We start from the raw sequence: 223,728 nt of genomic DNA, 5'->3' as shown, positions 1-223,728 counted from the left end.
GGTCGCCTGCCTGGCCGCGCTGGGCGTCGCGGGCGTGAACCTGGAGGACGGCCGCCCCGACGGCACCCTGCGCCCGATCGGCCTGCAGCAGCGCATCATCGAGGCCGCCATGGGGCACGGCGTGTTCGTGAACGCCCGTACCGACACGTGCTGGCTGCGGACGGGTGACACGCGGGAACGGGTGCGCGCGTACGGCCACGCCGACGGGATCTTCGTCCCGGCCCTGACCGATCCGGACGAGATCGCGGAGGTGGCGGCGAGCACGCCGCTGCCGCTCAACGTGCTCCACCAGCCGGGCGGCCCCACGCTCGCGCAGCTCGCGCAGGCGGGGGTGGCCCGGGTGAGCACCGGGTCGCTGCTCTACCGGGCCGCGCTCAGGGAGGCCGCGGCCACCGTGCTGGCACTCCGAGGCGAGCAACCACCATCCATCCCGACATATACACAGATCGTGGCGAGCTTGCCGCGATAATCGAGGCATGCGCTTCCAGATCCTCGGACCCACCGCCGCGCTGGGCGAGGACGGCGAGCCGATCGCGCTCGGCGGCCCCCGGGTACGCGCCCTGCTGACGCTGCTCGCCCTGCACGCGGGCCGCGTCGTCGGCGCCGAGCAACTCATCGACGGCATGTACGGCGCCGATCCCCCCGACGGTGTGGCCAACGCGCTGCAGTCGCAGGTGTCGCGGCTGCGCCGGGCGCTGGGCAGGGACCTGGTGGAGTTCCACCCGGCCGGTTACCGCCTGGTCGCCGACCCGCAGGACGTCGACGCCCGCCGGTTCGAGCTGCTGGCCCGGGCCGGCCGGCAGGCGCTGACCGGCGGCGACCCGGAGCGGGCCGCCGCGCTGCTGCGCGAGGCGCTCGACCTGTGGCGCGGCACGCCGCTGGCCGACGCCCCGCACGCCGAGGCCGCCGCGGCTGCGCTGGAGGAGCTGCGGCTGGCCGCCACCGAGGACCGTGTGCAGGCGGACCTGGATCTCGGCCGGCACCGCGACCTGGTGGCCGAGCTGCGCCAGCTCACCGCCGCCCACCCGCTGCGCGAGCGGCTGACCGCCCAGCTCATGCGCGCCCTGTACGGCAGCGGCCGCCAGGCCGAGGCGCTGACCGTCTACGACCAGGCCAGGAAGCTGCTCGACGAGGAGCTGGGCGTCGAGCCGGGCCCCGAGCTGGCCGCCGCCCACCTGGCCGTCCTACGCGCCGACCCCGCGCTGGGGGCGCCCGCGCCGAGCGCGGCAGGCCCGGTCAGGCAGGGTCTGCGCGCCCAGCTCACCAGCTTCGTGGGCCGCACCGAGGAGCTCGACCAGGTACGCGCCCGGCTCCGCGACAACCGGCTCGTGACCCTGATCGGTCCCGGCGGCGCGGGCAAGACCCGCCTCGCGAACGAGGCGGCCGATCAGGAGCCCGGCGACGTGTGCTTCGTGCCGCTCGCCCCGGTCTCCGACGCCTCCGGCGTGCCGCGGGCGGTGCTGGCCGCGCTCGACATCCGCGACGCGCTGCTGCACGCCGAACGCCCGGCCGTCGACCCGCTGACCAGGCTCGTCACCGCGCTCGCCGACCGCAGGCTGCTGCTCGTCCTGGACAACTGCGAGCACCTCGTCGAGGCCGCCGCCGACCTGAGCGACCACCTGCTGGCCGCCTGCCCCGGTCTGCGCGTGCTGGCGACCGGGCGCGAGGCGCTCGGCATCACCGGCGAGTCGATCCTGCCCGTGGCGCCGCTGCGGCTGCCGCCGGTGGACACGGACGACCCGCTCGACTACGCGGCCGTGCGGCTGTTCGCCGACCGCGCCGCCGCCGTCCGGCCCGGCTTCACCGTGGACGCCGGCAACGCGGCGCAGGTCGTGCGCATCTGCCGGGCGCTCGACGGGCTGCCGCTGGCCATCGAGCTGGCCGCGGCCCGGCTGCGCACGCTGTCGCTCGCCGACGTGGCGGCGCGGCTGGACGACCGGTTCCGGCTGCTCACCCGCGGCAGCCGTACGGCGCTGCCGCGTCACCAGACGTTGCGCGCGGTCGTCGCCTGGAGCTGGGACCTGCTGGACGACAGCGAGCAGCAGGCCGCCATGCGGCTGACCGTGTTCGCCGGCGGCGCCCGGCCCGGTGCCGCCGAGCGGGTGTGCGGGCTGCCCGAGGACGTGCTGTTCTCGCTGGTGGAGAAGTCGCTGGTCGAGTTCGTGGCCGGCCGTTTCCGGATGCTGGAGACGATCCGGGCCTTCTGCGCCGAACGACTGGCCGAGTCGGGCAAGCAGGACGCCGTCCGGCAGGCGCACGCCGACTACTACCTCGACCTGGTGGAGACCGCCGACAGCCGGCTGCGCACCGCCGACCAGCTGGAGTGGCTGGCACTGCTCGACGAGGAGGGCGACGACCTGGTCGCGGCCACCCGCTGGGCCGCCGAGTCCGGGCAGCCGGAGCTGGGGCTGCGGCTGGTGGCCTGCAGCGCCTGCTACTGGTGGATGCGCGGTCACCGCGTCACGAGCGCCAACCTGGCCGCCGCCCTGCTCGACGCGCTCGGCCCCGGGCAGCTGCCCGGCATGGAGGAGGAGTACGCCCTGTGCGTGCTCGTGGCGGCCTGGGTGGGAGCCGACGACGAGGGGCTGCGCGCGCGGGTGGTGGAGCTGCGCGACGTGCTGGGCTGGAGCTACGTGCCCTCCCGGATGGAGTTCCTGATGATGCTGCTGTCGTTGATGACCGGCCCGCCCCCCGACTTCGAGCAGGCCATCGACGAGATCATGAGCGTCGCGCCGAGCCTCAGCCCGTGGCAGCGGGCGCTGTCCTACACCGGAGCGGCGTTCGTGCTCCAGACGCTGGGCCGCATGGACGAGGCGCTGGAGTACTTCGGGCACAGCCTGGACCACTTCCGGGCCATCGGCGAGCGGTGGGGCGCGGTGCTGGTGCTGTCGGGGCTCGGTGCGCTGCGGCAGGAGCAGGGCGACTACCGCGGCGCGTACGCGCTGATCGACGAGGCGTTGACGCTGGCGCGGGAGCTGGGATCCAAGACCGACATCGCCGAGAACCTGTGCCGCAGGGCCGACATCCTGTTCCACCTCGGCGACGTGGAGGCCGCGCGGGCCGACTACGCGCTCGCGGGGGACCTGTCGCGGCGCAACGGCTCGATGGAGATGCTGGCCTGGGCCGAGCTCGGCATGGGCGAGGTGGCGCTGTTCCGGAGCGACCTCGACGAGGCGCGCGTCTTCCTGACCCGGGCCCGCGAGGTGTGTCCCGAGGAGTGGTACAGCACCGTGGACACCCGCGCCCGCATCGCGGCCGGTCTGGCGGCGGTCAGCGGGTCGGTCAGCGAGCGGTAGGCCCTCCGTCAGCCGTCCCGGCGACAGTGAGCCGTATGACGAACAAATGGTCCTGCCTCGCGATCGCCTGCGTGGCCACGCTCCTGCTCTCGCTGGACCTCACGGTGCTGCACCTGGCCCTGCCGAGCCTGGTGGGCGACCTCGGCGCCAGCTCCACCCAGCTGTTGTGGATCGGCGACATGTACGGCTTCGCGCTGGCCGGCCTGCTCATCACCATGGGCAACGTCGGCGACCGCATCGGCCGCAAGCGCCTGCTGCTGATCGGCGCGGCGGCGTTCGGGGCGGCGTCCGTGATCACCGCGTACGCGCCGAGCGCCGAGCTGCTGATCGCCGCGCGGGCGCTGCTGGGCGTGGCCGCCGCCACGATCATGCCCTCGACGCTGTCGATCGTCCGCAACGTCTTCACCGACCCCGGCGAGCGGACGGCGGCCGTGGGCATCTGGAGCGGCATGAGCGCGGCGGGCTTCGCGGTCGGCCCGGTGGTCGGCGGCCTGATGCTCGACCACTTCTGGTGGGGGTCGGTCTTCCTGATCAACGTGCCGATCATGGCGCTCGTGGTCGTCGGCGGCTTCCTGGTGCTGCCGGAGTCGAGCAACCCGAACGCGGGACGGATCGACCTGCTCAGCGTGGTGCTGTCGTTCGCCGGCATCGTGGCAGTCGTCTACGCGATCAAGGAGATGGCGCACAAGGGCCTGGAGCACGCCGACGTGGTGGCCGCGGGCGTGGCCGGGATCGCGCTGCTCGCGACGTTCGTGTGGCGGCAGACGCGGCTGGCCGAACCGCTGATCGACGTACGGCTCTTCCGGCGGCGGGCGTTCAGCGCGTCCATCCTGACGAACCTGCTGGCGATCTTCGCGATGTCGGCCATGATGCTGATGTTCGCCTGGTACCTGCAGCTCGTGCTCGGCTGGTCGCCGCTGCAGGCGGGGCTCGCCCAGCTGCCCGGTGGTCTGGCCGGCGCGGTTGGCGGCGTGCTGGCCGCCAAGCTGATCCAGCCGCTCGGCAGGAACGGCGTGGTCGCCCTGGGGCTGGCCATGAACGCGGGCGCGTTCCTGTGGTACACGACGCTCGGCACCGAGGTGACCTACATCACGCTGGTGCCCGCCATGGTGATCGGCGGCATCGGCATCGGGTTCGCCTTCACGGTCAACAACGACAACGTGCTGGCCACCGCGCCCCCCGAGCGGGCCGGGGCGGCGGCCGCGGTGTCGGAGACGGCGTTCGAGCTGGGCGCGGCGCTCGGCATCGCGATCCTCGGCACGGTGCTGACCAGCGCGTACCGGGCGAACCTGGAGCTGCCGGCCGGGGTGCCGGCCGAGGCGGCCCGGGAGTCCCTCGCCGGGGCGGTCAGCACGGCCTCGACCCTGCCCGCCGGCCAGGCCGCCGACCTCGTCCACGCGGCGCAGCTGGCCTTCCTGGAAGGCGTGCACCTGACCTCGTTCGTCACGGCCGGCGTCCTGGCGGTGGTGGCGCTGATCGCCCTGGCGGGCCTGCGCGGCGTCCCCAAGGTCATCCCCGAGGAGGTCCTCACCCGCGTCCACTCCTGACGCCACCCCGAAACGCCGCACCGCAGCTGGGTGCGGCGTCTCACCGCTTCCAGGACAGTTCTTGGCGACGTCTCCCCCTTCCGGGGCCCGTCACGCGGGCACCGGCTCTTCCAGGGACTCCTGTCAGAAGGTGGGTTTGGTGGGGCAGGGGCGAGAGATGGTCGGGATGAGGGAGTCGAGGCGCGAGCCGATCAGGCGGGCGATGCCCTCGATGGTCTGGATGCCCGTCCCCTCCCCTGGCTGGCGGTCGGTCTGGACCGCCAGCAGCAGGTCCCGCCCCGGTCCGACGACGCGGCCGTAGCTCGTCACCGCCCAGGTGTTCTGGACGAACGGCCGCGGCGTCCACCCGTTCTTCAGCGCCACCCGGTCACCGGGCCGGGCGGCCGCGCTGACGCCCCACGCCTGCTCCCGGCGCACCTGCTCCATCAGCCCGAGCAGCAGCGCCCGGTCGGCGGACGACAGCCCCTTGCCGCCCTTGACCAGCACCTTCATCAGCCGGATGCGGTCGGCGGGGCTGGTCTTGGTGCCGCCCCAGTAGCTGCTCGGCCCGGGCGTGGTCTCCCTCAGCCCGATCCTGCGGTAGAAGTCGCCCATGGCCGCGCCGCCGCCGACCCTCGACCAGAGCGCGTCGGCCGCGCTGTTGTCGCTCTCCGTGATCATGCGGGAGGCCAGGTCGCGTTCGTGCTCGTCGAGCCGGCCGTCGCGGCGCTGGAGCAGCGCCGCGAGGATGTCCACCTTGGCGCCGCTCGCGGTGATCAGGTCGCCGTCGTGCCGGCCCTGGCCCAGCGAGACCCCGCTGACCAGGTCCACCGCGGCGTAGACGATCCGGCCGGGACGGTCGCCGACGTAGTGGGCGATGTCGCGTTCGAGCCGGGCGCGCGCGGCATGCCCCGCCCGTACATCCGGATATTTCAGGAAACAGCGTGCTGCCTTCACCGGCGCCCGCACCGCGGCGGGCTTCACCGGAACGGGCTCCGCCCCGCACCCCGCCACGAGCGCCAGGCCCAGCCAGGCCGTCCACATCGTCCGCACGTGCCACCTCCCATCGGTGGTCGTACGGAACATTCCCGGCCATCACCCCGGGCGCATCACACTCGGAGCTTTCCTGGACATACCTTCAGCGTCCCCTTGCCGTCACAAGTGCTCGCCCAGGAAGTCGGCGGTCGCGTCCACGGCCTCCGTGACGTACGGCTCGCGGTCGTAGAGGTCGATGTGCTGTTTGGCGTCCACCCAGACGATCTTCTTCGGCTGGTCGAGCCGTCTGAACGCCTCCTCGGCCCCCTCAGGCGAGCAGAACCGGTCGATCACCCCGTGGACGATCAGCGCCGGCTTCGGCGACAGGAAGTCGGCGCCCATCATGTTGTCCATCGTCAGCAGCTCCCGCACGCTGACCCGGGTCACCTCGTTCTGCCAGAGCGGCGAGGCGCCCCGATCCGTCCCGTAGTACGCGTACGGCTCGTCCCCCGGCATCGCCGCCTCGCCCTGCTCCGCGACGACCGGCATGTACTCGACCGGCCCGCCGTGGTCCTGCCGCTCCAGCACCTCCGTGTACGACGCCAGCGCCGCCTGGTAGTCCGTGCCCGACCGCATCGCGTACGGGTTGTTGTACGCCCCGGCGATCCCCGCGAACGCCTTCACCCGCGGATCGAAGGCGGCGAACTTCAGCGCGTACCCGCCACCGAGGCAGATGCCGACCGCCCCGATCCGCTCGGCGTCGACCTCGGGCCGCCCGCGCAGGAACGACACCGCGGCCCGCAGGTCGTGCAGCTTGCCCTGCGGATCCTCCTGCCGGCGCGGCTCACCCTCCGACTCGCCCCAGGAGCGGTGGTCGAAGGAGAGCGTGACGTAACCGCGCTCGGCCAGCCGGGCGGCGTACGGACCGGTGACCTGGTCGCGGACGCCGGTGAACGGCCCCGTGAAGACCAGCCCCGGCCACGGCCCCACACCCTCGGGCACCCGCAGATCCCCGGCGAGGGTGAGGCCGTCGGCGGTGAACTCGATTCTCATGCCCACCAGTCTGAGCCCAGCCGAACTACGTGTCGAAGCCCAGCCCCATCCGGTCGAGCGCGCGCAGCCACAGGTTGCGCCTGCCCTGGTGCTGGTCGGCCTGGGCGATCGACCAGCGGGTGAACTGGATCACCCCGGAGCGCACCGGCTCGGGCGGGAACGGGATCGGCTTCTCCTTCACCATGCGCAGCTCGGTGCGTTCGGTGCGCTCGCCGGCCAGCAGGTCGAGCATGACGTTCGCACCGAAGCGGGTGGCACCGACGCCCATGCCGGTGTAGCCGAGGGCGTAGGCGAGCCGGCCGCCGTGCGCCCGGCCGTAGAAGGCGCTGAAGCGGCTGCAGGTGTCGATCACGCCGCCCCAGCGGTGGGTGAAACGCACGCCGTCGAGCTGCGGGAAGGTGTCGTAGAAGTGCTCCGCCAGCCTGACGAACGTCTCGTCGCGCTGGTCGTACTCCGGTTTGACCAGGCCGCCGTTGTAGTAGACGGCGTCGTAGCCGCCCCACAGGATGCGGTTGTCGTCGGTCAGCCGGTAGTAGTGGAACTGGTTGCCCGAGTCGCCCACGCCCTGCCGGTTGCGCCAGCCCACGGAGGCGAGCCGGTCGGCGGTCAGCGGTTCGGTCATCAGCGCGTAGTCGTACACGGGGACGACGTAGTGCTTGAGCCGGCGCAGCAGCGGCGGGAAGACCCCGGTGCCCAGCGCCACACGGCGGGCGGCCACCGAGCCGTGCGGCGTCCCCAGCGTGAGCAGCGTGCCGTCGTCGTGCAGCGCGCGGACCGGGCTGCGCTCGTGGACGCGTACGCCGAGGCGCAGGCACGCCTCCCGCAGCCCCCACGCCAGCCGCGCCGGATCCAACATGGCGCAGCCGCTGCGCTCCCAGAGCCCGCCGAGGTAGGTCGGCGAGTCGACCTCGGCCCGCACCTGCTCGCGGTCCAGCGGCAGGTAGTCGAGCCCCAGCTCGGAGATGACGTCGTGGTGCTCGCCCAGCGCGTCCACCTGCCAGGGCTCGGTGGCGACGTGCAGCTCGCCGGTCCGCTCGAACGAGCAGTCGATCCCGTAGCGCTCCAGCGTGCGCTCGATCTCGTCGAGGTTCGCCACGCCCATGCGTTCCAGCCGGTCGATCTCGTCCGGCCACCGCTCCAGGCCGTTGGCCAGGCCGTGGGTGAGGGTCGCCATGCAGAACCCGCCGTTGCGGCCGGTGGCCGCCCAGCCGATCCTGCGTCCTTCGAGCAGGACGACGTCCAGCGAGGGGTCGCGTTCCTTGGCCATCAGGGCCGTCCACAGCCCCGAGAACCCGCCCCCCACCACGACCAGGTCGGCGGCGGTCCGTCCGGTGAGCCGCTCCCGCGGCTCGGGTCTGGCCGGGCTGTCCAGCCAGTACGGCTTGCGCTCCGCGTCAGCCAGCGCCTTCAGCGGATCCACACATCCCACTTCCCTACGAGAGTTCGGTGACGAGAATGCTCAGGCGCGGCGGCGGGCCGCGACCGCGTTGGCGATCGCGATCAGCACGCCGATGCCGAAGATCAACGTACCCATGACGTTGACCTGCGGCGGGATGCCCGTCTTGACGGCGCCGACGATCCACAGCGGGAACGTCACGGTAGAGCCGTTGACGAAGCTCGTCACCACGTAGTCGTCGATCGACAGCGCGAACGACAACATGGCCCCCGCCAGCACACCCGGCAGGATCGACGGCAGCGTCACCTGCCGGAACGTGCCCCACGCCGACGCGCCGAGGTCCCTGGCGGCCTCCTCCATCGACGGATCCAGGCCGACGACCCGCGCCCGCACCGTGACGACCACGAACGACAGCGAGAACAGCACGTGGGCGACGATGATCGTGTTCGCGTCGCGCGGCACGTTGCCCGAGACGAACAGCGACAGCAGCGAGGCGCCCATGACCAGCTCGGGCGTGGAGATCGCGGCGAAGACCAGAAAATTCGTCGCGCCGCTGCCGCGGAAGCGGTGGCGGCCGAGCGCGAGGCCCAGCATGGTGCCGATGACGACCGTGATCACGGTGCTGACCAGGGCGATCACCAGCGAGTTGCGCAGCGCCACGGTCAGGTCGGAGACGTCGAAGAGCTCGGCGTACCAGCGCAGGGTGAAGCCCTGCCAGGTGGTGTTGGACTTGCTCTGCTTGTCGTTGAAGCCGAACAGGATCATCACGGCGATCGGCGACGACAGCCAGGCGATGATGAGCCAGGTGTAGGCGTGCAGCAGCCGGTCGCCGAGCCGACCGCGGGTCCTCATCGGGCCGCCGCCTCGAGCACGTTCTCCGTACCGAGCGCCTTGGCGTAGACGAAGATGCCGACCAGCAGGATCGCCATCAGCGTGAACGACAGCGCCGAGGCAGTCGGATAGTCGAGGTTCGTCAGGTACTCGGTCTGGATGATGTTGCCGATCATCGTGTTCGACGTGCCCCCGAGGATCTGCGCGTTGACCGGGTCGGCCGTGGCCGGCACGAACGTCATCAGCACCCCGGCGAACACCCCCGGCAGCGACAGGGGCAGCACCACCCGCCGGAAGGCCGCCGCCCGGGTCGCGTACAGGTCCTGCGCCGCCTCCACCACCCGCGGGTCCACCCGCTCCAGCGCCACGTAGATCGGCAGGATCATGAACGGCAGGAAGTTGTACGTCAGCCCGCCCACCACCGCGAACGTCGTGGCCAGCACGTGGAAGCCCTCGGGCAGCAGCCCCCAGTCCTTCAGCGTGCCGAACAGGATGCCGTTGTCGGCCAGCAGGAAGTTCCACGAGATCGTCCGCAGCACGAACGACACGAAGAACGGCAGCAGCAGCAGGAACAGGTACATCGACTTGCGCCGGCCGCCCCTGAAGGCGATCCAGTACGCGACCGGGTAGCCGATCAGCAGCATGGCCACGGTGGCGAGCCCGCCGTACAGCAGGGAGCGCAGCAGCTGGGTGCTGTACGTGCTCAGCGCGTCGCCGTAGTTGGAGAAGCTGAACGTCATGGCGAAGCCGTCGATCGCGTTCCCGGTCTGCAGCGACACCGACGCCATCGCGGCCATGGGCACGACCAGGAAGATCGCCAGCCACATCCAGCCCGGCAGCGCGAGCAGGTAGGGGGTCAGCCGCCTCATCGTCACGCCTGGGTGATCGACTGGAAGATCGGGTTGAACACCTGCTCCTGCTGGGTGGTGAGCGGGGTGTAGCTGCGCAGCTTGGCGTAGTCGGCGTCGCTGGGGAACATGAGCGGGCTGTTCACCATGTCGTCGAGGGTCTGCTTCTCCTCGCCCTTGGCCTGCTCCGCCTTCTCCCGCAGCAGGTCCTGCACGGCGGGGACCGGGGTGACGTACTGGATGAACTCGTCCAGCTCGGCGGCGATGGCCGGCTGGTAGAGGTAGTCCATCAACATGAGCGCGTCGAGCGGGTTGGCGGCGCCCTTGGGGATGAGCATGTTGTCGGTCCAGATCGTGCCGCCCTCGGCCGGGACCACGAACTTGACGGGCTCGCCGGCGAGCTGCCGCTGGAACACGTCGCCGGACCACGCCATGCTCAGCCAGATGTCGCCCTTCGACACGGCGTCGATATACGACTGATCATAATATTTCCGTACAATTCCGGCATCGCGTTGCGCCTTCAGCTTCTCCCCGGCCTTCTGCCAGTCCGCCTCACTCGACTTCTCCGGGTCGATGCCGAGAGCGATCATGCCGAAATTGGCGATCTCCTGAGCGTCGGCCATCATGCCGACCCGCCCTTTGTACTTCTGATCGAACAACGCCTCGATACTGGTGATGTCGTCTTTGACGTAATCGGTGTTGTACGCGATCCCGGTCACGCCGGAGGTGTAGGGCACCGTGTACGTGTTTCCGGGGTCGTAGGCGCGTTCCTTGTACTTCTGCCCGGCGTTGGCCTGGAAGTTCGGCAGCTTGGAGTGGTCGAGCGCCACCGCGTAGCCGAGGTCGATCATGTGCTGGAGCTGGATGCCGTTCGTCATGACGACGATGTCGTAGCCCAGTGACTGCCCGGCGCGCAGCACGGGGTCGGCCTTGCCGAAGAACTCCGCGTTCTCCTGGATGACCTCCTTGTACTCGTACGCGATGCCGGTGTCGGCCTTGAACTTCTCCAGCGGCCCCTTGTCCTCGGGCATGTACTCGGGCCAGTTGGCGAAGACGACCTTGCCGTTCTTCTTCTGCTTGGCCCAGAAGTCGGCCACGGCGTCGGCCTTCGGCGGCGCCGCCTTCTGTCCCTGCACGCCGCAGGCGGCCAGGGCGAGCCCGGCGGCGGAGGCGCCGGCGAGCCTGAAGACGTCACGACGGGTGCGGGGCTGCGTCATTCCACGCATGAAGGGGTTCATGGAGTGCTCTCAACTTCCAATCACGTACGAATGCTGCGCCTGCCAGGAAAGCCAGACGGAGTCGCCCCGCTCCGCCGTGGCCGTCGCGTCGTGCGCGTTCTGCTCGAACACCGTGATGACCGTCCCGTCGGCCCCGTCGGCGAGATTCACGGCGTAGCTGTTGTAGGTGCCCAGGTAGACGACCTCGGCCACGGTGCCGCGCACGCCGCTCAGCTCCGGAGCGGGCTCCTCCGTGCCGATGGTGATCTTCTCCGGCCGTACGGTGACCGTCACGTCGCCGTCGTGGCCCGGCACGAGCACCCGGCCGCCACCGACCTTCAGGACGCCGCCGGCCACGGCGCCCGTGAGCAGGTTGGAGGTGCCGATGAACCCGGCCACGAACGCCGTGGCGGGGCGCTCGTAGATCTCACGCGGGTCGGCCAGCTGCTCGACCAGCCCGTCGTTCATGACGGCGATCCGGTCGCTCATGGTCAGCGCCTCGCCCTGGTCGTGCGTGACGTACACGAACGTGATGCCGACCTCGCGCTGGATGCGCTTGAGCTCGATCTGCATGGCCTGGCGCAGCTTCAGGTCGAGCGCGCCGAGCGGCTCGTCCAGCAGCAGCGCGCGCGGCCGGTTGACCAGGGCCCTGGCCAGCGCCACGCGCTGCTGCTGGCCGCCGGACATCTCGCGCGGCCGGCGCTTCTCCCTGCCGGTGAGGTCGACGATCTCCAGCATCTCGCCGACCCGCCGCCTGATCTCGTCGGCCGGGGTCCTCTTCTGCTTGAGCCCGAAGGCCACGTTGTCCCAGACGCTCATGTGCGGGAAGAGCGCGTAGGACTGGAAGACCATGTTGACGTCACGTCTGTTCGGCGGGACGTTCGTGACGTCCTGGCCGTGCAGCTTGACCAGCCCCTTCGTGGGCTGCTCGAAGCCGGCGACCATGCGCATCGTCGTGGTCTTGCCGCAACCGGACGGGCCGAGGAGGGAGAAGAACTCCCCCTCGGCGATGTCCAGCGTCACACCCTTGACCGCCTGGACGACCTCGCCATGCGAGAGATACTCCTTGACGACGTCCTCAAGCTCAATCGCACTCAGCCCGGTCATTCCAGGATTCGTCCTTGCTATTCGCCGATGTAGTGCATGACGTGCTTGACCCTGGTGTAGTCATGCAGACCGAACACCGACAGGTCCTTGCCGTACCCGGAGTGCTTGAAGCCGCCGTGCGGCATCTCCGAGACGAACGGGATGTGCGTGTTGACCCAGACCACCCCGAAGTCGAGCCGGTTCGACACACGCATGGCGCGGCCGTGGTCGGAGGTCCACACCGAGCTCGCCAGGCCGTAGCGCACGTCGTTGGCCTTGGCGATCGCGTCGGCCTCGTCGGTGAACGTCTGGACGGTGATCACGGGGCCGAAGACCTCGTTCTGCACCATCTCGTCGTCCTGGCGCAGCCCGTCGACGACGGTCGGGGCGAAGAAGTAGCCCTTGTCGCCGACGCGGTGGCCGCCGGTGAGCACCTTGGCGTGCGCGGGCGCCCGCTCGATGAAGCCCTGGACGCGGGCCAGCTGGTTCTCGTTGTTGAGCGGGCCGTAGAGGGCGTCCTCGTTGTCCAGGCCGCCGGTGACGGTGCCCGCGGCGGCCTCGGTGAGGGCGGCCACGAACGCGTCGTGCGCGCTCTCCTGGACCAGCACACGGCAGGCGGCCGTGCAGTCCTGGCCGGCGTTGTAGAGACCGGCGACGGCGATGTCGGCGGCGGCCCTGCGCAGGTCCTTCACGTCGTCGAACACCACGACCGGCGCCTTGCCGCCGAGCTCCAGGTGCACCCGCTTGAGGTCGTCGGCGGCGCTCCTGGCCACCGACATGCCCGCGCCGACCGAGCCGGTGATGGCCACCATCGCGGCCGTCGGGTGGCTCACGACCAGGGCGCCGGTCTCGCGGTCGCCGGTGACGACGTTGAAGACGCCCGCGGGCAGCACCTCGCCGAGGATCTCGGCCATCTTGAGGGTGGAGACCGGGGTGGTGTCGGAGGGCTTGAGCACGATCGTGTTGCCGGCCGCGAGCGCCGGGGCGATCTTCCAGACCGCCATCATCATCGGGTAGTTCCACGGCGTGACCTGGCCCACGACGCCGATCGGCTCGTGCCGGATGACGCTGGTGTGGTCGGCCATGAACTCGCCGGCCGTCGGGCCCTCCAGCGTGCGCGCGGCGCCGGCGAAGAACCGGAAGTGGTCGGCGGCGATCGGGGTCTCGTCCTCGGCCATGCGGGCGCGGGGCTTGCCGGTGTTGAGGCACTCGGCCTCGTTGATCTCGTCGGCCCGCGCGTCGATCGCGTCGGCGACCTTGAGCAACAGGTTGGCCCGCTCACCAGGAGTGGTCCGGCCCCACGACTCGAACGCGGCGGCCGCGGCGGCGAAAGCGGCGTCGACGTCCTCGGGACCCGAGACGGGAGCCTGGATGTACGGCTCGCCCGTGCACGGATCGACGATGTCGGAGAATTTCCCGCTCTTCGCGTCAACGAACTCGCCGTTGATGTAGTTCTGCAGACGGGTGGTCATTCGCCCTCCTTTGTCGGTCGTATGACCATGGTGCGATGTCCAGGGATGACCTCGGCGAGCTCGATCACTCGCGAGGCGGGCCGAGATGCCGCGACTCTTACAGAGCGAATGCATCTCGACAAGGGATTTCGTGGTGAAGATATCAAATTGCTACGAATTCGCTTGACAGTACGCCAAGAACTGACAACATGTCGCACCAGGACGGCAACCTCACCGGAACGCCGCCGTAACGCCGGACGGTCAGGGAAGGATCGGGATGACGACGCCGCCCCGTGTACGACGCAACGGCCCAGCCTCCGGCCCGGTGGTTCTCGACGACCTGTCCAAGCAGATCATCGAACAGCTCCAGATCGACGGGCGCATGCCGTACGCGGCGATCGGGAAGGCCGTCGGGCTGTCGGAGGCCGCGGTGCGCCAGCGGGTTCAGCGGCTGCAGGACGCCGGTGTCATGCAGATCGTCGCCGTCACCGACCCCCTCACGCTCGGCTTCCCGCGCCAGGCCATGATCGGCGTCAACTGCGAGGGCGACCTGGAGGCGGTGGCCGACGAGCTGGCGGCCATCGAGGAGATCGACTACGTGGTGCTCACTGCGGGCTCCTTCGACGTGATCGTGGAAGTGGTCTGCGAGGGCGACAGCCACCTGCTGGAGATCCTCAGCAAGATCCGCGCCATCCCGTCCGTACGGGCCACGGAGTCGTTCGTGTACCTGAAGCTGCGCAAGCAGACGTACTCCTGGGGCACCCGCTAGCCCACTCTCGCGACGGCCCGCACGGGCGCGCCGTCGGCCCCCGGCAGGCGCAGCGGCAACAACGACACCTCGATCGGCAGGCCGCGGGCCTGGGCGTCGAGGAGGCGGTCGAGACCGGTCAGGTTCTCGGCGATGACGGCGTGGGCGCCGCACAACACCCGGTGGGCGGGGAAGTCGTCGGCGGGCGTGGGATCCACGCTCAGCGCGTCGATCCCGACCGTCCGCACCCCCGCCTGCACCAGCAGCCGCGCCGCCTCCTCCGTCAGGTACGGGTGCGCCGTGTAGCGCTCGCTCCCCCAGCAGGCCGACCAGCCGGTGGCGACCAGCACGATCACCCCTGCCCGGACGACCCGCGCGAAGGGCTCCGCCCCGATCGGCGAGCGCGGCGGCAGGCCCCGAGCGTCCACCATGACGGCCGGGCCCCAGAAGCGCTCCAGCGGCAGCTCGTCCAGCGCGGGCAGCGCGTCGTCCACGTGGTACGGCGCGTCCACGTGGGTGCCTGACTGGGAGCCCAGGTGCAGGCGGAGCACGTTGACGCCGTCGTCCGCCACCGTCAGCGCGGGCCCGACCGAGACCTGCGGGTCGCCCGGGTAGACGGGCATCCCGGTCTCGATCGGGACCGACAGGTCGACGAACTCCATCAGATCGCCGGCTCGGCCGCGGTGGTCGTCGTGGTCGCGTCCACGATCGGCAGCACCGGGGTGTCGGCCGCGCGTACCAGGCGCGGCCCTTCGGGGCCGTAGACCTCGCGCGGCTCAGGGAAGACGGCGAGCAGCACCAGGTAGAGCACGGCGGCGGCGCCCAGGCCGACCGGGAGCGAGATGTCGATACCGCTCGCCAGCTCACCCAGCGGGCCGACGAACTGCCCCGGCAGGTTGACGAACGTCAGCGCCAGCGCGGCCGAGACCAGCCAGGCGGAAAGTCCCCGCCAGTTCCAGCCGTGGGCGAACCAGTAGCGGCCGCCGCGCTGGCGGCGGTTGAACACCTGCAACGCCTCGGGGTCGTACCAGCCGCGGCGCGTCACGTAGCCGAGCATCATGATCACCATCCAGGGCGCCGTACACGTGATGATCAGTGTGGCAAAGGTGGAGATGCTCTGGGTGAGGTTGGCGGCGAAGCGGCCGACGAAGATGAACACGATCGACAGCGTGCCGATGAACACCGTGGCCCGCACCCGCGAGAACCGGGGGAAGACGCTGGAGAAGTCGAGGCCGGTGCCGTAGAGGGAGGTCGTGCCGGTGGACATGCCGCCGATCAGCGCGATGAGGCAGACGGGCACGAAGTACCAGCCGGGCGAGATCGCCAGCAGGCCGCCGACGTAGTTGGGCGCGGCCGGGTCGACGTACTCGGCGGCCTTCGCCGCGATGATCGACGCGGTGCTCAGACCGAAGAAGAACGGCAGGAACGTGGCGATCTGCGACAGGAACGCGGCGGCCATCACCCGCCGGCGCGGCGTGTCCGCCGGGATGTAACGGGACCAGTCGCCCAGGAACGCGCCGAACGACACCGGGTTCGACAGCACGATCAGGGCCGCGCCGATGAACGACGGCCAGAACAGCGCGTCGCCGGCCGCGAGCGTGCCCGGATACGACGGGTCGAAGTCGCCGGCGAAGGCGAACACCCCGAGGACGAACAGCAGCGACGCCGCCGCGACCGCGATCTTGTTGACGAACAGCATGAACCGGAAGCCGTACACGCACACGACGAGCACGAGAACCGCGAAGATCCCGTACGCGACGGCGTACGACAGGTCGGTGTCCGGCAGGCCGACGAACCGGTGGGCGCCGCCCACCAGCGCGTCGCCCGACGACCACACCGAGATCGAGAAGAACGCGATCGCCGTCAGCAGCGACAGGAACGAGCCGACGATCCGCCCGTGCACGCCCAGGTGCGCCGAGGAGGAGACGGCGTTGTTGGTGCCGTTCAACGGGCCGAACAGCGACAGCGGCGCCAGGATCAGCGACCCCACCACCAGACCGAGCACGGTCGCGGCCAGGCCGTGCCAGAACGACAACCCGAACAGGATGGGGAAGGCCCCCAGGACGCAGGTGGCGAACGTGTTGGCGCCGCCGAACGCCACCCGGAACAGGTCGAAGGGGCGCGCGGTGCGCTCGGCGTCGGGGATGCGCTCGACGCCGAACGTCTCGATCTCGGTGATGGCCCCGCTCATGTCGCCTCTTCCTCCTGGATCGCGAGCAGGCTGACGAGGTCGTACGCCACGTGGGAGGCGGCGATGGAGGTGATCTCGGCGTGGTCGTAAGCCGGGGCGACCTCCACCACGTCCGCTCCGATCAGGCGGCAGCCGGCCAGGCCGCGCAGGATCTCCAGCAACTCCCTGCTGGTGAGCCCGCCGGCCTCCGGGGTGCCGGTGCCGGGGGCGTGCGCCGGGTCGAGCACGTCGATGTCGACCGAGATGTACACCGGACGGTTGCCGACCCGCTGGCGCAGCTGGTCGATGACCTCGTCCAGGCCGCGGCGCAGCACGTCGGCCGCGGTCACGATTCCGAACCCGATCCGCCGGTCGTCCTCCAGGTCCTTCTTGCCGTACAGGGAGCCGCGGGTGCCGACGTGGCTGAGCGCCTCGGTGTCGAGCAGGCCCTCCTCGGCGGCCCGGCGGAACGGCGTGCCGTGCGTGTACTCGGCGCCGAAGTAGGTGTCCCAGGTGTCGAGGTGGGCGTCGAAGTGCACGAGCGCGACCGGCCCGTACTTCTTGGCCGCCGACCGCAGCAGCGGCAGGGCGATCGTGTGGTCGCCCCCGATGGTGACCAGGCGCGCGTCGATCGCGTCGGCCCCGGCCTCGACGGTCTCGATGGCCTCCTCGATGTGGAACGGGTTGACCGCGATGTCACCGGCGTCGGCCACCTGCACCCGCTCGAACGGCGACAGGTCGAGGCCCGGATGGTAGGGCCGCAGCAGCCGGGACGCCTCCCGCACCGCGGAAGGGCCGAACCGGGCGCCGGGCCGGTAGGACACTCCCGTGTCGAACGGCACGCCCACGACCGCCACGTGGGCGCGTTCGACCTGGTCGAGGCGGGGCAACCGGGCGAACGTGGCCGGGCCGGCGAAACGGGGAACCTTGGAGGAATCGACAGGGCCTTGGTGCATGCGCACAGTGTTCGTCATGCCTCTGACCTGCGGCAATTGTAGTAGTCACGAAGTAATACGGTGTGTGTTGTGGCTGACCACAAGCTGACCGTCGAAGATCTCCTGCGTTCTCCCGCGCTGCAGCTGCGCCTGCTGGCGGGCGAGTCCGGGCTGTCGCGCTCGGTCTCATGGGCGCACGTGAGCGAGCTGGACGACCCGACGCCCTGGCTGCTCGGCGCCGAGGTCATCATGACGACCGGCCTCGGCGTCCCGCGTACGGCGGCCAGGCAACGCGCCTACCTGGAGCGGCTCGACGACGCCGGGGTGTCGGCGCTGGCCCTGTCGGCCCAGCTGCACGTGCCGCCGCTGCACCCGGCGTTCTTCGCGGCGGCCGAGGAGCGGGGCATGCCGGTGCTGGAGGTGCCGCTGGCGGTGCCGTTCATCGCGATCTCGCAGGAGGTCGCCGCCGCGCTGCAGGAGGACGCCAGCCACCGGCTGGGCGCGCAACTGCAGGTGTTCGGGGCGCTGCACTGGCTGGCCTCCGAAGACCTCGACACGCCCACGCTGTTCAAACGCCTGGAACGCCTGTCCGGCTACGACGTCTACCTGTCCACCAGGGGCGGGCGCCCGCTCCTGCCGGGTGTCCCGGTGCCGCCGCGCGACGTCCTGCCCGACCAGCCCGACGCCCCGCCGACCATCCCCGGCGGGTTCGTCCTGCCCGTGTCGGCGCCCGGCGGGCCGGCGGGTTACCTGGTGGCGTTCGAGCGCGAAGGCGCGCGGCCCGCCGGGCTGGCCGTCGTGCAGCACATCGCCACGGTGGCGGCGTTGCAGGTGGCCATGGCCCGGCACGCGCGCGAGACGCTGCGCCGCGAGGGCGCCGAAACCCTGGCCGAGCTGCTCCAGGACATCCTCGACCCACCGGCGGCCCGCCGCCGCCTGGCCCGCCTCGGCCTGCCGATGGACTCCGACGCGGTGCTGCTCGTCGTACGCGGCGTCGACGACGACGTCCTGCGCCGCGCCCTGGACGACGTCCCCCACCTCATGCTCCGCCGCGGCGACGACCACTACGTGCTCGGCCCCACCACCGCCACCCCCAAGACACCCAGCCCCGCCAAGACCACCACCACAGACTCCGGAAAGACCGCCACCACAAGCCCACCCACAAACTTCGCACAAAGCGCCACCGCGAAGCTCGGGGATACCGCCACCACAAACCCAGGGAAAACCGCCACCACAAGCCCTGAGACGCCCGACCCCAAACACCTTGCTCGAACCGCAAACCCCGGGGACACCGCCACCGCGAGCATCGGGGAGGCCGTGGCCGCCTTGCCGGGGGTGGCCACGGGGGCGAGCCGCCCGTTCCCGCCGGGCGAGTCGCTCCGCGTGGCCCAGCGGGAAGCCGTCTGGGCCGCCTCACACGCCGCCGAATCGGGCCGCCCGCTCGTCCACTACGGCGAGGACACCACGGGCCGCTGGCTCCCCGACGACCCCGCGACCCTGGCCGCCCTGGTGGACCACGTACTGGGCGCCGCTCTCGCGTACGACGAGGCCCACGACTCACGCCTGCTCATGTCCGTACGCATCTGGATGGAACGCAACCGCCAGTCAGAGGAGGCGGCGGCCGCGCTCCACATCCACCCCAACACCCTGGCCTACCGCCTGCGCCGCTTCGCCGCCCTCACCGGCCGCGACCTCTCCTCGACCGCCGCCTTCGCCGAAGTCTGGCTCGCCATCCGCGCCGCCCGCCAACTCGGCCTCCTCACCCCATAGCCGATCAGCCGAAGAGCTCGTCCGCCGACTCGACCCGAATCGCCCGAAGCAACCAGGCATCCCAGAGGGCTGGATCTGGCAGCTCATCACCCGTTCCCGCGGCCCCTCGGAGACCGGGACACCCCGCCCCTCCAAGACCTTCAACACGGACTTCGCGTGGCCTTCGGCATGGAGTCTCTCGGCGTATTCGCCCTGGTACGGGTAAGTCACATGGCCATCCGCCGGTCCCATTCTCGCTGTGCGTTGCCTTCCGGTGACAGAGTGATGTATCGAGCGCACCTCCAGGCGACGTTTCGATCGATGGCGTTCAACGCCCGTTCCACCGCGTCGACGACGGCCGGAAACTGCGGGTGATCGCTCTTCGTGATGGTCGAGATGACGGCCAGGCCGATGTTGTCCACGGCCTCGGCCACATCGGTGATGACGGGGGGTGTTGCCATCGTGGATGACCAAGGGCGTGAGCGTCAGCCCCGGCTGGCCGGTTTCGATGGTCTGCTCGGCCCAGCGGGCGACCCGGCGGTTCGGGCAGATGACGACGAGGCAGGCCGGGCATTTCTCGCGGACCCGGAAATCGGCGATGCATTCCAGCCACGCATACAGCTTGTCGTCATCGGGACGGCGCTGCGTCTCGACGATGACGCCGAACTTCTCCTCCGCCTTCCCGTACAGGATGGCGCCATCGGCCCGGCACACGCCCGGGTCCACCTCCGACAGGTCGGGCGAGGCGAGACGCGCCTCGCCCGACTGCGGAATCGGCAGGTCGAACAGGGACCGCAGCATGTCTCTCGTGTGCCCGAGATCCAAGGTGACGATCTTGTTCAGGCCCTCATGCCGGGACGTGATCATACAGCGAATATCACTACATGATTTCGGTTGATTACTCAGCGTTGACGAAACTGCACGGTCGCGATCTCCCACGGGACCAGGGGCAACCGGAGCGTGCCGTCAGCGACGGGTACGGCGTCGCCCGGGCGGCCGCGTAGGTCGGCGTGACGGGCTTCGAGCAGGTCGCCCGAGATGACGGCCTCGGTGGCGGACGGGGTGAGGGCGACCACGCGGAGCTCCGACCAGCCGTCGCGGTCGCGCAGGGACGTCATCACCACGCCGTCGCCCGTCACCGACAGGCCGGCGGCGGGCTCGGGCAGAGCCAGGGAACGCGTCCCCGTGCCCGGGACCACGAGCAGGTCGTGGCGGAACGCCTCCGCGTGCGGGAGCACCTCCTGCCACGACTCCGCGTACGGCATGAGCGCCAGGCGCACCGAGCGGAACCCGCGGGACTGCGCTGCCGGGGTCGGCAGCTGGGGTCCGGCGGGCTCGGGGCGCAGGGCGTTGCGGTTGCGCGAGAGGTAGCCGACCGAGCGGAGCAGCGTGAGCGCCAGCTCCCCGCCGGTCAGCTCGTACTCGGTGACGTGCTCCAGCAGCGCGGCCACACCACCGGCGGCCACCCACGAGGAGGCCGGGAAGGTGGGCAGCGGGGTCTCGCCGCAGCCGCCCTCCGAGGTCGAGCCGCGCCGGACGACCGCGAACTGCCCCTCCGCGTACGACTCCGACGCCTGTGTGGGCAGCGGCACGTGGAAGCGCACCCGGTGGTCGGCGCTGCGGTTGTCGAACTCGACGTGCAGCCGGACGAACGGCTCACCGGCGCGCAGCTCCACCCGGGTGACGACGACGGTCTCCTCCACACGGTCCGACCGCGAGGCGGCGGGCAGCTCGGGCGCGCCCTCGATCCCGTCACCGCCGGCCGGCCACCGGTACGTGCGCCGCACGTCCACCGCCGCCACCAGCGGCCCCGAGCAGATCAGCTCGGTCTCGACGGACTCGGGCTCGAAGACGACCAGGTCGTCCAGCGGGGGCGCGTAGTTGTAGGTGTCGCCCACGTCGCCGCCGTCGACGATGCGGCCCGCGCCCGTGACGGTCGTGCCGTCGCGGGCCACCAGGGTGAGCGTGCCGTCGGGGGCGACGGCGACCCGGAGCAGGCCGTTGTCCAGCACCTCCGCGTCGCCGCGCACCGGGGCGGGCTCGTCGGAGGCGCGCCAGCAGGACGCGTGGTGTTCGCCGTCGGCGGCGCCGCCGTACGCCTGCGGGTGGGGGGCCGGGCGGAGGCCGGTGTGGCCGAGGGGCGGCGCCTCCACCAGGGCGGCCACCGTACGGCGGGGCTCGGCGAGGATGCGGACGCGCGTCACGCCGTCGAGCGCGCCGCGCAGGTCGTCCACGTCGAACACGATCGGCGTCTCGCGCGCCACCGTGAACGTCAGCGTGCCGTCCTCGACCGACCAGGACGTGATGTGCTGGCCGTACAGCTCGGTGCCGTGGACGAAGGTGAGCGCCGTGGCCGGGTCCATCTCCTCGTCGAGCAGCAGCGTGGCGGCGTGCTCCAGGGGCTGCACGGGGATCGGCCGGCCGGCGGGGTCCACGAGGGGGTCGGCGCCGGCGACGTCCACGATCACGATCCCGCGGCGCGGGGCGGGCGTCGGGTTGACGACGAGCACGCCGTCGGACGGCACGCGCTGCGCCAGCCACGCGGTCACCATGTCGCGCACGGCCTGCCCGAGCTGCTCGGCCTCGGCGATGCGGGCGGCGACCTGCTGGGCGGTGTCGTCGACGCCGCAGCCGGTCACGGAGTCGTGCCCGCTGGCGTCCACCAGCCGCCACCACGCCATGTCGAGGAAGCGGCCCGGCCAGTCGCCGCCCCAGAGGGCGGCCAGCGGCTCGGCGTAGCGCTCGACCATCCGCTCGGCGCGGCCCATGGCCTGCTTCACATGCGGGCGGATCGAGATGACGCCGGGCAGGATGTTGGCGCGGGCATGGGAGCGCAGCTCGCCCTCGACACGCGGCAGGCCGTCCACATCACCGGGATAAGCACCGATATATCCGGACAGGGTGTCCATGCGTGCGCCGATCGCCGCCACCATCTCGGGCAACCCGCGCACGGGGGCGGAGTGGTCGGTGCCGTACATCGCGAGCAGCGACCCCTCGGGCCCGTGCCATCGGCGCATGGTCTCGACGAACGTGGTGGCCCGCCCCTCCAGGCCCTCGGAGTCGGAGAACAGGTGGGCGCCGTTGCCGTAGCCGCCCGCCGGGAGGTACTGGGTGCGCAGCGCCGTGCCGTCGGGCGCCACCCAGGCGAAGGCGTCGGTGACGACCGAGGACGGCACCCCGCGGTAGACGCAGGCGTGCAGCAGACCGGCCTTGCGCAGGATCTGCGGCATCTGAGCGGCGTGGCCGAACATGTCGGGCAGGTAGCCGACCGGCATGGCCCCGCCCAGCTTGTCCGCGCGGGACATGCCGAGCTCCAGGTTGCGGACGATGTTCTCGCCGGAGCAGAGGAACTCGTCCAGCAGGATCTGCCACGGCCCGACCGCGAGGCGCCCTGACTCGACGAGCGCGGCGATGCGGTCGCGGTTCTCCGGACGTACCTCCAGGTAGTCGTCCACGCAGGCGAGCTGGCCGTCGAGGGTGAAGTGGTAGGCGGGCTCGCGTTCCATGGTGTCGAGCACCTCGTCCAGCAGGGCCACCAGGCGCAGCCGGAAACGCTGGAACGGCTCGTACCACTCGCGGTCCCAGTGCGTGTGCGGGACGACGACGATCTCCGAGCTCACGCGGACTCCCCTCCGATGGGCAGATCGTGCTGAACGGCATAACGGGCGGCGATGCGCTGGGCCGTCACGATGTCCTCCAGCGCGCCGGCCGCCTCCGTGAGCGGCGGCTTGCTCTCGTTCACGTAAGCATGGAAGGCGGCCAGCTGCACCTCGAACGCCTCGGTAACGTCGCGGTACTCCGTGCGGCTCTCGCTACCGGAGACCACGGTGAGGACGGTGGGGGCGTTCATCAGGTACGGGGCCGGGAAGACCAGCTCCAGCGTGCCCTTGTCGTGGTGGATGGCCACGGTCTCGCGGTAGGCCGGGTAGTCCTCCAGGTAGTGCCAGCGGATGGAGAACCGGCCGCGGACGGGCAGCGGCCCGGAGATCTCGACGGACCCGGGCGCGTCCCCCCAAGTCTCAACGTACGAAATTTCCTGCGGAGATCCGGTAAAGCGCCTCATAAGCGACAAATCGTGGCAAATCGAGCCGAGCGCCACGCCGTACACCTTCCTGACCGGCTCCGGCGCCGACTCCCCCAGCGCCCGCGACACCAGCTCCCCCTCGTCCGCGCGCAGCGAGGCCAGCAGCCCGGCGTCCACGTCGCGCGCCTGCGTCAGGTTCGCGAACGCCAGCTGCGACTCCCCGCTCGGATGCAGCACGGTCACCTCGACCGACCGGATCACCGCGGGCCCGCCCAGCTCGGCCAGCAACTCCTCGGCCCGCCGCACCGCGGGGTCGTACTGCTTCATGTAACCGACCATCAGCCGCCCCTCGGGCAGCTCCGCCACCTCCGCCCGGGTCAGGGCGAGCGGCTTCTCGCACAGTACGGCGTAACCGCCGGCGAGGGCCCGGCGCACGGTCTCGCCGTGGGAGCCGGAGGCGAGCACGACGACGGCCTCGAAACCGCCCTCGTCGAGCATCTCCCCCACCGAGGTGTGGCGCCGCGCCGCCCCCAGCCGGTCGCCCACGGCGTCGGCGAGGGTGCGCGACAGGTCGCAGACGGCGACGACCTCGAACAGGTCGCGCCGCCGCGACAACAAGGGCACGTAGACCGCCTGCGTGACGGCCCCGCACCCGACAAGCGCGATTCTCAAAGTCCCAGATCCTTCAGCATCCGGCGGTTGGCGGCCTGGTCGGCGATGTTCTGGGCGACGGTGCGTCGCCCCGGCAGAGTGTCCTGCTCGACGATGACCCAGCCCGAGTAGTCGATCTCGTCGAGCGCCCGGACCACGGCGGGCAGGTCCAGCTCGCCCTCGCCGAGCGGGGCGAAGCCGCCCCGGCCCATCAGCTCGCGCAGGTCCACGCCCTCGGCCAGGGCCTGGGCGAGGATCTTCGTGTCGCCGTCCTTGACGTGCACGTGCCCGATCCGCCCGGCCCACGCGCGCAGCGCGGTCACCGGGTCTCCCCCGGCCAGCAGCAGGTGTCCGGTGTCGAGGCAGAGCTGCACGTCGGTCAGCTCCAGCAGGCGCTCGACCTCGTCGGGCGTCTCGACGTACGTGCCCAGGTGGTGGTGGAAGACGGGCTCGAACCCGCGCGCGCGGCACCGGTCGACGGCCTCCTGGACGCGGGCGGCGTACCCGGGCCACTCGGAGGCGGGCAGGCCGGGAGCGTTCCCGCCGGGACGGGCGAAGCGCTCCGGCACGCCCGACTCGCCGAGCGTGGGGCGCGGCGGGAGCGGCCCGACCGGCGCGGCGGCGAAGACGTCGAGCGTGGCGTCGAGGGCGGGCAGCCCGCGACGGAACTCCTCGGCGTCGCTGTAGCGCAGGTCGGCCCAGCCACCGGCCAGCCACAGACCGCCCAGGCGTTCGGCCAGGTCGTCGGGGCTGCCCAGGTAGCCGACGGGGCCCAGGTCGATGCCCTCGTAGCCGGCCTCGGTCAGGGCGCGCACCATCTCGTCGGCGGTCAGCGGCGGCGGAGCGTCGCTCAGCTCGAACACGCCGAAACTCACGGGCGCGTTGGCGACTTTCCTCACGCGCATAGGGCGATCACCTCGTTCTCGTAGGTTTCCAACCGGTGCGGTCCTTCGATGGTGCGCAGCAGCACCCGTTCGCCGCGGACGACCTGCCGGGTGCCGTCGGGGCGTACCAGGACCAGACCGTCGGCGTCGAGGGCGAGCAGTTCGTCGCCCAGCCGCAGCAGCAGCGGCGCGTCGGGGCCCGCCGAGACGGCGGTGCGCCCGGCGCGTACGCCGTCCAGCACCCCGCCCGCGTCCTCGGCCAGCACCCACGTCGTGGGCGCGCCGGGCAGCCCGTCGGAGCCCTCGCGGTGGAAGTCGCTGCCGCCGATGGCGATCACGTCGTCGCGCCAGGCGTCGGCCCAGGCCAGCGGGGCGCCCCAGCGGCGGTCCCACCAGCCGGAGTGCCACACCTCGGCGACGCGGGGCCGGCGGGTCACCGGCTGCAGCCAGGCGCAGTCGCCGCCGAGCGGGTGGTTGATCGAGATGATCCCGCCCGCGCGTTCGGCGTGCTCGACCCAGGAGTCGACCGGCTGACGGAAGTCGACCCAGCCGACGTCGCCGAAGACGTTCGCGTGGCCGCGGTCGGTGGTGACCTCCTGGCCGGGGACGAGGGTGATCTCCCGGTCGACCTTGCCCAGCCAGGGATGGTGGCTCACGGTGTTGTGGTCGGTGACGGCCAGGAAGTCCAGCCCGCGCCCGTGGGCCAGCTCGGCCAGCTCGGCGATGGTGAGCGTGCCGTCGCTGTGCAGGGTGTGGGCGTGGAAGTCGCCGGCGTACCAGCGCAGGCCGTCGACGTCGGGGATGTCGCGCCGGGGCGGGCGCTCGCCGTGCGGTGGCTCCGCGGCGACCGGCTCGCGCGGCACGGTGGTCTCGAACGTCACGTCGAGCGTGTAGTCGAGGCCCTGCGGCGGGATGCGGTGCAGCCGCAGCCACACCTGCCAGGTGCCGGTCTCGGGCGCGCCGGGCAGGTAGCCGGGCGTCGCCCAGTCCTCCGTGATCGTGTACTCGTCGCGCGCGCCGCCCGACCAGCCGCGGAATCCGCGGGGCGAGCCGCACCCGAGGTCGATCACACCCTGCGACCGGTCGTACGACAGCCGCACGGTGACCGCCGCCGTGCCCGCGGGCACCTCGAACGGCACCTCCCGCAGCATCCGCTCCAGCCGGTCGTCCAGCGTCCAGCGGCCTTTCACACCAGCTCTCCGTCCCGGTAGACGAGGGCCCGGTCGCGCCGGGGCAGGGCGTAGCCGTCGTCGCCGACCGCGGGCTCGCTGCCCTCGGGGACGACGGCCTGCACGATCACGTCGCCGACGTCGAGGGTCACCAGGTGGGACGCGCCGAGATTCTCCACGATGGCCACCTTCCCGCCGAACGCGCCGTCAGCGGGCTGCCCCGAGTACGTCATGTACTCGGGTCGCACGCCGTACACGATCGCGGTCCCGTCGGGGACGCGCCCCTCTGCCGAGACCGGGACCGGGATCTTGCAGCCCGCCACCTCCAGGGTGTCACCGCGGGCGACGCCGTCGAGCAGGTTCATCGGCGTCGAGCCGATGAAGGAGGCGACGAACGTGTTGGCCGGCCGCTGGAACACCTCGGAGGGCGTGCCGATCTGCCGGATGTGCCCGGCCTCCATGACGGCCATGCGGTCGGCCATGGCGAGGGCCTCGGCCTGGTCGTGGGTGACGAAGACGGTGGTGACGCCCAGCTCGCGCTGGAGCTTCTTGAGGAAGGTCCGCGCCTCCAGCCGCAGCCGCGCGTCCAGGTTGGACAGCGGCTCGTCGAACAGGTACGCCTGCGCCTGCGTGGCCATCACCCGGGCGAGCGCGACGCGCTGCTGCTGGCCGCCGGAGAGCTGGCCGGGCCGCCGGTCCATGAGGTGGTCGAGGCCGAGCCGCGCGCCGACCTCGGCGGCCTTCTCCTGACGGGCGGCCTTGGCGACCTTCTTGATCCGCAGCGGATAGGCGATGTTGTCCGTGACGTCCATGTGCGGGAAGAGCGCGTAGTCCTGGAACACCATCGCCACGTCCCTGGCGCCCGGCTGCAGGCCGGTGACGTCCCGGTCGCCGATGACCACGGCGCCGCCGGTGGCGGTCTCCAGCCCCGCGATCGTGCGCAGCAGCGTGGTCTTCCCGCAGCCGGACGGCCCGAGCAGGGCGAAGAACTCGCCGTCGGGGATGGCCAGGTCGAGCGCGTCGAGCGCTTTCACCCCGCCGGGGTAGACCTTGGTCAGCCCCCGTAGTTCGATGGCGGCCATCAGCGCTTGATCCCTCCATGGAAGCGGAAGCCATACTTTTTGCTGACGAACAGGTACATGAGCACGACCGGGATCGAATAGAGCAGCCCGAACGTCGAGAGCATGCTGAGGTTGGCCTGCCCGCCCTCGGTGTACAGCGTGTACGTGATCACCGCCGCCGGCTGCTTCTCCACGTCGCTCAGCAACAGGTACGGCATGAGGAAGTTCCCCCACACGTTGGCCACGGCCCACACCGCGATGGTCGCCAGCCCAGGCCGCACGAGCGGCACGACCACGTGCCGGACGATCTGCAGCGGCGAGGCCCCGAAGACCCGCGCCGACTCCTCGTACGACTTCGGCGTGGAGTCCATGAAGTCCTTGAGCATGAAGATCGCCGCGGGCAGCAGGCCGCCGGTCAGGATGAGGATCAGGCCGAGCTGGGAGTCGATGAGGTTCAGCTCGACCGCGAGCTGGAAGAGCGGCACCATCGCCGCGGTCCCGGTGATGATGGACGACAGCAGCAGCAGCGCGTACAGCAGCGCGTCGCGCCCGGGCAGCCGCACCCGGCTCAGGGCGTAGGCGGCCAGCGCCGCCATGACGACGACCAGCACGGCGGAGCCGACCGACAGCACGACGGAGTTCCACAACGACGGCAGCGCGTACGGGTGCTCCAGAACCGCCCGGAAGTTGTCCAGCGTGAAGTCCGGCACCTTCACCTCGTACGTCGGGTCCGAGGTGAACGGCGCCGTCACCAGCCACAACAACGGGATGGTGAAGAACGCCAGCAGCACGGCGACCAGGGTGTAGAACCCGATCCGGCCCAACACGAAACGCGTCATTTCTTGCTCCGCAGCAGCCGCAGGTAGAACACCGCCACGACCAGGTTGATCAGCAGGATGACCGTGGAGACGGCGGCTCCGTGGCCCAGCTCACCCGCCTGCAGCGCGACCTTGTAGACGTGCACGGCCAGCACCTCGGACCTGCCGTCGGGGCCGCCCGCGGTGAGCAGGAACGGGCCGAAGTCGTTGAACGTCCACAGGCTGATCAGCAGCAGGTTCGTCAGGATGTGGCCCCTGATGTGCGGGAAGACGACGTCGCGCAGCTGCTGCCAGCTGGAGGCCCCGGCCAGGCGGGCGCTCTCCAGGTGGGAGGGCGGCACGTTGCCGAGCGCGGCGCCGTACAACATCATCGAGAAGGCGGTGCCGCGCCAGACGTTGAAGATGATGATCGACAACATCGGGTGGTCGAGGAGCCAGGCGAAGCCGGGGATGCCGAGCATCGCGTTGAGCGTGCCGCTGTCGCGGTCGAGCAGCGCCACCCACAGGAACGCCACGATCGCGCTCGGCAGGATCCAGGCCAGGATGACCAGGCCCTCGACCGCCCGCTTGAGCGTGCCGCGCCGATCGCGCATCAGCCAGGCGATGGTGAAGCCGAGCACGGCCTGCCCGATGACGGCCGAGCCGAGCACGAACTCGACGGTCAGCCAGGTCGAGTTCCAGAACGCGGGGGTGGTGACCGCTTCGATGAAGTTGTCCAGGCCGACGAACTGCGGCTCGGCGGCGGCGACGCCGGTGAGCCGGTAGTTGGTGAGCCCGAGATAGAGCACCCACAGGGCGGGGAAGACGAGGAAGACCGCGATCAGCAGCAGGGCGGGGGCCACGAAGACCGCGGCCCGCACCCGTCCGAGGCCCGCCGCGTCGGTGCTGTCGCCGCGGGCGGGCCCGTCTTCCCTGACGACCTCAGGGGGTGGTGATATTGCCTGCGCCACCGACGATTCCCTCAAGCTTCTTCTGGTAGTCGGCCGCCGCCTGGTCGGAGGCCGTGCCGCCGACGACCGCGGCGGTGGCCTCCTGCAGCGCCACCGACACCTGCGGGTAGACGGCGACCGGCGGCCGGTAGGCCGTCACCGGGAGCACCTTCTCCGAGATGTACGTCAGCAGCGGCTCCCCGGCGAGGATCTCCTTGTTGACGTCGGTGCGCGGGGTGATGCGCACGTTGCCGTCCTTGGTCTCCTCCTTCAGCGCCTCCGGCGAGAGCGTGAAGGCCAGCAGCTCGAAGGCCTCCTTCGGATGCTTGCTGTTGGGGTTGACGGTGCGCAGGGCGCCGCCCGACATGCTGACGAAGTCCTGGCCGCGGATGCCCTTGCCGGGCTCGATCGCGGGGATCATGGCGTACCCGACGGCCTGGTCGCGGTCGTCCATGGGGGCGACGCCGTCCTGGGGGTTGACCACGCCGCGCCAGAAGTAGTCGCCCTCCATCAGGATGCCGATCTTGCCCTCGGCGAACTGCTGGAACGACTTGTCGCGGCCCTTGGCCTCCTGCTGGAGCCTGGGGTCGCCGAGGCCGCCGCCGTAGATCTTCTGGTAGAGGCCGAGGGCGTCCTTGAGCGGCTGGGAGGCGCCGGTCCACTTGCCGTCCTGCTGCACCTCGCCGCCCGCGCCCGCGAGCAGCGGCAGCACGCCCTGCATGGAGGTGGCCTCGCCCATCGCGGTGCCGGCGTTGATCTGGATCGGCACGGGCACGCCGGACGACTTCAGCTTGGCGCCGGCGTCGAGGATCTCCTGCCAGCTGGTGGGCTGCCAGTCGGCGGCCAGGCCGGCCTTCTGGAAGAGCGTCTTGTTGAAGTACAGGACGCGGCCGTCGGTGCCGACGGGGAGCGCGTACTTCTTGTCGTTGAAGGCGGCCATCTGCTGCACGGCCTCGGGGATCTGCGCCCACCCGTCCCAGCTGTCGGCCTCGGGCCCGACGACCTCCGACAGCGGCTTGATGTAGCCGGCCTCGGCGAACTCGCCGGCCCAGATGCCGTCGATGTCGATCACGTCCGCACCCTTGCCCGACTTGAGGTCGAGCGAGAGCTTTGTCTTGTACTGTTCGTCGTCGACGCCGCTGGGGACGAACTTGACCGTGACGTTCTTGCCCTTGGCCTTCTGCGCCGCCTCGAACTGGGGAATCACCCAGTCGGCGATGTGCTCGGCCGTGTTCGCGTTCTTCCCGCCCTGGATGGAGTTCTGGGTGATGGTGAGTTCGATGGCGTCACCTTCCCCGCCGGATGACTGCCCGCAGGCGGCGAGCCCCAGACCGGCCGCGGTGATGACCGCGACCACACCCATCGACCGTTTCCGCAATGCCATGCAAACCCTCCGACGCGTCTGGAAAGGGAGGCGGCCAGTGGCCAATATGTCATGACATCTAGATGACGTAAAGGTCTGGCCAAATACCGGAATGTGCCCGCATGCTGCGTCTTCGAGGATCAACCTCACCGCCCGGCGGCGTGCGCCGGGCGGACCGAGCCGAGGGAGGGGCACACAGCGCAACATAGCGGACATCAGAATGTCATGACAATATGCCATAGTGTCGAAGGTAGGCTCCGTTCCAGGAGGTGCTTTGTACGACCTGATCACGTTCGGTCGCTGCGGCGTCGACGTCTATCCGTTGCAGACCGGCGTCGGGCTGGCCGACGTCGAGACCTTCGGGAAGTTCCTCGGTGGCAGCCCCACCAATGTCGCCGTCGCCGCGGCGCGCCACGGGCTGCGCTCCGCCGTGATCACCGCCGTGGGGGCGGACCCGTTCGGCGCGTACGTACGCCGGGCGATCCGCGGCTTCGGCGTGGACGACGTCTTCGTGAGCACCATCGAGGGCCCGGCCACGCCCGTGACCTTCTGCGAGATCTTCCCGCCCGACCACTTCCCGATCTACTTCTACCGCGGCGAGCACCCGCCGGACCTGCGCATCACCCCGTCCATGCTCGACCTCCAGGCGATCGCCGAGACGGGCCTGTTCTGGTTCTCGCTGACCGGGCTCAGCCGCGAGCCGAGCGCGGCCGCCCACCACGCCGCGCTGGAGGCCCGCACCGGCGGCTGGACGGTGTTCGACCTCGACTACCGCGAGGCCCTGTGGGAGTCGCGCGAGGCGGCCAGGCAGGCGGCGCGCAGGGCGCTCCCGCACGCGACCGTCGCGGTCGGCAATCTCGACGAGGTCGAGACGGCCGTCGGCGTCCGCGACCCCGAGGCCGCCGCCCAGGCCATGCTCGACGCCGGCGTACGCGTCGCGATCGTGAAGATGGGCCCGGACGGCGTCTTCGCGCGCACCGCCGACGACGAGCGGGCGCGGGTCGAGCCGATGGAGGTGAAGGTCGTCAACGGCATCGGGGCGGGCGACGCGTTCGGCGGCGCCCTGTGCCTCGGGCTGCTGCGCGGCTGGCCGCTGGAGCGCACGCTGCGCTTCGCCAACGCCGCCGGGGCCTTCGTGGCGGCCCGCCTGGCCTGCGCCGACGCCATGCCGACGACCTCCGAGGTGGAGGACCTGCTGAACGGGGTGGCTTCTTGAGCGACATCACGCTGTCCATGGGCGCGGGTTACCAGCGGCTCACCCACATCCGCGCCACGATGCCCGGAGAGATCGCCGAGGCGGCGGCCCGCCGCCGGCGGCGCGACCTGCCGGGCGACGGCGAACGGATGCTCATCATCGCCGCCGACCACCCGGCCCGCGGCTCCCTCGGCGTCCGCGACCGGCCGCTGGCCATGGCCAGCCGCGCCGACCTGCTCGACCGCCTCCAGGTGGCGCTGGCCAGACCCGGTGTCGACGGCATCCTGGCCGCTCCCGACGTCCTGGAGGACCTGCTGCTGCTGGGCGCGCTGGAGGGCAAGCTGGCCTTCGGCTCCATGAACCGCGGCGGTCTGCAGGGCTCGGTGTTCGAGCTGGACGACCGCTTCACCGGCTTCGACGCCACCGCGATCGACGCGATGCGGCTCGACGGCGGCAAGATGCTCTGCCGCATCGACCCGGCCGACCACGCGAGCGTGGCCACGCTGGAGTCGTGCGCCCACGCGGTCACCGACCTGGCCCGCCGGCGCCTGGTCGCCATGGTGGAGCCGTTCTGGTCGACGCGTACGGAGACGGGGGCCGTGCGCAACGACCTGTCGCCCGAGGCGGTGATCCGGGCGATCAGCATCGCCCAGGCGCTCGGCGTGACCTCGGCCTACACCTGGCTCAAGATCCCGGCGGTGGCCGAGATGGAGCGGGTGATGGCCGCGACCACGCTGCCCGCGCTGCTCCTCGGGGGCGACCCGCCCGACATCGACGCCGCCTTCGCCGACTGGCACCGCGCGCTCGGCCTCCCCGGGGTGCGCGGCCTCGTCGTCGGGCGCGCCCTGCTCTATCCTCCCGACGACGATGTGGCGACCGCCGTGGACGGAGCCGCGGCGCTGGTGCGAAAGGCGCGACGATGACCTACCTGCCGTACGGCAAGGCCGCCGCCGACCCCTGGTCGGTGGAGATCACCCCGTCCGTGGCCGGCTGGACGTACTCGGGGCTGCGGGTCGTGGACCTGACCGACGCCCCGGTGACGTTCGACACGGGCGAGGAGGAGACGCTCGTCCTGCCGCTGGCGGGCTCGTGCACGGTGACCCTGCCGGGCGAGACGTTCCCGCTGGCCGGGCGGCCGTCGGTGTTCGACGGGCCGTCCGACTTCGTGTACGTGCCGATCGGCACGCGGGTGACGCTGGAGGGCGCGGGCCGCATCGCCCTGCCCTCGGCCCGCGCCTCCCGCGCTCTGCCGCCCCGCTACGTCGCCGCCGCCGAGGTGCCGGTCGAGCTCAGAGGCGCGGGCCAGGCCAGCCGCCAGGTCAACAACTTCTGCGCCCCCGGCGTCTTCGACTGCGACAAGCTCGTGGCCGTCGAGGTGCTCACGCCCGGCGGCAACTGGTCGTCCTATCCGCCGCACAAGCACGACACCCCGAACCCGGGCGAGGCGGTGCTGGAGGAGATCTACTACTTCGAGGTCGCCGACCAGGGCGTCGGCTACCAGCGCGTCTACTCCTCCGAGCGGGGCAGGATCGACACCCTCGCCGAGGTCTCCTCCGGTGACGTCGTGCTCGTGCCGTACGGCTACCACGGCCCTTCCATGGCGGCCCCCGGCTACGACCTGTACTACCTGAACGTCCTGGCGGGCCCCGCGGCGGAGCGGTCGATGGCGTTCTGCGACGACCCGCGCCACGCCTGGATCCGCGCCACGTGGGACGACCAGCTCATCGACCCCAGACTGCCGTTCGGGAGGATCTCATGACCCGGCTGACCGTCGCCCAGGCCGTCGTGCGCTTCCTGGCCGCGCAGTGGAGCGAGCGCGACGGGGTGGAGCGCAGGTTCTTCGCCGGCTGCACCGGCATCTTCGGCCACGGCAACGTCGCCGGCGTCGGGCAGGCGCTGGCCACCGCCGCCGGCGACCTGCCATACCACCTGAGCCGCAACGAGCAGGCGATGGTGCACACCGCGGCCGGCTACGCCCGGGCGAGCAACCGGCTGGCGACGCTGGCCTGCACCAGCTCGATCGGTCCCGGCGCCACCAACATGGTCACGGGCGCGGCGGCGGCCACCATCAACCGGCTGCCCGTGCTGCTGCTGCCGGGCGACATCTTCGCCACCCGCGTGGCCAGCCCGGTGCTGCAGGAGCTGGAGGACCCGCGCTCCTACGACGTCTCGGTCAACGACTGCCTGCGGCCCGTCTCCCGGTTCTGGGACCGCGTCAACCGTCCCGAGCAGCTGCCGCCGGCGCTGCTCGCGGCCATGCGGGTGCTCACCGACCCGGCCGAGACCGGCGCGGTGACGCTGGCGCTGCCGCAGGACGTGCAGGCCGAGGCGTACGACTGGCCCGACGAGCTGTTCGTCCGCCGCGTCTGGCACATCCCGCGTCCACGCCCGGAACGGTCGGCGCTCGCCCGCGCCGCCGAGCTGATCACGTCGTCCGCCCGCCCGCTGATCGTGGCCGGGGGCGGCGTGATCTACAGCGAGGCAGCCGAGGAGCTGCGCGCCTTCGCCGAGCGGTACGGCGTCCCGGTCGCCGAGACGCACGCGGGCAAGGGCGCGCTCCCCCACGGGCACCCGCTCGCCGTCGGCGCCGTCGGCGCCACGGGCACCACCGCCGCCAACGCGCTGGCCCGCGAGGCCGACGTGGTCATCGGCGTCGGCACCCGCTACAGCGACTTCACCACCGCCTCGCGCACGATCTTCGCGTCAGACGCCCGTTTCGTGAACCTCAACGTCACCGGCTTCGACGCGGCCAAGCTGTCCGGCCTGCAGCTGGTCGCCGACGCCCGCGAGGGCCTGGCCGAGCTGGCCGAGGCGTGCGAGGGCTGGGGCACCCCCGCCGCCTACCGCGAGCGGACCGCCGGGCTCGTCCGGGCCTGGGACGCGGCGGTCGACGCGGCGTACGGGCTGGAGGGCTCCCCGATCTCGCAGGCGGCGGTGATCGGCGCGGTCAACGCCGCGGCCGGCGACGACGGCGTGGTGGTGTGCGCGGCCGGGTCGATGCCCGGTGACCTGCACAAGCTCTGGCGGCCCAGCGGCCCCGGCTGCTACCACGTCGAGTACGGCTACTCCTGCATGGGCTACGAGGTCGCCGGCGGGCTGGGCGTGAAAATGGCCGCCCCGGAGCGCGAGGTGTTCGTGCTGGTGGGCGACGGCTCCTACCTGATGATGGCCCAGGAGCTCGTCACGGCCGTCTCCGAGGGCGTCAAGCTGGTCGTGGTCCTGGTGGACAACTCCGGGTTCGCCTCCATCGGCCGCCTGTCGGAGAGCGTCGGCGCCGAACGTCTCGGCACCGCGTACGCCTACCGCGGCGGCGGCGGTTTCGACGGCGGCCCGCTGCCGGTGGACCTGGCGGCCAACGCGGCCAGCCTGGGCGCCACGGTGCTGCGGCCCGAGTCGGTCGCCGACCTGCGCAAGGCGCTCGACGCGGCCCGCTCGGCCGCCGAGACCACGGTGGTCTACGTCCGCACCGACCGCCTGGCCGACGACGTGCCGTCGTCCGAGGCGTGGTGGGACGTGCCGGTGGCACAGGTCGCGACCACGAACGCCACGGGGGCGGCCCTGGAGGAGTACACCGCGAACAAGCGTGCCCAGCATCCTCACCTGACGCCGCCCGTGTGAGCACGGCCCCCCTGGGGAACGCCCCTGACCAGGCGTTATAGGGGGGTCGGGGATGGGGCCGTGGCGGCTGCTCGGGTGGTTCGCGGTGACCGCGGTGGTCCTGTTCTGCCTCTACCACATCCGTACGGTCGCCATGTCGATCATCATCGGCGTCTTCCTCACGGCGCTGCTGCTGCCCCCGGCGCGCTGGCTCAGGCGGCGCGGCCTGAACAGCGCGACGGCCACAACGATGGTCTTCGTCGGCGGCCTGCTGCTGGCCGGCGGGCTGATCGCGCTGCTCGTGCCGCCCACCGTCGACAGTGTCACCGAGCTGCGGGCGAGCCTCGGTCAGGTGCTCGACGACCTGCACGACCTCACGGAACGGCTCGGGATCGACGACCGGCGGCTCCTGGAGCAGGCCAGGGACTACTTCTCCGCGCAGGGCGGCGAGATCACCACCGGCGCGCTGGCCGGCGTCAGGACGGTCGGCGAGGTCGTGGTCGGCGCGATCCTCGCGCTCATCCTGTCGGTGTACTTCGTGCACGGCGGCGACCGGCTCTTCCACTGGCTGCTCGACCTGGCCCCCGTCCGGGCCAGGACGCGCCTGGCCGAGACCGGCCATCTGATCTTCTCCGTGATCGGGCGCTACATCCGCGGGGTGGCGCTCGTCGGCCTGGTCGACGGGTTCTTCATCGGGATCGCGCTGTGGATCCTCGGCGTGCCGATCGCGCTGCCGCTGGCCGTGCTGACGTTCGTGGGGGCGTTCCTGCCGGTGGTGGGGGCGCTGCTGGCCGGGCTGCTGGCCGCGGTGGTCGCGCTCGTGGCCAAGGGGTGGCTGGTGGCGCTCATCGTGGTCGCGGTGACCGTGGCGGTGCAGCAGATCGAGGGGCACGTGCTGGCGCCGCAGATCTACGGCAAGGCACTCGACCTGCCCGGCGCGGTCATCCTGGTGGCGATCACGCTGGGCAGCGTGGTCGCCGGGATCACCGGCGCGTTCCTGGCGGCCCCGGTGACCTCCGTCATCGTCGCCCTCGTGCACAGCCGCCGCCACGCGTGATCCACCCGGGGGTCGCCGGCCGCACGTTGATCTGCACAGCCGTCATCATGGGTGGTATGCGATGGGTTACGTTCGACTGTTACGGCACTCTGGTCGACTGGCGGCACGGCATCCGCACCAGCGCCGAGCTGGTCTCCCCCGGGCAGGGGGCGCGGCTGCTGGAGGCGTACAACCGCCACGAGCCCGCCGTGGAGGCCGAGTCGCCGGGTATGCGCTACCGCGACGTCCTGGCCGAGGCCCTGCGCAGGGCGTGCGCCGAGGAGCAGATGCGCCTGCACCCCGACGACGCCGGCGTGCTGGCGACGACGCTGCCGTACTGGTCGGTGTTCCCCGAGGTCGGCGCCGAGCTGTCGGCGCTGCGCGAGGCCGGGTGGCGGCTCGCGCTGCTGACCAACTGCGACCGCGACCTCGTCGCCGGGACGCGGCGGCGGCTGCCCGTGCCGTTCGACGCGGTGGTGACGGCCGAGGACGCGGGGGCGTACAAACCGGCGGACGCGCACTTCGAGCTGTTCCGCAGCACGTACGAGCCGGCGGCGTGGGTGCACGTGGCGCAGAGCTACTTCCACGACATGGTGCCCGCGCACCGGCTGGGGCTGCCCCGCGTGTGGATCAACCGCCTCGGCGAACGGCCGGCCGACGCGCAGGTCGTCCAGGGCGTTCTGCCCGACCTGCGCGGCCTGCTCACCGCCGTCGAGGCGGCCCTCAGCCCTGGGGCTCCCGCCTGAACCACGCGCTGCCCGCGGGGGGCGCGTTCTGGTCGTCGAGCCGCTGCCGCAGCACGTCGACGATGCCGGCCAGGAACGAGTCGACGTCCGCGATCAGGTAACCGGGGCGGAACAGCACGGTCGAGAACTTCGCCTCCCGCACCTGCTGCGCCGTCACCGGGTACGCCGTCGTGCCGCGCAGCGTGGCCACGATCCGGTCCAGGAAGGCGTCGACCTCGTCCTCGTTGTAGCCGGTGCCCATGCGGCCGGGGCGGAAGGCGACCCGTTCGACGCGGGCGGCCTGCGTCTCGAACCACTCCTCGCGGAGCAGCTCGCCGGTGGGCTCGGCCATGGCCAGCCGTACGGGCCGCCTGGCCTGCGTCTCCAGGGCGACGACGAACGCCTCCAGGGCGAAGTCGACCGCGGTCTCCTGGTAGCCGCCGCGCTTGGCGCGGAACGTCGCCCTGCGTACCTCGTCGGCGGTGACCGGCTGCAGGACGTGCGAGCCTCGGCCCAGGGTCGATTCGATCCGCCCGATCAGGGCGTCGACCTCAACGGGGTCATAGCCTGAACGCATGCCCATGACGCGCGGAAAGCGGTTCAAGCCTCACTCCTCTTGAGCTGTGCTGGGGGCCCCTCTATTGTCGGACCTTTTATCACCCCCATGTGAAACGACATATAGCGTGACGGGATCATGCAGCTGACCAGAGTCTCTTTTCGTTACCGAAAACGTGACCGCCTCGTCATTTCCCACGCCGACGCCCGGCTGTCCGCCGGCGACGTGGTCGAGCTGACCGGGGCGAACGGGGCGGGCAAGTCCACGCTGCTCCGCCTCCTCGCGGGCCTCGCCCGGCCGTCCTCGGGGGTGATCGCCGACCGGCCGGCGGTCGTCGGCTTCGCCCCCGACCGCTTCCCCACCGCCCAGCCGTTCACGGTCACGACCTATCTGCGGCACATGTCCCGCGTACGCGGCGATGCCCGGTGGGAGCCCTGGGCCGAACGTCTCGGCCTCGGTCCCCTTCTCCACACCGCCCTGCGCGACCTGTCGAAGGGCAGCGCGCACAAGGTGGGGCTGGTGCAGGCGCTGATGGCCGGGCCGGGGCTGCTCATCCTGGACGAGCCGTTCGCCGGCCTCGACGCCGACACCCGCGAGGCGCTGCCCGCGATCGCCGCCGAACTGGCGGAACGCGGCGCCATCGTCATCGCCGCCGACCACCAGTCCGGCCTGCGCGACCTTCCCGCCCTACGCCACTGGACCCTCCAGAACGGCCACCTCCACGAATCCACCTCACCCCTCACCCTGCCGGCCACGCCCGCCGTCACCGCCGGAACGCCCCAGCGGCCCGGCACCGCCGAGGCGGCCGGGCAGGTCACCGTGGCCGTCACGCTTCCCGCCGGCGACCTGCCGTGTTTCCTGGCCAGAATGCGGGACGAGGGGTACCTGGCCCGCGAGATCGAGGAGAGCCATTGATCGCCCTGGCCGCGTTCCGCCTGGCCGCCTACGTCCGGTCCCACCGCGTCTACCAGGCGCTCCTGCTCGCACTCGCCATGCTGGCGATCGTCTACGGCAGCCGGGCCCCGAGGGGCGTGGAGACCGCCGTGCTGGCCGACGGGGCCGTACTGATCGTCCCGATCCTCGCCTGGGCGGCCAGAAGCCTGCTGGACACCGAGCCGGACCGGCAGCGCGAGCTCTCCGCGATCCAGGTCGGCGGACGGGGCAGGGAGGTCGCCGCGGGCCTGCTGGCGGCGTTCGCGGCGTGTGCGGTGCTCGCCGCACTCGTCCTCGCCTGGGCGCTGCTGCTGGGCGTCTCCGTGTCGCCTCCCCCGGCGGCGCTGGCGGCCGCGGCGCTCCTGTACGTGCTCGCCGCCCTGGCCGGCACCGCGCTGGGCGCCCTCACCAGCCGCGCCGTCCTGCCGTCACCGGCCGTCTCGATCATGACCCTGCTGCTCGGGTTCATGGTGATGCTGCTGGTCAGCGCGTCGTCCCTCTATTGGCTGACGGTGCCCCTGCTCGCCTGGATGAAGGCCGCCAACGCCGGAGACCTCGTCGAGAGGCTCCCCGAACTCGCCGCGATCTCACTGGCCTGGTGCACCGCCGGCCTGGCCGCGTACGTGCACCTGCGCCGCCGAGCGTAGGGCGTCCCGCCCCGCGGACGGTCAGCCCTCCAGCAGCTTGGCCAGACGGTCGGTCTCGGCCGCGAGGCGTTCGCGCACGCCGGTCAGGGCGGCGATGCGTTCGTCGAGCGCGCCGAGGCGCTCGGAGAAGGCCCGGAGCAGGGCCACGCAGTCCCTCGGCGGATCCGGCTCCCCCTTGCCCAGGCAGTCGACGAACCGCAGCACGTCCTCCGAGTTGAGCCCCGCGTGCAGGAGGCGGGCGATGTCGCGCACGAGGAGGACGGCGTCACCGTCGTAGACCCGGTAGCCGTTGTGGTCGCGCTCCGCCGTGATCAGGCCCTGCTCCTCGTAGTAGCGCACAGCACGCGGGGACACCCCCGCACGGTGTGCCAGCTCGCCGATCCGCATCACCCGCGCACTCTCCTCCGCCGGTCGGATGTGAACGCCGCCCAGAACAACACCAGGGAGACCAGCACGCATCCCGCCGCCGCCGCGGGCACGGCCAGCGGGCCGCTCGTCTCCAGCACCAGACCGCCGATCCCACCGGCGAGCGAGAAGCCGAGGAACATGGCGCTGTTGTTCAGGGCGATCAGCTCGTTCGCCGCACCGGGGCTCTCTCCTCGGTCGAGCAGCCATGCCTGGGTGGCCGGCGCGATCCCCCAGGTCGCCAGGCCGTACAGCACCAGAACCAGCGCGACGACGGCGATGGGGTACGGCCCTCCTGAGACGCCCAGGACGACCATGAGGACAGGCGCGGCGAGTACACCGCACAGGAACACCATCAGCGCGCGGGCTGCGCCCACCGTGTCCACCAGCCGGCCGCCGGCGAACGCGCCGACGATCCCGGCCAGCCCGACGACGGTGATCAGCGGGGCCACGGCGGAGCCCCGGATGCCGCCGATCCGGCCGACGATCTCTGTGATGTAGACGTAGGACATCATCCCGCCCGCGCCGCTGGGAATCATCGCCAGCAGTGCCGCCGCCGTGGCCGGACGGCGTAGCGACGCCAGGCGGTCCTTAAGCCCGGCCTTTTCCCCGCCCGGCAGCCGCGGCAGGGTCAGCGACAGGCCGAGGCCCGCCACGAGGGCGACGGCGGCGACATAGAGCATCGTGGCCCGCCAGCCCAGGTGGCCACCGAGCCACGTACCGGCCGGCACCCCCGCCACCAGCGAGGTGGTCAGCCCGGCCCCCACGATCGCGAGGAACCGTCCTTGACGGCCTTCAGGGGCGGCCGTGGCCGCGACGGCGAAGGCCGCGGGTGAGGCGGTCGCGGCGGCCAGCCCCGAAAGGATCCGGGCCACCAGCAGCAGACCGTACGACGGGGACAGGGCGGCCAGGACGTTGGCGAGGACGAACACCGCAGCCGCCCCGATGAGCACCTGCCGCCGGGGCAGCCGGGCGGTCAGGAAGGCGGCGACCGGCGCCCCCAGCGCGAACGTCAGCGCGAAGACGGTGACCAGCTGGCCGCTCATCGCGACCGAGACATCCAGATCCCGGGAGATGTCCGGGAGGACGCCCGCGATGATCAGGTCGTCGGTGCCGAAGGAGAACGCCAGGAGGAAGAGGCTCAGCAGCCACAGCGGCAGGGGCGAACCGCCCCTAGCCTCCGTGTCCGCAGGAGCCGGTCGGGTTGTCATGCCGCGACGCTAGGAGCTTGACGTTAGCGTCAAGGTCAAGCCCGAGGGCTTCCATGACACGGCGAGGCGGGTGCCCCGCGGATCACTCGGCGGCGGCGAGCTGGCCGCAGGCGCCGTCGATCTCGCGACCGCGCGTGTCGCGCACCGTCACCGGAACCCCGTGGAACTCCAGCCGCCGCACGAACGCCCGCTCGTCCTCCGGCCGCGACGCCGTCCACTTCGAGCCGGGCGTCGGGTTGAGCGGGATGAGGTTGACGTGCACGAGCTTGTTCTTGACCAGCTTGCCGAGCAGGTCGGCCCGCCACTCGTGGTCGTTGACGTCCTTGATCAGCGCGTACTCGATGGAGACCCGGCGCTTCGTCCTGGCCGCGTACGCCCAGGCGGCGTCGAGGACCTCGGCCACCTTCCAGCGCGTGTTGATCGGCACGAGCGTGTCGCGCAGCTCGTCGTCGGGCGCGTGCAGCGACAGCGCCAGCGTCACCGGCAGCCCCTCGTCGGCGAGCTTGCCGATCGCCGGCACCAGCCCGACCGTGGAGACCGTGACGCCGCGCGCCGAGATGCCGAGCCCGTGGGGCGCGGGCTCCACCAGGCGGCGGACGGCGCCGATCACCTGCCTGTAGTTGGCCAGCGGCTCGCCCATGCCCATGAACACGACGTTGCTCACCCGGCCCGGCCCGCCCGGCACCTCACCGGCCGCCAGCGCACGCGCCCCCGCGACGACCTGCTCGACGATCTCCGCGGTCGACATGTTGCGGGTCAGCCCGGCCTGGCCGGTGGCGCAGAACGGGCAGTTCATGCCGCAGCCGGCCTGCGACGACACGCACATCGTCACCCGGTCGGGGTAGCGCATGAGCACCGACTCGACCAGCGCCCCGTCGAACAGCCGCCACAACGTCTTGCGGGTGGTGCCGCCGTCGGTGGTCAGCTCGCGGACCGGCGTGAGCAGGCTGGGCAGCAGCGCCGCGAGCTTCTCGCGGGAGCCCGCGGGCAGGTCGGTCATCGCGGACACGTCGGTGGTGAGCCGCTCGAAGTAGTGGCGCGAGAGCTGGTCGGCCCGGAACGCCTTCTCGCCCAGCTCGGCCACCGCCGCCCGCCGGTCGGCCATCGACAGGTCGGCCAGGTGCCGTGCGGGCTTGGCTCGCCGGGGCGCGACGAAGGTGAGCTGACCTGGAGGCTGGGACACGTTGCTGCCTTTGCGTGAGGGGTTGTCGACCAGGGTATTGAACGTTCGGATCGGAGGTGGAATTCCTGGTCACGTTACGGCTCGCGTCCGGGTCTCCCGCCGATCTACAGTCATCTCGTATGGCGATTTTCCGGTCGGCATCCGGCGAGGGTGGCACCGAGGTCGTCCTCGCCTCCGGCAGTCCGTACGGCAGCCGGACGCTCGTGGTCGAGCGGGACGAGGACTCCTCGGTAGCTTACCTGTGCTCTCCCGACGGCACGGTGCACGGCGCCGTCTGGCTGGCCAACCACCGTCCGGCACCGCCCGTGGTCGACCTACGGCGGATCAACGCCGGCCTGCCCCCACTGATGCCCCGGCCCAACACCCTGCACCCCGAGGGCCGCCGGCCGCTCGGGCAGCTCAGCCCGCTGTGGTTCGAGGAGGGCGACGGCGTGGCCCTCTACGAGGACGACGACCTGCTGGCCGTCATTCCGGGCTGGGCCGACATGCGCAGGGGCATGCCCGGCTACGCGCGGGACGCGGTGGGTGAGACGCCGTTCGCCTGGGCGTTGTCGGAGGCGCTGGAAGGGTTACAACCCCGTATCGAGAACGCCGCATCCTACTGGCGCTGGCGGCACGGCGAGGGGTCGTGGCCGTCGTTCCAGCAGTTCGTGATGGGGCATCTCGACGGGGTGCTGGGCCCGGCCGGCCGCTACTGGGACGCCAGCGGCGACCGCCTGCCGACCGTGGGGATCACCGAACGCCCGCCGCACGGCGAGCGCGGGTTCACCGTGCTGTCCACGGTGGGGATGAGCTGCCAGCGCATGCCGACGGTCGAGCAGTGGATCGACAAACCCGGCGCGTACGACAGGATCGAGCTGGCCGTGGCCACCCGGGACGACCCGCGCGACGCGGCGCTGCTGCTGGTGTGGCTGGCGCAGTATCCATGGCACTCGGTCACGTGGCTCGGCAACGGGCACACCGCGAAGTGGTATCACGAGCCGTCCACGTTCCCGCTGGGCCCGCAGTATTCGGGGGTCCTCATGCAGGCCAACCCACCCCACATGCCTGACATGTCAGGATTCGCGTTCGGTGGGGAGCTCGTACGGTGGCTCTGGCTCTCCCCCGTCAGCACCCAGGCCCTGGAGGCCCAGCGACACTGATTTCACAGGAACAGCGTCATCAGCACCCAGACGGGCACCAACGTCGTCACCAGCGAGTCGAGCCGGTCCATCAGGCCGCCGTGTCCGGGGAGGATCGTGCCGAGGTCCTTGATGCCGAGGTCGCGCTTGATCATCGACTCCACCAGGTCGCCGACCGTCGCCAGCGCCGCCGCCAGCGCGCCGATCAGCGCACCCTGCCAGATCTCACCGCCCAGCAGCCACGTCACCAGCCACGCGCCGACCACCGTGGAGCCGACGACCGACCCGGTGAACCCCTCCCACGTCTTGCGGGGGCTGATCACGCTCATCGGGTGCCGCCCGAACAGCACACCCGCGACATAGCCGCCGATGTCGCTGGCCACGGTGACCGCGATGAACACGAGCACCCGGTGGTCGCCGTCGGGAGCCTTGAGCAGCAACGCCGCGAACGTGCTGAGCATCGCGGGATAGAACAGGATGAACACCGACGCCGAGGCGTCGCGCACGTATCCGTCCGTGCCGGCGCTGAACATCCGCCAGACCAGCAGCACCAACGCGAACGCGGCGAACGTCGCGAGTAACCAGACGGGACCGAGCCAGTACGCGGCCGCCTGCATCACCACCAGCGCCGCCAGCACCGGCACGGCCGGTACCTTGATGTCACGGGTGTCGAAGGCCTTGACCAGCTCCAGGACCCCTACGCCCACTGCTCCCACGAGCACCAGGAGGAACAGCTCTTTGACCGTGTAGAGCGTGCCGAGGACCAGCGCGCCCAGCACCAGGCCGACCGCGATCGCGGCCGGCAGGTTCCTTCCGGTACGGCTGCCGCCGTTCGAACTGGTGCCAGCCGTACGTTCTTCCACTGCGATTCTCCATGTGCCACGGCCCCCGCCGCGGGGGGCGAGGGCCGTAGATGCTGACCCGCTGCCTGAGGCCGTCGGACGCGGCCCTCCGTCGCGGCGCCGCTCAGACCTCGAGCAGCTCGGCTTCCTTGTGCTTGAGCAGCTCATCGATCTTGGCGACGTGCTTCTGGGTGAGGTCGTCGAGCTCCTTCTCGGCCCGCCTGACCTCGTCCTCGCCCGCCTCGCCGTCCTTGACCATCTTGTCGAGGGTCTCCTTGGCGGAGCGGCGGATGTTGCGAATGGACACCTTGGCGTGCTCGCCCTTGGTCCTGGCGACCTTGATGTACTCCTTGCGGCGCTCCTCGGACAGCTCCGGGAACGACACGCGGATCACCTGGCCGTCGTCGGTCGGGTTGACGCCGAGGTCGGAGTCGCGGATGGCCTTCTCGATCGCACCCATGGAGCTCTTGTCGTAGGGCTGGATGAGGACCATGCGCGCCTCGGGCACGTGGAACGACGCCAGCTGCTGAATCGGCGTCGGCGTGCCGTAGTACTCAGCATTGATCTTGTTGAACATCGAGGGGGTGACCCGGCCCGTACGGATGCTCGCGAAGTCCTCCTTCGCGACCGATACGGCCTTGTCCATCTTTTCCTCGGCTTCGAGGAGGGTTTCGTCGATCACAGCGGCTCCCTGTCTTCTAGCTGGCGGTATCGGGCTCGCTCCGTCATTTGCCTGCGGGACTCACCAGCGTGCCGATTTTCTCACCGCGTACCGCTCGCAGGATGTTGCCCTCGCCCATGAGGTCGAAGACCACGATCGGCAGATCGTTGTCCTTGCACAGGCTGATCGCGGTGGCGTCCATGACCGCGAGGTCACGCAGCAGTACCTCGCCGTAGTCGAGATGGTCGAACCTGACCGCGTCGGGATTCTTCCGTGGATCGGAGTCGTAGATGCCGTCGACCTGGGTGCCCTTGAGCAGCGCCTCGGCGCCGATCTCCAGGGCGCGTTGGGAGGCCGCGGTGTCGGTGGAGAAGAACGGCGAGCCGAGCCCCGCGCCGAAGATGACCACACGGCCCTTCTCCAGGTGCCGGATCGCGCGGCGCGGCAGGAACGGCTCGGCCACCTGCTGCATCGTGATGGCGGTCTGCACGCGCGTCTCCACGCCCCGCCGTTCGAGGAAGTCCTGCAGGGCCAGGCAGTTGATGACCGTGCCGAGCATGCCCATGTAGTCGGCCCTGGCGCGGTCGATGCCCCCTTGCGACAGGGTGGCGCCGCGGAACATGTTGCCGCCGCCGACCACGACCGCGACCTGCACGCCCTCCTTGACCGCCTCGGCGATCGAGTCGGCCAGGTGATCGACGACTCCCGGATCGATGCCCAGCGGCTCGCTACCGGCGAACGCCTCTCCTGACAGCTTCAACATGACCCGCTTCCACCTGAGCGGGATGTGCTGGTGTGGCGATGAGGAAGCCGCCGTCCGCGTGGATTCGTGGGCTGACTCCCGGTGGTCCTGCACGGCGGCGGCCTCCTTCATTCGGTGGATCGTTAGAGCTGGCAGCTTGCCTAAGCCTAAGCCTGACCAACCTTGAAGCGGACAAAAGCGAGGACCTCGACACCGTTCTCCGAGGCGTACTTGCCCACGCTCTTCTTGTTGTCCTTGACGAAGGCCTGCTGCAGCAGCGTGAAGTCCTTGTACCAGCCGTTCACGCGACCCTCGACGATCTTGCCGACGGCGGCCTCGGGCTTGCCCTCCTCGCGGGTCATCTCCTCGAAGAGCTTGCGCTCCTTCTCGACGACCTCGGTGGGCACGGACTCCGGCTTGAGGTACTGCGGGGCCATCGCGGCGGCGTGCTGCGCGATGTCCTTGGCGACCTCGGCGTTCGGCTTGTCGAGCTGGACCAGCACGCCGACCGCGGGCGGCAGCGCCGGGTCGGTCTTGTGCATGTAGGCGCCGATGTAGCCGCCCTCCAGCACCACGAACCGCCGGATCTCGATCTTCTCACCCAGCGCGGCGTTGGCGACGTCGAGGTGCTCCTTGACGGTCTTGCCGTCGAAGGAGGACTCGAGCAGCGTCGCCACGTCGGCGGGCCTGGTCTCGAGGACGTGCGCCACGACCTGGCCCGCGAGCTCCTGGAAGCGCTCGCCCTTGGCCACGAAGTCGGTCTCGCAGTTGAGCTCGAGCAGCGCGGCGGAAGAGTCGCCGTCCTGCTTGAGCGCGACGAGGCCGTTGGAGGCGGTGCGTGCCTCGCGCTTGCCCACGTCCTTGGCACCCTTGAGGCGCAGGATCTCGATGGCCCGGTCGAAGTCGCCTTCGGACTCCTCCAGCGCCTTCTTGCAGTCCATCATGCCGGCAGCGGTGATCTCGCGAAGCCGCTTGACGTCGGCCATGTTCACGGAAGCCATTGCTCTTTTTCCTTGTGGGATTTCGTCGTCGTCATCGTGGATCGGGTGGGCGCCGGAATCCGGCCACCACCCGGGGTTCGTACGGCGGGCGCGTGCCGTACAGGCGCCTTGTCTCGCTCGGGGCCCGGGTCTTCCACCGGCCCGGGTCGGCCCGACCTTGCTGCTTCGCTTGCCTCGCTGGGCATACTGCCCAGCCTCACGTTCAGCTCACGCCCTCGCTCCAGCCAACCTCAGCCCTCACCGTCCCAGCCGCAGAAACCGCCCGAAGCCGCGTGACACCCGAGCTCAGCCACTCGGCAGTCGTGGACCGACCGCCGCCCGGCCATGACACCCGGATCAGCCGTACCAGACATCACACCGCGGCTCGGTCAACCGGCCTTCCCGAGCATGCCACTCGAGCCAGAGCCATCCGACCCCGCCCGGACACGGCGCCGGGCACAGCCCTCGGCTCACCCAGTCGCCACACCCGCGGCGCGGCCGTCCTGCCCCGCCCCGGCACCACGCTCTGAGGTTCAGCCATCCGACCCTGCACGAGCACCGCCCGGCTCAGCCATCCGACCTCCCTGGGCACCGCCCGCGGCTCCGTCCCGGCTTCACCCGAGCGCAGCGTCCGCACAGGCGGCGTCTCCGGCCTCGGTCTCGTCCGGGCACAGCGCCCGGCTCAGCCTCATCCCAGAGCACCGGCTCCTACCGCCGCCGGTCGGACGACCGTGAGCTCGGCAATCGCCGCGCCCCAGAGTCACCCGCCCGCAGACCGGTACCGGTCCGATCTCCGCACCGCGCCTCGTCGGCGACCGTCCTCATCGGGACGGCGACCGTCTCAGCCCAGCATGGCTCAGTACGCCTCAACGGCCACCTCGCCCTACCTCAGTACGGCACGCTCGGCACGAGCGACCGAATCCAGCCCCCGGCTACCACGCCAGGAGTCCTTCCTCGACCATCCGCGTCTCACGTCGACCATCGGGACGTCGGCAGGCCCAGATCCAAGCCCTGCGGCACCTCAGCCATTCGCCAAGGCCCCGCAGCACCTGTCGCCCAGGCCCAACGCTTCAGGCGAGCTGGCCTGACAGCCAGACCCTCAGCATCGTGGCCCATGTCCAGTCGTGCCCGCCCGCCAGGACGTCACCACGACGATCTCGCCGCGGCATCCGCCCTGACCTGGCTTACGGCCTCAGCCCCGAAGTCGCCCGCCCGGCGTGCCGCGTCCCGGCTCAGCCATTGCCGAACCCGTACGCACCTTGCCTGGCCAACCCCTCCAGGGCCTACGGCCACCGGTGATTTCGCCTTATTCAGCTGTCACGTTTCGTTGCTGCTCGCTTGGCAAGAACGCCTTGCCGGGCCGTCAGACGGCCAGGCCCGCGCCCAACCGAGAAAGCGTCAGGCCTGCTGCTCGTTCTCGCCCTCGGCAGCGGGGGCCTCGGCCGGGGTGGCCTCCTCAGCGGTGGCACCCTCCTCGGCGGCGGCTTCGGGAGCGGCAGCCTCCGGAGCAGCGGCAGCCTCGGGAGCCTCAGCCTCGGGAGCGGCGGCCTCGGGAGCCGCTGCGGCCTCCTCGGCCGGGCGCTCGCCGGTGCCCTGCTCGATGAGCTCGCGCTCCCACTCGGCCAGCGGCTCGGCGGCGGCCGGCTTCTCGTCACCGCGGGCGGCGCCGGAGCGAGCCATCAGACCGGCCGCGACACCGTCGGCGACGACCCTGGTCAGCAGGCCGACGGCGCGGATGGCGTCGTCGTTGCCCGGGATCGGGTAGTCGACCTCGTCAGGGTCGCAGTTGGTGTCGAGGATCGCGACGACAGGGATGCCAAGCTTCTTGGCCTCGCTGATCGCGATGTGCTCCTTCTTGGTGTCGACGACCCACACCGCGCTGGGCACGCGGCCCATGTCACGGATGCCGCCGAGCGTGCGCTCGAGCTTGTCCTTCTCGCGGCGCCGCATGAGGAGCTCCTTCTTGGTGAGCCCCGAGGCCGCGACGTTGTCGAAGTCGAGCTCCTCGAGCTCCTTCAGGCGCTGCAGCCGCTTGTGCACGGTCGAGAAGTTGGTGAGCATGCCACCCAGCCAGCGCTGGTTGACGTACGGCATGCCGACCCTGGCCGCCTGCTCGGAGATGGCCTCCTGCGCCTGCTTCTTGGTGCCGATGAAGAGGATCGTGCCGCCGTGGGCGACCGTCTCCTTCACGAAGTCGTAGGCGCGGTCGATGTACGACAGAGACTTCTGCAGGTCGATGATGTAAATGCCGTTGCGCTCGGTGAAGATGAAGCGCTTCATCTTCGGGTTCCAGCGCCGGGTCTGGTGACCGAAGTGAACGCCGCTCTCGAGCAGCTGTCGCATGGTGACGACGGGGGCCATGTTCTGGTCCTCCAGGTCTGGGCGCCCTGCGGAGGGGCGCGGTTCTCGGTTGTGCCGCGGCAGCGCGTCGTCTGCCGCCCTGATGCCCCGAACCCGCTCCAGCCGGGCACTAGGCCCGGACCGATGGCGCGGTCCGCAATGGGGCATGCGAAGTCGGCCTGTGTCACAGGCCATCGGAAAGTCTACCTCCCACACCACCCCAGGCTGACCGTCTGCGGTCAAACGGACATCCCGCCCCTCTTCCGCATCCTTTCCCATCCCACCGCATCAACCGCCTCCTACCATCACCCCGACCCCCGCACCCTCTGGCCGAGCATCCGCCAACCACCGAACGCCACCGAACACCGCCGGCCAGGATCACGCTCGCAGACGTACCCCCATCAGAACCCCCCACAACCGACCATCCACCTCCCAAAACCCCCAACCATCCCCGAGGCAGGCACACCTCACCATTACCGACACCAGGCCTCCGCTCCTCGACCACGAAGCCCACCCTGTCGGCCATGTCGCCGTGAGCCCATCGCCACCCCAGACACCGCCGCCCCGCCGCCCCGACGCGGCGCCGCGACCATCGCCAAGGCCACCGTCAACCACCAAGACAGACGACGAAGAAGGTCATCCGCCGGGAGCCGGACGAGCCGGTGCCCACCCCGCGCAGGGACGCCATGCCAGGACGGCCAACCGCAAAACGAACGACACCGTGACGACGAGCTCCCTGACAACGAGCTCCGTGACAACGGACTCCGTGACGACGGACTGTGGCAGCGAGACGAACCTTGCGATCCTCTCACTGAGCAGCCGCGGCGCAGGCTCTCGTAGGTGAAGTGGCGTGAGGCAACGGCACCTGCAGGTCGAACTTGAAGGCGCATATGCCGCCCATCGTGCCGACCGCCCAGCAGGCGTAACCACACAGAGGCCGTGCGCCCTATTCTTGCTCCCGGCCCTCCCCTGCGGCCGGCGTACCCGCATCGTGGTCTTCGGTGGGCAGCCCCGGAACCGCCCTCTTCGCCACCGGGAACAGGTTGATCTGCGCCTCGGCGATCCTGGCCCCCTCCGGCGCGGCCTCCTTGCTGCGGCGCTGGGCGATGTACGGCTCGATCAACTTCTCGATCTCTTCGCTCAACCGCATCAACTCCTCGGCGTCGACCCTGAGCCGCACCCGGTTGAACCGGGTTGCGTCCCGCCACTCGTCCGACTCCCGTTCGACGCTCGACAGAGCTCGATCCGCTTCTTCGTTCGCCTCTCGCCGGAACGCCTCCATCACCACGAACTTGGCGTCCTTGACCTCCGGCGGATCACCAGGCTGCACGCCGACGCTGAGGGCCTTGTCCACGGATTTCCAGACCCGCTCCCTGCCGTCGCCACGCGGCGGCGCGTCCTCCACGAACCCGTACTTGGCCAACATCCGCAGGTGGTAGCTGGCGGCGCTGGGGGTGATCCCCGCGATCTCCGCCACTTCGGTCGCGGTGGCGCTGCCCTCGACACCCAGTCTGTTCAGGATCATCAATCTCGCCGGATGGGCCAGTGCCCGCATCGCCTTGGGGTCACTGAGCACTTCAGTGCGCCGCGTCATGCGCCAAAGGTACCCAATTCGTAGATCTGAAGAGTTGCCTTCATAACTGTGAAGGATTACCTTCACAGTTATGAAGCGTTCCCTTCACAACTCCTCGCCCCCCTCCGCACCCACCTCTTCTCCTGCGTTACCTCACACGACGACCACGGCCGAACCCGCCCACCCGCTCGACCCCCACCGCTCCCCGCAAGACTTCGACAACTCCCCGACTCCTCTCCGGAAGCAGCGCGACTACCGCCTGCTCTGGACAGCCCGCACGGTCTCGATCACCGGCTCCGAGGTCTCCAAACTGGCCATCCCTCTGACCGCCGTCACCCTGCTGACCGCCTCGCCGTCCCAGATGGGCCTGCTCACCGCGGCCGCCTTCGTGCCGGCACTGCTCCTCGGCCTCCAGTCGGGCGCGATCGCCGACCGGCTCACCCGTCACCGCCCGCTGATGATCGCCTGCGAACTCGTCTCCTGTGTCGCCGCCGTCACGATCCCCCTCGCATGGCTCCTTGGCGTCCTGAACATCGCCTGGTTGATCGTCGTCGCGCTGGTCATCGGCGCAGCCGGAGTCCTCTTCAAAGCCGCGAACTTCCCTCACGTGGCAGCCGTGGTCGCCCCCGAACAGCGAACAGAGGCGATGGCCGGTTTCCAGGCCTCTTACTCTGTCGCCTCGGTCAGCGGCCCCGGCCTGGCCGGCCTCCTCGTTCAGCTCCTCACGGCACCGATCGCCGTAGTCGTCGAGGCGTTGTCGTTCCTGGCCTCCGCCCTGATGCTCCGCGCCATCCGTACCCCTGAGAAGACCACCCCCGCCACCTCCCGCGGCATGTGGCGCGATGTCATGGAGGGCCTGAAAGCCAGTGTCACCCACCCGGTCCTGCGTGCTCTGCTCGGCGCCGGCGTCACCATCAACTTCTTCGCCATGGCCTACACGGCCGTCTACATGCTCTACATGCTGAACACCCTCGGCATCCCCAACGGCATGATCGGCGTCCTCATTGCCCTGAGCGGTGTCGGCGGCCTGCTCGGCGCGTGGGCGACCTCCCGTCTGTCCAAGCGCTACGGAGAGAACCGCATCCTGCTCTACTCTGTGATCTTCTTTCCGATCGAGATCCTCGCGGTGGGCCTGCTGACCGGCCCCCTCTGGTGGAAACTCGCACTTCTCGCTCTCACCGGCACGATCACCGGCGGCATCGTCGTCGCCTTCGCCACGTGCATGGGCGCCATCACCCTGCGGGAAGCCTCCCCGGAGCTCCGCGGCAGGGTGAACGCCACCATGACCTTCGCCGTCCAGGGCGTCCTGGCACTGGGCGGCCTGGCCGGAGGCTTCCTGGCCGAACTGATCGGCCTTCGCGCGGTGATCCTCATCTGCGCGGCCGGCATAGCCCTCAGCAGCATCTGGATCTGGACGTCTCCCCTCCGCCCGAACCGCCCCAAGCCCTCACCCCTCGGAACGAGCCCTGTGCAGCCGTCTCCCCATCAAGGCATAGACCGCTTGATCGCCTGCAAACGCCACTGGGGCCACTAGGGCGCGTACTTGGTTGTGATCAAGAAGTGGGGCGTGTGAGGTCCTTGATCCAGATCATTGAGGCGCGGAGGTGGAGGCCGGCGAGGTAGCTGCCCTACCGATACCCGGCTGACCAGCAACAACGCCCTACCGACGATCCCCTCAGCACCCCGGAGCCGTGGAACCCGCCCACCCGACGCGAGAGTCGGGCCCACCGTCCTGCCCACCACCCGCGCAACAAGCCGAAACGGCCCGCCAGAAGAACCGGCCGGCCGTCACGCAAGATCGAGGCTAGACACTCCCATCGAGCACGACTACCGCAAGATGAAACGGGTGGTGTCAGTTCTCGTTACTCGGGATGACGCGGGTACGCGGCGGGGGGGTTCCGGGCAGCGCGTCCTTGCGGCGTTCAGCAAGGGCGGCCTCCGCGAGGTGGCGGGTAGCAATGCGGGCCAAGGCCTGTAGGGCCGCTTGCGCCTCCAGATGGTCGAGGCTGTCGGCGCCCCCGACCACGAGGGGGCTGTCGCTCATCAGGCGGGTCCAGCCGCTCTCGTCGCGTCCCACCTGGAGCGTGATGGCCCCGCCCGTCGGCAGAGTGAGAGTGACGCTCGCTCCGTCGGCCACCGCGTGTCGGCCGGTGTGGAGGAGGGCTTGTCGGTAGAAGTCGGTTCCTGCCCTGAGTTCGGCTGGTTCGGCGAGGGCGGCCAAGGCCCGGCGGCTGTGGTGCGCAAGCTTCTCCCCCTCGTCCGCCAGGCTGGGCAGCGTCTCGCGGGGTGTCCAGCCAGGCCCCTGGTCCGACGGTGGTTCCAGCACGTCGGCCACGGCCTCCAGGGCGCGCGACGCGGCGAGTGTCGCGCGCACAAGTGGATCGTCGGGGTCATGGGTGAAGGCGGGCCGGGCGACAGCGTCGGCGATCCTGGCGACGGTGCGCACCGAGTCGCCTCGGAGGGGAATTCCGCTGACCTTCTGGGGACCTGAGATCTCTTCCTCGCGAGAACCAAGGCTGATGCCTCGAGCGGCCAGATCGGCGTAGACGGTGTCGCGAGAGACACGGGCAAGACGGGCCAGCTCGGCAACGTTGCGGGTGCCGGTGCGCCAAGCGGCGGCCACAGCGTCGGCGCGGTCCTCGCTGAGCCGTTCCCGGCGCTCGGCCCAGGCGATGAGTTCGGACAGGGCAGCGATGCGTGCTGCTTCGCTCGGTTCGGTCATACCGACGAAACTATGTCGAATGAATCGACATGTCGAATGAATCGACATGCAACGGCTGGGCGCGTATTGCCCTCGTGGCTGGGTCTGTCCGGTAGATCGTCGTGTGTGACGCGAATGCAACTGAAGGATGTGGAGTGGGAGTTCATCGGGCCGTACCTGCCGGTCGGCGGGTACGGGCCGTACCCCGAGCGGCTGCGGCAACAGTTCGAGGCCGTGATCTGACGGTTTCGGACGGGCGGGCAGTGGCGGGAGATGCCACAGGAGTTCGGCGCCTGGTCGACCGTGCACAACCGTTTCCGGCAGTGGCGGGACGCCGGGGTCTTCGAAGCCCTGCTGGAGGACCTGATAGCGGAAGTCGCGAAGCGCGGTGAGATGGACTTGTCCCTGGTCAGCGTGAACTCCACCACCGCCCGGGCCCACCATGACGCTGCCGGGATGCACCTCGGGCCCGGCGTCATCACCGCCCTGGAGAAGGCCGCCGCCGAGGAGGAAAGGCCCGGCGAAGGGGGCGGCTCGGAAGGACAAGACGGGCAGGACGTCGAAAACGACGTGGAAAGGGAAGAGCGATGGCGTATCCGGCTCCGGCGCCAATTCCGGTTGAAAGCCGCTCTGCTCGGACGTTCGAGGGGCGGGCAGAGCAACAAGGTCCACCTCGCCGCCGACCGCAAGTGCCGCCCTCTGGCGTTCGTCCTGACCGCGGGGCAGGCTGCCGACAGCCGCAGTTCATCCCGGTGCTCAAGAAGATGCGGGTCCGCCAGCCCGTCGGCCGCCCCCGCACCCGGCCCGACGCGGTCGCCGGGGACAAGGCCTACTCGTCTCGCGGCAATCGCACCTCCTGCGCAAACGCCACATCAAGGCAGTCATCCCCGAGAAGAGGGACCAGGCCGCCAACCGGAAGAAGAAAGGCGGCAAGGGCGGCCGGCCCGTCAGCCACGACGCCGACCTCTACAAGGAGCGGAACACCGTCGAGCGCCTGATCGACAAGCTCAAGGCCTGGCGGGGCATCGCCACCCGCTACGAGAAGACACCTCAGAGCTACCTCGCCGGCCTCCACCTCCGCGCCTCAATGATCTGGATCAAGGACCTCACAGGCACCACCCCTTGATCACAACCAAATACGCGCCCTAGCCGCCCCGCTGCCACGCCCCCCATCATGCCCGCTCCGCACCGCTCCTCGGCGCCTTCATCCACAGGCGACCATCGCCAACGCTCTTCTATCCACAGAACGACGTTCGCCCCCTCGCCGCGGAAGCCGCCAAGGCGAAACTCGCGCCATGAACACCGACCCCACCACTCCGTCCACGCCCCCCCGCGCGGGTGCGCACACCACTACCTCCGACGGGCCCCCACCCACACTCGACCGCCCCAAGTCACCCGCCCCCCATCCCCCATACCGGGGGCCACAAGCACGCTGGCGCCCACCAACCCCACCGCACCAGCCCAAACGAACGCCGACCCGACGTAGGGGCGACCTCGTACCGACCCAGCCCAGAGCCGCCCTCCTGTCGGCTCACCACACGGCCGCCCTCCTACCGGCTCGATACACGCTTGCTCCACACCCAGCCACCCATCTGCCGACTCGGCGCACAGCCGCACTCCGGAAAGCCCGGCACGCAGGCGCCCTCCTGCCGGCTCAACGCACGACCGCCCACCTACCGACTCGCCACACAGCCGCACTCTGGCCAACCCGGCACGCAGGCACCCTCCTGGCGGTTCTGATCACCGCAGCGGTCATGCTCTTCTTGACCGCCCTCCCTGCTAGGGCCTCGCCTCCCACCTGGCGCTGGCCGCTGGACGGCCACCCCCGGATCCTGCACCGCTTCGCCCCACCGCCCGAGCCCTGGCTCGCCGGTCACCGTGGCATCGACCTGGCCGCCCCCGTTTCGACCCCGGTCCTGGCGGCAGGCTCGGGCACGATCCGCTTCGCCGGCCCCGTGGCGGGAAAAGGCGTCGTCACGATCGACCACCCGAACGGCCTGCGCACGACGTACCTCCCGGTCAAACCCTCAGTACGCCGGGGCCAGTCCGTCACTTCCGGAGCCCAGCTCGGCGTCCTCGAATTCTCAGAACCCCACTGTCACGAGTCCTGCCTGCACTGGGGTCTGATCCGCGACACCCACTACCTGAACCCGCTCCTGCTCCTGGGCCAAGCACCCACCCGCCTCCTCCCCTTCTGGACCTCACCCCCGGCAACCCAAGCCATCCCCGGCAAAGCCCCGCACGAGGACGACACCACGACGCCCTCTCCTGTCCTCCCGCCGACCACAGATCCACAACCCCAAGCGGCTGCGGACACCACCACACCACCGACATACACGGGAGCAGCAGCACCCACATCAAGAGAGCCGACTCCCAAAACTCCACCCAGCAGGACCGATCCTGCCGATCCCACAACCGCCGCCCCCGCGTCATTCCACGCTCATCAACCCGCGACGCCGATCAACTTCCTGGCCCACTCGGCCTCATCGGTGCCCACCGAACCAGCCATCGGCATCAGCGCACTCTTGGGAGCCCTCGTCTTGATCATCGCCTTACGCCGGGCACGCCATACCCGCGCGGACCGGCGCAGCCGGACAAGAGGACAACACCGCAAAGGACGCCACCGAAGCAGACCCCGCAGACACCGCCCTCCAACGTCCTGTTGAAGCCAACCCACCGTCGGGTACGAACCAACGCCATGCCCGACCCGAACTGCTGCGACACCGTCCCATCGGCCAGTCCGAAGGTGCAGGACTACCAGGTCCGAGATCACCACCCGGTCAAGCCGGACGGTCTTCCACTCGCGCTCGCAATGGCTGTTGCGCCAGGGCGCGCTCGTAACCTGTCGGGCCGACATGGGATCGTCAGCGGTTACGCCGAGGCCGGTTCGCGAGCTGAAATGACGGAAGCCGGTTCGCAAGGTGTAAGGACCGAAGCCGGTTCGCAGGCCGTAAGGACCGAGGTTGGTTCGTGGCTGCGGTCGACGTAGTGAGGATCGCGGAGCTGCCTGCCGGCCAACGCATACGCGGCGATGTCCACGGAAAGCACACTCAGCGCCAAACCGCCTACCGGGCCGAAGTCACCAGCTTCGCACTGGAGTGGCCTCATCAGGCTGTTTCTCGAAGGTGGGCCGGTCGACCATGAGCCGAGCAGAGTTCGCCGCTGCGGCCGCCGAGTCACGAGTGCGGCGCCGCCCGGCGGCCAACGGTGACTTCCGTGCTCAGTGACAACACAGGTTGTAGCCGGCCTGACACGTCTCCATATGCACCCGAGCGGACTCGTCTCTGCGGTCGCCGCAGTCAGAATCGCGGCGCCGCCTGCCGGCCTGACGCCGGCACTACAGTGCGACAACACAACCCCTCCCACCGGGCAGAGTCGGCTTCGCGCTGGGGAGAACTCGTCAAGTATTCGGGGAGGTGGAGGTGGGCTGGTCAACCGTTGCACTCGAATACGGTCGTCAGCTGTTGGGCCGGGTGGGCTCGTCGCTGCAGCCGCCGTAGTCAGGCACCCTGTGCTGCCTCGCGGCCGACGTCGGCAACTGCGGTGTCCAGAGACAATGAGGGCGCACCACACCGCGCGCCGGCGGAAGTCGCCGCCGCGACACAGCCCGCACCGCGGATTGTCGCGTCAGGCCCTTGGGTGGGCTTGTCTGTACGCCGCACGCAAGCGGTCGATGGAGACGTGCGTGTAGATCTGCGTGGTGTTCAAGGATGCGTGGCCGAGCAGTTCCTGGACGCTGCGTAGATCCGCACCGCCCTCAAGCAGGTGCGTGGCCGCACTGTGCCGCAGCCCGTGCGGCCCCATGTCCGGTGCACCCTCGACCTGGGCCAGTCGAGCGTGTACCACGCGCCGTACAGTCCCTGGATCGATCCGCCCGCCACGAACACCGAGGAAGAGCGCCGGCCCCGACCTCGCTCGCACCCACAACGGCCGCCCATGAATGCACCACCGGTCCAGCGCCTGCAACGCGGGCCGCCCGAACGGCACCGTACGTTCCTTGCGGCCTTTGCCCATGACACGGACGACGTTCCGCTCCCGGTCGACGTCATCGACGTCGAGGGAGCACAACTCACTCACCCGTACACCCGTGGCGTACAGCAGTTCGAGCAGCGCCTGGTCCCGCAGCTCTTTGGGGTCCGCCGTCGGGGGGGCGTCCAGTGCGGCCTTGGCCTGCTTCTGATCGAGGACGACAGGCAGGGACCGCGGCGACTTCGCACTCCCGAGCAGCAGACCAGGATCGGTCGCCAGCCACCCACGGCGGTGACAGTACGCGGTGAACGTACGGGCACACGCGGTTCTACGCGCAAGAGTGGCCCGTGCCTTGCCGGACGCGTGCTGATCGGCCAGCCACTCCCGCAGCACCCCGATGTCGAGCCCTTCGAGCTGCCCGTCCGTATGGTCGAGCAGCGAGCTGACGTCGGCCAGATAAGCACGAACGGTATGGGGAGAGAGATCGCGCTCCAGCCGTAGAAACCGAGCGAACTCGCCCACAACCTCATCCCTGTCCACACCCACCTCGTTCCACCGTCGCCCCCTACAGGCCCCGGCCATCGCCCATACACGTCGCCAACCCACCGTCACCAGAAGGCATCGCTGTTCTCGATCATCCCGGGCACACCCAGACATCTACCGTCACGCGAAGCATCCTTAACCGTCCAGACCACCATCATGCGCATCCAGCGGCATCCATGACGACCAAGGTCGCACATCATGGCAGCCGGCCACGGACTGTAAAACTAACGGCGGATCTGATGATCAAGGAAGAGACGTTCGATGCCCGAGACCGCCCTGGAGTCGTTGTCCATGAACGAACTGCCTGTCGAGCCGGACCGCTCGATGACGGACGAGCAGCTGATCTCGATGCTCGTGAATCGGGCCCGCAGCGACGGGCTGCAGCTGACCGGTGAGAGCGGCCTGCTGCAGCATCTGACCAAGCGGGTGCTGGAGTCGGCCCTGGAAGGCGAGATCACCGATCACCTCGGCTATGACAGGCACGACCCGGCAGGGAAGAACAGCGGCAACAGCCGCAATGGCAGTCGCACCAAGACCGTGGTGACCGACGTTGCGGGTCTGTCTTGGATAACGGTGTTCTCGATCTTGTTAGTTGGGTCTGTCTAGATAACGGTGTATCTCGATCTTGATTGGTTATCGGGTGGCCGAAGTTAGACGGCCTTCGAAGGTGATGGCGAAGGCGTTCAATGCGGCTTTCCAGCGGGTGATCCAGCCTTTGCGGCCCTTACCGGTCGGGTCCAGACTCATGATCGCCATGTAGACGCACTTGATCGCGCCCTGCTCGTCAGGCAAGCGGCCGCGAGGACCGCCCGCCGAATCGGGGCGTTGATCGGATCCGATGGCGTTGGTCGAGCAGATCACCCGGCGGATCTCGGTGACGAGGTTGCGGAACAGCACGAAGTCGGCCCAGGCGTCCTCCCACAACTTCACGATCGCGGGATACTTGCGCCCCAGATCTCGGCGAGCCCGGAGAAACGCTTGAGCGCGGCATCGTGGGAGGTCGGAGGCCTGCAATTTCGGGTGCCGACGATTGGATCCTAGCCGGCTGCCGGTGGCATGTCGCTGAACGCTGCGGTCATTGGCTGGCTGAGCAGACCGCTGTCTGTGCCGCAGCCCGCAACGCCGGGTAACGCCACCGACGGGGGTATGCCCCTTGTTGGATCTGGTGCGTCGGCACGTTCACCGTGGTCGGGCACGTTGAGGCATCCGGCTGGCCTGCCCAGCGAACAGCGTCAAGGCCCTGTCCGCCGGGCCGGTGAATCCACGCGAGATGGCAGGTCACCGGCTGTGCTGACGTCAGCGGACATGTGGGGTCCGTCCAACGGTGTACGCGGCGCGGTGCCGACCAGCTACGTGCTCGTCAACCATCTGCCCGTTGCGGCCGCCGTCGCCGTGATCGGTCTGGCCGGCTGCTCGGGGAGCGCCGCAAGCGTCGGTTGGGAATCGGCTATGGGGTGGTCCCGTGCAGGTGGGCCTGCGTAGGCGACGGCGAAGGCGTTGGAGTGGGTCGGAGTTGCACGTTGATCGTCTGAAGCGGTCAGTGGGGTGGTTCTGGGGATGGCTGTAGGGGTCAGTGGAGCTGTCCGGTTTCGTGCAGGTGGTCGAAGATGATCTGGTCGACTGGGGATACTCGGTCACGATCGGCGTAGCTCAGCCAGGCGACTTCCTCTATTTCGCCGCTGGGTGTCGGTGTTCCGTCGTGGGCGGCGGTGTAGCAGGTCATCCGTACGGTGACCCCGGCGGCGTGGCCGTGCGCCTGCGCTTGATAGGTGCCCACGTGGACGGCGGTCGCCGGGTAGATCGTGACGGAGAGTTCTTCGTCGATCTCGCGTACAAGCGTGTCGAGGTCGCTCTCGCCGGGTTCGCGTTTACCTCCGGGGATGTAGTAGACGTTCTTGCCTTGCGACCGGGTGCTGAGGATCGTGCCGCTGTCGAGGTGAAGCCAGGCGATCTTGTCGATGGTGCTGTTCAACCGTTCTTCCCATTGTCGAGGGGTCATGGCGCCTGACAAGTCTGCCGTTGGCGTACCGGGACACGAAACCTGCGGTCTCATGCCGGACATGGTGCGACGTCGTCCGGGAACGGCGGGGTTTCGGCCGGATCGGGTTCGGGGGCGGGCGGAGGATCGAGCACCGCCGAGTCAGGGGCCTTCCGGTACGACGCCGTCTGCCTGCACAGGCGCCAGCCGTTCGCCGAACGTTCGATGTACCCCGCGGCCGCCAAACCGCCCAAGGCGCTCAACGTCGTGTCCAGCCCCACGCCCGCCGCCACCGCGATCGAGGCCGGCCCCGCCCCTCCCCGCGCGGGGATCGCGTCCAGGACGCGCTTCGTCACATAGTTGAGCCTGTCTCTGGGCAGCACCGAAACTCGGACCTGCGGGGCGAGATCATCACCGATGACGCCGACGAGCTCGATCATCTCCTCGGGAGAGGTCACGCAGACGGCCTTGCGCTCGCGGAGGAGTTTGTGGCAACCGGCCGACATGCCAGAGGTGACCGGGCCGGGAACCGCGCCCAGATGCCGGTTGAGTGACAGGGCGTGGGTTGCCGTGTTGAGGGCTCCGCTCCGGACCGCGGCCTCCACCACCACTGTGCCTCTCGACAGCGCGGCTATCAGCCGGTTCCGGATGAGGAAGCGCGCTCGGGTCGGATGAACGCCGGGCGGGCACTCGCTGATCACCACACCCTGTCCTCTCACGGCGGCGAACAGGGTGTCGTGACCGCGTGGGTAGCAGACGTCCACACCACAGGCCAGCACGACGACCGTCGGAGAGCCGGCGGCGAGCGCGCCCCGGTGGGCGGCGCCGTCGACGCCGAACGCACCTCCCGACACCACGGTCCAGCCCGCCTCGCTGAGGCCCACGCCGAACTCGGCCGCGATGTGCGAACCGTAGGGGGTGGCGGCTCTGGCCCCTACCACCGCCACGGATTTGAGGCAGGCCAAGCGCAGATCCGCTGAGCCGTGGACCCACAACCCGAGGGGACGGCTGGAGCCGAGCTGGTCGAGCTGGGTGGGCCAGGCCGGGGTGTCGGGGATGATCAGCCGTGCTCCGGAACTCTCTCCGGCTTCGAGATCGGCCGGCGGGTTGGCGGCGGCGAGGCGCGCGTACCAGGCGTTGAGACGGGAGCTCAGATCCGGTCGGCTTTCCTGCTCCGCCTCCCGCGCGATGAACTCCGGCGGCAGAGCGCGGTTGCGGATCGCCTCCACCGCCGCCGGAGCGCCGAACGCCGCCACGAGACGGCCCATGACGGGGTCGCCCACGTCGGTGGCGCGCATGAGAGCGACTCTGGCCTCGGCATCCAACCGGATGCTCGTCCCGGTCCGCGTCCTGGCGGTGGGTTCTGCTGCGGCGGTTCGGGGCACAGCGGGCTCTCCGGGCGTAACGGGCGACGGAGGTGTGCTGGTCACGGCGGCTCCTTGGGGCATACGAAGGGCACGGGACTGTTGCCGGCAGCGCAGGCGTGGAATGCGGCATGAGAGCCCCTGGCCGCACCGGTGCGGCCAGCGGCATGGACGGCGGCGCCGGCGTAACGGTGCGGAACAGGGACATGGATGGCGGCGCCGGCGTGACGGGCTGTGGAACTGCTCGCAGCTCCAGTGTGAAAGGGGCATGGGACTGTTGCCGGCTGCGCCGGCGTGGAATGCGGCATGGGAGCCGCCGGCCGCACCGGTGCGGCCAGCGGCATGCACGGCGGCGCCGGCGTGACGGGCTGTGGAACTGCTCGCAGCTCCAGTGTGAAAGGGGCATGGGAGCCGCTGGCGGTGCCGGCGTGGGGAGGGTGGCCGCTCGTCGATGTACGGGAGGGTTACGACCTGACCCCGAGCCAGAAGCCCAGCGCGGCGTTGGTTTCGTCTTCTCCTGGGTGGTCCTTGCCGGCCAGGTCGGCGAGCGTCCACGCGACCCGTACGACGCGGTCCAGGCCCCGGGCCGTGAGCGCGCCCGAGTCGAGACAGGACGTCATGGGACGCATCGCCGCGGCCGGCGGCCGATAGTCGGCGTGCAGGGCGGCGGACGGGATTTCGGCGTTCAACCGCCACGGAGTGCCGGCCAGGCGTTTGGCGGCTCGCTCGCGGGCGACGAGAACGCGTTCGGCCACGGTCTTGCTCGTCTCCACGAACTGGCGGTCGGCCAGCAACTCTCGTCTGGACGAGCGGACAACCGTGACCTTCATGTCGATGCGGTCGAGAAGCGGCCCCGACAACCTGCCGAGGTAACGTCGCCTGACTGTAGGGGTGCAGGTGCAGGATTCCGCTTGGTCCGCCGCGCGGGCACACGGGCACGGATTGGCCGCCAGCACCAGCATGAACCGCGCAGGGAACGTCACCGAACCCGCCGCCCTGGACACGGTCACCCGCCCCGACTCCAGAGGCTGCCGCAACGCGTCGAGCACATGCCTGGCGAACTCAGGGGCCTCATCCATGAACAACACCCCTCGATGCGCGAGCGAGACGGCGCCAGGACGGACGATCGTGCTGCCGCCGCCGATGATCGCCGCCGTGGTCGCGGTGTGGTGCGGGCTGACGAACGGAGGGCGGCTCATCATCGGAGCACTGGATGGCAGCACACCCGCGACCGAGTGAATGGCGGTGACCTCCAGAGCATGGTCGAGCTCCAGGCCGGGAAGCAGCGTGGGCAGGCGTTCGGCCAGCATGGTCTTGCCGGTGCCCGGCGGACCGAGCATCCAGAGGTTGTGGCCGCCGGCCGCGCACACCTCGAGGGCTCGCCGGGCGACCGGCTGGCCCACGACCTCGGTCAGATCGACTTCAGGGCTCATCCCGGACTGGGGTGGCTCCACCGGCTCCTCCGCCTCGGGCGTCGGCGGAAGCTCGCCCTTGCGCAGCCACTCCACGAGGTCACGCAGGTGACCGACGGGGACCACTTTCACCTCCGGTACGAGCGACGCCTCGGCAGCGTTTCCGGAGGGGACCACCACCATCACGTCGCCGTCGTGCTGCGCCGCGCCCAGGACCGATGGCAACACGCCGCGTATGGGCCTGATGCGGCCGTCGAGGCCGAGCTCCCCCAGGAAGAACGGCTCCGCGATGCGCTCCGCGGGCACCACGCCGGCCGCGCCGAGGATGGCGACGGCTATGGCCAAGTCGAACTGCGAGCCGCGTTTGGGCAGGCTGGCCGGGAAGAGGCTGACGGTGATGCGGGCGTCGGGCCACGGGTAGTGGCTGTTGACGACGGCCGACCTGACCCGGTCGCGGGCCTCGCTGAGCGCCGTGTCGGGAAGGCCGATGAGGTGGATGCCGGCCAGCCCGTTGCCCACGTCGGCTTCGACCTCGACCGTGCGGCCTGCGACTCCGACCAGCGCCACGCTGCGGGTGCGGGCCACGGCCATCTACATCACCCCCCGTACGTGGCGCAGAGCGAAATCGCCCGCGAACCGCTCAAGGGCGACGACATCGACGCGCACGGCCTCGAACGTACGGGGCTGCGTGGTCAGCCACCTGTTTGCCAGCATCCGCAACCTGGCGACCTTGGCGGGACGTACGGACTCCAGAGCCGTGCCGTGCGAGCGGCCCGATCGTGTCTTGACCTCGACGACCACCAGGTGGGAGCCGTCTTCCGCGATGATGTCGATCTCGCCGTGGCGGCAGCGCCAGTTGCGTTCGAGCACGGTCATGCCCCGGCTCTCCAGGTAGGTCGCGGCCACCTGTTCGCCTTGTTTACCGAGATCGAGCTTGCTTCTCGTGGCCAAGTGCCACCTCCGTCGGGTAGGTCGGGTCCGAGCACCGACCTTCGCGGATCCAGGCCCTCAGCCTCCGCCCCGAACGGGATTCTGTGGACACCGCCTCAGGCATCCGCACGGGCTGTGGACAACCCAGTGCCTCACCTTCGACCCGTACCTCAAAGGGGGATGAATCCAGAATGCGCCCTAGAACGCAAGTACCGCAGGGCGGTCCCGATTGATCTGGGGCGCCCTGCCGGCGGAGGTGGCGCGGGCCATGCAGGTCCTGACGGAGTCGGACAAGGCTGCCGCATAGTGCCAAAGACGGCCGAATACTGACCCCGACTCGGCCCGCAAGGTGATGCGAGAGGCCCAGCACCCGACACGCCACAAGGCGCTGGAGCCGGCCCACGGAGAAGATGGCTCCTCGGACGACTCGGCGCCCTCGCCACCTGGGCGACCACCGTGGCGGCGGCGTTCCCGACGAACCACGCAGGAGCGCGCGGCCGACAGTGCCCCTTTCGCGCACGATCGCCGTGTGCCAAGTGACCAGGTGGGCCGCGTCGTCAGGCCGGATGTCCCAGCGTGGCCGGCGAATCCGGGGGACATGCCCAGGCAACTCAGCAACACAAGGCCGACTCGAACCGGACCCCCACCCGCCGACGTTCCGGCAGCACGTCCCCGCAACCCAGACGACAGGCACGCCGGACCCGGCCCCCACGCACCCGAAACCCCCGCAAGAGCAGAACCGGAGAGGCCCTACCCGGAGAACCCCTCCTTCGGCATCTCCAGGTCCGCCTTGGCCAGCTCCTCCACGTTCACGTCCTTGAACGTGACCACCCGCACGTTCTTCACGAACCGCGCAGGCCGATACATGTCCCACACCCAGGCGTCCTGCATCTTCACATCGAAGAAGACGTCGCCGTTCTCCGCAGTGCGGACGTCGAGGTCGACCGAGTTGGTCAGATAGAACCGCCGCTCAGTCTCCACCACGTAAGTGAACAAACCGACGACATCGCGGTATTCGCGGTAAAGCTGCAGCTCCATCTCGGTCTCGTACTTCTCGAGATCCTCTGCGCTCATCGCGGTCCTCCTGTCGTACCGGTCCCCCGGTGTGCCTGGTCAGGCAACCCCGGCCCCCAATTCATTCTCACCCATCCCCCTCGCCACCGTGACGAAGGAGTAACGGTGATCAGGACACGGACCGTGCGTTTCCAGCGCCAGCCGATGTCCTGGTGTGACATACCCCTTGTGCTCGGCGAAGCCGTACTGCGGGTAGCGCTCGTCGAGCGCGACCATCAGGCGGTCTCGGGTCACCTTGGCCACGATCGACGCGGCCGCCACGCACGCGGCCACCTGGTCCCCCTTCCACACCGCCAGCGACGGGGCGGGCAGCCCCGGCACCGGGAATCCGTCCGTGAGGATGTACTCCGGGTCACAAGGCAACTGTGCGACAGCTCGCCGCATTCCTGAAACGTTGCACTTGTGAAGACCTTTGGCGTCGATCTCCTCAGGCGGGATGATGACGATGCCCACCTGGGAGACGCGCATGATCTGGTCGTACAGGCGCTCGCGCACCGCGGGCGTGAGCAGTTTCGAGTCGTCCAGACCGTCGATCCGCTTGCGCAGGATGACGGCCGCGACCACCAGCGGCCCCGCGCACGCGCCGCGCCCTGCCTCGTCGACACCCGCGATGGGGGCGAGGCCGCGACGGGCGAGCGCCCGCTCGTAGGCGTAGAGTCCGGAATCTCGCCGGACGACACTCGGTCGAGGGCGGAACGCAACTGTCATGACACAGGCAGCGTACGCCCCATTCGCCGCGAACCGCGACCGAAAGCCCGCTCTACTTGACCTTGTCGAAGATGTCGGGCTGGGAGAAAAGGTAGCCGCGCGACAGCGGCCAATAGCGCACCACGGCCTTGCCGATCACGTCATCTTCCGAGATGAAACCCCCTCCTGGCTCCTCCATGTGCGCCCGCGAGTCGGCCGAGGCGCTGCGGTGGTCACCCATCAGCCAGAGCTTTCCGGCGGGCACCGTGACGTCGAAGTCATCGCCAGAAGCGAAATCGTCCGGGTAGAGGTAGGACTCTTCGTCCAGCGGCGTCCCGTTGACGGTGATGCGCCGCTGCTTGTCGCAGCACACCACCTTGTCGCCCCCGATGCCGATGACCCGCTTGATGGTGTCTTCGCCGTTCCAGCCCTTGAAGACGACGATGTCGCCGCGTTCGGGCTTGCCCGCGAGTTTGTTGACGAACACCCGGTCGTTGACGAGGAGCGTGCGCTCCATCGACTCCGACGGGATGTAGAACGAGCCGATCACGAACGCCTGCAACAGCAGTGCGATCCCGACCCCCATCGCGATCAGCAGGACGGTCTCGCGGAAACCGCCCTTCTTCTTCTCTTTTGCCACGCCCTCCGCCTTCTCCGTGACGGCCGTCAGCGCGTCTTGCGCAGCCGGCGCCGACGGGCCAGCACCAAGGGTACGGCGAGCCCGACCCCGGCGAGCACCGGCTCCGGCCCGCCGAGCGCCTGCAGCGCGGGCTGCCCGAAGGTCTCCGGGATGTCGATGGAACCGAACCGGTTGAACGGCCACACGATCACGAACGCACGCCCGATGACCTGGCTCTCGGGGATGGAGCCGCCGCCCGGATCGCCGGTGTGGGAGCGCGAGTCGAGCGAGACCGAGCGGTGGTCGCCCATCACCCACAACCGCCCGGGCGGCACCGTGATGTCGAAGAACTCGTTGGAGGGCACGTCACCCGGGTAGAGGTAGCTCTTCTCGTCGATGGCCGTGCCGTTGACCGTGATGCGGCCCTTGGGGTCGCAACACTTGACGTGGTCGCCACCGACGCCGATGACCCGCTTGATGTAGTCCTTCTCGCCGGGCACGATGCCGAAGGCCGTGCCGACCCACCGGAAGAACCCCGCCACCGCGTTGGACGGCTCCTCGAGCTGGAACTCGCCGTCCCACGAGTCGACGCCGGAGAAGACCACCACGTCGCCGCGTTCGATGTCACGCGTGTGGTAGACGAGCTTGTTGACGAGGACCCTGTCGTTCTTCAACAGGGTGTTCTCCATCGACTCGGACGGAATGTAGAACGCCTGGACCACGAATGTCTTGATGATCAGCGCCAGCACCAGGGCCACCACGATGAGAACGGGGAGTTCTTTCCAGAACGAGCCCTTCTTCTCTTTGTTCTCGCCCTTGGCCGGCTTCTGCGTCTCTTCCGCGACCACGTCCACCTCGTCCTCGACAGGGCGGCGCGCCGCGCCGTGCTCCTGGTACTCGCTTGTCATCGCTGACGAGCCTAGATGATGCGCAGGCTCGACAACCCCCGACCGACGTTACACCCACCCCTGATTCCCTCCACATAAAGGGAACGGCCCTGTAAAGCGGAAAGGCCCGCGCATGGCGCGGGCCTTTCATGAGCACGGCTCGGATTACTTGGCGGCCGTGGTCTCGCGCTTCTCGCGGATGCGGGCGGCCTTGCCGCGCAGGTCGCGCATGTAGTAGAGCTTGGCGCGGCGGACGTCACCGCGGGTCACGAGGACGATCTTCTCGATGACCGGGCTGTGCACCGGGAAGGTGCGCTCCACACCGACGCCGTAGCTGACCTTGCGGACCGTGAAGGTCTCGCGGGCGCCGCTGCCCTGCCTGCGCAGCACGAAGCCCTTGAAGACCTGGATACGGGACCGGTTGCCTTCGACGACTCGGACGTGGACTTCGAGCGTGTCACCGGGGCGGAAGCCCGGCACGTCGCTGCGCAGGGTCGCCTTCTCGAGCTCCTGGATCTTCGTGTGCATGAGAGTCAATTCCTCAATGGTTCGCGAAGCAGGCGGAGGTCCACCCGGCCACGCCCCGAACGCGAGCGCGGCGACAGGAAGTGGACACGCTTGCTGTCTCCTGGGGGCCCGGGGTCGCTTTCCCGGGCATGCAACACCGACCGCATGATGGACGGCAGCGCTTCAGTTTGCCACATCTTTCGGGCTGACGCGAAATGACAGCTCTTCGAGCAGTTTCCTGTCGTGCTTGTCGAGCGTGTCGGGGTCGAGCTCCGCCGCCAGCTCAGGCCGGTTGCGTACGGTACGGCGGATCGCCTGCTCACGCCGCCACCGGGCGACATTTCCGTGATGTCCGGACAGCAGCACGGCCGGCACCTCATGCCCCCGCCACACGGGCGGCTTGGTGTAGACCGGCCCCTCGACCAGGTTGCGCATCGACCCGGGCGCGAACGAGTCGTCCACGGCCGACTGGGCGTTGCCCAGCACACCCGGCAGCAGCCGCCCGACGGCCTCCACGATGACCAGCACCGCGACCTCTCCCCCGGCCAGCACGTAGTCGCCGATGCTGACCTCGTCGACGCGCAGCCGTGCGGAGTATTCGTCCATCACGCGCGAGTCGATGCCCTCGTAGCGCCCGCAGGCGAACAGCAGCCACGGCTCCGCGGCCAGCTCCTGGGCCAGCTCCTGGGTGAAGGGCCGCCCGCTGGGCGTCGGCACGACGATCCGCGGGGATCCCCCGTCGATCACCGTGTCGATGGCCTCGCCCCACACCTCGGGCTTCATGACCATGCCGGGCCCGCCGCCGTACGGGGTGTCGTCGACGCTCTTGTGCACGTCGTGGGCCCAGTCGCGCAGCTGGTGCACGCGCACGTCGAGGGTGCCGCGCTCGCGGGCCTTGCCGATCAGTGAGACGTCGAGCGGCGCGAAGTACTCGGGGAAGATCGAGATGATGTCGAGCCGCATCACAGCAGCCCTTCCGGTGGATCGACCACCAGCCGCCCCGCCTCGACGTCGACCACGGGCACGAGGGTCTTGACGAACGGGATGAGCGCGTCGTCCTGCCCCTTGCGGCGCACCACGAGGAGGTCCTGGCCGTGGTGCAGGACGTCCTCCACCTCGCCGACCTGCTCGCCCGCGACGGTCTCGACCGTCAGCCCGACGAGCTGGTGGTCGTGGAACTCGTCGGGGTCGTCGAGCGGCGCCACCTCGGCCGAGTCGATGACCAGCATGGTGCCGCGCAACTCCTCGGCCGCGTCGCGGTCGGCGACGCCCTCGAAGGTCACCAGCAGCATGCCCTTGTGCCAGCGGCGCCCCTCGACGACGAGCGGCCCGCGCTCGGCGGGGTCGGTCGCGATCGAGATGCCCGGGGCGAAGCGCAGCTCGGGATCGTCGGTGCGCACCTCCACGGTCACGTCACCGCGTACCCCGTGTGGACGGCCTATCCGGCCGACGACCAGCTGCACGTGATCTGCCTTTCTCAACGCGAGCGCCCCCATCGGAACGAAGCCGATGAGGGCGCGCTTTTCCTGACGCTAACGGACTGCTTCGTGCAGATCGAGCAGGTCGACCCGCACGTATTTCCCGTCGGCCAGGGCGTTCACGACCGTGCGCAGCGCCTTGGCGGTGCGCCCGCCGCGTCCGATGACCTTGCCCAGGTCCTCGGGGTGCACCCGGACCTCCAGGACGCGCCCGCTGCGAATGCGGCGTGCGCGGACCCGGACATCGTCTGGATGTTCGACGATGCCCTTCACGAGGTGCTCGAGAGCCTCCTCGAGCACGTCAGGCCTCGCCCTCGGTCTTGGTCTCGGTGGTGACCTCGGCCTCGGCGTCGTCCTTCTTCTTGGCCTTCCTCGGCGTGGTGGCGGCCGTGCCGGTGTCGCCACCGGACAGGGTCTCCTTGGCCGCGGCCTCGTAGATGGCGTGACGGTCGGGCGCGGGCTCGGCGACCTTCAGGGGCGCCGGAGCCGGCTCGCCCTTGAACTTCTGCCAGTCACCGGTGAGCTTGAGCAGCTTGAGCACCGGCTCGGTCGGCTGCGCGCCGACACTGAGCCAGTAGGCCGCACGCTCGGCGTTGACCTCGATGCGCGAAGGGTCGTCCTTCGGGTGGTACAGGCCGATCTCCTCGATCGCCCGGCCGTCACGCTTGGTGCGGCTGTCGGCGACGACGATTCGGTACTGAGCATTGCGGATCATGCCGAGCCGCTTGAGCTTGATCTTGACTGCCACGGGTGTGGTCTCTCCTGCATTCGAGCGTGGGTGAACGGCATCTCGCCGAGTGGGGCACGACGGGACGACGCTCCAGGGACAGGCGCGTCCGGCGGGAGATGAGAGGGCACCCACCTGGTCACGATGTTCCAACATGTCATTCTGCCAGACCTACGGCACTGCCCACGACCTCGGACGGCAGCGGGCCGCAAAGGGCGGGGCAAGACCCGGTGACCGGCTGGTCACCGGGCGCGGTGCGTCACTTCTGGCCGGGCAGCTTCAGCTTGGACGGGTCGAAGCCGGGGGGCAGCTCGACGCCGGGCGGCAGCTTGCCGCCCAGGTTGCCCAGCACGCCGCCCTGCTTCGGCTCGGAAGGAGCGGTCTCCGCGTCGGCCTTGCCGAGCGCGGCCTTGCGCGGGTCGCCGCTGACGCGCCGCCCCTTCTTCCCCTTCTTCTGCGTCTTGGCCGCCTTGCCGCGGCCGCCCGGCATGCCGGGGATGCCCATGCCGCCCGCCATCCGCTTCATCATCTTCTGTGCCTCGAAGAAGCGGGTGACCAGGTTGTTCACGGCGCTGACCGTGACGCCGGAGCCGGCGGCGATGCGGGCGCGGCGCGAGCCGTTGATGATCTTGGGGTCCTGGCGCTCGCCGGGGGTCATCGAGCGGATGATGGCCGCGATGCGGTCGAGGTCGCGGTCGTCGATGGAGTTGATCTGGTCGCGCATCTGCCCCATGCCGGGCATCATGCCGAGCAGGTTCTTGATCGGCCCCATCTTCTGGACCATCATCATCTGCTCGAGGAAGTCTTCGAGCGTGAAGTTCTCGCCCGAGGTGAGCTTGCCCGCCATCTTGGCGGCCTGCTCTTCGTCGAACGTCTTCTGGGCCTGCTCGATCAGGGTGAGGATGTCACCCATGTCGAGGATGCGCGAGGCCATGCGGTCGGGGTGGAAGGCGTCGAAGTCTTCCAGCTTCTCGCCGGTCGACGCGAACATGATCGGCCGGCCGGTGATGTGGCGGACCGACAGCGCAGCGCCGCCGCGGGCGTCGCCGTCGAGCTTGGTCAGCACGACACCGTCGAAGCCGACGCCGTCCATGAACGCCTGAGCCGTGGTGACGGCGTCCTGGCCGATCATGGCGTCGACCACGAACAGGACCTCGTCGGGACGGACCGCGTCGCGGATGTCGGCGGCCTGCTGCATCATCTCCTGGTCGATGCCCAGGCGACCGGCGGTGTCGATGATGACGACGTCGTGCTGCAGGCGCCTGGCCTCGTCGATCGACCTGCGGGCCACCTCGATCGGGTCGCCGACGCCGTTGCCGGGCTCGGGCGCGTAGACCGCGACCCCGGCACGCTCGCCCACGACCTGGAGCTGCGTGACGGCGTTGGGGCGCTGCAGGTCGGCGGCGACGAGCATGGGCGCGTGGCCCTGCTCGCGCAGCCACTTCGCCAGCTTGCCGGCCAGCGTCGTCTTGCCCGCGCCCTGCAGACCCGCCAGCATGATGACCGTCGGCGGCGTCTTGGCCAGGCGGATCCGGCGCGTCTCGCCGCCGAGGATCTCGATCAGCTCGTCATTGACGATCTTGACGACCTGCTGCGCCGGGTTGAGCGCCTGCGAGACCTCGGAGCCCCTGGCGCGCTCCTTGACCTGCGCGACGAACGCCTTGACCACCGGGAGAGCGACATCGGCCTCCAGCAGGGCGATGCGGATCTCGCGGGTGGTGGCGTCGATGTCGGCATCGGACAGCCGGCCCTTGGACCGGAGGGAGGAGAAGACCGATGTCAACCGGTCGGAAAGCGTCTCGAACACGTGGTTGGCCAGTCCTCGAAGCGAATGTACGTCTAAGACTCCAGACTATCCGCTCTGCTAGCCGCTCCAGCCTGGCACGGCCATCCGGACCGTCAGCGCGTGTTCGACCAGCTGGATCAGCGCGTTCTTGACCGACTCCTTCGACCGGGCGTCCAGGCGCACCATCGGGATGTGAGGGGCGAGGGTGAGCGCGTCGCGCACTTCGGTGTCGTCGTGCAGGTACTGGCCGTCCCAGCCGTTGATGCCGACGACGAACGGCAGCTGCGCCTCTTCGAAGTAGTCGATGGCGGGAAAGCTGTCGGCCAGGCGGCGGGTGTCGACCAGGACGACCGCGCCGATGGCGCCGCGTACCAGGTCGTCCCACATGAACCAGAACCGGTGCTGCCCGGGCGTGCCGAACAGGTAGAGGATGAGGTCGCGGTCGAGCGAGACGCGGCCGAAGTCCATGGCGACGGTCGTGGTCGACTTCAGCGGCGTCATGCCGAGGTCGTCGATCCCCGCGGAGGCGTCCGTCATGACGGCCTCCGTGGTGAGCGGCATGATCTCCGACACCGCTCCGACGAACGTCGTCTTGCCCACGCCGAACCCGCCGGCGACCACGATCTTCGTCGAGGTCAAACCAGGGCTAGAGTCTGCGAAGTCCACTTAGCACCCTTTCCAGCAGGTTGACGTCGGGCCTCCCTGCATCGAGCTGCGGCTGATGCACCCGTACCAGGCCCTCGGCCGCCATATCCGCGATCAGAACACGCACCACGCCGAGCGGGATCCGCAGCAGGGCCGACACCTCGGCCACCGACCTGACCTGCAGGCAGAGCTGGCTGATCGCTTTGTACTCGGGCGTGATGTGGGAGAACTCCCGGTGCTCGGCGGTGGCCGAGGAGACCAGGGCCTCCATCGCCAGCTTGACCTTGGGCGCGGTCCGCCCGCCTGTGACGGCGTAGGGCCGTACCGGCGAGGCGGGGTCAGAGCTGGGGGGCTGCTGGCGTGGCGGCTCCCAGCCGCCACTGTTCCACGTCGGGTTCGTCACCTACATCACCTGGTCTGCGTGGCGCGCAGCTCGGCGCGCACCGCGGGAGTCAGCACCTGGCCGGCGCGATCGACCATCAGCGTCATCTGGTACGCCACCAGCCCCATGTCACAGTCGGGGGCCGCCAGCACCGCCAGGCACGAGCCGTCGCTGATCGACATGATCAGCATCAGCCCGCGCTGCATCTCCACGATCGTCTGGTTGACCGCACCACCCTCGAACACCCTGGCGGCGCCGTGTGTCAGGCTCACCAGCCCCGACGCGATCGCGGCCAGCTGATCGGCCCGGTCCGCCGGGAAACCCGCCGACGCCGCCAGCGGCAATCCGTCGGACGAGACGACCACCGCGTGCGCGACCCCCGGAACGGTACTGACGAAGTCGGTGATTAACCAGTCCACCCCGCGTGCCGCGTGGCTCAGGTCGTTCACGCGCCCTCCTCCCTACTGTCACTCCTGGGGCCGGACCCGTACGTCCTGCCCTCGCTGATGTCGTCGCGCGCTGCTCGGAAGCCCTGCTGGAAGCTCGACAGGCGGTTGCGCACCCGGTCCGGCGAGACCGCCGGCATCGGCGCGACGCCCTTCGGAGCCGAGACGGTGTCCGCCGAGCCGGGCACCAGGTTCGCCTTGGGCACCCGCTTGGGCAGGCCCGCCGCCGTCGATCCGTCACGCACCGGTTCCACGACCGCCTTCGCCGCGCTCCAGCCCGCGTCCGCCTTCGACGAACCCCAGGTGGCGTTGGGCTCCACGCCGTGTTCGAACCAGGCGGACTCCACCGAGGCGAAGATCGGCAGGTATTCGTCGCCGGTCGCCGCCGGCGTGACCGCGGGCATGGGGCCCGTCACGGCGGACTCGGTCTCGGGGAAGTCGAAGCGGTTGCGTGCGGGCGGCACCGGCGGCTGCTCCGGGGGCCGCATCCAGGGGCTGGTCTCGTCGGAGACGCCGCCGCGCGTGGGCAGCCCGGTGTCGCCGGCGGCCGGGCCGCGGGCGGAGACCCACACGTCGTTGGCCGAGTCGGAGGTCGTCCAGCTGTTCCCGCCGGTCGACTCGCCGCCGGACCAGGCGGGCGTCGACGGCCAGGAGCCGCTCGGCGGGAGGGCGTCCGTCGACGGGTACGACGGATACGACGGGTGGCCGGGGCCGAGCTGGAAGCCCGAGGCGGGCCAGGGGGTCGCGGCCGGAGCCGGCGTCGGAGCCGGCGCGCTGAACGCCCCCTCCCGCATGGCGTTTCCCGCCGCGCCGGAGCCGGCGAAGGACGGGGCCTGAGTGCCGAGCAACGACTCGGGGATGAGGACCATGGCGGTCAGGCCACCGGAGCCGTGCGGGCGCAGCTGCACCCGGATGCCGTGCCGGTGCGCCAGCCTGGCGACCACGAACAGGCCCATGCGGCGGGAGACGGAGACGTCCACGGCGGCCGAGCCGGCCAGGCGTTCGTTGGCCTGGGCCAGCTCCTCCTGCGTCATGCCGATGCCGGCGTCGGTGATGGAGAGCATGATGCCGCCGCCGTCGATCCGGCTGCCGGAGACCGGGACCCTGGTCTCGCGCGGGGAGAACGACAGGGCGTTCTCGACCACCTCGGCGAGCAGGTGGATGACGTCGTTGACGGCCTGGCCGGCGATCGAGACGCCTTCCGGCACCTCCAGCACGACCCGTTCGTAGTTCTCGACCTCCGACAGCGAGGCGCGGGCGACGTCGACCAGCTTGACCGGCTGGCTCCAGCGGCGCGGGGGCTCCTGGCCGGCGAGGACCAGCAGGTTCTCGCTGTTGCGGCGCATGCGGGTGGCCAGGTGGTCGAGCTTGAACAGGTTCGCCAGCCGCTGCTCGTCCTGCTCGCCCTGCTCCAGGCCGTCGATCAGGGTGATCTGCCGCTCGACCAGCGTCTGGCTGCGCCGCGACAGGTTCACGAACATCGCGTTGACGTTGCTGCGGAGCCTGGACTCCTCACCGGCCAGGCGGACGGCCTCGCGGTGGACCTCGTCGAAGGCCCGCGCGACTTCACCGATCTCGTCCCTGGAGTTGACGTCGATGGGCGGCACCTGCAGTTGTTCGGGCGATACGTCTGTGGTGCGCAGCTGGCGGACCAGGTCGGGCAGCGTCTGACCGGCGATCTTCAGGGCGTCGCCGCGCAGGCGGCGCAGGGGGCGTACGAGCGAGCTCGCCATGAGAGCGGTGATCGCGAGCACCAGGAGCAGCAGCAGGACCACGACACCGATGTTGACGGCGGCCAGCTGCCGGTCGCCGCTGGCGACGTCGGCGCTTCGGGTGGCCACCTGGTCCGACAGTGCCTTCTGTACCTGGTGCAGCTTGTCGACGGTGTCGGTGATCGACTCGAACCAGCGGTCGGCGTCCCTGGCGGTGGCGTTGTCGAGCCTGCGCAGCGACTGACCGTTGTTGTGCAGCATCACCGCGCGGCTGATGTAGAACTCGGCGCGGCCGATCTTCTGGCTGGCGACCGTGTTGTCGTGGAACTGGCGCTGCGGCGCCGTGGCCACCGCGTTGAACGCCGTCCGTTCGCTCTCGCGGCGGGCGCGGGCGTCGAGGAAGGCGTCGAACTCCGGCTGCTCGAAGGTGCCGCGGACCAGCGCGATCGTCAGCAGCGCCCGCTGCTTGGACGCCTCCTCCTCCGCGCGGGCGATCGAGCGCAGCGCGGCGGCGGTGGCGTTGATCTGCTCGTCCGTGGAGCCCTGGGCCAGCTCGTCGTACAGCTGCAGCATGTCGGCGATGACCTCGGAGTACTTCTCCACCGTCGGCAGCGGCGGCAGCTGCGAGCCGTCGACGGTCAGTCTCAGCGACTTGAGCTGGCTGAGGCGGACCTCGATACGGTCCAAGATCCTGCGGCCCAGGTCGGTGAGCGCCGGCTCGGCGGCCCGCGCCGCGTCCAGGGTGCGGGCGACGCTCGCGTCCACGACGCCCTGCTGGCTTGCGAGCTTCTCCTTCTCGGCGGGGCGCCGGTCGGAGACGACGAAGCGGCCGGCCAGGTCGCGTTCGAGGCCGAGGTCGCGCGAGAGGTCGCCGAGCTGGGCGACCAGGGTGCCGACCTCGCCGATGACCTGGTACTGCTGTGCGCTGCCGATCGAGGTGGTGACACGCAGCGCGCCCAGGATCACGGCCACGAGCGTGGGGATGGCGATGAGGGCGATGAGACGAGTACGCACACGCCAGTTGCGAAGTGCGAACGGGCTGCCCGATCGGGGGGACTGCGCCTGAGGCGGTTCACCGCCCGTAGCCGGTTCCGGTAGAGCCGGAGCGCTCCCACGACCGGGACCGGTCGTTGTTGTCGTCACTGGTGGCAACCTCTCGCCATGGCCTGCTTGTGGGGGGATCTCAGCGGCTTCGTCACACGGACGAGTGATCGCAGGCAAGTTCGGGCCCAATTTGAGCACAAACCTCATAGTTAGGCCAACGTCTCTGTAGTTTTCAACCGTTCCAACTCACACATTGTTCACGTGGCGAGCTTGCGAACACGGAGCGCTACCAAAAGCCCATCAAATACGGACATTAAGCCATTAAGTGTGCTTCAGCCATATATTTATATCGATAGAGGGGCGAGAGCATATTTTGCAGATAAAGCGCATAAACGTGGCATAGCGCTCCCGCGCGGTTCTCCCCTCCGGTACGCTTCACGCCCGGCATCTGGTGCCGATCTCCCATAGCTTCCCCTGGTAGGAGAACCCCCCAATGACTGGCAAACTGCGCTGTCGCGCCATTGCTGTCGGCGTCACAGTCGCTCTGGCCCTTACCGGCTGCGGTGCCTCCGACGACACCGCGTCAACGGCCGGCAACAGCAATGGCCTGGAGAAGACGACCATCAAGGTCGGACATCTGCCCATTCCGGACCCCGTGGGCATCTATATCGCCCAGACCAAGGGCTTCTTCAAGGAAGAGGGCCTGACGGTAGAGCCCGAGATCATCACGGGTGGCGCCGCCGCCATCCCGCAGATCGAGAACGGCGCGCTCGACATCGCGCAGACGAACTACGTCTCGACGTTCGTCGCCGTCGAGCAGGGCAAGAAGATCAAGCTGATCGCCGACATGTACCAGGCGGCTCCGAACACCTTCAACATCATGGTGCCGAAGGACTCGCCCATCAAGACGGTCGCCGACCTCAAGGGCAAGACCGTTCTGGTGAACAACCTCAACAACATCGGCCAACTCGCGGTGACCACGCAGCTCAAGGTGGCCGGCCTCACGGCCGAAGACGTCAAGTTCGTCGAGAAGCCGTTCCCGGACATGGGCAACGCGATCAACAGCGGGCAGGCCGACGCCGGCTGGCTCACCGAGCCGTTCATCACGGCCACCCAGAGCCAGCTCGGCTTCCGCAAGCTGGCCGACACGATGACCGGCCAGACCGCGGACTTCCCCATCGCCGGCTGGATGGTCTCCGACGAGTGGGCGGCCAAGAACCCCAAGACGATGGCCGCGTTCCAGCGGGCCATCGCCAAGGCGCAGGCGCTCGCCTCGGGCGACCGCAAGGAGATCGAGACGGCGCTGCCGACGTACACCGCGATCAAGGCCGACGTGGCCTCGGTGATCACGCTGGGCGTCTACCCCAGTGAGCTCAGCGCGAACCGGCTGCAGAAGGTCGCCGACGTGATGCTCGAGTACGGCTACCTGAAGAACGCGATCGACGTGAACTCGATCATCGTGTCCCCCCCGAGTCAATGAGATGAGCAAGGCACGACTACTCCGCGGCGCCCTCGGCGTCGCGGGGTTCCTCATTCTCGGGGAGCTGGTCATCCGCTTCGGCATCAGCGAAGACCTGCTCTTCCCCCCTCCTTCGGTGATCCTGTACGAGGCCGTCCTCCAGCCGGCCGACCCCGACTTCCTGGCCGGCGTCGGCGCGACCGTCATGAACTGGATGCTCGGCCTGCTCGTCGCGACCGCGATAGCCGTGCCGCTGGGCGTGCTGCTCGGGGCGCTGCCCCCGGTCGAGCGCGTGGTCAGGCCCCTGCTGGAGTTCCTGCGGCCGATCCCCTCGGTGGCGATCATCCCGCTGGCCATCCTGCTGATCTCGGTGGACGAGATGATGAAGATCTCCGTCATCGTGTACGCCTCGGTCTGGCCGATCCTCATCAACACCATCTACGGCATGCAGGACGTCGACCCGCTGGCCAAGGAGTCGCTGCGCAGCTTCGGCTTCGGCCCGTCGGCGGTGCTGGCCAGGGTGTCGCTGCCCAGCGCGGCGCCGTTCGTCGCGACGGGCGTCAGGATCGCCGCGGGCACCGCGCTCGTCCTGGCGGTCAGCGCCGAGCTGATGGCCGGCGGCGCCGACGGCATCGGCGTCTACGTCAACGTGGCCAGCAGCGGCAACCGGGTGGACCTCATGATGGCGGCCACGCTGTGGGCCGGCGTGCTGGGTCTGCTGGTCAACATGTTGCTGCTGACCGGCGAACGCCGGCTCTTCCACTGGCACCAGGTACGGACGGGAGCGTCGGAGTCGTGAGATCCATCTCCAGGTTCTGGCTGGTCCCGGTGGTGCTCTGCGTCTGGGAGCTCATCGGCTACGTGACCCAGGACACCGATTTCCCGCCGCCCTCGACGATCGTCGTCCGCATGTACGAGCTGTGGTTCTCCGGCCCCGTCAGCCGGGTGTTCCTCACCGACGACGCGATCGACAACATCCTGCCCAGCCTCGGCCGCATGTTCAGCGGCTGGATCCTGGCCGCCCTGATCGGGATCCTGCTCGGCGTGCTGCTCGGGCGCTCGCGGGCGGCGTCCGACTTCGTGAACCCGCTGCTCGAGTTCGGCCGTGCCGTCCCGCCGCCGCTGCTGGTACCGGTCTTCGTCGTGGTGCTGCAGGCGGTGCTGGCCACGCAGCTGGCCACGATCGTGTTCGGCGTGATCTGGCCGGTGCTGCTCAACACGATCGACGGAGTGAAGGCGGTGGACCGTACTTATCTGGATACGGCCACGGTCTTCAACCTGAGCAAGGCGCAGCGCCTGCGCGTCGTCATCCTGCCCGCCGCCTCGCCGAAGATCTTCGCGGGGCTGCGGCTGAGCCTGTCGCTGGCGCTGATCCTCATGGTGATCAGCGAGCTGTTCGGCGGCGGCAGCGACGGCATCGGCTACCAGCTGCTGGTGGCGCAACGCAGCTTCGACGGCGCGGGCGTGTGGGCGCCGATCGTGTTGCTCGGCATCCTCGGCTACCTCGTCAACTCCCTGTTCGTGCTGGCGGAGCGCCGGGTGCTCGTCTGGCACCGGCAGGCCACCCGCAACCCCTGAAGTCTTGTTGGAAAGGGACGAAGAACTTACATGTCTGAGCTGCTCTGGGGAGCCGTCGGAGACCTCTCCCGCTTCGCCGCCCTGCTGACCATGGCGGAGCTGGGGCTGGCCGACCATCTCGCGGACGGACCTCTGGAGATCACTGAGCTGGCGGAACGCTCCGGCTCCGACGCCCCCGCGCTCCGGCGGGTCATGCGCGAGCTGGCCGGCATGGGCCTGGTCAGGAAGGCCGGGCCCGGGACGTACGAGCTGACCGAGAAGGGCGCGCCCATGCGCTCGGACGCGCCAGGTCACGTGCGCTCCTCGATCCGCATGCTCGGCGAGGAGAGCTTCTGGTACGCCATCGGCTCGCTGCCCACCACCGTGCGCGAGGGCGGCTCGGCCTTCGTCAAGCGTTACGGGCACCTGTACGACCACCTCGCCGCCAACCCGGCGGTGAGCGCCCTGTTCGACGACTACATGACGGCCCGGGCCCTGCCCTTCACCGAGGGCCTGACCGAGCGGTACGCGTTCCCCGCCACCGCGACCATGGTGGACGTGGCCGGCGGCAAGGGCCACATCCTGGCCACGGTCCTGCGGGCCAACCCGGGTATGCGGGGCATCCTGTTCGACCTGGAGCACGTGACGGGGCACGCCAGGCGGGCGCTGGAGGAGGAGGGCCTGGCGGATCGGTCGGAGGTCGTCGCCGGGGACTTCTTCACCGGGGTTCCGTCCGGCGGTGACATCTACCTGCTGGCCAGCGTTCTGCACAACTGGGACGACGACGACGCCCTGCGCATCCTGCGCAACGTCCGCGCGGCCATGAAGCCGGACGGGCGGGTGCTGGTGCTGGAGACGGTGCTGCCGGAGGACGAGGAGGCGCACCTGGGCAACGACCTCGACCTGCGCATGCTGGCGATCTTCAACGGCGGCGCCGAGCGCGACCGGGGCGAGTACGCGGCCCTGTTCGAACAGGCCGGACTCGCGCTCAGCGAGGTCATGACGCTCGGCGCGGGCGCGAGCCTCATCGAGGCCCGGCCCCGCTAGGCGCCCCAGCCCGGCACGGCCATCCGGACGGAGAGCGCGTGTTCCACCAGGTGGATGAGCGTGTTCTTCACCGAGTCCTTGGACCGGGCGTCCAGACGCATCATCGGGATGTGCGGCGCCAGGGTCAGGGCGTCGCGCACCTCGGTGTCGCTGTGGGGATATTTGCCGTCCCAGCCGTTGATGCCGACGACGAACGGCAGCTGCGCCTCCTCGAAGTAGTCGATGGCCGGGAAGCTGTCGGCCAGACGGCGCGTGTCGACCAGCACGACCGCGCCGATGGCGCCGCGTACCAGGTCGTCCCACATGAACCAGAACCGATGCTGTCCCGGTGTGCCGAACAGGTAGAGGATGAGGTCGCGGTCGAGCGAGACGCGGCCGAAGTCCATGGCGACGGTCGTGGTCGACTTCAGCGGCGTCATGCCCAGATCGTCGATGCCGGCGGAGGCGTCCGTCATGACCGCCTCCGTCGTCAACGGCATGATCTCCGACACCGCTCCGACGAACGTCGTCTTGCCCACCCCGAAGCCTCCCGCCACGACGATCTTCGTCGAGGTGAGACCGGGGCTAGAGCCTGCGAAGTCCACTTAGCACCCTTTCGAGCAGATTGACGTCCGGCCGCCCGGCGTCCAGTTGTGGCTGGTGCACGCGGACCAGACCTTCGGCGGCCATGTCGGCGATCAGCACGCGCACCACGCCGAGCGGGATCCGCAGCAGGGCCGACACCTCGGCCACCGACCGCACCTGCCGGCACAGTTGGCTGATCGCCTGGTACTCCGGCGTGATATGCGAGAACTCCCGCTGCTCGGCGGTCGCCGAGGACACGAGGGCCTCCATCGCCAGCTTGACCCGCGGCGCCGTCCGTCCACCTGTCACCGCGTAGGGACGGACGGGCGAGGCGGGGTCGGGCAGCTGCGACTGGGGCTGGGGCGCAGGCTCGGGCTGAGACTGTGGCTGATGCTGGGGCGCCCAACCGCCGCTGTTCCATCTAGGGTCCGTCACCTACATCACCTGGTCTGGCTGGCGCGCAACTCGGCCCGCACAGCCGGAGTCAGCACCTGGCCGGCGCGTTCCACCATCAGCGTCATCTGGTACGCCACCAGCCCCATGTCACAGTCGGGGGCCGCCAGCACCGCCAGGCACGAGCCGTCGCTGATCGACATGATCAGCATCAGCCCGCGCTGCATCTCCACGATCGTCTGGTTGACCGCACCACCCTCGAACACCCTGGCCGCACCCTGCGTCAGGCTCACCAGCCCCGACGCGATCGCGGCCAGCTGATCGGCCCGGTCCGCCGGAAAGCCCGCCGACGCCGCCAGCGGCAGCCCGTCCGACGAGACGACCACGGCGTGCGCCACGCCGGGGACCGTGCTGACGAAGTCGGTGATGAGCCAGTCGACACCGCGTGCGGCGTGGCTCAGGTCGTTCATGCGCCCTCCTCTCTGTCACTGTCGTTCGGGTCACTGTCGTTCGGGTCACTGTTGTTCGGTCACTGTTGTTCGCGGTCACTGTTGTTCAGGCCGGGACGGCTCGGGGGGCCGGAAGAGAACGCCTTGCCCTCGGTGATGTCGTCGCGCGCCGCCCGGAAGCCCTGCTGGAAGCTCGACAGGCGGTTGCGCACCCGGTCCGGCGAGACCGCCGGCATCGGTGTCACGCCCTTGGGGGACGACGAGGTGTCCGCCGAGCCGGGCACCAGGTTGGCCTTGGGCACCCGTTTGGGCAGGCCCGAGGCCGTCGATCCGTCGCGTACCGGCTCCACTGCCGCCTCCGCAGCGCTCCAGCCCGCGTCCGCCTTGGAGGAGCCCCAGCTCGCGCCGTCGCTGTTGCGCCCGAACCAGGCGGACTCCACGGCGGCGAAGATCGGCAGGTAGTCGTCGCCGGCGGACGCGGGCGGTACCGCCGGTATGGGGCCCGTGGCGCCGGCGTCGGGGTCGGTGAACTCGAACCCCGGCCGCTGCGGCGGCATGGTGTCCTTGCCCCAGCCGCCGGGCGGCGGCTCGGGCACAGGTCGTCTGGGCAGGCCGGAGCCGCCGTTCCACGAAGGTCCGCGAGGCGGCGACCAGACGTCGGCGGGCTCGAACGCGGCGCCGGGCGGCTCGGCCGGCCAGCCGCCGGGGTCCCCGCGCCACGGCGGAGTCCCCCAGCCGCCTCCGTCGGGGTTGGACGGGAACGACGGGTGGCCGGGGCCGATCGTCAGCGGAGGAGGGACGTCCGTGACCGGCGGCGCAGGATGCGGCCCCGAGTACGGCTCGTCCCTGGGCCCGCCGCCCGCCGCCCCGGCGAAGGCCGGCGGCTGACCTGCGTACGGCCCCCCACCGGACGGCCCGCCCGGCATGCCGCCTGACAGGCCGCCCGACATGCCGCCCGGCATCCCGGACGGCAGCGCGGGCGGCTCGTGCCCGGCGAACGACGGCGGCTGGTTGCCCGAGAACGACGGCATCCCGGTCAGCGGGGAAGCCTGGGAGCCCAGCATGTTCTCCGGGATCAGCACCATCGCGGTCAGCCCACCGGAGCTGTGCGGGCGCAGCTGTACCCGGATGCCGTGCCGGTGCGCCAGCCTGGCGACCACGAACAGGCCCATCCGCCGCGACACCGACACGTCCACGTCGGGGGCGTCGGTCAGCCGTTCGTTGGCCTGGGCCAGCTCCTCCTGCGTCATGCCGATGCCGGAGTCGGTGATCGACAGCATCACGCCGCCGCCGTCGATCCGGCTGCCCGAGACGGTCACCCTGGTCTCGCGTGGGGAGAACGACAGGGCGTTCTCGACCAGCTCGGCGAGCAGGTGGATGACGTCGTTGACGGCCTGGCCGGCCACCGACACCCCGTCGGGCACCTGGAGGACGACGCGCTCGTAGTTCTCCACCTCCGACAGCGAGGCGCGGGCGACGTCGACCAGCTTGACCGGCTGGCTCCAGCGGCGCGGCGGGTCCTGGCCGGCCAGCACCAGCAGGTTCTCGCTGTTGCGGCGCATGCGGGTGGCCAGGTGGTCCAGCTTGAACAGGTGGCCGAGCCGCTGCTCGTCCTGCTCGCCCTGCTCCAGGCCGTCGATCAGGGTGATCTGCCGCTCGACCAGCGTCTGGCTGCGCCGCGACAGGTTCACGAACATCGCGTTGACGTTGCTGCGCAGGCGCGCCTCCTCGCCCGCCAGCCGTACCGCCTCGCGGTGCACCTCGTCGAAGGCGCGGGCGACCTCGCCGATCTCGTCATGGGTGTCCACGCTGATCGGGATGACGGGGCCGACCTCGCCGTCGCCGCTCTCGCGCAGTTGCCGTACGGTCTCCGGCAGGCGCTTGCCGGCGATGTCGAGGGCCTCGCCGCGCAGCCTGCGCAGCGGCCGGATGAGCGAGCGGGCGATGAGCGAGATGATCGCGGTCACCACGACCAGCAGGAGGAGGATCAGACCGCCGGAGATCATGGCCGAGCGGTTGGCGCCCTCCTCCAGGGCTCGGGCGCGCAGGATGACGGAGGAGGACAGCTCCTTCTCCACGCTGCGCAGCGCGTCGATCTTGCCGGTGCTGACCTCGACCCACGTGGTGACGTCCTGGTCGGGCCGGACGCCGATGCTCAGCTCCTTGCCCTCCTCCGACTGCGCCATGGCCCGCAGCCGGAACAGGTCGGTCTGGTCGACGTCGCGGCCGACGACCGTGTTGCGGTAGAGCTCCAGCTGGTCGAGGGTGGCGAGGGTGGCGAACAGCGTCTCCTCGCTCTCCTCACGCGACTTGGCGTCGGTGAGGGCGTCGAGCTCGCCGCTGTCGAAGCCGCGTTTGTCCAGCGCGCTGGCGAGAATGCCGCGCTGCTTGGACGCCTGTTCCTTGGCGCGGGCGATGGCGGCCACCGCGCTCGCGCTGTCGGCCACCTCGTCGTCCACCGCCACCTGACCGACCTGGTCGTGGAACTGCAGCAGCGCCGCGATGATCTGCGAGTACTTCTGGATCGTCGGCAGCGGCTGGATCTTGCCGTTGACGGCCGTCTCCCGCAGCGTCGGCACCTCCTCCAGGCGGCGCAGCACCGGGCGCACGGCTTCCGCGTGGGTGTCGGAGAGCGCGCGGGCCTGCTGCTGGGCCTCCTCGATGAGGCCGTTGACACGGCTGTAGGTGGTGCGCAGCTGGGCCTCGCGGTTCTCCGGCCGGCCCTGGGCGATGTAGAGGGCCGTCTCGTCGCGTTCGAAGCCCAGCTCGTGGGTGACGGCGCCGATCTGCTCGCTGAGCTCGGCGACCTCTCTGAGGTTCTGGTACGTGTGGGCGTCGTTGAGCGAGGTGACGACGTTCAGCCCGCCCAGACCGACGGCGACGGCCGTAGGAACGACGATCAGCGCGATGAGGCGCGACCGCACGTGCCAGTTGCCCAGTGCGAACCTGCGCGCGGACGGTTTGGGCGGCCGTCGCTTCTGATGGCCGTGCGGCTCGCGGTCAGCGGAAGCTTCAGCGCTCTGCGTTCTCACTTGCCTTCGCAACCTCTCGCCCCGGAGGGGAATTCTCGGGTGACCGTGCAGGTAAATGCAGGTGGGGCAATATCTCGTTCGAGACAAGCGCCATTTGAGCACACGGGCCGACAAGCACCAACCACTACTAGTGCCACCTTGAGGCTTTTATCCCAGGATGTCCAGAAATTAGGACGGAATCGGTAAACATGCTTCTATCTGGTGAAACAGGCAATAGCAGAGTGCTCCACGAGGCCAAACGTGTCTCGCGGAACGATCAGGCATCAGGCACCTCAGTAACTCAGGTCCCGCCAGTCACCTCATTCCCCAAATCGGACATACATTACGTCCATCTGCGGTTGTCAAATTTTCACGATATAGCCGTAAACCGGCATTGCAACTACAAGTGTCATTTTCACGATAATGACCGGCAATTTGGTGCTACGGTCGATCTCTGTCGTGCGTCAGGCACACAGTCCCCGGGAGCAGAAGCCACCCGGTCCCCCCTGGCTCCATCCGAAGGGAGTCCCTGACATGAGGCTTGGCCGTTCCGCCAGGGCCGCCATCATCGGGTTCGCTTTGACACTCGGCGTCGCGGCGTGCAGCTCTGCCGGCACCACCACCGCGGCCCCACCCTCCGCGGCCGCCGCCGGAGGACTGGAGAAGACGCAGATCAAGGTCGCCACCCTGCCCGCCATCGACAGTGCCGCCCTTTACGTCGCCATCGACCAAGGGCTCTTTGAGAAGGAAGGTCTGGAGGTCACGCCGCAGGTGGTCCAGGCCGCACCCGAAGCCATCCCCATGCTGGTCAAGGGTGAGATCGACGCGATGTTCGGCAATTACGTGTCGATGTTCGCCGCCCATGACAAGCAGGCGCTGAAGCTGCGCATCCTGGCCGAGGGCTCTCGCGCAGCCCCCGACTCGCTCAGCATCATGGCCCTGCCCGACTCCCCCATCAGGACGCCGAAGGACCTGGAGGGCAAGACGATCAACGTCAACGTGCTGCGCAACTTCCAGGAGCTGGCCCTGGCTCAGGTCCTCAAGGCCAACAACGTCGACCCCGCCAGCATCAAGTACGTCCAGGTGACGTTCCAGAACATCATGCCCTCGTGGAAGGGCGGCCAGATCGACGCCGCCTACCTGGGGGAGCCGCAGGTCACCGCGGCCATCTCCACGATGGGCGCGCGCAAGATCCTCGACCCCGCCTCCGGGCCCGCCGCCGAGTTCCCGATCTCCGGCTACGTCAGCACCCAGGAGTGGCACGACGAGAACCCGAAGGTGGCGGCGGCCTTCCAGCGGGCCATCCACAACGCGGCCAAGCTCATGGAGAACAACCGTGAGGTGGTGGCCAAGGTGCTGCCGAACTTCACGCAGATCGACGCCGCGACCGCGGCCACCGTGACCTTCCCCTACTTCTCCAGCAGCGACAACCCGGTCCGCCTCCAGCGGGTGGCCGACTGGATGCTGGAGGCGAAGTGGCTGTCGAAGGCCATCGACGTCAAGTCCCTCATGTCACCCACCACCTCCGGGTGAGCGCTCAGACCCTGACCCCCGCCCGCCCGGCGTCACCGGCCACCCGCTGGTCGCGCCGGGCGGTCGGGGCGGTCGTGTTCGCCGCGCTGATCGAGCTGGTCAGCCGCACGGGGCTGGCCGATCCGGAGTTCCTGCCGCCCGCGACGGAGATCGTCGGGCGGGCGGTGACGCTGGTCGCCGATCCGGCCTTCCGTACGCACGCCCTGACGAGCCTGCTCGCCTGGGCGATCGGGCTCGCCATCGCGGCGCTGATCGCGGTGCCGCTCGGACTGCTGCTCGGCAGCGTGCCGCTCATCGACGCCGCCACGCGCTCGGTGGTGGAGTTCCTGCGGCCGATCCCGTCCGTGGCGCTGATCCCGCTGGTGGCGCTGGTCATCGGCACGGGGCTGCAGCACCGCGTGGCGCTGGTGGTCTACGCCTCGCTCTGGCCGATCCTCTACAACACGATGTACGGCCTGCGCGGCGTCGACCCGGTGGCCAAGGAGTCGCTGCGCTCGTACGGCTTCGGGCCGCTCGCGGTGTTGCTGCGCGTGTCGCTGCCGTCGTCGGCGCCGTTCATCGCGACCGGCGTCCGGCTGGCCGCCGGGGTGGCGCTCATCCTGACCGTCAGCACCGAGATCGTGGCCGGACGGGGCGAGGGCATCGGCGTGTTCATCTTCTTCGCCGGCATAGCCGTGCCCGCCCGGATGGCCGACATCCTGGCCGGGGTGTTCTGGGTGGGGCTGTTCGGCGTGCTGGTGAACGCCCTGCTGGTGGCCGCCGAGCGGCGGGCGTTCCACTGGCACCACGCCCAGCGCGGGGAGGCCGGATGAGAGGCATGCGGACGACCGCGTTCCGGATCACGGTGCTGGCCGTGCTCGTCCTGGTCTGGGAGGTGGCCACGTGGCTGGCGGACAGCGCGTTCTTCCCGCCGCCCAGCACGATCGTGACGCGCATGCACGCGATGTGGTTCTCCGGCCCGTTCACCACGTTGTTCCTGACCGACGCCGCCATCGGCGACATCCTGCCCAGCCTGGGCCGGATGGGGCTGGGCTTCGCGGGGGGCGCGCTGGCCGGGGTCGTGCTCGGGCTGGCGCTGGGGCTGTCGTCGCAGGTGTACGACTACCTCGACGGCGTGCTGCAGTTCCTGCGCGCGATCCCGCCGCCGGCCCTGGTCACCGTCTTCCTGGTGCTGTTCGGGTTCGGGCTGCGGATGCAGCTGGCGTTCATCATGTTCAGCATCGTCTGGCCGGTGTTGCTCAACACCGCCGACGGCGCCCGCTCGGTGGAGCCGCTGCACCTGCAGACCAGCCAGGTCTTCCGGCTCTCGCGCGCCGAGCGGCTGCTGCGGGTGGTGCTGCCGTCGGCGCTGCCCAAGATGTTCGCCGGGCTGCGGCTGGCGCTGTCGTTGTCGCTGATCGTCATGGTCTTCTCGGAGCTGCTGCCCGGCACCACGAACGGCATCGGCTTCCAGCTCACCAGCGCGTACGCGACCTTCGACCTGCCCGCCATGTGGGCCGGGATCGTGTTGCTCGGGGTCCTGGGCTATCTGCTCAACGAGGTGTTCCTGGTCGTCGAGCGGCGCGTGCTCGCGTGGCACCACGCCGCCCAGCACGTCGTGATCTAGAGTCTGGCCGAGCCGAGGAATCGCACCAGGTCGCCGACGCCCAGCGGCTCATTTTCCGACGGCGACGTCCGCGCGCTGGACGAACGCGAATCGTGGAACGTATGAGCGCGACGCATGGCAGGCACCCGCGCCCGCCGGTAAGATTGCGCCCAGAATGGGTTTACCTGACTGACATGTCCATCATTTCCCGCTCCGCTAGAGTCATTTCCGACTCCGGAAAGTTGCGGTTTCGCGGTCTCGCCCCCCAAGGACATCCATTGCTCGAGATAGCCAACCTTTCTCATGTGTACGGCGGCGGTACTCCCAACGCGCACCACGCCATCGAAGGGCTCAACCTGAGCGTCGCCGCGGGCGAACTACTGTGCATCGTCGGCCCTTCCGGCTGCGGGAAGTCCACGTTGCTGCGCTCCATCGCCGGCCTGATCAGGCCCACGGGCGGACAGGTCAGGATCGAGGGCCAGGTGGTCCGGCAGACGCCCGACAATCTCGCCGTCGTCTTCCAGGACTACAGCCGCTCCCTGTTCCCGTGGATGTCGGTCGAGGACAACGTGGCGCTGCCGCTGCGTCGCAGGAACATGGACAAGCGCCGGCGCCAGGAGGCCGCGAAGGAGGCGCTGGAGTCGGTGGGTCTGGCGGGCGCCGGCCGTAAATACCCGTTCCAGTTGTCGGGCGGCATGCAGCAGCGGGTCGCGATCGCGCGGGCGCTGGCGTACCGGCCGACGCTGATGCTGATGGACGAGCCGTTCGGCTCGGTGGACGCGCAGACCAGGGAGGACCTGGAGGACCTGGTGCTCAAGGTCCGCGGCCACCACCGGATGACGATCGTGCTCATCACGCACGACATCGACGAGAGCGTGTACGTGGGCGACCGCGTGGTGGTGCTGTCGAAGGCGCCCGCGCACGTGGTCGGCGACCTGAAGGTGCACCTGCCGGGGCCGCGCGACCAGATCTCGACCCGTGAGCACCCCGACTTCGTGCACCTGCGCGCCGAGGTCGGCCGCCTCGTCCGCGGCCACGCCACCGTCTGACGCCACCGTCCGACTCCCGCTGTCCGGCGGGGTGCGGGGATGGTTCAGGCGGCCGCGGCGACACGTGCGGTGTTGCGGCTGCCGGAGGCGGCGTGCAGGGTGTGGCCGGCGCGCGCGAGGGCGCGCGCCGACAGCGCCCAGAAGCCGGCTCGGAACGCGGAAAAACCCGGCACCCTCGTCCGGGTGCCGGGTCGACATTGCTTCACGATCTGACCAGCGGCGCGGCCTACACGGGCGTGTGCATGTGCCTGGTCAGGGCGTGCTCCACCAAGGTGATCAAGGTGGACTTCACCGACTCGCGCTGACGGGCGTCGAGCCGCACGATCGGGATGTGGCCGCCGATCGACAGCGCCTCCCTGATCTCCTCCTCCTGGTGGGCGAACTGGCCGTCCCAGCCGTTGATACCGATGACGAAGGGCAGCTTGGCCTCTTCGAAGTAGTCGATGGCGGGAAAGCTGTCGGCCAGGCGGCGGGTGTCGACCAGGACGACCGCGCCGATGGCGCCGCGTACCAGGTCGTCCCACATGAACCAGAACCGGTGCTGCCCGGGCGTGCCGAACAGATAGAGGATCAGGTCACGGTCGAGCGAGACCCGGCCGAAGTCCATCGCCACGGTCGTGGTCGTCTTGTTCGGCGTGAGGGAGACGTCGTCGACGTGGGCGGAGGCGTCCGTCATGACCGCTTCTGTGGTGAGCGGCAGGATTTCGGAGACCGCTCCCACGAACGTCGTCTTGCCCACGCCGAAGCCCCCGGCCACGACGATCTTCGTCGAGGTGAGGCCGGGGCTAGAGCCTGCGAAGTCCACTGAGCACCCTTTCGAGCAAGTTGAGGTCCGGCTTTCCCGCGTCCAGCGCAGGCTGGTGCACGCGGATCAGGCCCTCCGACGCCATGTCGGCGATCAGCACCCGGACCACGCCAAGAGGTTGGCGTAAAAGGGCGGAGATCTCGGCAACCGACCGGACGTTCCGGGTCAGCTGAATGATCGCCTGATACTCCGGACTTAGTAGGGAAATGTCTTGGTATTCCGATGTCACGGAGGACACCAGTGCCTCCATGGCGAACTTCATCCGCGGCGCGGTGCGCCCCCCGGTCACGGCATAGGGCCGTACCAGGGAGCTCTGCTTCTGCGAACGGGGAGCCGCCGGATGCGGCGGAGTGCTATCACCAGCCCAACCCTGCTGACCTGACACCATCTTCTCCTGTCATCGCCCGCTAGCGGGGGCGGGCCGCTTGCAGCTCGGCGCGCACGGCGGGCGTCAGCACCTGCCCGGCTCGCTCGACCAGCAAGGTCATCTGGTAGGCCACCAGACCCATGTCACAGTCGGGCGCGGCAAGGACCGCGAGACAGGAGCCATCGCTGATCGACATGATCATCAGCAGGCCGCGCTGCATCTCGACGACGGTCTGCGTCACCATACCGCCCTCGAAGACCCGGGCGGCGCCCTGCGTCAGGCTGATCACGCCCGACGCCACGGCGGCCAGCTGGTCGGCCCGGTCCTTGGGGAAGCCCTCGGAGTAGGCCAGCGGCAACCCGTCAGACGACACCACGACCGTGTGAGCGACGCCTGGCACGTTGTTCACGAAGTCCGTGATCAGCCAGCTGATACCACGCGCTCCCTGGCTCATTTCTCTCATTTGTCCTCCTCATACTCTTCTCCCCGGGTGAACGCCCGGCCTTGCCGGACACCCTGCTGGAAGCTGGAGAGCCGGCTGCGCAACCGTTCGGGCGAAATCTGTGGTGCCGGAGACGCGATCGGGGGCTCGGCGAGGCTGGCCGTTCCCGGCACCAGGTTCGCCTTGGGGACGCGGCGCGGCAGGCCGGACGCCGTCGTTCCGGACTGCTGGGGCTGGGCGGCGGCCTGCGCGGCCTGGAAACCGGAGTCCGCGGGCGAGGACCACGACGCTCCCGCACCCGACTGCCCGGGCTTGCGCTGCGGCAGCGACGACTTGCCCGATGTCCCGGCCGACGGTGCAGCGGACGGTGGCGCCGACGGCTCCGCCGGCACGGCCGGGTGGACGGCCGTGATCTCGTGCTCGCCCTCGGGCTCCCCGTCGAGACGCTGCCTGAGCACTTCCGGGTCCGGCTTGCGGAACCAGTCGGAGCCGACCGACGAGAAGATCGGCAGGAACTCCTCGCTCTGCTCCTCGATGGGCGAGTTGCGTACCACCGGCAGCGGGCCCGTCATGTCCTGCGAGGAGTAGTTGCCGGGACCGAACGGGTTCTGGGCCGTGCGACCGTTGAGGTCGTACTGGTCCGCGGGCTTGGGTTCGTCCGCGAACAGCGGACCGTAGGACTCGTCGGGCTGCGACTGCGGACGGCCGTCCGGGGCGAACAGCGACCTGCGCGGAAGCGGCTCGGAGAACGACGACCACTGCGGCTCGTCCTTGGACGGCGGCTCCGTCGAGAAGGACGGCCAGCGCGGCTCGTCGTCCTGCAGGGGCGGCGGCTGCTCGGCGAACGACGGCCACCGGTTGTCGGCGAACGGCGCCGGCTCGGCCGCGCGCGGCGCCTCTTCGGCGAACGACGGCCAGCGCTGCTCGCCGAAGGACGGCGGGGCGGCCGCGGGCGGGGCGTCGTCCGCGAACGACGGCCAGCGCGGCGCGTCCTGAGCGGGCTGCGGCGGCGCGTCGGCGAACGGCGCGGCCTGCGGCTGGGCGTCCGCGAAGGGCGACGGCTGCTCACCGAACGGCGAAGGCTGGGCATCGCCGAACAGCGAGGGCTGCGGCTCCCCGAACGACGGCCAGTTGCCCGAGCCCGGCGCGGGCACCGACTCCGGCCACTCCGTGTCGACGGCGGGGTTCGGGCCGTCGAAGGACGGGTGCGAGCCGTTCGGCCCGGCTTGCGTGAGCTGCCTCGGGTCGAACGTGGTGAACGCCTCGTACTGGCCCCCCTGCGGGGCCGTGCCCTGACCACCGCTGATGAGCACGTCGGGCAGCAGCACCATGGCGCTCAGACCGCCGCCGTCGCGCTGGCTGAGCTGCACGCGGATGCCGTGGCGCAGCGCCAGGCGGCCGACCACGAACAGGCCCATGCGCCGGGAGACCGACACGTCCACGACCGGCGGGTTGGCCAGGCGCCAGTTGGCCTCGGCCAGCTCCTCCGGGCTCATGCCGATGCCCATGTCGTTGATCCCGATCAGCACGCCGCCCTCGGCGGGCGCGCTGGTGACCTGGACCTTGCTCTCGCGCGGCGAGAACGAGATGGCGTTCTCGATCAGCTCGGCGAGCAGGTGGACGGCGTCGGTGACGGCGGGGCCGACGATGAGCGTGCCGGACGGGATCTGGATCTGGACCCGTTCGTAGCCCTCGACCTCCGACAGCGAGGCGCGGGCGATGTCGACCAGCGGCACCGGCTCGCTCCACTTGCGCGCGGCCTCCTGGCCGGCGAGGACCAGCAGGTTCTCGCTGTTGCGGCGCATGCGGGTGGCCAGGTGGTCGAGGCGGAACAGGTTCGCCAGCCGCTCCTCGTCCTCCTCGCCCTGCTCCAGGCCCTCGATGAGCTGCAGCTGCCGTTCGACCAGCGTCTGGCTGCGGCGGGAGAGGTTGACGAACATGGCGTTGACGTTGGCGCGCAGCTTGGCCTCGTCGCCGGCCAGCCGGATCGCCTCGCGGTGGACCTCGTCGAACGCCCGCGCCACTTCCCCGATCTCGTCTCGGGTGTTGACGCCGATCGCCGGCACTTCGGGGATCTGCGCGCCTTCACCCGACTCGCGCAGGATGCGGACGGTCTCGGGCAGCCGGGTCGTGGCCACCTGGAGCGCCTCGGCGCGCAGCCGGCGCAGCGGGCGGACCAGCGAACCGGCCACCCGGGTGGTGATGATCAGGACGAGCAGCAGCAGCACGAGGATCAGCGCGCCGGAGATGATGGCGTTGCGCTGCTCGGTGTCGCTCAGCTCGCGGGTGGCGCCCACGATCTCGGTGGCCAGGGCGTCCTCCACCTTGCGGACGGCGTTGCCGGTCTCGGTGGTGGCCTCGTACCAGGAGTTGAGGTCGCGCCCGGAGGCCGTCAGAGGAGTGGTGACGTCGAGGTCCACGATCTTGTCGAACTCGCTCACCTGCGCCAGCGCGCGCTGGCGCATGGCGTCGGCGAGGTCGACCTGCGGGCCCTTGACGTTCTGCCGGTACTCCTGGAGGTCCTCGGCGTCGGCCTCCGACTCGAAGTTCGCGAGCTCGGTCTGCTGGCTGTTCCAGGAGCCGAGGAAGTCGGCCCAGTCGGCGCTGTCGACCCTGCGCTGCGCCAGGGTGACGATGAGGATGATCTGCTGCTTGGACAGCTCTTCCTTCATGCGCTGGAGCGAGCCCAGCGCGGCCACGTCACCCTGCAGGTCGTCGTCGCTCACGCCGTCGCCCAGGTCGCCCTGGACCGAGGAGAACACGTCGATCATCGTGCCGTACGTGCCGATGGCGGCGCGCGGCGGCACGTTGCCGACCATGGACTCGCGCAGGCTGTCGAGACCGTCGAGCCAGCGGCGCATGTTCTCCACGCCGTCCTGCACGCGGACCGAGTGGGTGGCGTCGATGACCGTGGCCGCGTCGAGCGCCTGCTGCTTGGCCCGGTCGGTGGCCTGCCGCTGGGTCTTCAGCTGCACGAAGCGCTGGGCCCTGCGGCGGTCGGCGACGTACCACGCGGTGAGCGTGCGTTCCTTGCCGAGCTCGTGGTTGAGCGCGCCGATGCGCTGGACCAGCTCGGCGACCTGGCTGAGCCGGCGGTATTCGGCACTGGTGCCGATCGCGTTGGCCAGCTGCACGCCCGCGAGCAGCACACCCACGACGGTGGGAATGAGGATCAGCGCGATCAGCCTGGAGCGCACACGCCAGTTCCCCAGCTGGAACCGTCCGCCTGTGTACTCCCCTGACTTCGTGTGCCTGGGGTTTTCCGTCCTCACTGACTCTCGCAACCTCTCGCCGGTACGTGCTCGAAAAAAATCAGACACGCGTGGGGCGCATGGGATTCTGTCCGGCTGGGTAATTGGAACACAACCCGTACCAGATCGGCCAACCGAACATATCCCATCACATGCGTCCAAAGAGGCACTTTGGTCGCATAACGCCGTACACGTTTTCAGGCGGGCCGGAACGAATCCCGCTCGGCCGGTGCCGCGTGCTTCACCATCAGGTGCCGGGTCACCGAATACTCCTGCACCGCTTCCTGGCTCATGTCCTTGCCGAACCCGCTGCCCTTCACGCCGCCGTGCGGTGCCTCGCTGGCGATGGGGAGATGGTCGTTGACCCAGGTGACACCCACGTCGAGCCGGTGCGAGACGCGCATGGCGCGGGCCACGTCACGTGACCACACCGACGAGGCAAGACCGTACCTCGTGTCGTTGGCGAGTCTGACCGCCTCGTCCTCGCCGTCGAACGGCAGGGCCACGAGAACCGGACCGAAAATCTCCCCCTGGACGATCTCGCTGACCTGGGCGGCGTCGGCCACCAGGGTGGGCGGGTAGAAAAAGCCGGGGCCCCCGATTGGGGAGCCGCCCTGCAACACGCGCCCGGAGGCCCGCGAGACGAAGCCGTGCACCCGATCGCGGTGCGCCGAGGAGATCAGCGGGCCGATGTCGGTCGCCGGGTCCCAGGGGTCGCCGGCGGTTATGCCGGCGAGAGTCGCTCGAAGCGCCTCCACCGCGTCGGCGTAGACCTCACGGGCGACGTAGACGCGGGTGGCCGCCGTGCAGTCCTGCCCGGTGTTGTACGTCGCGCCCATGGCCACGCCGCGGGCCATCTCCGCCAGGTCGGCGTCCTCGAACACCAGCGCCGGCGCCTTACCGCCGAGCTCCAGGTGGACCCGCTTGAGGGTGGCGGCGGCGCCGGTCATCACGGCCCGCCCGGTCTCGGTCGAGCCGGTGACGCTGACCATGTCGACGCCCGGATCGGTGACCAGCGCCTGGCCGACCTCCGCGCCGCCGGTGACCACCCGCACGAGCCCGGCCGGCGCGCCCGCCTCGGCGAACAGCTCGGCCAGCCGCAGCGTCGTACGCGGCGTCTGGGGGGCCGGCTTGATCACCACCGCGTTGCCCGCGGCCAGCGCCGGGCCCACCTTCCAGATCGCCATGACGAAGGGGAAGTTCCACGGCGCGATCGACCCCACCACCCCGACGGGGCGGCGCAGCATGACCGAGGTGTAGCCGGCGCTGAACACCCCGGCTCCCGAGCCCTCCAGAGAGCGCGCGGCGCCGGCGAAGAAGCGCAGGTTGTCGGCGGCGAACGGCAGCTCGCCGTCGCGGAACACCGCCGCCGGCTTGCCGGTCTCCTCCACCTCCAGCCTGGTCAGCTCCTCGGCCGCGGCCTCCACGAGGTCGGCGGTCCGCAACAGCACCCGCGCGCGTTCGCCCGGGGTGGCCTGCGACCACTCCTCGAACGCGGCCCGTGCCTCGCGTACGGCGGACGCCACGCCCTCGACCGGCGTGTCCGGAATTTCGGCACACGGGAGCCCGGTGGCGGGGTTGATCAGTTCACGCATCGGAAGACTTCGTCCTTCGGATCTTGCTACTGGCCGAGCTGCTCGATCAGGTCGGCGGCCTTGCGCAGGCCGTCGCGACGCCGGATCTCCTCGCCCGCGGCGGCGAGCCTCTCCCGCAGCTCGGTGTCGCCGAGCAGGCGGTCGAGCGCCCCCTTGAGTTCCTCGTCGGTGAAGGCGTAGGTGGAGAGCCTGACGCCGTAACCGAGCTCATCGACCCTCTGGGCGTTGTCGTACTGGTCCCAGAACAGCGGCAGCAGGATCATCGGCTTGCCGAAGTGCAGCGCCTCGGTGGTCGTGTTGTTGCCGCCATGGGTGATGACCAAGTCACACAGTGGAATGATCTTAGTCTGCGGAAGGAACTCCGCGCCCCACATGTTGTCGGCGAGCTTGATCTCCTCGTGCAGCGGGCCCTTGGAGACGATGTACTGGTGCGGGGTCGTGGCCAGCACGTCGATCACCCGCTGCATCAGCTCCACGTCGGAGGAGCCGAGCGAGCCGAGCGAGAAGTAGACCAGCGAGCCCTCATTGCGCTGGAACGGCAGCGTGAACTGCTCGTCGGTCTCACGCACCGAGGAGTCGAGGCGGTGCCACGTCGGGCCCAGCGGGCGGGCGTCGGTGTAGTCGATGATCTCGGGGTAGACGTAGAGGTTCAGGTCGCCCTCGTGGATGAAGTCGAGGTCGGGCAGCGGCGCGGTGCCCTGCTCGACGCACCACTCGTTGAAGGCGGTCCACAGCTCGCGGTGGGTGCGGTCGTACTCCGCGCGGAAGGCGTCCCACTCGGAGCGGTCGCCGGCGGGCAGGCCGGAGAAGACCGGCGGGATGTTCTCGCCGCGCACCTCCAGCGGCTGGCAGGAGACGATGCGGACGAACTTCTTGCCCGCGGTGAGCAGCGCCGGGAACGTCAGGACGTTGTCCTCGACGATCACGTCCGGGTTCACCCGCTCGATGATGGCCTTGAGCTGCGGCTCGCAGTACTTGGCGCCGTCGATCAGCTCGGCCCAGATCGGCTTGGTGACGGTCTCCAGCTGCTCCCGCGTGCTCTTGCGGTACTCGGGCGCGGTCTCGCGGATGAAGTCCTTCCAGAACTGGCCCGCGTCCTGCTCCTCGGCGTCCTCGGGCGGGGGCGCGAGGTCCACGAGGTCCTCCTCGAAGCCCAGCGCCTCGAGCTTGCCCTTCCAGGACGACTCGGCGGCGAAGACGACGCGGTGGCCGCGGCGGCGCAGGATGTCGCCGATGCCGATGCAGTTGTTGGTCGGGCCGTAGGCGCTCTCCGGCATGAACAGGATCGTGAGTGACATGGCAACTCCGGGGGGACTCATCGATTTGAACAGGAATTCAAAAACGGATCTAGCGTGAAGGTCAAGTAACCGGCACTATGGTCACGGCTAACTGAACTGAAGCCCAACGAGTGAAGGTGGTGGTGGTGGCTCAGCGCAAAAGCCGTAGCGACCGGCGCATCGACTTGATCGACGCCGCGCGCAGGGCCATCATCCGCCATGGCGTCGACGGCGTGCAGCTGTCGCACGTCGCCGAGGAGGCCGGTCTGACCTCCGGCGCCGTGCTCTACCACTACCCCGACCTGCGGGAGCTGCTCGTCGAGGCGCAGCACGCCGGCATGGAGCGTTTCTACGAGCAGCGGCTGCGCCAGCTCGCCAAACTCACCGACCCGGTCGAGAAGCTCGTCGTCACGATCCGCTCGGGTCTGCCGACGGGGCCGCTCGACCCCGACGTGCGTCTGCTCAACGAGCTGGGCGGCGCGGCGGGCCGCAACCGGGTCTACGGCGTGCTGCTCACCTCGCTCTACGACCGCCAGGTGTCGATGTACCAGGCGATCCTGGACACCGGGGCGGCGCTCGGGGTCTTCCGGCTGAGCGCCGACTCCGTGACGATCTCGCGCAACCTGGTGGCCCTGGAGGACGCCTACGGCTACCGCATCACCGCCAGGCACCCGCTGATCGGCCCCGACGAGGCGGCCGAGCTGATCCTGTCGTACGCGCGGGCGGCCACGGGCAACGACCTGGCTCACTGATCGACCGCCATGACGACCGCGTCGCGCGCCTCCCAGCGCACCTTGACCTTGGTGCCCTGCCGCACCGCGGCGGCGCCCTGCACGGCGACGAGCACCGGCTTGGCGTGGCCGGGGACGTCCACGGAGACGTGCGAGACGCCGCCGTAGAAGCTGACGTCCAGCACGCTGCCGGCCAGGCCCCTGGTGGCGTTCTCGTCGGCCAGCTCGATCTTCTCCGGCCGGACCGCGAGCAGCGCCTGCCGCCCCGCCGTCAGCTCGGTGAGCGGCGTGCCGGGCAGCATGCCGAACTGCTCGCTCCTGATCCCGTCGAGGCCGCTCGTGGTGCCGGAGAAGAGGTTGTTGGCGCCGACGAAGTCCGCCACGAACGGCGAACGCGGGCGCTCGTACAGGCTGATCGGCTCGTCCACCTGGCGGACGCTGCCGCTGTCGAAGACCGCGATGCGGTCGGCCAGCGACATGGCCTCCTCCTGGTCGTGCGTGACGACCACGAACGTGATGCCGACCTCGCTCTGCAGCCGTTTGAGCTCCAGCTGCATGTCGGCGCGGACCTTCTTGTCCAGGGCGGACAGCGGCTCGTCGAGCAGGAGCAGGCGGGGGCGCTTGACGATGGAGCGGGCGAGCGCGACCCGCTGCCGCTGACCGCCGGAGAGCTGGGCCGGTTTGCGCCCGGCGTGCGCCGACAGGCCGACGGTCTCCAGCACCTCGCCGACGCGCTGCTTGATCTCCTGCCGGGGCAGGCGCTCGCGCTCCAGCCCGTACGCGACGTTCTTGGCCACCGTCATGTGCGGGAACAACGCGTACGACTGGAACATGAGGCTGATCGGCCGGCGGTTCGGCGGGCGGGACAGCAGGTCCTCCCCGTCGAGCGTGACCTTGCCGGCGTCGGGCGTCTCGAACCCGGCGACGATGCGCAGCAGGGTGGTCTTACCGCAGCCGGAGGGCCCGAGCAGGGCGAAGAACTCACCCTGCCCGATCTCCAGCGAGACGTCGTCGAGCGCGATGACGTCTCCGAACCTGCGGGAGACCCCGTCAATCCTGAGCACGCGGCTCCCTCTCCCCGATCTTGGTCAGGCGCTGACCGGCGATCACCGCCGTGAAGCTCACCAGGAGCAGGATCGCCGCCAGCGCGTTGATCTCCGGGGTGACCCCGAAGCGAACCATGGAGTAGATGACGATCGGCAGCGTCGGATCGTCGTTGCCGATCGTGAAGAACGCGATCACGAACTCGTCCAGCGACAGCGTGAACGCCAGCAGCGCGCCCGCGACGATGCCCGGCGCGAGCTGCGGCAGCGTGATCTTCATGAACGTCGTCACCGGCCCGGCGCCGAGGTCCCGCGAGGCCTCCTCCAGCGAGGTGTCGGACCCGGCCAGCCGGGTGCGGACCACCGCCGCCACGAACGCCATCGCGAACAGGGCGTGCGCCAGCACCACCGAGTACAGGCCGAGCGTCGACTGGACCATGCCGTAGAAGACCAGCAGCCCGATCCCGAGCACCACGTCCGGCAGCACGGCCGGCATCAGCGCGACCGAGTCGAGCAGCTTGGACCTGGTGTGGCGGGCCAGGCCGACGGCCAGCAGCGTGCCGAGCACCGTGGCGATCACCGTCGAGCCGGCGGCCACCATGAGCGTGTTGACCAGGCCGTCCCTGACCCGCTCGTCGCCGGCCAGCTCGCCGTACCACTTGAGGCTGAAGCCCTCGAAGGTGTACGCCGACTCGCCGGCGTTGAAGGACATGACGACCAGCACGGCGATCGGCAGGTACAGGAAGACGTAGGACGCCCAGAACGGGACGTACAGCAACTTCGACCTACGCACGGCGGGCCACCCACGACTGCGCGACGAGCAGGACCACCAGCACCACGATGAGGGCCAGCGCCAGCGTCGCGCCGAACGGCCAGTCGCGCGCCTTGAGGAACTGGTCGCGGATCAGGTTGCCCACCATGATCGACTTGCTGCCTCCGAGCATCTCGGGGATGACGAAGTTGCCGAAGCTGGGCACGAACACGAACAGGCTGCCGGTCAGCACGCCCGGCATGGTGAGCGGGAGCGTGACCTTCCTGAACGTGGTGAACGCGGAGGCCCCGAGGTTGGACGAGGCCTCCCTGAGCTGCGGGTCGAGCCGGTCGATCGCGGCGTACAGCGGCAGCACCATCAGCGGCAAGTACGAGTACAGCAACCCCGTGACGATCGCACCCTCGGTGTAGAGCACCTCCAGCGGCCCCAGCCCGAACACCTTCAGCGCGCTGTTGACCAGCCCGGGGCCGCTCAGCAGCATGATCCAGGCGTAGACCCGGATGAGGAAGTTCGTCCAGAACGGCAGCACGATCGCCACCAGCGCGATGGTCTTCCACTTGCGCGGCAGCCGGGCGATCACGTAGGCCGTCGGATAGCCGATCAGCAGGGCGATCAGCGTCGTGAGGGTCGCGATCTTCAGCGAGTCGACGAGCACGCCCAGGTAGAGCGGGTCGACGAGCCGCTCGAAGTTCTCGGCGGTGAACTCGTAGACCACCCCGCCGAACCGCCCGCGCCGGAACACCGTGGTGCTCAGCAGCAGCGCCAGCGGCACCAGCATGAACACCACGAGGTACGCCAGCCCGGGCGACAGGAACACGAACGCGCCCAGCCGGCGTCCGCGTGCGCGGTTCACCGGCCGGGCCTTGACCTCGGACTTCACTACAACGACAACTACTTCGCCTGGACGTCGGCCGACAGGCGGGTGTACTTGGTGGACGCCTCGCCGAGGTCGATGATCGACTCACCGTTGAGCAGCTCGGCGGGCGAGATGCCGAGCAGCGAGCCCTCGGCGATCTTCACCCGGTCCATGGCGGCCTTATTGGGCACCTTGTAGTTGATGTTCTCGGCCGCCCAGCTGTGCACCTCGGGGTCGAGGATGTAGTTGATGAGGGCGTGCGCGGCCTCCTTGTTCTTGGAGGACTTCATGATCACCATGGTGTCCACCCAGAGGTCGCTGCCCTCCTTCGGCACCACGAACTTGATGTTGCCCGACTTGTCGGTGGTCGGGCACCAGCCGTCCCACGCCTCGACCATGAGGGCCTCGCCGGACAGCAGGCGGTCGCCGAAGGTAGTGTCGTCGTAGGTGAGCAGGTGGGGCTTCTGCGCCATCAGAAGCTCCTTGACCTTCTCGATCTCGTCGTCCTTGTCGGTGTTGACCGAGTAGCCGAGGGCCTTGATGGCGGGCAGGGCCAGCCAGCGCTCGGTGGTCATCATCGTGACCTTCTTCTCAGCCCAGGCCGGGGGCTTCAAAATATCGTTCCAACTCGTCGGCGGAGTCTTCACGAGGTCGGATCGGTAGCAGATGCCGGTGGTGCCCCAGGTGTAGGGCACGGAGTACTTGTTGCCCTTGTCGTAGGAGAGCTGGGTGGCCTCGGGGTAGAGGTTGGCCAGGTTGGGGATCAGCTCGGGGTGGATCGGCTCCAGCAGACCCTGCTCGTTGAGGGCCTGGGCATACTGGCCGGACACGAACGCCACGTCGATGCCGCTGTCACCGGAGGCGGTGAGCTTCGCCATCGCGGTCTCGTTGGTCTCGTGCAGCTGGATCTTGATGTCCTGGACCTTGAGCTTCTCCTTGACCCGCTGGGCCAGCTCCTCGGGCAGGTAGCCATCCCACACTGTCACTGCGAGGCTCTGCTTGCTGAGGTCTGCGTTGGGCTTGAGCTGTTCGGCCGTCACCGTCGTTGAGTTGGAGCCTGACGACGACTCACCCCCGCACGCCGCTACGGCGAGCGCGAGGCCGACCACCGCCATGGTGGCCGGGAGACGACGGGTGAACCGGGTACGGGACACGGCCGCTACTCCTTCTGAAATTAGCGATGTAAGAGGGGTCGCGCGACCTTACCGGGCACGGCAGACCAGAGATGGAGTGTTGCAGCAGATATCAACATCGGCAAGACTTTTCCGGACATTGCTACCAGGATGTTTGGTTCTTCAGTTGAATTGGGATTCAATAACCAGCCGCTTGATCTCACTCGGTGAGAGGCCCCTCACGGCCCGAGATCGCGGGCTCTCCACAGCCCTTGTCGGGGCGCTGGCGGACGACCCGCCGCCGCCGTTCGCGGTCCGGCGATTTCTGCCGTTGCCCACTTTCTCGCACACCGGGGGTGCTCGCGACACTGGGGTCCCAGGTGAACGGGACTTCGGGCCGCACGTGGACCAGACAAACCATTCGGTTGTCGTGGGCGAGAGCGTGGTCGTGAAGTGGCTGACCCCACCCGCGCCGCTGCCTCATCCGGCACTGGACATTTTCCCGCATCTCGTCGCGGCGCAATTCCGCGGCACCGCGCCGCCGTACGCGGCGCTGACCGCGGAGCTGGACGGCCGCGAGCACCTGCTGGCCCTGGTGACGGGCTATCTGCCCGAGGCGAGGGACGGCTGGGAGTGGTGCGTGGACGAGGCGGAGGCCGGCCGCACCGCCTTCGCCTCCGACCTCGGCCACCTCACCGCCGACCTGCACCTCGCCCTGTCCACGTTCCCGGAGCCCGGCGATGCCGGCCCCAGCGACGCCGGCCCCAGCGACGCGGGCCCGATCGACGCGGGCGGCCGGGCGGAGGGGGCGCTCGCCGAGGCGCTCGACCTGACCGGCGGTGAGGACGGCGCGTGGCTGGCCTCGCGCGCCGGCGCCCTGCGGCGGGATCTGGCCCCACTGGCCGCCCCTGTCGGCACCCCGCTGATCCGGATCCACGGCGACCTGCACGTGGGCCAGATCCTCCGGTGGCGCGACGGTTACGCGGTCATCGACTTCGACGGCAACCCCACGGTCGCCGGCGCGGACCTGCGCCAGCCGGCCGCCAGGGACGTCGCCCAGCTCACCACCAGCCTCGACCACGTGGCCCAGGTGGCGATCAAGCGCAGGTCCGTCCCGTTCGCCCGGGCCACCGCGTGGGCGGGCGCGGCACGGGCGGCGCTGCTGACCGCCTACCGCGACCGGCTGGCCGAGCGGAGCCGGCCCGGCCTGCTGGACGAGCGCCTGCTCCGCCCCTTCGAGGTGGAGCAGGAGTGCCGCGAGCTCATCTACGCCGCCCGCCACCTGCCCCGCTGGCGTTACGCCCCCATGGGCGTGCTGCGCACCTGGTACCCAGAGGAGAAGATTTCGTGAATTCCGAGCTCTACCTGTCCGACCTGGAGGCCAAGCCCGAGTCGCTGGCCACGCTGGCCGGCGTGCTGCGGGCGGAGGATCCGTTCGCGGGGCTCCCCCGGGACGTCCGCCGGGTGTTGTTCCTCGGCATGGGCAGCTCCCGGTACGCCGCCGGCGTGGCCGCCCTGCGCCTGCGGGCCGCCGGGGTGGACGCCCACGCCGAGTACGCCTCGGCCGCCGCGAGTTTCCCGCCCGCCGCCGGCACGCTGGTGATCCCGATCTCGGCGACCGGCACGAGCCGCGAGACGCTGGACGCCACGGCCCGCTACACCGGCGGAGCGGCCTTCCTGGCCGCGCTCACCAACCGGCCGGGATCGCCGCTGGCCGAGGCGGCCGACCTGGTGGTCCCCATGCACGCGGGCGAGGAGCGCGGCGGCGTCGCCTGCCGGACGTTCCAGCACACCCTCGCCCTGCTGCTGGCCCTGGAGGCCCGCCTCACCGGCCGCGACCGCGATGTGCCGGCCCTGCTCGACAAGACGGCGCAGGCCACGGCCGACCTGCTCGACCGCAGGGACGAATGGCTGCCGCCGGCCATCGAGCTGCTCGACGGCCCGCACGGCGTCTACACGATCGCGCCGGCCGAGCGCCTGTCCTCGGCGGAGCAGTCCGCGCTGATGTTCCGCGAGGGCCCGCGCCGCCCGGCGGACGCCTGCGAGAGCGGCGACTGGTCGCACGTGGACGTCTACCTCACCAAGACCCTGGACTACCGCGCGCTGCTCTTCCCCGGCTCCCGCTACGACGACCAGGCCCTGGACTGGGTACGCGAGCGCGGCTCGACGGTGGTCGCCGTCGGCGCGGCGGTGAAGGACGCCGCGGCGGTGATCCGGTACGCGCACGACGACGACCCGGACGTCGCCCTGCTGACCGAGACGCTGGTGGCCGAGCTCGTCGCCGCGACGTGGTGGGACTGAGCGCTCAGCCGAACCGTACCGACATCGCGTGCTCGACCAGCGTGATCAGGGTGTCCTTGACCGCCTGGCGGGCCCGCGCGTCGGTGCGGACGATCGGCACGTGCGGCGAGAGCGTCAGCGCCTCCCGCACCTCGCTCTCGATGTGCGGGAACTCGCCGTCCCAGCCGTTCAGCCCGACGACGAACGGGATGCCGGTGTCCTCGAAGTAGTCGACCGCGGGGAAGCTGTCGGCCAGCCGCCGCGAGTCGACCAGCACCACGGCGCCGATCGCGCCGCGCACGAGGTCGTCCCACATGAACCAGAAGCGGTGCTGGCCCGGGGTGCCGAACAGGTAGAGGATCAGGTCGTCGTCGATCGAGACCCGGCCGAAGTCCAGCGCCACGGTGGTGGTCGACTTGCCGGGCGTGTGGGCGAGGTCGTCGACTCCCACGGAGGCGTCGGTCATCACCGCCTCGGTGGTCAGCGGCGTGATCTCGGAGACGGAGCCCACGAACGTGGTCTTGCCGACGCCGAACCCGCCCGCCACGACGATCTTCGTGGAGGTGAGCCCGCTAGAGCCTGCGAAGTCCACTGAGCACCCTTTCGAGCAGGCCCCTGCCGGTCGGGCCCGCCTCAAGCTGCGGCTGGTACACCCGGACCAGCCCATCGGCCTCCATGTCGGCGACCAGCGCCCGCGTCACCCCGAGGGGGACGGCGAGGAGCGAAGAGATCTCCGCCACGGATCGCACCCGCCGGCACAGCTCACTGATGGCGCGGTGTTCGCGGGTGTAGGTCGTGCCGAGCTGCGCCGAGGTCGCCGACGATACCAGGGCTTCCACGGCAAGATCATCCGGCTCCCCGTCCTGCCACGGCCTCATCACCACGGGCGCCTGGCGGACAACTCCGCGCGCACGGCCGGAGTGAGCACCTGACCTGCGCGTTCGACCAGGATGGTCATCTGGTACGCGACCAGGCCCATGTCGCAGTCAGGTGTGGCCAGCACCGCCAGGCTGGAGCCGTCGCTGATCGACATCACCAGCAGCAGGCCGCGGTGCATCTCCACGATGGTCTGCACGACCGCTCCGCCCTCGAACACGCGGGCCGAGCCATGGGTGAGGCTCACGAGCCCGGCGGCGATGGCGGCGAGCTGGTCGGCGCGGTCTTTCGGGAACCCGCGGGAGAACGCCATGGGCAGGCCGTCCGCGGAGACCACGACGGCGTGCGCCACGCCGGGAACCTCGTCGACGAAGCCGGAGACCAGCCAGTTGAGGTCTCTGGCGGCCTGGCTCAGCTCCTTCATGAGCCCTCCACAAGCTCGTCTTCTCGGTCACGCGCCCGTATCAGAATTTAGACCAGCAATAGCGGTAATTTCACCCCACTCTTCGAAGCCGCCGATGCGGAAATAAACCTTTAACATGATAAATGTCCACCAATGAGCGTTTGGCACGTTCCAATACAGATCTCTGAACGATCACGCCGTTGAGGATTTCGCTATTCACGACATATGTTGAGCGCGGCGACGAGGAGGCGGGCGTGGGAGATTCTCCCGACAGCGCGGCGATCACGGTCGAGGGCCTTTGGAAGATCTTCGGACCCAGAGCCCGTGAAGTGCTGGACGGCGACGACCGGCACCTCGATCCCGCCGCGCTGAGGGAGAAGACCGGCTGCACCGCCGCCGTCCGTGACGTGAGTTTCGCCGTACGGCCCGGCGAGGTCTTCGTGGTCATGGGCCTGTCGGGCAGCGGGAAGTCGACGCTCGTCCGCTGCCTGACCCGGCTGATCGAGCCGAGCGCCGGCTCGATCACGATCGGCGGCGAGGACGTCCGCGCCGCCTCCCCCGCCCGGCTGCGCGAGATCCGCCGCCACCGGGTCAGCATGGTCTTCCAGCACTTCGGCCTGCTGCCGCACCGCAGGGTGATCGACAACGTCGCGTACGGGCTGGAGATCCAGGGCGCGACCAGGGCCGAGCGCCACGCGCGGGCGGCGGAGATCCTCTCGCTCGTCGGCCTCGACGGCCACGCCGACGCCTACCCCGACCAGCTCTCCGGCGGGATGCAGCAGCGCGTCGGCCTGGCCCGCGCGCTCGCCGTGGATCCGCAGGTGATGCTGCTGGACGAGCCGTTCAGCGCGCTCGACCCGCTGATCAGGCGCGACATGCAGGCCGAGGTGGTGCGGCTGCACCGCGAGGTCGGCAAGACGATGGTCTTCATCACGCACGACCTGTCCGAGGCGCTCAAGCTGGGCGAACGCATCGCGATCATGCGGGCGGGCGCGATCGTGCAGGTCGGCACGGCCGAGGAGCTGGTGGGCGCGCCCGCCGACGACTACGTGGCCGATTTCGTCCGCGACGTGCCGCGCGCGAACGTGCTGACCCTGCGCTGGATCTGCCGCGATCCCGAGCCGGGCGAGCCGCTGGACGGGCCGGAGTTACCCGCCGGCACGCGGGTCGCGGACGCCATCGGCGTCGCGTCGGCCTCCTCCCGGCCGATCAAGGTCGTGGCCGGCGGCGAGCTGGCCGGCGTGGTCGACCGCGTGGACCTGCTCGCGTTCCTGGCGGGTCAGGACACGCCCGCGCGGGCGACCGCATGAGCAGCACGGCCGTCAGCGCGGCCGCCGGGCTCCGGCTGCCGAGATGGGCGGTCCCGGCGGGGGTGGCGGTCGTCCTCGCGGCGGCGTACGTGGTCTTCCGCGGCACGGCGACGCTGCCGCACGACGACGAGGCGCCGCAGTTCCTGGCCGTCACCGAGCTGCGCGAGTGGATCGACGACCACCGCAACGACAACCCGCTCTTCCTGTACTTCCTCAACTACATCCGGCTGTTCGTGGGCGCGCTCCACACCCTCTTCCAGAGCGTGTTGCACGCTCTCGGCTGGCCGGGGATCACCGGTGTCATGGGGGCGCTGGCCTGGCTCGCAGGCGGGTGGCGGGTCGCGCTGGTCGCGGTCGCGGGCGTGAGCGCGTTCGGGGTGCTCGGGTTGTGGGAGTCGAGCGTGGACACGCTGGCCCTGGTCGGGGTGGCGGTGCTGCTGTCGCTGGCGATCGGGGTCCCGGTGGGAGTCTGGGCGGGGCTGTCCGCCCGTGCGCGCCGTGCGGTCACCCCGGTGCTGGACGTCATGCAGATCATGCCGACGTTCGCGTATCTGGCGCCGCTCGCGTTGTTCTTCCACATCGGCGCGCCGGCCGGGGCCATCGCGACGATGATCTACGCGATCCCGCCGGCCATCCGCATCACCGCGCTGGCCGTCTCGGAGGTCTCCCCCACGGCGGTCGAGGCGTCGGCCTCGCTCGGGGCCACCCGCCGGCAGACGTTGGTCAAGGTCCACCTGCCGCTGGCCAGGTCCACGATGGCGCTGGCGGTCAACCAGACGATCATGATGGCGCTGTCCATGGTCGTCATCGCGAGCCTGATCTCCGCGCCCGGCCTGGGCGGCGACATCATCCGCGGCCTGTCCCGCGCCCAGGTCGGCATCATGCTCCCGGCCGGCGTGGCCATCGTCGTCATGGCGGTGGTGCTCGACCGCATGACGATGGCCCTGGTCGACAGGGACCCGCACGCCCGCCTCCGGCGGCTCGACCTCCTCTCGGCCGCCGTGCCGGCCGCCGCCGGAGTCGCGCTCATCCCCGTGCTGCCCCGGGTCTGGCCCGAGAGCCTCACGATCAACGTGGTCGCCGAGGTCAACCAGGCCGTGGCGTGGGCGGAGACGAACTGGTACGCGGTGACCACGTTCGTCAAGGACGCGACCACGTACGCGCTGCTCAACCCGCTGGAGTCGCTGCTCACCTCGGCCCCCTGGTGGCTGGTCGCCCTCGCGGTGCTGACGGTCGCCTGGCGGGTCAGCGGCCCGCGGCGCGCCCTGACGGCGCTGGCCTGCCTGCTGGGGATCGCGCTGCTCGGCGTCTGGGAGCACACCATGCAGACGATGACCACGGTCGCCGTCGCGGTGCTGCTGACGCTGACGATCGGGCTGGTGCTCGGGGTGGCCGCGGCCCGCTCGCCGCGGTTCTCGGCCGTTCAGCGTCCGCTGCTGGACGCCGCGCAGACCATGCCCGCGTTCGTGTACCTGCTGCCCGCGCTGGCGCTGTTCGGGACGACGAGGTTCACGGCGATCTTCGCCTCCGTCGTCTACGCGGTGCCGCCGGTGGTGCGCCTGGTCGAGGACGGCATCAGGGCCGTGCCCGCCCCCGTCGTCGAGGCCGCCGTCGCCACAGGCTCGACGCCGGGACAGCTGCTGTGGAAGGTGCAGCTGCCCATGGCACGGCCGGCGATCCTGCTGGCGGCCAACCAGGGCATCGTGATGACGCTGGCCATGGTGGTCATCGGCGGTCTGGTCGGGGCGGGGGCCCTCGGCTACGACGTGGTCAGCGGTTTCTCCCAGCGGACGGACTTCGGCATGGGGTTCGTGGCAGGCGTCGCGACCGTCCTGCTAGGGATCATGCTCGACCGCATCACGCAGGGCGCCGACAGGCGTCCGTCCCCCCGAAAGAGGAAAGTGACATGAAGATTCGCCTGCTCGCGGGCCTCGTCGCCCTCGGGCTCGCCGCCACGGGCTGCGGCGGGGCCACGGTCGACGGCACGGCCGGCTCCTCCGCCCCCACCGGCGGGGCCGGCGCCTCCGCCGGTCCGTCCGGCACCGTGAAGATCGCGATCAACCCGTGGGTCGGGTACGAGGCCAGCGCGAACGTGGTGGCGTACCTGCTGGAGAACGAGCTCGGCCACGACGTCGAGCTGCCGGAGATCAAGGAGCAGCTGGCCTGGGAGGGCTTCGAGACCGGCGACGTCGACGTCATCATCGAGAACTGGGGCCACCCCGACCTGAAGAAGCAGTTCATCGAGGAGAAGAAGGTCGCGGTCGAGGCGGGCTCGACCGGCAACAAGGGCGTCATCGGGTGGTACATCCCGAAGTGGATGGCCGACGAGTATCCCGGCATCACCGACTACCGCAACCTCAACAAGTACGCCGAGCTGTTCCGGACCTCCGAGTCGGGCGACCAGGGCCAGCTGCTCTTCGGCGACCCGTCGTACGTCTCCAACGAGGACGCCCTGATCAGGAACCTCAAGCTGGACTACAAGGTCGTCGTGGGCGGCAGCGAGGCGGCCCTGATCAAGAGCGCCCAGCAGGCGCAGGAGCAGCGGCGGCCGCTGCTGTTCTACTTCTGGGACCCGCACTGGTTGTTCAGCGAGACCGAGCTGGTCCGGGTGAATCTACCGCCGTACACCGAGGGTTGCGACGCCGACCCGAAGAAGGTCGCCTGCGACTACCCGGAGATGGACCTCGACAAGATCGTCAGCAAGCGGTTCGCGGACACCGGGGGCAAGGCGTACGAGCTGGTCAAGAATTTCTCCTGGACGAACGAGCACCAGAACGCCGTCGCCGACGACATGACCAACGGCGGGATGACGGGTGAGCAGGCGGCCAAGAAATGGGTCGAGGCCAATCCCACGGTATGGCAGGCGTGGATCCCGAAATAATCCGATATTACGGACTACCGAAATCTCGATAAGTGCCCTTATGGGTTCCCTGCCGGAAAAAACCGGAAATGTTGGAGAGGGCGTTCCGTGATGAAGCACAGCACCCCCGGGACGCCCGGGAAATCGCCCACAGGTGTTTCTCTGCAGCCGTGGCGACGGTGAAAGGACTGGGTCCCCCGTTGAGGTTCGATTTCGTCATCGTGGGCGGCGGCTCGGCCGGCTGCGCCCTGGCCAGCCGGCTCAGCGCCGACCCTTCGACCTCGGTACTCGTGCTGGAGGCCGGGCGCCCCGACTACCTGTGGGACGTCTTCATCCACATGCCGGCCGCGCTGATGTTCCCGATCGGCAGCCGCTTCTACGACTGGAAGTACGAGTCGGAGCCGGAGCCGTTCATGGGCGGCCGACGGGTCTACCACGCCCGCGGCAAGGTGCTGGGCGGCTCCAGCAGCATCAACGGCATGATCTTCCAGCGTGGCAACCCGCTCGACTACGAGCGCTGGGCCGCCGATCCCGGCATGAAGCAGTGGGACTACGCGCACTGCCTGCCGTACTTCAAGAGGATGGAGAGCTGCCTGGCCGATCCCGGCACGCCGTTCCGCGGCGACGCGGGGCCGCTGAAGCTGGAGCGCGGCCCGGCCCGCGGGCCGCTGTTCGAGGCGTTCTTCGAGGCGGTCCAGCAGGCCGGCCACCCGCTCACCGACGACGTGAACGGCTTCCGCCAGGAGGGCTTCGCCGCCTTCGACCGGACCATCCACCGGGGGCGGCGGCTCAGCGCGGCCCGCGCCTACCTGCATCCGGTACGCCGGCGCCCCAACCTGACCGTGCGGACCCGCGCGTTCGTGGAGAAGATCCTCTTCGAGGGCACGCGGGCGGTGGGCGTGCTCTGCGACGGCGAGCGGATCGAGGCCGGCGAGGTCGTCCTCTGCGGCGGCGCGATCAACAGCCCGCAACTGCTGCAGGTGTCGGGGGTGGGCCCGAGAGCGCTGCTGGAGCCGTTGGGGATCAAGGTGGTGCACGACCTGCCGGGCGTGGGCGAGAACCTGCAGGACCACCTGGAGGTCTACGTCCAGCACGCCTGCACGCGGCCGGTCTCCCAGCAGCCGTCGCTGGCGTGGTGGCGGCGACCGTTCATCGGCGCGAACTGGCTGTTCCTGCGGCGCGGCCCGGGGGCCACCAACCACTTCGAGGCGGGCGGGTTCATCCGCTCCAACGACGACGTGGCGTACCCGAACCTGATGTTCCACTTCCTGCCGATCGCCGTGCGCTACGACGGCTCGGCCCCGGCCGGCGGGCACGGCTACCAGGTGCACATCGGGCCGATGTACTCGGACGCGCGCGGCTCCGTACGGATCAGGTCGGCCGATCCGCGGCACAAGCCCGCCCTGCGCTTCAACTACCTGTCCACCGAGCAGGACCGCAGCGAGTGGGTGGAGGCGGTCCGGCACGCCAGGAAGATCCTCTCCCAGCCCGCCTGGGCCGGCCTGGACGGCGGCGAGATCTCCCCCGGGCCGGAAGTGCGGACCGACGAGGAGATCCTCGCCTGGGTCGCCGAGGACGGCGAGACCGCCCTGCACCCTTCCTGCACCTGCCGGATGGGCACCGACGGGATGTCGGTGCTCGACCCCGACACGCTGCGCGTGCACGGCCTCGACGGCCTGCGCGTCGTGGACGCCTCCGCCATGCCGTACGTCACCAACGGCAACATCTACGCCCCGGTCATGATGCTCGCCGAGAAGTCCGCCGACCTCATCCTCGGCAACACCCCGCTGCCCCCCGAACCCGTGGAGTTCTACCGGCACGGCGCGAGCTAGTGCCGGGTATCGGCGCCCGGCCGGTGACCGGACTCCGATACCTGTCACGTTCAGGCCCGGCCGAGATGCCGGGCGAAGAACCGGACCGCGCTGTCGACCTCGAACCTCGGAAGTTCCAGGTGTTTGCCCGCGTTGGCGTGCAACGTCTTCTCCTTCGAGGCGAAGGCGTCGAACAACGCGAGACCGGCCTGGCGGGGGATGTGCTCGTCGTCCCACTGGAGCACGAACTCGATCGGCACGGTGATCCGCCTGGCCGCCTCGGTCAGGGAGTCGGGCCAGAACAGACCGAAGACCGCGGCGGTGATCCTGGGCTCGGCCGCCGTCAACGGCACCCCGATCGCGGTACCCATGTTCGGGCCGAAGTAGCCGACCGGCCCGTCAATCTCCGGCAGCTTCTGCAGGGCGTCCAGGGTCGCCTGCCACTCCGGCACGGCACGCTCCGCCAGGTGGGCGTTGTACCGGATGATGATCGGGCCGACGGGCTCGCCCGCCGCCATCGCCTGCCGCAGCGCGGCGGTCTCCCGCTCGTCGGTCGCCGTACGCGGCCGCCCGCCGTGACCGGGCGCGTCGACGGCGGCGACGTGGAACCCGCAGCCGGCCACGAGGCGGTGCGCCCGCCCCACCGTTCCCGGCGCCTTCTTGTGCATGCCGCCGCCGTGCCCCAGCAGCACGAGGGGGGCACGATCGGCCCCGGACACGGGCGACCAGAGCACGCCGGGAACCTCGCCCACGGTGAACTCGCGTTCGAGGACGCCGCCTGACGATGTCTCCGCGGTGAAACGCATAGGTGTTGCCTCTCAGGAGTGCCTGAGGCGCTCCCGGCGACCCCTACGTCGATCGCCCGACCGTGACGACGAGGGGGAGCACCCACATCGATACAGCGTTCATGGGTCTCACCTCCTCGCGTGGTGTCACGATCCCCCGCAAGCTACCACCCGGCTCTTCACCCGGGCCAACCCTTTTTCCTTGATCGTCCCGGTCGCCGCACCGGGCTCTCAAGACCTCGCGCCCGGTCCGCGAAGCCGCGGAGCGGCTCGCAGGGCACCTTTCACGTCTGGTGCTCGCGCCTGGTCACCAGGGTTTCGATGCCGTCGAGGACGCGCCGGAGGCCGAACTCGAAGGCGTGCTCGGGGCTGTAGGCGGCGTTCAGGGCCTCGCCGGCCGACTGGCCGACGCGGGCGGCGACCGGGAAGCGGGCCGGGTCGGCGATACGGCTGAGGAAGGGCGCGTGCGCGGCCCACCACTGCTCGTCGCTCATCCCCGTACGGCTCTCCGCCTGCGCCGCCTCCACCGCGCCCCGGGCCGCGCCGTGCACGAACCCGGTGATCAGCGTGATCACCGAGTCCATCTCCAGGTCCGTCAGGCCGATGCCGTCGACCGCGCGCAGCTCGTAGTCGTATTTCGCGGTGACGTTGGGCCCGAGCACCGGGCGGCTCGCGGCCACCTGCAGCAGCCACGGGTGGCGCAGGTAGAGCGCCCAGTTCTCGCGTGCGATCTGCTCCAGCCGGCCGCGCCAGCCGCCGGGGACGTCCTCGGGCCGCGCGGTCTCGCCGTACACCGTGTCGAGCATGACGTCGAACAGCTCCGGCTTGCCCGGCACGTACGTGTAGAGCGACATCGTACCCACGCCGAGGCGCTCGGCCACCCGCCGCATGGACAGCGCCTGCAGTCCCTCGGCGTCGGCCACCTCGATGGCGGCCCGCACGATGCGGTCGACGCTCAGCTCGGGCTTGCCCTTGCGGCTGGCCCGCTCGCCGGTGCGCCAGAGGAGGGCGAGGCTGCGCGCGGGGTCGCCCTTTCCTGAGTACTCCACGGTCACCTTCGTACGGTACACCGTACGGTTGCCGTCACGCTTCCGTATGGCGTACGGTACACCGTACGATACGATAGGGGAGGCGGCATTGATAGTCGCGCGCGGCCTGCGCAAGACGTACGGCGGCACGACGGCGCTGGACGGCATCGACCTCGACGTCGGCCAGGGCACGGTCTGCGGCCTGCTCGGCCCCAACGGCGCCGGCAAGACCACGGCGGTACGCATCCTCACCACTCTTCTGCGCCCCTCCGGCGGCCGGGCGGAGGTGGCCGGCTTCGACGTGGCGACCCACCCGAGGCAGGTACGCCGCAGCATCGGCCTGGTCGGCCAGCACGCCGCGGTGGACGAGCTGCTCACCGGCCGGCAGAACCTCGAGCTGTTCGGCCGGCTGTCCCACCTGGGCGCCGCGCAGGCCCGGGCCAGGGCCGGCGAGCTGCTCGAACGTTTCGGCCTGGCACACGCCGGGCCGGTCAAGGAGTATTCCGGCGGCATGCGACGCCGGCTCGACCTGGCCGCCGGGATGATCCTGGCCCCGCCGGTGCTGTTCCTGGACGAGCCGACGACGGGCCTCGACCCGCGCAGCCGCGCCGAGATCTGGCGCGCGGTGCGCGAGCTGGTCGTCGCCGGCACCACGGTGCTGCTGACCACGCAGTACCTGGAGGAGGCCGACCAGCTCGCCGACCGGATCTCGGTCATCGACGCCGGCCGGGTCGTCGCCGAGGGCTCCCCCGCCGAGCTCAAGGCCAAGCTCGGCGGCGACCGGCTCGACGTGGTGGTCCACGACCCCGCCCGGCTGGCGCAGGCGGCCGAGATCGTCGCCCGGGCGGCCGGCGGCCCGCCCGAGGTCGACCAGGACACCCGGCGGGTGAGCGCGCCGGTCGGCGAGCGGGTCGCGGCCCTCACCGGGGTGCTGGCCGCCTTCGCCGAGGCCGGCGTCGAGGCCGAGGACGTCGCCGTACGCCGCCCGACCCTGGACGAGGTCTTCCTGAGTCTCACCGGAGGTGACGCCCGATGACTGCCATGACCGCGACCGGAGGACGGCTGCGCTGGGCCGTGGCCGACGGCTGGACGGTCGCCCGCCGCGACCTGGTCCACTGGGCCAACCAGCCCATGACGGTGGTCTTCGGGGTGCTCTTCCCCGTGGTGATCACCCTGGCCTTCGGCTACCTGTTCGGCGGCGCGGTGGACGTCCCCGAGGGGGCCGGCTACTTCGCGTTCCTCATGCCCGGCATGTACGGCATGACGATGCTCTTCGGGCTGAGCTCCACCATGATCACCGTCACCACCGACGTCTCCAAGGGCGTCACCGACCGGTTCCGTTCGCTGCCGATGTCCCCGTCGGCCGTGCTGATCGGGCGGGCCATCGCCGACCTGCTCCACTCGGTCGTCGTCCTGGCCGGCATGCTGGCCTGCGGCCTGGCCGTCGGCTGGCGTCCCGCCACGCTCTCCGGCGCGCTCGGCGCGGTGGGCCTGCTGCTGCTCCTGCGCTTCTCGCTGCTGTGGGCGGGCATCTACCTGGGCCTGATCACCAGGGATCCGGGCGCGGTGGTGGCGGTGCAGACGCTGGAGTTCCCCGTCGGGTTCCTGTCGAACGCCTTCGTCGCGCCGGCCACCATGCCGGGCTGGCTCGGGGCGGTCGCGGAGTGGAACCCGCTGTCGTCGACGGTGGCGGCGGCCAGGCAGTTGTTCGGCAACCCCGGCTGGGGCGGCGACTCGTGGGTGGCCCAGCACGCCGTGCCGATGGCGGTGGCCTGGCCGGTGGTGATCACCGTGGTGTTCTTCGTCCTGTCGGTCCGCCGCTACCGGCGGCTCGACCGCTAACGCTCGGTCAGGGCCGCGTCGTAGGCGAGGAGCGTCCGGACGACCACCTGGCGCTCCTCCGGCGTGAGCGGCTCCAGCGCCTGCCGCCACGCGTTGACGCCGTAGCCGAGCCATTCGTGGATGGCCCGCTGGTGCAGGTCGGCGATGCTGACGATCGTGCGGCGGCGGTCGGCGTCGTCCTCGCGCCGGTCCAGCACGCCTTTCCTGCTGAGGTCGCCGACCATCAGGCTGACCGTGGCCGGGGCCACCTCCAGCCGGGCGGCCAGCTCGTTCACCGTCATCGAGCCGTCGAACAGCAGATACGCCAGCAGGGAGAGGTGCCGGGGCGCCAGTGACAACGACTGCAGCTCCTCGGGCACCTTGGCCCGCTTGGCCCGCCCCACCAACCGGGGCATCAGCAGGAGCAGTGTCCTGACGCTCTCGTCCAGGCTCGAGTCGGCTGTTGACATCACCAATACCTTGCTGTCTAAATTAGCTTTGCTATCAAAGCAAATCTGTTCACGCCTCACCCAAGGATAGTGAGATGGCTGACGTCAACCAGCAGGTCATCGAGGAGTTCCGGGCCAACGGCGGCGAGGTGGGCGGCAGGTTCGCGCACGCGCCCCTGGTGCTGCTCACCACCAAAGGAGCGAAGACCGGCAGGCCCCACACCACCCCGGCGGTCTACCTGCGCGACGGCGAACGCGTCCTCGTCTTCGCCACCAACGCCGGAGCCGACACCCATCCGGCCTGGTACCACAACCTCCTGGCCGACCCGGAGGTCACCGTCGAGCTGGGCGGGCAGAGGCTCACCGCGCGGGCCGCGCCGCTGGAGGGCGAGGAACGCGACCGCATGTACGCCCGCCAGGCCGCCCTCGACCCGGCCTTCGCCGCGTACCAGGAGCGGACCGGCCGCGTCATCCCGGTCGTCGCGCTCCACCTGGACGGCGAGCGGCTGCGCGCGTTCGGCGACGAGCTGGTCAAGATCCACGACTACTTCCGCGAGGAGCTGGCCCGGCTGCGCGCCGGCCAGGCCCCCGCCTCCGAGCTGCGGGCGAACTGCCTGGCGTTCTGCGACGGGCTGTCGGCGCACCACGGCGGCGAGGAGCGCGTCGCGTTCCCGTGGCTGGAGGAGCGCCATCCCGAGCTGAAGGAGCCGCTCGAACGGCTGCGCCACGAGCACGTGGCCATCGCCGCGCTGATCGAGGAGCTGCGCGGCGCCACCGACCCGGCGACGCTGGAGCGCGTCGCCGGTGAGCTGGAGGCGCATTTCACCTATGAGGAGGAGCAGCTCGTTCCGCTGCTCAACACGCTGACGAGCGTGCCCTGGGCGTGAACCGCGCTAGACGGGCGCCGCACGCAGGCGTACGACGTGCTCGACCAGCGCGATGAGCGTCGCCTTGACCGAATCGCGGTTACGGGCGTCGGTCCGCACGATGGGCACGTGCGGCGACAGCGCGAGCGCCTCCCTGACCTCCTCGTCGGAGTGCATGAACTGCCCGTCCCAGCCGTTGATGCCGACCACGAACGGCAGCTTGGCCTCTTCGAAGTAGTCGATGGCCGGAAAGCTGTCGGCCAGGCGGCGCGTGTCGAGCAGCACCACGGCGCCGATCGCCCCCCGCACCAGGTCGTCCCACATGAACCAGAACCGGTGCTGCCCGGGCGTGCCGAACAGGTAGAGGATCAGATCGCGGTCGAGGGACAGCCGGCCGAAGTCCATGGCCACGGTCGTGGTCTGCTTGTTCGGCGTCATGCCCAGGTCGTCGATGCCCGCGGACGCGTCCGTCATCACCGCTTCCGTGGTGAGCGGCAGGATCTCGGACACCGCCCCCACGAACGTCGTCTTCCCGACGCCGAACCCCCCGGCGACGACGATCTTCGTCGACGTGAGGCCGGGGCTAGAGCCTGCGTAGTCCACTGAGCACCCTTTCGAGCATGTTGAGGTCTGGCTGTCCCTGACTGAGGCGCGGGTGGTGGAGGCGTACGAGTCCTTCGTCGGACATGTCCGCCACGATCACCCGCGCCACGCCCAGCGGGACGCGGAGCAGGGCCGAGATCTCGGCGACCGACCGGAACGTCCGGCACAGTTGCATGATGGCCTCCTGCTCGGGGGTGAGCATGGCCATCTCGTCGTCCGGGATGGACATCGCCGAGATCAGGGTCTCCATCGCGAGGTGGTAACGCGGCTCCGATCGGCCGCCCGTCACCGCGTAAGGACGGAACAGGGGCTCCTCGTCCCCTGTGCCGTCAGAGCCGTACACGGCCCGCTCCCATCAGTTCCATCACATCACCGGCTCCTGGCGGCCTGCAGCTCAGCACGCAACGCGGGCGTCAGAGCCTGTCCCGCCCTGTCTACCAGCAAGGTCATCTGGTACGCCACGAGGCCCATGTCACAATCCGGCCCCGCCAGAACAGTCAGCACCGAGCCGTCGCTGATGGCCATGACCAGCAGCAGGCCACGCTGCATCTCGACGACGGTCTGCGTCACCGCGCCGCCCTCGAACACCCTGGACGCACCCACGGTCAGGCTCAGCAGACCGGCGGAGACCGCCGCGAGCTGGTCGGCCCGGTCCGGAGGGAATCCCTCCGAGGCGGCCAGGCACAGCCCGTCCGCCGAGACGACGACGGCATGGGCGACTCCGGGAGTGTTGCGGACGAAGTCGGTGATCAGCCAGTCGAACCTGTGCGCCTCATGGCTAAGCGTTGTCACGCATCCTCCCCGGCGGGACGCTTATTCACTCTGTTCCTCCTGTCCACGAACTTCTTGGCGGGCCCGTCGCACACCCTGCTGGTAGCTGGCCAGCCGGCTGCGCACCCGGTCTGCGGAGACCGGAAGAGCGGCCGGCGCCTGCCGCTGCGGCTGCGGAGCCTGGGCGGGCTGGCTGGCCGTACCTGGCACCAGGTTGGCTTTGGGGGTGCGCTTGGGCAGCCCGGCGGCGGTCACGCCGCCGAGACTGGGCTCGCTGGCTTTGGCCGCCGCGCGCCATCCGGCGTCCGCGGCCGTCCGCCACGCTTCCTCCCCAGAGGGTACGGCTTGCGCGGACGCGGTCTCTCCTCCGCCGTTCGCCTGGGGCTCGGCCTCGCCCTCCGGCCTGCGGAACCACGCCGACTCGACCGAGGCGAAGATCGGCAGGAACTCCTCCTGCTCCGCCTCCATCGGCGAGACCTCCACCGAGGGCGCCGGGTCGGGCCTGCGCACGTCGTTCGTCGAGTACGACGGCGGGACCGGCGGAGGCGGCGGAGTTTGGAACGCGCCATTACCAGATGGGCCGTCGACGGACGGGAACGAGCCCGTGCCGGGGAACGCGCTCGTGTCGAACCCGCCCGGCGGCCTGCGCCGCGGGCCGAGATCGGAGCCGTTGCCGGCCGGTCCCGCGCCGAACGACGGCCGTGGCATGCCCGGCGTGCTGTCGAACGAGCGGGGACCCTGACGGGCGGGCCCGCTGTCGAACGCGCCGCTGTTGAAGGGCCCGCCGTTGAGAGGACCGCCGTTGAGAGGGCCGCTGTCGAAGAGCCCGCTGGTGGACGGGCCACCGCTCGCGGGACCACTGCTTGGCGGCCCACTGTTCGACGGGCCACTGTTCGACGGGCCACTGTTCGACGGGCTGTCCAACGGGCCGCTGTCGAACGGGCTCTGGCGGGCGGGCCCTGGGGCGGGGGCGGTCGGGCTGTTGGGCCGGGCGTGGCCGTTCGCGGCGCCGGGCCGTGCCGGGCCACCCTCGAAGGAGTCGAACGAGCGGAACGTGCCGTTCTGAGGAGTCGGCACGGTGCCGCCGCCGAACGCGGGCCGCTGCGGCAGCGGCTGCTGCTGGGCGCCGTCGGCGATGATCGCGGGCGGCAGCAGCACCATGGCGATCAGGCCGCTGCCGTCGCCCTTCCTCAGCTGCACCCGGATGCCGTGGCGCAGCGCCAGGCGGCCGACCACGAACAGGCCCATGCGCCGGGAGACCGACACGTCCACGACCGGTGGCTCGGCCAGCCGGCGGTTGGCCTCGGCGAGCTCGTCGTCGGTCATGCTGATGCCGGTGTCGGTCACCGACAGCAGCGCGCCGCCGCCCTCGATGAGGCTGCTGGTCACCGTGACCTGGGAGTTGCTCGGGGAGAACTGGATGGCGTTCTCGACCAGCTCGGCGACCAGGTGGACGAGGTCGTTGGCGGAGCTGCCGACCACCGACGTGGCCCGGTGCACCCTGACCTGGACGCGCTCGTAGCCCTCGACCTCCGACAGCGCGGCGCGCACGACGTCGACGAGCTTGGCCGGCTGGCTGCGCCGGCGGGTGGCCTCGTGGCCGGCGAGGACCAGCAGGTTCTCGGAGTTGCGGCGCATGCGGGTGGCCAGGTGGTCGAGCTTGAACAGGTCGGCCAGGCGGGCGCCGTCCTCCTCGCCCTTCTCCAGGCCGTCGATCAGCGAGATCTGCCGCTCGACCAGCGTCTGGGTGCGGCGCGAGAGGTTGACGAACATCGAGCTGATGTTGCTGCGCAGCTCGGCCTCCTCGCCCGCCAGGCGGACGGCCTGCCGGTGCACCTGGTCGAAGGCGCGGGCCACCTCGCCGATCTCGTCGTTGCCCTCGACCGCGATCGGCTGGACGTCGCCCGCGGCGGCGTCGCCGCTGACGCGCAGCCGGCGCACCACGTCGGGCAGCCGGAAACCGGCGATCTCCAGCGCCTCCGTGCGCAGCCGGCGCAGCGGGGTCACCATGGAGCGGGCGATGGCGACGGCCAGCAGCAGCACGGCGATCAGCAGCGCCAGGATCAGGGCGCCGGCGATGATCGCGCTGCGGGTCTCGGAGTCGCGCAGCTCCTGGCCGCGCAGGTTCACCTTGTCGGCGAGGTCCTTCTCGACGCCGCTCAGGATCTCGATGACGGCGGAGTTGTCGTCGAACCACTGCTGGCGCTCGGCCCTGGCGGAGATCAGGTTGTCGGTGATCCGGGCGCCTGGCGAGCGGCCGCTGGCGAGCGTGATCGCGCGCGACTTGGTGAGCTGGATGTTGACGTACTCGGGCTGGGACATCAGCACCTTGGCCAGCTCCGTGCCGACCTCGGTGCCGGCCTCGGCGCCCACTGTGGCGAGGTCGCTCTGCTGGCGGGCGTTGGAGGCGATGAAGTCCTCGACCTCCTTGGCGCCCACGTTCACGGAGTCGTAGGAGGCGCGCAGCAGCTGGACACGCTGGCGGGAGACCTCCTCCTTGGCGGCGGCGAGGGCGCTCAGGGCGCGGAAGTCGCCGATGATCTGCGAGTCGTCGGACAGCAGGCCCAGCTCGTCGTGCAGCTTGAGCAGGGTGTCGGTGAGGAAGTCGTACCGGTTGGTCTCGGTGGCGCCCTCCTGCCTGATCTGCGGCAGCCGGGCGAGGTCGTAGTCGGCCTGCTCGGCCGCCCGCACGACGCGGGAGCCGTAGGAGTCGTCGAGGGCCGAGATGTCGGCGCGCACGGCCCTGACCAGCGTGTCGACGGACGCCTTGCGCTGCGCGAGCTCCGGTGCCAGCTGCCTGCGCACCGCTCGGTTGGCCCCGCTCCAACCGGCTGTGTCACGTTCGAGCCCGATGGCCTGCACGAGGTCGCGGACCCGGCCGGCCTTCTCGGCGGCGGACGCGGTGCGGTCGTACACGCCGATGCTCTGCACCGAGCCCACCACGCGCTCACCGCCGAGCACCACGACGGCGACGGTGGGCACCAGGATGAGCGCGGTGAGCCGCCACCGCACGCGCCAGTTCCGCAGGCCGAAGCGCCGCAGTGACCGCTTGCCGCGATCAGGCTGCGCGGCGAGGCCGCTGCCGGAGTTCCCCGTAGTCACCGCTTCCGCTACCCCTCATTCGTCCCGCCCGTAACGGCACCAAGCCGTCCCACAAGGTATCCGCAGGCCATGCGTTACCAGGCATTTCGGACACAATTGTTACAAACGTGACCGATACTTGTGTGTTGTTGGTTATCGCAGTGCGGAAAGGACCTGATCGCGGACTTGGCTCCTCTGCGCGTCGTCGCTGAGGGGGCGACCTGCGCGGTCCACAACATAGAAGACGTCCACCGCCTCCGCGCCGAGAGTCTCCACGCGGGCGGCTCTCACGTCAAGACCGCAGTCACCGAACGCCCGTCCGATACGCCACAGAAGCCCCGGCCTGTCATGGGCTCTGACTTCCACCACGGTGGCGGTCGCGGAGGCGTCGTCGACCAGCGTCACCCGAGGTGGCGCCACGGGCACGCGCGGCGGGCGGACCGACCGGGCCCGGCGGGCGAGCCGCTGCTCGATGTCAAGACGGCCGGCAAGGACGAGACGGAGATCGGCCTCCAGGGTCGCGGGGTCGGGCGGGGACCCGTACTCGGGGATGACGGAGAACTCGATCACCGCCGTGGAGCCGGCGGAGGCGGCCGAGGCGGAGCGGACGACGAGGCGGTGGGCGGCGAGCACCCCGGCGGCGCTCCACAGCAGGCCGACGCGGTCGGGGGCGACCACCGTGACCGCTCCCCCGTTGACCCGGACGGCGCCGCCGCCGTGGCGAGCCAGCGCCGCCTGCCGCTCGGAGAGCATGGGCGGCTTGGGCGGCGGCGAGCCCGCCAGGACGGACCTGACCCGGCGCACGAGGTCGGCGACGAGCCCGGCCTTCCAGCTGTTCCAGGCCGCCGGGCCGGTCGCGTTGCCGTCGGCGACCGCGAGCGCGGCCAGCAGGTCGAGCACCTCGCGCGAGCCGACGGTGCCCGCGACCTTCTCGATGGTGACGGGGTCGTCGAGGTCGCGCCGGGTGGCGGTCTCGGGCAGCAGCAGATGGTGGCGTACGACGGTGGCCAGCGTGTCGACGTCCTGCGGGGGCAGGCCGATGCGGGCGGCGATGTCGCGGACCACGATCTCGCCGGTCGCCGAGTGGTCGCCCGGCCAGCCCTTGCCGATGTCGTGCAGGAGCGCCGCGATCAGCAGCAGGTCGGGGCGGGAGACCTCGCGGGTGTGGCCGGCGGCGTTGGCCGCGGCCTCGATGAGGTGCCGGTCGACGGTGAAGCGGTGGATGGGGTTGCGCTGCGGGCGGTGGCGCACGCGCTCCCAGTCGGGCAGCAGCTTGACCAGGATGCCGGCCTGGTCGAGCTCCTCCCACACGGGCACGGCGGCCCGGCCGGCGCCGAGGATCGCGACCAGCGCGTCGCGGGCCTCCTCGGGCCAGGGCACCGGCATGGGTGGCGACTTGGAGGCGAGGACGGACACCGTGGCGGGCGCCATCGGCAGCCCGGAGTCGGCCGCCGCGGCGGCGGCGCGCAGCACCAGCACCGGGTCCTTGGGCACGTTGACGCCTCTGGCCAGCACGACTTCGCCGCCGTGCTCGACCACGCCGTCGGCCAGCGGGCGGCGGCCGCGCGGGGCCGGGCCCGACAGCAGCTTGTCCACCGTGCGCCAGGTGGCGTCGAAGGCGTGCGCGATCGTCCGGCCCGCCTCGGCGAGCCTGCGCATCAGCGCCTCGGCGTCGAGCAGGCCGAGCAGCCCGGCGACCGCGTCCTGTTCCTGCAGGACGAGCCGGTCGGTGCCGCGCGCGGTGACCAGGTGCAGCGCGTGCCGCACGTCGAGGATGAACTCGTACGCCTCCCGCGCCCGCGGCCCCGGCGCCGAGGCGACCCAGGCCGCGGCCACGGCCTGCATGGCCTGGACGTCGCGGAGCCCGCCGCGGCCGTCCTTGAGGTCGGGTTCGAGGAGGAAGGCCAGCTCGCCGCTGACCTGGGCGCGCTTGTCGGCGGACTCGCGCAGCTCGCCGAGCCTGCGCCGGGAGTCGGCGCGCCACTCGGCGAGCACCGCCTCCCTGGCCTTCCTGGTCAGGTCGGGGTCGCCCGCCACGTGGCGGGCCTGGATGAGGCCGAGCACGGCCTTGAGATCCTGCCGGGCGACGGACACCGCCTCCTCGACGGTGCGCACGGAGTGGTCGAGGGTGGCCGCCGAATCCCAGATCGGGTACCAGATGCGGTCGGCGATCCGCGCCACGTCGGCCCGGCCGTTGTGGAGCAGCACCAGGTCGAGGTCGCTCCCGGGGGCCGGCTCCGCCCTGCCGAGGCTGCCGACGGCGACCAGGGAGACCTGCTCGCCGTCGCTCGCCGTACGGAAGAGATCCTTGAGCCAGCGGTCGGTGTCGGCGGTCCGCTCCTTACGGGCCGCGGCGTACGAGCGGGCCTCTCCCCTCACTGCTGCTCCCCTTCGGCGCGGCCCGGTTCCTTCGTGAAAAGCCCGCCGGGCGCCGGCCGGACGGCGCCGTCCGGGCGGCGCCGCGAGTTGGTGCCGCGCCGGCTTCGCTCCGCGAGGACGCACCCCTGATCCGCGTCCTCGCCTCGCTGCCAATCCCTCACAGGGCTTCCGGACCCCGCTCTCCCGTACGCACCCGGATCACGGTGTCGACCGGCACGGACCAGACCTTGCCATCACCGATCTTGCCGGTGTGGGCGGCCTTGACGATGACGTCGATCACGTCCTCGGCGTCGTCCTCCTCCGCCAGGACCTCCAGCCGCACCTTCGGCACCAGGTCGACCTGGTACTCGGCGCCGCGGTAGACCTCGGTGTGACCGCGCTGGCGGCCGTAGCCGCTCGCTTCGCTGACGGTCATGCCCTTGATGCCGAACTGCTCAAGCGCGGCCTTCACGTCATCGAGCTTGAAGGGCTTGATGATCGCGGTGATGAGCCTCATGCGTCCACCTTCTTAGGAGCGGGGGTGAGCGGGCCGTTGGGGGACGACACGCCGGAGGCGTGGATGGTGCCGAGGTCGTAGCCGGTCTCGGCGTGGGTGGTGATGTCGACGCCGGTGACCTCGTCCTCGGCGGTGATGCGGAAGCCCATCGTCTTGTCGATGATCTTGCCCAGCACCCAGCTGACGATGAACGAGTAGCCGCCGACCGCGATCGGGCCGAGGACCTGCAGGCCCAGCTGGCCCCAGCCGCCGCCGTAGAACAGGCCCTCGCTCTGCTGGTCGAGGAACGGGTAGGCGGCCAGGAAGCCGAGCGAGACGGCGCCGACGACGCCGCCCACCAGGTGGACGCCCACGACGTCGAGCGAGTCGTCGTAGCCGAACTTGTACTTCAGGCCGACCGCGTAGGCACAGATCGCACCAGCGAACAGGCCGATGACGCCGGCGGCCCACGGGTCGACGAAACCACAGGCGGGCGTGATGGCGACCAGACCGGCGACGGCGCCGGAGGCGACGCCCAGGCTGGTGGAGTGGCCGTCACGCAGCTTCTCCACCACGATCCAGGCGCCGGCCGCGACCGCGGTGGCGATCTGGGTGTTGATGAACGCCAGGGCGGCGGTGCCGTCGACGGCGAGTTCCGAGCCGGCGTTGAAGCCGAACCAGCCGAACCACAGCAGACCCGCGCCGAGCAGGACCATGGTCAGGTTGTGCGGGCGCATCGGCTCCTTGCGCCAGCCCTGGCGCTTGCCGATGACCAGGGCCAGCGCCAGCGCCGCGGCTCCGGCGTTGATGTGGACGACGGTGCCGCCCGCGAAGTCCTCGATGCCCATCGTGTTGAGCCAGCCGGTGCCCCAGACCCAGTGCGCGACCGGGAAGTAGACGATCGTGACCCACAGGACGCCGAAGAGCATCCACGCGCCGAACTTCGCCCGGTCCGCGATCGCGCCGCTGATCAGGGCGACCGTGATGATGGCGAACGTCAGCTGGAAGGCGGAGAAGATCAGGCTCGGCATGCCGGTGCCGTCGTCCTTGGTGGCGGTGTCCACCAGGCTCTGCAGGCCGAGAGCGTCGAAGCCGCCGACGAAGTTGTTGATCGCCGAGCTCGGGTTGTCGGTGAACGCCAGCGAGTGCCCGAACAGCACCCAGGCGACGGTCACGACGATGATGGCGCCGAACGACATCATCATCATGTTCAGGACACTCTTGGCCCTGGTCATACCGCCATAGAACAGCGCGAGGCCCGGAGTCATCAGTAGCACCATGGCGGTGGCCACGAGCATCCAGGCAGTAGTGCCGCCATCGATCTCCACGACGCGACCCTCCTTACGTGTGACGTGTGGCCACAGCGTGTTCGGCCGGGGTTTCGTGGCTCGACCAGGTGTGTTTCACATTCGTGAATCTCGCCGCGACGGTGTTTCGGCGGCGTTTCGGTCGCCTCACGAGACGCCTTGAGGCTCTGCGATATCGGGCATGTCATACTTAGGGTCGCCTAACCTAAGCGAACAGGAACGCCCATGCGACTTCGCCTGGCTCTCGTTGCCATGCTTCCGCTCATCACCCTCGCCGCGTGCGGCACCTCCACCACGACGCAGGAGACCGGCCCCACCCGGGCGGTCAAGCACGCCATGGGCGTAACCCAGGTGCCCATGACGCCGAAACGCGTCATCGTCCTCGACACCGACAAGCTGGACTCGCTGGTCAGCCTGGGTGTCACACCCGTCGGCGCCGCCCAGGCCGAGGGCAACCAGACCTGGCCCGAGTACCTCGGCCCGGCCCTGGCGAACGTCAAGCAGGTGGGCACCCTCGGAGAGCCGAACCTCGAGGCCATCACCGCGCTCAAGCCCGACCTCATCCTCGGCTCCAAGTTCCGCCAGGCCGCCTTCTACGACAAGCTGAACAAGATCGCGCCGACGGTGTTCACCGAGCGCGTCGGCATCACGTGGAAGGAGAACTTCCTGCTCGACGCCGAGGCGCTGGGCAAGAAGGAGCAGGCGCAGCAGCTGCTGTCGGCCTACGAGACGCGGGCCGAGAAGGAGGGCGCGAAGTTCTCCTCGATCAAGGTCAGCATCGTGCGGTTCCGTCCGACCGAGATCCGCATCTACGGGCCCGACTCGTTCTCCGGGATCGTCCTGGGCGACGCCGGCATCCCCCGGCCGGAGGTGCAGCTGCTCACCGGCGCGCAGGACAGGCGCTTCGCCAAGCTGAGCCAGGAGAACCTCGCCGACGCCGACGGCGACGCCATCTTCTACAGCGCGTTCGGCGAGGATGCCGCCAAGTCGCAGGCCGAGGTGACGGCCGGGCCGCTGTGGCAGAACCTCAAGGCGGTCAAGGCCGACCACGCCTACAACGTGGACGACGAGATCTGGATGACCGGCATCGGCGTCACCGCCGCCAACAAGATCCTCGACGACCTCGACAAGCACCTCACGCCGCTGGTGTGAGCCGTACGCGCTCGCCCTTGCGGATCCGGCCGGGGCGCAGCACCCGCGCGTAGACCCCCGCGCACGGCTGCTCCCCCATGCCGGGCAGCGGCTCGACCCGGTTGTGCCGGGCCACCGTGCGCAGGGCGTCGGGGTCGCGGCCGAGCGGCCCGTGCGCCAGCGTCGGCACGGCGCACCGGGGGCTGGCCACCATGACCCGCAGCACCACGTCGTCGCCGACGTGCAGCTCCCGGCCGATCCAGCCGTTCTCCACGAAGCCCTCCGCCTCGGTCGCGATCACCAGATTGGGCCGGTAGCGGAGGGCTTCGACGTGTCCGCGCGGGCCGAGCGCGGCGATCCGCTCCAGCGTGGACGTGGTGATCAGGTGGAGGGGCGCGTAGTCGAAGAACGTGCCGGGCGGGGCGGCCGCGCCCAGCGTGCCGACGGTGTGGGACACCTCCGCCTCGACGCCCTCGGCGAGCACCTGCTCCGGCACCGACCGCTCGTAGGCGGCGCCCTCTGGCGGCACGTCGACCAGCCGCACCTCACGCCCGAGCAGCGCCGACAGCTCGGCGTCACCCGGCGCCCGAGCCCCCTCGAGTGTCAGCAGGGCCCGCCACAGCCTCGGGCTCTTCGCGGTGGCGATCCGCCCCGTGGCGACGTCGAGCACGGCCCGCTCGCGGTCACCGGCCAGCCCTCGCTCGCTCACCTCGCTCTCGGCGACCTCCTCGCCCAGCATCGACTTCACGGGATAACGGCGCAGCGTCTCGACATGCATGCCGCCGAGCCTACGGCCGCTCCCAGAACGCGCGCAGGTGCGGAACCAGCTCCCCCGCCCGTTCCTCGGGGAAGAACAGCCGCCCGCCCTCGATCTCCACCACCCGCCTGACGCCGGGGATCGTGTCGCGCAGCCAGCGTGCCCAGCTCACGTCGAAGAACGCGTCGCCGGTGCCCCACACGACGAGCGTCGGCACGGTCAGCGCCCTGAGCCGTGGCTCGATGGCGACCATGTCCTCGGCGTCGATGGAGGCCACCAGGCGCTCGAACGCCCGCCCGCCGCCCGGCTTGGCGAAGATCGGCCGCAGGTAGGCGTCCACCACCGCCGCCGGGTCGTCGATGCGTTCGTAGGAGTCGCCGAAGGCCGTCCGAGCCACCAGCTCCGGCTGGTCGAGCACGGCTTCGGTGAGCGCGGCCAATCGCCCCTGCGCGGCCAGCTCGGCCGTGGGGCGGAACTTCTCCGGCGGCGTGTTGGTGTGGACGTCGCAGTTGGTGAGGGTCAGCGTGCGCAGGCGCTCGCGGTGGCGCACGGCGAAGACCTGGGCCACCGCGCCGCCGGTGTCGTTGGCGACGAGGTCGACCTCGCTCAGGCCGAGGTGGTCGCAGAGCTCCTCGACGATCTCGGCGAGCGCGGGGATGGACAGGTCGTCGCGCGGCGCGCTGCCGCCGTGGGGCGGGAGGTCGACCGCCACGCAGCGGCGCTCGTCCTTGAGCTCGGCGACGACGTGCCGCCACAGGTGGGAGCCGGTGCCGACGCCGTGCACGAAGAGGGCGACGGGACCCTGGCCGACGTCGACGTAACTGATGCCGTCCATGGAGGGTTCCTTTCGCGATTACAGACCGACTGTCGGTATAGAAAATTACCGACCATGAGTCGGTTTGTCTATCGTGGATCCATGAACCTCAAGGCGGAACGTGGCGCGGCCACCCGCGACAGGGTCCTGGCCATCGCCACGCGGCTCTTCGCAGACCGGGGGTACGACGACACCTCGATCGAGACGGTCCTGCAGGAGTCGGGGCTGAGCCGCGGGGCCCTCTACCACCACTACGCGGGCAAGGAAGCGCTGTTCGCGGCCGTGCTGGAGGCCACCGAGAGGTCGATCGGGGCACAGATCGTCGAAGCCGTGCGCGGGATCGACGACCCGATCGAGACGCTCCGGGCGGGCACGCTGGCCTGGATCCGCCTGGCGGGTGACCCGGTGATCAAGCGCATCGTGCTGCTGGACGCGCCGGCGGTGCTGGGGTGGGAGCGCTGGCGGGCCATGGAGGAGCGCTACTCGTTCGGGATGCTGAAGGCCGCGCTGCAGGCGACGGGGGCGATCCCTGGCCAGTTCCTCGACCTGCACGCCCACATGCTGCTCGCCGCCGTCAACGAGAGCGCCCTGCTGGTCGCCCGCGGCGGCGACCACCGGACCGCCGAGGCCGCCGTGGAGGAGTTCCTCCGCCGCCTGCTCAACGGCTGACCCGGCCGCGCTTCGGGGGGCCGGTTCGGGCCGGCCGCCGCTGCCGACACCCCCGCGTTCCCTCGGACGGGGCGGGCGTCGCTGCCGGTGTTCCCACCCCGGTGGTTTCCGTGGTCAAAAGCCTTTCAGGGAACCCCCTCGGGCCGGGCGCCGCCATGCGTGCCTCCGGCCCGCTCGACCCGCCGTATCACCGGACAAGTCGCCAGACGAGAACGGCGGCGTACGCAGGGTGATTCAGGTCCAGGCCCCAGGGTACGTTCCGCCCTGGTGGGGCGCGGGGTCACGGATCACGACAGTGGCGAAGTCGGCGATGTCCCGCACGTCGATCATGCTGACGCGGCGCTGCCCAGGAGCGCCGTAGAAGGTGTCGCCGTCGACCGAGCCGAGAGCGTTCTGCATGACGAACGATGGCCGGATGACGGTCCAGCCGAGACCCGAGGCCGCGAGTTCGATGTCCGACAGCACGTGCAGCCGGCCGTTGCGGGTCGGCGCGTCGTGGCCCGCGCCGATGGCGACATGCGGACGATGTGCCGCACGCCCGCCTTTCTGGCCGCCCAGACGGCGTTGCTGCTGGCGTGTGTGGAGTCGGGCCATGGCGACCAGGAGCCACACCGTGTCCACGCCCTCGAACGCCTGGTTCAGCGTCTCCGGGTGGTGGAGGCCGGTGATCAGGATGGTCATCGCAATGTGCCCTCCTCCACCGAAACGAGCTCGTCGATCAGCGCGAAGAAGGCCTGGATTCCCGGCAGGTCGCCGCCCTTGGCGCGGGAGGCCGCGAAGTCGGCCGGCGAACGCCACTCCACGATGTCCAGCCATTCGCCGTCGGGCAGCTGGACCAGCTTGGCGCCCAGGAATCCGTCCCGGTCGGCCTGGAAGTCCGCGATCATCCGGCCACGGGCGGCCACGAGGTCCGTCGCATGCTCGGCGGAGACGCGGAACCTGGTGAGTTCTACTGTCGTCGTCATGCGATGACGATATAGTCAGAAATTGTGATAGTCAAGATTCATGACTAAATGGGAGTGTGCAGTGCACAGGAGCGAGCGCAAGCGTGAGCTGCCCGACCTGGGGATCCTGTCCAGCCGGACGCTGTTCAGCCTGCAGAAAGAGCTGTTCTCCCGGCTGTCGGAGATGGGCCACCCCCAGGTCAGGCCGCGGCACGGGGCCGTGCTGGCCTACCTCGACGTGGAGGGCAGCCGGGCCTCCGACCTGGCCGTGCGGTCGGGCCAGCACAAGCAGGTGATCGGCACCCTGGTGGACGAGCTCGTGGCGCTCGGGTACGTGGAGCGGCAGCCGGATCCAGCCGACCGCAGGGCGAAGCTCATCGTGCCGACCGAGCTCGGCCGCGATCACATGGTGAAGTCGGACGCCCTCCTCGCGGAGATGGAGGCCGAGCACGCACGGGCGGTCGGCGAGGAGGCGTACGCGGAGTTCAAACGCGTCTTCAAACTGGTCGCCGAGCGCCAGACCAGAGCGAAGTGACCGCTGCCGGCCCCGCGCGGCGTCAGATCTCGCGGCACATCACCCGGCGGGAGCCCAGCGGCCCCACCGGCCTACGGCGGGTCCAGCGGGCCGGAGGCACGCATCGCGGCGCCCGGCCCGAGGGGGTGGCCAAAAAGGCTGTTCATCCCTGATGGAAGGGAAAGTCGGCAGCGGCGCCCGGCCGAACGGGACAGCGGGCGCCGCACACCCTCAGACGAAAGCGCCGCTCACGCGGCGGTGGCCATCTTGCGCAGGCGGGCCAGGGCGTCGCGTTCGATGCGGCGGGCGCGGTCGCGGCCGATGCCGTAGCGCTCGCCGACCTCCGTCAGCGTGTGCTCGCGCCCGTCGACCAGCCCGTAACGCCACCGCAGCATCTCACTGGTGGAGCCCTCCAGACCGGTCAGCCACTGGTCGAGCCGCTCCCGCTCCAGGATGTCGATGGCCTGCTGCTCAGGATCGGCCCACGTCTCGTCGGCGATCATGTCACCCAGCTCGGTCTCGTCCTCGTCGCCGACCCCCAGCTGGAGCGAGACCGGGTCGGACGCCCACCGCCGCAGCTCCCGCACCCGCTCGATCGGCAGCTCCAGGATCGCGGCGAGGTCGTCGTCGGTCGGCTCGGCGTCGAACTCCGCCAGCAGGTCGCGGCGCACCCGCATCAGCCGGGTCATCTGCTCCCCGGCGTGCGTCGGCAGGCGCACCGGCCGGGCCTGCTCGTGGATCGCCCGCCCCACCGACTGCCGGATCCACCACGTCGCATACGTGGAGAACTTGTATCCCCGCCGGTAGTCGAACTTCTCCACCGCCCGCACCAGGCCCAGGTTCCCCTCCTGCACCAGATCGATCAGCGGCATCCCCCGGCCGGAGTATTTCCTGGCCACCGCCACCACCAGGCGCAGGTTGGCCTGGATGAACTCGTCTTTCGCACGCCGGCCCGATATCGCCAGGCGCTCCAGCTCCTCGTCGGCCGCGTCGGCGATGCGCGGCTCCGTCCCCCCGCCGTCGAGCAGCTGCTCGGCGAAGAGGCCCGCCTCGATCCGTTTGGCGAGGTCGACCTCCTCCTCCGCCGTGAGCAGCGGGACCCGGCCGATCTCGGCCAGATATGTCCCCAGCAGATCGCGCTCCGCGACGTGCTGCTCCTGCGTGCGACTCCCCGTAGGCCTTGCCATCCCCAGGCACCTCGTTCCGCAGCTGCGTTCTATATCCCGGCAACGTTTGGCCAGATGCAAAGATTCCCTAAAGCACTACGACCGGGGGAGGGTTCTGGATGTCCTCCTCAAGGAGGAGGCCGCCGCGGAACACCTGGTGAACGAGGGGAACGCCCGGCCGGTAGGCCAGATGCGCGTAGGAGGGGGCATCGAGCACGACGAGATCGGCGCGGGCGCCGGGACGCAACCACCCTACGTCCGTGCGGCGCAGCGCGCGGGCCCCGCCGCGGGTGGCGGCCCTGACGGCCTCCAACGGCGTCATGCGCATCTCCCGCACGGCGAGCGCCACGCAGAAGGGCATCGAGGAGGTGTAGGAGGAGCCGGGGTTGCAGTCGGTGGCCAGCGCCACGGTCACGCCCGCGTCGATGAGCCGCCGCGCGTCCGGATACGGCGACCGGGTGGAGAACTCCGCCCCCGGCAGCAGCGTCGCGACCGTCCCCGATGAGGCGAGCGCGTCCACGTCGGCGTCGGTGAGGTGGGTGCAGTGGTCGGCCGAGGCGGCGCCGAGCTCGCAGGCGATCCGCACGCCGGGCCCCTCGGTGAGCTGGTTGGCGTGCACGCGCGCGCCGAGCCCGGCCTTCAGCCCGGCCGTGAGGATCTCGCGCGTCTGGTCGCCGTCGAACGCGCCCCGCTCGCAGAACACGTCCACCCACTTGGCGTGGGGAGCGCACGCGGTCAGCATGTCGCCCGCGACGAGCCGGACGTAATCGTCGGCGTCCATGTCGTCGGGCACCACGTGGGCCCCGAGGAAGGTGGTCTCGGAGGTCAGCCGGGAGGCGATCTCCAGGGAGCGCCGCTCATGCTCGACGGACAGCCCGTAGCCGCTCTTGATCTCCACGGTGGTCGTGCCCTGGGTGAGCATCTCGCGCACCAGCCGGCGGGCGCGGGCGGCCAGCTCGGCGTCGCCGGCCCGGCGGGTGGCGGCGACGGTGGTCCTGATGCCGCCGCCCGTATAGGGCTCGCCGGACATGCGGGCCTGGAACTCGGCCGTGCGGTCGCCGGCGAAGACGAGGTGGGCGTGGCTGTCCACGAAGCCGGGGACGACGGCCCTGCCCTCCGCGTCCACCCGGCGGTCGGCGTCGGGGGCCCGGGAGGCGGGGCCGGTCCAGGCGACCAGGCCGTCCTCGACGACGAGCGCGGCGTCGGCGATCTCCTCGCGCTCGGGGTCGCCGGTGTAGAGCAGGCCGACGCGGTCGATCAGCGTGGTGGTCATCGCAGCGCCCCGATCGCCTCGGCCAGCAGCGCGCCGACGTCGCCGAGCACGTGGCGGCCGCCGGAGACCACGCGCCGGCCGCCGGAGACCACGGAGTGCACGTCGGCCGCGGTGGCCGCGTACACCACGGCTTCCAGGCCGCCGGCGCCCGCCGTGCGCACGGAGTCGAGTCGCACGGTGACCAGGTCGGCCCAGGCGCCGGGCATCAGCATGCCGGCGTCGGGAAAGCCGAGAGAGGTGTGGCCGGTCCCGGTGGCGGCCTCCAGCAGGTCGGCGGCGGGCCAGTGGCCGCGCGTCTCGGTGGCCAGCCGCTCGTCCAGCTCCACCGCCCTGGCCTCCTCGAACAGGTCGATCACGGCGTGGCTGTCGGAGCCGAGCGTGATGCGCGCGCCCCGGTCGGCCAGCGCCCTGGCCGGGCCGATGCCGTCGGCGAGGTCGCGTTCGGTGGTGGGGCACATGCAGACGTAGGTGCCGGAGTGGCCGATCAGCTCGACGTCGACGTCGGTCAGGTGCGTGGCGTGCACGACGGTCGACCGCGGCCCGAGCGCCCCGCGTTCGTGCAGCACCTGGACGGGTGTGGCGGCGTACGTCTCCACGCAGGCGGAGTTCTCGGCGCGCTGCTCGGAGACGTGCGCGTGCAGCGGCGCGGCGTGGCGGTGGGAGAACTCGGCGACGACGCACATCTGCTCCGGCGGCACCGCCCGCACCGAATGGATGGCCGCGCCGACCAGCACGTCGGTCTGCCCCCTGTACGCCGCCGCCAGCTCCTCCGCCCTGACCGCCCACCGGTCGGCGTCGCCGTCGCTGAAGCGCAGCTGCGGCCCGGCGAGGGGCGCGCCGATGCCGCCGGAGACGTAGCAGGCGTCGAGCAGCGCGATGCGCAGCCCGGCCTCGCGGGCGGCACTGACGAGGGCGTGGCCCATGACGTTGGCGTCGTCGTACGGGCGGCCGTCGGCGGCGTGGTGCAGGTAGTGGAACTCGCCCACGCAGGTGACACCGGCCAGCGCCATCTCGGCGTAGACGGCGCGGGCCAGACGCAGGTAGGAGTCGGGGTCGAGGCGGGCGGCCACCTCGTACATGCGCTCGCGCCAGGTCCAGAAGTCGCCCCTGCCCTGCTGGACGACGCCGCGCAGCGCCCGGTGGAAGGCGTGGGAGTGGGCGTTGGCCAGGCCGGGGATCGTCAGGCCGGGCAGCTGCTCGGCCGTGCCGGGCGGGCCCTGCTCGACGCGGGTGATCCGGTCGCCGTCGATCTCGACGAGCACGTCGTCGGCGACCCCGTCGGGCAGCCAGGCCCGCTCGCACCAGTAGGTCAGCGACACAGGTCCTCCAGCACGTCCGCGAGCGCCACCACTCCCGCCTCGCAGTCTGCCCGCTCGGCGTGCTCCTGCGGGGAATGGGACACGCCGGTCGGGTTCCGTACGAAGAGCATGGCGCTCGGCACGCCCGCGGCGGCGAGGATCCCGGCGTCGTGACCGGCGCCGGTGGGCAGGATCGGCGCGGGCTCCCCGCGATCCTGCCCACCGGCCACCCGGGCCAGCCGGTCGCGCAGCGCCGCGTCGAAGCGCACCTCGGGGGTCCACGACTCCTCCTGTACGGCGGCGGCGCCGGCGAGCGCGGCGACCAGCTCGCGCACCGCCCGCTCCTCGGGCCCGCGGGCGTCGAGCCAGGCCGAGACCAGGCCGGGGATGGCGTTGGCGTTGCCCGGCGAGACGCGCACCTTGCCGACGGTGGCGACGACGCCGAGCCGCTCGGCCTCCTCGCGGGCCGCGAGCACCAGGCGGGCGAACGGCAGCATGGGGTCGTCGCGGTCGGCCAGCCTGGTCGTGCCCGCGTGGTCGGCCCGGCCGCGGAAGTCGAAGCGCCAGCGGCCGTGCGGCCAGATCGCGCCGGCCACGCCCACGGGCCGGCCCTCGGCGACGAGCCCGCGGCCCTGCTCGACGTGGAGCTCCACGAACACGCCGACGGCGCGCAGGGTCTCGTCGTCGCGCCCGAGCGCGTCAGGGTCGCGGCCGGCCTTGCGCAGGACGTCGGCCAGCGTGTCGCCCTCGTCGTCGGTGAGCCCGAGCGCCCGCTCGGGGGCGAGCACGCCGGTGAGCAGCCGCGACCCCACGCACGGCACGCCGAACCGGGCGCCCTCCTCGTCGGTGAAGCAGGCGACGCCCACCGGCGCGGACGGCTCGACGCCGCGTTCTCTCAGGACGTCGAGCGCGGCGAAGGCGGACACGACGCCGAGCGGGCCGTCGTACGCGCCGCCCTGGCGGACGGAGTCGAGGTGGCTGCCGGTCACCACCCCCGGGCGGGCCGGGGACGGGTCGCCCCACCACGCCCAGAGGTTGCCGTTGCGGTCTTCGCGCAGGGCGAGACCGCGTCGCGCGGCCTCACCGGCGAACCACTCGCGCAGCTCCAGGTCGGCGGGCGACCACGCGTCCCGCAGATAGCCGCCGGTGCCGGGATCTCGTCCGATGTGCGCGAGTGGCTCAAGCATGGCCCCACTGTAATGAATGGAGCCATTCACCGAGGAACGGGGCTCAGTTCACGGGACCGCCGCTCGGGCGGAGGGTCAGGTCGGTGAGGTGGGCGTCAGGGCCGGCGGTGACGGCGGCCAGCACCGCCCGCGCCACCGTCTCGGCCTTCAGGTACTTGCCCGGCTCGTACGGCCCGCCCTCGTAGTCGCGCACGCCGCGCTGCATGTCGGTGTCGACGCGGCCCGGATAGACCGTCGTGACCCTGAGGGCCGGCTCCTCCAGTCTCAGGGCGTCGGCGAACGCCTTCAGGGCGAACTTGCTGGCCGCGTACACGCCCCACTCGGGGTTGGCGCGCAGGCCGGCGCCGGAGTTGACGCACACCACGTGGCCGCCGGCCCGGCGCAGCGCGGGCAGCAGCAGCCGGGTCAGCTCGGCGACCGCGACGACGTTGACCTCCATCGTCCGCCGCCACGCGTCGGCCGACTGGTCGGCGAGCCGGCCGAGCTCGGCGACGCCCGCGCTGTGGACGAGCACGTCGAGCCGTTCGACGCCCGCGACGTCGGCCTCGGTGACGGCCGTCAGCTCCACCGGCCAGGCGCGGCCGCCGGGCAGCTCGGCCGCCAGGGCGGCGAGGGCCTGCTCGTCGCGCCCGCCGAGGAGGACGTCGTGGGTGGGGGCCAGGGCGCGGGCGACGGCCGCGCCGACACCCCGGGAAGCGCCGGTGACCAGCGCCGTCGGTCGTTCAGTCATGGCGGCAGCTTATTGACCCTTGACGGTTAATCAAATTTGTATTCAAACTTGAGCACATGTCCCCGACGCGCATCCTCATCCTCGGCGCCCTCCTGGACGGCCCCATGAACGGCTACGGCGTCCGCCGTCGTCTGGAGTTCATGGGGGCCGACCAGTGGGCCAACGTGGCCTTCGGCTCGATCTACCACGGCCTGGGCAAGATGGCCGACGAGGGTCTCCTCGACGTCGTGGAGGCGGGCAGGGGCGGCAAGGTGGTCTACGCGGTCAACGACACCGGACGCATGGAGTTCTACCGGCTGCTGATGGGCTCCTGGACCACCGTCCAGCCGATCGTCGACCCGTTCCAGGTGGCGTTGACGTTCATCGACAAGCTGCAGAAGGAGGACGTCATCGCCGCGCTCCACGAGCGCAGGCTGCAGCTGGCGACGAACGTCGAGGCCGTCGCGCGGGCCGTCGGCGCCAAGCAACGCCACGGGGCGCCCGCCCACGTGAACGAGAACCTCCGCCTGATGAGAGCCATGCTCCAGGCCCAGCTCGACTGGGTGGAGCAGGCGATCCCGCGCGTCGAGTCCGGCGAGTTGCCCTGACGAAGGAGCTGAACCCCCCATGATCATCCAGGCACACGGCCTGCGGAAGACGTTCACCACCAGGAGCAGGAAAGGCGTCCAGACCGTCGAGGCCGTCCGCGGCGTCGACCTCGACGTCGACAAGGGCGAGATCTTCGGCGTGCTCGGCCCCAACGGCGCGGGCAAGACCACCACGATCCGCATGCTCGCCACCCTCATCACCCCCGACGCGGGGACGGCCGTGATCGCGGGCCACGACCTGCTCAGGGAGCCCGCGGCGATCCGGCGGCGGCTCGGCTACGTCAGCCAGGCCGGCGGTGTCGAGGACACCGTGAGCGCCCGCGCCCAGATCATGATGGCCGCCCGGATCCACGGCGTGGCCGACCCGGGCCGGGCGACCGCCGAGGCGCTCGACCGGTTCGGCCTGACCGAGCTCGCCGACCGCCCCGGCCGTACGCTGTCGGGCGGGCAGAAGCGGCGCGTGGCCGTCGCGATCGGCCTCGTGCACGGCCCGCCGCTGCTCTTCCTCGACGAGCCCACCACCGGCCTCGACCCGCAGAACCGCGCGAACCTCTGGGACCGCATCAGGCAGTTGCGCGAGTCGGGCACGAGCGTGCTGCTCAGCACCCATTACCTCGACGAGGCCGACGCGCTGTGCGACCGGCTGATGATCGTCGACCACGGCCTCGTGGTGGCCGAGGGCACCCCGGCCGCCCTCAAACGCGAGGTGTCCGGCGACGTCATCACGCTCAGGACCGACCAGCCGGGCCGCGCCGCCGACACCGTCAAGGCGCTGGCCCGCGAGACCCGCGTGGACGACGACCTGCTGCGCGTCTACGTGGACGACGGCGAGCACGCCCTGCCCGGCCTGCTGCGCGCCCTGGAGGAGCAGGGCGTCGCGCTGACCTCGATCGCGCTCGACCGGTCCACCCTCGACGACGTGTTCCTGGCCAAGACCGGCCGTACCCTCCGCGACGCGGGAGCCGCCGCATGATCCGCCACACCGTCCTGTTCACCGGCTACGAGCTGCGCAAGCAGTTCGCCAACCCGATCTGGCCGCTGTTCGGCATCATGCAGCCGGTGCTGTATCTGCTGATGTACGCGCCGCTGCTGCGCACCATGACGCCGGGCGGCACGACGGTCGACGCGCTGCGCATGTTCACCCCGGCCGCGATGATGATGATCGCGGTCTTCGGCGCGCTGTTCTCCGGGTTCGGCCTCATCGCCGAGCTGCGCGACGGCACGCTGGAGCGCTACGCCGTCAGCCCCGCCTGGCGGCCCGCCATCGTGCTCGGCCGGGTGGCCAAGGACATGCTCGTGCTGGTCCTGCAGGCCGTCCTCGTGCTGGTCGTGGCCATGGCGATGGGCGTGCGGATCGGCGCCGTGGAGCTGGTGCTGGTGCTCCTGCTCATGGCGGCGACCGGGTTGTTCGCCTCGGGGCTGTCGCAGGGCCTGGCGCTGACCGTGCGCGACGAGAACGGCATGTCGCAGACGCTCAACCTGTTCATGCTGCCGATCATGCTGCTGGCCGGGATGTTCCTGCCGATCTCGTTCGCGCCCGGGTGGATGCAGTTCCTGGCCCCGCTCAACCCGCTCTACCACGCCGTGGAGGCCGGGCGGGCGTTGTTCGGCGGGCGGCTGTCGGACCCGTCGATCCCGATCGCTTTCGCGGTCTTCCTCGGGCTGGCGGTGCTCACCACGATCTGGTCGATGCGCTCGCTACGGAAGATCGCCGGTTAGGAACGTCCCGGCCTCGTCGGTCATGCGTTCGTACTCCTCCAGCCGGGCCCTGGTGCGCAGCGGCACCGCGTCGGCCATGGCCTCCACCAGGGCCATGGCCAGCGCGAGCGGCGCCGCGTGAGAGTCGAACACGAGCCGGTCGCTGACGGGCGCGTCGAGCACGATCTCGGCGGGGAAGTCGGGCCGGTCGGTGATGACGGCCACCCGCAGGCCCAGCTTCCCGGCGTACTCGAGCGCCTCCACGGCCTCGCGCGGGTAGCGCGGCAGCACCACGGCCACCACCCACTCGGCCCCGGCCCTGCGGGCCGCGTGCAGCCCGTCGACCAGCTCCGACCCGCCGTGCGTGAGCAGCCGCACGTCGGGGTGGATGCGCCGGGCGTAGTACGCGAAGGTGGTGGCCAGCCCGCAGGAGACGCGCAGTCCCACCACGGGCAGCGGCTCGGTCGCCGCCAGGTGCTCGCCCAGCTCCTTGAGCGGGAACGCCTGCAGGCGCTCCCGCACCACGGCGAGGTTGCGCATCTCACGGTCGATGGCCCCGCGCAGCAGGCTCTCCTGCGGCTCCAAGGCGCCCCCGCCGAGCACCAGCGGGCGCAGCGCCTGGCGCAGCTCCGGATAGCCGGCGAAGCCGAGCACCATGGCGAACCTCGTCACCGACGGCTGGCTGACCCCGGCCCGCTCGGCCAGCTCGACGCTGGACAGGAAGATCGCCTCATCCAGATGCTCGCTCAGGTAGTGCGCGATCCTGCGCTGCACGGGCGAGAGCCTCCGGCCATCCAGCAGCAAACCCAGCCCACCGTGATATCCGTCCGCCACGCAACCTCCAACGCACCGGCACCGGTTTTCTCATCCCTTTCAGAGTGACTCACGCATCGGGATGCGCACGCCACGGTCGGCGGCCACCCGCGCCGCCTCGTCGTAACCGGCGTCCACATGACGCATGACACCCGTGCCGGGGTCGTTGGTGAGCACGCGGTTGAGCTTCTCGCGCGCGAGGGCGGTGCCGTCGGCCACGGTGACCTGCCCGGCGTGGATGGAACGCCCGATGCCGACGCCGCCGCCGTGGTGAATGGAGACCCAGGAGGCGCCGGAGGCGGTGTTGAGCATGGCGTTGAGCAGCGGCCAGTCGGCGATCGCGTCGGAGCCGTCGGCCATGGCCTCGGTCTCGCGGTAGGGGGAGGCGACCGAGCCGCTGTCGAGGTGGTCGCGCCCGATCACGATCGGCGCCTGCAGCTCTCCGGAGGCGACCATGTCGTTGAAGCGCTCGCCGGCGACGTCGCGCTCGCCGTAACCGAGCCAGCAGATGCGCGCCGGCAGGCCCTGGAAGTGCACCTTCTCGCCCGCCGTGCGGATCCATCTGGCCAGCGGCTCGTTGTCCGGGAACAGCTCCAGGATCGCCCGGTCGGTGGCGGCGATGTCGGCCGGGTCGCCGCTGAGCGCCGCCCACCGGAACGGCCCCTTGCCCTCGCAGAACAGCGGCCTGATGTACGCGGGCACGAACCCGGGGAAGTCGAAGGCCCGCGCGTAGCCGGCCAGCTTGGCCTCGCCCCTGATCGAGTTGCCGTAGTCGAACACCTCGGCCCCGGCGTCCTGGAAGCCGACCATGGCCGCGACGTGCCGCGCCATCGACGCCCGCGCCCGCTCGGTGAACCCGGCCGGGTCCTTGTCGCGCTCGGCCGCCATGTCCTCGAAGGCGACGCCCACCGGAAGGTAGGCGAGCGGGTCGTGGGCCGAGGTCTGGTCGGTCACGATGTCGATCTCGGCGCCCCTGGCCAGCAGGTCGGACACGGCCTCGGCGGCGTTGGCGACGACGCCGATCGACAGCGGCCTACGGGCGTCGCGCGCCTCGTACGCCAGCCGCAGCGCCTCCTCCAGCGAGGCCGCCTGGACGTCGAGGTAGCGGTGCTCGATGCGGCGGGTGACGGAGCGGGGGTCGCAGTCGACGCAGATGGCCACCCCGCCGTTCATGGTGATGGCCAGCGGCTGGGCGCCGCCCATGCCGCCCAGGCCGGCGGTGAGCGTGATCGTGCCGGCCAGCGAGCCGCCGAAGCGCTTGGCGGCCACGGCCGCGAACGTCTCGTAGGTGCCCTGCAGGATGCCCTGGGTGCCGATGTAGATCCACGAACCCGCGGTCATCTGCCCGTACATCGTGAGCCCGGCCGCCTCCAGACGCCGGAACTCCTCCCAGTTGGCCCAGTCGGGCACCAGGTTGGAGTTGGCGATGAGCACCCGGGGCGCCCACTCGTGGGTGCGGAAGACGCCCACGGGCCGCCCCGACTGCACCAGCAGGGTCTCGTCGCCCTCCAGCGTCGTCAGCGTCCTGACCAGCGCGTCGTACGACGCCCAGTCGCGTGCCGCCCGGCCTGAGCCGCCGTAGACGACCAGCTGCTCGGGGTGCTCGGCGACCTCGGGGTCGAGGTTGTTCTGGAGCATGCGGAGCGCGGCCTCCTGCGGCCACCCCTTGGCGGTGATCGCAGTGCCTCGCGGCGCCCGGACGCTGCGGCTCATCGTGACCCTCCTGAATGAGAACATTCACCCATGTCACCCGCAGACTACAACGGTCCGCGTCCAGCGGACCGTCGCAGGTTGCGGGGTCTGCACCTACAACGGTCCGCGTCCAGCGGACCGTCGCAGGTCGCGGGGTCTGCACCTCCAACGGTCCGCGTCCAGCGGACCGTCGCAGGTCGCGGGGTCTGCACCTCCAACGGTCCGCGTCCAGCGGACCGTCGCAGGTCGCGGGGTCCGCACCTCCAACGGTCCGCGTCCAGCCGACCGTCGCAGGTCGCGGGGTCCGCACCTCCAACAGGCCGCGTTCAGCGGTCCGCTGGAGGTCGCGGACCCCGCGCTTACAAGGGCCCCATGGAGCCCGCACCGACAGTGGGCTCACGAACTCCGCGCCGACAGCGGCTACCCCACGAGGAACTGGGTCGCGGCCAGCTCCCGGTAGAGGTCGTCCTCCCCCACCAGCTCGTCGTGGGTGCCGACCGCCCGCACCCGGCCGCGGTCCATCACCACGATCCGGTCGGCGCCCGTCACCGTGGACAGGCGGTGGGCGATGACGAGCACGGTCGTCTCCTTGGCCGCCTCGGCGATGACCTCGCGCAGCCGCAGCTCGTTGACCGCGTCGAGCTGCGAGGTGGCCTCGTCGAGCAGCAGCAGCCGGGCCTTGCGCAGCAGCGCCCTGGCGATGGCCACGCGCTGCCGCTCGCCGCCTGACAGCAGCACGCCGCGGTGCCCGACCGGCGTCTCCAGGCCCTCGGGCAGCCGGGCCACGAGGTCGTCCAGCCTGGTGCGGGCGAGGGCGTCGCGCAGGTCGTCCTCGGTGGCGTCGCGGGCGGCGAAGAGCAGGTTCTCCCGCAGCGTGCCGGCCAGCACGGGGGCGTCCTGCTCGACATAGCCGAGTACCGCGCGCAGCTCGGTCAGCGGCCAGTCGCGGATGTCACGGTCGCCGATGGTGATCGTGCCGCCCTGGTGCTCGTAGAAGCGCTCGATCAGGGCGAACACCGTCGACTTGCCCGCCCCCGAGGGGCCGACCAGGGCGGTCAGGCCGCCGGGTGGCACCGCGAAGCTCACGCCGTCGTGCACGACCGGGCGGTCGTCGCCGTACCGGAAGGCCACGTTCTCGAACGTCACCCCGACCGGCTCGGCGGACGCCCGTACGGCGGTGCCGACCGGCTCGACGGGCAGCTCCTCGATCTCCTTGATGCGCTTCAGCGCGGCCAGCCCCTGCTGGAGCTGGACGGCGCCCGTGACGAGCTGACCGATCGGCGCGACGAGGTAGAAGAGGTAGAGCAGGAACGCGATCAGCGACGACACCTCCAGCGCGCCGGAGGCCACCCGCGCTCCGCCGACGCCCAGCACGGCGACGAACGCGATCTGCACCGCCATGAACGTCGCCACCCCTGCGAGCGACGTCCAGCCGGCGACGCGCAGCCCCCGGTCGCGGGCGCGTCCCGCCGCCTCGGCGACCATCGCGATCTCCCGCTCCTCGGCTCCGCTGGCCTTGACCGTCCGGTACGCCTGCAGCGCCCGGTCCAGCACCGCGCCCATCTCGCCCACGGCCTCCTGGGCCTGGGTCTGCGCCCGCTGGATCCGCGGCATGACGAGGCTGACGAGGCCGCCGATCACCACCACCACGAGCAGCGTGACCAGCAGCAGCACGCCGTCCATGACGGCCATCATGACGATCGCGCCGACGAGCATGAACACCGCGCCGACGGACTCGACGATCCCGTTGGTCAGCACCGACCGCAGGAGCGTCGTGTCGCCCGTCACCCGCGACAGCAGGTCGCCGGGGTTGAGCCGGTCCACGTCGGCGATCCTGAGCCGGAGCATGCGGTCGACGAGCCTGCGCCGGGCGCCGAGCACGATGCCCTCGCCCGTGCGTTCCATCAGATAGGTTCCCGCGGCGCTCACGACCGCGCCGGCCAGCACCGCGACGGTCAGCCAGACCAGCGGCCCGGACATCGAGCGGTTGTCGCCGAAGGCGTCCACCACGTATTTGGCCAGCAGCGGCATGGCCAGGCCCGCCGCCGAGCCGATCAGGCCCAGTAATCCGCCCAGGACGAGGATGTTCCGGTGCGGGCGGACATAGGCGAGCAGTTCCTTGACCACCGCATCTCCTTTCACGACATGTCTCATCCGCCGCAACGAACGAGGCCGCGGATTCCGCACCGGTCAACCTAAATTGACGACCTAAGTATGTCAACCATTGTTGACGCTCATTCTCAGGGAGGAGACGACATCCAGACGCGGCCCACGGACGAATAGGGCGTCGAGGAACCCGGCCGGAACCTCTGCCCACCAGCCTTTTGCGAAAGGACCGACCATGGAGCTCCGGACCAACCGGCGCGCTCTAGTCGGACTCGGCCTCGCCGCGGCACTCGCCGCGTCGTCGGTGGCCGTGCTCCGCACCGACTCCGGCACCGCATCCTCGCACCGCGAGGCCCCGATGATCGCGGGCGACCCGCGCAACGACAACACCGACGTGTACGCGTTCGTCAGCCCCGACAAGGCCGACACGGTCACCCTGATGGCCAACTGGATCCCGTTCCAGGAGCCGCGGGGCGGCCCGAACTTCTACACGTTCGACACGAAGTCGCGCTACAACATCAAGATCGACAACAACGGCGACGCCAAGCCGGACATCACCTACCAGTGGACGTTCCGCGACGACGACAAGCGCGGCACCAGCACGTTCCTGTACAACAACGGGCCCGTCACCTCCCTGGACGACCCGAACCTGCTCTACCGCCAGCGCTACACCCTCAAGCGCATCACCCACGGCGGCACCCGGACCCTGGTCCCGGACGGCGTCGTCGCTCCCAGCAACGTCGGCCCCGCCTCCATGCCCGACTACGGCAGGCTGCGCGCCCAGTCCATCAGGAGCCTGCCCGCGGGCGGCAAGGCGTTCGCCGGGCAGTCCGACGAGGCGTTCTTCCTGGACCTGCGGGTGTTCGACCTGCTCTACGGCGGCGACCTGTCCGAGGTCGGCCAGGACACCACCAGGGGCTACAACGTCAACACCCTCGCCGTGCAGGTGCCCGCGTCCGACCTGGCCGTCAAGGGCGACGTGAGGCGCAACCCGGTGATCGGCGTCTGGTCCACCACCGACAAGCACAACGGCCACCGGTTCGTGCAGGTCTCGCGCCTGGGCAACCCGCTGGTCAACGAGGTCGTGGCGCCCGCCGGGCTCAAGGACGCGTTCAACGCGCTGCCCCCGGACAAGGACGCCGGCGTGCCCGCGCTCGCCAAGCGCGTCACCGACCCCGAGGTGGCCCGGCTCCTCGAAGGCATCTACGGCATCAAGGCGCCCGCCACCCCGCGCGACGACCTGGTCGAGATCTTCCTGACCGGCATCGCCAAGGCCAACGGCCCCATCAAGGCCGACCTCAACTCCCAGACCCTCAACCGGGACGCGGCCAAGCTCCGCCCGTCGGAGATGCTCCGGCTCAACATGGCGATCCCGCCGTCCAAGGACCCGAACCGGCTCGGCGTCCTCGCCGGCGACCTCCAGGGCTTCCCGAACGGCCGCCGCCTCGGCGACGACGTCGTGGACATCTCCCTCCAGGCCGTGGCCGGCGCCGCCCTGACCGGCAAGCTCGTCCCCGGCCTGACGGACAAGGTCGACAGGAACGACAAGCCCCTGCTCCCGTCGTTCCCGTACATCCCCTTGCCCAGCAACACCGCCGCCGCCCAAGGCTGACCCACCACCTGCCGCCCCGCACGGCGGCACCCCACCCGAACGGCCGCCCACCCCACGGGGGGCCAGGCCGGCCGTGCGTCCCGTCACGGACCGGCCACCCCCATCCATCACCTGGAGCCCTTCGGACATGCGTGCCTTCGCGATCGCCGTTGGAGTCGCCCTCGTCGGGGCGATGGCCTTCACCGTCCTTTCGTTCGTCGCCGCGCCCACACCCGCGCCCGTGGCGGCCGCGCCGTTCCGTGAGACGCCGCAGGAGCGGCTCAGACGCCTGCCGAAGGACCACCGAGCCTGGGCCGAGCTCGGCATCCAGTACGTGGACCAGGCCGGGATCACCGGCGACCCCTCCTACTACGCCAAGGCCGAGGGCGCGCTCGCCACGGCCGCGAAGCTGAGCCCGCGCGACGACGCCGTCCTCACCGGGCAGGCGACACTGGCGGCCGGACGCCACGCGTTCGCCGAAGCGGCCGAACTGGCCGAGCGCGCCCTCGACGCCAACCCGTACGGCGCCGCCGCCTACGGTGTGCTGGCCGACGCACGCACCCAGCTCGGCGACCTGCCCGCGGCCCAGCGGGCCGTGGACCGGATGACCGAGCTGCGCCCCGGCGTCGCCGCCTTCTCCCGCGCCTCGTACGCGGCCGAGCTGCGCGGCGACACGGACGAGGCACGCCGTTACCTGGAGTACGCCCACGCCGACGCCTGGACACCCGCCGACCTCGCCTACACCCGCCACTACCTGGGCGAGCTGGCCCTGCGCTCCGGCGACCCGGCCACGGCCGCCGACCGGTACGCCGAGGCCCTGCGGGCATATCCGGCCTACACGCCCGCCCTCGCCGGCCAGGCCAGGGCCGCGGCGCTCAGCGGCCGCCTTCCCGAGGCGCTCGCCCTCTACGAGACCGTCGTCGAACGGCTCCCGCTCCCGCAGTACCTCATCGAACAGGGCGAGACCCGTCTCAAGGCGGGCCTGAACGCCGACTGGACGCTCCTCAAGGCCCAGCGCCGGCTGTTCGAGGCCGCGGGGGTGCGCGACGACCTGACGTGGGCCGAGTTCGAGGCCGACCACGGCGACCCGGTCCGCGCCGTCGAACACGCCAGGGCCGAGTACGCCCGCAACCCCAACCTCGTCGCCGCCGACGCCCTCGCCTGGGCCCTGTTCAAGGCGGGCAAGCCGGCCGAGGCCCTGCCGTACGCGAAGAAGGCGACCGCGACGGGCTGGCGCAACGCGCTGATCGCCTACCACCGCGCCCGCATCGAGCGGTCACTCGGCCGCCCTGCCCGCATCGACCCGGACTTCGACTCGGCCCTCCCAGCACTCGCGAGGCACTCATGAGACGGTTCCTCCTCCCCGTCGCGGCGGGCCTGCTGCTCGCGTCGGGTTTCCTGCCGAGCGCGGCCCAGGCGCTGACCGTCCCGGCGACCGCCGCGGCCCACCCGCTCGGCACGTTCACCGTCAACCACTACAACGGGCTGCGGATCTCACCGTCAGAGGTGCGCAACCTCGCCGTCGTGGACCTGGCCGAGGTGCCCACCCTGCAGGCCGAGCCCCAGGTGAACGCCACGTACGCGGCCCGCCGCTGCGCCGCCCTGGCCGCCGCCCAGCGGCTCGTCGTGGACGGCCGTACGGTGCCGTGGCGGGTGACGGAGTCGTCGTTCGCGTACGAGCCGGGCGAGGGCGGTCTGCGTACCAGCCGCCTGACCTGCCGGCTCGCCGCCGCGGTCCGCGCCTCGGAGACCGTCGTGTTCACCGACGGGTTCGAGCAGGAACGAATCGGGTGGCGCGAGATCACCGCCGTCGGCGAGGGCGTCCGCCTGAGCTCGTCGGTGCCCGCGACCAGCGTGAGCCGGGAGCTGCGGGCGTACCCGGAGGACCTGCTGGCGGACCCGCTCGACCAGCGCACCGCCACCCTCACTCTCTCCGGCACCGGACTGTCCCCTGAAGCGGCGAGGGGCGGGATCGGGATCGGCGGCCCCGTCGGCGACGCCCTGGCCGCGCTGGACCGGACGTTCACCGGTCTGATCGGCTCGGACCGGCTGACGGCTCCACTGGGCCTGCTGGCGGTCGGCCTGGCGGTGGTGCTCGGCGCCGGCCACGCGCTGATCCCGGGACACGGCAAGACCGTCATGGCCGCGTACCTGGCCGGACGGCGGGGACGACCGCGCGACGCGCTGGTGGTGGGCGCGACGGTGACGGCCACCCACACGGCCGGAGTGCTGGTGGTGGGCTTGCTCCTGTCGGCGTTCACGGCGCTGGCCGGGGAGTCTGTCCTGTCCTGGCTGGGGGTGGCCGGCGGCGTCCTGATCGCCGTCATCGGCCTCCGGCTCCTGCTCACCACCCGCCGCGCCACCGATCACGGGCACGGCCATAGGCACGGGCACGGGCACGGGCACGTCGCGCCCAAGCGGGCCGGACTCATCGGGCTCGGTGTGGCGGGCGGGATCGTGCCGAGCCCGTCGGCGCTGATCGTGCTGCTCGGCGCGATCGCCCTCGGCCGCACGTGGTTCGGGGTGGCGCTGGTCACCGCGTACGGCGTCGGCATGGCCGCCACCCTCACCGTCACCGGCCTGCTCCTGGTCAAGCTGGTGGACCGCCTGGAGCACCGCGCCGCAACCGGCCGGCGCCTGGCCGCCCGGGTCTCGGCCCTGGCCCCGACGGGCACCGCCGCCATGGTCGTCCTCCTCGGCGCCGGCCTCGTCCTCCGCTCGGTGACCGCCCTCTAGCCTCGGACGCTCGACCGAGCATCCGAGGTCAGGGCAGCTCCACTGACCCTGGACCGGTTGTCCCGAGCACCCTATAGTCATGTCCATGAGTACTCATATCGATGACCATCGCTAGGCGATGGCTCTCAAGCACGCGGTGCTGGCGGCGCTGCTCGGCGGCGAATACAGCGGCTACCAGCTGACCAAGATCTTCGATGTCGGCGTCTCGAACTTCTGGTACGCCGCCCCCCAGCAGCTCTACGCCGAGCTGACCCGCCTGGAGGCCGACGGCCTGATCACGGGGCGGGAGGTCGTCCAGAAAGGGCGGCCCAACAAGCGGGTGTTCACGGTCACCGACGCCGGGCTCGGCGAGCTGACCGCCTTCGCGGCGGCCCCGGCGAAGCCCCTGCTCATCCGCGACGACCTGGTGGTGAAGGTGCACGCCGTGGACCGGCTCGACCCCGCTCCCGTGATCGCCCAGCTCCGCGAGCGGGCGCGGGAGGCGGCCGCCAAGCTCGACCTCTTCGGGCAGATCCTCGCCCGCCTGCGCGGCGACCTGGACGAGGAGACATTCCTGCGCGAGGGCGAGCACGTCGGCCCCTACCTGTCCTGCCTGGCGGGATGCCGGCTGGAGCGCGAGACGCACGACTGGTGCCTCCAGACCGCGCGGACGCTGACCGAGCGCGCGGCCCGTACCGAAGGAAGGACGTCATGACCCCCTACACGCGGTATGTCGCGCTCGGCGACAGCCAGACGGAGGGCCTGGGCGACGGCGACGACACCGTCGGTCACCGCGGCTGGGCCGACCGCCTCGCCGAGCGGCTCGCCGTCGCCGAGCCCGGCCTGCGCTACGCCAACCTCGCGGTCCGCGGGACGCTGGCGCGCCAGATCAGGGACGAGCAGCTGTCCGTCGCGCTGCAGCTGCGCCCCGACCTGGCCACGGTCATGGCCGGGATGAACGACCTCACCCGCCCCCGCTTCGACGCCGCGCGGGTGGCGGAGGCGATCGAGGACATGTACGCGGCGCTGACGGCCGCGGGCGCCCACGTGATCGGTGTGACATTTCCTGACATCGGGCGGATCATGCCGCTGGCCCGTCCACTCGCCCCGCGCGTGCTCGACCTCAACGCCCGCATCCGCGCCGCCGCCGCCCGCCACGGGGTCACGGTGGTGGACACGTACCCGATGGAGGTCTTCACGGACGCCCGCATGTGGAGCCCCGACCGCCTGCACGCCTGCCCGGAAGGCCACGCCCGCTTCGCCGCCGCCGTGGCGTGCGCCCTCGGCCTGCCCGACGACTCCTGGACGCGCCCGCTGCCGCCCCTGCCCCCGCCGGCCGGCTGGCGGACGGCGGCGGCCGAGCTGCGGTGGATCGCGACGTTCCTCGGCCCGTGGATCGGCCGCCGGCTGCTCGGACGCTCGTCCAGCGACGGCCGCACCGCCAAGCGCCCCGCGCTCACCCCGTGGGCTCAGTCGACCTCGGGTATGTCCGGATCGTCGTAGTCGGCGTCGCCGTCCTCGACCCGCCGCGCCTTGATGTCCTCGACCCACCCGCGGGCGAACCGCCGGATCTCCCCGATCCGTTCCTCGTCCACCCCGTACGTCTCGTCGGGCACCGTGTCGAGGAACTCCAGCCGCGCCAGCAGCTCGGAGGCCGAGAAGTCGTCGTCGTGCAGTTGGGCGAGCCGTTCGAGGTCACGGTGGGAGAAGCGGGCGGCGAGCGCGGCGACGTCGGCGAAGTCGGCGACCAGGCCCTGCTCGTGGAAGGCGCGGGTGACGAGGCCGGCGGCGTCTTCGGCTGCGAGCACCGGCAACCCTGCGCAGGCGACCGGGGGTCGCTGAAGCGCCTCACGCAGGAGGTGGATCGCGCACGTCTCGCGGGTGACGGCGTCCTCGGCCGTGAGGCGGCCGGCACGGGCCGTCACCTCGGCGATCGCCGCCTCCAGGCCCGCCTCCCGCAGCGCGCCGGCGACGTCCTCCGCGACATCGGGCAGCGGCGTCTCCCCCGCCGTCGCGAAGACGAGGTCGTCGCCCATCCGATCGGTGAGACCGTGCGCCCGCAGCGCGTGAACGCCCGCGAGCGCCAGACCGTAACGCTCACCGACGGCGGACACGGCCGCCACCAGGCGCCGCTGGAAAGGAGGAAAGGCCAGTCCTTCGTGGAGCGGAGGAAGCGCCATGGGTCACGTCTGCCGACGGGTGCGGCGGGTGGAGGGGAGGTCGTGGCGGCCGGACAGGAACTCCTGGAACGTGATCTTGACCCTGATCACCGGACGGCGCCACCGGTCCTCCCGGTGGATGGCCCGGGCCATCTTCCGCGGCGACCGCCTGGCGAAGAACCAGCGCGCCCACGGGGAGCCCGGCCGCGCCAGCCGGAAGGCGCCGACCACGAGCATCGGCGGCACGAACAGCCCCGCCATCCCCGTCCAGATCTTGCCCTTGAGCAGCGTGACGACGGCGAGCAGCAGGTTGCCCACGATGAGCGCGGCGGGCGCGAGCGGGGTGCCGTAGTCCCAGGTGAGCGGACGCAGACCGATGAGCAGCAGGCCGGTGACGGCGACCGCGATGAACACCGCGTCGACCGACGTGCGCCCCTCCTCCTCCCAGTAGACGTCGTGCAGGTGCAGGATCAGCGCGAACTCGTCGAGCACGAGCGCGGACCCCACCCCGAACACCGACGCCGCGACGGCCGTGCCGATCTGCGAGCCCGGCGGGACGACGAGCATGGTGACGCCGCCGACCAGCATCAGCACCACGCCGAACACCACGTGGTGGATGTGCATCTCGCCCACGTTGATGTTGCGGAACCAGCCGATCTTGGCCCGGATCAGCCGGACGTTGATGCGGGTGGCGATGAACGCCGCGATGAGCATGACGAAGAAACAGAACAGCGGCAGCCGTCCTGTGGCGATGATGTTCTGCTGGAACCAGTTCCCCATGACTCTGGCTTCGATGGTACGAGCCGTACACCCCTGATCTGCGTCATGTGAGGAACGCCCGAAGCAGCGCGGCGGTGCCCTCCAGGTGTTCCGCGACCGCCCGCCGGGCCGCGTCGGGGTCGCCGGCCAGGATGGCCTCGGCGATGGCGCGGTGCTGCAGCGCGGAGTGCTCCAGGTTGACGTGCAGCATCGGGATGGCGTTCAGCAGGTCGCTGACCCGCGAACGGGCGTCCGCGCAGGTGGTGGCGAGCCGGGTCGAGCCGGTCAGCTCCGCGATGGACAGGTGGAAGGCCGTGTCGAGGCGGCGGTAGTCCTCCAGGCCGGCCTCGTTGAGGTCGGAGAGCCGGCGCAGCAGCAGGTCACGCTGCTCGCCGGTGAGCTCGGTGGTGGCCAGCACCTGCGCCGCGCCGCTCTCCACGGCCAGCCGGAAGGTGAGCGCGTCCGACAGCTCGGCCCTGCCCATCTCCTTGACGGCCTGGCGCAGGTCGCCGGGGTCGGGCTCGGACGGCTCGTACGTGACGAACGCGCCGCCGTAACGGCCGCGGCGCACGTCGAGATGGCCCGCCTCGGACAACGCCCTGATGGCCTCGCGCAACGTCACCCGGCTGATGCCGAGCCGGGCGGCCAGCTCGCGCTCGGGAGGGAGTTTGCCGCCCTTCGCGACCACGCCGAGTTTGATCGCCTGGAGCAGCCGCTCCACGGTCTCCTCGAAGGCGTTGCCCGCCCTCACCGGGCGCAACACCGTCATCAATCGCGCCGACTCGTCCAACGTGTCCTCAGGCCTTGACAAGCGATCCCGACATACTGATCAATGGTCTGAGACTAGCCCAATCAACGGGAAAGCGCGTCAGGCCAGATCGGAGCGGCGTAGCGTGAGCGATCCAGCGACCACGGGGTTCCTGTCCGTCCACGAGCTGCGCGACGAGGTGGCCATCGGGCGCATCGACACCGTGCTGCTCGCGATCGCCGACATGCAGGGCAGGCTGCAGGGCAAGCGGCTGTCCGCCCGCTACTTCCTCGACGAGGTGCTGCAGCACGGCTCCGAAGGATGCAACTACCTGCTCGCGGTCGACGTCGACATGAACACCGTGCCCGGCTACGCGATGTCGTCCTGGGAGCGCGGGTACGGCGACTTCGTGATGAAGCCCGACCTCGCCACGCTGCGCCGGGTGCCCTGGCACGAGGGCACCGCGCTGGTGATGGCCGACCTGGCCTGGCAGGACGGCTCCGACGTGGCGGCCTCGCCGCGCCAGATCCTGCGCGGGCAGCTCGACCGGCTGGCCGAGCGGGGCCTTGCCGCCTACGTCGGCACCGAGCTGGAGTTCGTGGTCTACGACGACAGCTACGAGCAGGCGTGGCGGCGCGCGTACCGCGACCTGACGCCGGCGAACCTGTACAACGTCGACTACTCGCTGCTCGGCACCGGCCGCATCGAGCCGCTGCTGCGCCGGATCCGGCGCGAGATGGAGGGCGCGGGCCTGTACGTCGAGTCGGCGAAGGGCGAGTGCAACCTCGGCCAGCACGAGATCGCCTTCCGCTTCTGCGAGGCGCTGCGCACGTGCGACAACCACGTGGTCTACAAGACCGGAGCCAAGGAGATCGCCGCCCAGGAGGGCCGGTCGATCACGTTCATGGCCAAGCCCAACGACCGCGAGGGCAACTCCTGCCACATCCACGTCTCGCTGCGCGCCCGCGACGGCAACCCGGTGATGGCGGGGGAAGGGCCGTACGGGCTCTCGCCGCTCGGCGCCCGCTTCGTCGCCGGTCAACTCGCCTGCCTGCGCGAGCTGACTCTCCTGTACGCCCCCAACATCAACTCCTACAAGCGGTACGTCCCCGGCAGCTTCGCCCCCACGGCCGTCAAGTGGGGGGTCGACAACCGGACCTGCGCGCTGCGGCTCGTGGGCCACGGCGCCTCGCTGCGCGTGGAGAACCGCGTGCCGGGCGGCGACGTCAACCCGTACCTCGCGGTGGCGGCGCTGGTGGCGGCGGGGCTGCACGGCATCGACGCCGAGCTGCCGCTGGAGGCCCCTTACGAGGGCAACGCCTACACCTCCGGCGCCGAGACCGTGCCGCACACGCTGCGCGACGCGCTGGCGCTGTTCGAGGGGTCGAAGCTGGCCAGGGAGGCGTTCGGCGACGAGGTGGTGGCGCACTACGCCAACAACGCGCGGGTGGAGCTGGCCGCGTTCGACGCGGCGGTGACGGACTGGGAGCTGTTCCGTGGTTTCGAACGGATGTGAAGATGCAGATCGTTGATCCGGCGACCGAGGCGGTCGTCGCCGACGTCGAGATGGCCGACGCGGCCGAGGTCGACCGGGCGGTGGAGCGTGCCAGGAGGGCCTATGCCGCCTGGCGCGAGGTCTCCCCCGGCGACCGGGCGCGGCTGCTGAGGCGCTTCGCCGACCTGGTGGGTGAGCACGGCGAGGAGCTGGCGCGGCTGGAGCTGGCCAACGCCGGTCACCCGATCTCCAGTGCCCGCTGGGAGGCCGGCACCGTCCGCGACGTGCTGCACTTCTACGCCGGCGCGCCCGAGCGCAACCACGGCAGACAGATCCCGGTGCCGGGCGGCGTGGACGTCACGTTCCAGGAGCCGCTGGGCGTCGTCGGGGTCATCGTGCCGTGGAACTTCCCGATGCTGATCATGTCGTGGGGCGTGGCGCCCGCGCTGGCGGCCGGCAACACGGTGATCGTCAAGCCGGCCGAGTGGACCCCGCTGACCGCGCTGCGGGTGGCCGAGCTGGCGCTCGCCGCGGGGCTGCCCGAAGGGGTGCTCCAGGTGCTGCCCGGCGAGGGGGAGGTCGCGGGGGCCCGCCTGGTCGAGCATCCGGACGTCGCCAAGATCGTGTTCACCGGCTCGACCGAGGTGGGCAAGGAGATCGCCGCCAAGGCGGGGGCGCAGGTCAAGCGGCTCACGCTGGAGCTGGGCGGCAAGTCCGCAAATATCATCTTCGCGGACGCGGACCTGGAAAAAGCGGCTAAAACCGCGCCTTATGCGGTTTTCGACAACGCAGGCCAGGACTGCTGCGCCCGCTCCCGCCTCCTCGTCCAGTCCTCGGTGTACGACGCGTTCATGGAGCTCCTGGCCGAGGCCGTCCGCGGGGTGAAGGTCGGCGACCCGCTCGACGAAACCACCGAGATGGGCCCGCTGATCAGCGCCGAGCACCTGGAGCGCGTCCGCGGCTTCGTGGACGGCACCCCGTACCTGCAGGGCTCGTGCCCGCAGGGCAAGGGCTACTGGTTCCCGCCGACCGTGCTGACCCCCGAGGTCACCGACCGGGCCTTCACCGAGGAGATCTTCGGCCCGGTCGTGTCGGTGGCGCGCTTCGAGGACGAGGCGGAGGCCGTACGCGTCGCCAACGACACCCCGTACGGGCTGAGCGGCTCCATCTGGACCCGCGACGTCGGGCGGGCGCTCCGCGTGGCCAGGGCCGTCGAGTCGGGCGCCCTGTCGGTGAACTCCCACTCCTCGGTCCGCTACTGGACCCCGTTCGGCGGCTTCAAGCAGTCGGGCCTCGGCAGGGAACTCGGCCCGGACGCCCTGGCGGCGTTCACCGAGACCAAGAACGTCTTCATTTCCCAGGAGTAGACATATGCGGCGGTTGCAGGATCGCGTGGCGGTCATCACGGGGGCGGGCAGCGGGATCGGGCTGGCCACGGCCAGGCGGTTCGCCGACGAGGGCGCGAAGGTGGTCTGCGCGGACATCGACGAGGACGCGGGCGCCAAGGCCGCGAACGACGTCGGCGGCCTGTTCGTCAAGGCCGACGTGACCGTGGAGGACGACGTCGTCAGGATGTTCGCCACCGCCCACGAGACCTACGGCAGCGTGGACATCGCCTTCAACAACGCCGGCATCTCCCCGCCCGACGACGACTCGATCCTGGAGACCGGTCTCGACGCCTGGCGCCGCGTCCAGGAGGTGAACCTGACCAGCGTCTACCTGTGCTGCAAGCACGCGATCCCGTACATGCGGCGCCAGGGCAAGGGCTCGATCATCAACACCGCGTCGTTCGTCGCGGTCATGGGGTCGGCGACCTCGCAGATCTCCTACACCGCCGCCAAGGGCGGCGTGCTGGCGATGTCGCGCGAGCTGGGCGTGCAGTTCGCCCGCGAGGGCATCCGGGTGAACGCCCTGTGCCCCGGCCCGGTGAACACGCCGCTGCTGCGGGAGCTGTTCGCCAAGGACCCGGAGCGGGCGCAGCGACGCCTGGTGCACGTGCCGGTCGGGCGTTTCGCCGAGGCGTCGGAGATCGCGGCGGCGGTGGCGTTCCTGGCCAGCGACGACGCCTCGTTCATCACGGCCAGCGAGTTCCTGGTGGACGGCGGCATCTCCGGCGCCTACGTCACTCCGCTGTAGGAGGATCCATGCGTCCCGTCATCGGCATCACCACGTACGTCGAGCCGGCCACGTTCACGGTCTGGCAGGACATGACCGTCGCGCTCCTGCCGTACATGTACGTGGAGGCGGTCGTCCGCGCCGGCGGGCAGCCCGTGCTGCTGCCGCCGGCCGGCGCGCCGGTCTCGGCGTTGCGCGGGCTCGACGGGCTGGTGCTGGCCGGCGGCGGTGACATCGACGCGGCCCGCTACGGCGAGCCGGCGCACGAGCGCACCGGATACGTCCGCGAGTTCCGCGACGAGGCCGAGTTCGCGCTGCTCGCGGCGGCCCTCGACCGGGGCCTGCCGTACCTGGGGGTCTGCCGCGGGATGCAGGTGCTCAACGTCGCGCTCGGCGGGAGCCTGCACCAGCACCTGCCCGACGTGGTGGGGCACGCGGGCCACTCCCCCGCCCCCGGGCGGTTCGGGCACCTGCCGGTCACGGCCGTGCCGGGCACCCGGCTGGCCAAGATCCTCGGCGAGCAGCCGGTGACCGTCCCGCACTACCACCACCAGGCCGTCGCCCGTCTCGCGCCGGGCCTCACGGCCACCGCCACGGCCGAGGACGGCACGGTCGAGGCCGTGGAGCTGGACACGCCGGGGTTCGTCCTGGCGGTGCAGTGGCACCCGGAGGCGGGCGAGGACGACGCGCTGTTCGAGGCGCTCGTGCGGGCCTGCTGAGGCGACCGGTGCGTCACGCCCGAATCCACCCGGACGCGACAAGACCCCCGTCACGGCACTAGGCTGACGGACATCACCGGCAAAACCGCGCGGGAGAGCACCCTGACAGCCGGTCAGTGGTCCCTGAAGGAGCAAGCCCTCCCCGCGAACCTCTCAAGGCAAAGGACCGCGCGGACTCGGACAGGAAACCCGGCTCAAGCGGACAGCCGCCCACCGTCGTGCGGCTGCTGACCTGGCCGGAGCTCCCGTCCGGAGGTGACCTCTGGAAAGCAGGCCCGTCTGGGTCTCGCCGAAGGTGAAAGTCCGGCAAAACTCGGGCGAAGCTCTCAGGCATCCATGACAGAGGGGGAGGATGCTGGCATCCGATCCTGTCCTGAGGTGCGACAAATGTCCCGACCTACGCCGCTACGAGACGTCCACGAGAGCCTCGGCGCCACACTCACCGACTTCGCCGGGTGGCTCATGCCGCTGCGGTACGGCAGCGAGGCCGCCGAGCACAGGGCCGTACGCGAAGCGGCCGGGCTGTTCGACCTGTCCCACATGGGCGAGATCTTCCTGACCGGGCCGCAGGCCGGCGAGGCGCTCGACTTCGCGCTGGTCGGCCACCTGTCGGCGCTGACGCCCGGCAGGGCCCGCTACACCATGATCGTCAACGAGCGCGGCGGGGTGCTGGACGACCTCATCGTCTACCGGCTCGGGGACGAGGAGTTCATGGTCGTCGCGAACGCCTCGAACTACGAAAAAGTTGGAAATGAGCTCAAAACTCGTGCGAAGGCGTACGACGCGGTGGTCGAGGATCGCTCCGACCAGTACGCGCTGATCGCCGTCCAGGGACCCCGTTCCCAGGAGATCCTCGCCACGCTCACCGACGCCGACCTCGGCGGGCTCAAGTACTACGCGGGCCTGCCCGGCCTCGTGGACGGCCGCCGGGCGCTCATCGCCCGCACCGGCTACACCGGCGAGGACGGGTTCGAGCTCTTCGTCGCCAATCAGGACGCCGTGCCGCTCTGGCACGCGATCACCGCGGCCGGCGAGCCGTACGGGCTCAAGCCCGCCGGCCTGTCCAGCCGCGACACCCTCAGGCTCGAAGCCGGCATGCCGCTGTACGGCAACGAGCTGAGCGCCGAGCTCACTCCGTTCGACGCGGGGCTGGGCCGGGTGGTGAAATTCGACAAGCCGGGCGACTTCGTCGGCAGGTCGGCGCTGGAGGCGGTCAAGGACGACACGCCGAAGCGCCGCCTCGTCGGGCTGGTCGCCCGGGGCCGCCGGGTGCCGCGTCACGGCTACCCGGTCACCAAGGACGGCGCCGTCGTCGGCGAGGTCACGAGCGGTGCGCCCTCCCAGTCCCTGGGAAAGCCCATTGCGATGGCCTATGTCGACACCGGCGCCGACTCAGGCCTGGCTGTGGACATCCGGGGCAGCCACGAACCCGTGGACCTGATCGAGCTGCCCTTTTACAGGAGGAACAAGTGAGCAACATCCCTGACGACCTGAGCTACACCAAGGAACACGAGTGGGTCTCCGGTATCGACGACGGACTCACCGTGACCGTGGGCATCACGGCGTTCGCCGCCGACTCCCTTGGTGACGTCGTCTACGTGCAGCTCCCCGACGTCGGCACGAACGTCGAGCATGGTGACTCCATCGGCGAGGTGGAGTCCACCAAGTCGGTGAACGAGATCTACACGCCGGTGGGCGGCGAGGTCGTCGAGGTGAACCAGGCTGTCGTCGACGACCCCAGCCTGGTCAACAGCGACCCGTACGGCGAGGGCTGGATGTTCCGGGTGCGCATGGAAGGCGAGCCCGAGGACCTTCTGTCGCCGCAGGAGTACACCGCACTCACCTCAGGCGAATCCTGACCATTTTGTAGCCGGGGCCCCGACCGGGCCCCGGCCCGCACACGAAGGGCGCATCAATGGCGATCAGCGTCTTCGATCTGTTCAAGGTCGGCATCGGCCCGTCGAGCTCGCACACCGGCGGCCCGATGGCCGCGGCGCACAAGTTCGCCCGCGGCCTGCACCACGATGGCCTGCTCGACCAGGTCGCCCGCGTCGAGGCCATCCTGTACGGCTCACTCGGCCTGACCGGCAAGGGCCACGGCAGCGACAAGGCCGTCCTGCTGGGCCTGTCAGGCGAGAAGCCGGAGCTCGTGGACGTCGACACCGTCGACGCCCGCATCGCCGCCATGCGCGAATCGGGCACCGTCCAGCTGTACGGCACCCACGAGATCCCCTTCGCCGTCGGCGAGGACCTCGTCTTCGAACGGAAGATCTCGCTGCCCGAGCACCCCAACGGCATGCGCTTCACCGCGTACGACCAGGCGGGCGGCAAGCTGCGGGAGAAGGTGTACTTCTCGGTCGGCGGCGGCTTCGTCGTGGACGAGAACGCCACCGGCGCCGACCGCATCAAGCCCGACGACACCGTCCTGCCCCACCCCTTCACCACCGGCGAGGAGCTGCTCAAGCTCTGCTCCAGCACGGGCCTGTCGATCTCCGGCCTCATGCTGGAGAACGAGAAGGCGTTCGGCCGCACCGAGGAGGAGATCCGCGCGGGCCTGCTGCGCCTGTGGCAGGTCATGTCGGAGTGCGTGGCCCGCGGCATCTCCAAGGAGGGCGTCCTGCCGGGTGGCCTGAAGGTCAGGCGGCGCGCCAACCAGCTCTACCGCCGCCTGCAGGCCGAGCCGGCCGAGAAGGACCCGCTGCAGGCGATGGACTGGGTGGCGCTGTTCGCTCTGGCGGTCAACGAGGAGAACGCCGCCGGTGGCCGCATCGTCACCGCGCCGACCAACGGCGCCGCCGGCATCATCCCGGCCGTCCTGACGTACTACAACCGTTTCGTCCCCCACGCCGACGACGAGGGCGTGATCCGCTTCCTGCTCACGGCGGGCGCCATCGGCGTGCTGTTCAAGGAGAACGCCTCCATCTCCGGCGCCGAGGTCGGCTGCCAGGGCGAAGTGGGCTCGGCCTGCTCGATGGCCTCGGCCGGCCTCACCGAGGTCCTCGGAGGCACCCCGGAGCAGGTGGAGAACGCCGCCGAGATCGGCATCGAGCACAACCTCGGCCTGACCTGCGACCCGATCGGCGGCCTCGTGCAGATCCCGTGCATCGAGCGGAACGCGGTGGCCTCCAACAAGGCCATCACGGCGGCCCGCATCGCGCTGCGCGGCGACGGCCGCCACTACGTGGCCCTCGACAAGGCCATCAAGACCATGCGCGACACCGGCCGCGACATGCTCGACAAGTACAAGGAGACCTCACGCGGCGGCCTGGCCGTCAACGTGATCGAGTGCTGACTAACGACGCACGTGCAGGCGGACGACGGACGGTGTTTCGTCGTCCCTGACCTCACGGCGGATGCGGCCGACGATGTCCTGGTCGAGCTTGCTCACCACGGACCCCACGTCGGCCGCCGACGGGCACGTCACGCTGACGCGCAGGCCGTCCGCGGCGACCCGGACGCCGGCCCGGCCGAGGCCCTCCACGCCCTTGAGACCGACGAAGAGCATGGCGGTGCCGGTGCCGTTGTGCGCGCCGCGCCGGCCCCAGCCGAGGGCGAGCAGCAGCCAGCGCAGCGCGACCAGGGCCAGCAGGAGCAGCGCGAGGGCGAGCATCCACAACGGCCACGGCTCCTCGGCCAGTGTCCGGTGGAACTGGGCGGGCAGCACCTTGGCGTTCGGGGGCAGGTCGAAGAGGCGGTCCTGGCCGCGTAGCCACGCGTACGCGCCGAGACCCAGCAGCGTCGCGCCGACGATCGCCAGGCCGATGCGGTTGCCTGCGTACTGACGCATCACATGCCCTTCCTGCGCAGGCGGACGACGACCTCGCCGGTGCCGAGGGTGCCGACGCCGGCCAGGCGATCGCCCACGGCGGTGCCGACCTGCCGGAGCATCGAGCCCGGCGTCTCCTCACCGGTCATGACGGTGACCTCGATGGTGCGGCGGCGCAGGCGTACCCGGGCCTTGTCCACGCCCGCCACCTGCTGGGCGGCGGCACGCAGCGTGCGGCGCAGACCCGGGCGGGTGATGCCGATGACGATCAGCGGGTCGGACGTCTCCACCGGCACCAGCCTGGAGCGGCCCGGCACGACCGCGAGCAGCAGCATCAGCGTGCCGAGCCCGGCCAGGACGAGGGCCGCGGCCTCCGCCTCCGGCCACGTCGTCCTGCCGGCCAGCTCGACCAGCTCGTTCACCGGGACCCAGCCGAGCGGGGCGCCGAGCAGCCCCGAGACGATCTCCGCTGTGGTCGCCCCCAGCCCGCCGACCAGGGCGAGCGCGACGGTGACCCCCGGAACGGTACGCGCGGGCCTGAGCACCTTCCTCGCCCGGCGCAGGCCGGTGTTCCGCGGGGCGGCTGCGACACCGGGCAGTATCTGCTGAAGCGTGGTCATCACAACGACAGACGTACACGGGTGGCGCCGGGCCAGAACCGCGCCCTCGCCGCCCGTTTGCCCGATCATTACGGGTTCGGCGGCGAAGCCGAGTTCATTTTCGTGATATGTCGTTACGCTGCATGTATGGATGACCGCCAGCGCTACGACCGCGCCACCGCGGCTCTCGAACCTCCCTTCGCCGCCGTCGACCTGGCGGCCATCCGCGCCAACGCCGCCGACCTCGTACGACGTGCCGCGGGCAAGCCCATCCGGGTGGCGAGCAAGTCCGTGCGCAGCCGTCCGCTGCTGGAGCGCATCCTCGCCATGGACGGCTTCCGCGGCGTCATGGCGTACACGCTGCCCGAGGCGCTCTGGCTGGCCTCCCACGGATTCACCGACATCCTCGTCGCTTACCCCACCGCCGACCGGCACGCGCTGGCCGCTCTCGCCGGGGACGCCCGCGCGGCCCGCGAGATCACCGTCACGATCGACTCGCCCGCCCACCTGGACTTCGCCGAGGCCGCCGTGGCCGGAGTGCCTTCGCGGTCCGAGATCCGGATATGTCTGGACATCGACGCCTCCTATGTCGCCTTCGGCGGCAGGTTCCGGGCCGGCGTGCTGCGCTCCCCCGTCCGCGAACCCGAGGAGGCCGCCGACCTGGCCGCCGCCGTAGCCAAGCGGCCCGGGTTCCGGCTGGCCGGCCTGATGGCGTACGAGGCCCAGATCGCCGGGGTCGGCGACGACCCGCCCGGCCGGACCCTGTACGCCCGCGCCGTCCGGCTCATGCAGGCCCGCTCGGCCAGAGAGCTCGTCCTGCGCCGCGGACGCATCGTGAACGCCGTCCGCCGCGTCGCCGACCTCGAGTTCGTCAACGGCGGCGGCACCGGGTCGGTCGAGCGCACCGTACGCGAGAAGGCCGTCACCGAGGTGGCGGCCGGGTCGGGATTCTTCCACCCGCGCCTGTTCGACTTCTACCGGCGCTTCACCGGCCGCCCCGCCGCGTTGTTCGCCCTGCCGGTCGTACGCCGCCCCGCCCCCGACACCGTGACGGTGCTCGGCGGCGGCTACCCGGCCTCCGGCTCCGCCGGGCCCAGCCGGCTGCCGCAGCCGTACCTGCCGGCCGGCCTGCGATACGCGCCCGACGAAGGCGCGGGCGAGGTGCAGACGCCGCTGATCGGCCAGGCGGCCGAGGACCTGCGGATCGGCGACCGGGTATGGTTCCGGCACGCCAAGGCAGGCGAACTATGTGAACGCTTCGACACCCTCCACCTCATCGACGGCGACACGGTGGTGGCGTCGGTGCCCACCTACCGAGGCGAGGGCCGCACTTTCCTGTAGGCGCACCGGACGAGAGCCCGCCGGATCCCACCGGACACGGGACCGCTCGCGCCGACCGCCAGGCCGATTCAGACCCGGCGGCGACGGCGGCGCCACAGGACGATCGCCGCGCCCACGACCAGCACCGCCCCGACCCCGATCAGCACCGCCCCCAGGTCGGGCCGCTCCTCGTCCCACACCTGCTGAGCGTCGTCGCCGTACTCGACCGGCCGCGGCGTGACCCCCAGCGCATCGCCCACGGACGCCACGAAATGCCCGGCACGGTCTTTGACGTCGGCCACCGTACGCTCGGCGACCCGCTTGGGGCTCACCCGGTCGGCGATGGCGTCGACCGTCCGCGCCAACTCCGCGCGCGTCTGCGCGATCCGCCGCTCCAACTCGTCGGGATCGGTCTCAGCCATGGCTCTCCTCTCGACCGTACGCCTCGCCCGCGCCACGTTCCGTGCGGGCTTCGTCCGTTCTGGTCGTGATCAGTCTGTCAGGTCGGCGCGCTCCACGGCACGGCGGCCAGGCCGGTAAGTTGGGCGGGAGGAACTGCAGGAGGGCCCATTGACCGAAACCAAGCTCGCGCCCGGCGAGGCCGCGCCCGAGTTCACGCTCACCACCGCCGACGGCGGCACCGTCTCCCTTGACGCCTACCGCGGCAAGCGGGTGATCCTCTATTTCTACCCCGCCGCGATGACGCCTGGCTGCACCAAGCAGGCGTGCGACTTCCGCGACAGCCTGAGCGGGCTCACCGCCGAAGGTTTCGCCGTCCTCGGCGTGTCGAAGGACAAACCGGAGAAGCTCGCCAAGTTCGCCGAGCGCGACGCCCTGACCTTCCCGCTGCTGTCCGACCCCGACCTGTCCGTCCACCAGGCCTACGGCGCGTACGGCACCAAGAAGCTGTACGGCAAGGAGGTCGTCGGCGTGATCCGCTCGACCTTCGTCATCGACGGCGACGGCAAGATCGAGCACGCCCTCTACAACGTGAAGGCAACCGGCCACGTAGCCTCACTCAAGAAAAAGCTCGGCCTGTCCTGACCCGAGCAAGGCGTACCGGGTAGGGCCCGCACCGAGCGGGCCCTCTTGGCAGAGGCTCTCCCCGAGGGTCCTCACCACACCTGCGCGCGGGTTACCGACGGGCGATCACCGCCCGCGCACGGCTCTGCCGGAAAGAGGCTCCTCAGGCTCACGCACGATCCCACACCACAACGGTCGTCGCTTCCGGCACTCGGGGCGGCGTCGCAGGGTCGCATCTCCCCCGCCGCCGTCTGTCGTTGGAGTTGCTCCCCTGCGCTATACGGAGCGCTAAACTATGCCAAGCCCGCTTTGGCGGGGACTGCGCGGGCGTGGCGAAATAGGCATACGCGGCAGGTTTAGGTCCTGTTGGTGGAGACACTGTGGGGGTTCGAGTCCCCCCGCCCGCACCCCTTATCACCGGGCCTGGTTCTGTTTCTTCCGGCGAATGTCGCCGTTTGCGCATGGCAGTTCGGGCACAGCAATCTCAGGTTTTCCCTCCGGTTGTCGAGCGGGTCACCGTTGACGTGATCGACCTCCAACGTCAGCGGCCGCCCTTGCCAGGTCTCCCCAACGCCGCACTGCGAGCAGCGCACGGGCACGCCGATCTCTGCCAGCGCGCGCCGCAGCACTGCTCCAGGAGTACGGCCGGAGCCTGGAGGGCGTTCGACGAGGACGCGGGCCGGATCTCTGCGTGGTCGGCTCAGCACCGAGCTGGTGGGCTGGCGGACGAAGTGGGAGGTGTCGATGCCGAAACGCGCGATGCACCGCAGAAGACGCCGCCGGTTCGTCTCACCGATCTCCAGGCCGAGCAGGCGCATCATGGCCGCCACCGATCGCGACCGCGCCGCCGCAGATCTGACCTCGGCCTCGCCGAGTCGAATCCGCTGATAACCGGCGGGCTCCGCGATGCCGTACGCACGCAGCCGGCGGTGGACCTCCGCGCGGGATCGCCCGCTTTCTGGGAGGTCGAGGCGCCGCAGAATCTGCCGCATGCTCTTCGCCCCCTCAGCCGCCTCTTCGAGCGCACGGCGATCGAACTGTGGGTAGGGGGGCGACGGACGCCCCGGCAGATGAGAGAAGTGCGACGTATCGAGGCCGAGTAGTTTGATACGGCGGCTGATGTGCGTGTGGGCCCCGCCGCTGCGTGGGATTTTCAGGTAATCGAGGACGCCGTTGATGCTCGTGGACGCCGCCACCGCCGCGGCGAGAGTCTCGGGCCGGTATTTATGCCGAGGCATCCGCCGGAAGTGACTGGTATCGATTTCCAGCAAGGTGATTTTCCGCCGGAGCGAGGCACGGCGACCGCCCGAGTTGCGCAGCCCCAGCAAGGACGCCACCTCGGTCAGCGACCGGGCTCGACGAACGCATCGGGCCAGCTCTTCAGGCGTGGGCTCGGCATCAGGCATGGCGCCAGACTAGAAAGGCCGACCGACATTTTCGGGAGCCGGATCCGCCTCGCTCAATACCCCCGAAATAACCGGAATTTCGGCAATGTCAGCCCGTCCAGGTGGGGCCCTCGTCGTTGGGGGCTATGGGGGGTGGGGGTTCGAAGCAGACGGCGCTGTTCTCCGTGACGTGGCATCGGTCGCCCGGTGGGGCCAAGGGGTGCTGGCCGGGCACCAGGTAGACGTCGAAGCCGCGGCGTTCGGTGAGGCCGGTGAACGCGCTCACCGTGATGCCGCCGAGCAGCCCGCCGGCCACGAGCCCGAGCACGCCCACGCCGACGACCTGGGTCTTCCTGCGGCGCAGAAAGTCGCGGAAGGCCGATGGAGGCACGGGGTCCGGGGTGGGGGTGGTGGGCGGGATGTAGGCGTAGCCGCGGTCGGCGCCCTCGCCGTACTTCAGGCCGCGGGGTTCGGGGTCCACGCCGGGCTGGTGGAGGCGTCTGGTGGGGGCCGGGTCGCGCGGCGCTTCCTCTTCGCCGCGCGACCCGCCGTCTCGATCATGATCCGCCATCACGATCTCCCTTTACTCGCCCGTGAAGGGCGCTCCCAGAAATAGAGGATGGCAAAACCACCGTAAGCCCTGTGTAAGCGCAGCGCCATGTCAGACCTGGGTCGTACGAGCACTTCACCCTTCAGGTGGACCAATGTGCTGCGGAACGTCCCTATCGTGAGGGTGTGTTCGGCAGGATGCGGGTGTGGTCCAGACGCCACGAGAGGGCGGTGGCGGCCCTCCGGGTGGCTCCTCTGGCGGTGTTGTGCGCCGCCTTGGCGGTGCCGATCGCGACGGCCGACCCGGCCGGGGGCCTGCCCATCAGTGTGGTGGGCTACCTGGCCCTGTCGGCCGCGTTGCTGGCGCCACTGGTGTGGATCGCACGGCCGGTCGCGTCGTTCGCGGTCATCGCGCTGGTCAGCTTCGGGCAGTGGCTGCAGGACCTCGCCGTGCTGCCGGCCAACCTGGCGGTGCTGGTCGCGCTCTGGGCGGTGGCCTACCGGTGCGCGTTCCGCTGGGCGCTCGCGGCGGTGCTGGTGGCGGAGCTGGGCACGTTCCTGGCGCTGGTCAACTGGCATGATCCCACGTTCGGGATGTTCTTCGGCGGCTCGATCTTCGTGGTGACGGTCTGGCTGACCGGCCTGTACGCCGGCACCCGACGGCGCTACCTGGAGGGCCTGGAGGAGCGCGCGGAACGCGCCGAGCGCGAACGCGACCAGCAGGCCAGGATGGCCGCCGCGGCCGAGCGGGCGCGGATCGCCAGGGAGCTGCACGACGTCGTGGCCCACAACGTCAGCGTCATGGTCGTGCAGGCCGACGGCGCCGCGTACGCGCTGGACGGCGACGTGGAGCAGGCCCGCGAGGCCGTCACCACCATCTCCAGGACCGGCCGCGCCGCGCTGGCCGAGATGCGCCGGCTGGTGGGCGTCCTGCGCGAGAACGAGGCCGCGGCCACCGACTACACCCCGCAGCCGGGGCTCGGCCAGCTGGAGGAGCTCGTCCGAGGCTCGGCGGTGCCGGCCCGGCTGAGCGTCGCGGGCGTGCCGGCCGAACTGCCGGAGGGTCAGCAGCTGGCGGTCTACCGCATCGTCCAGGAGGCGCTGACGAACACCCTCAAACATGGCGGCGCGGCGGCCCGGGCGACTGTGGAGCTCGACTACACCGGTCCCGACCTGGTCGTCAAGGTGACGGACGACGGACGGGGCGCGGCGGCCCCGGCGAGCGCCGACGGCCACGGCCTGATCGGCATGCGGGAGCGGGCCGGCATGTACGGCGGGGCGGTGTCGGCGGGTCCCCGGCCGGGCGGCGGCTTCGAGGTGCTGGCGCGGCTGCCCATGGCGAGGGCGGCGTAGTGATCCGGGTGATGCTGGTCGACGACCAGGAGCTGCTGCGGGCCGGGTTCCGCATGGTGCTGGGGGCCCAGCCGGACATCGAGGTGGTCGCGGAGGCCGGCGACGGCGCCGCCGCGCTGGAGGTGCTCAAGACCGCCGAGGTGGACGTCGTGCTCATGGACGTGCGCATGCCGGTCATGGACGGTGTCGAGGCCACCCGGCGCATCGAGGGCCCGAAGGTGCTCATCCTGACCACGTTCGACCTGGACGAGTACGCGTTCGCGGCGGTGAAGGCGGGCGCGGCCGGGTTCCTGCTGAAGGACGTGCCGCCGGGCGACCTGATCGAGGCGATCCGGGTGGTGCACGCGGGCGACGCCGTGGTCGCGCCGACCACGCTGCGGCGGATGCTCGACAGGTTCGCCGCCCAGTTGCCGTCCGGGGAGCCGGTGGCGGCCGGCGAGCTGACGCCGCGCGAGCGGGAGGTGCTGCTCATGGTGGCGCGCGGCCTGTCCAACATGGAGATCGCGGCCCGGCTGGAGGTCGCGGAGGCGACGGTGAAGACGCATCTCGGCCGGGTGCTGGCGAAGCTGGGGCTGCGCGACCGCGCACAGGTGGTGGTGTACGCGTACGAGTCGGGGCTGATCGTGCCGTCGCCTCGGCCGGAAGTCTGACCGGGGTCAGCCGCAGTCGCACTCGAAGTCCCTCCTCAAGGCCCATGAGGAGCGAAATTTCCACTCCTAGCGTGAGTCGCGTTGATAATTCGCGACCTTGGAGTGAATGTGACGCTCACCCATACCCAGGCGCCCCCCGCGGTGGCCGCCAGAGCACTGACCAAGGTGTACGGCGAGGGCGACGCCCGCGTCCACGCCCTGCGCGGCGTGGACGTGTCCTTCGCCACCGGCGCCTTCACCGCCATCATGGGCCCGTCGGGCTCCGGCAAGTCCACCCTCATGCACTGCCTGGCCGGCCTCGACACCGCCACGTCCGGCACCGTGCACATCGGCGACGTGGAGCTGACCGGCCTCACTGACCGGCGGCTCACCCAGCTGCGCCGCGAGCGGATCGGCTTCGTCTTCCAGTCCTTCAACCTGCTGCCCACGCTGACCGCCGAGCAGAACATCCGCCTGCCCCTCGACATCGCCGCCCGGCAGGCCGACGAGGCGCTGTTCGACCGGGTGGTCGACACCGTGGGGCTGCGGAACCGGCTCCGGCACCGGCCGTCGGAGCTGTCCGGCGGCCAGCAGCAGCGGGTGGCCGTGGCCAGGGCCCTCATCGGCAAGCCCCAGGTGATCTTCGCGGACGAGCCCACCGGGAACCTCGACACCCGCAGCGGCGCCGAGATCCTGTCGTTCCTGCGCACGTCCGTACGCGAGCTGGGGCAGACCATCGTCATGGTCACCCACGACCCGGTGGCGGCCTCGTACGCCGACCGGGTGGTGTTCCTGCGCGACGGCGAGCCGGTCACCGAGCTCGCGGCGCCGACGCCGGAGACCGTTCTGGACACGCTCGTCCGGCTGGAGGCCTGAGGTGCTGAAGACGGCGCTGGCCGGGCTGCGGGCGCACCGGATGAGGCTCTTGCTCACCTCCGTGGCGATCGTGCTGGGGGTGGGCTTCATCGCGGGCACCTTCATGCTGAACGACGCCATGCGGGCCGGCGTCGCCGAGCGCGTCACGGCCGACGCGGGCAAGGTGGACGTGGCCGTGCTGCCCAAGACCGGCGTGCTGCCCAAGACCGGCGTGCTGCCCGAGGAGGTGCTGGAACGCGTCCGCGCGCTGCCCGGCGTGGCCGAGGCCCAGGGCCTCGTGCGCGGCAGCGCGCCCGTGCTCGGCAAGGACGGCAAGACCGTGGGGGACTTCCCCACCACCGCCGTGTCCGTCGTCACGGGACGCCTGGACCGCTCGAACGTCGTCGCCGGCGCCGGTCCGGGCGACGACGACCGGGCCGCCGTGCTCGACGAGAACACCGCGAAAGCCCAGGGTTTCCGCATCGGCGACACGATCACCGTCCTCGACCACGAGCAGAACCAGCACCGCTTCCGGCTCGTCGGCCTGATCGACACCGGCGTGGACCAGGAGCTGGCCTTCACCGGCGCGGTGGGCTTCACCACGGACACCGCGCGCCGCATGACCGGCGCGAAGGGCTACGCCGAGATCGACGTCGCCGGCTCCGACGCGCGCGCCGTGGCGGCGGCCGTCGGAGGCGCGTACACCGTCAAGACCGGCGCCGAGCTGGCCGACGACCTGGCCAGGGCGGCCGGGGTGCAGAACGAGATGATCGCGCTGGGGCTGCTGATGTTCGGCCTGGTGGCGATGCTGGTGGCCGCTCTGGTGATCTCCAACACGTTCGCCATCCTCGTCGCCCAGCGCACGCGGGAGATGGCGCTGTTGCGCTGCATCGGGGCGACGCGCGGGCAGGTGTTCGGCTCGGTCCTGCTGGAGTCGGCCGTCGTGGGGCTGCTGGCCTCCGCGGTCGGTCTGATCGCCGGGTACGGCCTGGCCGCGCTCACGCTGACGGTCCTCGACGCGCTGGACTCCCCGCTGCCCACGGACGCGCAGGCCGTCCTCACCCCGCTCACCGTCGTCGCCGGCCTGGCTGTCGGTCTCGTCGTCACGGTCGGCGCGGCCGTGTTGCCGGCCAGGTCGGCCACGCGGGTGCCGCCGGTGGCGGCGCTGCGCGACCACGCCGGGGAGCCGGCGTTCCGCGCCGGCCTCGTCCGGTGCGGGATCGCGGCGCTGTTCCTGGTCGCGGGCCTCGGGACGACGGCCGCCGGCGTGTTCGTCCTGGAGCCCGGGCAGGTCTCGCTCGTCGTGGTGATGGCCGGGGGCGTGCTGACGTTCCTGGGGGTGCTGGTGCTGGGGCCGGTGCTGGTCAGGCCGCTGAGCGCGCTCGTCGGCTGGGTGCCGCGCCGGATGTTCGGCGTGCCGGGCCGGCTGGCGGTGGACAACGCGGCGCGCAACCCCAAGCGCGCCGCGACCACCACGGTCGCGCTGACGATCGGCGTGACCCTGATGACAGTGATCTCGGTGGTCACCGCGTCCACCCGGCTGAGCCTGACGGTCCAGCTGGACGAGCAGTTCCCGATCGACTACCTGCTGGCCGGGCAGTCGGGTGACCCGGTCGTCCCGAGGTCGGTGAGCGAGGAGCTGCGCGGCCGGCCGGAGCTGACGTCGGTGGCGCAGATCCGCCAGGTGACCGCGCGCGTCTCGGGCGAGCGCCTCAGCGTGGGCACGTTCGACGGGCCCGTGGAGCCGTACGTGGTGGCCGGGTCGATGGCGGGCTTCGGCCCGGGCAAGGCCGCGCTGAGCGAGCTCGCGGCCGATGAGCTCGGCGTGCGGGTCGGCGACTCCGTGGCGATCGAGACCCGGCGCGCGGGCACCACGTCGCTGACGGTCACCGCGCTGCTCGACGGCAACCAGTCGACGCTGCCGCCGGTCACGGTCGCGGCGGGGCCGTTCGACGCCTACTTCGGTGCGGTGCCCGACACGCGGGTGATGGTGAACATCGGCGACGGCGTGCCGCCGGAGCGGGCCCGCGCGCTGGTGGACGCCGCCGCGGCACCGTACCCGGACGTGCGGGTGAGCAGTTCCACGGAGATACGCGGGGAGTTCGACGAGACGCTCGACATGGTGCTCATGATCATCACGGGACTGCTCGGCCTGGCGGTCCTGATCTCGTTGTTCGGCATCGCGAACACGCTCTCACTGTCGGTGCACGAGCGGACCAGGGAGTCCGCCCTGCTCCGGGCCCTGGGGCTGACCCGGCCGCAGCTGCGCCGGATGTTGTCCGTCGAGGCGCTGGTGCTCGGGTTGATCGGGGCGCTGGTCGGCGTCGTGCTGGGCGTCGTCTTCGGATGGGCGGCGATGCGGGCGATGCTGGACGGGGCCATCGTGTCGGTGCCCGTCCCACGGATCGTGCTGTTCGTGGCGCTGGCCGGGGTGGCTGGGGTGCTCGCCGCCGTGCTGCCGGCCAGGCGGGCGGCGCGGGCGTCGATCGTGGGGTCACTGACCCCCAGCTAAAAAAGCCCTGAAGATGCATAAAACGGGCATTAGGCGGATACAACACCACGGGGTGAGGTCGGGCGTCTTGATGGGGGCGACGCCCGGCCTTCACCCGCTCGCACAAGCACTGTCGGCGTGCCGGTCACCGGGGCCTGCGGCCCGGCCAGAGCTCCGCCACAGTCTCCGGGTCGAGCAGCGGGCGGGTCGCCACCTCGCCGGTCGCCCGGTCGATCACGAGACATCCGCCCCCGAGCGTCTCCGGCAGCTTCGCCGGGTCGTCGGGCTCCAGGTCGCGCACCCAGGCGACGTAGCCGCCGTCGAAGCCGTACACGCCGACCGGCACCGTCTCCTCCCGCGCCCCGTTGACGTACTCCTCGGCCAGCGCCCTGGCCTGGTCCAGGTTCATCGCGGCGCCCCCCGGCGGTCGAGAATCACGCAGAACACCCCGGTCACGGTCTTGTACGGCGGCTCGACGGACATGTGACCCCGCTGAGCGTCGATCCAGATGATCTCGCCGTCGAAGTTGACCGCGTTCCAGACGTGCGATCCGCCGCCGGGCCAGCGTACGACGATGACGGCGGCGGCCCCGTGCCCGGCGTCGAGCAGGCGGCGGCGGATCAGCGGGTAGGCGTGCCGGCCCTGGCCCGCGTACTGGAGGCGGTGACCGGCCCAGCGCTCGATCCTGGCCGTGCTCCCCCGCTCGCCGGTCAGCACCGGACGGCCGACGCGGTCGTACTCCGGCATCCTCGGCGCGGCCGTGGCGGGCTCGCCGTGCCAGGTGGACAACACGGCCAGGGCGCAGTCGGCGGCGTTGGACGCCCGGAACGGGTCGTCGGCGGGCCCTCCGCCGTTGATCAGGCGCACCCAGGTGCCCCGGGGGTCGGGGAAACGCGCGCCTGGTGGCAGCGCCTCGGCGAGGTCCCGCTCCACCTGCGGGTCCGGCTCCGCCAGCCCTCCCGGCTCCCCGTACGGCCTGCTGTCACCCAGCCTCGGCGGCCGCCCTGGCAGATCGAACCAGTCATCCTCCACCGCCTCGCCTTCGTGACCCGCCACACCACAGAACCGCCCCACGGTTCCGTACGGGTCCAGGTGCGGACCAGCCGTACCAGGCTGCGGACTGTACGGGTCAGCATGCGAGCCGGAGGTGCCGGTGTCTGTGCCGGACGAGCCGGTGTGCCCGGCAGACCTGCCGACGTACAAGCCGGACGTGTCAGCGTACGAGCCGGACATGTCGGTGTACGAGCCAGACGTGTCGGCGTACGAGCCAGACGTGTCGGCGTACGAGCCGGACGTGTCAGCCGAGGCCACGGCCCCAGCCTCGGCCGGGCGCCCGTGTGATGCCGACGACACCGCGTCGGCGCCACCGTGAGCCCCGCTCCCGGAGCCCTCCTGCACGGAGCCACGCGGAACACCTGCCACACCCGGCGCGGCACCCACTGCCCCGGACCCGGCCGACGACACGAAACCCGGCGGCACACCGGCCACACCGCCCGATGCGGCAGCTCGCGGCCCGGAGCCCAGCGCCGCCTCCGGCGACGCGGGCGCGGGCGCGGACGACCCGACGGACGGACCACCCTGTGGCGCAGCGCCGGACGGAGCAGCCGGCACTCCACCCGACCCCGCGCCCTGCGGCCCGACCCCCAGCGCGGAACCCAGCGGCGGCGCGGCGGCGGAAGACCCAGCCGACCCGCCGTCGAAGGTCCCGCTCGGCGGTGCGGAGGCCAGTGGCGACCCAGGTGACAGCGCCGCAGCGGACGATCCAGCCGACCCGCCCCCGAATCCATCACCCTGCGGCACAACGCCGGATGGCGCGGCGGACACACCAGGTGATGCCACCCCATGCGGCCCGGAGCCCGGCGCTGCCCCCCGTGACGACACGGGGACGGACGGCGCGGCGGACGCACCGGTCGATCCACCGCCCGCAGACCCCGACGCACCACCTGCTCCCATGCCTTGCGGCACAGAATCCGACGGCCGCGCGGGGGCGGACGATTCGGCGGATGCACCGCCGGATGCACTGCCGGATGACCCGCTCGGCGGTTCGGAGGTCAGCGGTGACCACGGTGGTGGGGAGGCGGGGTCGTGGGCGGTGGTGTTGAAGGATGCGGGGTCGAGGTCGGCGGTGGGATCGGGTTCTGCGGCTCGTTCGTAGTCGAGCCAGCGCACCCCCTCCGCCACCACGGGGTTGTACCGTCCCTCCGGAAGGGCCCATCGGACACTCGGCTTGCGCTCGCGGAACACGGCCTGCCTCCTGTCGTACTCGACGACCGATCGTAGAGGCGATGCCGTTACAGGGAGGGCAAGTCGGCGAGATTCACCGCTCCGACCTGCCCTGTTACCTGCACAAACACCACAAAGCGGCCGCTCACCCGACCTCGACGGTCACCGCGTGCCACCCGGTCGCTCCGTCAGGAGCGGGCGGCGCGGCCTGGTCGGTCTGGGTGCGCCCCGACGCGTCCGTCGCCCGCACCTCGATCGTGTGCGACCCAGGTGTGGCCGCCCAGTCGAACGACCACTGCCGCCAGGTGTCGGGCCCCGGGACCTCGGCCAGCCGAGCCTGCTGCCACTGCCCCCCGTCCACCCGTACCTCCACCGCGTCCACGCCGGTGTGCTGTGCCCACGCCACCCCGGCGATCGTCGTGTCTCCCGCCCGCAGCGAGGCGCCCGGCTTGGGCACGTCGATGCGCGACTGGGTCTTGATGGGCCCCCGCTCCGCCCAGCCACGCGGCGTCCAGTACGCCTGATCCTGGTCGAACCTGGTCGCCTTGATGTCCACGACCCACTTCGTGGCCGACACGTACCCGTACAGACCGGGCACCACCTGCCGTACCGGGAAGCCGTGGTCGAGCGGGAGCGGCTCGCCGTTCATGGCGACGGCGAACAGGGCGTCGCGGCCGTCCATGACCACGTCGGCCGGAGTGCCGCAGGTGAAGCCGTCGGTGGAGGTGGACAGGAGCATGTCGGCGTCCGCCCGCAGCCCCGCCTTTCGCAGCACGTCGGCCATGCGGACACCGAGCCAGCGCGCGTTGCCCACGAGGTTGCCGCCGACCTCGTTGGAGACGCAGGTCAGGGTGACGTCGGCCTCGGTGAGCGGCATCCTCAGCAGGTCGTCGAAGGTGAGCTCGACGGGCCGATCGACCATGCCGTGGATGCGCAGCGTCCAGTCGCGAGGGTCGACCTGGGGGACGACGAGCGCGGTGTCGACGCGGTAGAAGTCGCGGTTGGGGGTGACGAACGGTGACAGGCCGCCGATGCGCAGGTCGGCGCCGGCCGGGATGGGCCTCGCGGGCGCCGCGGGCTTCGGCAGCGTCACGCCGAGCCGGGCGGCGTCCACGGCCTGCCGACCGCCGAGCTGCCGTCCGAGCACGGTGGCGGCCCCCGCGACGACCACGCCACCGGCCACTCCGGTCAGCAGCCGCCGCCGGTCGAACACGACGGGCTCTCCCCCGCCCCGCATCACCGCCGGCCACTCCACGGCGCCCGCGTCCCGTTCCCCGCCGCTCACGCGCGCGGGGGAACGCACGACAGAAGCCTCCACAGCGCCCTCGCCGGGCCGGGTCGCCCGGCGTACCAGCCAGGAAAGGGCCCAGGCTCCGGCGGCCACCCCCGTCACGGTCGGCAGCACGCCGGCGAGACCGGTGTCGGGCCGGGTGAGCACCGCGAGCACGCCGACCACCCCGAACGCCGCCATCCCGGCGAGGCCGTAGGCGAGCCGGCGCCTGGCCAGCACCCCGAGCAGCGCGGCCACCCCGGCGAGCACCACGAGCACGCCGCCCACGAGGACGGCCTTGTCGTGCTCGCCGAACGTCCTGATCGCGAAGTCCTTGACCGGCGCGGGCGTCAGGTCGACCGTCGCGTCGCCCACGGCGACGACGGGAAACGTCTGCGGCCCCACGACGCCGGCGGCGAGCTGCGCGACGCCGAGCGCCACGCCGCCGGCGACGAGCCCCGCCAGGGCGCCCGCCCACGCCGGCACCTTCTCATTCCTGTACACGCTCCGACCGTACGTCGGCCGGGCCCGGAAGGTTCTTACGCGGTGGTTACGAGCTCAGCAGCTCACGCACGATGGGCGCCAGCGCCCGGAAGGCCCGCCCCCGGTGGCTGATCGCGTCTTTCTCCTCGGGCGCCATCTCGGCGGTCGTACGCCGCTCCCCCTCGGGCACGAGGATCGGGTCGTACCCGAACCCGTTGACGCCGCGAGGGGTGCGCACCAGACGCCCCGGCAGCACGCCCTCGACGACGCGCTCCTCACCCGACGGCAGCGCCAGCGCGGCGGCGCAGGTGAAGTGGGCGGTCAGGCGTTCCTCGGGCACGTCGGAGACCTGGGCCAGCAGCAGGTCGAGGTTGGCCTGGTCGTCGCCGTGACGCCCGGCCCAGCGGGCGGAGAAGACACCGGGCATGCCGCCCAGCACGTCGACGCAGAGCCCGGAGTCGTCGGCCACCGCGGGCAGCCCGGAGCCCTGGGCGACGGCGTGCGCCTTGAGCAGGGCGTTCTCCTCGAACGTGACGCCGGTCTCGGCGACCTCGCCGATCGACGGGAACTCCTCGAGCCCGACGATCTCGAACCCGGTCAGGATGCGCCGCAGCTCGGCGATCTTGCCTGGGTTGCGGGTGGCGAGCACGATCTTCATGACTCCAGGGCCTCCTGCTGGACGAGGGTCAGCTCCTCGCATCCTGCCACGGCCAGGTCGAGCAGCCGGTCGAGCACCCCCCGGTCGAACGGCGCGCCCTCGGCCGTGCCCTGCACCTCGACGAAGCTGCCCTCGCCGGTCATCACGACGTTCATGTCGGTCTCGGCGGCGACGTCCTCGCTGTAGCAGAGGTCGAGCATCGGCACGGAGCCGACCACGCCGACGGAGACGGCCGCGACGGAGCCGATGAGCGGGTCGCCGGGGCACATGCGGCGCTCGCGCATCCAGGCGACGGCGTCGGCCAGCGCGACGTAGGCGCCGGTGATCGCGGCCGTCCTGGTGCCGCCGTCGGCCTGCAGCACGTCGCAGTCGAGCAGAATGGAGTTTTCCCCCAACGCTTTGTAATCGACGCACGCGCGCAACGACCGCCCGATCAACCGGGAAATCTCGTGAGTGCGACCGCCGATTTTGCCGCGGACCGATTCACGATCGTTACGGGTATTGGTCGCCCGCGGCAGCATGGCGTATTCGGCCGTAACCCAGCCCTGCCCGCTGCCCCTGCGCCAGCGGGGCACGCTGTCCTGGACGGAGGCGGCGCACAGCACCCGGGTGCCGCCGAATTCGACCAGCACGGAGCCCTCGGCGTGGGCGAGCCAACGGCGCGTGATGGTGATGGGACGGAGCTGGTCGGGGTTGCGGCCATCCTGACGGGACATGCAGATCACCCTATCTCCGCGCCACGACGCTCTTGACCAAATGTGTCCGACACATGGATCCTTACGCAATGACAACGGGGGTGTTGCGAAACCCTGACTTCTTCCGGTTTCTCGGTTCACATGTGGCGAACGAACTCGGTGCGAATATCTCGCGCGTGGCACTCCCGCTCGTGGCGGTGCTGGCGCTCAACGCCGGCCCCACCGAGGTAGGGCTGTTATCGGCGCTGCAGACGACCGCTTTCCTGCTGATCGGTCTGCCCGCGGGGGTGTGGGTGGACCGGCTGCGCAGACGTCGCGTGATGATGGTGTCCGACCTGTCGAGGTTCGCGCTGCTGGCCAGCATCCCGGTGGCCGCCGAGCTGGACATGCTGTCGATCGAGTTGATGCTCACCGTGGCGTTGCTGACCGGGGTGGCGCAGGTCTTCAACGACGTGGCCGACCAGACGTACCTGCCGCATCTGGTGAGCGGCCGGCAGCTCGGCGACGGCAACGCGAAGCTGGAGGTCGTGCGCTCGGGAGCGTTCCTGGCCGGGCCGGGCGTGGGGGGCGCGCTCGTGCAGCTGCTCGGCGCGTCCCGCACGCTGACCGCCACCGCGCTCGGCGCGCTCGCCTCGGTGTTCTTCCTGCGCTCGATCAGGGTCCCGGACGAGCCGCCCGCCGGCACCGAACACGGCCCGCTGCTGCGCGGCATCCGCGAGGGCCTGACGTACGTGCGGCAGGACCCGCTGATGCGCTCGTTCGCGGCCTCGTCGGCGATCGGCAACCTGTGCGTCAGCGGCGTGCTCGGCCTGTCGGTGTTGTTCCTGGCCGAGGACGTCGGGCTCGCGCCGAGCCTGATCGGCGCGCTGCTCATGTCGGGCGGGATCGGCGGCCTGCTCGGCGGCCTGACCGGCGGCCGGCTGGCCGAGAGGTACGGCATCGCCAGGACGGCCTGGCTGGCCGTGACCGTCTCGGCGCCGTTCGGCCTGCTCATGCCGTTGACCGAGACCGGCTGGCGGGCGGGGTTCTTCGCGCTCGCCTCGATGGTGATCTCGTGGAGCGCGACCCTGTCCAACGTCGGCCAGATCACCTACCGGCAGACCGTCACCCCCGACCACCTGCTGGGCCGGGTCAACGCCTCGGTCAGGTTCCTGACGTGGGGGGCGATGCCGCTGGGCGCACTGCTGGGCGGCCTCATCGCCCAGCAGTTCGGGGTACGCCAGGCGCTGTGGGTGCTCATGGTGGGCCGGCTGGTGGCGTTCGTGCCGCTGCTGTTCTCCCCGCTGCCGCGGATGCGCGACTTCGCCAAGCCCCCGGCTCAGGTCAGCTCGTAGACGGCGCCGCTGCGGGCCAGCTCCAGCGGGCCGCTGTAGCCGCCGCCGGACGCCTCCTCCAGCACGGTCCTCTGGTCGTTCCACGGCACGAGATGCGTCAGCACGAGCCTGCCGACGCCGGCCTTGGCGGCGTGCTGGGCGGCCTGGCGGCCGGTCAGGTGCAGGTCGGCCGGCAGCCCCGGACGCTCGACGAACGACGCCTCGCACAGCAGCAGGTCGACGCCCGCGGCCAGCTTGACCAGCTCCGCCGACTCCCCGGTGTCACCCGAGTAGGCCACGCTCCTGCCGCCGTGGGACACGCGGAAGCCGTACGCCTCGACCGGGTGGTTGACCAGCCCGGCCGTCACGGTGAACGGCCCCACCTCGAACGAGCCCGGCGACAGCGACACGAAGTCGAACGCGCACTCCATCTCCGGCTCGTCCGGCATGCCGTACGCGGCTCCGAGCCGGGAGGGCGCGTCCGCCGGCGCGTAGACGGGCAACGTCGGGTACGGCGCCTGCGGTCCGTACGTGCGGGCCACGTGGTAGGCGCACATGTCGAGGCAGTGGTCGGCGTGCAGGTGGGAGAGGCAGACCGCGTCCACGTCGTACAGGCTGGTGTGGCGTTGCAGCGCGCCGAGCGAGCCGCTGCCGAGGTCGAGCACCAATCTGAAGCCGTCGGCTTCCAGGAGGTAGCAGGACGCTGGGCTGTCGGGGCCCGGGTAGCTCCCCGAGCATCCGACGATGGTCACTTTCATGTGGGCCTCCCGTTGGCGGTGGTACCCCCCACTGGCGAGACTTCGACCGCATCGATCTCCGGGCCCAGGAAACGTCGCCCGAGGCGGGCGAAGAGCAGGGAGTCGCCGGTGGCGCGGAAGCGGTGCCGGGGGGTGGCGTCGCCTCCCGCCGCCAGATCGCGGTCGTGCAGGATCCGATAGACGTCCTTGGCCGTCTCTTCGGCGCTGGAGACCAGCGTCACCCCGTCACCGACGACATAGGAGATGGCGCCGGTGAGCAGCGGGTAGTGGGTGCAGCCGAGGATGAGGGTGTCGCATCCGGCGGCCCTGATGGGCTCCAGATAATCGCGCACCACCTCGATGAGCTCGTCGCTCATCGTCTCTCCCCGTTCGACGTACTCCACCAGGCGTGGGGCGGCCGCGCCGGTGAGCTGCACATCGGGAGCCGCGGTGAAGGCGTCGTGATAGGCCAGCGACGCGATGGTCGCCTTGGTCGCGATCACGCCGACCTTCCCGTTGCGGGTGGCCCGCACCGCGCGCCTGGTGGCAGGGTGGATCACCTCGACGACCGGGACGTCGTAACGCTCGCGCGCGTCGCGCAGCACGGCGGCGCTGGCGCTGTTGCACGCGATCACGAGCATCTTGACGTTCTGCTCGACGAGGTGGTCCATCACCTCCAGGGCGTAGGCGCGGAGCTCCGCGATGCTTTTCGGCCCGTACGGCTGGTGGGCCGTGTCGGCCACGTAGGTGATCGACTCGTGGGGCAGCTGGTCGATGACCGCCCTGGCGACCGTCAGGCCGCCGACTCCGCTGTCGAAGATCCCAATACTCGCGTCCGGCACGTTCTAGAGGTTAGGCGACCTGCCCGATCAGCACTGCGTAAGAATGCTCACAGTGTGCTGGGTGTGTCCCGTGCGGACTGTCGTCTCCGTCACACCGCGGGTGTTTCAGCCTCTTCCGACCCGGGCGAGTTGCCGCGACTGGGCCACGAGGCGGCCGGTGGAGTCGCGCACCTCGACCTCCTCGTCGAACCAGCCGTCGGCGACGAGCCGGCCGCCGCCGAGCACCGTGAGCCAGCCGGGGGCGGGCAGCGCGCGCAGGTGCCAGGTGAGGTCCACGGTGGGCGCCCAGCCGCGCCCGCCGGCCGAGAACACCACCGGGGGCAGCGCGTCCACGGCCAGCGCCAGCACGTACGGGTCGGGATCCTGGGGCTCGGTCATCCTGAAGTACGCCCGCGACTCCGGCCGGCCGGTGGGCTCGCCCTTCAGCCAGGCGATCGTGGGCGGGTCGAAGAGCACCTCCACCTGCGCGTTCAACGTCATGCCCGACTGCGGCTTGGGGTCGGGCAGCTTGACGCACTGCTCGATCGGCGGCATCTCATACGTCGCTTTATCGGCATAAATCGGCTCAGCGCCGTGCAGTGTGGCCGTGGTGATCAGCCCCTCGATCTGCGCCACACCGTCCTGTACGAGCGTCACCCGCGAGAACGCCGCCGTCCTGCCCGCCTTGAGCGGCTCCACCCTGACCTGGGCGGGCCCGGGGACCGGCGCCCGCAGGAACTGGACCGTCGTGCTGACGGGATGCTCGAACGGCGAGGCGTCCACCGCCGCACGCAGGACCGCGGCCATCAGGTAACCGCCGTTGAGCGGCCCGCCGATCGAGTATCCGGGGTCAAGACACACGTCATAGGTGTTCTCGTCGACCCTGATCGCCTGCGTGGCCTCGTCGAACTTCGTCATCCGCTCCTGCCTCACCTCTGGAACTATGTTCTAGATACTCTAGAGCATTCCCCCATCAGCGCGCCTGCCTGCGAAAACGTGATTCGGCTGACAAAGTTCGATCATGGCAAGTGTCACCGAACTCATCGGTCAATCCGTTTGGGACTCCAACGGGGTGTGGGTCGGTTTCGTGGTGGACATCCGTGTCATCAAGCACAAGGGCGAGCTCCAGCAGAGCCACACGGTCTACGGCCTGGTCGTCTCCAGCCGGCGCGCCCCGCTCCTGCTCGGCCTCACCCGCGACCGCGAGGATCGCGCGAGCTGGTTCTCCCGGACGCTGGCCCGGGTGGTGTACGCGGGGTGCACGTTCGTGCCCTGGCCGAGCGTGGCGGACTACCACGATGGCGAAGTGCACCTCGAAGTGCTGAGAAAAGAGCTGAACCGGGTTTAAATCCGACTTCAGTGCTTTGCAAGCGCCTGTCTAGCAACATCCGTTACCTTCTCTGTGGCTAGAAGTCCACAGTGTGAGTTGAGTGATGTCTGCGAATAACCCCCCTTATGGCCAGGATCCTGACAGGACCAGGGCGTACAACTGGAATCAGGGCCAGCCCGAGAGCGGCCCCACTGCGCAGTACCCGGGGCAGCCGTACCCGCCGCAGCAGCCGAACCAGCAGCAGCCTTACGGCCAGCCGCAGGGACAGGGGGCCTACGATCCGCAGGCGTCCTACGGCCAGCAGCCCGGCCGGCCCGCGTACGGCCAGTCGCAACCCGGGCAGCCCCAACCCGGGCAGCCCCAGCCGGGACAGCCCCAGTACGGCCAGCAACCGCAGTACGGCCAGCAGAATTGGCAGCCCCAGCAGCCGCAGCAGGGCTGGCAGCAGGAGCAGGGCGGCTGGCCGCCACAACCGCCGCAACCACCGCAGGGCTGGCAGCAGCAGGGCCCGGAGGGCTTCGGCCCCCCGCAGCCGGCCAAGAAGGGCGGCAAGGGCTGGGTGATCGCCATCGCCGCGACCCTCGCGGTCGTCCTGTTCGGCGGCGGCGCGGTGTGGGCCGTGGGCGCCTTGAGCGGCGGCGGCGCGCAGCCGAACGACGTCCTGCCCGCCGAGTCGATGGCCTACGTCCGGATCGACCTCGACCCGGCCGCCAACCAGAAGGCGGCGCTGTTCCAGCTGGCCCGCAAGTTCACGGCCACCAAGGACACCTTCTCGGGTGAGGACCCGCGCAAGGCCCTGTTCGACACCATCAACGAGAACGCCGACACCAAGGTCGACTTCGCCAAGGACGTCGACCCGTGGCTCGGCAGCCGGATCGGCGTCGCCGTCGTCCCCTCCGGCAAGGAGGAGCCGGACTACGCGGTCGCCGTCCAGGTCACGGACGAGGAGGCCGCCAGGGCCGGCATCGCCAAGCTCATGGACGGCGACGAGTACGGCATCGCCTTCCGCGACGACTACGCGCTGCTGACCGAGACCCAGGCGCTGGCCGACAAGTACGCCGCCGGCGAGGGCACCCTGAGCGACAACGCCGAGTTCGGCGATGACATGGGCGCGCTCGGCGAGCAGGGCGTGCTGTCGTTCTGGGCCGACATGGGCGGTCTGATCGAGGCCACCAAGAGCGAGGTCACGGCCGAGCAGGCCAAGGCGGCCGAGCAGTTCAAGGACGCCAGGTTCACCGGCGCGCTGCGCTTCGACAGCGCGTACGTCGAGCTGGCCGGCATGTTGCGCGGCGCGACCGGCCTGAACGCCGAGGGCGACCTGGCCGCGGCGAACCTCGCCACCCTGCCCGCCGGCACCGCCGGCGCCCTGTCGATCTCCGGCCTGGACGAGCTGCTCACCAAGAACTGGGCCGACATCGAGAAGCAGAGCGCGGCCGCCGGCCCGGAGGCCCAGCAGATGCTCACGCAGATGCCGAGCCAGCTCGGTCTGCAGCTGCCCGGTGACCTCGCCACCGTCGTCGGCAAGAACTTCACCCTCGCGGTGGACGGCGAGGGCCTGGAGACGAACCAGATCAAGGGCGGCGTGCGCGTCGCCACCGACCCGGCCAAGGCGCAGGCCATCATCGACAAGGTGCAGCAGGCGCTGACGCAGGGCGGCGGCGCCGCTCCGCAGATCGCCAAGGCCACCGGCGACGGCGTCTTCACGGTGGCGACCACCGACGAGTACGCCAAGCAGCTGGCCACCGAGGGCACGCTGGGCGAGTCGGAGGCCTTCCAGGCGGCGATCCCCAACGCCGAAGAGGTCAACTTCGCGCTCTTCGTCGACCTGGACAAGATCGAGAACCTCTACCTCAAGTCCATGCAGGGCGACGACAAGGCCAACGCCCAGGCGCTGCGGGCGATCGGCCTGAGCGGCACCCGGGGCGACAGCGAGCTGACGATGTCGCTGCGCGTGCTGGTCAACTAGAACGCGAAAGGGCGGCCGGTCGATCCGACCGGCCGCCCTTTTTCGTGTCTAGGCCCAGAGCTGGCCTTCCAGCCGCTCCTCCGCCTCGTCGAGGGTGCCTTCGTACGCGCCCGTCGACAGGTATTTCCAGCCGCCGTCGGCGACCACGAAGACGACGTCGGCGCGCTCGCCCGCCTTGACGGCCTTCGCGGCCACGCCCAGCGCCGCGTGCAGCGCGGCCCCGGTCGAGACCCCGGCGAAGATGCCCTCGGTGGCCAGCAGTTCGCGCGTGCGGCGCAGCGCGTCGGCTGAGCCGACCGAGAAGCGGGTGGTCAGCACCGACTCGTCGTAGAGCTCGGGGATGAAGCCCTCGTCGACGTTGCGCAGGCCGTACACCAGCTCGCCGTAGCGCGGCTCGGCGGCGACGATCTGCACGCCCGGCACCCGCTCGCGCAGGAAGCGGCCGACGCCCATGAGCGTGCCGGTGGTGCCGAGCCCGGCCACGAAGTGGGTGACCGTGGGCAGGTCGTCGAGGATCTCGGGGCCGGTGCTCTCGTAGTGGGAGCGCCAGTTGGCCGGGTTGCCGTACTGGTAGAGCATCACCCAGGACGGGTTCTTCGCGGACAGCTCCTTGGCGATGCGCACGGCTTCGTTGGAACCGCCGGCGGCCGGCGAGGAGATGATCTCCGCGCCCCACATGCGCAGCAGCTGGCGGCGCTCCTCGGAGGTGTTCTCCGGCATCACGCAGATCAGCTTGTAGCCCTTGAGCCGGGCCGCCATGGCCAGCGAGATGCCGGTGTTGCCGCTGGTGGGCTCCAGGATCGTGCAGCCCGGCGTGAGCAGGCCGTCTTTCTCGGCCTGCTGGATCATCCAGAGAGCCGGGCGGTCCTTGATCGAGCCCGTCGGGTTGCGGTCTTCGAGCTTCGCCCACAACCGCACGTCGGCGGAGGGCGACAACCTCGGCAACCCGACGAGGGGCGTACGGCCGACCGAGTCGATCAGTGAGTCGAACCGCATGTCACCCACCGGCGACGGCGGGGAGCACCGTCACCGTGTCGCCGTCGGACACGGGGGTGCCGAGGCCGCCCAGGAACCGGACATCCTCGTCGTTCAGGTAGACGTTCACGAAGCGGCGCAGGCTGCCCTGGTCGACCAGGCGTTCCTTGATGCCGGGGTGGCTCGACTCCAGGTTGCTGATCAGCTCTTCCAGGGTCGCGCCCTCGGCGCTGACGGCCTTGGCGCCGCCGGTGTAGTTACGCAGGATGGTCGGAATGCGAACCTCGATGGCCATCGCGCTCAGTTCTCCTCAGGTCAGGTCGTCGTCCCATCGGCAGCAACGCCGACGGCTGGATGGGGATTCCACCTCAGCGACAGTCGTAGACGACGACAGCCGGAGTATGTGCGAACAGGAAGCTCTGCACCGGCCTGACCATCATGGGAGAAACCTTACCTCTTCCTCGGTAATCACTCCGTCGACGATGCGGTACGAGCGGAACTCCACCTCGTTCTCGTCCCGCGTGGAGACCAGGACGTAGTGGGCGTCAGGCTCGGACGCGTACGACACGTCGGTGCGCGAGGGGTAGGCCTCGGTGGCGGTGTGGGAGTGGTAGATCACGACCGGCTCCTCGTCGCGGTCGTCCATCTCCCGCCAGACCCGGAACTGCTCCATCGAGTCGAAGCGGTAGAACGTGGGCGAGCGTTCGGCGTTCTCCATGGGGATGAACCGCTCGGGCACGCCGCCTCGCCCGGCGATGACGCCGCAGGCCTCGTCGGGGTGATCCGCCCGGGCATGGGCGACGATCTTGTCTACCAGTTCCTGCGAGATCGACAGCATGCCCGGAAATTACCAGAGCGCCCGGACCAGGCTGTCCTGCAGGTAGGTCAGCCAGTCGTAGGTGACGTAGGCCGGGTATCGGGGGTCGTCCTCGGACATCATGGCGATCTCGTCGTGGATCTCCTCGGTCACGTCGAGCTTGGTGCCGAGCGTCAGGCGCAGGTCGTTGAGGGAGCGCAGCCACGCCTGGGCCTGCTCGGCGGTGAGCTCGGCCCGCCCCGGCCGCGCGGTGTCGTGGACGGTCTGCGCGTCGGCCCGCTTGCCGTCGCGCAGGGTGGCCTCGGTGTAGCGGCGGAACTCGGCCGACTCCGTCTCGTCGTCGTACGCCGAGGGGAACAGCCGGGCCAGGACCGGATCGGACGGAACGGCGCTGTCGCCGATGCCGAGGGCGCGCTCCAGCGGGTCGTCGCTGGTCTGCCCCGGCGAGACGATGCCGAGCATCATGGACACGAGCGAGCGCATCAGCGAGACCTCCGCGGCCTCGAACTCCGCGACGACCCCGCCGTCCTTGCCCCGCGAGAATCCCGAGCTCACACGCGCCTCACTTGACCGAGTCGGGCTGGAGCGTCGCCCACAGGCCGTAGGAGTGGAGAATCTGCACATCGCGTTCCATCTCTTCGCGTGTGCCACTGGAGACGACCGCCTTGCCCTTGCGATGAACGTCCATCATGAGTTTCTCGGCCTTCTCACGGGTGTAGCCGAAGACGGTTTGGAAGACGTAGGTCACATAGGACATGAGGTTGACGGGGTCGTTCCAGACGATGGTCACCCATGGCAGATCGGGTCGCACGTCCGATGACGGACGCTCAACGGCGATTGGAGCGGTGCTTCCCACATCCCCGAGTCTGCCCTATCTGGGCCGTAGTCTTCGAGTCGTGAGAATGACCATGAGCACTGCGTTGCTCACAGATCACTATGAGCTGACGATGTTGCAGGCGGCCCTGCGGAGCGGCGCCGCCCACAGGCGTGCGGTTTTCGAGGTGTTCGCCCGCCATCTCCCCGGTGGACGGCGGTACGGGGTTGTCGCCGGCACGGGACGTGTCCTCGACGAGCTTGAACGCTTCCGTTTTGGTGAGGAAGAACTCACCTTTTTGCGGGAGCACCACGTGGTCGACGAGGCCACTCTGGCGTTTCTCGCCGACTACCGGTTTTCCGGCAACATCTACGGCTACCGCGAGGGCGACCTCTACTTCCCGGCCTCCCCGATCATGGTCGTGGAGGGCACGTTCGCCGAGGCCGTGCTGCTGGAGACCATCGTCCTGTCGATACTCAACCACGACTGCGCCATCGCCTCCGCCGCCTCCCGCATGACGAACGCCGCCGGCAAACGGCCGCTCATCGAGATGGGCTCGCGGCGCACCCACGAGAACGCCGCGGTGGCGGCGGCGCGGGCCGCGTACATCGCCGGGTTCTCCTCGACCTCCAACCTGATGGCCGGCCACATGTACGGCATCCCCACGGCCGGCACGGCGGCGCACGCGTTCACGTTGCTGCACGACTCGGAGCGGACGGCGTTCGAGGCCCAGATCGCCTCGCTCGGGCCGGACACGACGCTGCTGGTGGACACGTACGACGTGGCCGACGCGGTGCGCACGGCCGTCGAGCTGGCCGGGCCCAAGCTGGGCGCGGTCCGCATCGACTCGGGTGACCTGGCGGCGGCCGCGCAGGAGGTGCGCGAACAGCTCGACGCGCTCGGGGCCTTCAACACCCGCATCCTGGTCACCTCCGACCTGGACGAGTACGCCATCGCCGCGCTGGCCGCCGCCCCCGTCGACGGCTACGGCGTCGGCACCTCGCTGGTGACCGGGTCGGGCGTGCCGACGGCGGCGCTGGTGTACAAGCTGGTGGCGCGCGAGACGGCCACGGGCAAGCTGGAGGCCGTGGCCAAGCGCTCGGTGGGTAAACCGTCGCGCGGAGGCCGCAAGCAGGCGTACCGGCTGCTGGACGAGGCGGGTCAGGCCGAGACCGAGCTGATCACCACCGGCGGGCTCGTCCCCGAGGGCGGCGCCCCCTTGCTGCACGAGCTGGTGCGCGAGGGCGTCGCCATCGGCCGCGAGCCCCTGTCGGCAGCCCGCGAGCGCCACGCCGCCGCCGTCGCCACGCTCCCCCTGGAGGCCCTCCACCTCGGCAGAGGGTACGCGGCGATCCCTACGGAGTTCGCCTGACGTATCGTGCTACGTATGGGCACCGCGTTGATCATCGTCGATGTGCAGAACGACTTCTGCGAGGGCGGCAGCCTGGCCGTGGCCGGGGGCTCCGAGGTGGCCGCGGCGATCACCCGCCACGTGACCGACCACGGCTACGACCACGTCGTGGCGACCCGCGACTACCACGTCTCCCCCGGCTCCCACTTCTCCGACACCCCCGACTACGTCTCCACCTGGCCGGCCCACTGCGTGGCCGGCACGCCAGGCGCCGACTTCCACCCGGCGTTCGACGTGGCGGAGGTGGAGGAGGTCTTCAGCAAGGGAGCGACCGCGGCGGCCTACAGCGGCTTCGAGGGCACCTCCGGCGACGGCGTTCCGCTGGCCGAGTGGCTGACCGAGCGCGGGGTGCACGAGGTCGACATCGTGGGCATCGCCACCGACCACTGCGTGCGCGCCACCGCCCTCGACGCGGTCCGGCACGGGCTGGCGGTGCGGGTGTTGCTCGGCCTGACCGCCGGGGTGTCCAAGACCACCACGGAGGCGGCGATCACGGAGATGCGCGACGCCGGCGCCGTCCTGGAGGGCGCGCCCGCCGTCGGCTGACGTCCCCCTGCTCCACCCCTGGCGCCGTTCGGGAGTTGGGCGGCCCCACGGCGGCGGAGGCCGACGCGGTCCGCTCGCAGTCGGCTAGGGTCCGGTGGTCGGTTGTGACGAGGGCTGTGCGGGCGGCTGGGCGGGCGGCTGGGCGGGCGGCTGGGCGGACGGCTGGGCGACGGCCAGGCCCATCGCGGCCTCGAACGTCGGGAACACCTCGAACGCGTGCCGCAGCCCGGTGATCGACAGCACCCGCGCCATGACGCCCTGCACGCCGCCGAGCAGCAGCCGGGTGTTCCGCGCCTCGCACCGCTGCAGGATGTCGACGAGCTCGTTCATGCCCATGGAGTCGCAGAACGTGACCTCGGCGAGGTCGAGGACGAGGAAGTCCTTCGGGCGCAGCCCCCAGACGGGCTGCAGGTGCTCACGGAGGACGGGCAGCGCGTTGACGTCGAGCTCGCCTTCGAGCCGGATGACCACGGCGTTGGTGGAGAGGCCAGAGGTGACGGTGAGCATCGCTTTGCCGTTGGCCTCAGACGACATGGGCAACGTCCTTCTGCTCTCCCAAGACACCCTTGAAAGGTTGTTGCCGCTTCCGCCGGGCTTCTAACGGGCCGCCACCGCTTCGTGACCAAATGCGCATGAGTCGCCTGCGCGCGACGCCGGGCGGCGAAGCGCCGCGCGCGAGCGGCGCTGGTCAGAGGAGTCCGAGCTTGGTCAGGTAGCCGAGGCCCAGGATGAGGAGGAAGACTCCCAGGACCATCGTGCCGATGATCTTCAGAACGACGTTGGTCAGCTTGACCGCCCAATGGACGGCCGCCACCGTCATCGCGATGAGGACACCGAGGAGGTAGAGGGTCACGTTGTGGACTTCGGCCGACGTGGACGTTGCCAGTATGAGCTGCAGGCTTACTGTTGCCATGAGGTTTCCCCTGGTGCGGAGACGCGCTGTGACAGAGACCTCGCACCGCGGGCGCCCCCGTGGATGAAGCGCGCTCGTCGCGTGGGTGCGCCGCGGCCTTTCTGTGGGATGCCGCTCCTGCCGGGTCGGTGGCTCATTCGACCCTCATCATTCGAACCACCTCCATCTCTCTTCAGTTAAATTCACTGAATATAAACTTCAGTTAAAGATGTACCCCAGCACAATCATCACTATTCGCGTGTGTCGGCGACACGGCAGTGATTAGACTGGGGCCTCCTGTGCTTAACTCATTGCACAAGCTGGCTCTAGCTGCGGATACTCCACCCTCCGCCGCCGGATTCATGTTCACTGAAAGTTGTTGAAGTTCACACGAATGAGGCTGGCATGAGCGGCGACGGTTCTCCACTCGCCCGCCGACTGCGGGAGCTGCGCGAGAGTCACTGGCCCGACCTGCGGGTCACCCAGGCACAACTGCGCGTCGCGTTCGAGGTCAGCGTTCCGCTGATCTCGTCATGGGAGTCGGCCCACGCGGCCAAGGTCCCGCCGCTGGCCAGGCTGGAGAAGTACGCCGCGTTCTTCGCGACCAGGAGATCGCTCGCCGACGGCACGCCCATGGTGCTCCCGCTGTCCGAGCTGGCCCCGGACGAGGTCCAGGAGTACCACAAGCTGCTCGAGGAGCTGACCGGGCTGCGCAAGGCGGCGCTGCGGGCCCAGGTCGGGGGCGAGATCGCGGAGCCGGCGCCGGCGCGTGACACCTACCTCAAGAGCCCGTGGCACTTCCCCGAAGGGGAGGAGATCACGATCATCTGCTCCCAGATCCCCGAGGACGAACGCGCCAAGATCCCGTACGCGGATCCGTCCCAGCCGGACTACATCGAGCTCTACAAGTACTCCGACCTGGACTCGCTGTTCGAGCTGTGGGGCCACCTGCGGGCCGCGAACCCGCACAGCCCGGTGACCCTGCGGGCCACCGAGGACTTACGCTCCTCCGACGACCTGACCAGCCACGTGGTGCTCCTGGGCGGCGTCGACTACAACGAGATCACCGCGGCCATGCTCGGCCAGATCGACCTGCCGGTGCGGCAGGTGCCCGACTGGGATGGCGAGAGGGGGCCGTATTTCGAGGTCGACAAGGGCGACGAGCTGGATCGGTATTACACGGTTACCAGCGGCTCCGGCGACAACCTGCAACTCCGGGAGGACGTCGGATTCTTCTATCGCGGCGTCAACCCGGAAAACGTCAAGCGCACCCTCACCATCTGCAACGGCATGTACGCCAGAGGCGTCTACGGCACGGTGCGGGCCCTGACCGACGCACGATTCCGCGACCGCAACGCCGACTACCTGCGGAGCCGATTCGGCGGCACGGCGTCGTTCAGCATTCTCACACGGATCAGGATCGTGGGCCGGGTGGCCATCACGCCGGACTGGACCCGCGACACCTTCCGGCTGCACGAGTGGCCGGAGCCCATCAATGGAGACTGAGATAGAGCACCATCACGACTCCCACCGGCACCTGATCGACGTCCACACGGACGTCCTCCCGGACTTGGAGCGGTCCGGCGGTGTCGACGCCGTCGTCGTCCCGACGATCAGGCCTCCGGAGCAGCTGCGGCACGCCATCGAGTTGGCGTCCGCGCTGGATTGTGTCCTCGTGACCCTGCACAGCCAGAAGAGCGATCCGCGTCTGGCCAGGGACATGATGCCGCCCGGCCTGCGGTTCATCGCCATCGGCGTCGACGACCCGGCGCAGCTCGACCTGCCGGACTTCGCGACGACGGCCCTGCTGAGAGCCACGCCGCTGGCGTGCGCGACCGATCTGAGCGCCAAGCGCAACACCGGCCTGCTGCTCGCCCGGCTGATGGGCTGGCGGCGCATCCTGTTCCTGGACGACGACATCGAGGTCGGCGGGCCGGAGGACGTCCGCCGCGCTGCGGCCCTGCTCGACGGCTACGACGCGGTGGGCATGCAGATCGACGGCTTCCCGGACAACTCGGTGGTGTGCCACGCGCACCGGCTGACCGGCGGGAAGCAGGACTGGTTCGTGGCCGGCGGCGCGCTGGCCGTCGACACGGGCCGCGAGCCCTCGTTCTTTCCCGACATCTACAACGAGGACTGGTTCTACCTGCTGGGCGAGAAATCACTGCGGCGGCTCGCGGTGACGGGAAGTGTGAAGCAGTGCCCCTACGACCCGTTCGACCACCCGGCCCGCGCGCTCCACCAGGAGTTCGGTGACGTGCTGGCCGAAGGCGTCTATTGGCTGCTGGACGAGGGCGAGAGCTGGCGGGTGGCGGCCGAGGAGGCGTACTGGGAGAAAGCCCTGGCCAGGCGCAGGGAGTTCATCGACGACGTGTGGCGCCGGGTCAAAGAGCTGTCAGCCGATCTTTTCACGAACCGCTCCTCCATCGAGGCGTCCGTCAGCGCGGCATCCGACTGCCACGTCTTCATCAAGCCGGAGCTGTGCGTACGGTATCTCAACGCCTGGGCGGAGGATCGCCGTCGCTGGGCCGACCACATCGACAAAACCCCATATATCGGATCTAGCGCGCAAGATGTAAAAAAGCACCTCATAAGGTCAGAGGTTGAGAAATTTCCTCTTTTCGCATCATTTGATTCGTAAGTGAATCAAGCGGGAATCTGTCGTCCGTGGGGGCATGTGACATACGCCAGGCCGTCCATACGGATCTTCCAGCCATGGTCAGGTCGCTCGGGCAGGAGCCGTACTTCGCCGATCGGCTGACCAAGCAGGACACCGGGCACGGGGTCCTGCTCGTCGCCTGGCAGCGCGGGGTGGCGGTCGGCGACGTCTACATCTGGCTCGGGGCCGCGGAGGAGCCGGAGCTGCGTGCCCGTCTCCCGGGCGTGGCGCTGCTCACCCACCTGGAGGTCGTGCCGTGGCGGCGCAACGGCGGCATCGGCACCGAGCTGGTGTGGGCGGCCGAGGAGCGGCTCCTCGCCGAGGGCCACGAGCAGGTGGCCCTCGGCGTCGGTCTCGACAACCCGGGCGCGCAGCGGTTGTACCAGCGCCTCGGATACGCCGAGTGGCCGTACGGCGAGGTGGCCACCACGAACGTCGTCCACCACCCCGACGGCCGGCAGGAGCGCCAGCGCGAGATGTGCCGCATCCTCGTCAGGAAGCTCGGCTGACCCGCGCCGGGCTCAGCGTCGCTGGGTGGCCCAGCGACGGATCATGTCGATGCGTTCCTGGATCTGCTCGACGGTCGCCTGGGCGATCGGCGGGCCGCCGCAGACGCGCCGCAGCTCGGCGTGGATGACCCCGTGAGGCTGGCCCGTGCGGTGGTTCCAGGCGCCGACGAGGCCGTTGAGCTCGCGCCGCAACTCGGCGATCTGCTCGTGCGGCGCGAGACTCTGGCTGGGCTCCTGCTCCGGCTGCTTGCGCTTGGCGGCCTGCTGCTCCGACTGCCGCTTGCGCAGCAGGGTCGCCACCTGGTCGGGCTCGAGCAGGCCGGGCAGGCCGATGAAGTCCTCCTCCTCGGCGGAGCCGATCTCGGCGCCCGTGCCGAACTCGCCGCCGTCGAACAGCACCCGGTCGAACGTGGCCGAGGTCTCCATCGTCTCGAACGGCAGCTCGTCGCCCAGGACGTCGGGATTGTCCTTCTTGCGGTTGGCCTCCTCCAGGAGGGAGTCGTCGAGGCCGTCCTCGGGGGGCCGCTTGTTGAGGACGTGGTCGCGCTCGGCCTCCATCTCGTTGGCCAGCCCGAGAAGCGTGGGCACCGAGGGCAGGAAGACCGAGGCGTTCTCGCCGCGTTTGCGGGCCCGGACGAAGCGGCCCACGGCCTGGGCGAAGAACAGCGGGGTGGAGGTCGAGGTGGCGTAGACGCCCACGCACAACCGCGGGATGTCGACGCCCTCCGACACCATGCGGACGGCCACCAGCCAGCGGTCTTCCGAGGCCGCGAACTGCTTGATCTTCTTCGACGCCCCCGGGTCGTCGGACAGCACCACGGTCGCGCCCTCGCCGGTGATGTTGCGCAGGTGACGGGCGTAGGCGCGGGCCGTCTCGTGGTCGGTGGCGATGACCAGGCCGCCCGCGTCGGGCACTCCCCTGCGCACCTCGGTCAGGCGCCGGTCGGCGGCCTGCATGACCTGGCGGATCCAGTCGCCCTTGGGGTCGAGCGCGGCCCGCCACGCCTGCGAGAGCTGGTCTTTGGTGAGCGGCGTGCCGAGCGTCGCGGCGATCTCGTCGCCGGCGCGCGTCCGCCACTTCATCTCGCCGGAGTAGGCCAGAAAGATGACCGGCCGCACGACCCCGTCGTCGAGGGCCGGGCCGTAGCCGTAGGAGAAGTCGCTGACGCTGCGCTTGAGACCCTCGCCGTCCTCCTCGTAGGCGACGAACGGGATCGGGTTGTCGTCGGACCTGAACGGCGTGCCGGTGAGCTGGAGGCGGCGTGTGGCGGGCTCGAACGCCTCGCGCACGCCGTCGCCCCACGACTTGGCGTCGCCCGCGTGGTGGATCTCGTCGAAGATCACCAGCGTCTTGCGCGCCTCCGTGCGCGCCCTGTGCAGGGCGGGGTGCATGGCGACCTGCGCGTACGTCACCGCGACCCCGATGTAGTCACGCGAGGTCGAGCCCTGGCTGTTCTTGAACTCGGGGTCGATGGCGATGCCCACACGCCCGGCGGCGTCGGCCCACTGGCGCTTGAGGTGCTCGGTGGGGGTCACGACGGTGACCGCCCTGATCACCCCACGCGTGAGCAGCTCGCTGGCGATGCGCAGGGCGTAGGTCGTCTTGCCCGCGCCCGGCGTCGCGACGGTGAGGAAGTCACGCGGCTCGCGCCTGAAGTAGAGGTCGAACGCGTCCTGCTGCCATGCGCGCAACTTCTGGGCGGTGCCCCATGCGGCGCGGTCGGGGTAGGAAGGCGAAAGGTGGGACGCGGCGAAGGTGCTCACCGCATCACCTCTGGGGTTCGTGTGCTTCGCTCTCTCACAGTGACCCAAGAGTAATCGGGGCCACCGACAAGACGTGCCGTGAGCCGTGGATTCTGGCCAAGGTGGTCCTCACGTGCTATGCGGCTTATCTGACGGTCGTCATGACGGCGTCGAGCGCCTGTCTGCGGGCAGTTTCCTCGGGCTGGAGCAGGCCGACGAGCATGACCGGCCTGCCGCTCCGGGTGAGCAGCATCACCCTGAGGAACGCCGGCCGGTTCACCACGTCACGATATTCCGCCCGGAGTGCGCGGGTGTGGCCGCCGGGCAGTTTCCTGTCCTCGACCACGGTGACGCGGTCGCCCTTGAGCAGCAGCCGGGAGTAGACCTCGGCCGCCTCGGCGGTGGCCTTCTTGGCGTCCTCGACGGGTTCGGCCACGGGCCTCGCCATCAGCAACGCGCCGCCGGGGCCTCTGGCGACCGAGGTGAACCCGGTGACCGGCGCCACCGGTCCCTCGGTCCACCCCGGCGGGAGCGGCGCCGACAGCCCGGCCTGCGGGTCGCTCAGCCGTGCCCTCTCGGGCGGCGGGGGCGCGGTGAGCCGCGGGGCCAGCGTGAGAGCGCCGGCCACCAGCCCCGCGCCCGCCGCCAGCGCCACCAGGACGGCCGCCACGCGTCGCCACGCCCGTCCGGCGCCCGCCCGCACCTTGCGCAGCGCGGGGTCGGCAGGGGAGCCGTAGAGGCGGGCGGAGGGCGGCAGCGACTCCCAGTCCTGATCGGCGCCACGCGGCACGGCCCCGCGGATCCGGGGATTCCACGGCTGCGCGTTCCCGTCCGGCCAACCGGATCCGGGCCAGTCACCGTCATCGGCGTCCCGGCCCGATCCGCCCCACCCCGAGCCGGAACGGTCGTCGTCCCCCCAGAAGTCGTCGGGCCGGCCGGGGTCGCGCCGTTCTGCGTCGGGCCAGGCGGTGTCGGGCTGACCGGGATCAGTCCGTTCTGCGTCGGGCCGGGCGTTGTCGGGGTCGAGGTCGAGCGGATGCGACCGGCGCCCCCGGCCAAGAGCGCCCCAGGCGGGCGCGTCCGGCTCGGAGACCCGGCCACCGCTGCCCCAGACTGGCGGATCGGGCTCGGACGGCCCGCCCCGGCCGCCCGTGGCGGGCGGATCCGGCTCCGCGCGGAGGGGTCTGAAGCGCTCCCCCGGCGCCGCACTGTAGGGATGGGTTCGATCCCCCCGGGCAGACGCGTCCGGGGCCGGGCTGTAGGGGTGGGCGCGGTCGCGGCGGGCCCGTGGGGGCTCCTCGTCACGGCTCGCGTCCGACGCGGGCTCCGTGTCCCCTGGAGGAGTACGGCGGTGCCTGGGCCCCGTCCGAGGGGGCCAGACACGTTGATCATCCTCCATGGCACCTCCTTGCCCGCTGTCCTATCACCCCGCGCGACCGCCATCAGGCGAACCGTGATCGGTGTGACGGGTGAGGCGGAATTCAGCGCCCCGGCACGCTCACCCGGCGCTGCGTGTACGCCCCGCGAGCAGGGTGGCGCTCAGCGCGACGGCGGCCATCAACCCCGAGATGATGACGAAGCCGGTGTCGATCCGGGCGTGCCCGATCACGTTCACCAGCGCTCCCCCGATCCCGATCGCCAGGGCGGAGCCGAGCTGGTCGGACACCGACAGCGCGGCCGAGTTCGCCCCCTGCTCGCTCACCGGTGACTGGTGCATGGCGGTCACGCTGACGGTGGTCATGCCGAAGCCCATGCCGAGCCCGGCGACCATCCAGGCGGGCGCGGCGACCCACCCGCTCACCCCCGGCAGCACGGACAGCACGCAGAGCAGGATCGCCACCATGACACAGGCCGCGCCCATCCTGATCCGCTGGTGCGCCTCGCCGGTACGCCGGCTCTGCAGGTACGACCCGGCCGACCAGCCCAGGGCCCCGGCTGTCAGCGCGATGCCCGCGTCCGCGGTGCCGAAGGACTTCACCTCCTGCAGCGCCAGCGGGATGAAGGCGTTCACCCCGAAGAAGGCCGCCGAGAACAGCCCTCGCATGATCACGGTCGTCGGCAGCCCGCGCACGAACCGCAGCGCGCCAGGGGGCAGCAGCCGGACGAGCCCGTAGAGCAGGAGCGCCACCCCGGCCGCGGTCTCGACGGCCGCGGTGCCGGTGTGCGTGTGCAGCCGGTCGACGCCGTGCAGCAGCAGCCCGGCCCCGCCGGCGGTGGAGGTGGCGGCCAGCGTCATCGCCACCGGCCGCGAACGCGGCCCGCTCCCCTGCTCCGCGTCGGCCCCCGATCCGATCCGCAGCGCGGGGACGAGCATCGCCAGCGCGGGCACCACCAGCGGGATGATGCCGAAGAAGACGTACCGCCAGCCCCACTGGTCGCCGACGAACCCGGCCACCGCGGGGCCGACCATGGCGGGCACCACCCAGGCCGCGGAGACTGCGGCGAACGCCTTGGGGCGTGCCTCGACCGCGTAGACGCGGGCGATCATCACGTACAGCGCCACGATGGTCGCGCCCGCGCCGAGCCCCTGGACGGCCCGGGCCACCAGGAACAGCACCGCGGAGGTCGCGGCCCCGGCCAGCGCCATGCCGGCGACGAACAGCACCACCCCGGCCAGGAACGGCACCGGGTAGCCGCGCCGGTCGGACCAGAGCCCGGCCACCACGTTCATGAACAGGCTGGCGATGAGGAACGCGGAGAAGCTGATCCCGTACAGGTCGAGCGCGTCCAGCTCCTCGGCCACGGCCGGCATCACGACGCCCACCGACATGCCCTCGAAGGCGACCAGGGTGACGACCAGGAGGATGCCCAAGGTGGCGGTGCGGTAGCGGGGGGACAGGATGCCGGCGGGCCGGTCGGGAGCGTCGAGTGCTTTTGGTGCTGTCACTCGCACATCGTAATTGCCGCAAATCCACCGGCGGAGCCGCCATCGTACGGGTCGGTCAGACGGCCGGGGTGGTGCGGTAGGCCACCCACATCTCGATCATGCGCCGCGCCTGCCCCGCGGTGAACTCCCGCATGCAGCGGTCGTGGGCGTAGTCCATGAAGTTGTGGATCGGGTCGGCGCCGTGGTGCTCGGCGCAGGTGTCCTTGCTCTCCGGGCATCCCTCGGTCGGCCGTGCCTCGGGCGCGGTGTCCTCGATGCCGTCGCCTGGCTCGCGGCAGGCGTTCTCGAACGTGTGGAAGAGCCCGAGCCAGTGCCCGATCTCGTGGACGCCGGTGAAGCCGCGGTTGTAGTTGGTCATCGGGCCGCCGGGCAGGCTGCGCCAGTCGATGACGACGCCGTCGAGCGCCGGGGCGCCGGCGTACCAGTAGGGGTAGGCGGCGAAGCCCAGCATCAGGTGGCTGAGCTGGGCGATGTAGAGGTTGAGCGTGCGGGCCCCGCCGTGGTGCAGCGCGTTCTTCATGGCGCTCTCGTGGCCGACGGGGTCGGCGAACCAGGCGGCGTTGTCCACCACCGCGATCTTGTCGAGCCGGAAGCGCACGCCCGTGTCGACGCCGCCGAACTCACCGGCGTACGCGGAGTTGAGCACGTCGATCTGGGCCCGCACGCTGTCGTCGGTGACCAGCCGCTCGCCGCGGGTCAGGAGGTGCACCCGGACGGGCACGGTGATCTCGGTGGGCAGCGTGACGCCGGCCAGCAGCTCGCGCAGCTCGGCCTTGACCTTGGCGACGTCCTGCGGCTTGGGCGAGCGTGGTCCGGGGGTCCGTGGCGCGTGGCGCGCGCAACCGGCCGCGAACGCGGCCTCGTGCCGGAGCGGCGGGGTGAACCCGACCGCGAGCAGGCATGCCAACGAGACGGCGGTCGCGCGCCGGACCATGCAATCCCCCCACTACGGTATGAGCCGATGTGGCTACAGACCGTAGTGGAGCGTGTGGGGGTTACCGCTCAGCAACACTCACTGGTCGCCGTCGCCTTCGCCGCCGCCCTGAGGCAGGCCCTCGTAGATCTCCTTGCACTCCGGGCACACCGGGTACTTCTTGGGGTCGCGGCTGGGCACCCAGATTTTGCCGCACAGGGCGCGGATGGGCGTGCCGGTCACCATGCTCTCGGTGATCTTGTGCTTGTCCGCGTAGTGGGCGAACCGCTCGTGATCGCCGTCGCCGTGCGACGTCCGCGGAGTGGTCTCCTGCTCTGGGAGGATCTTCGTGCTCACCCCATCGAGTTTATGCCCCCCGCGGCCGGGCCCCGACACGACGACGCGGCCCCCGCCGGCGGGCGGGAGCCGCGTCGTGGCGACGGGCGTCAGCCCACGTGGACCGGCACGCCCTCGGTCTTGCGCCCGACCTTGACGAAGAACGTCAGCAGGGCGGTGAGCACCGCGATGGAGGTGCTCACCAGGAAGGCCACATGCATACCGGACATGAACGAGCTGTGCACGGCGTCGGTGATCTGCTGCGGCACGCCGGGAGGCGCGGTGCCGAACGCGGCCGCCTTCTCCAGCAAGGTCAGCTGCTCGGGCGGGATCCCCTGCGCCGCCGGGCCGAGGTTGCCGGGCAGCGTGTCGGAGATCTCCGAGGCCATCACGGCGCCCAGGATCGCGGTGCCGAGCGCGCCGCCGACCTGCATGGCCGACTGCTGCAGACCACCCGCGACGCCGCTGAGGTTCACCGGAGCGTTGCCGACGATGATCTCGGTGGCGCCGACGAAGACCGGCGACATGCCGAAGGCCAGCAGCACGAACGGAATGGCGGTCTCGACGAACGAGGCGTCGATGCTGAGCTGGGACATGAGGAACATCGCCAGCGCGGTGATCAGCAGGCCGCCGGCCATCGACAGCTTCGGCCCGATCCGGCCGATCGCCATGCCGGACAGCGGCGAGGCGACGATCATGCCGGCGCTCATCGGCAACATGTAGAGGCCTGCCTCCAGCGGCGACAGCCCGTGCACGCCCTGGAAGAAGAAGCCCAGGAAGAACATCGCGCCGAACATCGCGAACGCGACCATCATCATCAGCAGGGTGCCGATGGAGATCGAGGCGTTCCTGAACAACGACAGCGGCACCAGCGGCTGCTTGGCCGCGGCCTGCCAGAGGACGAACGCCAGGATCAGCACCAGGAAGGCGCCCATGAAGGTCAGCGTCGTGCTGTCGGTCCAGCCCCACTCGGGGGCCTTGATGATCGTCCAGACCAGCGAGAACATCGCGCCGGACAGCAGCACCACGCCGAGCCAGTCGATGCGGGCCATGGAGGGCGTGCGGTTCTCCTTGATCAGCAGGACGCCCATGACCAGGGCGATGACGCCGACGGGCGCGTTGATGAAGAAGACCGACTCCCAGCTGACCTTCTCGACCAGCACGCCGCCCACGATCGGTCCTGCGGCACTCGACAGGCCGATGATGGCGCCCCAGGCGCCCATCGCCTGGTGCAGCTTCTCGCCGGGGAACGCGCTGCGCAGCAGGGCCAGGGCGGCGGGCTGCAGCAGCGCGCCGAACAGGCCCTGCAGGACGCGCAGGCCGATCAGCATGCCGATCGGGGTGACGCCGGGAATGACCTCGGCCAGTTCGGCGCTGAGACCGATGCCCACCGAGGAGACGGCGAAGCCGGCCACACCGATGAGAAAGACGCGCTTGTGGCCGAACAGGTCGCCCAGCTTGCCGGCGGTGATCAGGAAGACCGCCAGCGCGAGCAGGTAACCGCTCGTCACCCACTGGAGGTCTGACAGCGAGGCCTTCAGGTCGGCCTGGATCACCGGATTGGCGATGCCGACGACCGTGCCGTCGAGCATCACCATGATGACGCCCAGGCAGACCGCCAGCAGCACCAGCCACGGATTTCCGCTGGTCCCCCCCTTGGCGGCGTCGGGCGATGACGGCGTGCCGACCGCCTCCGCGTGAGCCATGTAAGTCCCCCTTGTTACCCGTAGCACCCCACACCGGGGCACAGCTCTCGTAAGCCCAGGTAATCTATGGCAGCACCTGACATAAGACAACCGATTTTCAATCGACATCGTATGACTTATGGCACACTATGACAGAATAGTTTCACAGAGGTGACGGCTATGGGTCTTCGGGAACGCAAGAAGGAGAAGACGCGTCTGGCGATCATCGACGCCGCGCTCGACCTTTTCCTCGAACAAGGATACGAGTCGACCACGGTCGAGCAGATCGCGGGGGTGGTCGACGTCTCCCCCCGCACGTTCTTCCGTTACTTCACCAGCAAGGATCATCTGGCGCTGTGGTTCCACGACCACGGCGAGGAGATCATCCTGGAGACACTCGCGGACCGCCCGCAGGACGAGCCGCCGTTCACCGCGCTCATGCACGCGCTGCGCGCGGTCCTCACCGACGTCGAGTGCTCAACGGGCGAGGACGCCGAACGGTTCCTGAAGCTGCGCCGGCTCCTCGACGCCAACCCCCACCTCATCGGCCGGTCGGTGGCCAGGGGCGCGCAGACCGAGCGCCGCCTGGCCGAGGTGATCGCCGCGCGCCGGGGCGCCGACCCCGACAAGGACCAGCTCACCCACCTCATCGTGGCGTTCGCGATGTCCACCATGCGCGTCGGTTTCGAGTGCCCGCGCCGCGACGGCACGGTGACCGAGATCGCCGCCCGCATGGCCGAGAGCATCGATCTGGCCGAGCGTTCACTGCGCCCGGGCTGGGACCTCTAGTTCATCGTCGGGTCGTCCGGGCAGGTCGCCACGAAGGCCAGCTCGCCGCGCTGGCGGCGTAGCACGTGCCGCCACAGTGAGCCGGGGTCGGCGTGGAAGGTGTCACCGACCTCGGAGTCGACGATGTACCAGGCGCCCTCGGCGATCTCGCTCTCCAGCTGCCCCGACGTCCAACCGGCGTAGCCGGCGAAGATGCGCATCTGCGCGATCTCGCCCTGCAGGATCTCGGGGGGCGCGTCGAGGTCGACCGTGCCCAGCCGCGAGACCGCGTCGGTGCCGGCGTGCAACCGGCGCCAGCCGAGCGGCTCCTCCCCGCTCGGGACCGCCGCCAGCGCGAGCGCGCTGTCGGTCTGCACGGGCCCGCCCTCGAAGAGCACGGGAGGCCCGGTCACCAGCGGATCCCATATGGGCAGCACCTGTGTCACCGAGATGTCGCTCGGCCTGTTGAGCACGACGCCCAGAGTGCCGCCGTCGCGGTCGTGTTCGAGAATCAGCACCACGCTACGCCGGAAATTGGGGTCGTCGAGAAGCGGCGTCGCCACCAACAAACCGCCGACGTAGATCGCTTCCGCCATACATCCATCATGAAGGGTAACGGGGGGCACGCGCTCCCCCGGTGGGTCGATGTTACTTTTCGTAGCCTCTTGGGCACCTTAGGTAGCAAAGATCACATCCGGGGGGAGTTCATGCGCATCCGTACCCGCCTCGTCCTGGCCACACTGCCGCTGGGCGGCGCACTGTTCCTGCCGGCCGCCGCGTGGGCGTGGCCCCGGCCCGACGCGGGTGACCCGTTCACGATGACGGTGGACGACGTGGCGTGCCGCACGGGCCGGGCGACCGTCCGGCTGCACAACCAGACCCGCCAGCTCGTCCGGTTCGACCTGCAGGCCGACGGCGAGAGCGTGTCGACCGGCTCGATCCCGGCCCGCAGGTCGGTCGTCCGCCACGTCCCTGTCAGGAAGGGCAGCGCCGCCGAGGTGGAGGCGTACTCGGTGGCGGAGGGCGAGCCCGACACGCTGATCGACTCCACCCGTGTCGAGAACGACTGCTCCTGGGGCCGCGGCCGCCGCCTGCCCTACACCGGCCTGCCCGCCGACCTCATCGCCAAGCTGGCCACCGCGGGCGGCCTGGTCATCACGGGCGGCATCCTGTGGTGGTACGGCTCCATCTGGCCCCGCTCAACCCCATGACGCCCACCCCGGCGACCCTCAGTCCGGCGACGCTCAACCCCGTGACACGAACGCCCCGGCTCGGGCGGCGGCCAGCGTGCGCGCCACCGACCGTTCGGCGTCCTCCCGCGTCACCGGCTCCCTGGTGACCACCAGGCGGTAGTAGAGCGGGGCCGAGATCGCCCTGATCACCTCGGCGCCGTCGGTGCTCTCGGGCAGTTCCCCCCGCTTGACGGCCAGGTCGACGGCGTTGGCCCACTCCTCGATCCGGCGGGAGTAGAAGGCCCGCAACCCCTGGGCGGCCTGGTCGTCGCAGGTCGCGGCGGCGATCATCGCCTGCAACGTGGGCCCGAGCCGGCCGTCGTGCAGCGCCTCCAGGACGGAGACGGCGTTGGCCAGCAGGTCGCCCTCCACCGCGCCGGTGTCGGCGTGCGGGACGGACTGGTCGGCCAGGTCGTTCATCAGGTCGACCACCAGCCCGGCCGGGCTCCCCCAGCGCCGGTAGACCGTGGTCTTGCCCACGCCCGCGCGGGCCGCCACCTGGTCCATGGTCAGGCCGTGGAAGCCGTGCTCGACCAGCTCGTCCTGGGTCGCCTCCAGCACGGCCGCGCGGACCCGCGCGGTGCGGCCTCCCGGCCGCACGGTTCCCGCCAAACGGGAAGATTGTTCCATTAAGTCTCCTCATCGTGCTACCGTCATGCTCATCTTAACGGAACTTACGTCCCATTAGGGGGATGACATGACCGTACTCGCCGCACGAGCCGAACCCGATCGGATGACGGGCAGGCAACGCCTCGTCCTGACGCTGCTGCTCGGCTCTCAGTTCATGCTGGCCGTGGACTTCTCCATCCTGAACGTGGCCCTGCCCGTGATCGGGGAGGGCCTCGGTTTCGCCCTGGGCGACCTGCAATGGGTGGCCACGGCGTTCGCGCTGGCGGCGGCGGGTTTCACGCTGCTGTTCGGCCGGATCGCCGACCTGTGGGGACGGCGCAGGCTCTTCCTGGTCGGGATGGCGCTGCTGGGGCTCTCCTCGCTCGTGGGAGGGCTCGCGACCTCCCCGGGGGTGTTGCTGGGGGCGAGGGTGGCCCAGGGCCTCGCCACCGCCGTCGTCACGCCTGCCGGGCTCTCGCTGCTGACCACGTCGTTCGCCGAGGGGCCGCTGCGAGCTCGGGCACTGGGATTGAACGGGGCGCTGATGTCGGCCGGGTTCACCTCGGGCGCCATTCTAGGGGGACTCCTCACACAGGCGCTGAGCTGGCGGTGGGCGTTCCTGATCAACGTGCCCGTGGCGCTGGCCGTGCTGGTCGCGGCGCCCATGCTGCTGCGGGAGAGCCGCCCGGCCGAGCGGCCGCGGATCGACCTGCCGGGCGCGGCGACGGTGACGGCCGGCCTGCTCGCCCTGGTCTTCGGCCTGACCAGGATCGGTGAGCACCCTGTCCAGGGCGGCGTGGCCCTCGCGGCGGGCGCGGCGCTGCTGGTGGTGTTCTGGTTCGTGGAACGGCGGTCGGCGGCGCCGCTGGTCCCCGTGGCCATCATGGCCCGGCCGAACGTGAAGTGGGGCAACCTCGCGGGGCTGCTCGCGTTCGCCACCGAGACCTCCCTGGTCTTCGTCCTGACGCTCTACCTGCAGGAGGTGCTCGGCTACTCGGCGCTGGCCACCGGGCTCGCCTTCGGCGTGCTGGGGCTCGGCACCGTGGTGGGCGGCGTGGCCGGGCCGCGCGTGCTCGGCGCGCTCGGCACCGGCAGGGCGCTGGCCGCCGGGTTCGCGGTGCAGGCCGTCGCGACGGCCTCGCTGGCCTTCCTCGGCGCCTCGGCCGGCTGGATCTGGCTGCTGCTCGCGGCCACGTTCGTCGGCGGCGTGGGCAACATGGTGGCCATCGTCGCCTTCATGGTGACGGCCACGTCCGGGCTGCCCGACTCCGAGCAGGGGCTGGCCACCGGCCTGGCGACGATGACCCAGCAGGTCGGCATCACCATGGGCATCCCGATCATGAGCGCGATCGCCACGGCCGCCATGGGGACGGTGCTCCAGGGCGTGATCGTGGCGGTGCTCGCGAACGCCGCGCTCGCGTTCGCCGGAATGCTGCGGCCCCGTTCGGCAATACCGAACTGACCTGCGCTAGGGTGCGGGGCGTGGGAGAGACGATTCAGTCGGTCGAGCGGGCGGCCGCCATCCTGCGGCTGCTCGCCTCCGGCCCCCGCCAGCTGGGGGTGGCCGAGCTGGCCAGAGGGCTGGGCCTGCCGAAGGGCACGCTGCACGGCATCCTGCGCACGCTCGTCCACGTCGGTTTCGTCGAGCAGGACCCGGCCACGGGGAAGTACCGCCTCGGCGCCACGCTGCTCCACCTGGGCAGCAGCTATCTCGACGTCAACGAGCTGCGCACCCGCTCGATCAACTGGGCCGACGCGCTGGCCGGGCGCAGCAGGGAGAGCGCCTGGATCGGCACCCTGCACGAGGGCCACGTCCTGGTGATCCACCACGTCTTCCGCCCGGACGACAGCATGCAGACGCTGCAGGTGGGCACGTATCTGCCAACGCACGCCAGCGCGCTGGGCAAGGTCCTGCTGGCCCACGACCCGTATGCCGAGCCGGCCGAGCCGCCCCTGCGACCGCACACCAAACACACGATCATCGACCCCGGGGCGCTGGAAGAGGAGCTCGACCGGGTCAGGACGCGCGGCTGGGCGGCCGAGATGGAGGAGCTCGTGGACGGAGAGGTGGCCATCGCAGCCCCGATCAAGGACCGGCGCGGCGTCGTCGTGGGCGCCATCGGCATCCGCGGCGCGGTGGAGCGCCTGGCCACCGACGGGGCCCTGCACATGGAGTACGTCTCGTACGTACGCGACGCCGCCCGCGCCATCACCCGTGACCTGGCGAGATGACCCCTTGAAGACCCTACGGCGCACCGAATACGATTCGTTCGGCATTGTCGAACCATGAGCCTTGCGAGGAACCCAGTGCCCCGACCGCACTACGTCGCAGCCATCGACCAGGGCACCACGTCCAGCCGGTGCATCCTCTTCGACGAGGGCGGCAACATCGTCTCCGTCGCCCAGCGCGAACACCGCCAGATCTTCCCCAAGCCCGGCTGGGTCGAGCACGACGCCGAGGAGATCTGGCAGAACGTGCGCCGTGTCACGAGCGAGGCCGTGACCGGCGCCGGCATCGACGACGGCCAGGTCGCCGCACTGGGCATCACCAATCAGCGCGAGACCACCGTGCTGTGGGACCGCGCCACCGGCCGCCCGGTCTGCCCCGCGGTCGTCTGGCAGGACACCCGCACCGACGCGCTCACCAAGGCGCTGGCCGAGCACGAGAGCCTGTTCAGGGAGAAGGCCGGGCTGCCGCTGACGACGTACTTCTCCGGCCCCAAGATCCGCTGGCTGCTCGACGCGTACGGGCTGCGCGAGCGGGCCGAGCGCGGCGAGGTGCTGTTCGGCACGATGGACAGCTGGCTGCTGTGGAACCTCACCGGCCGCCACGTCACCGACGTGACCAACGCCAGCCGGACGATGCTCATGAACATCCACACCCTGGCCTGGGACGACGAGCTGCTCGACGCGGTGGGCGTGCCGCGCGCGATGCTGCCGGAGATCCGCCCGTCCGCCGAGGTCTACGGCCACACCGCCGAGGGCGTCCCGGTGGCCTCGGCCCTCGGCGACCAGCAGGCGGCGCTGTTCGGGCAGACCTGCTTCGAGCCCGGCGAGACCAAGAGCACCTACGGCTCGGGCAGTTTCCTGGTCATGAACACCGGGCACGAGCCGGTCGCCTCCAAGCACGGCCTGCTGACCACGGTCGGCTACCAGATCGGCGACGGCCCCGCCACGTACGCGTTGGAGGGCGCCATCGCGGTGGCCGGCTCCCTGGTGCAGTGGCTGCGCGACAACATGGGCCTGATCTCCAGCGCGGCCGAGATCGAGACGCTGGCCAAGACGGTCGACGACAACGGCGGCTGCTACTTCGTGCCGGCCTTCTCCGGGCTGTTCGCACCGCACTGGCGCTCCGACGCGCGCGGCGTGATCGCGGGGCTGACCGGGTTCGTCACCAAGGGCCACGTGGCGCGGGCCGTGCTGGAGGCCACCGCCTGGCAGACCCGCGAGGTCGTGGACGCCATGAACGCCGACTCCGGCCTCGACCTGACCACGCTGCGCGCCGACGGCGGCATGACCGCCAACAACCTGCTCATGCAGACGCTCTCCGACGTGCTGGCCGTGCCGGTGGTCCGGCCGATGGTCTCCGAGACCACCGCGCTCGGCGCCGCGTACGCCGCGGGCCTGGCCACCGGCTACTGGCCCGACCTCGACAGCCTGCGCGCCAACTGGCACAAGGCCGCCGAGTGGCAGCCGGCCATCGACGAGGCCGCGCGTGAGCACGAATACCGTAATTGGAAGAAGGCCGTGGCCCGCACCCTTGACTGGGTCGAGCAGTAGGAGCAGCGCAATGACGATAGCGATCGGCTCCTCCAGGGCCGAAACCCGGGAGGAGCTCTCCACCACCGCCTTCGACCTGCTGGTCATCGGCGGCGGCATTCTCGGCACCTCGGTGACGTGGATGGCCGCGCAGGCCGGGCTGCGGGTGGCCATGGTGGACGCGGGCGACTTCGCCGGCGCCACCTCCAGTGCCTCGTCCAAGCTCGTCCACGGCGGCCTGCGCTACCTGCAGACCGGCAACGTCAAGCTGGTGGCCGAGAACCATCGCGAGCGGCGCGCCCTGGCCGCCGACATCGCACCCCATCTGGTCAAGCCGCTGACCTTCCTGGTCCCGATCTACAAGGGCGGGCCGCACGGCGCCGCCAAGCTGGGCGCGGGCGTGTTCCTCTACTCCGCGCTGTCGGTCTTCGGCGACGGCATGGGCAAGGTCATCACGCCGCACCAGGCGCTGGCCAAGGTGCCGGCGCTGCGCCCGGAGGGGCTGCGGGCCGCCGCCGTCTACGGCGACCACCAGATGAACGACAGCCGCGTCGCCGTCATGACCGTACGCGCGGCCGTGGACGCGGGCGCGACCGTGCTCAACCACGCCGAGGTCGTCGGGCTGCGCAAGACGTCCGGCACCGTGACGGGCGCCGAGCTGCGCGACCGGCTCGACGGCACGGAGTTCGGCGTCTCGGCCCGCCTGGTGCTGAACGCCACCGGCCCCTGGGTCGACCACCTGCGCCGCATGGAGGACCCGGACGCCGCGCCCAGCATCCGGCTGTCCAAGGGCGCCCACCTGGTGCTGCGCCGGCACGAGCCGTGGAAGGCGGCCCTGACCACGCCGATCGACAAGTACCGCGTGTCGTTCGCCATCCCGTGGGAGGACCACCTGCTGCTCGGCACCACCGACGAGGCGTACGAGGGCGACCCGGCCGCGGTGAGTCCCACCGAGACCGACATCGCCCAGATCCTCGACGAGGCCGGCCACGCCGTCCGCGACGAGCAGCTCAGGCGCGAGGACATCACGTACGCCTTCGCCGGTCTGCGGGTGCTGCCCGGCGGGCCCGGGGACGTCGCGGCGGCCAAGCGGGAGACGGTCGTGACGCGGGGCTCGGGCGGCATGTTGTCGGTCGCCGGCGGGAAGTGGACGACCTACCGCCATATCGGCAAGCACGTCTTCGACACCCTCGCCCGCCTGCCCGGGCGGCCGCTCGGCGACGAGATCGCCGACATCCTGCCCGTCGTGCCGCTGCCCGGCCTGGCCAGCCCCGAGGCGGTCGCCATGCGGCTGTGGACCGACCGCGAGCGCAGCGCCCGCATGGACCCGCTGGTGGCCCGCCACCTCGCCACCCACTACGGGTCGATCGCGTTCGACCTGGCCCGGCTCATCAGGGAGGACCCGGCGCTCGGCGAACGCATCCATCCCGAAGGCCCCGACATCTGGGCCCAGGCCGTCTACGCCCGCGACCACGAGTGGGCCGCCACCGTCGACGACGTCGTACGCCGCCGCACGACCCTCACCGTACGCGGGCTCGACACGCCGGAGGTGCGGGCGCGCATCGCGGCGCTGCTCGGCACCGGCTGAAAGGTGCCCCCTGCCCTTCGCTGGGAAGGGGGCACACATGCGCACTCCCATCAACGAAGCCCTCATCAGGCACTTCACCGACCTGCGCGACGGCAACCACGGCACTGCCGTCACCCGCGAGGACAAGGAACGCGTGTTCGAGCGGGCCGTGGAGCTGATCGACCCGGTGGCGCGCAGGGCACTCGACGAGGCCAACGCCGACCTGCTGCTCGGCACCGGGGAGGTGGTGGCCAGCGGGATCACCCGCTCACAGGAGGGCGGGCTGAACGCGATGTGGTCGCTGACCTGGCCGGAGCAGCGCAGCAGCGGCGAGCAGCCGATCGCGGTGGTCGCCCACTTCGGCCGCGACTTCCACCATCCGCACCTGCGCGGCAACACGGTGGGCGACTGGCCGCTGAACGTCTTCGACGAGTCGGACGCGGCCGGCCAGCTGGACACCATGCGCACGATCGCCGCCGCCGACGCCCACAACCTGGTCTTCCAGGAGAGCTACCGCCTCATGCCCGCCATCACCGCCGCCGCACCCCGGTGACCCGGCGATGGACCACCCAGGTGGTCCACGTCGCGGCGGCCCGCCGGGTGCGGGTCAGCGGGCGTCTTCCTGGAGGCCCTCGGCCATGTGCGGCGGGTGGTGTGACGTCGGCTCCGCCGTGACGGATGACATGGGTTCTACGCTTCGGTGAAGCCCCGCGCGCGCCCGCCTGCGGACTCGCGGACGGCGGCGGCGACGGCGGTCGCCACGTCGGGGTGGAAGACGCTCGGGATGATGTAGTTGGGGCCGAGTTCCTCGGGCGTGACCACGGCGGCCAGCGCCCCGGCGGCGGCCAGCAGCATCTCCTCGGTCACCCCGCCCGCCTGCGCGTCGAGCAGCCCCCGGAACACCCCTGGGAACGCCAGCACGTTGTTGATCTGGTTGGGGAAGTCGGAGCGGCCCGTCGCCACCACCGCGGCGTGCTCGCGGGCGTCGTCGGGCGACACCTCCGGCTCGGGGTTGGCCAGCGCGAACACCACCGGGTCCTTGGCCATCGTGGCGATGTCGTCGCCGGTCAGGATGCCGGGCGCGGAGACCCCCACGAAGACGTCGGCGTCCTTGACCGCCCCGCGCAGGTCGCCGGAGTAGCCCTCTTCGTTGGTGTGCTCGGCGATCCAGCGCAGCGAGTCGTCGAGATCGTCGCGGCCCTTGTGGACGGCGCCGAGGTAGTCGCAGACGATGACGTTGCGGGCCCCGGCGGCCAGCAGCAGGCGCAGCACGGCGTTGCCCGCCGCCCCCGCACCGGCCATGGTGATCTTGACCGTCTCGATGTTCTTGTTCACCACGCGCAGCGCGTTGGTGAGCGCGGCCAGCACGCAGATCGCGGTGCCGTGCTGGTCGTCGTGGAAGACCGGGATGTCGAGCAGCTCACGCAGGCGCCGCTCGATCTCGAAGCAGCGCGGCGCGCCGATGTCCTCCAGGTTGATGCCGCCGAAGCCCGGGGCGATCACCTGTACCGTGCGGACGATCTCGTCGACGTCCTGCGTGTCGAGGCAGATCGGCCAGGCGTCGATGCCGGCGAAGCGCTTGAACAGCGCCGCCTTGCCCTCCATGACCGGCAGCGCAGCCTCCGGGCCGATGTTGCCCAGCCCCAGCACGGCCGAGCCGTCGGTGACGACCGCGACGGTGTTGCGCTTGATGGTCAGGCGCCGCGCGTCCTCCTTGTTGCGGGCGATCGCCATGGACACCCGCGCGACGCCCGGGGTGTAGGCCATGGACAGCTCGTCGCGGTTGCGCAGCGGCACCTTCGACTTCATCTCGATCTTGCCGCCGAGGTGCATGAGGAACGTGCGGTCGGAGACCTTGTGGATGACGACGCCCTCGACGGCCTCGAGCTGGTCGACGATGGCCTGGGCGTGGTCGGTGTCGCGCGCGGCACAGGTCACGTCGATGCGGAGCTTCTCATGGCCCGCGTTGGTGACGTCGAGGGCGGTTACGACGCCCCCGGCCGACTCAACGGCGTGGGTGAGCTGGCTGACGGCCTTGCCGCCGGCCGGCACCTCGAGACGCACGGTGATGGAGTACGACACACTTGGGACGGTCGCCACGTCAATCGCTCCTTCGGGACTGACCAAGAAGTCCTCCCATCGTAGGGGGCATTCGGTCAATCCAGTGCCGCGGAGGCCCTGACGATGAGCTCCACACAGGCGGGAACGGGAATCGTGGTGCTGTCGACGACCAGGTGGTACTGGTGGGGATCGGCCGGATCGGCCTTGTAGAAGGTGCGCACGTACGCGATGCGGGCCTGGTCGTTCTCATTGATGATCTTGCGGGCCTCGCGCTCGCCGATCCCGCCCAGCGTGGCCGTCTGCCGTACGCGGCGCTCGATCGGCGCGTCGAGCCTGACGTGCAGCGCGCCGGGAAGGCCGGCCAGCACCACCGCCCCCGCCCGGCCCAGGAACACGCCGCCGCGCTCGTGGGCCGTCTCCAGGAGGATGCGCTCGGTACGGCGCACGAACTCCTCGGCCGGCAGCGGCATCGCGCCGGGGACGTACATGTCGACGCCGCCGAACGTGACCGTCGGCAGCCGCATGGCCCCCGACAGCAGCCGGCCGAGACCGCGCTCGGCGCGGTCGTCGTGGACCAGCGCCTCCTCCAGCGTGCAGCCGAGCTCGCGGGCCACGGCGCTGGGGATGGCGCGGTCGACGAAGGGCACGCCAAGCCGCTCGGCGACGGCCGGGCCTATCTGGCTGCCGGCCGTGCCGTATGTCGCCGATATCGTGACGACCCGCACACCTTCAGGCTAGAACAGAGCGCTCGCCAAGGCTCTGCGCGCTTTGGCCAAAGATGGGTCTTCTGCGGGCAATGTGTCGAAAAGCCCGAGCAGGTGACGCCTGGCCCGGTCACGGTCGTCGCCGGACGTGCGCTTGACCACCGCGATGACCCGGTTGAACGCCTCGTCGACCGAGCCGGACAACATCTCCAGGTCGGCGGCCAGCAGCTGGGCGTCGAGGTCGGCCGGATCCTGCGCCCGCCGCTGCACCTCGGCCGGGTCGGCCTCGGCCGTGCGGCGCATCAGATTGACGCCGGCCAGGCCCATCTTGGCGTCCTCGTTGCCGGGGGCGCGGGCCAGCAGCCGCTCGTAGGCCTCGGCCGCCGCGTCGAGGTCGCCGTTGTCGATGGCCTGCTCGGCGGCCACCAGGTCGGGGTCGGCGGGCGGGCCCGCGGAGGCCTCCTCCTGCTCACCGGCCTCCGGCGGCCGGGCGCCGGGGTTGGCCTGGTAGAACTGCTCGACCGCGGCCAGCAGCTCGTCGAGCCAGCGGCTCACCTCCTGCTCGGGCAGCACCTGCTGGAAGCCGGTGACGGCCTGGCCCTGGAAGATCGCCAGCACGGTCGGCACGGCCTGCACGCGCAGCGCCTGGGCGATCTGCGGGCTGCCGTCGACGTTGATCTTGGCCAGCACGACCCGGCCGCCGAGGTCGCCGACCACCTTCTCCAGCACCGGGCTGAGCTGGGCGCTGCCCGGCGCCCGGGGCGACCAGAGGTCGAGGACGACCGGCACGGTCATGGACCGGTCGATGACGTCGGTCGTGAACGTCTCCTCGGTCACGTCGATGATCGAGGCCGACGAGGCCGCCTGGGGACCTGCCGCCTCCCGCCGGGCCTGCGCCTCCAGTGTCTGCTTGCGCGCGCCCAGATCTATCGCTCCGTAGAGCGACCCGGGCCTAGAGAAGTCCGCCATGCTCTTCATCTTGCCGCATGGCCGGGGTGGAGAAGTCACCCGCCGCCACCCGCAGCGTGCGCAACTGGTCGAACATCCGATGGAGTTCGTCCTCGGCGTACATCCCCAGGCCGAAGTCGGCCGCCATCAGGTCGGCCGTGGCGCGGCGCACCACGTCGCGGCCCGCCTCGGTGATCTCCGCGAGCACCCCGCGGCCGTCGCGCGGATTGGGCAGCCGGCGGACGAACCCGGACTTCTCCAGCCTGTCCACCGTGTTCGTGACGCTCGTGGGGTGGACCATGAGCCGTTCGCCGATCTTCGACAGCGGCAGCGCGCCCTTTTTGCTGAACGTCAACAGCACCAGCGCCTCGTATCGGGCGAAGGTCAAGTCGTATGGCTTCAGGAGCGAGTCAAGTTGCGACAGCAGGATCTGATGCGCTCTCATGATCGAGGTAACGGCGGCCATTGCGGACGACGGCCCGAAGTGGGCGCGCCAGCTCTCCGCGGCGCGGTCGATCGGGTCGAACGGCAGGTTGAGCGGCTTGGGCTGCGACACAGCGCTACGGTAGCGCGCCGGTCGTCCCGGTTCGTCTGGTTACTCTCAGCAACAGACTTCACCGGCTGACCAAGAATACGGACATCAATCATCACGCTCAGTTATGGTTCTCGTACGTATGGTGACGCGGACGCCAAGTCTTCCGGCCGCGGGGACCCGGCCCAGGACTCTTCGCTTCCGCCTTGCCGAGGGGCACGGGGGTGCTTGATGAACTTCAACGGGAAAAAGAGTGCGTGAGCACGCGGGCGTTTCACGAGAGGAGCTGAAGCACAGCGCGGCGGTGACAGTGGCCGTGCTGCTCGCTGTCGGCCTGGTCGCGGCGTGGAACGTCCTGATACCGGGCGTGGACGCCTGGGAGAACATCGTGGCCGCGGTCATCGGTTCGCTCCGGCTGACCGGGCCCGTGGCCGCCGCCTTCGCCGCCTGGGTGGCGCTGCGCAAGCGCCGGGCGTTGCGCGGCCGGTCGCTGACGACGTGGCGGGCGCTCAAGGCGCCGCTGGCGATCGTGGTGGTGGTGCTGGGGTCGTTCGGGGCCACGGTGCTGGTGCTGGCGGTCAAGACGGTGCTGACCGACCAGGCGGGCCGGCTGAGCCTGTCGGCGCTCGGCATGGGCATGGCAGGGCTGGCGCTCTACTCGGTGATCGGGTGGGTGGCCGGCTGGGTGCTGCCGAAGCCGTACACGCCGGCGATCGCCGGGCTGGCCTGTTATGTGGTGTTCTCGTGGCTGGCCGACGACCGCGGGTGGGCCGACAAGCTGGCGCCCGGCACGGGTGAGCCGTACGACCTGTTCCAGGGGCTGAGCGGGGCGCCGTTCTTCGACCAGACGATCTGGCTGCTCGGCATCACGGCGGCGCTGCTGCTCGGCTGGGCGGCGCTGGTGACGCGGCAGGCCACGGTGCTGGCGTGCGCGCTGCTGGGCGTGCTGTGCGCCGGGATGGGCGTCACCCGGGTGCTGGCCGAGCCGAAGCCGGCCGCGGCCATGGACATCTCCCACAGCTGCCACGAATGGCCGATCACGGTGTGCGTGCACCCCGGGATGCGGGCGGGGCTGACCGAGCTGGGCGCGGCGTTCACGCAGATCGCCTCCCGGCTGGCGGGCACGCCCGCCGCGTTCACGCTGGTGGAGCAGCGGCCGCTCGACGAGGAGCTGAAGCCGTCGTACGGCCTCGCGCCGGTGCACATTCCCGACCTTTCCCCTGGCTTCGCGGAGGAGGCGGCGTACGAGTACGTCGAGTCGCTGGCCCCCCGTTGCAACGACGCGGTCGCCGAGGGCTACCGGGGGATCGTGGTGGCCTGGCTGCGCGGCGAGCCCCTGCCGGGGGCGCCGCTGCCGGAGCACCAGTACGCGACCGCGTGGTTCTCGTCCCTCAGCGAGTACCAGCGGCGCGAGTGGCTGCGCATGTTCTACAGCGACTTCCAGGGCTGCCGGCTGTCGAGCACCCACTTCGGCGGCGGGCCGGCGCAGGCGCCGCAGGTGGCGCCGCCCGTCTCGCGGCCGACCTCCGGCACGAGCCACGTCTACCCGGTCTACCCGGAGCCGGCCCCCACGCCGTCCGCCGCTCCGGCCCCGGCCGTCCCGGCCACGCCGGACGCCACCGCCGCGCCGGACGCCTCCGCGACTCCGGGCCCTCAGGGCACGCCGTCTCCCGGCACGCCACCGCCCGGCGGGGTCCCCGCCACCCCCGCCGCCGGCGTGGCTCCCGCTCCTCCCCCCGCCGCCTGGGACCACGACGCCGCCGGAGGGGACTGGCCGGTGATGCACCCGGTGTCCGACCTGCCCGTGCGCTCGCCGGGGCGGGGCTACTCGGTGCCCATGCGGGTCCACGACGACCGGCCCTCCTACCGGTCGCCGCAGTGGCCGCCGTACCGCGCGGCGCGGGTCGGGAGTGACCCCGCGCCCGAGCACTGGGACCGCCGCGAGGACCGCGTGGAGCACGGCCACGGGATTCACGTGACGCACAGGAACGACGTCGCCTCGGGACCGAAGATGTCACCAAACGGCTGGCACTGATGATCAGCGACGGGGTAGGCATGCTCGCATGACGACTTCCCGTACGGCGCCGTCCGAGGTGGTCCCCGGGCGGCGCCGCAGGTGGCGATACCTGGCCGGGCTCCTGGTCCTGGCGGTCCTGCTCGTGGTGGGCGGCCGGCTGGCCTGGACGTGGCTCAACCCGCTCGGCGAGCAGACCGTCGACCGCAGCCAGCCGGTGCTGCTGGAGTCCATCAAGGACCTGAGCCGCTTCGAGGCGGCGACGGGGAACTTCCAGGTCGTGGTCGACCTGGAGAAGGACGCCAACTTCCTGCCCGACGCGATCAAGGGCAGCCGCACGCTGTTCGTCGGGGCGGGCGGGGTGGACGCGTACATCGACTTCTCGGGCATGGCGGCGAACGGCGTGACGGTGTCGGAGGACCGTAGGGAGGCGACGATCCGCGTGCCGCGCGCCCAGCTGGAGAAGCCCAACCTGGACAACAGCCGTTCGTACGTGTTCGCCCAGGAGCGGGGGCTGTTCGACCGGGTGCAGGACTTCCTGTCGGGCTCGCCGGGCGACCAGCGGGAGCTCTACCTCCTGGCGGAGAAGAAGATCCTGGAGGCGGCCGTGGCGAGCGATCTGCGGGCCAGGGCCGACGCCAACACCAAGACGATGTTGTCGGGCATGCTCAAGTCGCTCGGCTTCACCAAGGTCACCGTGAAGTTCATCGACGAGCCGTGAATCCGCTGGTCAGGCGGACCTTAGGGAGCCCCCGCACCCTCCTAGGCACCTCCTTATCCCGCCTTATGCCGGGAGATAGGGCATACGCCCGATGTGCCGGAGGGGGCCTTAGCCGGAGTCTTGAGAGTGCAGGGAAACGCACTCCAAGGGAGCCACTCGGATGAACGCCGAACTCGAATACTCGGTCATGCAGTACCGCGCCTCCGAACTGCGGCTGGCCGCCGCGGAGCACCGGCGGGCGAACGAGGCACGTCAGGGCCGCACCGCCGAGCGCCGCCACCGGTCGCTGTTCGCCCGGTTCCTCGCCTCATGACCGCCCACGAACAGCCCGGCCGCACCCTCCCTCGCGGCCGGGCTGAAATGCCCCCTTAGGGGGGCGGCGCGCGAGGCTCGGAATCCTGGCCGGGCCCCGAGCGCGGTGTGGCGGCGCCCCGGTCCATTCCTGGTCGGACCGGGGCTTCGCCCTGTCCGGACCCGCCTCATGAGCCGGGGCGTAGGAGCGGACCGCGAGAGAAGGCCACAGCGGCCGCGAGGAACGCGGCCGGGCCGGGACCGCCCGCCACGATCACCCCCATCACGCCGGCCTGTGCCGGCCCGACCACGCGCCCTGCGCGGGGAACCCACCGCGGACGTTCCTCCTGCGGCACGACGAGCGCCTGCCGGAGCGCCCGTGAGCGCGATGCCCGGCAGCCAGGCCGCCGCCGCGCGGTCGAGCCCGTCACGACGGCCGGACATCCGATCGGGAACGCCGTGCTCGCCGCCGTCAGCCGCACCAGCCTGCCATCGCTCGTGCGCGGCCCCCAGCGCATGGCCTCGGGGCCGGGCCCTCCGGACGGTGATGACGTCAGGAAGCGGTCGCACGGCCGCCTCAGGCTACGCAGCCGGCGGATCGCTGCCGTGCCGCTGCGGGGTCAGGGCTTCGGAACGGTGATGAGCAGGGCGTCGCCCTGGCCGCCGCCGCCGCACAGCCCCGCGGCGCCCAGCCCGCCGCCCCTGCGCCTCAGCTCGTACGCGAGCGTCAGCACGATGCGCGCCCCCGACGCCCCGATCGGGTGCCCGAGCGCGATGCCGCCGCCGTTGACGTTGATCTTGTCCAGCGGGACGCCGAGCTCCTTGGCCGACTGCAGCACCACGCTGGCGAACGCCTCGTTGATCTCCACCAGGTCGAGGTCGGCGGCCGTGACGCCCTGCTTGGCCATGGCCTGCTTGATGGCGTTGGCCGGCTGCGACTGCAGTGAGGCGTCGGGGCCGGCGACGTTGCCGTGCCGGCCGATCTCGGCCAGCCACTCCAGGCCCAGCTCCTCGGCCTTGGCCTTCGACATGACGACCACGGCGCAGGCGCCGTCGGAGATCTGCGAGGCCGAGCCGGCCGTGATGGTGCCGTCGGCGGCGAAGGCGGGGCGGAGCTTGGCCAGGGTCTCCGCGGTGGTGTCGCCGCGTACGCCCTCGTCCTCCTTGACGACCAGGGGCTCGCCGCGGCGCTGCGGGATCTCGACCGGGACGATCTCGTCCTCGAAGACGCCGTTCTTGACGGCGGCGGCGGCGAGCTGGTGGGAGCGCGCCGACAGGGCGTCCTGATCCTCGCGGCCGATGCCGAGGCGGGCGTTGTAGCGCTCGGTCGACTCGCCCATCGCGCACTGGTCGAACGCGCAGAACAGGCCGTCGTGGGCCATCGAGTCGACCACCTGCGAGCCGCCGTACTTGACGCCCTTGCGCAGGCCGGGCAGCAGGTGGGGGGCGTTGGTCATCGACTCCATGCCGCCGGCCACCACGATGTCGAACTCGCCGGCCCTGATCAGCTGGTCGGCCAGGGCGATGGCGTCGAGACCCGACAGGCACACCTTGTTGATCGTGATGGAGGGGACGGTCATCGGGATGCCGGCCTTGACCGCGGCCTGGCGGGACGGGATCTGGCCCGCGCCGGCCTGGAGGACCTGGCCCATGATGACGTACTCGACGGCCTCCGGCGCGACCCGCGCCCGCTCCAGAGCGGCCTTGATCGCGATGCCGCCGAGGTCGACGGCCTGCAGGCCGGACAGTGCGCCGAGGAGCTTGCCGATCGGGGTGCGAGCTCCGGCGACGATGACGGAACTGGACATGACAACGGCCTCCTGTGCTCACGCGTCGGGTCTTTGACACCATACCCACGGGTAGAACGTCGCTCCCAGGGAGGTAGGCCACACATGTTCATGCGGATCGACCACATCGGAATCGCCTGTCACGACCTGGAGGAGAAGATCGAGCTGTTCTCCCGGACGTTCGAGCTGACGGTCGTCGCACGGGAGGTGAACGAGGAACAGGGCGTCAAGGAGGCCATGCTGCACATCGCCGACGGCGAAGGCGGGGGCTCCTACATTCAGCTTCTCGAGCCCCTCTCGGAAGAGTCACCTGTGGGAAAATTCCTCGCCAGGCGGGGCGAGGGTGTGCATCACGTGGCATTCGGTGTCCCGGATGTCGCCGACGCGATGCATAAGATCAAGGAGAAGGGCGTGAGACTGCTGGACGAACGTCCCCGGCATGGGTCGATGGGCTCAGAAATCGCATTCCTGCATCCCAAAGATGTGGGTGGAATGCTGACGGAGTTGGTCCAAGCGGTCACGCCCGTACAAAACGTAAAAAAGGTTCATATGTAACTAGTCACGCAGAAAGTCGGACGGGGCTTCGCAGGTGGCACCGGCGGAGTACGCTTGGCCTTCCACCGGACATGGAGCTCGCTGCCCGGAGCGGGCTCCAGGCTCGGGTGCCCCGAACCCCCCGTCCGGCCCGTGTAGCCGTCTCGACAACCCAGGATCGAGCCTCCATGCAGTCCGACATCGACGCCCAGCTCAACAACTTCTTCGAGGACGCCCCAGCGCGCGAGTTCGACGTGGTGCTCCGTGGTTACGACCGGCACCAGGTTCACGATCATCTCAAGCAGCTCGACGGTGATCTACGTCAGGCGCGCGAGCAGGTTGTCAGCCTCCAGCGCGATTTGGCCGACTCCCAGCGGCAGTTGCAGGAGCAGGAACGTCCCACCTACTCGGGTCTCGGGGCCCGTATCGAGCAATTGCTCCGCCTGGCCGAGGAGCAGGCCACGGAGCTGGTCCAGGCGGCCAGGTCCGAGGCCAACGAGATCAAGGCCGCGGCCAAGGTGGAGGCCGCCGACATGCGCGCCGCCGCGGAGGCCGAGGCCGCTGACAAGCGCGCCCAGGCCACCCGCGAGAGCGAGGAGATGCGCACGACCGCCGAGCGGGAGGCCGAGGACATCCGCTCGACCGCGCGCCGCGAGGCCGACGAGCTCACCCAGACCACCGAGCGCGAGGCCGCCAAGCTGCGCGCCACCGCCGACCACGAGGTCGCCGAGAAGCGCGCCGACGCCGAGCGTGAGATCGCCAAGCTGCGCACGACGACCGAGCGCGAGGTGGCGCAGCTGCGCGCCTCCACCAAGCGCGAGCGCGACGAGGTGCTGACGGCCGCCAAGCGGCAGGCCGACGAGATGCGCGCCCAGGCCCAGCGGGTGCTGGAGGAGTCCGAGGCCAAGCGGGCCCAGGACGAGGCCGAGTTCGAGATCCAGCTCGCCGCCCGCCGTGAGGAGGCCGAGCGCCAGGAGGCCGAGCGCCACGCCACCGCGCAGGCCGCCACGCAGAAGCTGGTCGCCGAGGCCGAGCAGCGCGCCGCCACCGCCGAGTCGCGGGCCACGAAGGCCACGCAGCAGGCCGACCAGACCCGGCGCGAGGCCGACCTGCACGCCAAGCAGCTCGTCGCGAACGCCCGCAAGAACGCCGAGACCATCGTGGCCGAGGCCAAGACGAGCGCCGACACGATCGTCACCGAGGCGAAGACCGAGGCCGAGCGCACCCGTACGGCGATGCAGCGTCAGGTCGACGAGCTGACCAGGCAGCGCGACAGCATCACCAGCCACCTGGCCCAGCTGCGCCAGCTGCTCGGCGGCGCCGCCCTGCCGGGCCTCGACCCGGAGCCCGCGGTCACCGCGGCCCCGCCCAAGCCCGCGCTCGCCGCGGGGGAGCCCGTCGCCGCGGTCGCGGCTCCGGTGCCGGCCCCGGTCACCACGCCGGCGCCGAAGGTGGAGGGCAAGGGCGACGACGACGCTGAATGGTGGCAGGAGTAAGGGGCTCGCACACCGCATACACGGGGGCTGAATGACGGCGGAGAGAGCCTGGCGATCGCAGGGTCGCTAGGCTCTCTCTTTGTCGTCGGACGGGTACGCAGAGGTACGCGTCCGTCATGCTTGGTCACCGATCCCCCGGGAGCCCCCACTTGACCGCAGAAGCCAAGCCCGCAGCCGGGCGGGAGAAGGACGAGGAGACCGCCGAGAAACGCGACGCGCAGCCGTACGGGCTGCCGGGCAAGCCGCTCGCCCGGGGCCCGTTCCTGTTCGGGCTGGTCGGCGGGCTGGGCGTGCTGACGGCGATCGCGCTCGCGCAGATGGTCGTGCAATCGATGAGCACGATCATCCTGGTCGTCGTGGCGATGTTCCTGGCGGTCGGGCTGAATCCCGCGGTCGAGGCGCTGCAGCGCCGCGGGCTGGCCAGGCGGGCCGCGATCTCGATCGTGTTCGCCGGGGTGATCGTGGCGTTCGCGCTGTTCGGCCTGGCCGTGGTGCCACCGGTCAGCCAGCAGTTGACGGAGTTCATCGACGCCGTTCCTGGCTACCTCACCGAGCTGAGCAACCATCCGACGCTGCGCCGGCTCGACGCCGACTACCAGATCCTCACGCAGCTGCGGACGTTCGTGACGAACACCCTGGGGCCGTCACTGGCGACCGGGATCATGGGCGCCGGGCTGGTGGTGCTCAACGGCGTGTTCACCACGGTCACGCTGCTGGTGCTGATGCTGTACTTCCTCGGCTCCCTGCACACGATCAAGGACTACCTGCTCAAGCTCGTCCCGGCCTCGCGCCGGCCGCGCACGCGCGCGATCGCCGAGCAGGTCCTCACCGGCATCGGCGGCTACGTCGCGGGCAACGTGCTGATCTCGGTGATCGCGGGCGTGCTGACGTGGATCTTCCTGTCGATCGCCGGCGTCCAGTACGCGCTCGCGCTGGCCCTGGTCGTGGCCCTGACCGACCTGATCCCGCTGGTGGGCGCGACGATCGGGGCGGTGCTGGTGACCGGCGTGGCGCTGCTGCAGTCGGTGCCGGCCGGCATCGCGTGCGCGATCTTCTTCGTCGTCTACCAGCAGGTCGAGAACTACGTCATCTATCCCCGGGTGATGAAGCACTCGGTCGACGTGACGCCCGCCGTGACGGTGATCGCGGCGTTGTTCGGCGGCGCGCTGCTGGGCATCGTCGGCGCGCTGCTGGCGATCCCGGTGGCGGCCGCGATCGCGCTGATCATCCGCGAGATCGTGTTCCCCCGGCAGGAGCACGCCTAGCGCGCCGCGCCCAGCTCCGTACGGAGGAAGTCCGCGACCGCGGCGTTGAACGCCTCGGGCTGCTCGACGGCGCTGAGATGCCCGGCCTTCGGAATGATCTCCAGCTTGCCGTCGGGCACCGCTCGCGCCATGGCCTCGGCGTCGGAGACCGGCGACAGCTCGTCCTCCTCGCCCACCACGACGAGCAGCGGCACCTTGAGCGCCCCCAGCGTCTCGAACGAGTCGGGCCGCGCGGCCATCGCCCGCTGCGCCCAGGCGACGGCGCCCGGCGGTGCGGACTGCACGAGCCCCTTGACCCGGCCGAACACCATGGCCCGCCGCTCCTTGGTCGTCGGCCCGATGAGGGCGGGCAGCACCTCCTCGACCAGGACGTCGCTGCCGTCGGACAGCACGGCCTGCGCGATGCGTTCCCTGTTGGCCTTGGCCGGGGACGGATCGGGGGCCGCCTTGGTGTCGGCGAGGATCACGCCGAGCACACGGTCGGGGTGCCGGCGGCAGAACGCCATGGCGACATAGCCGCCCATCGACAGCCCGCCGACCACCGCCTTGTCGATGCCCTCCGCGTCGAGCAGCTCGGCGACGTCGTCGGCCATCGACTCGATGGCCGGCTCGTCGTCACCCAGCCGCGAGCCGCCGAATCCGCGCAGGTCAGGTGTGATGACCCGGCAGACGTTGGCCAGCCCCTCCCGCTGCGCCAGCCACATGGCCGACGACAGTGGGAACGCGTGAAGCAGCACAACCGGGATCCCGGTCCCGGCAGATCTCGTGTAGAGCTGCACGGTCCACACGGTAACCCGGTTCACGCCGACAATCACTCCATGACCGAGGCCGGTTATCCCGAGCCGCCCCCGCAAAAGCGATATTTCATGCTTTTCCGCTATAAATCCGGCATTGCGTGGTGTGAGATTACCGCGCACAATCCAGGGACACCGACCGTGCATCCGAGGTGACCCCATGTCAGGATCCCGGCCCGCGCTCCCCGACGCCACCAACGGCGCCTTCCTCCTCCAGGCGCTCCAGGAGGCCAACGCCCGCCGGGCCGCACACCACGTGCCGCCCCTGGCCATGGACCCGCTGCTGGTCGAGTACGCCAGGGCGAGGGCCGCCGCCCGCTCCGAGCACGACGGCCTGCCGGCCCGGCACGACGGCCCGCGGGCGGGCACGGCCGAGAGCCTGTTCTGGAGCGAGGGCGAGTCGATGAGGGACGCCGCCGACGCGGTCGCCTCCTGGGACGCTGAACCCGGTGCTCTCGACCGGCTGGTCGCCGCGGTCAGCACCCGCATGGGCGCCGCCCGCGCGGCGGGCCAGGGCTCGCGGGCGTACGAGACGTACGTGGTCTTCGTGTTCGAGCCGCTGTGACCGGGCGGGTCAGACCTCCGTCGGGAGCGGCCACGCCGCCGGGTTGACCCGCTTGACGATCTCGTCGAGGACGATGCGGACGTACGGCTCTCCCACCCACAGGTGTTTGGCGCCCTCCACCCCGATGACCTCGGCGTGCGGCACCCGCGCGAACCGCTTGCGCGCCTCGTCGGGCCGCAGGTAGTCGTCGAACTCGGGCACCAGCGCCACCAGCGGGCGCCCGAACCGCGACCAGGCGTCGAGATCGTCGTCGGTGGCCCTGTGGAGCGGCGGTGACAGCAGGATCGCGCCCTCCACCAGCGGGTCGTGCGCCCACTTCAGCGTCAGCTCGGTGCCGAACGACCAGCCGACCACCCACACGTGCGGCAGGTCGTGGAACTCGGCGTACTCCAGCGCCGCCGCCACGTCGAACCGCTCGCCCTCGCCCCCGTCGAACGCCCCCTGCGACGTGCCACGATCGGAGGACGTGCCGCGGGTGTTGAAGCGCAGCACGGCGAGGTCGGCGAGAGCCGGCAGCCGGTTGGCGGCCTTCTTGTAGACGTGGCTGTCCATGAACCCGCCGTGGGTGGGCAGCGGGTGCAGGGTGACCAGCGTCGCGACCGGGGGACGGTCGAGGGGCTGGGCCAGCTCGCCGACCAGCGTCAGGCCGTCGGCGGTGTGCAGCGCGATCGGCTCACGACGGGCGGGCAGCACGGTCGCCGCGCGAATCTCCACCATGGATCCCTTCAGTAACGGCTGCGGCCGGGGCCGCGATCAAGTCTCTTACGCCAGCAGGCGGTGTGCCAGTGGCGGCGCTCCTCGTCACCGCCCGGCCAGTTGGGCCAGGCCACGAGGTGCGGCTGCCCGGCGCGGATCTCATGGTCGCAGCCGGGGCATCGGTAGGTCTTGGTCGAGGAGGCGCCGGTGAGCGTCCGGACCTTCCACTCGCCGTCGGGCCACTCCTCCACCTTGTCGATGCCCGTGGGGAAACCGAAGGGACGGGAGGATTCTCTCCGGCGGGCGCGGCGTGGGCTCATCGGCGGGGGAACTCCGCGGCGCCGGCGGTGACGAGCTGGTCGAGCAGGGGCGCGGGCGCGAAGGCGGGGTCGCGGTATTCGGCGTAGAGGGCGCGCAGGCCGTCGCGGGCCCGGGCCAGCCCGATGGACTCCAGCATCTCGAACGGCCCGGCCGGGTGGCCGCAGCCCAGGCGCATGGCCGCGTCGATGTCGTCGGCCGAGGCGTAGCCCGCGTCGTGCATGCGTACGGCGTCGTTGAGGTAGGGCAGCAGCAGGGCGTCCACGACGAAGCCGGCGCGGTCCTTGCACGGCACCGGCGCCCGGCCGGCAACCTTCATCAGGTCGACGGCCGCCCCCGCCGCCGTGTCGGAGGTCAGCGCGGTGCGGGCGAGCTCGGCCACCTCTTCGCCGACGAGGTGCACGCCGACCATCCTGGACGGGTCGGACAGGCGTACGGCGTGCTCCACCACCGGCCGGTCGGAGAGCCTGAGCACCACGTCAGGGTCGTCGCCGGCCCGTGTGAACCCCGCGGCGGCCAGCCGCTCGGCCAACTCGTCGGCGCCCGGCCCGGCCACGTCGAACGTGATCACGCCCGACCGCCCGGGCCCCTGCGGGCGCGCCTGCTCCGCGCCGTAGAAGCCACGCCCGCTCTTGCGGCCCAGCCGGCCGGCGGTGACCAGCTCGCGCAGCAGCGGCGCGGGCGCGTGCCGGCGGTCGCGCGTCTCGTCGAACAGCACCTCCATGACCTCGTACGCGGTGTCGAGCCCGATGAGGTCGAGCAGCGCGAACGGCCCCATCGGCAGCCCGGCGCCGCGCGTCATCGCGACGTCGATGTCGTCGCGCCCGGCGATGCCCTGCTCCACGAGCAGGGCGGCGTGGTTGAGACAGGGCAGCAGCAGCCGGTTGACCACGAACCCGGCGCGGTCGCCCACCGTCACGGGTGTCTTCCCGAGCCGCGTCGCCAACGCCGAAATCTCCGTCACGACGTCGTCGTCGGACATCACCGTCCGCACGACCTCGACCAGCCGCATGACCGGCGCCGGATTGAAGAAGTGCATCCCGACCACCCGCCCCGGACGCCCGGTCGCGGCCGCGAGGGCCGTCACCGGCAACGACGAGGTGTTGGTCGCCAGCACCGTCTCGGGTTTGCAGACGCCGTCGAGATCACGGAACAGGGAGATCTTGTAGTCGAGGATCTCGGGGATCGCCTCGACGACCAGGTCGGCCTCGCGCAGGTCGTCGCGCGAAGTGGTCAGCGTCACACGGCCGAGGATCTCCGCACGCCGCTCGGCGGACAGCCTCCCCTTGTCGACGGCACGGGCGGTGGAGCGCTCGAGGAGGCCGCGTCCCCTGGCCAGCGCCTCGGCGTCGGCCTCGACGCCGATCACCCGCAGGCCGGCTCGCGCGAACACCTCCGCCATCCCCGCTCCCATGGTGCCGAGCCCGACGACTCCCACCCGTTCGAACGCCATGCCTCCAGTTTTCCAGAGCCGCTAAGGTGGACGGTCATGCGGCTGGTCATCGCGCGATGCAGCGTGGATTACATCGGACGGCTCACGGCACACCTGCCGATGGCGCCGAGGCTCGTGCTCATCAAGGCCGACGGCAGCGTGAGCATCCACGCCGACGACCGTGCCTTCAAACCGCTCAACTGGATGAACCCGCCGTGCAAGCTCAAGGAAGACGGCGAGACCTGGACGGTCACCCACGGCAAGACCGGCGAGAAGCTGGTCCTGACCATGGCGGAGATCCTCCACGACTCCAGCCACGAGCTCGGCGTCGACCCCGGCCTGATCAAGGACGGCGTGGAGGCCCACCTGCAGGAGCTGCTCGCCGAGCACATCACGACCCTGGGCGAGGGCTACTCCCTGATCCGGCGCGAGTACATGACGGCCATCGGCCCGGTCGACATCCTGTGCAGGGACGCCGTGGGCGCGACGGTGGCGGTGGAGATCAAGCGACGTGGCGAGATCGACGGGGTGGAGCAGCTGACCCGCTATCTGGAGCTGCTCAACCGTGACCCGCTGCTCTCTCCCGTGCGGGGGGTGTTCGCGGCCCAGGAGATCAAACCTCAGGCCCGCGTGCTCGCCGCCGACCGCGGCATCACGTGCGTCACCCTCGACTACGACACCCTGCGCGGCATCGAGCCGGAAAACCCCACCCTTTTCTGATCTCTTACGGCTCAGCCGTGGCCGGCCACCCGCCGCCACGGGCTGCCGGCCCTCCAGGGAAACGCCCGCTGACCCTTCAGTGGTGACCCGCCGCAACGGGGCGCCCCGTGGGCCGGCTCCGTGCTCACCCCCGGCCGCTTGGGGCAGACGCTCCTCGGGTGCCCTGGTCGCGAAGTGGTAAGCGGCCGATTACCCGTCTATCGTGACCGCATGACGACGCTGACGTTCGAATCGCTCAACCCCGCGACCGGCGACGTGATCGGCAGCCACCCCCAGCACACCGCCGCCGACGTCCGCGAGGCCGTGGGGAGGGCCGGTGAGGCCGCCCGGTGGTGGGCCGCCCTCCCGCCGGCCGAGCGCAGGCGGCGCCTGCTCGACTACAAGGCCGTCCTGACCCGGCACATCAGGGAGCTCGCCCGGCTGATCCACGACGAGACCGGCAAACCGGTGGGCGACGCCACCCTGGAGATGGTGCTGGTCGTCACCCACCTCGACTGGGCGGCGCGCAACGCCCAGAAGGTGCTCGGCCGCCGCCGGGTCAACCCGGGCATGATCGGCCTCAACCTGGCCGCCACCCTCGAATACCTGCCGCTCGGCGTCGTCGCCGTCATCGGCCCGTGGAACTACCCGGCCTTCACCCCCATGGGCTCCATCTCCTACGCGCTGGCCGCCGGCAACGCGGTGGTCTTCAAGCCGAGCGAGCTCACCCCCGGCGTCGGCGTACGGCTGGCGGAGCTGTTCGCCGAGTCCGTCCCCGAGCACCCGGTGTTCCAGACGGTCACGGGCCTGGGCGAGACGGGCGCGGCGTTGGCGGCCGACCCGAGGGTGAAGAAGGTCGCCTTCACCGGCTCGGCAGCCACGGCCAAGCGCGTCATGGCGGCCTGCGCCGACAACCTCACGCCGCTCGTGGCCGAGTGCGGCGGCAAGGACGCGTTCATCGTCGACGCGGACGCCGACGTGGCGGCGGCGGCCGACGCGTGCCTGTGGGGCGCCCTGTCGAACGCCGGCCAGACGTGCGCGGGCGTCGAGCGGGTCTACGTGGCCGACGCCGTCTACGAGCCGTTCATGCGCGAGCTGTCCGAGCTGGTCGGCAAGGTGAAGGCGGGCGAGGACTACGGCCCGATCACGATGCCCGGCCAGCTCGACGTCATCAAGCGGCACATCGACGACGCCGTCAAGTCGGGCAGGGTCGTGGCGGGTGGCCCTGGCGCGGTGCGGGCGCCGTACGTCGACCCGGTGATCGTCGAGGACGTGCCGGAGGACTCCCCCGCGGTGCGCGAGGAGACGTTCGGCCCGACCATCACCGTGCGCCGCGTCCGCGACGCGCAGGAGGCGCTCGGCCTCGCCAACGCCTCGGCGTACGCGCTGGGCGGCACGATCTTCAGCCGCGACATCCGCCGCGCCGCCGAGCTCGCGCGCAGGTTGCGCGGCGGGATGGCCGCGATCAACTCGATCATCTCGTTCGCCGGAGTGCCGGCTCTGCCGTTCGGCGGCGAGGGCGAGTCGGGGTTCGGCCGGATCCACGGCGCCGACGGGCTGCGCGAGTTCGCCAGGGCCAAGGCCGTCACCCGGCAGCGCTTCCCGATGCCCGGGATGAACATCACGTCGTTCAGAAGAGGCCCCGCTGATCTTGAGCGGCTGGTCAGACTTGTCACGTTCTTGCACGGAAGACGAAAAAGGTAATCTTCTTACCCTTTCCAGAAAACGGATCATCAGTCCATAATTGTGTGCTCTGGGGGCCACGATCATGCTGGACGGGTGAATGTGAACCGGTCTTACCGGGGAATGACGGCTGAACAAAGGCTGGCGGACCGGCGCGAGCGGCTGATGACGGCCGCGTACACGCTATACGCCAAGCCGGGATTCACGTCGACGACGATCGAAAGGCTGTGCTCGGAGGCCAGGATCTCCAACCGCGCCTTCTACGAATGTTTCGGCGGGCGCGAGGAGCTCTTGCAGGCGTTGCACGAGCGCTGCGTGGAGGAAAGCCTCGCCGTCGTGGCCAAAGCGTTACAGGAGGCGCCGAGCACGCTTGACGGCAGAGTCAAGGCGGGGATTCGCGCGTATATCCAATTCGCCACGGCCGACTGGCGGCGGGCCCGCATCATGCACGTCGAGGTCCGCAGGTCCGGGGACGTCCTGACACTCTCGCGCCAGCGCGCGGTGGAGGCGTTCGCCCGGCTCATCCAGGACGCCGCCGAGGATTTCCCGAAGGCGCCCGCGTTGAATCGGCGGCTGCTCGCACTCGGCGTCATTGGCGCGTTACAAGAGTTGCTCATCGAATGGCTGCTCTCGGACGACCAGCCGGACATCGAGGAACTCGTCGCGGTGGCGGTGCACATCTTCACCCGCAGCCTCGACCCCGGTTGATCGCGATATCAATCGCATTCCACGGGATTAGCCGATCGGCCGGCCGAAATCTTGGATTGTCCAAGTGTCGAAAAGAGCGGGCGACGGCTGATCGTCACCCGCTCCGATATCTCAGTTCAGGCCACCGCGGCCTCGGGAACCTCGACGTTCAGGACCCGATTCAGCCGGGTCACCGCGAGCACCCGCATGATCCGCGGTGGCACCCCCCGGAGAACGAGGCGGCGTTGCACGCTCATCGCGCGCCGATGCGAGCCCACGAGAACTCCGAGACCGGTGGCGTCGATCATCTCCAGCTTGGACAGATCGAGGATCAGATCGCCGTCGCCGGAGTCGAGAGCCTTGTGCACCCGCTCGCGCACCCCGGCCGACGTCCCGGCGTCGAGCCGGGCTCCGATCCGCACCACCTGGGCCCTCGGATTGCCCCGGACTCGCATGCCACCTCCTCAGTCACGCACACCCCGTGCGTCGTCAAATCTCGGCGCAGAACGCCTGAGGGGCGTAGCCCCGTAGTCCTCCCCTACCCAGCCAGCGGCAATGACACGACTGCGGTCAGCAGGAACTCTCCATCGCCTCCCGGCTGGGCCGTCACCCTGCCGCCCACGGCGTCGAGCCGCTCACGCATGCCGGCCAGGCCGCTGCCCAGATCGAGGGCCGTATGCCGGACCACACCGTCGTTGCGGACGGACAGCTCGGCCTCGTGCTCGGTGAACCTGATCGTGATGTCGCAGTAGGTGGCGGTGCTGTGCTTGAGCACGTTGGTCACCGCCTCGCGGACCGCGTATGCGAACACCGGGGCCACCCCGTCGGGCATCTCGCGGTAGGGAAGACGCACCTCGCAGCGGACCCCGGCCGCTTCGAGCACTCCCTTCACGCTATTCAGCTCGGCTGCCAAGTCAAGCTCGCGGTACCCGCGGACGGCCTCCCGCAGCTCCCTGAGCGCCTTCCTGGTCAGCGCGTTGACCTCGGCCATCTCGGCCTTCGCCCGGCCCGCGTCCACGTCCGACAGGCGCGTGGCCAGCTCGGTCTTGACCGCGATGGCCGACAGCTGATGCCCTACGAGGTCGTGCAGGTCGCGGGCGAACCGCAGCCGCTCCTCGGCCACCGCCAGCCTGGTGTGCGCCTCTCGGCCGGCGTGCGCCTCCTCGGCGAGCCACCAGATCCACACCCACAACCGGGTGGTCAGCGGCATCAGCGCGCACCAGATGGCGTAGATCAGCGTGTAGCTGACAAGCCCTTCGGCCACACCCATGCCGGCGTCCATGCCGCTCCTCCCCGTCGCCAGGGAGAGCATGGCGAGCCCGACGGCGACCACGCCGGTGCCGGCCGAGATCAGGACCGCGCTGCGCTTGGGGACGTGCAGCGTGGCGATCGAGAGCCAGGCCACGAGGGCGTAGCCCCAGCCCATCGGCTCGGCCCCGCCCACCCCGGCCGCCACGACGGCGAGGACCGCCGCCAGCACCACCTGCCTGGTGGGGTAGCGGCGGTCCATCACCCGGGTGATGAGGCCCAAGCCGACCCAGGTGAGCCCGGCGGCGGCCGCCAGCGCGGGCCCCACGCTCCACCAGGACAGCCTGTCACCGGCGAAGGCGGCGAGGCAGGCGACGGCGATCAGCAGCCACATCAGCGCGAACGCGGCGGCCAGCATCATCCAGGTCAGCCGGCGTGCCCGCTTGAGCAATTCCACGGATCTACTTGGCGCGCAGCACGTCGGTGAGCTTGAGCCTGGCCCCCGTCCGCAGCACGGCCCTGGCGTACACCTTGGCGCCGATGGCCAGCACCGCGGCCACGGCCAGCAGCATGGCCGCCATGGACGCGCCCACCTGCCACAGCGGCACCTCGGTCGCCGCCATCCGCACCGGCATGACCATGGACGAGAACGGCGGCACGAACGACATCACCGTGGCCAGCGTGCCCGTGGGGTCGGTCGTGATGTAGAAGCTCACGAAGTACGTCAGCATGACGGTCATGGTCAGCGGCGTCAGCACGGTGTTCACCTCCTCCTGGCGCGAGACCAGCGAGGCGAGCGCGGCCGACAGCGTGGCGAAGAAGACGTACCCGAGCACGAACCAGACCAGCACGCCGGCGATCAGCCCGATGATCCCGGGCGGGAAGTCGGCGGACAGGCCCGACGCGCTCGTCGCGAGCAGACCGACCGCGAGGATCGTGACCATGTTGATCAGGCCCACCACGCCGAGGCCGGCGATCTTGCCGCCGAGCAGCTGCCAGGGCCGCACCGCGGAGAGCAGGATCTCCACGATCCGGCTGCCCTTCTCCTCCACCACGCCCATGGCGACCATCGTGACCTGCCCCATGAGGAGCATGAAGAGCACGAGGACCAGCACCACGGCGATGCCCGTGCGCGCGCCCTCGTACTGCGCGTCGGCGCCGACG

General features: G+C 70.6%; 216 protein-coding genes, 1 tRNA gene, 3 pseudogenes and 2 riboswitches (2 of these 222 running past the window's edge). Of the genes and pseudogenes, 87 read left to right on the top strand and 133 right to left on the bottom strand.

Annotation, left to right across the window (positions count from 1 at the left end; translation table 11 throughout):
* The 3 genes in view from ACIBP6_RS38030 to ACIBP6_RS38020 are tightly spaced (at most 35 nt apart) and all read left to right on the top strand, a layout consistent with a single transcriptional unit that may run on beyond the window.
* Nucleotides 1-469: the 3' portion of an isocitrate lyase/phosphoenolpyruvate mutase family protein gene (locus ACIBP6_RS38030; RefSeq protein ID WP_397058885.1), read on the top strand. The gene continues 272 nt to the left of window position 1, outside the view; only the last 469 of its 741 coding nucleotides appear in the window; its start codon lies off the left edge, out of view; the stop codon is at nucleotides 467-469.
* 7 nt (nucleotides 470-476) lie between these two features.
* On the top strand, nucleotides 477-3,296 hold the full coding sequence (locus ACIBP6_RS38025; RefSeq protein WP_397058883.1) for a BTAD domain-containing putative transcriptional regulator: 2,820 nt from the start codon (nucleotides 477-479) through the stop codon (nucleotides 3,294-3,296).
* A gap of 35 nt (nucleotides 3,297-3,331) precedes the next feature.
* The gene (locus ACIBP6_RS38020) at nucleotides 3,332-4,843 is read left to right on the top strand and encodes a DHA2 family efflux MFS transporter permease subunit (RefSeq protein ID WP_397058881.1); all 1,512 of its coding nucleotides are present in this window, start codon (nucleotides 3,332-3,334) and stop codon (nucleotides 4,841-4,843) included.
* Nucleotides 4,844-4,966: 123 nt separating this feature from the next.
* Here ACIBP6_RS38020 and ACIBP6_RS38015 read toward each other — a convergent pair whose 3' ends face one another.
* The 8 genes from ACIBP6_RS38015 to ACIBP6_RS37980 all read right to left on the bottom strand — a co-directional run bounded on the left by ACIBP6_RS38015 (nucleotide 4,967) and on the right by ACIBP6_RS37980 (nucleotide 13,700).
* Nucleotides 4,967-5,866: a serine hydrolase gene (locus tag ACIBP6_RS38015; protein ID WP_397058952.1), complete on the bottom strand. Its 900-nt coding sequence runs from the start codon at nucleotides 5,864-5,866 to the stop codon at nucleotides 4,967-4,969.
* Nucleotides 5,867-5,977: 111 nt separating this feature from the next.
* Nucleotides 5,978-6,850 carry an alpha/beta hydrolase gene (locus ACIBP6_RS38010; RefSeq protein WP_397058879.1) on the bottom strand — a complete coding sequence of 291 codons (873 nt, stop codon included), beginning with the start codon at nucleotides 6,848-6,850 and terminating at the stop codon, nucleotides 5,978-5,980.
* Nucleotides 6,851-6,875: 25 nt separating this feature from the next.
* Nucleotides 6,876-8,270, bottom strand: coding sequence for an NAD(P)/FAD-dependent oxidoreductase (locus tag ACIBP6_RS38005; RefSeq protein WP_397058877.1), 1,395 nt, complete (start codon nucleotides 8,268-8,270; stop codon nucleotides 6,876-6,878).
* A gap of 39 nt (nucleotides 8,271-8,309) precedes the next feature.
* On the bottom strand, nucleotides 8,310-9,098 hold the full coding sequence (locus ACIBP6_RS38000) for an ABC transporter permease (protein WP_397058876.1): 789 nt from the start codon (nucleotides 9,096-9,098) through the stop codon (nucleotides 8,310-8,312).
* A complete protein-coding gene (locus ACIBP6_RS37995) occupies nucleotides 9,095-9,946 on the bottom strand; it encodes an ABC transporter permease (RefSeq protein ID WP_111182287.1) in 852 nt (283 codons plus the stop codon). Before ACIBP6_RS37995 ends, ACIBP6_RS38000 begins: the two co-directional genes overlap by 4 nt.
* A gap of 2 nt (nucleotides 9,947-9,948) precedes the next feature.
* A complete protein-coding gene (locus ACIBP6_RS37990; RefSeq protein ID WP_397058874.1) occupies nucleotides 9,949-11,151 on the bottom strand; it encodes a spermidine/putrescine ABC transporter substrate-binding protein in 1,203 nt (400 codons plus the stop codon).
* Nucleotides 11,152-11,172: 21 nt separating this feature from the next.
* Nucleotides 11,173-12,249, bottom strand: coding sequence for an ABC transporter ATP-binding protein (locus ACIBP6_RS37985; protein WP_397058872.1), 1,077 nt, complete (start codon nucleotides 12,247-12,249; stop codon nucleotides 11,173-11,175).
* Nucleotides 12,250-12,266: 17 nt separating this feature from the next.
* Entirely contained in the window at nucleotides 12,267-13,700 is a 1,434-nt protein-coding gene (locus ACIBP6_RS37980; RefSeq protein ID WP_397058871.1) for a gamma-aminobutyraldehyde dehydrogenase, read from the bottom strand.
* A gap of 256 nt (nucleotides 13,701-13,956) precedes the next feature.
* On the opposite strand from ACIBP6_RS37980, the gene ACIBP6_RS37975 reads away from it, so the two are divergent.
* On the top strand, nucleotides 13,957-14,448 hold the full coding sequence (locus ACIBP6_RS37975; protein WP_397058870.1) for an Lrp/AsnC family transcriptional regulator: 492 nt from the start codon (nucleotides 13,957-13,959) through the stop codon (nucleotides 14,446-14,448).
* Here ACIBP6_RS37975 and ACIBP6_RS37970 read toward each other — a convergent pair.
* Genes ACIBP6_RS37970 through speB form a run of 3 tightly spaced genes read right to left on the bottom strand, consistent with a single transcriptional unit; the run spans nucleotide 14,445 to nucleotide 17,571 of the window.
* Nucleotides 14,445-15,089 (bottom strand): cyclase family protein, encoded by a 645-nt coding sequence (locus ACIBP6_RS37970; protein ID WP_397058868.1) that lies wholly within the window; start codon nucleotides 15,087-15,089, stop codon nucleotides 14,445-14,447. The genes ACIBP6_RS37975 and ACIBP6_RS37970 overlap by 4 nt on opposite strands.
* Complete coding sequence (locus ACIBP6_RS37965) at nucleotides 15,089-16,618, bottom strand: purine-cytosine permease family protein (RefSeq protein ID WP_397058867.1); 1,530 nt, start codon at nucleotides 16,616-16,618, stop codon at nucleotides 15,089-15,091. The genes ACIBP6_RS37970 and ACIBP6_RS37965 overlap by 1 nt, the downstream gene beginning before the upstream one ends.
* Nucleotides 16,615-17,571, bottom strand: coding sequence for an agmatinase (gene speB, locus ACIBP6_RS37960; RefSeq protein WP_397058865.1), 957 nt, complete (start codon nucleotides 17,569-17,571; stop codon nucleotides 16,615-16,617). The genes ACIBP6_RS37965 and speB overlap by 4 nt, the downstream gene beginning before the upstream one ends.
* 42 nt (nucleotides 17,572-17,613) lie before the next feature.
* Between speB and ACIBP6_RS37955 the strand changes: the two genes are divergently transcribed.
* On the top strand, nucleotides 17,614-19,302 hold the full coding sequence (locus tag ACIBP6_RS37955) for a PucR family transcriptional regulator (protein WP_397058863.1): 1,689 nt from the start codon (nucleotides 17,614-17,616) through the stop codon (nucleotides 19,300-19,302).
* Between the two features lie 881 nt (nucleotides 19,303-20,183).
* Here ACIBP6_RS37955 and ACIBP6_RS37950 read toward each other — a convergent pair.
* From ACIBP6_RS37950 to ACIBP6_RS37915, 8 genes are read right to left on the bottom strand one after another with little or no spacing between them, the layout of a single operon-like run.
* The gene (locus tag ACIBP6_RS37950; protein ID WP_397058861.1) at nucleotides 20,184-22,901 is read right to left on the bottom strand and encodes a glycoside hydrolase family 38 N-terminal domain-containing protein; all 2,718 of its coding nucleotides are present in this window, start codon (nucleotides 22,899-22,901) and stop codon (nucleotides 20,184-20,186) included.
* Nucleotides 22,898-23,977 (bottom strand): Gfo/Idh/MocA family protein, encoded by a 1,080-nt coding sequence (locus tag ACIBP6_RS37945; RefSeq protein ID WP_397058859.1) that lies wholly within the window; start codon nucleotides 23,975-23,977, stop codon nucleotides 22,898-22,900. Before ACIBP6_RS37945 ends, ACIBP6_RS37950 begins: the two co-directional genes overlap by 4 nt.
* On the bottom strand, nucleotides 23,974-24,861 hold the full coding sequence (locus ACIBP6_RS37940; protein ID WP_397058857.1) for a TIM barrel protein: 888 nt from the start codon (nucleotides 24,859-24,861) through the stop codon (nucleotides 23,974-23,976). Before ACIBP6_RS37940 ends, ACIBP6_RS37945 begins: the two co-directional genes overlap by 4 nt.
* Nucleotides 24,852-26,030, bottom strand: coding sequence for a CehA/McbA family metallohydrolase (locus ACIBP6_RS37935; protein ID WP_397058855.1), 1,179 nt, complete (start codon nucleotides 26,028-26,030; stop codon nucleotides 24,852-24,854). The genes ACIBP6_RS37940 and ACIBP6_RS37935 overlap by 10 nt, the downstream gene beginning before the upstream one ends.
* Nucleotides 26,027-27,091, bottom strand: coding sequence for an ABC transporter ATP-binding protein (locus ACIBP6_RS37930; RefSeq protein ID WP_397058853.1), 1,065 nt, complete (start codon nucleotides 27,089-27,091; stop codon nucleotides 26,027-26,029). Before ACIBP6_RS37930 ends, ACIBP6_RS37935 begins: the two co-directional genes overlap by 4 nt.
* Entirely contained in the window at nucleotides 27,091-27,909 is an 819-nt protein-coding gene (locus tag ACIBP6_RS37925) for a carbohydrate ABC transporter permease (RefSeq protein WP_132613254.1), read from the bottom strand. The genes ACIBP6_RS37930 and ACIBP6_RS37925 overlap by 1 nt, the downstream gene beginning before the upstream one ends.
* The gene (locus ACIBP6_RS37920) at nucleotides 27,906-28,838 is read right to left on the bottom strand and encodes a carbohydrate ABC transporter permease (RefSeq protein WP_397058851.1); all 933 of its coding nucleotides are present in this window, start codon (nucleotides 28,836-28,838) and stop codon (nucleotides 27,906-27,908) included. The genes ACIBP6_RS37925 and ACIBP6_RS37920 overlap by 4 nt, the downstream gene beginning before the upstream one ends.
* The gene (locus ACIBP6_RS37915; protein ID WP_397058849.1) at nucleotides 28,810-30,201 is read right to left on the bottom strand and encodes an extracellular solute-binding protein; all 1,392 of its coding nucleotides are present in this window, start codon (nucleotides 30,199-30,201) and stop codon (nucleotides 28,810-28,812) included. Before ACIBP6_RS37915 ends, ACIBP6_RS37920 begins: the two co-directional genes overlap by 29 nt.
* A gap of 253 nt (nucleotides 30,202-30,454) precedes the next feature.
* Here ACIBP6_RS37915 and iolC point away from each other — a divergent pair, with 253 nt between their 5' ends.
* The 6 genes from iolC to ACIBP6_RS37885 are packed head-to-tail and all read left to right on the top strand — an operon-like array spanning nucleotide 30,455 to nucleotide 36,754.
* Entirely contained in the window at nucleotides 30,455-31,396 is a 942-nt protein-coding gene (gene iolC / locus ACIBP6_RS37910) for a 5-dehydro-2-deoxygluconokinase (RefSeq protein ID WP_397058847.1), read from the top strand.
* 17 nt (nucleotides 31,397-31,413) lie between these two features.
* Nucleotides 31,414-32,298: a Cgl0159 family (beta/alpha)8-fold protein gene (locus tag ACIBP6_RS37905; RefSeq protein WP_397058949.1), complete on the top strand. Its 885-nt coding sequence runs from the start codon at nucleotides 31,414-31,416 to the stop codon at nucleotides 32,296-32,298.
* Nucleotides 32,295-33,134 (top strand): 5-deoxy-glucuronate isomerase, encoded by an 840-nt coding sequence (gene iolB, locus ACIBP6_RS37900; protein ID WP_132613258.1) that lies wholly within the window; start codon nucleotides 32,295-32,297, stop codon nucleotides 33,132-33,134. Before ACIBP6_RS37905 ends, iolB begins: the two co-directional genes overlap by 4 nt.
* A complete protein-coding gene (iolD, locus tag ACIBP6_RS37895; RefSeq protein WP_397058845.1) occupies nucleotides 33,131-34,993 on the top strand; it encodes a 3D-(3,5/4)-trihydroxycyclohexane-1,2-dione acylhydrolase (decyclizing) in 1,863 nt (620 codons plus the stop codon). The genes iolB and iolD overlap by 4 nt, the downstream gene beginning before the upstream one ends.
* Nucleotides 34,994-35,045: 52 nt before the next feature.
* Nucleotides 35,046-36,029, top strand: coding sequence for an AI-2E family transporter (locus ACIBP6_RS37890; RefSeq protein WP_397058844.1), 984 nt, complete (start codon nucleotides 35,046-35,048; stop codon nucleotides 36,027-36,029).
* Nucleotides 36,030-36,085: 56 nt separating this feature from the next.
* Nucleotides 36,086-36,754: an HAD family hydrolase gene (locus ACIBP6_RS37885; RefSeq protein WP_397058842.1), complete on the top strand. Its 669-nt coding sequence runs from the start codon at nucleotides 36,086-36,088 to the stop codon at nucleotides 36,752-36,754.
* Here ACIBP6_RS37885 and ACIBP6_RS37880 read toward each other — a convergent pair.
* Entirely contained in the window at nucleotides 36,732-37,337 is a 606-nt protein-coding gene (locus ACIBP6_RS37880; protein ID WP_397058840.1) for a DivIVA domain-containing protein, read from the bottom strand. The genes ACIBP6_RS37885 and ACIBP6_RS37880 overlap by 23 nt on opposite strands.
* Before the next feature lie 90 nt (nucleotides 37,338-37,427).
* Here ACIBP6_RS37880 and ACIBP6_RS37875 point away from each other — a divergent pair, with 90 nt between their 5' ends.
* Together ACIBP6_RS37875 and ACIBP6_RS37870 are read left to right on the top strand one after the other, a co-directional pair.
* Nucleotides 37,428-38,204, top strand: coding sequence for an ABC transporter ATP-binding protein (locus tag ACIBP6_RS37875; protein WP_397058839.1), 777 nt, complete (start codon nucleotides 37,428-37,430; stop codon nucleotides 38,202-38,204).
* Complete coding sequence (locus ACIBP6_RS37870) at nucleotides 38,201-38,869, top strand: hypothetical protein (protein WP_397058837.1); 669 nt, start codon at nucleotides 38,201-38,203, stop codon at nucleotides 38,867-38,869. The genes ACIBP6_RS37875 and ACIBP6_RS37870 overlap by 4 nt, the downstream gene beginning before the upstream one ends.
* Nucleotides 38,870-38,890: 21 nt before the next feature.
* Here ACIBP6_RS37870 and ACIBP6_RS37865 read toward each other — a convergent pair whose 3' ends face one another.
* The 3 genes from ACIBP6_RS37865 to rlmN form a co-directional block, all read right to left on the bottom strand.
* Nucleotides 38,891-39,256, bottom strand: coding sequence for a MerR family DNA-binding transcriptional regulator (locus ACIBP6_RS37865; RefSeq protein WP_397058835.1), 366 nt, complete (start codon nucleotides 39,254-39,256; stop codon nucleotides 38,891-38,893).
* The gene (locus tag ACIBP6_RS37860; RefSeq protein ID WP_397058833.1) at nucleotides 39,256-40,485 is read right to left on the bottom strand and encodes an MFS transporter; all 1,230 of its coding nucleotides are present in this window, start codon (nucleotides 40,483-40,485) and stop codon (nucleotides 39,256-39,258) included. Before ACIBP6_RS37860 ends, ACIBP6_RS37865 begins: the two co-directional genes overlap by 1 nt.
* A gap of 82 nt (nucleotides 40,486-40,567) precedes the next feature.
* Entirely contained in the window at nucleotides 40,568-41,668 is a 1,101-nt protein-coding gene (rlmN, locus tag ACIBP6_RS37855) for a 23S rRNA (adenine(2503)-C(2))-methyltransferase RlmN (RefSeq protein WP_397058831.1), read from the bottom strand.
* Nucleotides 41,669-41,787: 119 nt separating this feature from the next.
* Between rlmN and ACIBP6_RS37850 the strand changes: the two genes are divergently transcribed.
* On the top strand, nucleotides 41,788-42,810 hold the full coding sequence (locus ACIBP6_RS37850; RefSeq protein ID WP_397058830.1) for a suppressor of fused domain protein: 1,023 nt from the start codon (nucleotides 41,788-41,790) through the stop codon (nucleotides 42,808-42,810).
* Nucleotides 42,811-42,812: 2 nt separating this feature from the next.
* Here the strand turns inward: ACIBP6_RS37850 and ACIBP6_RS37845 are convergent, their stop codons facing one another.
* The 6 genes from ACIBP6_RS37845 to ACIBP6_RS37820 all read right to left on the bottom strand — a co-directional run bounded on the left by ACIBP6_RS37845 (nucleotide 42,813) and on the right by ACIBP6_RS37820 (nucleotide 49,948).
* Nucleotides 42,813-43,652, bottom strand: coding sequence for a phosphatidate cytidylyltransferase (locus ACIBP6_RS37845; RefSeq protein WP_246074898.1), 840 nt, complete (start codon nucleotides 43,650-43,652; stop codon nucleotides 42,813-42,815).
* A gap of 103 nt (nucleotides 43,653-43,755) precedes the next feature.
* Nucleotides 43,756-44,313, bottom strand: a complete 558-nt coding sequence (frr, locus tag ACIBP6_RS37840) for a ribosome recycling factor (RefSeq protein WP_132613282.1) — start codon at nucleotides 44,311-44,313, stop codon at nucleotides 43,756-43,758.
* A gap of 43 nt (nucleotides 44,314-44,356) precedes the next feature.
* Entirely contained in the window at nucleotides 44,357-45,055 is a 699-nt protein-coding gene (pyrH, locus tag ACIBP6_RS37835; protein ID WP_223190007.1) for a UMP kinase, read from the bottom strand.
* A 146-nt stretch (nucleotides 45,056-45,201) separates the two neighbouring features.
* On the bottom strand, nucleotides 45,202-46,035 hold the full coding sequence (gene tsf, locus ACIBP6_RS37830; RefSeq protein WP_397058827.1) for a translation elongation factor Ts: 834 nt from the start codon (nucleotides 46,033-46,035) through the stop codon (nucleotides 45,202-45,204).
* 1,377 nt (nucleotides 46,036-47,412) lie between these two features.
* Nucleotides 47,413-48,375 (bottom strand): 30S ribosomal protein S2, encoded by a 963-nt coding sequence (gene rpsB, locus ACIBP6_RS37825; RefSeq protein WP_397058825.1) that lies wholly within the window; start codon nucleotides 48,373-48,375, stop codon nucleotides 47,413-47,415.
* A gap of 925 nt (nucleotides 48,376-49,300) precedes the next feature.
* Nucleotides 49,301-49,948, bottom strand: a complete 648-nt coding sequence (locus tag ACIBP6_RS37820; protein ID WP_397058823.1) for an ArsR/SmtB family transcription factor — start codon at nucleotides 49,946-49,948, stop codon at nucleotides 49,301-49,303.
* A 238-nt stretch (nucleotides 49,949-50,186) separates the two neighbouring features.
* Between ACIBP6_RS37820 and ACIBP6_RS37815 the strand changes: the two genes are divergently transcribed.
* Nucleotides 50,187-51,461 (top strand): MFS transporter, encoded by a 1,275-nt coding sequence (locus tag ACIBP6_RS37815; protein WP_397058947.1) that lies wholly within the window; start codon nucleotides 50,187-50,189, stop codon nucleotides 51,459-51,461.
* A 318-nt stretch (nucleotides 51,462-51,779) separates the two neighbouring features.
* Here the strand turns inward: ACIBP6_RS37815 and ACIBP6_RS37810 are convergent, their stop codons facing one another.
* A complete protein-coding gene (locus ACIBP6_RS37810; RefSeq protein WP_397058821.1) occupies nucleotides 51,780-52,649 on the bottom strand; it encodes a hypothetical protein in 870 nt (289 codons plus the stop codon).
* 105 nt (nucleotides 52,650-52,754) lie between these two features.
* On the opposite strand from ACIBP6_RS37810, the pseudogene ACIBP6_RS37805 reads away from it, so the two are divergent.
* Together ACIBP6_RS37805 and ACIBP6_RS37800 are read left to right on the top strand one after the other, a co-directional pair.
* A pseudogene (locus tag ACIBP6_RS37805) lies at nucleotides 52,755-53,754 on the top strand (IS5 family transposase).
* A 169-nt stretch (nucleotides 53,755-53,923) separates the two neighbouring features.
* Nucleotides 53,924-55,294, top strand: coding sequence for a peptidoglycan DD-metalloendopeptidase family protein (locus ACIBP6_RS37800; protein WP_397058819.1), 1,371 nt, complete (start codon nucleotides 53,924-53,926; stop codon nucleotides 55,292-55,294).
* Nucleotides 55,295-56,255: 961 nt separating this feature from the next.
* Here ACIBP6_RS37800 and ACIBP6_RS37795 read toward each other — a convergent pair.
* Nucleotides 56,256-57,119: a tyrosine recombinase XerC gene (locus ACIBP6_RS37795; RefSeq protein ID WP_449595854.1), complete on the bottom strand. Its 864-nt coding sequence runs from the start codon at nucleotides 57,117-57,119 to the stop codon at nucleotides 56,256-56,258.
* A 282-nt stretch (nucleotides 57,120-57,401) separates the two neighbouring features.
* Here ACIBP6_RS37795 and ACIBP6_RS46850 point away from each other — a divergent pair, with 282 nt between their 5' ends.
* On the top strand, nucleotides 57,402-57,746 hold the full coding sequence (locus tag ACIBP6_RS46850) for a transposase (RefSeq protein ID WP_449595852.1): 345 nt from the start codon (nucleotides 57,402-57,404) through the stop codon (nucleotides 57,744-57,746).
* Nucleotides 57,747-57,773: 27 nt separating this feature from the next.
* On the opposite strand, the pseudogene ACIBP6_RS37785 reads toward ACIBP6_RS46850, so the two are convergent.
* From ACIBP6_RS37785 to ACIBP6_RS37695, 19 genes and pseudogenes are all read right to left on the bottom strand, one after another.
* A pseudogene (locus ACIBP6_RS37785) lies at nucleotides 57,774-58,129 on the bottom strand (transposase); the annotation flags it as partial.
* A 581-nt stretch (nucleotides 58,130-58,710) separates the two neighbouring features.
* Nucleotides 58,711-59,112 carry an NUDIX domain-containing protein gene (locus ACIBP6_RS37780; protein WP_397058813.1) on the bottom strand — a complete coding sequence of 134 codons (402 nt, stop codon included), beginning with the start codon at nucleotides 59,110-59,112 and terminating at the stop codon, nucleotides 58,711-58,713.
* Nucleotides 59,113-59,189: 77 nt separating this feature from the next.
* Complete coding sequence (dprA, locus tag ACIBP6_RS37775) at nucleotides 59,190-60,416, bottom strand: DNA-processing protein DprA (protein WP_397058811.1); 1,227 nt, start codon at nucleotides 60,414-60,416, stop codon at nucleotides 59,190-59,192.
* 530 nt (nucleotides 60,417-60,946) lie between these two features.
* On the bottom strand, nucleotides 60,947-62,485 hold the full coding sequence (locus ACIBP6_RS37770) for a YifB family Mg chelatase-like AAA ATPase (RefSeq protein WP_397058809.1): 1,539 nt from the start codon (nucleotides 62,483-62,485) through the stop codon (nucleotides 60,947-60,949).
* The gene (locus ACIBP6_RS37765; protein WP_132621512.1) at nucleotides 62,486-62,845 is read right to left on the bottom strand and encodes a YraN family protein; all 360 of its coding nucleotides are present in this window, start codon (nucleotides 62,843-62,845) and stop codon (nucleotides 62,486-62,488) included.
* A 729-nt stretch (nucleotides 62,846-63,574) separates the two neighbouring features.
* Nucleotides 63,575-63,898 (bottom strand): DUF2469 domain-containing protein, encoded by a 324-nt coding sequence (locus ACIBP6_RS37760; protein WP_026215037.1) that lies wholly within the window; start codon nucleotides 63,896-63,898, stop codon nucleotides 63,575-63,577.
* A 39-nt stretch (nucleotides 63,899-63,937) separates the two neighbouring features.
* Nucleotides 63,938-64,606, bottom strand: a complete 669-nt coding sequence (locus ACIBP6_RS37755) for a ribonuclease HII (protein WP_132621514.1) — start codon at nucleotides 64,604-64,606, stop codon at nucleotides 63,938-63,940.
* A gap of 52 nt (nucleotides 64,607-64,658) precedes the next feature.
* On the bottom strand, nucleotides 64,659-65,225 hold the full coding sequence (lepB, locus tag ACIBP6_RS37750) for a signal peptidase I (protein WP_397058806.1): 567 nt from the start codon (nucleotides 65,223-65,225) through the stop codon (nucleotides 64,659-64,661).
* A 26-nt stretch (nucleotides 65,226-65,251) separates the two neighbouring features.
* Nucleotides 65,252-66,112: a signal peptidase I gene (lepB, locus tag ACIBP6_RS37745; RefSeq protein ID WP_397058804.1), complete on the bottom strand. Its 861-nt coding sequence runs from the start codon at nucleotides 66,110-66,112 to the stop codon at nucleotides 65,252-65,254.
* Between the two features lie 144 nt (nucleotides 66,113-66,256).
* Entirely contained in the window at nucleotides 66,257-66,619 is a 363-nt protein-coding gene (gene rplS / locus ACIBP6_RS37740; RefSeq protein WP_111179459.1) for a 50S ribosomal protein L19, read from the bottom strand.
* Between the two features lie 162 nt (nucleotides 66,620-66,781).
* Nucleotides 66,782-67,561 carry a tRNA (guanosine(37)-N1)-methyltransferase TrmD gene (trmD, locus tag ACIBP6_RS37735; RefSeq protein WP_397058802.1) on the bottom strand — a complete coding sequence of 260 codons (780 nt, stop codon included), beginning with the start codon at nucleotides 67,559-67,561 and terminating at the stop codon, nucleotides 66,782-66,784.
* Nucleotides 67,561-68,061 (bottom strand): ribosome maturation factor RimM, encoded by a 501-nt coding sequence (rimM, locus tag ACIBP6_RS37730; RefSeq protein WP_397058800.1) that lies wholly within the window; start codon nucleotides 68,059-68,061, stop codon nucleotides 67,561-67,563. The genes trmD and rimM overlap by 1 nt, the downstream gene beginning before the upstream one ends.
* Nucleotides 68,062-68,130: 69 nt before the next feature.
* Nucleotides 68,131-68,376: an RNA-binding protein gene (locus ACIBP6_RS37725; RefSeq protein WP_043634919.1), complete on the bottom strand. Its 246-nt coding sequence runs from the start codon at nucleotides 68,374-68,376 to the stop codon at nucleotides 68,131-68,133.
* 1 nt (nucleotide 68,377) lies between these two features.
* Nucleotides 68,378-68,824: a 30S ribosomal protein S16 gene (gene rpsP / locus ACIBP6_RS37720; protein WP_397058798.1), complete on the bottom strand. Its 447-nt coding sequence runs from the start codon at nucleotides 68,822-68,824 to the stop codon at nucleotides 68,378-68,380.
* A 238-nt stretch (nucleotides 68,825-69,062) separates the two neighbouring features.
* Nucleotides 69,063-70,610, bottom strand: a complete 1,548-nt coding sequence (gene ffh / locus ACIBP6_RS37715; RefSeq protein WP_132621526.1) for a signal recognition particle protein — start codon at nucleotides 70,608-70,610, stop codon at nucleotides 69,063-69,065.
* 57 nt (nucleotides 70,611-70,667) lie between these two features.
* Nucleotides 70,668-71,228, bottom strand: a complete 561-nt coding sequence (locus ACIBP6_RS37710) for a GTP-binding protein (protein WP_132621528.1) — start codon at nucleotides 71,226-71,228, stop codon at nucleotides 70,668-70,670.
* A 7-nt stretch (nucleotides 71,229-71,235) separates the two neighbouring features.
* The gene (locus ACIBP6_RS37705) at nucleotides 71,236-71,637 is read right to left on the bottom strand and encodes a DUF742 domain-containing protein (protein ID WP_397058795.1); all 402 of its coding nucleotides are present in this window, start codon (nucleotides 71,635-71,637) and stop codon (nucleotides 71,236-71,238) included.
* Between the two features lie 5 nt (nucleotides 71,638-71,642).
* The gene (locus ACIBP6_RS37700) at nucleotides 71,643-72,065 is read right to left on the bottom strand and encodes a roadblock/LC7 domain-containing protein (protein ID WP_397058793.1); all 423 of its coding nucleotides are present in this window, start codon (nucleotides 72,063-72,065) and stop codon (nucleotides 71,643-71,645) included.
* The gene (locus ACIBP6_RS37695) at nucleotides 72,062-74,788 is read right to left on the bottom strand and encodes a sensor histidine kinase (protein ID WP_397058791.1); all 2,727 of its coding nucleotides are present in this window, start codon (nucleotides 74,786-74,788) and stop codon (nucleotides 72,062-72,064) included. The genes ACIBP6_RS37700 and ACIBP6_RS37695 overlap by 4 nt, the downstream gene beginning before the upstream one ends.
* Nucleotides 74,789-75,311: 523 nt before the next feature.
* Here ACIBP6_RS37695 and ACIBP6_RS37690 point away from each other — a divergent pair.
* The 4 genes from ACIBP6_RS37690 to ACIBP6_RS37675 are packed head-to-tail and all read left to right on the top strand — an operon-like array spanning nucleotide 75,312 to nucleotide 78,881.
* Complete coding sequence (locus ACIBP6_RS37690; protein ID WP_397058789.1) at nucleotides 75,312-76,298, top strand: ABC transporter substrate-binding protein; 987 nt, start codon at nucleotides 75,312-75,314, stop codon at nucleotides 76,296-76,298.
* Between the two features lies 1 nt (nucleotide 76,299).
* Nucleotides 76,300-77,076, top strand: coding sequence for an ABC transporter permease (locus ACIBP6_RS37685; protein WP_397058788.1), 777 nt, complete (start codon nucleotides 76,300-76,302; stop codon nucleotides 77,074-77,076).
* Nucleotides 77,073-77,855, top strand: coding sequence for an ABC transporter permease (locus tag ACIBP6_RS37680; protein WP_397058786.1), 783 nt, complete (start codon nucleotides 77,073-77,075; stop codon nucleotides 77,853-77,855). The genes ACIBP6_RS37685 and ACIBP6_RS37680 overlap by 4 nt, the downstream gene beginning before the upstream one ends.
* Before the next feature lie 30 nt (nucleotides 77,856-77,885).
* Nucleotides 77,886-78,881 (top strand): methyltransferase, encoded by a 996-nt coding sequence (locus ACIBP6_RS37675; RefSeq protein ID WP_397058784.1) that lies wholly within the window; start codon nucleotides 77,886-77,888, stop codon nucleotides 78,879-78,881.
* Here the strand turns inward: ACIBP6_RS37675 and ACIBP6_RS37670 are convergent.
* The 4 genes from ACIBP6_RS37670 to ACIBP6_RS37655 all read right to left on the bottom strand — a co-directional run bounded on the left by ACIBP6_RS37670 (nucleotide 78,878) and on the right by ACIBP6_RS37655 (nucleotide 83,211).
* Nucleotides 78,878-79,465 carry a GTP-binding protein gene (locus tag ACIBP6_RS37670; protein WP_397058782.1) on the bottom strand — a complete coding sequence of 196 codons (588 nt, stop codon included), beginning with the start codon at nucleotides 79,463-79,465 and terminating at the stop codon, nucleotides 78,878-78,880. The genes ACIBP6_RS37675 and ACIBP6_RS37670 overlap by 4 nt on opposite strands.
* Entirely contained in the window at nucleotides 79,446-79,790 is a 345-nt protein-coding gene (locus ACIBP6_RS37665) for a DUF742 domain-containing protein (protein ID WP_132613819.1), read from the bottom strand. Before ACIBP6_RS37665 ends, ACIBP6_RS37670 begins: the two co-directional genes overlap by 20 nt.
* 95 nt (nucleotides 79,791-79,885) lie before the next feature.
* Nucleotides 79,886-80,308 carry a roadblock/LC7 domain-containing protein gene (locus ACIBP6_RS37660; protein ID WP_111179471.1) on the bottom strand — a complete coding sequence of 141 codons (423 nt, stop codon included), beginning with the start codon at nucleotides 80,306-80,308 and terminating at the stop codon, nucleotides 79,886-79,888.
* Between the two features lie 59 nt (nucleotides 80,309-80,367).
* Nucleotides 80,368-83,211 carry a nitrate- and nitrite sensing domain-containing protein gene (locus ACIBP6_RS37655; protein ID WP_397058780.1) on the bottom strand — a complete coding sequence of 948 codons (2,844 nt, stop codon included), beginning with the start codon at nucleotides 83,209-83,211 and terminating at the stop codon, nucleotides 80,368-80,370.
* Between the two features lie 621 nt (nucleotides 83,212-83,832).
* Between ACIBP6_RS37655 and ACIBP6_RS37650 the strand changes: the two genes are divergently transcribed.
* The 4 genes from ACIBP6_RS37650 (at nucleotide 83,833) to ACIBP6_RS37635 (ending at nucleotide 87,465) form a co-directional block, all read left to right on the top strand.
* Nucleotides 83,833-84,831 (top strand): ABC transporter substrate-binding protein, encoded by a 999-nt coding sequence (locus tag ACIBP6_RS37650; protein WP_397058778.1) that lies wholly within the window; start codon nucleotides 83,833-83,835, stop codon nucleotides 84,829-84,831.
* On the top strand, nucleotides 84,828-85,643 hold the full coding sequence (locus ACIBP6_RS37645; RefSeq protein WP_397058776.1) for an ABC transporter permease: 816 nt from the start codon (nucleotides 84,828-84,830) through the stop codon (nucleotides 85,641-85,643). Before ACIBP6_RS37650 ends, ACIBP6_RS37645 begins: the two co-directional genes overlap by 4 nt.
* Entirely contained in the window at nucleotides 85,640-86,437 is a 798-nt protein-coding gene (locus ACIBP6_RS37640; protein WP_397058774.1) for an ABC transporter permease, read from the top strand. The genes ACIBP6_RS37645 and ACIBP6_RS37640 overlap by 4 nt, the downstream gene beginning before the upstream one ends.
* Nucleotides 86,438-86,694: 257 nt before the next feature.
* Nucleotides 86,695-87,465 (top strand): ABC transporter ATP-binding protein, encoded by a 771-nt coding sequence (locus ACIBP6_RS37635; protein WP_223190058.1) that lies wholly within the window; start codon nucleotides 86,695-86,697, stop codon nucleotides 87,463-87,465.
* A gap of 44 nt (nucleotides 87,466-87,509) precedes the next feature.
* Here ACIBP6_RS37635 and ACIBP6_RS37630 read toward each other — a convergent pair whose 3' ends face one another.
* From ACIBP6_RS37630 to ACIBP6_RS37600, 7 genes are all read right to left on the bottom strand, one after another.
* Entirely contained in the window at nucleotides 87,510-87,638 is a 129-nt protein-coding gene (locus ACIBP6_RS37630; RefSeq protein WP_397058772.1) for a hypothetical protein, read from the bottom strand.
* A 53-nt stretch (nucleotides 87,639-87,691) separates the two neighbouring features.
* Nucleotides 87,692-88,270, bottom strand: coding sequence for a GTP-binding protein (locus ACIBP6_RS37625; protein WP_111179477.1), 579 nt, complete (start codon nucleotides 88,268-88,270; stop codon nucleotides 87,692-87,694).
* Entirely contained in the window at nucleotides 88,251-88,658 is a 408-nt protein-coding gene (locus ACIBP6_RS37620) for a DUF742 domain-containing protein (protein WP_246074932.1), read from the bottom strand. Before ACIBP6_RS37620 ends, ACIBP6_RS37625 begins: the two co-directional genes overlap by 20 nt.
* A 19-nt stretch (nucleotides 88,659-88,677) precedes the next feature.
* Complete coding sequence (locus ACIBP6_RS37615) at nucleotides 88,678-89,100, bottom strand: roadblock/LC7 domain-containing protein (RefSeq protein WP_449595838.1); 423 nt, start codon at nucleotides 89,098-89,100, stop codon at nucleotides 88,678-88,680.
* Nucleotides 89,097-92,276: a sensor histidine kinase gene (locus tag ACIBP6_RS37610; protein ID WP_397058769.1), complete on the bottom strand. Its 3,180-nt coding sequence runs from the start codon at nucleotides 92,274-92,276 to the stop codon at nucleotides 89,097-89,099. Before ACIBP6_RS37610 ends, ACIBP6_RS37615 begins: the two co-directional genes overlap by 4 nt.
* Before the next feature lie 251 nt (nucleotides 92,277-92,527).
* The gene (locus ACIBP6_RS37605) at nucleotides 92,528-93,925 is read right to left on the bottom strand and encodes an aminobutyraldehyde dehydrogenase (protein WP_397058767.1); all 1,398 of its coding nucleotides are present in this window, start codon (nucleotides 93,923-93,925) and stop codon (nucleotides 92,528-92,530) included.
* 26 nt (nucleotides 93,926-93,951) lie between these two features.
* Nucleotides 93,952-95,223 (bottom strand): glycosyltransferase, encoded by a 1,272-nt coding sequence (locus ACIBP6_RS37600; RefSeq protein WP_397058765.1) that lies wholly within the window; start codon nucleotides 95,221-95,223, stop codon nucleotides 93,952-93,954.
* 125 nt (nucleotides 95,224-95,348) lie between these two features.
* On the opposite strand from ACIBP6_RS37600, the gene ACIBP6_RS37595 reads away from it, so the two are divergent.
* Nucleotides 95,349-95,954 (top strand): TetR/AcrR family transcriptional regulator, encoded by a 606-nt coding sequence (locus tag ACIBP6_RS37595; protein ID WP_165969780.1) that lies wholly within the window; start codon nucleotides 95,349-95,351, stop codon nucleotides 95,952-95,954.
* Here the strand turns inward: ACIBP6_RS37595 and ACIBP6_RS37590 are convergent.
* The 4 genes from ACIBP6_RS37590 to ACIBP6_RS37575 are packed head-to-tail and all read right to left on the bottom strand — an operon-like array spanning nucleotide 95,948 to nucleotide 99,758.
* The gene (locus ACIBP6_RS37590) at nucleotides 95,948-96,997 is read right to left on the bottom strand and encodes an ABC transporter ATP-binding protein (protein WP_397058763.1); all 1,050 of its coding nucleotides are present in this window, start codon (nucleotides 96,995-96,997) and stop codon (nucleotides 95,948-95,950) included. The two genes, ACIBP6_RS37595 and ACIBP6_RS37590, sit on opposite strands and share 7 nt — an antisense overlap.
* Nucleotides 96,984-97,769, bottom strand: a complete 786-nt coding sequence (locus ACIBP6_RS37585) for an ABC transporter permease (protein ID WP_132613779.1) — start codon at nucleotides 97,767-97,769, stop codon at nucleotides 96,984-96,986. The genes ACIBP6_RS37590 and ACIBP6_RS37585 overlap by 14 nt, the downstream gene beginning before the upstream one ends.
* Nucleotides 97,762-98,628 (bottom strand): ABC transporter permease, encoded by an 867-nt coding sequence (locus ACIBP6_RS37580; RefSeq protein WP_397058760.1) that lies wholly within the window; start codon nucleotides 98,626-98,628, stop codon nucleotides 97,762-97,764. Before ACIBP6_RS37580 ends, ACIBP6_RS37585 begins: the two co-directional genes overlap by 8 nt.
* An 11-nt stretch (nucleotides 98,629-98,639) precedes the next feature.
* A complete protein-coding gene (locus tag ACIBP6_RS37575; protein WP_397058758.1) occupies nucleotides 98,640-99,758 on the bottom strand; it encodes a spermidine/putrescine ABC transporter substrate-binding protein in 1,119 nt (372 codons plus the stop codon).
* Between the two features lie 388 nt (nucleotides 99,759-100,146).
* Between ACIBP6_RS37575 and ACIBP6_RS37570 the strand changes: the two genes are divergently transcribed.
* Both ACIBP6_RS37570 and ACIBP6_RS37565 read left to right on the top strand, forming a co-directional pair.
* The gene (locus tag ACIBP6_RS37570) at nucleotides 100,147-101,067 is read left to right on the top strand and encodes a hypothetical protein (RefSeq protein WP_397058756.1); all 921 of its coding nucleotides are present in this window, start codon (nucleotides 100,147-100,149) and stop codon (nucleotides 101,065-101,067) included.
* Entirely contained in the window at nucleotides 101,064-102,017 is a 954-nt protein-coding gene (locus ACIBP6_RS37565) for an SIS domain-containing protein (RefSeq protein WP_397058754.1), read from the top strand. Before ACIBP6_RS37570 ends, ACIBP6_RS37565 begins: the two co-directional genes overlap by 4 nt.
* A gap of 4 nt (nucleotides 102,018-102,021) precedes the next feature.
* On the opposite strand, the gene ACIBP6_RS37560 is transcribed toward ACIBP6_RS37565, so the two are convergent.
* Genes ACIBP6_RS37560 through ACIBP6_RS37550 form a run of 3 tightly spaced genes read right to left on the bottom strand, consistent with a single transcriptional unit; the run spans nucleotide 102,022 to nucleotide 103,296 of the window.
* Nucleotides 102,022-102,588 carry a GTP-binding protein gene (locus ACIBP6_RS37560; protein ID WP_246074934.1) on the bottom strand — a complete coding sequence of 189 codons (567 nt, stop codon included), beginning with the start codon at nucleotides 102,586-102,588 and terminating at the stop codon, nucleotides 102,022-102,024.
* Nucleotides 102,569-102,835, bottom strand: a complete 267-nt coding sequence (locus ACIBP6_RS37555; RefSeq protein WP_397058752.1) for a DUF742 domain-containing protein — start codon at nucleotides 102,833-102,835, stop codon at nucleotides 102,569-102,571. The genes ACIBP6_RS37560 and ACIBP6_RS37555 overlap by 20 nt, the downstream gene beginning before the upstream one ends.
* A 38-nt stretch (nucleotides 102,836-102,873) precedes the next feature.
* Nucleotides 102,874-103,296 (bottom strand): roadblock/LC7 domain-containing protein, encoded by a 423-nt coding sequence (locus ACIBP6_RS37550; protein WP_132613789.1) that lies wholly within the window; start codon nucleotides 103,294-103,296, stop codon nucleotides 102,874-102,876.
* A 233-nt stretch (nucleotides 103,297-103,529) separates the two neighbouring features.
* Between ACIBP6_RS37550 and ACIBP6_RS37545 the strand changes: the two genes are divergently transcribed.
* The 4 genes from ACIBP6_RS37545 to betA all read left to right on the top strand — a co-directional run bounded on the left by ACIBP6_RS37545 (nucleotide 103,530) and on the right by betA (nucleotide 109,277).
* The gene (locus tag ACIBP6_RS37545; RefSeq protein ID WP_246074936.1) at nucleotides 103,530-104,585 is read left to right on the top strand and encodes a quaternary amine ABC transporter ATP-binding protein; all 1,056 of its coding nucleotides are present in this window, start codon (nucleotides 103,530-103,532) and stop codon (nucleotides 104,583-104,585) included.
* Nucleotides 104,582-106,495: an ABC transporter permease gene (locus ACIBP6_RS37540; protein WP_397058750.1), complete on the top strand. Its 1,914-nt coding sequence runs from the start codon at nucleotides 104,582-104,584 to the stop codon at nucleotides 106,493-106,495. The genes ACIBP6_RS37545 and ACIBP6_RS37540 overlap by 4 nt, the downstream gene beginning before the upstream one ends.
* Entirely contained in the window at nucleotides 106,492-107,466 is a 975-nt protein-coding gene (locus ACIBP6_RS37535) for an ABC transporter substrate-binding protein (protein ID WP_397058748.1), read from the top strand. The genes ACIBP6_RS37540 and ACIBP6_RS37535 overlap by 4 nt, the downstream gene beginning before the upstream one ends.
* 179 nt (nucleotides 107,467-107,645) lie before the next feature.
* Nucleotides 107,646-109,277 carry a choline dehydrogenase gene (betA, locus tag ACIBP6_RS37530; RefSeq protein WP_397058746.1) on the top strand — a complete coding sequence of 544 codons (1,632 nt, stop codon included), beginning with the start codon at nucleotides 107,646-107,648 and terminating at the stop codon, nucleotides 109,275-109,277.
* 50 nt (nucleotides 109,278-109,327) lie between these two features.
* Here betA and ACIBP6_RS37525 read toward each other — a convergent pair whose 3' ends face one another.
* Nucleotides 109,328-110,062 carry an alpha/beta hydrolase gene (locus tag ACIBP6_RS37525; protein WP_397058744.1) on the bottom strand — a complete coding sequence of 245 codons (735 nt, stop codon included), beginning with the start codon at nucleotides 110,060-110,062 and terminating at the stop codon, nucleotides 109,328-109,330.
* A 263-nt stretch (nucleotides 110,063-110,325) separates the two neighbouring features.
* Nucleotides 110,326-111,096 carry a TetR/AcrR family transcriptional regulator gene (locus tag ACIBP6_RS37520; protein ID WP_132613799.1) on the bottom strand — a complete coding sequence of 257 codons (771 nt, stop codon included), beginning with the start codon at nucleotides 111,094-111,096 and terminating at the stop codon, nucleotides 110,326-110,328.
* A gap of 40 nt (nucleotides 111,097-111,136) precedes the next feature.
* On the opposite strand from ACIBP6_RS37520, the gene ACIBP6_RS37515 reads away from it, so the two are divergent.
* Both ACIBP6_RS37515 and ACIBP6_RS37510 read left to right on the top strand, forming a co-directional pair.
* Nucleotides 111,137-112,105: an ATP-binding cassette domain-containing protein gene (locus tag ACIBP6_RS37515; protein WP_397058741.1), complete on the top strand. Its 969-nt coding sequence runs from the start codon at nucleotides 111,137-111,139 to the stop codon at nucleotides 112,103-112,105.
* Entirely contained in the window at nucleotides 112,102-112,911 is an 810-nt protein-coding gene (locus ACIBP6_RS37510; protein ID WP_132613803.1) for an ABC transporter permease, read from the top strand. The genes ACIBP6_RS37515 and ACIBP6_RS37510 overlap by 4 nt, the downstream gene beginning before the upstream one ends.
* Here the strand turns inward: ACIBP6_RS37510 and ACIBP6_RS37505 are convergent.
* Nucleotides 112,908-113,360, bottom strand: a complete 453-nt coding sequence (locus ACIBP6_RS37505; protein ID WP_397058739.1) for a MarR family transcriptional regulator — start codon at nucleotides 113,358-113,360, stop codon at nucleotides 112,908-112,910. The genes ACIBP6_RS37510 and ACIBP6_RS37505 overlap by 4 nt on opposite strands.
* A 74-nt stretch (nucleotides 113,361-113,434) precedes the next feature.
* On the opposite strand from ACIBP6_RS37505, the gene ACIBP6_RS37500 reads away from it, so the two are divergent.
* Nucleotides 113,435-114,226 (top strand): nitroreductase/quinone reductase family protein, encoded by a 792-nt coding sequence (locus tag ACIBP6_RS37500; RefSeq protein WP_397058737.1) that lies wholly within the window; start codon nucleotides 113,435-113,437, stop codon nucleotides 114,224-114,226.
* 6 nt (nucleotides 114,227-114,232) lie between these two features.
* On the opposite strand, the gene ACIBP6_RS37495 is transcribed toward ACIBP6_RS37500, so the two are convergent.
* From ACIBP6_RS37495 to ACIBP6_RS37465, 7 genes are all read right to left on the bottom strand, one after another.
* Nucleotides 114,233-114,808: a GTP-binding protein gene (locus ACIBP6_RS37495; protein WP_132613809.1), complete on the bottom strand. Its 576-nt coding sequence runs from the start codon at nucleotides 114,806-114,808 to the stop codon at nucleotides 114,233-114,235.
* The gene (locus ACIBP6_RS37490) at nucleotides 114,789-115,151 is read right to left on the bottom strand and encodes a DUF742 domain-containing protein (RefSeq protein WP_397058735.1); all 363 of its coding nucleotides are present in this window, start codon (nucleotides 115,149-115,151) and stop codon (nucleotides 114,789-114,791) included. Before ACIBP6_RS37490 ends, ACIBP6_RS37495 begins: the two co-directional genes overlap by 20 nt.
* A 26-nt stretch (nucleotides 115,152-115,177) precedes the next feature.
* Entirely contained in the window at nucleotides 115,178-115,600 is a 423-nt protein-coding gene (locus ACIBP6_RS37485) for a roadblock/LC7 domain-containing protein (protein WP_111179200.1), read from the bottom strand.
* A 21-nt stretch (nucleotides 115,601-115,621) separates the two neighbouring features.
* Nucleotides 115,622-118,681, bottom strand: a complete 3,060-nt coding sequence (locus tag ACIBP6_RS37480; RefSeq protein ID WP_397058732.1) for a sensor histidine kinase — start codon at nucleotides 118,679-118,681, stop codon at nucleotides 115,622-115,624.
* Nucleotides 118,682-118,813: 132 nt separating this feature from the next.
* Nucleotides 118,814-121,039 (bottom strand): [protein-PII] uridylyltransferase, encoded by a 2,226-nt coding sequence (locus ACIBP6_RS37475; protein ID WP_397058730.1) that lies wholly within the window; start codon nucleotides 121,037-121,039, stop codon nucleotides 118,814-118,816.
* 157 nt (nucleotides 121,040-121,196) lie between these two features.
* Complete coding sequence (locus ACIBP6_RS37470; protein WP_043616024.1) at nucleotides 121,197-121,535, bottom strand: P-II family nitrogen regulator; 339 nt, start codon at nucleotides 121,533-121,535, stop codon at nucleotides 121,197-121,199.
* Nucleotides 121,532-122,842, bottom strand: a complete 1,311-nt coding sequence (locus ACIBP6_RS37465) for an ammonium transporter (protein ID WP_397058728.1) — start codon at nucleotides 122,840-122,842, stop codon at nucleotides 121,532-121,534. Before ACIBP6_RS37465 ends, ACIBP6_RS37470 begins: the two co-directional genes overlap by 4 nt.
* 204 nt (nucleotides 122,843-123,046) lie before the next feature.
* Between ACIBP6_RS37465 and ACIBP6_RS37460 the strand changes: the two genes are divergently transcribed.
* Nucleotides 123,047-123,973 (top strand): ABC transporter substrate-binding protein, encoded by a 927-nt coding sequence (locus ACIBP6_RS37460; protein ID WP_397058726.1) that lies wholly within the window; start codon nucleotides 123,047-123,049, stop codon nucleotides 123,971-123,973.
* Here ACIBP6_RS37460 and ACIBP6_RS37455 read toward each other — a convergent pair.
* Both ACIBP6_RS37455 and ACIBP6_RS37450 read right to left on the bottom strand, forming a co-directional pair.
* Nucleotides 123,957-124,730 (bottom strand): MOSC domain-containing protein, encoded by a 774-nt coding sequence (locus tag ACIBP6_RS37455; RefSeq protein WP_397058724.1) that lies wholly within the window; start codon nucleotides 124,728-124,730, stop codon nucleotides 123,957-123,959. The genes ACIBP6_RS37460 and ACIBP6_RS37455 overlap by 17 nt on opposite strands.
* A 10-nt stretch (nucleotides 124,731-124,740) precedes the next feature.
* Entirely contained in the window at nucleotides 124,741-125,544 is an 804-nt protein-coding gene (locus ACIBP6_RS37450; RefSeq protein WP_132618932.1) for an alpha/beta fold hydrolase, read from the bottom strand.
* Nucleotides 125,545-125,625: 81 nt separating this feature from the next.
* Between ACIBP6_RS37450 and ACIBP6_RS37445 the strand changes: the two genes are divergently transcribed.
* Complete coding sequence (locus ACIBP6_RS37445; protein WP_397058722.1) at nucleotides 125,626-126,192, top strand: TetR/AcrR family transcriptional regulator; 567 nt, start codon at nucleotides 125,626-125,628, stop codon at nucleotides 126,190-126,192.
* Between the two features lie 234 nt (nucleotides 126,193-126,426).
* Here the strand turns inward: ACIBP6_RS37445 and ACIBP6_RS37440 are convergent, their stop codons facing one another.
* Both ACIBP6_RS37440 and ACIBP6_RS37435 read right to left on the bottom strand, forming a co-directional pair.
* A complete protein-coding gene (locus tag ACIBP6_RS37440; protein WP_397058720.1) occupies nucleotides 126,427-126,873 on the bottom strand; it encodes a hypothetical protein in 447 nt (148 codons plus the stop codon).
* Complete coding sequence (locus ACIBP6_RS37435) at nucleotides 126,870-127,157, bottom strand: antibiotic biosynthesis monooxygenase family protein (protein ID WP_397058718.1); 288 nt, start codon at nucleotides 127,155-127,157, stop codon at nucleotides 126,870-126,872. The genes ACIBP6_RS37440 and ACIBP6_RS37435 overlap by 4 nt, the downstream gene beginning before the upstream one ends.
* Nucleotides 127,158-127,218: 61 nt before the next feature.
* On the opposite strand from ACIBP6_RS37435, the gene ACIBP6_RS37430 reads away from it, so the two are divergent.
* Entirely contained in the window at nucleotides 127,219-127,671 is a 453-nt protein-coding gene (locus tag ACIBP6_RS37430; RefSeq protein WP_397058716.1) for a MarR family winged helix-turn-helix transcriptional regulator, read from the top strand.
* 227 nt (nucleotides 127,672-127,898) lie between these two features.
* Here the strand turns inward: ACIBP6_RS37430 and ACIBP6_RS37425 are convergent, their stop codons facing one another.
* From ACIBP6_RS37425 to ACIBP6_RS37405, 5 genes are all read right to left on the bottom strand, one after another.
* Nucleotides 127,899-128,837 carry a sigma-70 family RNA polymerase sigma factor gene (locus ACIBP6_RS37425; RefSeq protein ID WP_132618942.1) on the bottom strand — a complete coding sequence of 313 codons (939 nt, stop codon included), beginning with the start codon at nucleotides 128,835-128,837 and terminating at the stop codon, nucleotides 127,899-127,901.
* 67 nt (nucleotides 128,838-128,904) lie between these two features.
* The gene (gene hutI, locus ACIBP6_RS37420; RefSeq protein WP_397058714.1) at nucleotides 128,905-130,089 is read right to left on the bottom strand and encodes an imidazolonepropionase; all 1,185 of its coding nucleotides are present in this window, start codon (nucleotides 130,087-130,089) and stop codon (nucleotides 128,905-128,907) included.
* Nucleotides 130,086-131,408 (bottom strand): formimidoylglutamate deiminase, encoded by a 1,323-nt coding sequence (locus tag ACIBP6_RS37415; RefSeq protein WP_397058712.1) that lies wholly within the window; start codon nucleotides 131,406-131,408, stop codon nucleotides 130,086-130,088. Before ACIBP6_RS37415 ends, hutI begins: the two co-directional genes overlap by 4 nt.
* Nucleotides 131,399-132,574: an allantoate amidohydrolase gene (locus ACIBP6_RS37410; protein WP_397058710.1), complete on the bottom strand. Its 1,176-nt coding sequence runs from the start codon at nucleotides 132,572-132,574 to the stop codon at nucleotides 131,399-131,401. The genes ACIBP6_RS37415 and ACIBP6_RS37410 overlap by 10 nt, the downstream gene beginning before the upstream one ends.
* Before the next feature lie 43 nt (nucleotides 132,575-132,617).
* Nucleotides 132,618-133,304, bottom strand: coding sequence for an SDR family oxidoreductase (locus tag ACIBP6_RS37405; RefSeq protein ID WP_397058708.1), 687 nt, complete (start codon nucleotides 133,302-133,304; stop codon nucleotides 132,618-132,620).
* A 56-nt stretch (nucleotides 133,305-133,360) separates the two neighbouring features.
* Here ACIBP6_RS37405 and ACIBP6_RS37400 point away from each other — a divergent pair, with 56 nt between their 5' ends.
* Genes ACIBP6_RS37400 through ACIBP6_RS37390 form a run of 3 tightly spaced genes read left to right on the top strand, consistent with a single transcriptional unit; the run spans nucleotide 133,361 to nucleotide 135,610 of the window.
* Nucleotides 133,361-133,891 (top strand): PadR family transcriptional regulator, encoded by a 531-nt coding sequence (locus ACIBP6_RS37400; RefSeq protein ID WP_397058706.1) that lies wholly within the window; start codon nucleotides 133,361-133,363, stop codon nucleotides 133,889-133,891.
* 19 nt (nucleotides 133,892-133,910) lie between these two features.
* Entirely contained in the window at nucleotides 133,911-134,864 is a 954-nt protein-coding gene (locus ACIBP6_RS37395) for an ATP-binding cassette domain-containing protein (RefSeq protein WP_397058704.1), read from the top strand.
* Nucleotides 134,861-135,610 (top strand): ABC transporter permease, encoded by a 750-nt coding sequence (locus ACIBP6_RS37390; RefSeq protein ID WP_132618954.1) that lies wholly within the window; start codon nucleotides 134,861-134,863, stop codon nucleotides 135,608-135,610. The genes ACIBP6_RS37395 and ACIBP6_RS37390 overlap by 4 nt, the downstream gene beginning before the upstream one ends.
* On the opposite strand, the gene ACIBP6_RS37385 is transcribed toward ACIBP6_RS37390, so the two are convergent.
* The 3 genes from ACIBP6_RS37385 to ACIBP6_RS37375 form a co-directional block, all read right to left on the bottom strand.
* Nucleotides 135,590-136,363 (bottom strand): MurR/RpiR family transcriptional regulator, encoded by a 774-nt coding sequence (locus ACIBP6_RS37385; RefSeq protein WP_246075429.1) that lies wholly within the window; start codon nucleotides 136,361-136,363, stop codon nucleotides 135,590-135,592. The two genes, ACIBP6_RS37390 and ACIBP6_RS37385, sit on opposite strands and share 21 nt — an antisense overlap.
* Before the next feature lie 99 nt (nucleotides 136,364-136,462).
* Nucleotides 136,463-138,115, bottom strand: coding sequence for a urocanate hydratase (gene hutU / locus ACIBP6_RS37380; protein WP_397058702.1), 1,653 nt, complete (start codon nucleotides 138,113-138,115; stop codon nucleotides 136,463-136,465).
* A gap of 399 nt (nucleotides 138,116-138,514) precedes the next feature.
* Entirely contained in the window at nucleotides 138,515-140,221 is a 1,707-nt protein-coding gene (locus ACIBP6_RS37375; protein ID WP_397058700.1) for an ABC transporter ATP-binding protein, read from the bottom strand.
* Between the two features lie 214 nt (nucleotides 140,222-140,435).
* Here ACIBP6_RS37375 and ACIBP6_RS37370 point away from each other — a divergent pair, with 214 nt between their 5' ends.
* The 5 genes from ACIBP6_RS37370 (at nucleotide 140,436) to ACIBP6_RS37350 (ending at nucleotide 146,009) form a co-directional block, all read left to right on the top strand.
* On the top strand, nucleotides 140,436-141,812 hold the full coding sequence (locus tag ACIBP6_RS37370; RefSeq protein ID WP_397058699.1) for a DUF4331 domain-containing protein: 1,377 nt from the start codon (nucleotides 140,436-140,438) through the stop codon (nucleotides 141,810-141,812).
* 127 nt (nucleotides 141,813-141,939) lie between these two features.
* Complete coding sequence (locus ACIBP6_RS37365) at nucleotides 141,940-143,139, top strand: tetratricopeptide repeat protein (protein WP_397058697.1); 1,200 nt, start codon at nucleotides 141,940-141,942, stop codon at nucleotides 143,137-143,139.
* Nucleotides 143,136-144,527, top strand: a complete 1,392-nt coding sequence (locus tag ACIBP6_RS37360) for a nickel/cobalt transporter (protein WP_397058696.1) — start codon at nucleotides 143,136-143,138, stop codon at nucleotides 144,525-144,527. Before ACIBP6_RS37365 ends, ACIBP6_RS37360 begins: the two co-directional genes overlap by 4 nt.
* 118 nt (nucleotides 144,528-144,645) lie before the next feature.
* Nucleotides 144,646-145,221, top strand: coding sequence for a PadR family transcriptional regulator (locus ACIBP6_RS37355; RefSeq protein WP_397058694.1), 576 nt, complete (start codon nucleotides 144,646-144,648; stop codon nucleotides 145,219-145,221).
* Nucleotides 145,218-146,009 (top strand): SGNH/GDSL hydrolase family protein, encoded by a 792-nt coding sequence (locus ACIBP6_RS37350; RefSeq protein WP_397058692.1) that lies wholly within the window; start codon nucleotides 145,218-145,220, stop codon nucleotides 146,007-146,009. Before ACIBP6_RS37355 ends, ACIBP6_RS37350 begins: the two co-directional genes overlap by 4 nt.
* On the opposite strand, the gene ACIBP6_RS37345 is transcribed toward ACIBP6_RS37350, so the two are convergent.
* The 3 genes from ACIBP6_RS37345 to ACIBP6_RS37335 are packed head-to-tail and all read right to left on the bottom strand — an operon-like array spanning nucleotide 145,976 to nucleotide 148,193.
* Nucleotides 145,976-146,686: a hypothetical protein gene (locus tag ACIBP6_RS37345; RefSeq protein ID WP_397058690.1), complete on the bottom strand. Its 711-nt coding sequence runs from the start codon at nucleotides 146,684-146,686 to the stop codon at nucleotides 145,976-145,978. The genes ACIBP6_RS37350 and ACIBP6_RS37345 overlap by 34 nt on opposite strands.
* A 3-nt stretch (nucleotides 146,687-146,689) precedes the next feature.
* Entirely contained in the window at nucleotides 146,690-147,445 is a 756-nt protein-coding gene (locus tag ACIBP6_RS37340) for a hypothetical protein (protein ID WP_132620072.1), read from the bottom strand.
* A 43-nt stretch (nucleotides 147,446-147,488) separates the two neighbouring features.
* Nucleotides 147,489-148,193, bottom strand: a complete 705-nt coding sequence (locus tag ACIBP6_RS37335) for a FadR/GntR family transcriptional regulator (RefSeq protein WP_397058688.1) — start codon at nucleotides 148,191-148,193, stop codon at nucleotides 147,489-147,491.
* A 124-nt stretch (nucleotides 148,194-148,317) separates the two neighbouring features.
* Here ACIBP6_RS37335 and ACIBP6_RS37330 point away from each other — a divergent pair, with 124 nt between their 5' ends.
* From ACIBP6_RS37330 to ACIBP6_RS37300, 7 genes are all read left to right on the top strand, one after another.
* Nucleotides 148,318-149,688, top strand: coding sequence for a glutamine synthetase family protein (locus ACIBP6_RS37330; RefSeq protein ID WP_397058687.1), 1,371 nt, complete (start codon nucleotides 148,318-148,320; stop codon nucleotides 149,686-149,688).
* Nucleotides 149,689-149,690: 2 nt separating this feature from the next.
* The gene (locus tag ACIBP6_RS37325) at nucleotides 149,691-151,034 is read left to right on the top strand and encodes an aldehyde dehydrogenase family protein (RefSeq protein ID WP_397058685.1); all 1,344 of its coding nucleotides are present in this window, start codon (nucleotides 149,691-149,693) and stop codon (nucleotides 151,032-151,034) included.
* A gap of 4 nt (nucleotides 151,035-151,038) precedes the next feature.
* Entirely contained in the window at nucleotides 151,039-151,803 is a 765-nt protein-coding gene (locus tag ACIBP6_RS37320) for a 3-oxoacyl-ACP reductase (RefSeq protein WP_397058684.1), read from the top strand.
* Between the two features lie 8 nt (nucleotides 151,804-151,811).
* Nucleotides 151,812-152,501: a gamma-glutamyl-gamma-aminobutyrate hydrolase family protein gene (locus ACIBP6_RS37315; protein WP_397058682.1), complete on the top strand. Its 690-nt coding sequence runs from the start codon at nucleotides 151,812-151,814 to the stop codon at nucleotides 152,499-152,501.
* Between the two features lie 80 nt (nucleotides 152,502-152,581).
* A riboswitch (glycine riboswitch) is annotated at nucleotides 152,582-152,680 on the top strand.
* 73 nt (nucleotides 152,681-152,753) lie between these two features.
* Nucleotides 152,754-152,854: riboswitch (glycine riboswitch) on the top strand.
* A gap of 34 nt (nucleotides 152,855-152,888) precedes the next feature.
* Nucleotides 152,889-153,974 (top strand): glycine cleavage system aminomethyltransferase GcvT, encoded by a 1,086-nt coding sequence (gcvT, locus tag ACIBP6_RS37310; RefSeq protein ID WP_397058681.1) that lies wholly within the window; start codon nucleotides 152,889-152,891, stop codon nucleotides 153,972-153,974.
* Nucleotides 153,971-154,360 (top strand): glycine cleavage system protein GcvH, encoded by a 390-nt coding sequence (gcvH, locus tag ACIBP6_RS37305; RefSeq protein WP_132620084.1) that lies wholly within the window; start codon nucleotides 153,971-153,973, stop codon nucleotides 154,358-154,360. The genes gcvT and gcvH overlap by 4 nt, the downstream gene beginning before the upstream one ends.
* Nucleotides 154,361-154,416: 56 nt before the next feature.
* Complete coding sequence (locus tag ACIBP6_RS37300; RefSeq protein ID WP_397058679.1) at nucleotides 154,417-155,793, top strand: L-serine ammonia-lyase; 1,377 nt, start codon at nucleotides 154,417-154,419, stop codon at nucleotides 155,791-155,793.
* Here ACIBP6_RS37300 and ACIBP6_RS37295 read toward each other — a convergent pair whose 3' ends face one another.
* Entirely contained in the window at nucleotides 155,794-156,288 is a 495-nt protein-coding gene (locus ACIBP6_RS37295; RefSeq protein WP_397058678.1) for a hypothetical protein, read from the bottom strand.
* Nucleotides 156,288-156,887 (bottom strand): DUF6286 domain-containing protein, encoded by a 600-nt coding sequence (locus ACIBP6_RS37290; protein WP_397058676.1) that lies wholly within the window; start codon nucleotides 156,885-156,887, stop codon nucleotides 156,288-156,290. Before ACIBP6_RS37290 ends, ACIBP6_RS37295 begins: the two co-directional genes overlap by 1 nt.
* A gap of 126 nt (nucleotides 156,888-157,013) precedes the next feature.
* Here ACIBP6_RS37290 and ACIBP6_RS37285 point away from each other — a divergent pair, with 126 nt between their 5' ends.
* A complete protein-coding gene (locus ACIBP6_RS37285; RefSeq protein ID WP_397058675.1) occupies nucleotides 157,014-158,207 on the top strand; it encodes an amino acid deaminase/aldolase in 1,194 nt (397 codons plus the stop codon).
* Nucleotides 158,208-158,275: 68 nt separating this feature from the next.
* Here ACIBP6_RS37285 and ACIBP6_RS37280 read toward each other — a convergent pair whose 3' ends face one another.
* Nucleotides 158,276-158,608 carry a DUF3618 domain-containing protein gene (locus ACIBP6_RS37280; protein ID WP_397058673.1) on the bottom strand — a complete coding sequence of 111 codons (333 nt, stop codon included), beginning with the start codon at nucleotides 158,606-158,608 and terminating at the stop codon, nucleotides 158,276-158,278.
* 148 nt (nucleotides 158,609-158,756) lie between these two features.
* Here ACIBP6_RS37280 and bcp point away from each other — a divergent pair, with 148 nt between their 5' ends.
* On the top strand, nucleotides 158,757-159,230 hold the full coding sequence (gene bcp, locus ACIBP6_RS37275; protein WP_397058672.1) for a thioredoxin-dependent thiol peroxidase: 474 nt from the start codon (nucleotides 158,757-158,759) through the stop codon (nucleotides 159,228-159,230).
* A 302-nt stretch (nucleotides 159,231-159,532) separates the two neighbouring features.
* Nucleotides 159,533-159,616 (top strand) — tRNA-Leu (locus ACIBP6_RS37270).
* Between the two features lie 99 nt (nucleotides 159,617-159,715).
* Here ACIBP6_RS37270 and ACIBP6_RS37265 read toward each other — a convergent pair.
* A pseudogene (locus ACIBP6_RS37265) lies at nucleotides 159,716-160,027 on the bottom strand (hypothetical protein); the annotation flags it as partial.
* A gap of 676 nt (nucleotides 160,028-160,703) precedes the next feature.
* On the bottom strand, nucleotides 160,704-161,165 hold the full coding sequence (locus tag ACIBP6_RS37260) for a hypothetical protein (RefSeq protein WP_397058670.1): 462 nt from the start codon (nucleotides 161,163-161,165) through the stop codon (nucleotides 160,704-160,706).
* A 164-nt stretch (nucleotides 161,166-161,329) separates the two neighbouring features.
* On the opposite strand from ACIBP6_RS37260, the gene ACIBP6_RS37255 reads away from it, so the two are divergent.
* The 4 genes from ACIBP6_RS37255 (at nucleotide 161,330) to ACIBP6_RS37240 (ending at nucleotide 166,492) form a co-directional block, all read left to right on the top strand.
* The gene (locus ACIBP6_RS37255; RefSeq protein ID WP_397058668.1) at nucleotides 161,330-162,496 is read left to right on the top strand and encodes a sensor histidine kinase; all 1,167 of its coding nucleotides are present in this window, start codon (nucleotides 161,330-161,332) and stop codon (nucleotides 162,494-162,496) included.
* Nucleotides 162,496-163,146 carry a response regulator transcription factor gene (locus ACIBP6_RS37250; protein ID WP_397058666.1) on the top strand — a complete coding sequence of 217 codons (651 nt, stop codon included), beginning with the start codon at nucleotides 162,496-162,498 and terminating at the stop codon, nucleotides 163,144-163,146. The genes ACIBP6_RS37255 and ACIBP6_RS37250 overlap by 1 nt, the downstream gene beginning before the upstream one ends.
* A 108-nt stretch (nucleotides 163,147-163,254) precedes the next feature.
* Nucleotides 163,255-164,001 (top strand): ABC transporter ATP-binding protein, encoded by a 747-nt coding sequence (locus ACIBP6_RS37245; protein ID WP_397058664.1) that lies wholly within the window; start codon nucleotides 163,255-163,257, stop codon nucleotides 163,999-164,001.
* A gap of 1 nt (nucleotide 164,002) precedes the next feature.
* The gene (locus ACIBP6_RS37240) at nucleotides 164,003-166,492 is read left to right on the top strand and encodes an ABC transporter permease (protein ID WP_397058662.1); all 2,490 of its coding nucleotides are present in this window, start codon (nucleotides 164,003-164,005) and stop codon (nucleotides 166,490-166,492) included.
* A 124-nt stretch (nucleotides 166,493-166,616) separates the two neighbouring features.
* On the opposite strand, the gene ACIBP6_RS37235 is transcribed toward ACIBP6_RS37240, so the two are convergent.
* Nucleotides 166,617-166,880: a hypothetical protein gene (locus tag ACIBP6_RS37235; RefSeq protein ID WP_132617168.1), complete on the bottom strand. Its 264-nt coding sequence runs from the start codon at nucleotides 166,878-166,880 to the stop codon at nucleotides 166,617-166,619.
* Nucleotides 166,877-167,503, bottom strand: coding sequence for a toxin glutamine deamidase domain-containing protein (locus tag ACIBP6_RS37230; RefSeq protein ID WP_397058660.1), 627 nt, complete (start codon nucleotides 167,501-167,503; stop codon nucleotides 166,877-166,879). Before ACIBP6_RS37230 ends, ACIBP6_RS37235 begins: the two co-directional genes overlap by 4 nt.
* 121 nt (nucleotides 167,504-167,624) lie before the next feature.
* Between ACIBP6_RS37230 and ACIBP6_RS37225 the strand changes: the two genes are divergently transcribed.
* Complete coding sequence (locus ACIBP6_RS37225; protein WP_397058658.1) at nucleotides 167,625-167,843, top strand: hypothetical protein; 219 nt, start codon at nucleotides 167,625-167,627, stop codon at nucleotides 167,841-167,843.
* A gap of 996 nt (nucleotides 167,844-168,839) precedes the next feature.
* Here ACIBP6_RS37225 and ACIBP6_RS37220 read toward each other — a convergent pair.
* The 3 genes from ACIBP6_RS37220 to rph are packed head-to-tail and all read right to left on the bottom strand — an operon-like array spanning nucleotide 168,840 to nucleotide 171,821.
* Nucleotides 168,840-170,468: a molybdopterin-dependent oxidoreductase gene (locus ACIBP6_RS37220; RefSeq protein WP_397058656.1), complete on the bottom strand. Its 1,629-nt coding sequence runs from the start codon at nucleotides 170,466-170,468 to the stop codon at nucleotides 168,840-168,842.
* A 46-nt stretch (nucleotides 170,469-170,514) separates the two neighbouring features.
* The gene (rdgB, locus tag ACIBP6_RS37215) at nucleotides 170,515-171,105 is read right to left on the bottom strand and encodes an RdgB/HAM1 family non-canonical purine NTP pyrophosphatase (protein ID WP_397058654.1); all 591 of its coding nucleotides are present in this window, start codon (nucleotides 171,103-171,105) and stop codon (nucleotides 170,515-170,517) included.
* Nucleotides 171,102-171,821: a ribonuclease PH gene (gene rph, locus ACIBP6_RS37210; RefSeq protein WP_397058652.1), complete on the bottom strand. Its 720-nt coding sequence runs from the start codon at nucleotides 171,819-171,821 to the stop codon at nucleotides 171,102-171,104. The genes rdgB and rph overlap by 4 nt, the downstream gene beginning before the upstream one ends.
* 53 nt (nucleotides 171,822-171,874) lie before the next feature.
* On the opposite strand from rph, the gene ACIBP6_RS37205 reads away from it, so the two are divergent.
* Nucleotides 171,875-173,134 carry an MFS transporter gene (locus tag ACIBP6_RS37205; protein WP_397058650.1) on the top strand — a complete coding sequence of 420 codons (1,260 nt, stop codon included), beginning with the start codon at nucleotides 171,875-171,877 and terminating at the stop codon, nucleotides 173,132-173,134.
* On the opposite strand, the gene ACIBP6_RS37200 is transcribed toward ACIBP6_RS37205, so the two are convergent.
* The 3 genes from ACIBP6_RS37200 to ACIBP6_RS37190 all read right to left on the bottom strand — a co-directional run bounded on the left by ACIBP6_RS37200 (nucleotide 173,119) and on the right by ACIBP6_RS37190 (nucleotide 175,589).
* Nucleotides 173,119-173,871: an MBL fold metallo-hydrolase gene (locus tag ACIBP6_RS37200; RefSeq protein WP_397058649.1), complete on the bottom strand. Its 753-nt coding sequence runs from the start codon at nucleotides 173,869-173,871 to the stop codon at nucleotides 173,119-173,121. The two genes, ACIBP6_RS37205 and ACIBP6_RS37200, sit on opposite strands and share 16 nt — an antisense overlap.
* Nucleotides 173,868-174,692, bottom strand: coding sequence for a glutamate racemase (gene murI / locus ACIBP6_RS37195; protein WP_397058647.1), 825 nt, complete (start codon nucleotides 174,690-174,692; stop codon nucleotides 173,868-173,870). Before murI ends, ACIBP6_RS37200 begins: the two co-directional genes overlap by 4 nt.
* A 105-nt stretch (nucleotides 174,693-174,797) precedes the next feature.
* A complete protein-coding gene (locus ACIBP6_RS37190; protein WP_397058645.1) occupies nucleotides 174,798-175,589 on the bottom strand; it encodes a thioesterase family protein in 792 nt (263 codons plus the stop codon).
* A 103-nt stretch (nucleotides 175,590-175,692) separates the two neighbouring features.
* On the opposite strand from ACIBP6_RS37190, the gene ACIBP6_RS37185 reads away from it, so the two are divergent.
* Together ACIBP6_RS37185 and ACIBP6_RS37180 are read left to right on the top strand one after the other, a co-directional pair.
* Nucleotides 175,693-176,019: a hypothetical protein gene (locus ACIBP6_RS37185; RefSeq protein WP_397058643.1), complete on the top strand. Its 327-nt coding sequence runs from the start codon at nucleotides 175,693-175,695 to the stop codon at nucleotides 176,017-176,019.
* Between the two features lie 85 nt (nucleotides 176,020-176,104).
* On the top strand, nucleotides 176,105-177,967 hold the full coding sequence (locus ACIBP6_RS37180) for a DUF3352 domain-containing protein (protein WP_397058641.1): 1,863 nt from the start codon (nucleotides 176,105-176,107) through the stop codon (nucleotides 177,965-177,967).
* A gap of 48 nt (nucleotides 177,968-178,015) precedes the next feature.
* Here the strand turns inward: ACIBP6_RS37180 and ACIBP6_RS37175 are convergent, their stop codons facing one another.
* From ACIBP6_RS37175 to clpS, 5 genes are all read right to left on the bottom strand, one after another.
* Nucleotides 178,016-178,963, bottom strand: a complete 948-nt coding sequence (locus ACIBP6_RS37175; RefSeq protein ID WP_132617150.1) for a PLP-dependent cysteine synthase family protein — start codon at nucleotides 178,961-178,963, stop codon at nucleotides 178,016-178,018.
* Between the two features lies 1 nt (nucleotide 178,964).
* Nucleotides 178,965-179,237 carry a MoaD/ThiS family protein gene (locus tag ACIBP6_RS37170; protein ID WP_397058638.1) on the bottom strand — a complete coding sequence of 91 codons (273 nt, stop codon included), beginning with the start codon at nucleotides 179,235-179,237 and terminating at the stop codon, nucleotides 178,965-178,967.
* 141 nt (nucleotides 179,238-179,378) lie between these two features.
* Nucleotides 179,379-179,780, bottom strand: a complete 402-nt coding sequence (locus ACIBP6_RS37165; RefSeq protein WP_111181530.1) for a Mov34/MPN/PAD-1 family protein — start codon at nucleotides 179,778-179,780, stop codon at nucleotides 179,379-179,381.
* 9 nt (nucleotides 179,781-179,789) lie between these two features.
* Complete coding sequence (locus ACIBP6_RS37160) at nucleotides 179,790-180,314, bottom strand: DUF2017 domain-containing protein (protein WP_397058636.1); 525 nt, start codon at nucleotides 180,312-180,314, stop codon at nucleotides 179,790-179,792.
* A 7-nt stretch (nucleotides 180,315-180,321) separates the two neighbouring features.
* Nucleotides 180,322-180,615 (bottom strand): ATP-dependent Clp protease adapter ClpS, encoded by a 294-nt coding sequence (clpS, locus tag ACIBP6_RS37155; RefSeq protein ID WP_111181532.1) that lies wholly within the window; start codon nucleotides 180,613-180,615, stop codon nucleotides 180,322-180,324.
* A gap of 46 nt (nucleotides 180,616-180,661) precedes the next feature.
* Between clpS and ACIBP6_RS37150 the strand changes: the two genes are divergently transcribed.
* Both ACIBP6_RS37150 and ACIBP6_RS37145 read left to right on the top strand, forming a co-directional pair.
* Nucleotides 180,662-181,945 carry a nicotinate phosphoribosyltransferase gene (locus ACIBP6_RS37150; RefSeq protein ID WP_397058634.1) on the top strand — a complete coding sequence of 428 codons (1,284 nt, stop codon included), beginning with the start codon at nucleotides 180,662-180,664 and terminating at the stop codon, nucleotides 181,943-181,945.
* Nucleotides 181,946-181,960: 15 nt separating this feature from the next.
* On the top strand, nucleotides 181,961-182,530 hold the full coding sequence (locus ACIBP6_RS37145) for a nicotinamidase (RefSeq protein WP_397058632.1): 570 nt from the start codon (nucleotides 181,961-181,963) through the stop codon (nucleotides 182,528-182,530).
* 84 nt (nucleotides 182,531-182,614) lie between these two features.
* Here the strand turns inward: ACIBP6_RS37145 and ACIBP6_RS37140 are convergent, their stop codons facing one another.
* Nucleotides 182,615-183,064, bottom strand: a complete 450-nt coding sequence (locus tag ACIBP6_RS37140; RefSeq protein ID WP_397058630.1) for an STAS domain-containing protein — start codon at nucleotides 183,062-183,064, stop codon at nucleotides 182,615-182,617.
* Between the two features lie 154 nt (nucleotides 183,065-183,218).
* On the bottom strand, nucleotides 183,219-183,443 hold the full coding sequence (locus tag ACIBP6_RS37135) for a hypothetical protein (protein WP_397058628.1): 225 nt from the start codon (nucleotides 183,441-183,443) through the stop codon (nucleotides 183,219-183,221).
* A gap of 384 nt (nucleotides 183,444-183,827) precedes the next feature.
* On the opposite strand from ACIBP6_RS37135, the gene ACIBP6_RS37130 reads away from it, so the two are divergent.
* From ACIBP6_RS37130 to ACIBP6_RS37120, 3 genes are all read left to right on the top strand, one after another.
* Complete coding sequence (locus tag ACIBP6_RS37130) at nucleotides 183,828-184,928, top strand: helix-turn-helix domain-containing protein (RefSeq protein ID WP_397058626.1); 1,101 nt, start codon at nucleotides 183,828-183,830, stop codon at nucleotides 184,926-184,928.
* Nucleotides 184,918-186,063 (top strand): hypothetical protein, encoded by a 1,146-nt coding sequence (locus tag ACIBP6_RS37125; RefSeq protein WP_397058624.1) that lies wholly within the window; start codon nucleotides 184,918-184,920, stop codon nucleotides 186,061-186,063. The genes ACIBP6_RS37130 and ACIBP6_RS37125 overlap by 11 nt, the downstream gene beginning before the upstream one ends.
* Before the next feature lie 74 nt (nucleotides 186,064-186,137).
* Complete coding sequence (locus ACIBP6_RS37120; protein ID WP_397058622.1) at nucleotides 186,138-186,590, top strand: GNAT family N-acetyltransferase; 453 nt, start codon at nucleotides 186,138-186,140, stop codon at nucleotides 186,588-186,590.
* Nucleotides 186,591-186,602: 12 nt separating this feature from the next.
* Here ACIBP6_RS37120 and ACIBP6_RS37115 read toward each other — a convergent pair whose 3' ends face one another.
* The 6 genes from ACIBP6_RS37115 to ACIBP6_RS37090 form a co-directional block, all read right to left on the bottom strand.
* On the bottom strand, nucleotides 186,603-188,354 hold the full coding sequence (locus ACIBP6_RS37115) for a DEAD/DEAH box helicase (protein WP_397058620.1): 1,752 nt from the start codon (nucleotides 188,352-188,354) through the stop codon (nucleotides 186,603-186,605).
* 124 nt (nucleotides 188,355-188,478) lie between these two features.
* On the bottom strand, nucleotides 188,479-189,123 hold the full coding sequence (locus tag ACIBP6_RS37110; protein ID WP_397058618.1) for a hypothetical protein: 645 nt from the start codon (nucleotides 189,121-189,123) through the stop codon (nucleotides 188,479-188,481).
* Nucleotides 189,124-189,831: 708 nt separating this feature from the next.
* Complete coding sequence (locus tag ACIBP6_RS37105; protein WP_397058617.1) at nucleotides 189,832-191,220, bottom strand: MFS transporter; 1,389 nt, start codon at nucleotides 191,218-191,220, stop codon at nucleotides 189,832-189,834.
* Nucleotides 191,221-191,275: 55 nt separating this feature from the next.
* A complete protein-coding gene (locus ACIBP6_RS37100) occupies nucleotides 191,276-192,154 on the bottom strand; it encodes a zinc metalloprotease (RefSeq protein ID WP_397058615.1) in 879 nt (292 codons plus the stop codon).
* A gap of 78 nt (nucleotides 192,155-192,232) precedes the next feature.
* The gene (locus ACIBP6_RS37095; protein WP_132620193.1) at nucleotides 192,233-192,490 is read right to left on the bottom strand and encodes a DUF3039 domain-containing protein; all 258 of its coding nucleotides are present in this window, start codon (nucleotides 192,488-192,490) and stop codon (nucleotides 192,233-192,235) included.
* 89 nt (nucleotides 192,491-192,579) lie between these two features.
* Nucleotides 192,580-194,175 (bottom strand): DHA2 family efflux MFS transporter permease subunit, encoded by a 1,596-nt coding sequence (locus ACIBP6_RS37090; protein WP_132620191.1) that lies wholly within the window; start codon nucleotides 194,173-194,175, stop codon nucleotides 192,580-192,582.
* A gap of 159 nt (nucleotides 194,176-194,334) precedes the next feature.
* Here ACIBP6_RS37090 and ACIBP6_RS37085 point away from each other — a divergent pair, with 159 nt between their 5' ends.
* Nucleotides 194,335-194,943, top strand: coding sequence for a TetR/AcrR family transcriptional regulator (locus ACIBP6_RS37085; RefSeq protein ID WP_397058614.1), 609 nt, complete (start codon nucleotides 194,335-194,337; stop codon nucleotides 194,941-194,943).
* On the opposite strand, the gene ACIBP6_RS37080 is transcribed toward ACIBP6_RS37085, so the two are convergent.
* Nucleotides 194,940-195,518: a YqgE/AlgH family protein gene (locus ACIBP6_RS37080; protein ID WP_397058612.1), complete on the bottom strand. Its 579-nt coding sequence runs from the start codon at nucleotides 195,516-195,518 to the stop codon at nucleotides 194,940-194,942. The genes ACIBP6_RS37085 and ACIBP6_RS37080 overlap by 4 nt on opposite strands.
* A gap of 111 nt (nucleotides 195,519-195,629) precedes the next feature.
* On the opposite strand from ACIBP6_RS37080, the gene ACIBP6_RS37075 reads away from it, so the two are divergent.
* Complete coding sequence (locus ACIBP6_RS37075) at nucleotides 195,630-196,133, top strand: hypothetical protein (RefSeq protein WP_397058610.1); 504 nt, start codon at nucleotides 195,630-195,632, stop codon at nucleotides 196,131-196,133.
* 33 nt (nucleotides 196,134-196,166) lie between these two features.
* On the opposite strand, the gene ACIBP6_RS37070 is transcribed toward ACIBP6_RS37075, so the two are convergent.
* A complete protein-coding gene (locus tag ACIBP6_RS37070; protein ID WP_397058609.1) occupies nucleotides 196,167-196,784 on the bottom strand; it encodes a TetR/AcrR family transcriptional regulator in 618 nt (205 codons plus the stop codon).
* A 67-nt stretch (nucleotides 196,785-196,851) separates the two neighbouring features.
* Here ACIBP6_RS37070 and ACIBP6_RS37065 point away from each other — a divergent pair, with 67 nt between their 5' ends.
* Genes ACIBP6_RS37065 through ACIBP6_RS37045 form a run of 5 tightly spaced genes read left to right on the top strand, consistent with a single transcriptional unit; the run spans nucleotide 196,852 to nucleotide 202,642 of the window.
* Nucleotides 196,852-198,225: an MFS transporter gene (locus ACIBP6_RS37065; protein ID WP_397058607.1), complete on the top strand. Its 1,374-nt coding sequence runs from the start codon at nucleotides 196,852-196,854 to the stop codon at nucleotides 198,223-198,225.
* A 20-nt stretch (nucleotides 198,226-198,245) separates the two neighbouring features.
* Entirely contained in the window at nucleotides 198,246-198,995 is a 750-nt protein-coding gene (locus tag ACIBP6_RS37060) for an IclR family transcriptional regulator (RefSeq protein WP_132620179.1), read from the top strand.
* A 54-nt stretch (nucleotides 198,996-199,049) separates the two neighbouring features.
* Nucleotides 199,050-200,543 carry a glycerol kinase GlpK gene (glpK, locus tag ACIBP6_RS37055; protein ID WP_397058605.1) on the top strand — a complete coding sequence of 498 codons (1,494 nt, stop codon included), beginning with the start codon at nucleotides 199,050-199,052 and terminating at the stop codon, nucleotides 200,541-200,543.
* Nucleotides 200,544-200,553: 10 nt separating this feature from the next.
* Complete coding sequence (locus ACIBP6_RS37050) at nucleotides 200,554-202,110, top strand: glycerol-3-phosphate dehydrogenase/oxidase (protein ID WP_397058603.1); 1,557 nt, start codon at nucleotides 200,554-200,556, stop codon at nucleotides 202,108-202,110.
* 37 nt (nucleotides 202,111-202,147) lie between these two features.
* Nucleotides 202,148-202,642, top strand: coding sequence for a hypothetical protein (locus ACIBP6_RS37045; RefSeq protein ID WP_132620173.1), 495 nt, complete (start codon nucleotides 202,148-202,150; stop codon nucleotides 202,640-202,642).
* Nucleotides 202,643-202,779: 137 nt separating this feature from the next.
* Here ACIBP6_RS37045 and ACIBP6_RS37040 read toward each other — a convergent pair whose 3' ends face one another.
* The 4 genes from ACIBP6_RS37040 to ACIBP6_RS37025 are packed head-to-tail and all read right to left on the bottom strand — an operon-like array spanning nucleotide 202,780 to nucleotide 206,358.
* A complete protein-coding gene (locus tag ACIBP6_RS37040) occupies nucleotides 202,780-204,189 on the bottom strand; it encodes an NAD-dependent malic enzyme (RefSeq protein WP_397058601.1) in 1,410 nt (469 codons plus the stop codon).
* Nucleotides 204,190-204,245: 56 nt separating this feature from the next.
* On the bottom strand, nucleotides 204,246-204,875 hold the full coding sequence (locus tag ACIBP6_RS37035; RefSeq protein WP_132620169.1) for a cytidylate kinase-like family protein: 630 nt from the start codon (nucleotides 204,873-204,875) through the stop codon (nucleotides 204,246-204,248).
* A 9-nt stretch (nucleotides 204,876-204,884) separates the two neighbouring features.
* Nucleotides 204,885-205,823: a tetratricopeptide repeat protein gene (locus tag ACIBP6_RS37030; protein ID WP_397058599.1), complete on the bottom strand. Its 939-nt coding sequence runs from the start codon at nucleotides 205,821-205,823 to the stop codon at nucleotides 204,885-204,887.
* Nucleotides 205,807-206,358, bottom strand: a complete 552-nt coding sequence (locus ACIBP6_RS37025; protein WP_111182887.1) for a MarR family winged helix-turn-helix transcriptional regulator — start codon at nucleotides 206,356-206,358, stop codon at nucleotides 205,807-205,809. The genes ACIBP6_RS37030 and ACIBP6_RS37025 overlap by 17 nt, the downstream gene beginning before the upstream one ends.
* 229 nt (nucleotides 206,359-206,587) lie before the next feature.
* Here ACIBP6_RS37025 and ACIBP6_RS37020 point away from each other — a divergent pair, with 229 nt between their 5' ends.
* The 3 genes from ACIBP6_RS37020 to ACIBP6_RS37010 all read left to right on the top strand — a co-directional run bounded on the left by ACIBP6_RS37020 (nucleotide 206,588) and on the right by ACIBP6_RS37010 (nucleotide 209,382).
* A complete protein-coding gene (locus ACIBP6_RS37020) occupies nucleotides 206,588-208,369 on the top strand; it encodes a hypothetical protein (RefSeq protein ID WP_397058597.1) in 1,782 nt (593 codons plus the stop codon).
* Between the two features lie 28 nt (nucleotides 208,370-208,397).
* Nucleotides 208,398-209,069: a DUF4230 domain-containing protein gene (locus ACIBP6_RS37015; RefSeq protein WP_397058595.1), complete on the top strand. Its 672-nt coding sequence runs from the start codon at nucleotides 208,398-208,400 to the stop codon at nucleotides 209,067-209,069.
* A gap of 160 nt (nucleotides 209,070-209,229) precedes the next feature.
* Nucleotides 209,230-209,382 (top strand): hypothetical protein, encoded by a 153-nt coding sequence (locus tag ACIBP6_RS37010; RefSeq protein WP_397058593.1) that lies wholly within the window; start codon nucleotides 209,230-209,232, stop codon nucleotides 209,380-209,382.
* A 598-nt stretch (nucleotides 209,383-209,980) separates the two neighbouring features.
* Here ACIBP6_RS37010 and ACIBP6_RS37005 read toward each other — a convergent pair.
* The gene (locus tag ACIBP6_RS37005; protein ID WP_397058591.1) at nucleotides 209,981-211,168 is read right to left on the bottom strand and encodes an acetyl-CoA C-acetyltransferase; all 1,188 of its coding nucleotides are present in this window, start codon (nucleotides 211,166-211,168) and stop codon (nucleotides 209,981-209,983) included.
* An 84-nt stretch (nucleotides 211,169-211,252) separates the two neighbouring features.
* Between ACIBP6_RS37005 and mce the strand changes: the two genes are divergently transcribed.
* The 3 genes from mce (at nucleotide 211,253) to ACIBP6_RS36990 (ending at nucleotide 214,442) form a co-directional block, all read left to right on the top strand.
* The gene (gene mce, locus ACIBP6_RS37000) at nucleotides 211,253-211,702 is read left to right on the top strand and encodes a methylmalonyl-CoA epimerase (protein ID WP_132616672.1); all 450 of its coding nucleotides are present in this window, start codon (nucleotides 211,253-211,255) and stop codon (nucleotides 211,700-211,702) included.
* Nucleotides 211,703-211,869: 167 nt separating this feature from the next.
* Nucleotides 211,870-213,177 carry a DivIVA domain-containing protein gene (locus ACIBP6_RS36995; RefSeq protein WP_397058588.1) on the top strand — a complete coding sequence of 436 codons (1,308 nt, stop codon included), beginning with the start codon at nucleotides 211,870-211,872 and terminating at the stop codon, nucleotides 213,175-213,177.
* A 149-nt stretch (nucleotides 213,178-213,326) separates the two neighbouring features.
* The gene (locus tag ACIBP6_RS36990) at nucleotides 213,327-214,442 is read left to right on the top strand and encodes an AI-2E family transporter (RefSeq protein WP_397058587.1); all 1,116 of its coding nucleotides are present in this window, start codon (nucleotides 213,327-213,329) and stop codon (nucleotides 214,440-214,442) included.
* Here the strand turns inward: ACIBP6_RS36990 and ACIBP6_RS36985 are convergent.
* Nucleotides 214,439-215,179, bottom strand: a complete 741-nt coding sequence (locus ACIBP6_RS36985) for an alpha/beta fold hydrolase (RefSeq protein ID WP_397058585.1) — start codon at nucleotides 215,177-215,179, stop codon at nucleotides 214,439-214,441. The genes ACIBP6_RS36990 and ACIBP6_RS36985 overlap by 4 nt on opposite strands.
* Nucleotides 215,180-215,396: 217 nt before the next feature.
* Between ACIBP6_RS36985 and ACIBP6_RS36980 the strand changes: the two genes are divergently transcribed.
* On the top strand, nucleotides 215,397-215,801 hold the full coding sequence (locus tag ACIBP6_RS36980) for a CAP domain-containing protein (protein ID WP_397058583.1): 405 nt from the start codon (nucleotides 215,397-215,399) through the stop codon (nucleotides 215,799-215,801).
* A gap of 9 nt (nucleotides 215,802-215,810) precedes the next feature.
* Here the strand turns inward: ACIBP6_RS36980 and ACIBP6_RS36975 are convergent, their stop codons facing one another.
* Genes ACIBP6_RS36975 through ACIBP6_RS36965 form a run of 3 tightly spaced genes read right to left on the bottom strand, consistent with a single transcriptional unit; the run spans nucleotide 215,811 to nucleotide 218,268 of the window.
* Complete coding sequence (locus ACIBP6_RS36975) at nucleotides 215,811-216,515, bottom strand: alpha/beta hydrolase (RefSeq protein WP_397058942.1); 705 nt, start codon at nucleotides 216,513-216,515, stop codon at nucleotides 215,811-215,813.
* 11 nt (nucleotides 216,516-216,526) lie between these two features.
* The gene (locus ACIBP6_RS36970; RefSeq protein WP_132616680.1) at nucleotides 216,527-216,817 is read right to left on the bottom strand and encodes an ATP/GTP-binding protein; all 291 of its coding nucleotides are present in this window, start codon (nucleotides 216,815-216,817) and stop codon (nucleotides 216,527-216,529) included.
* Nucleotides 216,814-218,268 (bottom strand): 3-hydroxyacyl-CoA dehydrogenase family protein, encoded by a 1,455-nt coding sequence (locus tag ACIBP6_RS36965; RefSeq protein WP_397058580.1) that lies wholly within the window; start codon nucleotides 218,266-218,268, stop codon nucleotides 216,814-216,816. Before ACIBP6_RS36965 ends, ACIBP6_RS36970 begins: the two co-directional genes overlap by 4 nt.
* 36 nt (nucleotides 218,269-218,304) lie before the next feature.
* On the opposite strand from ACIBP6_RS36965, the gene nucS reads away from it, so the two are divergent.
* The 3 genes from nucS to ACIBP6_RS36950 all read left to right on the top strand — a co-directional run bounded on the left by nucS (nucleotide 218,305) and on the right by ACIBP6_RS36950 (nucleotide 221,337).
* Entirely contained in the window at nucleotides 218,305-218,967 is a 663-nt protein-coding gene (nucS, locus tag ACIBP6_RS36960; protein WP_397058579.1) for an endonuclease NucS, read from the top strand.
* 210 nt (nucleotides 218,968-219,177) lie between these two features.
* Complete coding sequence (locus tag ACIBP6_RS36955) at nucleotides 219,178-220,650, top strand: aldehyde dehydrogenase family protein (RefSeq protein WP_397058577.1); 1,473 nt, start codon at nucleotides 219,178-219,180, stop codon at nucleotides 220,648-220,650.
* 75 nt (nucleotides 220,651-220,725) lie between these two features.
* Nucleotides 220,726-221,337: a TetR/AcrR family transcriptional regulator gene (locus ACIBP6_RS36950; protein WP_397058575.1), complete on the top strand. Its 612-nt coding sequence runs from the start codon at nucleotides 220,726-220,728 to the stop codon at nucleotides 221,335-221,337.
* Between the two features lie 116 nt (nucleotides 221,338-221,453).
* On the opposite strand, the gene ACIBP6_RS36945 is transcribed toward ACIBP6_RS36950, so the two are convergent.
* The 3 genes from ACIBP6_RS36945 to ACIBP6_RS36935 form a co-directional block, all read right to left on the bottom strand.
* Complete coding sequence (locus ACIBP6_RS36945) at nucleotides 221,454-221,771, bottom strand: STAS domain-containing protein (RefSeq protein ID WP_132616688.1); 318 nt, start codon at nucleotides 221,769-221,771, stop codon at nucleotides 221,454-221,456.
* A gap of 83 nt (nucleotides 221,772-221,854) precedes the next feature.
* The gene (locus ACIBP6_RS36940; RefSeq protein ID WP_397058573.1) at nucleotides 221,855-223,021 is read right to left on the bottom strand and encodes a sensor histidine kinase; all 1,167 of its coding nucleotides are present in this window, start codon (nucleotides 223,019-223,021) and stop codon (nucleotides 221,855-221,857) included.
* 4 nt (nucleotides 223,022-223,025) lie between these two features.
* Nucleotides 223,026-223,728, bottom strand: the 3' portion of a protein-coding gene (locus ACIBP6_RS36935; protein ID WP_397058571.1) for an ABC transporter permease. It continues 404 nt past the right edge of the window; the window shows 703 of its 1,107 coding nt (coding positions 405-1,107); the start codon falls outside the window, past its right edge — the gene reads right to left on this strand; it ends in the stop codon at nucleotides 223,026-223,028.

The organism is Nonomuraea terrae (assembly GCF_044465245.1).
Taxonomy (GTDB): Bacteria; Actinomycetota; Actinomycetes; order Streptosporangiales; family Streptosporangiaceae; genus Nonomuraea; species Nonomuraea terrae.
This window is presented reverse-complemented; position numbering and strand designations above follow the sequence as displayed.

Excerpts from the sequence above, each read along its gene's own strand:
- ACIBP6_RS37290 (WP_397058676.1), bottom strand. The coding sequence starts at position 156,887 with ATGACCACGCTTCAGCAGATACTGCCCGGTGTCGCAGCCGCCCCGCGG.
- ACIBP6_RS37675 (WP_397058784.1), top strand. The coding sequence starts at position 77,886 with ATGTCTGAGCTGCTCTGGGGAGCCGTCGGAGACCTCTCCCGCTTCGCC.
- ACIBP6_RS37980 (WP_397058871.1), bottom strand. The coding sequence starts at position 13,700 with ATGACCACCCGTCTGCAGAACTACATCAACGGCGAGTTCGTTGACGCG.
- ACIBP6_RS37320 (WP_397058684.1), top strand. The coding sequence starts at position 151,039 with ATGCGGCGGTTGCAGGATCGCGTGGCGGTCATCACGGGGGCGGGCAGC.
- ACIBP6_RS37940 (WP_397058857.1), bottom strand. The coding sequence starts at position 24,861 with ATGCGCGTGAGGAAAGTCGCCAACGCGCCCGTGAGTTTCGGCGTGTTC.
- ACIBP6_RS38010 (WP_397058879.1), bottom strand. The coding sequence starts at position 6,850 with ATGAGAATCGAGTTCACCGCCGACGGCCTCACCCTCGCCGGGGATCTG.
- ACIBP6_RS37180 (WP_397058641.1), top strand. The coding sequence starts at position 176,105 with ATGTCTGCGAATAACCCCCCTTATGGCCAGGATCCTGACAGGACCAGG.
- mce (WP_132616672.1), top strand. The coding sequence starts at position 211,253 with ATGTTCATGCGGATCGACCACATCGGAATCGCCTGTCACGACCTGGAG.
- ACIBP6_RS37450 (WP_132618932.1), bottom strand. The coding sequence starts at position 125,544 with ATGGACGGCATCAGTTACGTCGACGTCGGCCAGGGTCCCGTCGCCCTC.
- iolD (WP_397058845.1), top strand. The coding sequence starts at position 33,131 with ATGACCCGGCTGACCGTCGCCCAGGCCGTCGTGCGCTTCCTGGCCGCG.
- ACIBP6_RS37990 (WP_397058874.1), bottom strand. The coding sequence starts at position 11,151 with ATGCGTGGAATGACGCAGCCCCGCACCCGTCGTGACGTCTTCAGGCTC.
- ACIBP6_RS37080 (WP_397058612.1), bottom strand. The coding sequence starts at position 195,518 with ATGGCGGAAGCGATCTACGTCGGCGGTTTGTTGGTGGCGACGCCGCTT.
- ACIBP6_RS37850 (WP_397058830.1), top strand. The coding sequence starts at position 41,788 with ATGGCGATTTTCCGGTCGGCATCCGGCGAGGGTGGCACCGAGGTCGTC.
- ACIBP6_RS37500 (WP_397058737.1), top strand. The coding sequence starts at position 113,435 with ATGGCTGACGTCAACCAGCAGGTCATCGAGGAGTTCCGGGCCAACGGC.
- ACIBP6_RS37365 (WP_397058697.1), top strand. The coding sequence starts at position 141,940 with ATGCGTGCCTTCGCGATCGCCGTTGGAGTCGCCCTCGTCGGGGCGATG.
- ACIBP6_RS37505 (WP_397058739.1), bottom strand. The coding sequence starts at position 113,360 with ATGTCAACAGCCGACTCGAGCCTGGACGAGAGCGTCAGGACACTGCTC.
- pyrH (WP_223190007.1), bottom strand. The coding sequence starts at position 45,055 with ATGTTGAAGCTGTCAGGAGAGGCGTTCGCCGGTAGCGAGCCGCTGGGC.
- ACIBP6_RS37280 (WP_397058673.1), bottom strand. The coding sequence starts at position 158,608 with ATGGCTGAGACCGATCCCGACGAGTTGGAGCGGCGGATCGCGCAGACG.
- ACIBP6_RS37145 (WP_397058632.1), top strand. The coding sequence starts at position 181,961 with ATGGGCACCGCGTTGATCATCGTCGATGTGCAGAACGACTTCTGCGAG.
- ACIBP6_RS37875 (WP_397058839.1), top strand. The coding sequence starts at position 37,428 with ATGCAGCTGACCAGAGTCTCTTTTCGTTACCGAAAACGTGACCGCCTC.
- ACIBP6_RS37405 (WP_397058708.1), bottom strand. The coding sequence starts at position 133,304 with ATGACTGAACGACCGACGGCGCTGGTCACCGGCGCTTCCCGGGGTGTC.
- tsf (WP_397058827.1), bottom strand. The coding sequence starts at position 46,035 with ATGGCTTCCGTGAACATGGCCGACGTCAAGCGGCTTCGCGAGATCACC.
- ACIBP6_RS37540 (WP_397058750.1), top strand. The coding sequence starts at position 104,582 with ATGAGCAGCACGGCCGTCAGCGCGGCCGCCGGGCTCCGGCTGCCGAGA.
- ACIBP6_RS37125 (WP_397058624.1), top strand. The coding sequence starts at position 184,918 with ATGGAGACTGAGATAGAGCACCATCACGACTCCCACCGGCACCTGATC.
- ACIBP6_RS37130 (WP_397058626.1), top strand. The coding sequence starts at position 183,828 with ATGAGCGGCGACGGTTCTCCACTCGCCCGCCGACTGCGGGAGCTGCGC.
- ACIBP6_RS38015 (WP_397058952.1), bottom strand. The coding sequence starts at position 5,866 with ATGTGGACGGCCTGGCTGGGCCTGGCGCTCGTGGCGGGGTGCGGGGCG.
- ACIBP6_RS36970 (WP_132616680.1), bottom strand. The coding sequence starts at position 216,817 with ATGAGCCCACGCCGCGCCCGCCGGAGAGAATCCTCCCGTCCCTTCGGT.
- ACIBP6_RS37535 (WP_397058748.1), top strand. The coding sequence starts at position 106,492 with ATGAAGATTCGCCTGCTCGCGGGCCTCGTCGCCCTCGGGCTCGCCGCC.
- ACIBP6_RS37445 (WP_397058722.1), top strand. The coding sequence starts at position 125,626 with ATGAACCTCAAGGCGGAACGTGGCGCGGCCACCCGCGACAGGGTCCTG.
- ACIBP6_RS37085 (WP_397058614.1), top strand. The coding sequence starts at position 194,335 with ATGGGTCTTCGGGAACGCAAGAAGGAGAAGACGCGTCTGGCGATCATC.
- ACIBP6_RS37470 (WP_043616024.1), bottom strand. The coding sequence starts at position 121,535 with ATGAGGCTCATCACCGCGATCATCAAGCCCTTCAAGCTCGATGACGTG.
- ACIBP6_RS37865 (WP_397058835.1), bottom strand. The coding sequence starts at position 39,256 with ATGCGGATCGGCGAGCTGGCACACCGTGCGGGGGTGTCCCCGCGTGCT.
- ACIBP6_RS37435 (WP_397058718.1), bottom strand. The coding sequence starts at position 127,157 with ATGACGACGACAGTAGAACTCACCAGGTTCCGCGTCTCCGCCGAGCAT.
- ACIBP6_RS37925 (WP_132613254.1), bottom strand. The coding sequence starts at position 27,909 with ATGACGCGTTTCGTGTTGGGCCGGATCGGGTTCTACACCCTGGTCGCC.
- ACIBP6_RS37325 (WP_397058685.1), top strand. The coding sequence starts at position 149,691 with ATGCAGATCGTTGATCCGGCGACCGAGGCGGTCGTCGCCGACGTCGAG.
- ACIBP6_RS37015 (WP_397058595.1), top strand. The coding sequence starts at position 208,398 with ATGACGACTTCCCGTACGGCGCCGTCCGAGGTGGTCCCCGGGCGGCGC.
- ACIBP6_RS37510 (WP_132613803.1), top strand. The coding sequence starts at position 112,102 with ATGACTGCCATGACCGCGACCGGAGGACGGCTGCGCTGGGCCGTGGCC.
- ACIBP6_RS37235 (WP_132617168.1), bottom strand. The coding sequence starts at position 166,880 with ATGAACCTGGACCAGGCCAGGGCGCTGGCCGAGGAGTACGTCAACGGG.
- ACIBP6_RS37205 (WP_397058650.1), top strand. The coding sequence starts at position 171,875 with ATGGATCCTTACGCAATGACAACGGGGGTGTTGCGAAACCCTGACTTC.
- ACIBP6_RS37460 (WP_397058726.1), top strand. The coding sequence starts at position 123,047 with ATGCGACTTCGCCTGGCTCTCGTTGCCATGCTTCCGCTCATCACCCTC.
- ACIBP6_RS36995 (WP_397058588.1), top strand. The coding sequence starts at position 211,870 with ATGCAGTCCGACATCGACGCCCAGCTCAACAACTTCTTCGAGGACGCC.
- ACIBP6_RS37770 (WP_397058809.1), bottom strand. The coding sequence starts at position 62,485 with ATGGCCGTGGCCCGCACCCGCAGCGTGGCGCTGGTCGGAGTCGCAGGC.
- dprA (WP_397058811.1), bottom strand. The coding sequence starts at position 60,416 with ATGCGCGCCACCGACGTGGGCGACCCCGTCATGGGCCGTCTCGTGGCG.
- ACIBP6_RS37660 (WP_111179471.1), bottom strand. The coding sequence starts at position 80,308 with ATGAACGACCTGAGCCACGCCGCACGCGGTGTCGACTGGCTCATCACC.
- ACIBP6_RS37930 (WP_397058853.1), bottom strand. The coding sequence starts at position 27,091 with ATGGCCGCCATCGAACTACGGGGGCTGACCAAGGTCTACCCCGGCGGG.
- ACIBP6_RS37135 (WP_397058628.1), bottom strand. The coding sequence starts at position 183,443 with ATGGCAACAGTAAGCCTGCAGCTCATACTGGCAACGTCCACGTCGGCC.
- rpsB (WP_397058825.1), bottom strand. The coding sequence starts at position 48,375 with ATGGCCCCCGTCGTCACCATGCGACAGCTGCTCGAGAGCGGCGTTCAC.
- ACIBP6_RS37165 (WP_111181530.1), bottom strand. The coding sequence starts at position 179,780 with ATGCTGTCGATCTCGCAGGAACTGGTAGACAAGATCGTCGCCCATGCC.
- ACIBP6_RS38020 (WP_397058881.1), top strand. The coding sequence starts at position 3,332 with ATGACGAACAAATGGTCCTGCCTCGCGATCGCCTGCGTGGCCACGCTC.
- ACIBP6_RS37425 (WP_132618942.1), bottom strand. The coding sequence starts at position 128,837 with ATGGCAAGGCCTACGGGGAGTCGCACGCAGGAGCAGCACGTCGCGGAG.
- ACIBP6_RS37890 (WP_397058844.1), top strand. The coding sequence starts at position 35,046 with ATGGGGCCGTGGCGGCTGCTCGGGTGGTTCGCGGTGACCGCGGTGGTC.
- rdgB (WP_397058654.1), bottom strand. The coding sequence starts at position 171,105 with ATGAAGATCGTGCTCGCCACCCGCAACCCAGGCAAGATCGCCGAGCTG.
- ACIBP6_RS37885 (WP_397058842.1), top strand. The coding sequence starts at position 36,086 with ATGCGATGGGTTACGTTCGACTGTTACGGCACTCTGGTCGACTGGCGG.
- ACIBP6_RS37030 (WP_397058599.1), bottom strand. The coding sequence starts at position 205,823 with ATGGCGGACTTCTCTAGGCCCGGGTCGCTCTACGGAGCGATAGATCTG.
- trmD (WP_397058802.1), bottom strand. The coding sequence starts at position 67,561 with ATGCGGCTCGACATCATCTCGATCTTCCCCGAGTACTTCGCGCCGCTC.
- hutU (WP_397058702.1), bottom strand. The coding sequence starts at position 138,115 with ATGAGCCGCAGCGTCCGGGCGCCGCGAGGCACTGCGATCACCGCCAAG.
- ACIBP6_RS37175 (WP_132617150.1), bottom strand. The coding sequence starts at position 178,963 with ATGCGGTTCGACTCACTGATCGACTCGGTCGGCCGTACGCCCCTCGTC.
- ACIBP6_RS37915 (WP_397058849.1), bottom strand. The coding sequence starts at position 30,201 with ATGGCATTGCGGAAACGGTCGATGGGTGTGGTCGCGGTCATCACCGCG.
- ACIBP6_RS37390 (WP_132618954.1), top strand. The coding sequence starts at position 134,861 with ATGATCCGCCACACCGTCCTGTTCACCGGCTACGAGCTGCGCAAGCAG.
- ACIBP6_RS37400 (WP_397058706.1), top strand. The coding sequence starts at position 133,361 with ATGTCCCCGACGCGCATCCTCATCCTCGGCGCCCTCCTGGACGGCCCC.
- ACIBP6_RS37455 (WP_397058724.1), bottom strand. The coding sequence starts at position 124,730 with ATGCATGTCGAGACGCTGCGCCGTTATCCCGTGAAGTCGATGCTGGGC.
- ACIBP6_RS37300 (WP_397058679.1), top strand. The coding sequence starts at position 154,417 with ATGGCGATCAGCGTCTTCGATCTGTTCAAGGTCGGCATCGGCCCGTCG.
- ACIBP6_RS37090 (WP_132620191.1), bottom strand. The coding sequence starts at position 194,175 with ATGGCTCACGCGGAGGCGGTCGGCACGCCGTCATCGCCCGACGCCGCC.
- ACIBP6_RS37005 (WP_397058591.1), bottom strand. The coding sequence starts at position 211,168 with ATGTCCAGTTCCGTCATCGTCGCCGGAGCTCGCACCCCGATCGGCAAG.
- ACIBP6_RS37810 (WP_397058821.1), bottom strand. The coding sequence starts at position 52,649 with ATGACCGAACCGAGCGAAGCAGCACGCATCGCTGCCCTGTCCGAACTC.
- ACIBP6_RS37410 (WP_397058710.1), bottom strand. The coding sequence starts at position 132,574 with ATGCTTGAGCCACTCGCGCACATCGGACGAGATCCCGGCACCGGCGGC.
- rph (WP_397058652.1), bottom strand. The coding sequence starts at position 171,821 with ATGTCCCGTCAGGATGGCCGCAACCCCGACCAGCTCCGTCCCATCACC.
- ACIBP6_RS37640 (WP_397058774.1), top strand. The coding sequence starts at position 85,640 with ATGAGAGGCATGCGGACGACCGCGTTCCGGATCACGGTGCTGGCCGTG.
- nucS (WP_397058579.1), top strand. The coding sequence starts at position 218,305 with ATGCGGCTGGTCATCGCGCGATGCAGCGTGGATTACATCGGACGGCTC.
- ACIBP6_RS37335 (WP_397058688.1), bottom strand. The coding sequence starts at position 148,193 with ATGACGGTGTTGCGCCCGGTGAGGGCGGGCAACGCCTTCGAGGAGACC.
- ACIBP6_RS36955 (WP_397058577.1), top strand. The coding sequence starts at position 219,178 with ATGACGACGCTGACGTTCGAATCGCTCAACCCCGCGACCGGCGACGTG.
- ACIBP6_RS37350 (WP_397058692.1), top strand. The coding sequence starts at position 145,218 with ATGACCCCCTACACGCGGTATGTCGCGCTCGGCGACAGCCAGACGGAG.
- ACIBP6_RS37860 (WP_397058833.1), bottom strand. The coding sequence starts at position 40,485 with ATGACAACCCGACCGGCTCCTGCGGACACGGAGGCTAGGGGCGGTTCG.
- ACIBP6_RS37800 (WP_397058819.1), top strand. The coding sequence starts at position 53,924 with ATGAACACCGACCCCACCACTCCGTCCACGCCCCCCCGCGCGGGTGCG.
- ACIBP6_RS37550 (WP_132613789.1), bottom strand. The coding sequence starts at position 103,296 with ATGAAGGAGCTGAGCCAGGCCGCCAGAGACCTCAACTGGCTGGTCTCC.
- ACIBP6_RS37010 (WP_397058593.1), top strand. The coding sequence starts at position 209,230 with ATGAACGCCGAACTCGAATACTCGGTCATGCAGTACCGCGCCTCCGAA.
- ACIBP6_RS37065 (WP_397058607.1), top strand. The coding sequence starts at position 196,852 with ATGACCGTACTCGCCGCACGAGCCGAACCCGATCGGATGACGGGCAGG.
- ACIBP6_RS37315 (WP_397058682.1), top strand. The coding sequence starts at position 151,812 with ATGCGTCCCGTCATCGGCATCACCACGTACGTCGAGCCGGCCACGTTC.
- hutI (WP_397058714.1), bottom strand. The coding sequence starts at position 130,089 with ATGACCACCACGCTGATCGACCGCGTCGGCCTGCTCTACACCGGCGAC.
- ACIBP6_RS37970 (WP_397058868.1), bottom strand. The coding sequence starts at position 15,089 with ATGGAGTTCGTCGACCTGTCGGTCCCGATCGAGACCGGGATGCCCGTC.
- ACIBP6_RS37985 (WP_397058872.1), bottom strand. The coding sequence starts at position 12,249 with ATGACCGGGCTGAGTGCGATTGAGCTTGAGGACGTCGTCAAGGAGTAT.
- ACIBP6_RS37995 (WP_111182287.1), bottom strand. The coding sequence starts at position 9,946 with ATGAGGCGGCTGACCCCCTACCTGCTCGCGCTGCCGGGCTGGATGTGG.
- ACIBP6_RS37965 (WP_397058867.1), bottom strand. The coding sequence starts at position 16,618 with ATGAGCGGGGCCATCACCGAGATCGAGACGTTCGGCGTCGAGCGCATC.
- ACIBP6_RS38000 (WP_397058876.1), bottom strand. The coding sequence starts at position 9,098 with ATGAGGACCCGCGGTCGGCTCGGCGACCGGCTGCTGCACGCCTACACC.
- ACIBP6_RS37185 (WP_397058643.1), top strand. The coding sequence starts at position 175,693 with ATGGCAAGTGTCACCGAACTCATCGGTCAATCCGTTTGGGACTCCAAC.
- lepB (WP_397058804.1), bottom strand. The coding sequence starts at position 66,112 with ATGACAAGCGAGTACCAGGAGCACGGCGCGGCGCGCCGCCCTGTCGAG.
- ACIBP6_RS46850 (WP_449595852.1), top strand. The coding sequence starts at position 57,402 with ATGCCCGAGACCGCCCTGGAGTCGTTGTCCATGAACGAACTGCCTGTC.
- ACIBP6_RS37605 (WP_397058767.1), bottom strand. The coding sequence starts at position 93,925 with ATGCGTGAACTGATCAACCCCGCCACCGGGCTCCCGTGTGCCGAAATT.
- speB (WP_397058865.1), bottom strand. The coding sequence starts at position 17,571 with ATGACGAACACTGTGCGCATGCACCAAGGCCCTGTCGATTCCTCCAAG.
- ACIBP6_RS36945 (WP_132616688.1), bottom strand. The coding sequence starts at position 221,771 with ATGCGAGTCCGGGGCAATCCGAGGGCCCAGGTGGTGCGGATCGGAGCC.
- gcvT (WP_397058681.1), top strand. The coding sequence starts at position 152,889 with ATGTCCCGACCTACGCCGCTACGAGACGTCCACGAGAGCCTCGGCGCC.
- ACIBP6_RS37395 (WP_397058704.1), top strand. The coding sequence starts at position 133,911 with ATGATCATCCAGGCACACGGCCTGCGGAAGACGTTCACCACCAGGAGC.
- ACIBP6_RS37440 (WP_397058720.1), bottom strand. The coding sequence starts at position 126,873 with ATGACCATCCTGATCACCGGCCTCCACCACCCGGAGACGCTGAACCAG.
- ACIBP6_RS37760 (WP_026215037.1), bottom strand. The coding sequence starts at position 63,898 with ATGAGCGCAGAGGATCTCGAGAAGTACGAGACCGAGATGGAGCTGCAG.
- ACIBP6_RS37755 (WP_132621514.1), bottom strand. The coding sequence starts at position 64,606 with ATGACAGTTGCGTTCCGCCCTCGACCGAGTGTCGTCCGGCGAGATTCC.
- rplS (WP_111179459.1), bottom strand. The coding sequence starts at position 66,619 with ATGCACACGAAGATCCAGGAGCTCGAGAAGGCGACCCTGCGCAGCGAC.
- ACIBP6_RS37650 (WP_397058778.1), top strand. The coding sequence starts at position 83,833 with ATGAGGCTTGGCCGTTCCGCCAGGGCCGCCATCATCGGGTTCGCTTTG.
- ACIBP6_RS37690 (WP_397058789.1), top strand. The coding sequence starts at position 75,312 with ATGACTGGCAAACTGCGCTGTCGCGCCATTGCTGTCGGCGTCACAGTC.
- ACIBP6_RS37525 (WP_397058744.1), bottom strand. The coding sequence starts at position 110,062 with ATGCGTTTCACCGCGGAGACATCGTCAGGCGGCGTCCTCGAACGCGAG.
- ACIBP6_RS37285 (WP_397058675.1), top strand. The coding sequence starts at position 157,014 with ATGGATGACCGCCAGCGCTACGACCGCGCCACCGCGGCTCTCGAACCT.
- iolB (WP_132613258.1), top strand. The coding sequence starts at position 32,295 with ATGACCTACCTGCCGTACGGCAAGGCCGCCGCCGACCCCTGGTCGGTG.
- ACIBP6_RS37355 (WP_397058694.1), top strand. The coding sequence starts at position 144,646 with ATGGCTCTCAAGCACGCGGTGCTGGCGGCGCTGCTCGGCGGCGAATAC.
- ACIBP6_RS36980 (WP_397058583.1), top strand. The coding sequence starts at position 215,397 with ATGTCAGGATCCCGGCCCGCGCTCCCCGACGCCACCAACGGCGCCTTC.
- ACIBP6_RS37075 (WP_397058610.1), top strand. The coding sequence starts at position 195,630 with ATGCGCATCCGTACCCGCCTCGTCCTGGCCACACTGCCGCTGGGCGGC.
- ACIBP6_RS37820 (WP_397058823.1), bottom strand. The coding sequence starts at position 49,948 with ATGACGCGGCGCACTGAAGTGCTCAGTGACCCCAAGGCGATGCGGGCA.
- ACIBP6_RS37150 (WP_397058634.1), top strand. The coding sequence starts at position 180,662 with ATGACCATGAGCACTGCGTTGCTCACAGATCACTATGAGCTGACGATG.
- ACIBP6_RS36965 (WP_397058580.1), bottom strand. The coding sequence starts at position 218,268 with ATGGCGTTCGAACGGGTGGGAGTCGTCGGGCTCGGCACCATGGGAGCG.
- ACIBP6_RS37975 (WP_397058870.1), top strand. The coding sequence starts at position 13,957 with ATGACGACGCCGCCCCGTGTACGACGCAACGGCCCAGCCTCCGGCCCG.
- ACIBP6_RS37260 (WP_397058670.1), bottom strand. The coding sequence starts at position 161,165 with ATGGCGGATCATGATCGAGACGGCGGGTCGCGCGGCGAAGAGGAAGCG.
- ACIBP6_RS37100 (WP_397058615.1), bottom strand. The coding sequence starts at position 192,154 with ATGGTCCGGCGCGCGACCGCCGTCTCGTTGGCATGCCTGCTCGCGGTC.
- ACIBP6_RS37620 (WP_246074932.1), bottom strand. The coding sequence starts at position 88,658 with ATGGTGTCAGGTCAGCAGGGTTGGGCTGGTGATAGCACTCCGCCGCAT.
- ACIBP6_RS37370 (WP_397058699.1), top strand. The coding sequence starts at position 140,436 with ATGGAGCTCCGGACCAACCGGCGCGCTCTAGTCGGACTCGGCCTCGCC.
- ACIBP6_RS37515 (WP_397058741.1), top strand. The coding sequence starts at position 111,137 with ATGGCGTACGGTACACCGTACGATACGATAGGGGAGGCGGCATTGATA.
- ACIBP6_RS37070 (WP_397058609.1), bottom strand. The coding sequence starts at position 196,784 with ATGGAACAATCTTCCCGTTTGGCGGGAACCGTGCGGCCGGGAGGCCGC.
- ACIBP6_RS37045 (WP_132620173.1), top strand. The coding sequence starts at position 202,148 with ATGCGCACTCCCATCAACGAAGCCCTCATCAGGCACTTCACCGACCTG.
- ACIBP6_RS37140 (WP_397058630.1), bottom strand. The coding sequence starts at position 183,064 with ATGTCGTCTGAGGCCAACGGCAAAGCGATGCTCACCGTCACCTCTGGC.
- ACIBP6_RS37295 (WP_397058678.1), bottom strand. The coding sequence starts at position 156,288 with ATGCGTCAGTACGCAGGCAACCGCATCGGCCTGGCGATCGTCGGCGCG.
- ACIBP6_RS37615 (WP_449595838.1), bottom strand. The coding sequence starts at position 89,100 with ATGAGAGAAATGAGCCAGGGAGCGCGTGGTATCAGCTGGCTGATCACG.
- ACIBP6_RS37345 (WP_397058690.1), bottom strand. The coding sequence starts at position 146,686 with ATGGCGCTTCCTCCGCTCCACGAAGGACTGGCCTTTCCTCCTTTCCAG.
- ACIBP6_RS38025 (WP_397058883.1), top strand. The coding sequence starts at position 477 with ATGCGCTTCCAGATCCTCGGACCCACCGCCGCGCTGGGCGAGGACGGC.
- glpK (WP_397058605.1), top strand. The coding sequence starts at position 199,050 with ATGAGCCTTGCGAGGAACCCAGTGCCCCGACCGCACTACGTCGCAGCC.
- ACIBP6_RS37050 (WP_397058603.1), top strand. The coding sequence starts at position 200,554 with ATGACGATAGCGATCGGCTCCTCCAGGGCCGAAACCCGGGAGGAGCTC.
- ACIBP6_RS37685 (WP_397058788.1), top strand. The coding sequence starts at position 76,300 with ATGAGCAAGGCACGACTACTCCGCGGCGCCCTCGGCGTCGCGGGGTTC.
- ACIBP6_RS37200 (WP_397058649.1), bottom strand. The coding sequence starts at position 173,871 with ATGAAAGTGACCATCGTCGGATGCTCGGGGAGCTACCCGGGCCCCGAC.
- ACIBP6_RS37190 (WP_397058645.1), bottom strand. The coding sequence starts at position 175,589 with ATGACGAAGTTCGACGAGGCCACGCAGGCGATCAGGGTCGACGAGAAC.
- ACIBP6_RS37600 (WP_397058765.1), bottom strand. The coding sequence starts at position 95,223 with ATGTCACTCACGATCCTGTTCATGCCGGAGAGCGCCTACGGCCCGACC.
- ACIBP6_RS37360 (WP_397058696.1), top strand. The coding sequence starts at position 143,136 with ATGAGACGGTTCCTCCTCCCCGTCGCGGCGGGCCTGCTGCTCGCGTCG.
- ACIBP6_RS37120 (WP_397058622.1), top strand. The coding sequence starts at position 186,138 with ATGGTCAGGTCGCTCGGGCAGGAGCCGTACTTCGCCGATCGGCTGACC.
- ACIBP6_RS37905 (WP_397058949.1), top strand. The coding sequence starts at position 31,414 with ATGGGCGCGGGTTACCAGCGGCTCACCCACATCCGCGCCACGATGCCC.
- ACIBP6_RS37170 (WP_397058638.1), bottom strand. The coding sequence starts at position 179,237 with ATGGCCATCGAGGTTCGCATTCCGACCATCCTGCGTAACTACACCGGC.
- ACIBP6_RS37340 (WP_132620072.1), bottom strand. The coding sequence starts at position 147,445 with ATGGGGAACTGGTTCCAGCAGAACATCATCGCCACAGGACGGCTGCCG.